Below are 230686 nucleotides of genomic sequence, written 5' to 3' on the forward strand. Positions count from 1 at the left end.
CATCACCTTGTCGCGGGTGGCCTGACTGATGCGGTATTGGTCGGCCTTGCCATTGATCACATAGCTTGCCGTGGTGCGCGAGACACCGGCGAGGGCGGCGATTTCATCCAGTTTCATCATATTGGCTCTGTTTGAGTTGCAAGGCCCACGGTCACTGCCGGGTGAGGGCACCGAAAAGTGTGCGCGGGATCATATCATTGAAAAGCACTCTTTGTGGGTACTTGATCAATTCGCTGAAACGATTCAGTCTGAGTGTAAGTGAAACGATTCAGCCTGTCAGCAACGAAGAGACCCAGTGGCCTGAAAATCAGGCTCCGATCACAGTCAACCGTGTTCGGGTCTATTGTCAGCTGGCGAGTTACCCGAATGTTCAATTGTGACGTACCGGCGCGGCCGGAACCTGATGGAGAGTCTCTATGTTGAAGTTGGCGCGAGAGCAGATCTTGCTGGGGCAGTCGGTGGCGACCAAGTCGGACGCCATTGCCCTGCTGGCAGGCAAACTGACCGAAGCCGGTCTGGTGGAAGCGGGCTATGTGGATGGGATGCTGGCCCGTGAAGCGCAGCATGCCACCTATCTTGGCAGTGGCATCGCCATTCCCCACGGCACCACCGATACCCGTCATCTGGTGAAGAGCACAGGCGTCATGGTGGCCCAGTTCCCCAATGGTATCGAGTGGGATGAGGGGCAGATCGCCTATGTCGCCATCGGCATCGCCGCCAAGTCCGACGAGCATCTGGGCATTTTGCGCCAGCTCACCCATGTGCTGGGTGACGAGCAGGCGGCAGCTCAGCTCAAAGAGGCCACCGATGCCGACACCATCATCAACATCCTGACTGGCGCCACTGCCGCCAAAGAGGTGCAATACCTGACCCTGGCTGACTTCCCGGCCGATGATCGCGATCAACTGCTGCTGGGAGCAGCCGCCCGCGCCAAATCGGCGGGCTGGGGCGATGCCGCCATGGTGAGCGCGCTGCTGGCAAGCGATCCCGCCTATCTGGGCGAGGGCATCTGGCTGGCCCGGGCGCAAGCGGCCCAGACTGGCTGGGTGTTGGCAACGCCCAGCAGCGAACTTCGCGCAGGGGAGCTGCCGGTCAGCGCCATGCTACTGCTGTGCGCCGCAGATAGCGGCCATCTGCCGCAGCTGGAGAATCTGGCCAAACTGGCGGCTGCTGGTCAGCTGGCGACGCTGGCGGGCGGCGAGGGACTGGCCATGCTGCAAGCAGGCCCCGCGAGCGGTCTTTCCGAAACCTTCACCATCATCAATCCCCACGGCTTGCACGCTCGTCCCGGCGCCATGCTGGTCAAGGTGGCCAAAGAGTTTGAATCCGACATCCGGGTGGCCAATCTGGATGGCAGCGGCGAAGCGGTTTCCGCCAAGAGCCTGATGAAAGTGATCGGTCTTGGGGTCAAATGCGGGCACCGTCTGGCGTTTCGCGCCGAAGGGGCTGATGCCGAAGCGGCTCTCAAGGGGATCGGTGAGGCCATCGCCGCTGGTCTCGGCGAGGGGGCGCATTAATGAAGATTGTTACCATCACCCTCAATCCGGCCCTTGATCTCACTACTCGCCTCGAGGCGATGAGCCTCGGTGAGGTCAATCTGGTGAGCGAGGCCAACCTGCGTGCCGCAGGCAAGGGGATCAACGTCGCCATGGTGCTCAAGGACTTGGGCCGCGAGGTGGGCGTCACCGGCTGGCTGGGCGCAGACAATGAGCAGAGCTTTGTCTCCCTGTTTGCAGAGCGTGCGCTGGATGATCACTTTGTCCGTGTCGCGGGCAGCACCCGCATCAACGTCAAGATTTCCGAGCAGTCCGGTCGGGTCACCGATCTCAACTTGCCGGGGCTCACCATCCAGCAAGGGGAAGTGTGCGCGCTGGAGCAGGCCATCGACAAATTGGCACCTCACGCCGAGTGGTTCGTGCTGGCGGGCAGCCTGCCCAAAGGGGTGGCCCCCGATTACTGCGCCCATCTGATCCGCCTGCTCAAGGCCAAGGGCAAGCAGGTGATCTTCGATTGCAGCGGTGCGGCGTTAAGCGAAGGGATCAAGGCGGCGCCGACCCTGGTCAAACCCAATCTGGAGGAGCTGAGCCAATGGGCTGGTCGCCCCATCAAGACCCTGAGCGAGCAGGCCGAGTGTGCCCGCGCGCTGCAGGCGAGCGGGATCCCCAACGTGGTGATCTCCAACGGCGCCGATGGCCTCATCTGGTTTGCCCCAGATGCCGTTTGGCACGCCATTCCGCCGCGGATGCAGGTGGTCAGCACGGTTGGTGCTGGCGATTCTCTGGTGGCAGGTCTCGCCCATGGTCTGAGCCTTGGCTGGGCGCCGGAGCAGACCCTGCGGCTGGCCACCGCCGTCTCGGCATTGGCGGTCAGTCAGGTGGCGGTCGGCTTTGACGATATCAATGTGCTCAACCCTTTACTTGAACAGGTGCGCGTAGAGCGTCTGGATGCGCTGGCACCGGTTCAGTGCAATACCCCCTCAATGGAAAACTCAGGAGATGCCCAATGAAAGCAATCTTGGTTACGGCTTGCCCGGCGGGCATTGCCACCAGCTTTCTCGCTGCAAAACGGATAGAACAGCAGGCCAAACTGGCTGGCTGGGAACTCACCCTCGACGTCGGCTCCAGCGTGCAGCCCCGCCAAGTACCGAGCAAGGAGCAGATTGCCGCCGCCGATCTGGTGCTGGTTGTCGCCAGTGCCCCGGTGGATCTCGCCGCCTATGATGGCAAGCGAGTCTATCAGGGCAGCATGGATCTCGCCCTGCAGGATCCGGCTGCCTTGCTGGAAGCAGCCACCAGCGGTGCCAGCGTCTATCGTCATCAAGCCGCGCCTGCTGCCGCCAAATCGGTCGCCGCTGGGAAGCGCATCGTGGCAGTGACAGCGTGCCCGACTGGCGTTGCCCACACCTTTATGTCGGCAGAAGCGCTGGAGACCATGGCCAAACAGCTGGGTTATCAGATCCGCGTCGAGACCCAAGGCTCGGTCGGTGCCCAGAACGCCCTGACCGCCGAGGAGATTGCATCCGCTGATCTGGTGTTCCTCGCCACCGATATCGAGGTGGACATGGCTCGTTTCGACGGCAAGCTGGTCTATCGCACCAGTACCGGTGCGGCACTGAAGAAAACCCGTGCCGAGTTGGGCAAGGCGTGGACCGAGGCGAAAACCTATCGTCACAGCGGTGCCAGCCAGCCCAAGAAAGAGGAAAAAGCTGGCCCCTACAAGCATCTGCTGACCGGTGTCTCCTTTATGTTGCCGATGGTGGTGGCGGGCGGCCTGATTATCGCGCTCTCGTTCGTGTTCGGGATTGAGGCGTTCAAGGTGGAAGGCACTCTGGCCGCCGCTCTGATGAAGATCGGTGGCGGCTCTGCCTTTGCCCTGATGATCCCGGTGCTGGCCGGTTACATTGCCTACTCCATCGCTGACCGCCCGGGTCTCGCTCCCGGCATGATCGGCGGCATGCTGGCAAGCTCGCTGGGCGCCGGTTTCCTTGGCGGCATCGTCGCCGGTTTTCTGGCCGGTTACAGTGCCAAATACCTGAGTGACAAGGTGCGCCTGCCGACTACCCTGGAAGCGCTCAAGCCGATCCTGATTATTCCGCTGTTTGCCAGCCTGTTTACCGGCCTGGTGATGATCTACGTCGTCGGTGGCCCTGTGGCCGGTATCATGAATGCCATGACCGAGTTCCTCAACAACATGGGCTCTGCCAACGCTGTGCTGCTGGGTGTCATCATCGGTGCCATGATGTGCTTCGACATGGGTGGCCCGGTCAACAAGGCAGCCTACGCCTTCGGGGTCGGCCTGCTGGCCTCCAAAACCTACGCCCCCATGGCTGCCGTGATGGCCGCCGGCATGGTGCCGGCGCTGGGGATGGGGATCGCCACCTTCCTGGCCCGCGCCAAGTTCATCAAGGCGGAACAGGAAGCGGGCAAGGCCTCCTTCGTGCTGGGTCTGTGCTTTATCTCCGAGGGGGCCATCCCGTTTGCCGCCAAGGATCCGATGCGGGTCATCCCGGCCTGCATGGTCGGCGGCGCCCTGACCGGTGCGCTCTCCATGCTGTTCGGTTGCGAGCTGATGGCTCCCCACGGCGGTCTGTTCGTGCTGTTCATCCCGCACGCCATCAGCAATGTCATGATGTATATCGTGGCCATTGCAGCAGGCTCGCTGCTGACCGGTGTCTCCTACGCCATGCTCAAGCGCGGCGAAGAGCAGGCCAAGCTGGCCACGGCATAAGCCTCGCCACCCGGCAAGACGTCATAACCAAGAGCGGCCTGTGGGCCGCTTTTTGTTTTGTCGGGAGGATAGGTAACCTGTGAGGGGAAGATAGGGAGTGGTTAAAACTCCCAGCCTTGTTGTTCTGGCAACTGGGGTTGCGCTCCTTCCAGCGCTTTGCGCCTCGCAGCCTCAACCCGCGCCTTGCGGGCGCGACACAGACGCATTACATCCTGTTGCTGGGCCGGGCTCATTTTCTGCCAGTTGAAACGCTCCTCGCGATTGCGCAGGCATCCTTTGCAATAGCCCTTGTTGTTCACCTCGCAGACCCCGATACAGGGGCTCTGCAACGGGAATATTTCGAGCTGTTCCATCCATTACCTCGCATATCCTGTCACCTTGTTATAACCCAGCATCCTCCCTTTGGAGAAATCTCTCTTCAAGTGATTGATGTCGTTTGCTTTCCCCCTGCAAATTTGGCATCTTGCCGCCGAGCAGGACTCTTGGTGTTAAATGAGGACATATGAACAAACACGGATTCTGGCTGACCGCGATAGTGCTGGGGTTGGCCGGGTGTGCGGGTAACTCTGACAAAGCAGAGGTGCCAAAAAAACAGACTGATGACAGATGTTTTCTCAACTGCGAGGTGCCGGAAAATCTGGGCAAGCAGTATCTGGACGGTACCTTGCCGGGGGATCTGGTGCGGGTCGAGCGGGTCAACAGTCGTGCCAGTGCCGATTACAGCAAGTTTGGCCCCCAGAGTCGCATTGTCATGCAGCGTTCAGGGCGGATGGCGAGCCGTTATGGTGAACTATATCGTCTGCTCTCCCGCTGGGTAGCGAACGGCGGCAATCCGGCCGACATCACCCGTTACGGCATCAGCCTGGCCCAGCTGGGCGGTGCGGATCGGATGGGCAACGTGCTCTTTACCGGCTACTACTCGCCGGTGCTGGAGGTGCGTCACCGCCCGGATGCCGAGTATAAGTACCCCATCTATGCCATGCCCAACTGCGGCAGCCGTTGTCCGACCCGGGCACAGATCCACCAGGGCGCCCTTGCCAACCGCGGGTTGGAGCTGGGTTACAGCAAATCCCTTATCGACAACTTCCTGATGGATGTGCAGGGATCGGGCTTTGTTCACTACGGTGACGACGATAGGCTGCAATATCTGGGTTACAGCGGCAAGAACGGCCACGGCTATGTGAGCATTGGCCGGGTGCTGATTGACCGCGGTGAAGTGCCCAAGGAGCAGATGTCGATGAAGGCCATCAAGGAGTGGGCCAACCAGCAACCTGAGCACAGGGTCAAGGAGCTGGTAGAGCAGAACCCCTCCTATGTCTTCTTCGAGCGTCGCCCGACTAATGATGTGATCGGTGCCGCCGGTATCCCGCTGCTGCCGCTGGCGGCCGTCGCTGCCGACAAGACCCTGCTGCCGATGGGTACCCCGATCCTGGCCGAAGTTCCCTTGCTCGATAAAGAGGGCAACTGGACCGGCAAGCACCAGCTGCGCTTGTTGATTGCGCTGGATGTGGGCGGGGCGGTGAAGAAGGGTCACCTCGATCTCTACCACGGCATGGGTGAGAAGGCAGGTGTCGCGGCCGGTCACTACAAGCACTTTGGCCGTGTCTGGAAGCTGGGCCTGCACCACGGGCCGACTGCTGCCCCCTGGTTGTAATACTCTGAGGGTTTGGGCGTCTGTAATCGGGCGCTCGAGCAATGTGAAGAGACAAAGAAAGCCGCCGGATTGCTCCGGCGGCTTTCTATTTTGTGAGAGTGGCAGCTGGTGGCGGTGTCAGCTCTTCTGGATATCCAGCCGGATGGCGCCGACCGGTTTGCAGCAGCAGGGGAGACACTCCCCTTGGGCGACAAATGCCAGCGGCACATTGGGGTAGTGCACCTTGCCAGCCATCAGCGGAGTGCGGCAAGCGCCGCAATAGCCGCTGCGACACTGGAACTCCACATGATGACCATGGCGCTCCAGGGTCTCCAACACGCTTTCGCCGGGATGGGCGTGCAGCACGGCACCATCCCGGGTATGTACCCGTGGTGCCACGACCGCATGCTGTTCGGCAGGTGCGTGCGGGGCAGGGGTCAGCGTGTTGGTGGCGTCACTCACAGCTCGAAATCACCCAGGTCGTCGGCATTGACTTCGCTGTCGATCTGACCCACCAGATAGGAGCTGACCTCCACCTCTTGCGGGGCGACCTGCACGTTATCGGACGACAGCCAGGTGTTGATCCAGGGGATCGGGTTTTGCTTGGTGCCGGCAAAGGCTGGCTGCAGGCCGACCGCGGCCATCCGCAGGTTTGTGATGTACTCGACATACTGGCAGAGGATGTCTTTGTTCAGGCCGATCATGGAGCCTCCCTGGAACAGGTACTCGGCCCACTCTTTCTCTTGAATGGCGGCCTCTTTGAACAGGTCGAAACAGGCTTGCTCGCACTCCAGCGCGATCTCGGCCATCTCCGGGTCGTCCTGACCGCTGCGCATCAGGTTCAGCATGTGCTGGGTGCCGGTGAGATGCAGCGCTTCGTCGCGGGCGATCATCTTGATGATCTTGGCGTTGCCTTCCATCAGTTCACGCTCGGCGAAGGCAAAGGAGCAGGCGAAGCTGACGTAGAAGCGGATTGCTTCCAGCGCGTTGACGCTCATCAGGCAGAGATAGAGCTTCTTCTTGAGCTCGCGCAAGGTGATGGTCACCTCGCGGCCAGCGACGGTGTGGGTACCTTCACCATGCAGGTTGTAGAGCGCGGTCGCTTCGATCAGGTCGTCGTAGAAATGGCTGATGGAGCCGGCGCGCTTCAAGATCTGCTCGTTGGTCACGATGTCGTCGAACACCTGGGCGGGGGTGTTGACGATATTGCGGATGATGTGGGTGTAGGAGCGAGAGTGGATGGTCTCGGAGAAGGCCCAAGTCTCAATCCAGGTTTCCAGCTCCGGAATGGATACCAGCGGCAGCAGGGCCACGTTGGGGCTGCGGCCCTGAATGGAGTCCAGCAGAGTCTGGTACTTCAGGTTGGAGATGAAGATGTGCTGCTCGTGCGGCGGCAGGGCCTGATAGTCGATGCGATCACGGGAGACATCCACCTCTTCCGGGCGCCAGAAGAAGGAGAGTTGCTTTTCGATCAGCCGCTCGAACACTTCGTGCTTTTGCTGGTCATAACGGGCTACGTTGACCGATTGGCCAAAAAACATCGGCTCTTTGAGCTGGTCGTTTTGGGTTTGGCAGAAAGTTGAATAGGCCATGGTTACCAGAATGTCTGTATGGAGAAAACAGGAGAGCGGGAGCTTGTCGCTCCCGCCCGGTTATCAGATCTTGCCGTGACTTAGATTTTGCAAGCCCCGCCAGCACAACCGTCATCTTGCAGGTCGGTCTGGGTGTCGTCTGCACCATCACGGGTGTTGTGATAGTAGAGGGTCTTGAGGCCGTATTTGTAGGCGGTCAGCAAGTCCTTCAGCAGCTGCTTCATCGGCACCTTGTTGCCTTCGAAACGGGCCGGATCGTAGTTGGTGTTGGCGGAGATCGCCTGATCCACAAACTTCTGCATGATACCGACCAGCTGCAGGTAGCCGTCAACGCTCGGTTGCTTCCAGAGCAGTTCGTATTGATCTTTCAGGCGATCATACTCGGGCACTACCTGTTTGAGAATGCCGTCTTTGGACGCCTTGACCGAGACCAAACCGCGCGGCGGCTCGATACCGTTGGTGGCGTTGGAAATCTGGCTGGAGGTCTCGCTCGGCATCAGGGCGGTCAGGGTGGAGTTGCGCAGACCCACGGATTTGATCTCTTCGCGCAGGCTTTCCCAATCCAGATGCAGCGGCTCGTTGCACAGCGCATCCAGATCCTTCTTGTAGGTGTCGATGGGCAGGATGCCCTGGGCATAGGTGGTCTCGCCAAACAGCGGGCAGGGGCCGAATTCGCGGGCCAGCTGCACGGAGGCTTTCAGCAGGTAGTACTGGATCGCCTCGAAGGTGCGGTGAGTCAGCGCCAGACCGGAGCCATCAGAGTAGCGGGCACCGTTCTTGGCCAGGTAGTAGGCGTAGTTGATGACGCCGATACCCAGAGTACGGCGACCCATGCTGCCCTTCTTGGCGGCGGCAATCGGGTAGTCCTGATAGTCGAGCAGGGCATCGAGGGCGCGCACGGCCAGATCCGCCATCTCTTCCAGATCTTCCAGTTTGTCGATGGCACCCAGGTTGAAGGCAGAGAGGGTGCACAGAGCGATCTCGCCGTTCTCGTCGTCGATGTTGTTGAGCGGCTTGGTCGGCAGCGCAATCTCGAGGCAGAGGTTGGACTGGCGTACCGGCGCCACGCTCGGGTCGAACGGGCTGTGGGTGTTGCAGTGATCCACGTTCTGGATGTAGATGCGACCGGTACCGGCACGCTCTTGCATCATCAAGGAGAAGAGGTCTACCGCTTTCAGGGTCTTCTTGCGAATGGCCGGATCCTGCTCGTACTTGACGTAGAGCTCTTCGAACTTGTCCTGATCGGCGAAGAAGGCGTCGTACAGACCCGGCGCATCGGACGGGGAGAACAGTGTGATGTCACCGCCCTTGATGAGGCGCTGGTACATCAGCTTGTTGATCTGCACGCCGTAGTCCATGTGACGAACACGGTTCTCTTCCACGCCGCGGTTGTTCTTCAGCACCAGCAGGCTTTCCACTTCGGTGTGCCACAGCGGGTAGAACAGGGTGGCCGCACCGCCGCGAACGCCGCCCTGGGAGCAGCACTTCACGGCAGTCTGGAAGTATTTATAGAAGGGGATGCAACCGGTGTGGAACGCTTCGCCACCACGGATGGGGCTGCCAAGACCGCGGATGCGACCGGCGTTGATGCCGATACCGGCGCGCTGGGAAACGTAACGCACGATGGAGCTGGCGGTGGCGTTGATGGAGTCCAGGCTGTCGTCGCACTCGATCAGTACGCAGGAGCTGAACTGACGGGTCGGGGTGCGCACGCCGCTCATGATCGGGGTCGGCAGCGAGATCTTGAAGGTCGAGACCGCATCATAGAAGCGCTTGATGTAGTCCAGACGGGTATCTTTCGGATACTTGGAGAAGAGGCAGGCCGCTACCAGAATGTAGAGGAACTGCGGGCTCTCGTAGATCTCGCCGGTGACGCGGTTTTGTACCAGGTACTTGCCTTCCAGCTGCTTGACCGCCGCGTAGGAGAAGTTCATGTCGCGCCAGTGATCCATGTGCGCGTTCAGCTCTTCGAATTCAGCCTGGGTGTAGTCTTCCAGCAGGTGTTTGTCGTACTTGCCCATGTCGACCAGACGAGCCACGTGCTGGTAGAGGTGGGGCGGTTCGAACTGGCCGTAGGCCTTCTTGCGCAGGTGGAAGATGGCCAGACGGGCGGCCATGTACTGGTAGTCAGGGGTCTGCTCGGAGATGAGGTCAGCCGTCGCCTTGATGATGGTTTCGTGAATGTCGGCGGTACGGATACCGTCATAGAACTGGATGTGGGACTTGAGCTCTACCTGGGAGACCGACACGTTGTCGAGCCCTTCGGCGGCCCAGTCCAGCACGCGGTGAATTTTATCCAGATCGATGGGTTCTTTGTGTCCGTTACGCTTCGTCACAAACAAGTTCATTGGCTGATGACCTTCAGTTGATTCCCGAAAAACCATCGCACAATGGCGCCACCCAGGCTCCGGCGGTGTGCGGGAGTTGGGTAGAGATTGTGCGATGAATCACAAGATGTAGTGTTATTTTAAGTTCGAGCTACAAGATAGTGAGGTCAGCCCGCCATTGCAATGTGTGGATAAGTGACGAGCTGTGGATAAATTGTGAGTCTTGCCCCATCAGTTAGTGACCGCTCACAGTGAGCGGGTTTTCATTCGTCCGCTCCGCTAAAAGCAAGTCTCCCGATCGAAGATGGAAAATTTAAATAACTTTTTTTGCTTGCGAAACGGGGGGCTTTTTACTAGCAAACGGCGGCTGATTATCCCTTATGCAACAAGGGTCAAAAGCTGTCCAGTTGTCGCAGCCGCGGGCTCAGCGTGGCAAGGGCTTTGCATCAGATGACGGTGGTTTGTGGCCGTTTTGTGATGGTTGCGAGCTTGTCAAATGGGTATCCAACAGGCAGAAAGCTGCCTTTATTATCCATGAATAGACGAGTGATGGTGGCGCAGGACGCAGGAGCGTAAAGGAAGAGATGCAAGGGCGAAGAGTCTCTTCGCCCCGTTATCGCATATCAGCCGGTAAGGCTGCGCGTTACGCCTTGGCCGTAAACTCATAGCGCAGCCAGTGGTGCAGGGCCTGCACGGTATCAAACTGCAGATCGGCGCCCCACTGTGCGGGATCTTCCTCATCATTGAGATAGCCCCAGCCAGCGACCGCAGTGCGCATGCCGGCATTGCGGCCTGCTTCGATATCCCGCACATGATCCCCCACATAGAGGCAGTGAGCCGCCTCGACCCCCAGCTTCTCGCAGGCAAAGAACATGGGGGCGGGGTCGGGCTTGCGTACTGGCAGGGTATCGGCACTGACGGTGACGCCGCAGCTGGCGAGCTGTGGCAGGGCCGCCAGCAGCGGCTCGGTGAGAAAGCCCGGCTTGTTGGTGACGATGCCCCAGGGGAGCTGTTTCTCGTCGAGCCACTCGATAAGATCCACCATTCCTTCATAGGGGCGGGTACCGACGCAGAGATTGGCCGCGTAGTAGTCGAGCAGGGCATTGCGCAGGCGCGTGGCCCCCAGCTCTTCAAGCAGTTCATCGCCGAGGCCCGCTTTCAGCAGCCCGAGCGCTCCGTGGGAGGTGGTCTGACGAATGATGTCGTCAGAGAGCGGCGCAAAGCCTTCGCTGATCAGCACGTGGTTGACGGCGGCACCCAGATCCGGGGCTGTGTCGAGCAGGGTGCCATCCAGATCGAACAGCACACCGCGCAGGGGAAGAGGGTGAGAGGCACTCATCAACCGTGCTCCGGGCGGACAAACTCCACCATATAGTTGACGTCGACATTTTTGCCGAGCTTGAACTGGTTGGTGAGGGGGGCGTAGTGGACGCCGCTCATGTCCCGCACCAGCAGGCCAGCTGCTTCCCCCATGCGACACAGTTCGGCCGGGGTGATGAATTTTTTGTGATCGTGGGTACCCTTGGGCACCATCTTCATCAGGTATTCGGCCCCGATGATCATCATCAGATAGGATTTGGGGTTGCGGTTGATGGTGGAGACAAACACCCGGCCGCCCGGGCGCACCAGGGTAGCGATGGCGCGCAGCACGGAGGCGGGGTCCGGCACATGCTCCAGCATCTCCATGCAGGTGACCACGTCATACTGGCCCGGCACTTCGGCGGCATGGGCTTCGGCGGTGATCTGGCGGTACTCGAGCTCGACACCCTGTTCCAGGGCGTGCAAGCGGGCGACGCCGAGGGGCTCCTTGCCCATGTCGATGCCGGTGACCTTGGCGCCACGGCGGGCCATGCTCTCGGAGAGAATACCGCCACCACATCCGATATCGAGCATGCGCTTGCCAAACAGACCGCCACTTTTGTCGGTGATCCAGTCAAGGCGTACCGGATTGATTTGATGCAGGGGTTTGAATTCACCTTCCATGTCCCACCAGCGGGAGGCGATGGCTTCAAACTTGGCGATTTCTGTCAGATCGACATTGGCATCACTGTTCATTTTTCGAAGATCCTGTGGCAGGGCGCCCGCTTCTGAGTCATGGGCGCAATCTATTGTCCTGGCGGGCATTATAACGGACGGACTTTGTCACACCAGCCCGATCTGATCCCGATTTGTGGCTTAAGGTATTTGGCTCAGTGTGTTACCATGTCGCGCTGTTTAAGCCAAAGAACAACTAATTAGGGATAAGGCTTTCTATGAGCGATCTGGCCAGAGAGATCACGCCGGTCAACATCGAAGAAGAGCTCAAGAGTTCCTATCTTGATTACGCCATGAGCGTGATCGTAGGACGAGCTCTGCCGGATGTGCGTGATGGCTTGAAACCGGTTCACCGCCGCGTTCTGTTTGCTATGAACGAGTTGGGGAACGACTGGAACAAGCCCTATAAAAAATCGGCCCGTGTGGTCGGTGACGTAATCGGTAAATATCACCCGCACGGCGATAGCGCTGTGTATGACACCATTGTCCGGATGGCGCAGGATTTCTCCATGCGTTACATGCTGGTCGATGGTCAGGGCAACTTCGGTTCAGTCGACGGCGACAGCGCCGCGGCGATGCGTTATACCGAAGTGCGGATGGCCCGCATCTCCCACGAGCTGCTGGCTGATCTGGACAAAGAGACAGTGGACTGGGTGCCGAACTATGACGGCACCGAGATGATCCCGGCGGTCATGCCTACCAAGGTTCCCAACCTGCTGGTCAACGGCTCCTCCGGTATTGCGGTGGGCATGGCGACCAACATTCCGCCTCACAACCTCACCGAGATTGTCAATGGCTGCCTGGCGCTGATCGAAAACGGCGACCTCACCATTGACGAGCTGATGACCTACATCACCGGCCCGGATTTCCCCACCGGCGGCATTATCAACGGTCGTTCCGGCATCGTGCAGGCGTACCGTACCGGTCGTGGCTCCATCTATGTGCGGGCCAAAGCTGAAGTTGAAGTGGACGAGAAGACCAGTCGCGAGACCATCATCGTTCACGAGATCCCCTATCAGGTGAACAAGGCTCGACTGATCGAGAAGATCGCCGAGCTGGTCAAAGAGAAGAAGATCGAGGGCATCAGTGCCCTGCGCGATGAGTCTGACAAAGACGGCATGCGCATCGTTATCGAGATCAAGCGCGGCGAGTCCGGCGAGATTGTGCTGAACAATCTCTACAAGCACACCCAGATGCAGACCACGTTCGGCATCAACATGGTGGCGCTCGATAACAACCAGCCCAAGGTGATGAACCTTAAAGAGATCCTGGATGCGTTCCTGCTGCACCGCCGTGAAGTGGTGACTCGCCGGACCGTGTTCGAACTGCGCAAGGCGCGGGATCGGGCGCACATTTTGGAAGGTCTGGCGGTTGCGCTGGCCAACATCGATCCCATCATCGAGCTGATCCGTCACAGCGCGACCCCGGCCGACGCGAAAGCGGGCTTGGTTGCCAAGGGCTGGGAACTCGGCAACGTGGCCGCCATGCTGGAAAAAGCGGGCGACGACGCGGCACGGCCCGAGTGGCTGGAGCCCGAGTTCGGTATCCGTGAAGGTCAATACTTCCTGACCGAACAACAAGCCCAGGCCATCCTTGACCTGCGTCTGCACAAGCTGACCGGCCTTGAGCACGAGAAGATCCTGGAAGAGTACCAATCTCTGCTGGACCTGATCGCCGAGCTGCTGCACATCCTGGCGAGCCCGGCTCGTCTGATGGAAGTGATCCGCGATGAACTGCTGGCCGTGCGCGAGCAGTATGGCGACGAGCGTCGCACCGAGATCAGCATGTCCAGTGCCGAGATCAACATCGAAGATCTGATCACCCCGGAAGATGTGGTGGTTACCCTGTCTCACCAGGGTTATGTGAAGTATCAGCCGCTCTCCGACTACGAGGCCCAGCGCCGCGGTGGTCGTGGCAAGTCGGCCACCCGGATCAAGGAAGAGGACTTTGTGGAGCGTCTGCTGGTGGCCAACACCCACGACACCATTTTGTGCTTCTCCACCCGTGGCAAGGTCTACTGGCTCAAGGTTTACCAGCTGCCGGAAGCATCCCGTGGCGCCCGTGGTCGTCCGATCATCAACCTGCTGCCGCTGGAAGAGGGTGAGCGTATCACCGCTATCCTGCCGGTGAAGGAATATGACGCCGAGAAGTATGTCTTCTTCGCCACCGCCAACGGTACCGTGAAGAAGACCAGCCTCTCTGACTTCAGCCGTCCGCTCTCCTCCGGTATCCGCGCCATCAACCTCAAAGAGGGCGATGAGCTGATCGGGGTGGATATCACCGACGGCAGCAACGAGATCATGCTCTTCTCCGACGCGGGCAAAGTCGTTCGCTTCGCCGAAGGCAGCGGTCGCGCCGATGCGGATGCCAGCGATGAGGTCGAAACCGACGATGATGCTGGCAACGACGATGATGGCAGCGACAACGGCGAAGGCACCGAAAGCAAGGGCACCTTCAAGGGCGTGCGTCCGATGGGTCGTACCGCCGCCGGTGTCCGTGGCATCAAGCTGGGCGCCGGTGACAAGGTGGTTTCCCTCATCGTTCCGCGCGGCGAAGGTGCCATCCTCACCGCCACCGAGAACGGTTACGGCAAGCGGACTGCGTTGGCCGAATACCCGACCAAGAGCCGTGGTACCCAGGGCGTTATCTCCATCAAGGTGGATGAGCGCAACGGCAAGGTGATCGATGCGATCCAGGTCGAAGATACCGACCAGATCATGCTGATCACCAACGGCGGCACCCTGGTGCGTACCCGTGTTGCCGAGGTGAGCGTCATTGGCCGTAACACCGGCGGTGTCCGTCTGATCCGTACCGGTGAAGACGAGACCGTGGTTGGCCTGCAGCGCATCGCCGAGAGCGACGAAGACGAGAACGACGCACTGGCTGTTGACGGTGAGGTATCTGAAGGTACCGATACCGCGACCGGCACTGATGCGGTCGATGCAGGGGAAGCGGGCGACGAGTAATCGTCATCAGTTACCCGAGCAACGTCTCTGAGCAAAAAGAGCGACCCTGGTGGTCGCTCTTTTTATTTGTCTGCTTTTTATGACTCTCCGCTGATCTTACGGCTGGATCACTCCTGCAGCCACATTTTGGCGCTGCGGGCGGGAATGGCGACCCGTACCCACTGGCTCTGCACGTTGACCACGGCGTCTTGGTCGAGCACGTCACGATAGTTGCGATACCAGTTCATCTCGAATTTGGCGGTATCGAGCCAGTACTCCTGCTCATAGTCGCACTTGTTGAGGCCGACCAGCCCCTGTTTGCCCCGTTTGAACAGCACGAAGCAGTCACCGCTGCCGATCAGCTGCATCGGTTGACCCTGCACCGCATTGTGGAAGCGGATCATCCCCTTGAGATCGGAGCGCTGGTAGTAATCCTGCCAGCGCAGTCCATCCTTGGCCTGGGTCTCGCCGTGATCCGAATAGACCAGTGGCGAGCCACCATCGCGGCCGAGCAGATAGGCATAGGCCAGCTTCTCGTCAGTCTGGCTTAAGATCTGATAGCGGAAGCCGTCGTTGGTGGGGATGTCGTGGGTCACGGCAAAGGTGACGGCGCGGCTACCCGGCAGCGCCTGACCATAAGCTCCCGGATCTGCCAGCAGGTTCATGCTGCCGCCATACCCTAGCGCCCCGCGCAGGGAGGCAAACAGCGGAAAGTCATAGGCACCCTGGCAGCTGCTGTCGAGGTAGGGTTTGAGGAAGCGCTCGTAATCGGCGCTGCCTGCGCCCCCTGTGGTGATCACCTCGCCAAACACATGCATCCCCTGTTTGATCTCGGGGGTGAACACGGCATTGATCTGGTAATCGCTCATGTGTTTGACCGCATCGACCCGAAAGCCCTTGATCCCCATCCCCTTGAGCGCCTTGAGATAGGCCTGTTGCTGGCTGACTACCCAGTTGTTGGGATCCAGATCCGGCAGCCCCTTGTCACCGGCACCGCCACAGAGACGCCAATACTGGACATGACCCGGATCGCTCCAGTCACTGATGCACCCTTCGGGATGAAAATCCTGACCGGAGAGGAAGTTTTGCCCCAGATCGCCAAACAGTTTCTGGCGCTCGAAATAGGCCGGGTTGCTGGCGTAGCTTTGCAGCAGCTCGTTGCCGGGATAGTTGAGGTCCTGGCGTTTCCAGCTTTCGTTGGCCATGTGGTTGAGCACCACATCGGCATAGACGGCGATGCCCCGCGCCTTCATGGCGGCGATCAGCTGCTCGAGATCCTGTTTATTGCCAAGGGGTGAGTCGACAAGGCGCAGATCCTGCGGCTGGTAACGGGCCCACCATTCGTTGCCTGATGACTTGAGAGGCGGCGAGATGAGTACCTGTTTGTAGCCGGCCGACTTGATAAGGTCGGCTTTGGCGGTCACTTCACTGTACTTCCAGTTGAAGGCGTGCAGTATGACGTCGGCGTGCGCCAAGGGGGCGATCAGCATGCCTGCGATCGCCCATATTCCCGCTGTGTGTTTCATTATTGTGTCCCTGTTTTTATAGATGCCTGAATGGGCAACCCAGCTTTGGTGGGAACAGAGTGAGCTGCAATCCACAACCTGCAGATTTGTGACCGCTTTCAGAGTGATTTCGCCGAATATGTGAACTGTTTCGGCTTTTCCTCGCCACCGCCAGTTGCCTTTTTACAACTGATTTTTTTGTCATTTCCCTGTCATTCCCAGCCGCTATCCTGCCGGGCGAGTGGTGCGTTGTTGCTATCACCTTCACCGTCAGGAGCTGCATATGACCAGTTGGATCACGTGGGAAATTTGGTGGAGCCGGGTATGGGGCGAATCAGAGGTGCCGCAGTATGAAGAGGATGAGCACGAAGTGGCCCATGAACCCTCGCGACTGCCGGTTGAAATGGTGCAGCAGGGTCGGGATCAGCGCGCAGGCTAAGGCGTTAGCCCTCTCTTTACCGGGTAGCGCTTTCTTGTCGCGACATGGCTACTTCGTTGGAAAATTCTGAAAAGCGGGGTTTCCACAGGATGTGTTGCGGCAGGCCTTCCTCTCAACCTCTTGGCAGGCAAGGGTTGTGCATCTGATGTATGCAGGGCGTAAAAGGGGGGATTAGAAGAGCGACAGCTGCTCCCCGGGGCGGATAAACCCATCCATCCTGAGCTGAATATGGCGTCTGCCCAGATCAAGGCGCTTGCTGATAAGGCGAAAGCGCTGGGCCAGCAGATCGGCAAAGTGCCCCTCGCCGCGCATGCGGGTGCCGAAGGCGGTACTGTTGAGCCCGCCACCGCGGCTTGCTCGCAACTGATTCAAAATAGCCTCCTTCTGGCCCGGATAGTGGGTATCGAGCCAGTCCCCAAATAGCGGCGCCAGCTCGTGGGGCAGGCGCAGCAGGATGTAATCGGCGCAGCTGGCGCCTGCCTCGGCGGCCGATTTGATGATCTGCTCCAGCTCCGGTTCATTGAGCCGCGGGATCATGGGGGCGGCCAGTACCCCCACCTGCACGCCAGCGTTGGCCAGCTTCTCGATCACTTTCAAGCGGCCGGCACCCGTGCTGGCGCGGGGCTCCAACTGTCGCCGCAGGGTTTCGTTCAAGGTCGTCACCGACACCATCACCTGACACAGTCCCTCTCTGGCCAGCTCGGTCAACAGATCGAGGTCGCGCAAGATCATGGCGCTCTTGGTAATGAGTCCGACCGGGTGGCGGTGTGCCAGCATCACTTCCAACAACTGGCGGGTGAGGCGATAGCGCTGCTCGATGGGTTGATAGGGGTCGGTATTGGCGCCAATGAAGATGGTCTGTGGCTGATAGGCAGGTTTGGCAAACTCCCGGTGCAGCAGGTCGGCTGCATTGCGTTTGGCAAACAGCTTGCTCTCGAAATCGAGGCCAGGGGAGAGCTCCAGATAGGCGTGACTGGGTCTGGCATAGCAGTAGATGCAGCCGTGTTCGCACCCCTGATAGGGGTTGATGGAGCGACCAAAGGGGACATCCGGCGAGCTGTTGTAGCTGATGATGCTGCGTGCATCGATCTCTCGCACCTCGGTGCCAGGGACAGAAGGAGTAAAGGCGGCATCCCAATCTGATGGTTGCCAGCCGTCATCGACCGCTTCGACAAGGGGGCCGCTAAAACGGTGATCGATATTGTGGGGACTGCCTCGTCCTGCCATGGTGTGCACCGACACTGTTCATACATACAGTTATTTTGCAGGTGCCCCGGATAAATGACAACAACTGCTGGTCGACCGGGTGCAAAAAGGGTTTTCGTGGGGATCTCTAGCTTGATCGCGGCGCTACATTTCGTTTACATAGACAAAATGAGAACTGGATCACGGAAATCATCATGAGACCCACCACTTCCCGCTGGCTGTTTATCGGTCTGCTTGCCCTTGTTATCTGGCGTCTGCTTCCGCTCTCCACCGAGCAGGAGATGGCTGCCGCCAACCGTGCCTGGCGTACCGGTCACTTCGATGAGGCGACCCGGATCTGGTCGCCACTGGCCGATCAAGGCCAACCTCGGGCGCAAGCCCTGATGGGCTGGAGTCATGAGGTGGGGCAGGGGAGCGAGCAGGATATCCATCAGGCCATCAGCCTCTATCGCCAGTCGGCGCAGGCAGGGGATCCCTTCGGCCAATATCGGCTGGCAGAGCTCTATCTGCGCGGTGTTGGGGTCAAGCGAGATCTGCGCCAAGCCTTTCACTGGATGGATCAGGCTGCCCGCAATGGTGATGTCCCGGCCATGCTGAAAGTCGGCGTCCTTCATCTGATGGGGGTCAGCGGCAGGGTCGATCTGCCTCAGGCGAAGCAGTGGCTCTATCAGGCGGCACAAAAGGGCAACAAGCTGGCGCTTCAGGTGCTGCAAGAGCTGGCGCTGGCCGAGGAGGGGAGCAGTGACTTTGACTTCAACTGGCAATCCCTGCTTGGTGAATAGTCGGCAGGCGACTCATTTGACTGTAGAAAATATCTGCAAATCCGATACAGCACGCCCGACTTCTGGTAGCATGGGGGCCGTTTTGGCTTGGTTTGTCATGTTAGACATGCTGTTTGCGTGTCAGGCCGTCTTCGCAAAGTGCTGTGGAGAACCAGAACATCACCTTTTTGAATCTCTTTTCCATCCCGCATGTGACCTTTGGTAGGGGTCACCACTGTATAAGGAAACACATAATGCCAATCATTACTCTGCCTGACGGCAGCCAACGTCAATTTGCCCACTCTGTTTCCGTCATGGATGTGGCTGCGGACATCGGTCCCGGTCTCGCCAAGGCGTGCATTGCCGGTCGGGTAAACGGTGAACTGGTGGATGCGTGCGAGCTGATCGAAGCCGATGCAGCGCTGGCCATCATCACTGCCAAAGACGAAGAAGGTCTGGACATCCTGCGCCACTCCTGCGCCCACTTGTTGGGTCATGCTATCAAGCAACTTTGGCCCCAGACCAAGATGGCCATCGGTCCTGTCATCGACAACGGCTTCTACTATGACGTTGATCTTGACCGTACCTTGACCGATGAAGATCTGGCTGCCCTGGAAGAGCGCATGCTGGCGCTGGTAGCCAAGGATTACGACGTCATCAAGAAGAAAGTCTCTTGGCAAGAAGCGCGCGATGTATTCGAGGCGCGCGGCGAGTCTTACAAAGTCGAAATCCTGGATCAGAACATTGCCCGTGATGACCAGCCAGGTCTCTATCATCACGAAGAGTACATCGACATGTGTCGCGGCCCGCACGTGCCCAACATGCGTCACTGCCACCACTTCAAGTTGCTGAAGATGTCCGGCGCCTACTGGCGTGGCGACTCCAACAACAAGATGCTGCAGCGTATCTACGGTACCGCCTGGGCTGACAAGAAGCAACTCAAGGCCTATCTGCAGCGTCTGGAAGAGGCCGCCAAGCGCGACCACCGCAAGATCGGCAAGCAGCTCGACCTGTATCACATGCAGGAAGAAGCACCCGGTATGGTGTTCTGGCACAACGATGGCTGGACCATCTTCCGTGAGCTGGAAACCTTTATCCGCGGCAAGCTCAAAGAGTACGACTATCAGGAAGTGAAAGGTCCGTTCATGATGGACCGCGTCCTGTGGGAGCGTTCAGGTCACTGGGAGAAGTATGCCCAGGCCATGTTCACCACCCAGTCCGAAAACCGCGAGTACGCCATCAAGCCGATGAACTGCCCGGGTCACGTCCAGATTTTCAACCAGGGTCTGAAGTCCTACCGCGATCTGCCGCTGCGTATGGCCGAGTTTGGTTCCTGCCACCGCAACGAGCCGTCCGGTTCCCTGCACGGTCTGATGCGGGTGCGCGGTTTCACTCAGGATGACGCTCACATCTTCTGTACCGAAGAGCAGATCATGGAAGAGGTCTCCGGCTGTATTCGTATGGTCTATGACGTCTACGGTACCTTTGGCTTCGAGAACATCGTGGTCAAGCTCTCTACTCGTCCCGAGCAGCGTATCGGCTCTGACGAGATGTGGGATCGCGCCGAGAAAGCGCTGGCCGAAGCGCTGGAGCTCAACGGTCTGAAGTACGATTTGCAGCCGGGTGAAGGGGCGTTCTACGGTCCAAAAATTGAATTTACCCTGCACGATTGCCTTGATCGTGCGTGGCAATGTGGTACCGTGCAGCTCGACTTTGCCCTGCCTGGTCGTCTGGGTGCCACTTATGTGGGCGAAAACAACGATCGCCATGTACCTGTGATGATCCACCGGGCCATCTTGGGTTCTATCGAGCGCTTCATCGGTATTCTGACTGAAGAGTACGCCGGTCTGTTCCCGACCTGGTTGGCTCCGACTCAGGCGGTGGTCATGAATATCACGGACAATCAGGCCGATTATGCGGTGAAAGTAGCCAAAGCATTGAATGATGCGGGCCTTCGCGCAAAAGCGGACTTGAGAAATGAGAAGATTGGCTTTAAAATCCGCGAGCATACTTTGAAGCGAGTACCTTTCATGCTGGTCTGCGGCGATAAAGAAGTTGAAGCCGGTAAGATTGCAGTACGGACTCGTAAAGGGGCTGACCTGGGCACTTATCCTGTTGAAGAGTTCATCGCTCTGCTGACCCAGGAAGTTCAGACCCGCGGACAAAAGAAAGTGGAGGAATAAGCTATAAAAGGCGGAAAAAAACTGGGCAAGCAACCGCAAGCCCGCGCTCACCGGATCAATGAAGAGATCCGTCTGAAAGAAGTTCGTTTGGCTGGTCTGGATGGCGAAGCTCTTGGCATCGTATCTATCCAGGAAGCACTGAACTTGGCCGCAGAGGCCGAAGTGGATCTGGTCGAGATCAGTCCGAACGCCGAGCCGCCCGTTTGCCGGATCATGGATTACGGCAAATTCCTCTACGAAAAGAGCAAAACCACCAAAGAACAGAAGAAAAAGCAGAAAGTCGTCCAGGTCAAGGAGATCAAATTCCGTCCTGGCACTGACGAAGGCGACTATCAGGTAAAACTACGCAACCTGGTTCGCTTTCTGGAAGACGGGGACAAGGCTAAGGTCACCCTGCGCTTCCGTGGTCGTGAAATGGCACACCAGGATCTTGGTATCAAGGTTCTTGAGCGCGTCAAGAACGATCTGGAAGAGTTAGCCGTAGTCGAATCGTTCCCGAAAGTCGAAGGCCGTCAAGCTGTGATGGTCCTCGCACCTAAGAAGAAATCTTAAGGCCCACAAGAAATTGACTCATGGGGCTCGCTCCATGAGTCGGTTCGCCTTGCGATTTTGTTGTCACTCACAATGCGGAGTATGAAATGCCGAAGATGAAAACCAACCGGGGCGCCGCAAAGCGCTTCAAGAAGACTGGCTCAGGTCGCTTCAAGTGCAAGCATAACCACCTGCGTCACATCCTGACCAAGAAGAGCAGTAAGCGTAAGCGTCAGCTGGGACCGAAGTTTTTTGTTTCCGCTGCCGACCACAAACGTGTTGTCGCTTGTCTGCCGTACGCATAAGGGGGGATGTGAAAAATGCCAAGAGTTAAACGTGGTGTGACTGCTCGTGCTCGTCACAAGAAAGTAATGAAAGCCGCCAAGGGTTACTACGGCGCCCGTTCCCGTGTTTACCGCGTAGCGGTACAAGCGGTAACCAAAGCTGGTCAGTATGCCTACCGTGACCGTCGCCAGAAAAAGCGTCAATTCCGTCAGCTGTGGATTGCGCGTATCAACGCTGCTGCCCGTCAGAACGGTCTGTCCTACAGCCGTCTGATCAACGGTCTGAAGAAGGCTTCTATCGAGATCGATCGCAAGATCCTGTCCGATATCGCCGTTCACGACAAGCTGGCTTTCACCGCCCTGGTTGAAAAAGCTAAAGCAGCTCTGGTCTAATTCCAGCACTGTTATCAAAAATAAAGGAGGCTCAGGCCTCCTTTTTTGTATCTGTTGTCCCGTCCTGAATATGGTTTACACCTTTCCCCCCAATACATGGAGAACCCGATGGGACAAGGTGTGAAACGGACACAGCGCGATTACTCGCTGACTTTTAAACTGGCACTGGTCGAGCAGATTGAAAAAGGCGAGCTCACCTACAAACAGGCTCAGGTGCGTTATGGCATTCAGGGCCGCTCCACCGTTCTGGTATGGTTGCGTAAACATGGTCGGCAAGATTGGAGCCAGGGGGCTTCTGTGCGCGCCGGCAGGAGCATCACCATGCCTGACCCCGACAACCAGACGCCCGAACAGCGCATCAAGGAACTCGAGCAACAGCTGGCGCTGATGAGTCAGAAGGCCCAGTTCTTTGAGGCCGTCGTCGATGTACTGAAGAATGAATACGGCGTCTCCATCGTAAAAAAGCGACCCGGCAAGTCCTCTCGCAGCGGCAAGTCGAGAAGCTGACCATCGTCAGGGCTTGCCTGTTTCTGGGGATAAGCCGGCAGGCTTACTACAAGCGCAATCGGGTCGCCGACGAGCGCCATGCTCAAGGGCTGCAGGTGGTGCGCTTTGTGCGTCAGGTTCGACTGCGACAACCTCGGGTGGGTACTCGCAAGCTGCATTATCTGCTCCAGGGTCAGGATGATGGCGGGCTCAAGGTCGGGCGGGACAGGCTGTTTCGGATATTGGCCGAGTACCGCTTGCTGGTCCAGCCCAGGCGGGCGTATCACAAGACCACCCACAGTTTTCACCGTTTCTACCGTCATCCCAACTTGCTCAAGGCGGGGCCGGAGCAGGTCACGCCGGTGGCACCGGAGCAGGTCTGGGTCGCCGACATCACCTATCTGCCAGCCAGGAGCGGGCCGCTGTACCTGAGCCTGGTGACGGATGCTTACTCACGCAAGATAGTGGGCCATCACGTGCACGAGGGGATGCACGCCGAGTCGGTAGCGATGGCGTTCAAGAAAGCGCTGAAGCAACGGCGTGGCGGCGGGGCGCTAATCCATCACTCAGACCGCGGCGTGCAGTATTGCTCGGGGCTGTATCAGTCATTGCATGAACGGTACGGGGTGAAATGCTCGATGACGGATGGGTATGACTGTTACCAGAATGCGTTGGCGGAGCGGGTGAACGGGATTTTGAAAGGAGAGTTGTTGTTGCAAAGCCCGTAGGATTTGACGCAAGCGCGGGAAATGGTGCGTGAAGCTGTGAATATTTACAACATGGAGCGGCCGCATCATGCGTTGAAATACAGAACCCCCGATGCGGTACATAGAGGGTTCTGAGTAGAAAAATGCTAGTTGAAAATGTGTAAACCTATTTCAGGACTAGACATGTCATTCACGGTTTTACATCACGTTTTTCTTTCTCCCGTCCACGTTTTGTCCACTGTTTTACACGCGCTACAGTTTTCTCCATACAAAGTGACATGTGGGAGATCACTAGTTCTATAAATGGATTGTATGCCAACAAACCATGTCTTTATTCTACTATTTAAAGAGTGACGGTAAATCGATGAGACTCGCTTGATATAACAAAATGATTTGTAGGGAGAAAAGCCCACCTTAACTATGGTCAGCGAAGGGGCTTTTTTTGTATTATTCCCCTCTTGACCTTATTTAGCCTAAAGGCTCCTGTATCGGGAGTGGTGACGAGGAAGACATGCAACAGCTTGAAGAAGTAGTCGGCCAGGCCAGAGCCGAAATTGAGGGCGTGAGCGATATCGCGACCCTCGACGAAATCCGGGTCAAATATCTGGGTAAAAAGGGCTTTTTTACCGAGCAGATGAAGGGCCTGGGTGCCTTGTCTGCCGAAGAGCGTCCCGCCGCGGGCGCCGTGATCAACCAGGCAAAACAGCAGGTTCAGGATGCGCTGAACGAGCGTCGTGAAGCGCTCGAAGTCGCCGTGCTGAACCAGAAGCTGGCCGCCGAGACCATCGATGTCAGCCTGCCGGGCCGCCGCATCGAGAATGGCGGTCTGCACCCGGTGACCCGCACCATCGAGCGCATCGAGCGCCTGTTTGGTGAGATGGGCTTCAAGGTTGCCCGTGGTCCCGAGATTGAAGATGGCTTTCACAACTTCGATGCGCTGAATATTCCGGCTCATCACCCGGCGCGTACCGATCACGATACCTTCTACTTCAATCCTGATCTGATGCTGCGTACCCACACCTCCGGTGTGCAGATCCGCACCATGGAGCATCAGCAGCCGCCGATCCGCATCATTGCACCGGGCCGCGTCTATCGTAACGACTACGACATGACCCACACCCCGATGTTCCATCAGGTTGAAGGCCTGCTGGTTGACGAGCATGCCAGCTTTACCGAGCTGAAGGGCATTCTGCACGACTTCCTGCGCAACTACTTCGAGGAAGACCTGACCATTCGCTTCCGTCCTTCCTATTTCCCGTTCACCGAGCCGAGCGCTGAAGTGGACGTAATGGGCAAGAACGGCAAGTGGCTGGAAGTGCTGGGCTGCGGCATGGTTCACCCGAACGTACTGCGTTCGGTCGGCATCGATCCGGAAAAATACTCGGGCTTTGCCTTCGGCATGGGCGTTGAGCGCCTGACCATGCTGCGTTACGGGGTCAACGACCTGCGTGCCTTCTTCGAAAACGACCTGCGCTTCCTCAAGCAGTTCAAGTAAGGGCGAGAGAACATGAAATTCAGTAAATCCTGGGTGATGGAGTGGGTCCGCACCGAGTTGAGTGACAACGCGCTGGCCGAGCAGATCACCATGGCCGGTCTGGAAGTGGACGCCGTGGAAGCGGTGGCTGGCCAGTTCAACAATGTGGTGGTGGGTGAAGTGGTCGAGTGCGCCCAACATCCTGACGCCGACAAGCTGCGGGTGACCAAGGTCAACGTGGGTGAGGCCGAGTTGCTGGACATCGTCTGCGGCGCGCCAAACTGCCGTCAGGGCTTGAAAGTGTGTGTGGCCAAAGTAGGGGCGACCCTGCCGGGTGATTTCACCATCAAGAAAGCCAAACTGCGTGGTCAGCCGTCCCACGGCATGCTCTGCTCTTTCAGTGAGCTGGGTATCGACGTTGAAGCCGATGGCATCATCGAGCTGCCGGCCGATGCCCCCATCGGTACCGATATTCGTGACTACCTCAATCTGAACGACGTCTCCATCGATGTTGATCTGACTCCGAACCGTGCCGATTGTCTCGGTATCGCCGGTCTGGCCCGTGAAATCGGCGTGCTCAACAGCGTCGACGTGGTCGAGCCGACCTGGGCACCAGCTGTTGCCACTATTGATGCAACTTTCCCGATCCGGGTTGAAGCACCAGCTGATTGCCCCCGTTATCTGGGCCGCGTCATCAAGGGGCTGAACTTGCAGGCCCAGAGCCCGCTCTGGATGCAAGAGAAGCTGCGCCGTGGCGGCATTCGCTCCATCGACGCCATCGTCGACATCACCAACTATCTGCTGCTGGAATACGGTCAGCCGATGCACGCCTTCGATCTGGCTACCCTGGAAGGGGAACTGGTGGTACGTCGCGCCCACGCTGACGAGCCGATGACCCTGCTCGACGGCAACGAAGTGAAGCTCAAAGATACCACCCTGGTGATTGCCGATGCCAAAGGTCCTGCCTGCATGGCCGGTATCTTCGGCGGCAACCGCACTGGTGTATCCGAGACCACCACCGACATTTTGCTGGAGTGTGCCTTCTTCGCGCCGCTCTCCATCACCGGCCGTGCCCGTACTTACGGTCTGCACACCGACTCATCCCATCGCTTCGAGCGCGGGGTGGATCCGGAGCTGCAAGCCAAGGTGATGGACCGTGCAACTCGCCTGCTGCTGGATATCTGCGGCGGCGACGCGGGTCCGGTCATCGAGGTCAAATCCGATGCCCATCTGCCGAAAGCGGCACCCATCAAGCTGCGTCGCGCCAAGCTCGACAAGGTAATCGGTATCAGCGTGGCGGATGCTCAGGTGGTCGAGATCCTGACTCGCCTCGGCATGCAGGTGACTGTGGATGCTGACGGTTGGACTGCGTTGGCGCCCTCCTGGCGTTTCGATATCGCCATCGAGGAAGACCTCATCGAGGAAGTGGCTCGCATCTACGGCTACAACAACATTCCGAACCTGAAACCGGCCGCCTCTCTGGCGATGGTTGAGCAGGCAGAAGGGCAGGTGACCTTGAAGCGCGTACGCGACCTGCTGGTTGACCGCGGTTTCCAGGAAGCGATCACCTACAGCTTCGTTGATCCCAAGACCCAGCAAACCCTGTTCCCGCAGAGCGATGCCATCGTACTGCCGAACCCGATCTCGGTCGAAATGTCCGCGATGCGTGTCTCTCTGTTCCCGGGTCTGGTGCAAGCTGTTGTTTACAACCAGAACCGTCAGCAGCCGCGCGTGCGTCTGTTTGAACAGGGTCTGCGTTTCATCAAGGATGAAAGCGCCGAGAACGGCATCCGTCAGGAGCCGATGTTGGCCGGTATCATCACCGGCAACCAGAGCGACGAGCACTGGGACATCAAAACCCGCGCAGCCGACTTCTTTGATTTGAAAGGGGATCTGGAAGCGGTGCTGGACTTGACCGCCGAAGGGGCCACCTTTACCTTCGAGCGTACCGAGCACAGCGCCCTGCACCCGGGCCAGAGCGCAGCCATCCTGCGCAATGGCGAGATCATCGGCCACATCGGCGTGATCCACCCGAGCCTCGAGAAGAAGCTGGGCCTCAAGAGCCGCGCGGTGATGTTTGAGCTGGAGCTGGACAAGCTGACCCCGGCCAAGGTGCCTGTGGCAGCCGAAGTTTCCAAGTTCCCGGCGAACCGTCGCGACATCGCCGTCGTGGTCGATCGTCAGGTTCTGGCAGGTGATGTGCTTGCGGTAATTAAAAAAGTTGGCGGAAATCAGGTAGTTGGAATAAACTTGTTTGACGTATACCAGGGTGCTGGTATGGCAGAGGACAAGAAGAGCCTAGCCATCAGTCTTGTATTGCAAGACACCCAGCGCACCCTGGAGGAGAAAGAGATTGCCGAGACCGTAGACAATGTCGTGCGGGCCCTTGGTGAAGAGTTGAATGCATCCTTGAGGGATTGATCTATGGCGCTTACCAAAGCCGACATTGCAGAGCACCTGTTCACCCAGCTCGGGATGAGCAAGCGTGAAGCCAAAGATATGGTGGAAGCCTTCTTTGAGGAAATCCGACAGGCGCTTGAGCGTGGTGAACAAGTCAAGATTTCAGGCTTCGGTAACTTTGACCTTCGTGAGAAGAATCAGCGTCCCGGACGCAACCCCAAGACGGGCGAGGATATTCCGATCAGCGCCCGCCGTGTGGTGACCTTCCGGCCTGGCCAGAAGCTCAAGGCCAGGGTAGAAAATGTTGAACCCAACGAGTGATAAAAAGCCAGGCAGATGCCTGGCTTTTGTTTTCAGATGACCAAATTCCCCATTTTTCTTCTGGGTGCTGTACTGGCACTGCCATTGCAAGCCAAGCCTTTGCAGACCACAGTGCTGCCGTTGGCGCCGGCGACCCAAGCTTATGTAAATTCACTGAGTCAGCTTTCGCTCTGCTATCCTGCGACGCTTCCTCCACCATACCTGATGGCCGAGGGGGGACTGCTCAAGGATCGCCTCGCCCGGTTGCAGGAGCTGTTCCCTATTCCACTTGTGCTCAAAGAGCTGCCCGATTGGCAGACATTGCGCAACGGGCTCGCAGAGGGTGACTGCGACATCATTCCCTATGTCGGAACCCGCAAGAAGGCCGTGGAGGGCATGCGGTTAAGTCGTCCGATGATGGAGACCGATGCCGCCATCCTCTACAAGGGTGAAAATCTCAAACAGGCCCGCTTTCTGGTCTACTCGGTGGCAGACTCAGCCCGCCTGCTGCACGAGCTCTATCCTCAGGCGCGCATTATTTCCCTAAAGAGCGGAGAGAAGGTCTACGACGCGCTGCAGAGTGGCAAGGGTGACGCCTATCTGGGGGACTATCTGCAACTGCGCTATCTGATGCGCGAGTTTCCTGCCGATGGGTTGCGCCTGCGCCGCCTGTTTGGTGAGGATCGGATCATCAGCTATCGCCTGATGATGCGTGATCAGCCTGAGTTGGCCAATCTGGTGGACACCCTGATCCGTCATATGCCCGCCGGTACTATCTATACCGATCTGGCCCGTTATCTCGATCAGGGGTCGCTCTACGTCAACCAGCCTCACTTCAGCGATACCGAGCAGGCCTGGTTATCCGGCCGCGGGCGCACCATTCGCCTGGTGGTCAATCCTGAGTTGATGCCCTATAGCGGCGTCAATGATCTGGGGGAGGCGAAAGGGTGGAGCGCGGATGTGCTGCGCTGGGTCACCCAGGAGACCGGCTTGAAATACAAGCTGGTGCCTGCAGCCAGCAAGGCGGAGGCCGTAGAAAAGCTGCGCCTTGGTGAGGCGGATATGATGGCCGGCTTGCCGGAATCCCCGGCATTGACGGATCAGTTCATTTTCAGTCGGACGATCTCCACCAATCGGTTTGCCTTGATCAGCAAGCGCAAGCTGGCTGCCGCTCGCATCACCCAGCTCAAGCGGCAGCGTATTCTGGTGCCTGAATCCCTCTACGATCCCTCCTTGCTCGCCCTGCTTGGTGATCAGGAGTGGCTTCGCACCGACGGCCTCGAGCAGGGGTTATCAGCGATCAAGCAAGGCAAGGCTGACGCCATGCTGAGCGAGCTATATCAGCTGCAATATCCCCAGCGTACCAACTTGCTGGAAGGGCTCAATATCGAGGAGCTGGAAGATCGCTTCAGTCTTGGCTTTGCCATCAACAAGAGTCAGACCGAACTGGCCGGGGTGATGGATCGCAATCTGATGGCCCTGACCAGCACCCAGATCGACGAACTTAACCAGCGCTGGCGCCGCTTGCTCGTCGTGCAGCAGCCCGGCGTGAGCTACGCCGCCTGGTTTGGCTCCATTGCCATGGCACTGCTGATCAGCGGTATTGTCATCGGCGGGATCTGGCGTTCCCGCCAGCAACTGGCACGGGAAGTGGCCCAGCGTCACGCCGCCGAGAAGGCGCTGGCCATCGAGAGCGAGCTGCGGGAAACCATGTTTCAGGCGTTGCCGGTGCCCGTCTATCTGCGCAACAGCCAGGGCAAGGTGATCAAATCCAATAAACAGGGGCGACGTCTGGCCCTGCGCTATTCGCAGCAGTTGATGCTGCCACCGGTGCAGCCTCAGAAGAGTGAAGGGGAGTTGGTGCTGGGGGATCAGGTCTTCGCCTATGCCCAGCATCCGCTGCGGCTGGACAAGCAGGCCCCCGCCACCGATCTCATCGCCCTGTCGGATATCAGTGTGCTGCGTGAGCAGGCCCGTTTTCTGCGTCAGGCAGAGCGCCGCCTGCGTGCCCTGACCAATACAGTCCCCGGCGTGGTGCTGCAGTTTATGTTCGAGCGGGGACGGGTAGGGGGGATCGAGTTTATCAGCCGAGGCTGTTACGAGCTGCTGGGGCTGGCGAGCCAGCAGATCCGTCGTGAGCCCAAACGGGTGCTCACTATGCTGGAGCGCGAGGATCGCCGCCGGGTAAGCCGTGAGATGTTCGACATGTTGCAGGCTGGCAAACCCTTCGCATTCACCCTGCGTTATCACCATCCGACCAAGGGTCTACGCTGGTTGCAGTTCTATGGCCGTGGCCGCAGTCAACCGCAGGGTTGGCGAATTTATGCGGTGATGCAGGATGCCACTGCCCGGGTCGAGCAGGATCAGGCTCTGCAGCACTCCCATGAGCAGGCGCAACAGGCAGTTCTGGCCAAGGGGCGCTTTTTGGCTGCCATCAGCCACGAGATCCGCACGCCGATGAACGCCATGCTCGGCTTGCTGGAGTGGCTGGCCAGCACTCCTTTGTCGAGAGAGCAGGATTCGGCGCTGGCGCGGGTGCGTCAGGCGGGGGATGAGCTGCTCGGCCTGCTCAACGATGTACTCGACTTTAGTCGCAACGAAAACAGCAAACTCTCCCTCTCGCCCCAGCCCACCGATTTCGCCGAGCTGTGCGAGCACGTGGCGGCGGTGCACTGGAGCAAGGCCAGATCCAAACGGCTGCAATTACGATTGCGGCTTGACCCCGCCTTGCCAGCCTTGCTGACTCTCGATCCCCATCGGGTACGGCAAGTGCTCCACAATCTGCTCTCCAATGCCATCAAGTTCAGCCTGCGTGGGGAAGTGGTGCTGTGGGTCGAGGTAGTCGCATCGACCTTGCGCTTCGGGGTCGATGATGAAGGGCCGGGGATCACCGCCAAGATGCGTCCCACTCTCTTTATGCCATTCGAACAGTTTGCTGTTGAAGGGCAGTTGCGGGCGCCGGGCACCGGCCTTGGTCTGGCCATCTGCAAGCAGCTGCTCGAGCAGATGGGGGGGCTTATCGATGTCGAGGGACGCCCGGGCGGTGGTAGCCGCTTCTTCTGCGAGTTGCCGTTGCAACAGGTTCAGCAAGATATCGATTGGCAGCCAAGAGTACGCCAGTTATCCCTCTCACTGCCTCACGATGAGGTTTTGGGGGTCACGCCCTGGTTGTCCAGGCTCGGTATTCATGTTGCCAGTCGTGCGGTTGATCTGCTGCAGGCCGAGATAGACGAGGATAGTCTGTATCACTGGTCATGGCAGGGGGAGTCCTGGGTGCCGGGCACCATGATCAGCCTGTTCCAGCCACGGATGACATCAGAGCAACCTGTGGGTGAGATGCAGCCCGGGCTTGGTATGCGGGTACTGCTTGTTGAGGATCACGATGTCAACCGGGAGCTGATCTGTATGCAACTGGGGCAACTCGGTGCAAGCGTAGTCAGTGCCGCCAATGGGCAGCTAGCGCTGGAGATGCTGGTGAAGCACCAGGTGGATCTTGTGTTGACAGACCTGCAGATGCCGGTGATGAACGGGGCCGAACTGTGCAGGCAATTGCGCAAATCCGCCCGTTGGGCCCGTCTTCCGGTCTATGTGATCACCGCAGATCTCAGTGAGCAAGCGGCAAGGGAGCTGCAATCCTGCGGTTGCGATGGTCATCTGGACAAGCCGGTCGCCCTCAAGGTGCTGGCGACCTTGCTGCGCCATATTGGCAAAGAGGGGAGCAATGCTGTCGCCCCGACGCCGGTTGCCTCGTTGCTGACCGATGAACTGGCGGCCCTTTATCTGAAGGCTACCCGTGATGATTTGGCCGAACTTGAACGCTGCTGCACAGAAGAAGATGAAGTTGGCGTGAATGCTGCTTTACACAAGCTGAAGGGGGCCGCCAGAATGGTAGGAGCCACGGCGCTGGTGACGGTGATTGACGAGTGGCAACAAGCCCCCCATCCAGCTCTCCAGAGCAGTTTGAACCGGGCGTTGGATGAGTTCAGCCAGCATTTCTCGAAAAGGACCCAAGATGATCATTACTGATGAAGAACTGCTGGCGTTGCTCGACTCGGAAGAGCACGGGGCGGCAGATTTTTGCCCTGTCTTGCTGTATGCGCTTGATCGGGCCTCCCATGAGCTGGCAAAGAGCACGACACTCCCCTCCTATGTCACTTTGCAGCGCACCCAACCGGACGCCTGCTGGCAGTGGGAAGGGTTGTTTGCGGCAGGAGCCATTGCCCTTTACGATCCTGCCGCTCACCAGCAGGCGGACTATTTCCCCGAGTTGCAGCATCATCAGGGAATTTATGCCATTGGTGAAGATTGGCTGGGAGGACTTGCCGCCAGTTACCGTGACTGGTGCAACTGGCTGGCCGCTAACAAGGTGCTGCTGCTCGAGGATCACCCGTTTCAGGGGATGCAGTTACAGCAAGCTATCGCCGAACTGGGGCTCTCCTGCCAGTGGGTGCAGGATGAAACTGCCTGTCTTGCTGCGTTGGAGGCTGGCGACATCAGTCTGCTGGTGTGTGATCTCAGTCTGGTGGAGCAGGATGCCATCAGCCTGCTGATGAGCCAGCCGCAAATTCAGCGCAGCGGGTTGCCGATCATTCTCTTGTCGGCGCACGAGCAGACATTGATCGACGGTGCCCGCCGTCTGCTGCACGATGCCGGTTTCAATGTGCTGGCAGCACTGGCCAAGCCACTCGATGGCAACGAGTTGCTCAGGTTGCTGCGCGGACTCTATCTGGGGCCTCTGCGTCAGCGTCGGCTGAGTGGCCAACGTCGAACAATTCGTCGTTGGCAGGGGGAAGTGCAGGGGCAACTTGGGCTGCTCTCCAGCCCCGCGACTCCTCATCCGGTCTGGCTGGCGGTAACGGGTTTACCCGGCCGCTGGGAGGCACTTAAAGAGTGGTTGACGGATCAGTCACGTAGCCCCACAGAGCTGACATTATTGATCCATCGTCGGGATCACCTGTTGAGCAATGGAGAGCGGTTTGCGCTGGTACTGCAAGCGAGTCTGGCGGGGAGCAAGCTGGCGTTGCTGCTCGATAACAGCCAGCATTTGCCATTCGATCTGCTGGAGCGTTTGCCGTTGAGCGCTTTGCTGCTGGGGCAGGCGCTTTTACCCGAAATAGAGTCATTGGCCATGGACTCCCTGCTGGGACGTTTTATGGCCCGGGTTCGAGAGCTGGGGATCGCCGTCTATCTGGATGATCCTTACAACCTGCTCGACGTCGAGGTATGGAGAGAGCGCGGTATGACGGGGCGCTGGTAAGCCATGCCGCGCTACCTCTGCTGGCCCATGCACCGGGAGCGCCTTGGCAAAGGGCTGGAGGGCTGGCCCCATCCGGTTTCCCGGGCCGCGCTGCCACTGGCGATGCAGGTCTCCGGGGTGCCTTGCTTGCTGCGCGAGCTGCATGGTGTGGCGCCTGCCCGCATGCTGGCCGCTTACGATGCATTGAGTGAAGAGAGCATCTATCTGCGTTTTATGCGCCCGAAACGGACGCCGCCACCGGAACAGGTGGCCCAATTTCTCAATTACCACCCCGAACAACAGATTTCGCTGCTGCTGACTGATCTGGCCGGTGAGCCGCTGGCTCAGGCGCAATCAATCCGCCGTCGCCTTCATCCCGATCGGGCAGAGTTCTCCTGCATCGTGGCGGATCACTTCCAGCACAAGGGGGCGGGGCGGCGCATTCTGCTGGCGCTGGCACTGCTGGCCAGGGCGGACGGGATCCGGGAGTGGACGGCGGAAGTGCTGGCCCAGAACCGGCCGATGCTGACCCTGCTCAAGCGCCTTGGCTTGCCGCTGACCCTGGTAACCGGGCGGGAGATGGTCTTTGTCAGGCTGGATCTGTCGGTACTGGATGCCTGGTTACCCGCACCGCCAGCGGCGCCGCTTAAGACCAAGGGCGAATAGTGACACTTTTTTCCCTGTGCTAAGGTCACATTTATTGTGCGGGGATAGACGGAGCAGCTTATGGCGCAGTCATATAAACATATCGTGATCCTGACCGGCGCGGGGATCTCTGCCGAATCCGGCATCAAGACTTTTCGTGCCTGCGACGGTTTGTGGGAAGAGCACAAGGTCGAGGACGTGGCGACCCCCGAGGGGTATGCCCGGGATCCCGAACTGGTGCTGCGCTTTTACAACTCCCGCCGCAAACAGCTGCAACAGCCCCAGGTTCATCCCAATCCGGCCCACTATGCGCTGGCCCGTCTCGAGCGGCTTTTGCCCGGCACGGTCACCCTGGTCACCCAGAACATCGACAATCTGCACGAGAGCGCGGGTAGCAAGAACCTTATCCATATGCACGGGGAGCTGCTCAAGGCCCGCTGCCCAGAGTCCGGTCAGGTGATCGAGTGGCGCGGTGATCTCCATCAGGACGAGCTCTGCTCCTGCTGCCAGTTCCCTCAGCCGATGCGCCCCCATGTGGTCTGGTTTGGCGAAATGCCGCTCGGGCTGGATCGCATCTACAGTGCGCTGGCCCAGTGCGATCTCTTTATCTCCATCGGCACCTCTGGCGCTGTCTATCCGGCGGCCGGGTTTGTCCATGAGGCGGGCCTCAACGGGGCGCACACCATCGAGCTCAATCTCGAGCCGAGCGAGGTAGGTAGCCAGTTTGACGAAAAACGCTATGGGCCGGCCTCCTTGCTGGTGCCCGCCTATGTCGATGAGTTGCTGGAGGCGTGCGGCATTCATCAACCGAGGCAAGTCGAGGGGCACAACTGGATGGAGATGCGCGGTCCCTGAGCTAGTGTGCGACGGGACAGTTGCAATGGTTCGGTGAAATCGCCACACTGGCAACCATTTAAAAAATGGGACGCAGTTGGCGCAAATTACCATGACCGCAGTAAAGCAATGGATCGCTTTTTTTCTCCTGATGCTGGCCAGTGCCAGCGCATCGGCCTCCATCCCCCTGATGATCCTGGTACTGCCAGATGGCCAGCAGGTGACCCTCGATGAGGCGGCCCTCTCCGCCTTGCCACAGACCGAATTCACCACGACTACCCCCTGGACCCAGGGCACCCACCACTATCGCGGGCCGACCCTGTCAGCCGTGCTGGCGGCGCAAGGGATCCCGGATGCTCACAAGATCGCCGTTTCGGCCCTCAACGGCTATCAGCAGGTGGTAGATCTGGCCCTGTTCGACGGCGTGCCGCTGACCCTGGTGCGTCAGGAGGATGGCAAACCGCTGACCCGGCGCAACAAGGGGCCGCTTTGGCTGCTCATCCCGTTCACCACCTATCCCAAGCTGGACGTGCCAGCTATCCACAACTGCATGGTGTGGCAGGTGACCCGCATCGAGATCGTCGATTGATGGGGCTATCCCGCCAAAATCTGCTGTTGGTTGCGGTGTCGCTGCTGTTTCTGCTCTCGTCGGGCAGCAGCCTCTATCTGCAGTATCGGCAAGAGCAGCTGGTCGATACCTTCTACCGCAATGTCCACTGGAACATCAGCCAGGTGATGCTCGAATCCCAGCGTTTCCTCTACGACCTGCAGCTCTATCGGGCTGGCAGACTGTCGATGGAGACCCTGAGCCTCGATTACGATCTGCTGTGGAACCGGCTCGACATCTTCCTCATCAGCAGCGAGACCGCCGAGATGCGCCAGCGGCACGGGCTCGGCAAGGCGCTGGCCACCCTGTTCGAGCAGATCAAGCAGCTCGAACCCCAGATGGAGGCCGGTGCGCTGCGCGAGGGGGCTGAGCTTGCCCGCTTGCAGGAGGCGATCGCCAGCCAGACCCGTCTCATCGAACAGATAGGGGATCAGATCCTCTCCGGCCAGGAGCGAGAGCATTCGGTCAGCCAAATCCGCAACAGCCTGTTCTGGCTGCAGATCTGGCAACTGATCCTGTTGCTGACTGGCGGCGCTCTGGTCGCTGCCCTTATTCGCGCCAATCTGGCGAACCGTCGGCTTGCCCTGCTCGATCCCCTGACCCAGCTTGGCAACCGCCGTGCCCTGCAGGAGCAGCTCTCTCGCGCTCTGCATGCCGATGATGTGAGCGCCCTGGTGGTGCTCGATCTCAAGCGCTTCAAGCAGGTCAATGATCTGCTGGGTTATCAGGTCGGTGATCGGTTGTTGCAGATGGTGGCCAACAAGCTGCAACAGGCTCATGGCAGTCACGCTTACCGCCTCGGTGGTGACGAATTTGCCGTGGTGCTGACCAAGGCAGATGATGCGCTGGAAACCGCCATTCATGAGCTGGTGGATCTGCTCCATTTCGAGTTCGTGACCCGGGAGTGCAGCTTCGATCTGGCCTGTCGACTCGGGGTCGCCAAGGCGCAGCAACAGGATGCCGCCCGGTTGCTGGATCAGGCGATCCTAGCCCTCAACCAGGCCAAGCGTAGCCAGGAGGGGGCGATCAGCTGGTTTGAGCCAGCCATGCTGCAGCAGTTGCAGTTGAGTCAGCAGCAGCTTCATCAGCTGCGAGAGTGGCTGGCAGGGCGCGAGCCTGCACCGCTGCGAGTGGCGTTGCAGGCGCTGACGGATGGACAGGGCAACGAGATGTGGCAATTGGCGCTTGAGTGGCGTGAGCTGGGGGCGCCCTGCCAGATGCGCTGGCTGCAGGAGTGCGGTGTGCTGGGGCCCGTGTTGGCCCGTGTGCTGCAAGCGCACGAGGCGCAGTATGCCGATGGTCGGGCACTGCTGGTCCCGCTCGACAACCAGGCCCAGCTGACCCATCTACTGGCCTATCTGCCGGGGGCTTCCCGCACGCCGCTGGTGTTGCTGGTACCGACGCTGCAGCCGGATGGTGTCTTGCTGGCGGGATTGCGGCAGCAGGGTTGCACTCTGGCACTCAGAGAGATTGGCAGCACCACCGCGGCGCAGCTGGCAGCCGGCTGGCCTGTCCGCTACTGGCTGCCGCAGGGTGATGAAGATGGCGAGTTGTTGCAACCTCTGGCCAGACGATTGGGGCTGGTGCCACTGCAAGTGCTGGCAGCCAGGGAGACCCGGTCGCTGGACTGAGGGCAAAAAGCGGTATTGCAGCGGTAAGAGACAGAATGAAACAAGGCGACCTTGGGGTCGCCTTGTTCTTTTGTTTCCCCTGAAAATCAGGGGCGGGGCGCGCAAGATTGTCTGATCACCAGGTCAGGGTCGACGGTGATCAGGTGATTCTCCACCGCTTCGCCGTTGATCCGCGCCAACAGGCGGGTGACGGCGAGGCGACCCAGCTCCTCTTTGGGCTGGTTGACGGTGGTGAGCGGCGGCGACATAAATTCGGCCAGCGCCACATTGTCATAGCCGACGATGGAGATATCCCGCGGGATCACCAGCCCCGCCTGATGGGCGGCACTGATGGCTCCCATCGCCATCATGTCGTTGCAGACAAAGAGGGCAGTGGGGCGCTCGGGCAATGCCAGCAGACGAGTCATCGCCTGATGGCCGCTGGCGCAGTCAAAATCCCCCTCCTGGATCCACTCCTGATTGACGATGAGACCCGCCTCCTGCAACGCCTGTTCAAAGCCAGCTTGGCGCTGGTTGGCGGGGGCGCGGCTATGGGGGCCTGTGATGCAGCCGATGGCGGTATGGCCCAGCTCAATCAGATGGCGGGTCGCGAGATAACCACCGTGGAAGGAGTTGTCGGCGATAAGATCCACATCTTCGCTGACCAGCCCCCAATCCATCACCACCACCGGCAGGCTCTTGAGCCAGTCGAGCTGATTGAACACCTCTTGCTGTCCTTCGCTACACATGATCAGCAGGCCATCGACCCGCTTGCGCAGCATCATCTTGAGGTAGGAGAGGGCCGTCTCGGCTTGCCCCTCGGTGTTGCCCAGCATCAGGTTGTAGCCCTGCTCGAAGCAGTAACGTTCCACCCCGCGCACCACCTCGGCAAAGAAGGGGTTGCTGGAGGTAGTGACCAGCATGCCGATACTGTTGGTCTCCTTCACCTTAAGGCTGCGGGCCACCAGACTCGGGGCATAGTTGAGATCGCGCATGGCGGCGAAGACCCGTTCGCGGGTCTCCTCGGCCACAAAGCGGGTCTCGTTGATGACATGAGAGACGGTGGTGGTCGACACACCCGCCAGCGCCGCCACCTCCTTGATATTGGCCATCAGTGCCCCTGCGCAGTCTGCTCAAGCAGGAAGGCGTCAACCTCCTGTTTGCTCGGAATGGAGCTCTGGGCTCCGAATCGGGTCACGGAGAGCGCCGCCGCCCCGTGGGCAAAGCGCACCGCGCTGTGGAAATCGGCTCCGGCCAGTTCCGCCGCCAGCAGGGCGCCGTTGAAGGTATCGCCTGCGGCAGTGGTATCCACCGCCTTGACCCGAAAGCCCGGGATCAGCTGTTGCTGCTGGGCGTTGCTGCAATAGACCCCCTGCGACCCCAGGGTGATCATCACATCCGCAATGCCCATCTGGTGGAAGCGGGCGGCCGCCTCGCGGGCACTTGCTTCGTCGGTGACTTTGACGCCGGTCAACAGCTCGGCTTCAGTCTGGTTGGGGGTGATAAGGTCGACCAGCGCCAACAGCTCAGCGGAGAGCGGGCGGGCGGGGGCGGGGTTGAGCACCACCCGGGTGCCGTGGGCGCGGGCCAGCCGTGCAGCTTCATGAACGCTCTCGAGCGGCACTTCCAGCTGCAACAGCAGGGTGTGGGCGTCGGCGATCATCGCTTCGTGGTTTTTCACCACGGCAGGGGTGATGGCACCGTTCGCTTCGGCTGAGATGCCGATGCTGTTCTCCCCCTCATCGCTCACATAGATGATGGCGATACCGGTCGGGAGCTTGGGATCGAGTTCGACGGCACTGACGTCGATGCCATCTTTGGCAAAGCCGCTCTTCATCTGGTGGCCGATGGCGTCATCGCCGATACGGGCGATAAAGGAGACGGGGGCGCCAAGGCGGGCGGCCGCAACCGCCTGATTGGCCCCCTTGCCGCCGGGCACCACCTGATAGCTGTGGCCGGTCAGGGTTTCACCCGGGCGAGGAAAGTGGGGAACGCGCAGCACGTGGTCTGCATTGACACTGCCCAGAACGACGAGACGATTCATGTTGAGTACTCCTGATGCATCTTGGCTTGAACACTGTGATGGAGTGAGCCCAAGCCGGGAGGCACCTGAACGAGAGGGAAAAGGGGAGGCGAACCTCCCCTCGAGCACTTACTTGCTGACTACTTGCAGCGGTACCGGAATGGATTTCTCTACCGGTTGACCTTTGAGCACCTTGTCGGCAGTCTCGACGCCGATGGCACCGATCAGGGCCGGTTGCTGGGCTACAGTGGCGGCCAGTTTACCCTTGGCTACGGCGGCTTTGCCATCGTCAGTGCCGTCGAAGCCGACGATCATCACTTCTTTACCGGCAGCCTGCACGGCGCGGATGGCACCCAGCGCCATCTCGTCGTTCTGGGCAAAGACGGCTTGAACGGTCGGGTGGGCAGCCAGCAGGTTTTCCATGACGTTCAAACCCTTGGTGCGGTCAAAGTCGGCCGGCTGGGAAGCCAGTACCTGCAGCTTGTTGGCTGCCACCGCCAGGGCAAAACCTTCACCACGGTCGCGGGCGGCGGAGGTACCGGCAATCCCTTCCAGCTGGATCACCTTGGCACCGGTACCCAGTTTCTCGGTGATAAAGTCACCGGCCAGCTTGCCGCCAGCCACGTTGTCGGAGGCAATGTGAGCCTTGACCTCACCCTGCGCGGCGCCGCGGTCCAGAGTCAGTACCGGAATGCTGGCACGGTTGGCCAGACGAATGGCATTGCCGACCGCTTCGGAGTCGGTGGGGTTGATCAGGATGGCGCCGACCTTGCGCACGGTGAGATCTTCCATGTTGGAGAGCTCTTTGGCCGGGTCATTCTGGGAATCCAGTACCACCAGCTCGTAGCCAAGCTCTTTGGCTTTGGCTTCGGCACCCTCCTTCATGGTGACGAAGAAGGGGTTATTGAGGGTGGAGACCACCATCGCCAGGGTATGGTCGGCAGCCTGGGCGGTGCCCAGCACGGACATGATGGCGGCAGCGAGCAGGGTATTGAGCTTTTTCATCATTTCATTCCTTGTGTGTGGCTTGTCTTATCAACGATTGCTTTTGTTATCGATCATCACGGCAAGCAAGATCACGCTGGCCTTGGCGATCATCTGGTAATAAGAGGATACGTCGAGCAGGTTGAGGGCGTTATTCAGGAAGCCGATGATCAGCGCACCTATCAGGGTGCCCATGATGCGGCCCTTGCCGCCCATCAGGCTGGTACCACCCAGCACCACAGCGGCGATGGCATCCAGCTCGTAACCCATGCCGGCGGTCGGCTGGGCAGAGGAGAGACGGGAGGTGACGATAAGCCCTGCCAGTGCCGAGAGCGCGCCGCACAGACCATACACCGCCAGCTTCACCCGATCCACATTGATGCCGGAGAGGCGGGTAGCCGATTCGTTGCCGCCCAGGGCGTAGATGTAGCGACCGAGACGGGTGTGGTTGAGCATGAACCAGGCGAGCAGGAAGACGATGGCCATCAGCCAGATGGGCACCGGCAGACCGAACAGGTAACCGGTACCAAGCCAGGCGAAGTGATCGGCGCCGTCACTGAAACCGGTGGAGATGGGACGACCCTCGGTATAGACCATGGTGATGCCGCGCAGAGCGGTCATGGTGACCAGGGTGGCGATAAATGCCTGTACTTTGCCCTTGGCAATGATGAGGCCGCTGACGCCGCCCAGCAGGGCACCGGCACCCAGGGTGAGGGGCACCACCAGCCAGATCGGTAGCTCCATGGCGACCATGGTCGCGGCCAGCGCACCGCACAGGGCCAGCACAGAGCCGACCGACAGATCGATACCGGCGGTGAGGATAACCAGCGTCATACCGACCGCCATGATGGCGTTGACCGAGGTCTGGCGCAGGATGTTGAGCAGGTTGTCGGCGGTGAAGAAGTTGGGGCTCAGAAAGGAGACCACACCAATCAGCACCAGCAGCGCGACCAGGGATTTGTTCTCGATCCACCACGCCTTGCTCATGACGCCACGGCGGGAAAGGGTTTGGGTTGTCATTGGGATGCCTCTTGCTCTGCTTGCCACTGTTTACCGACTGCCGCCGCCATCAGCTTCTCCTGATTGGCATCGCGGGTGTTGAATTCTGCGCTGATGCGCCCTTCGTGCATCACCATGATGCGATCACTCATGCCGAGCACTTCCGGCATCTCTGAGGAGACCAGAATGATGCTCATCCCCTCCTTCTTGAACTGGTTGATCAGCTGATAAATTTCCTTTTTCGCCCCCACATCGACGCCGCGAGTCGGCTCGTCGAGGATCAGTACCTTGGGCCGGGTCAGCAGCCCTTTGGCGATGGCCACCTTCTGCTGGTTGCCGCCGGAGAGCAGCTTTATCAGCTGATCCTGACTCGGGGTCTTAATGTTGAACAGACGCACATAGTCGCTCACCGCCTGCCGCTCGGCCTTGCCGTCGATCTTGCCGTTGCTGATGAACTCGTCGAGGGCGCACAGACTCATGTTTTCGCGCACCGACAGCTCCAGCACCAGCCCATCCCCCTTGCGATCTTCGGAGATATAGGCGATGCCTGCGGTCAGCCCATCGGCCGGGCTTTTGGGCACCAGAGCATGACCGTCCACTGCCACTTCACCGGCGCTGATGGGGCTGGCGCCATAGATCAGCTTCATCAGCTCGGTACGACCGGAACCCATCAGGCCGCTAAAACCCAGAATTTCCCCCTGACGCAGGGAGAAACTCACCCCGCGCACGCCGGGACCGGCCAGATCTTTTACCTGCAGGCTGACGGGGCCAAGCTCGCGCTCAAGACGCGGGTACTGCTCTTCCAGTCGGCGGCCCACCATCATCTCGATGATCTTGTCTTCATCCAGATCGCTCACCGCCTTCTCGCCGATCCACTTGCCATCGCGCAGCACGGTGACCCGATCGCAGATCTCGAAGATCTCCTTGAGGCGGTGGGAGATATAGACAATGCCGCAACCCTGCTCACGCAGCTCGCGGATAACCTTGAACAGCTGATCGGTCTCGGTATCGGTCAGCGCATCGGTGGGTTCATCCATGATGATGACGCTGGCATCGAACGACAGCGCCTTGGCGATCTCCACCATCTGCTGTTCGCCGATGGAGAGATCCCCGAGTCGGGTATCCGGCCCGTGTTTGACGCCAAGTCGTGCCAGCAGGCCGCTTGCCCGCTCGCGCAGTTGTTTGTGGTCGATGCTGCCAAAACGGGTACGGGGTTCACGACCGAGGAAGATGTTGGCGGCAATCGACAACTCCGGCAGCAGGTTCAGCTCCTGATGGATGATGCTGATCCCCTGATCCTGAGAGTCGCGGGGGCCCTTGAAGTGGACCGGCTGGCCGCGATAGCTGACGCTGCCCGCATCGGCCTGATAGATACCGGTCAGCACCTTCATCAGGGTGGATTTGCCGGCGCCATTTTCACCGAGCAGGGCCATCACCTGGCCCGGATAGACCCGTAGACCCGCTTCGTCGAGGGCGCGTACACCGGGGAAGGTCTTGACGATCCCAGTCAGCTCCAGAATGGGTGAGAGGGGGGAGGTTGTGCTCATTTGCAGCTTCCTTGAAGAGGCCTTCTTTGAAGAATGTCAGAACGCCACACCGGCGCAGAGGATCAGGTTGGCGTAGGGAGTCACCTCGCCGCTGCGCACGATTGCCTTGCTCTGGCGGGAGCGGGTTTTGAACTCCTCGTGCAGGCAGTATTCGATGGCGATGGGTTTGCCCTGGGCGGCTGCGTGCGCTTCAAGCTGATCGACCAGTGCCTGATGGGCGGCGGGGCTGATCTGCTTGATCTCGCTTGCCATGATCACCTTCTCCACCACCAGATCGGTGAGCAGGGCGGTCAGTACGGTTGCAAGGCTGGGCGTCCCCGCCATCAGCGCCAGATCGATCCGCTCCGGACCTGCCGGAATGGGCAAGCCTGCATCGCAGACGGTGATCTCGTCGGTGTGGCCCATCTGTGCCACCAGAGCACTCAGGGGAGCATTGAGCAGTACGCCTCGTTTCATACAGCACCTCATCAGGCCTTGGCCCGTCAATCTGTGAACCGCTAGGCAACCGGTTACGCAACCGGTTGCGTCATGGCGCAAAGATAGGCCTTTTACTAAGGAAGGGCCACGGCAAAACCACGGAAATGTGAAAACGATCTCAAAGGCGGGAGAAGAAGTGCAGGGGAGGAGGCAGGAAGGGTGTCAGCAGAGCCTTGACACCCTTGTTATTCATCGAGCTATTGATTTTATGGTTAGTTGGCCAGTGCCTTGGCGACCGCCGGACGGCTCAGCATGCGCTGATAATGATCGGCAACCTTGGGGAATTCACTGATCTCGACCCCATCGCTTTTCAGCCAGCCCGCGACCACGAACAGATAGATGTCCGCCACGCTGAACTGCTCGCCCAGCACCCAGGGGCCTGCCAGATAGTGCTGCTCAATCTGGGCAAAGCCGTCACGCATATTGCTGGCGACTTTCTGCTGCATGGCGGCAATGGCCTGCTCGTCATCGGCCCAGCGGCTGCCACGGCGACCGTGGGCGTGGGAGACATGCACAGTGGAGGCGAGGAAGCTGTTGACCTCCTGCATGCGGGCCAGCAGGAACGGGTTGTCCAGCGGTGCCAGCTTGGCTGCGGGGAAGCGCTGCGCCACATAGAGCAGCAGGGCCGGTGTCTCGGTCAGGGTGCCCTGCTCGGTGACAAGGGCAGGCACCCGCCCTTTGGGGTTGATGGCAAGATACGCAGGATCACGCTGCTCACCGGCGGCGAGGTTGACGAGACGGGGTTGGAACGGGGCATTTGCTTCCAGCAGGGCAATCTGCACGGCCATGGCACAGGTGCCGGGAGCGAAATAGAGGGTCAGATCGGACATGAATACTCCTGATTGGCTCAGGCCACCCGCGATATCGGCGAAAAATGTGTTTTCGTGATACCTCGAGGGGTCATGAAAAAAGAGAGGGGGCAACGTTTGCCCCCTCAACCAATCTACACCCCTTAGAGGTGATGAAAAAGCGCAGAATTAATCGGTTTGTTTGCCCATTTCATAAATTCCTCGGCTAAGGGCGCAAATCAGATGGTGTTGAACTTGATGGGATAGTTGATACCTGAGGATGGGCGGTTGGTACTGAAAGGACTGGGGCACAATAGCGTCCTTGGTTGTTCTCCCGCTCTTGCACGATATGATCGTCATCAGATATTCTAATTTTTGGGTCGTTACAATGAATCCTATCTAACAAGACTGATCTTCATTTAGATCATCAAACAGAAAACGGCCTTTTTAGATAACTTTTTGATGACTGCAATCGTTTGTGTTTGATACCATGTTCTTCTACAAACTTTCCACGGCTTTCATGGTGGCTGTAATGTTTTATCATGCTTTAATCCGGTTATAAAACAGCATGTAGGTAGTTGGAAATATATATGCAGTAGCCATGTTGTTTACTAAGAGAAGGGGAGTGAAACTCAGCGAAATTGAGAGTCTTAAGGAAAGGTAGGAAGTAGGTTAAGGAAAATAAAGAGGTGATCAATGGATGATGAAAAGGGAAACTCAAGCAATATCAAAAATAAAACCAAACTGATATCGGGTTTTGTAGCTTTGGCCGTGATAGGCGGAGGGTGGTACTGGTGGCTTAAAGAGCCCTATATTGAGCCAGAGATTAATCCCACCCCAACAGAATTGTTTACTATTCAGGGCGAGTTTCCTTTTGATAAGGGCTATCAATTAGCTGTTCATAGTACTTTCATTGCATCTAATAAAACTGACTCTACTTGCAGCAAAACTTTTTATGCGTTCGGTGTTATACCTGCAAATACTAGACTCAGGGGATGGCAAATAGATAACCCCATTAAGAAATATCAATCAAACAGATTCAGTGTAAAAGTGTCAAAAGACTATTTATTGCCTGACCGATGTAATTGGGTGTTAGATTCTGTTGGCTATTTTATAGTGAAGGCAGGTTCCGAGTTGGAGGCTAATTTGAAAGCTAACCCTTCAGATCAACATAATCGTCAAGGGTATTTTTTATCTTCAGCATACAGCAATTGGAGTGAGTTAAAACTGGGGAGTGTAAATATTTCATGCCGACCAGATGTTGGTCTTAACAAATTAAAAGGTGGTGTTGTTTGTAAGCGACTGAATCAAAGAGAAGTAAACACATATAGACGTAACTATAAAGTTCATAATAAACCGCTACCATCGATAGTTAATTTTAAATTCGTTATGGAGGACAAAATGTCAAGCACTGAACAAAATACTGTTTTAGAGAGTGCATATGGCGATCCACTAAATAATAATTTGTCCTATGAAAAGGGGGTATAAAGACTGTTAGTTAGATTAGCGAATCGTAATCGGACGTTAGCTGTTTCGATAAAATTGCACAGTTATTCCCCATAAACACATCCGTTTTGCCTATATCTCCACAGTGGGGTCGCTATGAGTTCCTCCCTTCTAAATGGAGAAATACATCGCCCCCCCCCTCATATTTCCCTACAAATTTGCTCTGAAGCCGGCTGCAGTGGAGCACTTACAAAAATTGTGGTCTGTCTGGCTTAAAGATGACTATCTATATATTTTGCTGTTAATCGATGCGCGCCTGTGCCTCTCAGTGTCTATGACTGTTGTGCTTAAAAATTGCGCTGGTGGTTAAAAAGAGAAGGGGGCAAATATTGCCCCCTTTATCCATTAAGCCCGTCAGAGGGTCGATTAACCGCCGACTTAACCGGCCTTGGCCACCATGGCTTTAAGCTGCAGGAAGTACTGCTCGTAGAGGCGGGAGGCATCACCCACATCAGACTGGAACTCGCCCTTGCGCTTGATCTCGTCGCTCGGGAAGACCATGGGGTTGTTGCGAAACGCCGGGGTGAGCAGGGGAATGGCATCCTTGACCGGCGTGGGGTAGCCAATCGCCTCGGCCACCTTGGCGGCCACATCGGGGCGCATCAGGAAGTTGATCAGGGCGTGGGCCTCTTTCACATGCTTGGCCTTGGCCGGGATGGCGAGGTTGTCCATCCACAGTACCGCCCCCTCATCGGGATAGGTCATCTGGATGGAGGGGTATTCGCGCTGGGCGCCGTAAGCCGAGCCGTTCCACAGCATGCCGATATTGACCTCACCGGCGATAAAGGGGTCGGCCGGGTTGTCGGAGTTGAACGCCTTGACGTTGGGCATCAGCTTTTTCAGGTATTCGAACGCTTCGGCAATTTGCGCCTTGTCCTGGGTGTTGGGGCTGTAGCCCAGTTGCACCAGCGCGATATGGAACACCTCGCGGGCATCGTCCATCAGCAGCAGGCTCTCTTTCCACTCCGGTGCCCAGAGCTGCTTCCAGCTGGTCACCGGCTGCTCGATGATGTCGGTGTTGGTGCCGATCCCGGTTGCGCCCCAGATATAGGGGATGGAGTAGCGGTTGTCCGGGTCGTACTCGTGGTTGAGCAGGGTAGGGTCGAGGTGCTTGAAGTTGGGCAGCTGGGCGCGATCCAGCGGCTGCAGCATTCCCTCTTTGGCCATTTTCGAGATGAAATAGGTGCTGGGCACCACCACGTCATAGCCGTCGCCATGGGTTTTCAGCTTGGCGTAGAGGGTCTCGTTGGATTCGTAGGTGGAGTAGATCACCTTGATGCCGGTCTCTTGCTGGAACTGCTCCAGCAGGCCGTCCGGCACATATTCCGACCAGTTGTAGAAGTAGACCACCTTGTCGTCGGCCGCGTGAGCGCTCTGGCTCAGCAGCGGGGTGGTGAGGGTGAGGGCGGCTGCCAGCAGGGCGCCGGCCTTGTGTTGGATTGTCATCAACAACTCCTTGGGGTTATGGGGCCTTGCGGCCCACCGTGACAGAGTTCGCCAAAGGTGGCGGGGACGAAACGGGCAGGGTCAACCCTGCCGTTTACGCAGTAACAGTTGCGCCAGCAGCACCATCCCGAGGGAGGCGACCAGCATCAGGGTGGCCAGGGCATTGACCTCGGGGGAGACCCCTACCTTGACCATGGAGTAGATCTTGAGCGGCAGGATCTCGTAGGCCGGGCCGGTAACAAAGGAGCTCACCACCACGTCGTCCAGCGACAGGGTAAAGGAGAGCAGCCAGCCCGCCATCACCGCCGGCAGGGCCAGCGGCAGTATGATGCGGCGCAGGATGATCCACTCGCCAGCCCCCAGATCGCGCGCAGCTTCCAGCATCCGCACATCAAAACCGCACAGCCGCGAGTAGACGGTGATCACCACGAACGGCAGGCAGAAGGTGATGTGGGCGATCAGCAGCGACCAGAAGCCGAGCGCAATGCCGGTCACTACAAACAGGGTCAGCAGCGAAATGGCCATCACGATATCGGGGGACATCATCACCACAAACAGCATGCCGCTCACGTATTGCTTGCCGCGAAAGCGATAGCGAAAGAGCGCCACGGCGGTGAGAGTGCCGATCAGGGTGGCTGCGGTGGCGGTGAGGGCGGCGATGGTCAGGGAGTGCTGGGCCGCCTGCATCAGGCTGGCGCTGGCAAACAGCTTCTCATACCAGCCCAGGGTAAAGCCGCGCCAGTCGATACCATATTTCGACAGGTTGAAGGAGTTGGCGATCAACACCCAGATGGGCACATAGAGATAGCCAAACACCAGCAGCAGAAACAGAGCCTTCAGTGCGCGCATCATGTCAGTTCCCCCTTCTTGCTGAGCAGCTTGCCCGCCCGCCAGTAGCAGTAGACCAACAGCGCCATCAGCACCGTCAGCATCACGCTGATGGCCGCGCCAAAGGGCCAGTCACGGCTGTTGAGGAACTGGGTCTTGATCAGGTTGCCGATCAGCAGGTGCTTGGCGCCCCCCAGCAGATCGGAGACATAAAACATCCCCATGGCGGGCAGGAACACCAGCAGACAACCGGCGATGATGCCGGGCAGGGTGAGGGGCAGGATGATCCGCACCAGCCGCTGCCAGCCGTTGGCGCCAAGATCTCGCGCCGCCTCCAGCAAACGGCCATCCAGCTTCTCGATGCTGGAGTAGAGCGGCAGCACCATAAAGGGGAGCAGCACATAGACCAGCCCGATGATGACGGCCACCTCGGTGTACATCATCTGCAGCGGCCGCTCGATAAGCCCCAGATCCAGCAGCCAGCCATTGATCAGCCCCCGGGTGCCGAGCAGCACTTTCAGGGCATAGGTGCGGATCAGGGAGTTGGTCCAGAACGGCACCACCACCAGAAACAGCAACAGCGGGCGGATACGTGCTGGCAGATGGGCCAGCAGCCAGGCAAAGGGGTAGCCCACCAGCAAGCAGATGCTTGTAGCGAGCAGCGCCAGCCAGAGGGAGTGGAGCAGCACCTCGAAATAGAGCGGGTCCAGCAGGCGGCCATAGTTGCTCAGGGTAAAGAGCGGCGCGATAAGCTCGGACTCGTCACGGGTCAGGAAGCTGACGCCGATGATCATCAGGTTGGGCAGGAAGACAAACAGCGTCAGCCAGCCGAGGATCAGCGCGATAGCCGTATTGCGAAAGCCGTTGTGGGCAAAGCTGTGCGCTACCCGCAGATTAGTGAGGCTCATAGGGCAGCACCACCTCCCAGCTGTCGACCCAGTGGATCGCCACCTCCTGACCCAGACGGTAGTCAAAGTCGGGGTCATCCTCGTCGAAGAACTCTGAGATAAGCAGCTGTTTGCCGCTTTCGAGTTCGATCACCGAATCCAGCGTCGCCCCCTTGTAGTTGCGCTCGCGGATGTTGCCCCGCAGCGCGCCACTTTGATCGTCATCCTGATCGAGAATGCGCAGATCTTCCGGGCGCAGCAGTACCAGCACCTTGTCGTCAGGCTGGAACGGCAAGGTGGTATGAAGCAGACATTCGCGCCCCTCTACCTCCGCCTGCCAGATACCGGGCTCGCGCTGGCTGATCAGCTTGCCATCCATCACGTTGATCTCGCCGATAAAGCGGGCCACGAACAGATTGGCTGGCGATTCGTAGATATCGCGCGGGGTGCCGCGCTGGATGATCTTGCCGCCTTCCATCACCAGGATGCGATCAGACATGGTGAGTGCCTCTTCCTGATCATGGGTAACGAAGACAAAGGTGATACCAAGGCGACGCTGCAGCGCCTTGAGCTCGCTCTGCATCTGCTTGCGCAGCTTGTAGTCGAGCGCCGAGAGGGATTCGTCGAGCAGCAGCAGGCGGGGCTTGTTGACCACGGCGCGGGCAATGGCGACCCGTTGCTGCTGCCCGCCGGAGAGCTGATCCGGGCGGCGATTGGCCAGCTCGGTGAGCTGTACCATGGCGAGGGTCTCCTCGACCCGCTGGCGGATCTCGCTGGCAGGCACTTTCTGCATCTCGAGGCCAAAGGCGACGTTTTCAAACACCGTCATATGGGGGAAGAGCGCATAGCTCTGAAACACGGTGTTGATGTGCCTGTGTTCGGCGGGGATATGGGTGATCTCGTCACCGGCCAGATGAATGGTGCCACCGTCGACCGATTCGAGCCCGGCCAGCAGGCGCAGCAGGGTGGTCTTGCCACAGCCGGAAGGGCCCAGCAGGGTAAGAAATTCACCGTCATAGATTTCAAGGTCAAGGTCACTCAGGATCACCTTGCCATCGTATTTTTTGCTGATCTTGTTCAGCGCGACAATTACCTGTGGATTGTTCATCATCCGCCAGTCTCACCCCAGCCAGTGGCCATCGTGTTGAAAGAGGGCCGCATTCTATGCAGCCGACACATGAAATTAAAGGCTTTTTGGCCCGAATTAGCCGCAAGTGCGCAGGAAAAACGGCTACGAATAGCAGACCAAATCGCTATAATGTGCCACCTGATTTGGTCGTTTTCGATATTGGATAGTCAATTGAGTAATAAAATGCGTATTGGCGGCTCCCTTGAGCAGTCTCTGAACCAGGGCTACCGCCTTGATCTGAAAGGGGTCATCCAGGAGGGATGGCAACAGACCCGCCGTACCGGATTTGGCCTGCTGCTGGCGATTGTCGGGGTGACGGCGATCTGGATCCTGCTTAGCAATGTGCTGCTGTTGCCCTATCTGGGGGATGACAGCCAGATGAATGTGGCCATGGTACTGAGCCTGCTGATGACGGTGGTGATGGCCCCCATGACCAGCTCCCTCGATATGCTGGGGTTGCAGCAGTCGGTCGGGGTGCGCGCCCGTGCCAACCAGGTGTTCGACTTCTTCCGCCACTTTGTGCGCCTCGGCATGTTGAGCCTGCTTGGCAGTCTGCTCACCAGCCTGTTTGGCCCGCTATTCGATCTGCTGGGATTGCCCGCCGTACTCTCTTTCATTCCCTCGGCCCTGATCGGCATGGGGCTGCTCTTTACCGTGCCGCTGGTGCTGGAGCGCGGCATGACGCCGCCGCAGGCCATTGTGGTCTCGCTCAAGATCTTCTTGCGCGGCTGGCCGAGCCTGGTGCTGTTTCACGGCGTGATGGCTGCGCTCTTCTTCCTGGCCCTGATCCCCATGGGGTTGGGGCTTATCTGGGTGGCACCGCTCTATTTCAACTGCAAGGGGATCCTCTATCGGGATCTCTGCGGGGTGGGGGTAGAGGTTAACGAGGTGACAGAAGGCCCCAACCATTTCAATGCATGATGCAAAAGGACGTTGAATGACCCGTCGATATGGAGTGACCAAGGCTGTGCGCCAGAGCCTGCTGGCCACGCTCTTGCTGCCAGGGCTGGCGCTGGCTGAGCCGGTGCTGGATCTGCAATACAGCACCTTCTACAGCCAGATGAAGACCTTTGCCAAAGGGGAGTTTGGTCACGCCAGACTGGGGTTTTATCTGACCGATCCGCAAAATGGTCAGCGCTGTGGCCTCACCTTTGCCCGGGTTGCAACCAACAGCAAGGAGGTTGCGGGCGAGGTAACAATCGATAGCGAACTGCGCCTGCCTTTTGATGAGGATCTCAACCTCGACAAGGGGATCGTAACCGTCGGCCTGAAAGAAGAGCACGCTACATGCGATATGACGGTACAGGTGATGGCTGACGCACCGAACGGGCCCGAGCTGCCGCTGGCCGAGCTGGCGGCCCGTCAGCAGCAGATGCAGTCGTTGCTCGACAAGATGGCGGGCATGGTCGGCAAGCACTTCCTGCCGAAGATGGAAGGGGTACGTATTACCCTGGTGCAGCAGAGCGGCACTGCTTATCTGATTGATGGCGCCCGTCAGGAAGCGCTGCCCTGGCAGGAAGGCCATCTGTTGCTTAGCAATGAGCAACTGGCCGCGTTCGCTGCTGGGCAACTGCGCCTGCAGGGTGACGTGCTGCGACTGACCCCCTGGCTGCACAAAGGCTGATGCTGGTGGTGCTGTCACCGCAGTGACAGGCCAATCCAGAAAGCAAAAAAGGAGCGATTATCGCTCCTTTTTTATTGCGTGGCGTTTGCCCTGTGAGCGCGGCTTAGCGCACTTCAATCACATCCAGCATGTCCATCTCGTCGATATCCAGCAGCGGCGCCTTTGGCATCTCGGGCGGATCAAACGCCTTGTCGCCGCCATCGATGATGCCGGAGTCACGGTTGATGCTCTTGAAGTCAAACAGCTTGTGATCGAGCAGGTGGCTCGGGATCACGTCCTGAATGGCGGTGAACATGGTCTCGATACGACCGGGGAAGCGGCGATCCCAATCCTGCATCATCTGCTTGATGGCCTGACGCTGCAGGTTCTCTTGCGAGCCGCACAGGTTGCACGGAATGATGGGGAAGGCTTTGACGTCGGCGTAGCGGATCAGATCCTTCTCTTTGCAGTAGGCCAGCGGGCGGATCACCACGTTCTTGCCATCGTCGCTCACCAGCTTGGGCGGCATGGACTTGAGCTTGCCACCGTAGAACATGTTGAGGAACAGGGTCTCGAGGATGTCGTCGCGGTGGTGGCCAAGGGCAATCTTGGTGCAACCCAGCTCCTGTGCAGTGCGGTAGAGAATACCGCGGCGCAGCCGTGAGCAGAGGGAGCAGGTGGTTTTGCCTTCCGGTACCTTCTCCTTGACGATGGAGTAGGTATCTTCCTCGACGATCTTGTACTCGATGCCGAGGGAATCCAGATACTCGGGCAGCACGTGCTCGGGGAAACCGGGCTGCTTCTGATCCAGGTTGACGGCAACCAGATCGAAATGGATGGGGGCGCTGGCTTTGAGGCTCATCAGTATGTCGAGCATACCGAAGCTGTCCTTGCCGCCGGAGAGGCAGACCATGACCTTGTCGCCCTCTTCAATCATGTTGAAGTCGGCAATGGCCTGACCTACGTTGCGCCGCAGGCGCTTTTGCAGTTTGTTGAAACTGTATTTTTCTTTGGCGTTCAGCTCTTCTAGCATGCTCGTAAAACCCGGGACACAAATAAGCGCGTTATTATAGCCATGTCCCGGGGGAGGGCAAGGTGCCAGGCACCTTATGATCGATTGCGACGACTGTCGACCGGGCAGCTGTAGTCCGCCGGTTTGAGGATCAGGATGTCGCAGGAGAGGCGGTCAATCACATGTTCGGCGGTATTGCCGAGCAAAGCTGCAGAAAGACCGGTACGCCCTACACAGCCCATGATCATCAAGGTCGCCTTGAGCTCTTCGGCCATATCCGGCAACACCTCTTCCGGTAGCCCCTCTGCAACCCGGGTCCAGAGATGACCGATACCGAACTTGTCGGCATGGCTGAGCAGCAGGCTTTCATGGTGTTTGCGGATCGCCTCGTTGTAGGCGTTGGGATCAAACTCCGGCAGCTCGATGGCCACGTTGACCGGGGTGCCCGGGTAGGTGTTGACCAGATAGAGGTTGGAGCCCAGCAGCTCGGCGATGTCGCTTCCCTCCTGGGTGATCCGTTCGTTGAGCAGTTTCTGATCCGGATCGTCGCTTGAGCAGTTGATGGCGGCGATGATGTTGCCGCCCCGTTGCCAGTGACCCTCCTTGACCAGCAGCACCGGACAGGGGCATTTGCGCAGCAGGTGCCAGTCGGTGGGGGTAAAGATGAAGGTTTGCAGGAAGCTGTGATGATGAGTGGCTTTGACCACCAGATCGTGGCGCTGCTCCAGCACTTCCTGAATGACGCACTCGAAGGGACGATTGTGCCAGACTACTTTCACTTCGCACTCGATCCCCTGTGCCCGATAAGGGGTCAGGATCTCGTCCAGCCACTCACGTCGCTGTGAAATGACGCCGTCGCGCATCTCTTGCCGCTCGTCCACCGAGAGCATGGCGGTCATTTCATACGAGAAGTCATAGATGGTGAGCAGCAGGGTCAGATGGGCGTTTTCGTCCAGCTCGGCGACTTTGACTGCCCGTTCGAGGGCGATTTGACGCTCCTCTTCTGGATTGATAACCACCAGAATATTCTGATATTTGACCATCTTCTCCTCCTTGGAAAAGTCCAATGACAGCAGAATCTTAGCCATTACAGCTTAGCGCAGGAGGAGGGTATGGGGAACGTACCGGATCACATTCCAGAGGAAAGGATCCGGCAGGGAAAGCAGGAGAAAAGCGGGAGGGTAAGCGGAAAAATCAGCCGCAGGGCGGGCGAGTGGCACCGGCCATCATGCCCAGCGCGACCTGATCCAGCACGGTAATGTATTTGCCTTTGACGCTGATGAGACCGGACTTCTGGAAACGGCCGAGCAGACGACTGATGGTCTCGACAGTCAATCCCAGATAGTTGCCAATGTCACCACGGGTCATGGAGAGACGGAACTCCTTGGCGGAGAAACCGCGCTCGGAGAAGCGTACCGACAGATTGTGCAGGAAGGCGGCGAGGCGCTCTTCGGCATTCTTCTTGGAGAGCAACAGGATCATCTCCTGATCGCCCATGATTTCGTTGCTCATCAGACGCATGATCTGCTGGCGCAGCTTGGGCATCTTGCCGGAGAGATCGTCGAGCACTTCAAAGGGGATCTCGCACACCATGGCGGTTTCCAGCGCCTGGGCGAAGGAGGGGTGTGCCTGTTTGTGGATGGCATCGAAACCGACAAGATCGCCAGCGAGGTGGAACGCGGTGATCTGCTCATCCCCTTGCTCGGTGATGGTGTAAGACTTGATGGTCCCGGAACGGATGGCATAGAGCGATTTGAACTCATCGCCAGCCTTGAACAGCTCTTCACCCTTCTGGATCGGCTTCTTGCGCTCGATGATGCTGTCCAGCTGATCAAGCTCGTTGTCGTTCAGAGTGAAAGGGATACAGAGCTGACTGATGCTGCAATCCTGGCAATGAATTGCACAGCCACCGCTCTGGATACGTCTGCCAGGTTTCTTTTCCGGGATCATAGGCTCATACGAATAATTGATTTATATCAAACAAGTTTACCATCAACTCATCCGTTTTGGATAGGGTTTCAAAAGGAAGCAATGCCAATCCAGAAGGTATGCACCCCGAACAAAATGAGCAGCAGGGCACCGCCAAGGCGCAAACTGCGCAGGGTGAGCCAGTATCTCAGGCGATCGGCGAGCCCGCCCAACGCAAACAGGGTGGGCAGGGTGCCGAGGCCAAAAAATAGCATGATGAGCGCCCCGCCACTGGCCGAACCGGCTGCCGCGCTCCAGGTCAGCATGGAGTAGACCAGCCCGCAGGGCAGCCAACCCCACACCATGCCAAAGGGCAGTGCCTGCACAGGTGAGGTGAAGGGGAGAAACTTGCCCGCCAGCGGTTTGATACGTGTCCAAAGTCTGGCGCCGAGCCGCTCCAGCAGCAAGATCCCTTGCCACCAGCCCGCCAGATAGAGACCAAGCGCAATCATCAATAGCGCTGCCACGAGACGCAAGCCGGCAATAGCGTGTTTGCCAGCGCCCAGCTCACTGGTGGTGGCGAGCAGGCCGCCCACCAGGGCACCTGCAATCACATAGCTCAGGATCCGGCCGAGGTTGTAGTTGAGCAGATAGGCGAGCCGCCCCCAGAAGTGCTGCTTGTTGGCGGGGATCGCCATGGAGAGCGCGGCGGAGACGCCACCGCACATGCCGATACAGTGGGCAGAGCCTGCCAGTCCGACCAGCAGGGCGCCGGCCAGATCAAGGTTGTGGGTCATGGTCAGCAGGCTTTGCGGGTTTGTGGGCAGGTTGCTCTTCGTCAAACAGGATGTTGGAACCCTGCCGGTCGAGATCTTCAAACTGTTCGGAGCGAATGGCCCAGAAGAAGACGACCCCGGCGATGATCACAAACAGGATGGCGATGGGGATCAGGACAAAAATTATATTCATGAGAGGTACCTTGGCGTTCATCCTTGGCAAGCGTCCCCTATGGTAACCCTGTTCGGGCAGGGGGCCAGCCGCTATCAGTGAGAAATGTGGCCTGCATCGGAGGCAGGCCACATTTTCAGCTATTTTCCGCCACCTGCCTCATCGGTTGAGGCGCATGGAGTTGGTTACCACGATGAGTGAGCTGAGCGACATGCCCGCCGCCGCCAGATAGGGGGGCAGCCAGCCGCAGGCCGCCAGCGGCAGCACCAGCAGGTTGTAACCGATGGACCAGGCGAAGTTCTCGATGATGATCTTGCGGGTACGCATTGCCAGCACTCTGGCTTCGAGCAGTCGGCTCAAGTCATCGGCCAGCAAGATGGCATCGGCGCTGTTTTTCGCCAGATCGGTGCCACCGGCCATGGCAAACGAGGCGTGAGCTCCGGCCAGTACCGGGGCGTCGTTGATGCCATCGCCCACCATGATGCTGATATCCCCCTGGGCTTCCCGGGCCTTGAGGTAGGCCAGCTTGCCATCGGGTGAGACCCCCTTGACCAGCTCATCCACGCCCAGCTCGCGGGCAATCTCGTCTGCCTGCAAAGAGCTGTCACCAGTCAGCACGGTAGTTTGCAGACCTGCCGCCTTGAATGCCGCGATCAGCGCCCTGGCATCGGGGCGCAGGGTATCTTCCAGATTGAAGCGGGCCAAGACCTGCTGCTCGTCGGCCAGATAGATAGCCAGACCGCGGCCGCATTCTTGCGCCGGATCCAGCCCAAGCCAGCGGGCACTGCCGATGCGGTAGCGTACGCCATCCACCAGCGCTGTGATGCCGTGACCGATGACCGGGGTGATCTCGCGGGCGGATGGCAGCACATTGATACTGTCGGCGGGCAGCCGGAAGGCGCGGGCAATGGGGTGTTCGGATTGCGCCTCCATGGCCCGGGCGATGGCGAGGCAGTGCGTCTCGTCCATCTCTGCCAAGGTGGTGGTGCCTGTCAGACTGATCTCACCTGTGGTCAGGGTACCGGTCTTGTCCATCACGATCCGGTTGGCCTTGGTCAGCACGTCCAGCACATGACCACGGCGCAGCAGAATGCCGTTGCGGGTCAGATTGGCGGTGGCCGAGGTTAGCGCCGTCGGGGTGGCCAGCGACAGGGCACAGGGGCAGGTGGCAACCAGCACGGCGAGGGTGACCCAGAACGCCTGATCCGGTTGATGGAAGTGCCAGAAGGTCCAGACGGCGGCGGCAATGATCAGCAGCACCAGAATAAAGTGGCGCGACAGCTGATCCGCCATCTGGGCGATGGCCGGTTTATCATCGAGGGCGTGATCCTGCAGCCGCATGATCTGGGCGATCCGAGACTCTTCGATACGGTGGCTGACCCGGATCTGCAGCGGGGCATCCGTGTTGATGGTGCCGGCATAGACCTGATCACCGCGCTGTTTGAGCAGGGGCAGCTGTTCACCGGTCAGCATGGATTCGTTGAGGCTGGCTTGCCCTTCGACAATGATGCCATCCGCCGGCAAGGTGGCGCCAGCCAGCACACGTACCCGATCGCCGACCTGCAAGGTCTTGGCCGCTACCTCATGTTCCCCTTCCTCATCGATGCGGGTCGCCATGATGGGCACCAGTCGCGCCAGGTTGGAGCTCGACTCCGACGCCTTGCGCCGGGCCCGCAACTCGAGAAAGCGCCCCAGCAGCAGGAAGAAGACGAACATGGTGATGGAGTCGTAATAGACCTCACCGGTATTGAACACGGTGGCCCACATGGAGGCGATAAAAGCCCCGATCAGCGCCAGCGACACCGACACATCCATCGACAGGTGACCCTGTTTCAGGCTGCGCCAGGCACCCACGTAAAAGGGCTGGGCCGAGTAGATCATGATGGGGGTGGAGAGCAGCAGGCTTATCCACTTGAAGTAGACCATGAACTCATCTTCAACGCTGATGAAGAGATCCATGTAGAGGGCCACGGCGCACATCATCACCTGCATCGAGCCCAGCCCCGCCAGTGCCAGCCGGAACATATAGCTGCGCACCTCTTTGGCGTAGAGGGCTTCCTGTTGATGGGTCTGGAACGGATAGGCGCGATAGCCGATCTGGGCAAATCCCTTGAGGATGTCACTCAGGGAGAGCTGGTCTGGATCCCACTTGATACGGGCCCGGTGGGTGGTGGTGTTGACGTTGATGTAGCGCAGGCCACCAAGGGTCATCAGGTGGCGTTCGATAAGCCAGGCACAGGCGGCGCAGGTTAGCCCTTCTACTGTCAGCTGGATTTCGCGAAGGGTACCGTTGTCGGTGACAAACTCCTGTTGCACTTCTGCCAGATCGTAGTGGGTGAGGGCGGCCAGCTCCTCGGGTACCAGATCCCCCTTGGTACCGGGGGCGGTGCGGTGATCGTAGTAACTGGCGAGGCCGCACTCCATGATGGTTTCCGCCACCGCCTGACAACCGGGGCAGCACATGGGGCGAACAATCCCCTTTATCTCGAGGGAATAGCCACTATTGGCGGGTACCGGCTCGCCACAGTGAAAACAGGGGGTCATGCTATATGTCCCCCTGAATGCAGAATGCAAGCAGCAGGGGCGCTGGCGAGAACCGGCTCGCCACAGTGAGAACAGCCGGTCATGGCTTAGCGTCCTTTCGGGTCGAGTTCGACAGGGGCCAGGGTCGGCAGCTGGACGGTCTCTTGCAATCGCCACTCGTGGTCAAAGGCATCGACCCGAATATGCCACTTGCCGACCAGCGGCTTGTCGAAATGGAGGCGATAGGTGCCGCTCGCATCGGCGGTGATCATGTGTTCGCTGTCCTGACCGGCCAAGGTCGGGTGGAACAATGAGAGATAGAGAGCTTGCCCGGCAGGAATGTCACCGCTGATGGGTTTGAGGGTCAGCTCGTTGCCGTCAACTTCCAGCCCAAAGCGGATATTGAGGGCTTCGGAGCGGTCAAACTTGCTCAAGTCCTGATTGATCTCTTTCCCTTGTTTGTAATAGTCCTCGGCCACCAGATTGACCCCATCCTTGCTGGCGATGATGGCGGTGGCGATGCTGCCGACAACGGCGGCAGTGGGGAGGGCGATGATAAACCAGGGCCAGAATTGGCGATACCACGGTTTGGATAGAGGTTGGGTCATGATTGCTACTGCCATGAAACGAATGATTAACGTGGAAGATGGTTTTTACGCAACACAAGATAACAAAAAGCCTCGAGGAGTCGAGGCTTTTTGCTGTGTAATCACGTGTTTATCACATGTTACAACGTTACGGGCGAACCTTATTTGGCAGACTGTTGATGAGACAGGCTGTAAACGTAGGAGGCCAGCAGGTGAACCTTGTCCTCACCCAGAATATCTTTCCAGGCTGGCATCACGCCGTGACGACCGTGGGTGATGGTTTGCACCACCACTTCGCGGGAGCCACCGTAGAGCCAGGTGTTGTTGGTCAGATCTGGCGCACCGACGGCAACACCGCCCTTGGCATCGGCCCCGTGGCAGGCAGCGCAGATGGCAAAGCGTGCTTCACCTTTCTTCGCTTCCACCAGGTCGACCTTGCGACCGGAGAGGCTCAGCACATAGGAGGCCACTTCCTGAACGCCATCTTTGCCGAGGATTTCACCCCAGGCAGCCATGATCCCCTGACGACCGCCCATGATGGTGGTCTTGATTTGATCAGGCTGGCCGCCCCATTGCCATTCGCTGTCGGTCAGGTTCGGGAAACCGCGACCACCGCGGGCGTCAGAGCCGTGGCACTGGGAGCAGTTCTGCAGGAACAGACGCTGACCCACTTTCAGGGCTTCCGGATCCTTGGCGATCTCGGTGATGGCACGATAGGTTTTGCCATCCGCTTCGTAGGTGAGTTCACGGAACTTGGCGCCGTAGATCTCGTCAGCCTTGGCGACCTCACGGTCATACTCCACCGCGCGACCTTCAGCCTTGGCCGATTCGGTTGCAGCTTTGGACTCGGCCAGTGAGCGCACGTCCTGGTTGGAACTTTGCCAGCCCAGCAGGCCTTTGAAGTTGCCAAGCCCCGGGAAGGCGATCAAATAAACCAGACCGGTGACGATGAAGAAGAGGAACATGTAAGTCCACCACTTCGGCAGCGGGTTGTTGATCTCCTCGATGCCATCGAAGGAGTGACCCATCGATTTGCCTTCTTCAACACCCATCTTGTCCTTGCGGCACCACATCAGCAGCAAGAAGCAGCCGAGGATGGTTCCCAGACTGATGACAGTCACAAAAATGCTAAACAGAGTGCTCATTATTGTTTCGCTCCTGCGTTCTTTTTATCAGCACCGGGTTGCTCATCATCGGCAAAAACCAAATTGGCAGCCTCGTCGAAAGAGGTCTTGCGGCGTTTGCTGTAGGCCCAGACGATGATGCCAATCATGATGGCCATCAACAGCAAGGTATACAGACCGCGAAATGTGCCGTAGTCCATTTTCGCCTCCTTATTTCAGGGCATGACCCAGTGATTGCAGATAGGCCACCAGCGCATCCAGCTCGGTTTTGCCCTTGACGGCTTCGCCAGCACCCTGAATATCGGCGTCGGTATAGGGCACACCGAAGTGATCGCGGAACAGCGCCAGTTTTTTGCCGGTCATCTCGCCAGTCAGCACATTGGTATCAAGCCAGGGATAGGCGGGCATGTTGGATTCCGGTACCACATCGCGCGGGTTGATCAGGTGAACCTTGTGCCACTCGTCGGAGTACCGGCCACCGACACGGGCCAGATCCGGACCTGTACGCTTGGAACCCCACAGGAAGGGGTGTTCCCAGACGCTCTCACCGGCGACCGAGTAGTGACCGTAACGCTCGGTTTCGGCACGGAACGGACGGATCATCTGGCTGTGGCAGTTGGTGCAGCCTTCGCGAATGAAGATGTCGCGTCCTTCCATCTGCAGAGCGGTGTAGGGCTTGAGGCCCTCCACCGGCTCGGTGGTTTGCTTTTGGAAGAACAGCGGAGTGATTTCAACCAGGCCCCCCAGACTGATGGCGAAGATGATGCCGACCACCAGCATGGGAACGCTTTTTTCAAATATTTCGTGACGGTTATTGTTGCTCATGGGTTGACCTCTTCAATCATGCTGGCTGGGCGACAGGTTCCAGAGAACCTTTGGGCGCAGTGATGGTGCGATAGGCGTTGTAAGCCATCAGCAACATGCCGGTGACGAAGAAGCAGCCACCCAGGAAGCGCACGAAATAGAAGGGATAGGATGCCTGCAGCGCTTCAACGAAGCTGTAGGTCAGGGTGCCGTCTTCGTTGACTGCACGCCACATCAGGCCCTGCATCACGCCGGAAATCCACATGGCAACGATGTAGAGCACGGTGCCCACGGTCGCCAGCCAGAAGTGAACGTTGATCAGCTTGACGCTGTACATCCGGCCCTGGCCGAACAGGTTCGGGATCAGGTGATAGACCGCACCGATGGAGACCATGGCAACCCAACCCAGCGCACCGGAGTGAACGTGACCAACGGTCCAGTCGGTGTAGTGGGAGAGGGCGTTGACGGTTTTGATCGCCATCATCGGGCCTTCGAAGGTCGACATGCCGTAGAAAGATAGGGAGACGATCAGGAAGCGCAGGATGGGGTCATAACGCAGTTTGTGCCAGGCACCGGAGAGGGTCATGATGCCGTTGATCATGCCGCCCCAGGAAGGTACGAACAGGATCAGGGACATCACCATGCCCAGTGACTGAGCCCAGTCTGGCAGTGCGGTGTAGTGCAGGTGGTGCGGACCGGCCCAGATATAGAGGGAGATCAGCGCCCAGAAGTGGACGATGGAGAGGCGATAGGAGTAAACCGGACGACCGGCCTGCTTGGGTACGAAGTAGTACATCATCCCCAGGAAGCCGGCGGTCAGCAGGAAGCCTACCGCGTTGTGGCCATACCACCACTGCACCATGGCGTCCATGGCGCCGGAGTACATGGAGTAGGACTTCATGCCGGAGAGCGGCACTTCCATGTTGTTGACAATGTGCAGCACCGCAACGGTGATGATGAAGGCGCCGAAGAACCAGTTCGCCACATAGATGTGGGAGGTGGTGCGCTTCATCAGGGTGCCGAAGAAGACGATGGCATAGGCGACCCATACCACAGTGATGGCGATATCAATCGGCCACTCCAGCTCGGCATACTCTTTGGCGGAGGTGTAACCCAGCGGCAGAGAGATGGCGGCAGAGAGAATGATTGCTTGCCAGCCCCAGAAGACGAAAGTAGCCAGCGGGCCACCAAACAGTCTGGTTTGACAGGTGCGCTGCACCACGTAAAACGAGGTGGCCATCAGTGCACTGACGCCGAAGGCGAAGATCACTGCGTTGGTATGGAGGGGCCGCAGACGACTGTAAGTCAGCCACGGGGTCTCGAAGTTGAGGGCAGGCCAGATCAACTGGGCTGCGATCAGTACGCCAACCGACATGCCGACAATTCCCCAGACAATCGTCATGACGGTAAACTGGCGAACAACGGTGTAGTTGTACTCAGGATGGTTAGTTGTATGGCTCATCGTTATATTCCGCTTCCGATGCTGCTGTTGTTTGGTTTTGTATCCGGAGGACCGGACTGGCTTCATCAGCCACCGCCGACCAGTTGTTAACATCTGTTAACGAAAGGAAAAGCAAAAGATGGCTAAATGAAAACTGCATGGGAATGATACTGAAGTGACAGGTAAAATAACAGTATAAACAGTGATATATTTGGCTCCGTCCGGTCTCGATATGGCAGTTTTTTACCTTGTTCGAGATCACAAAAAACTATTTTAATTGCATCTTAATCGGGCTGTTTTTGATGAAAGAGAGACTTACCGCACGTAAAGTTTTGCACCTCGTACTGGTATTGGCGCTGTTATTGGCGCTGATGGCTTATCGCACCTGGTTTTCGGCCGATAACAGCGTCTCTGCTGACCAGAAAAAAGATCAGATTTGTGATCTTTCCCACACCCCTTGCAGCGCGCTGATTGGTGACAAGTCGCTGACGGTCGCCATCAAGGAATTACCGCTGCGCGCCGAACATGACTTTGCCATCGCTATTACCGGCGGCGATCCGGCCATCAAACCGGTGAAAGCGACACTCGAAGGCAAAGATATGTTTATGGGCACCATTCCGGTGAGCTTTGAAGAAATAGACGGACAGTGGCAGGGGGTAACCCAGGTGGGGAGTTGTACATCACCCGTCATGATTTGGTTGTTAAATATCGAGTGGAGTAATGGTCAACGCCAGCAATTGGCGCTTTCCGTTGCCCGGGAATAACGGCGCAAGGAGCGGGGAGTGGAAAAAATATTTGAAATTTCCCGGCCAGGCGTTACCTTCCCCAAACCATCAGGGAGTGAAGTTCATTTAATCATGATTGAAAAACAACCATTTTATCGCACCCTCAACCAGCAGGCTAAGGCGCTGCTGGAGGGGGAAACCGATCTGATTGCCAATCTGGCCAACCTCTCCGCACTGCTGAATCAGGAGCTGGCGGAGATCAACTGGGTCGGTTTTTATCTGTTGCAGGGCGAGACCCTGGTATTGGGGCCATTTCAGGGCAAACCGGCCTGCGTGCGGATCCCGGTCGGCCGTGGGGTGTGTGGTACGGCAGTGGCAGAGGGGAGAACCCAGCTCATTGACGATGTCCACCAGTTCGATGGTCATATCGCTTGTGATGGCGCGAGCAACTCGGAAATCGTGATCCCGGTGCGCCGTGGTGGCGAGATCATCGGGGTACTCGATATCGACAGTCCGATTTTTAACCGTTTCGACCAGGAAGACCGGATTGGCCTCGAAGAAACGGTGCAAATTTTGGAAAGCATGCTCTAAGTCATTGCTAGATGGTTCGCAAAAGGCCCCAAGCTCTCTATAATGGGGCCTTTGTTGTGCTCGGGACGTGCCCGTGCGTTTATATGAAAGCCAAGGTTATACATGGAAAACACTGAGAAGCTGAAGAACAGTAAAGAGATCGTTGCCTACCTGGTCGAGAAATTCCCGGCCTGCTTCGTTGCTGAAGGAGAGGCCAAGCCGCTCAAGATTGGCATCTTCCAGGATTTGGCCGAGCGTCTTGCTGACGATGCCAGAGTCTCCAAGACCATGCTGCGTTCCGCACTGCGTCAATACACCTCCAGCTGGCGCTACCTGCACGGTCTCAAAGCTGGCCAGGCTCGCGTCGATCTGGAGGGCAACCCGGGCGAGCTGTTGACCGAAGAGCACATCGAGCACGCCAAGCAAGCTCTGAAAGAGAGCAAAGAGCGTGTATTCGCCAGCCGTCGTACCAATACCAAAGAGAAGGATGAGAAGGCCAAGAAGCCTCGTCGTCCTGCTGTGCGCAAAACCGAGAAAGCTGATGTAGCTGCCAAGCCGAAAACTGCCGCCAAGGCACCGGTCGCTGACGCTCCGCTGGTTAAAGTGGATGCCGCTACGCTGAAAGTGGGCCAGGATGTGCGCGTCGTTATGGGTAAATTCCCGGTTCCGGCAACCATCAAGGAAGTAACCAAGGACGATGTACAGGTCCAACTGCAGACCGGCATGATGGTGCGGGTCAAATCAGAGCACTTGGTTCTCTAAGGAGACAAATGTTGAAGCATGGCGTAATTCGTTTTTCCCTCGTTGCCTGTAGCCTGGCGCTTGCCGGGCTTGCACAGGCCATCGAGCCGGTGCTCAAGGAGAGTGATTTGCCTGTGTTGGCTCAAGAGAGCCAACATGCTACGGCCAGCAAGCGAATTACCAATCTGTTTACCCGCTCGCACTACAAACAGTTCAAGCTGGACGATGCCTTTTCCTCCGTGATTTTCGATAAATATCTGGAGAATCTGGACTACAGCCGCAACCTGTTTTTGGCCTCTGATATCAGCCGTTTTGAAAAGTACCGTAACGGTTTTGACACCGACCTCGAAAGAGGTCGTCTGGCTCCCGCCTACGAGATGTTCAACCTGAGTCAGCAGCGGCGTTATGAGCGGTTCGAATACGCCCTCAAACTGCTTGATACTCCTTTCGATTTTACCCAGACCGACAACTATGTGTTTGATCGGGAAGGGGCGGCTTGGCCCAAAGATGAAGCAGAGCTCAACGAGCTGTGGCGTCAGCGGGTCAAGTTCGATGCCCTGAGTCTCAAGCTCAGCGGCAAGGAGTGGCCCGAGATCAAGGAGCTGCTTGGCAAGCGTTACAACAATGCCATCAAGCGGATGTCCCAGACCGAGAGTGAGGATGTCTTCCAGCTCTTCATGAACTCCTTCGCTCGCGCCATCGAACCGCACACCAGTTACCTCTCACCGCGCAGTGCCGATCGTTTCAACACCGAGATGAACCTTTCGCTGGAGGGGATCGGTGCCGTGTTGCAGGCGGAAGATGACTTTACCGTCATCCGTTCTTTGGTGCCCGGTGGCCCGGCTGCCAAATCCAACCACCTCAAACCCGATGACAAGATCACCGGGGTAGGGCAGGAAGATGGCAAGATTGTCGATGTGATCGGCTGGCGTCTCGATGACGTGGTCGAGCTCATCAAGGGGCCCAAGGGGAGCAAGGTCAAGCTTGAAATTCAGCGCGGCAAGGGCGCAACCGCCAAGACCGAGCAGATCGAGCTGACCCGCGACAAGGTGCGCCTTGAAGACAGAGCCGCCAAGTCCAAGGTGATTAACGCCGAAGGCAAGAAGATTGGTGTCATCGAGATCCCGAGTTTCTACGTCAATCTGCATGACGACGTGATCAAGGAGCTCTCCAGCCTCAACAAGCAGAAGATCGATGGTCTGATCATCGATCTGCGCGGTAACGGCGGTGGCGCCCTGACTGAAGCCTCTGCCCTGAGTGGTCTCTTCTTTGGCAGCGGTCCTGTGGTTCAGATCCGTGATCATATGGGCCGTATCACGGTCAACGGTGACGACGATGGCAACGTCTATTACGGCGGTCCCATGTCGGTGCTGATCGACAGATACAGTGCCTCGGCCTCCGAGATCTTTGCTGCCGCCATGCAGGATTATGGGCGAGCCCTGATCCTTGGGGAAAACTCCTTCGGCAAGGGGACAGTGCAGCAGCATCGCAGCCTCGCCAAGGTCTATGACTTCTACGAGCAGCCGCTGGGTCACGTGCAGTACACCATCGCCAAGTTCTACCGGATCAACGGTGGCAGTACCCAGAACAAGGGCGTTGCGCCGGATATCAGCTTCCCTACACCGGTTGCGCCGGAAGAGACGGGTGAAAGCCGTGAGTTCAATGCGCTGCCGTGGGACAAGATAGCCTCTGCCAACTATCAGACTCTGGGCAATTTCACTACTCTGCTGCCCAAGCTGCAGGCGGCTCATGATGCCCGCATCGCCAAGGATCCCGAGTTCGCCTACGTGATGCAAGATATTGCCGACTACAAGGTGGAGAAGGAGAAGAAGTCGGTCTCCCTCAACGAGGCGGAGCGTGTTGCCGAGCAGGCGAAACAGGATGAGCAAGCGCTCAAACGCACCAACGAGCGGCTGGCTCGCCTTGGCAAACCGGCGGTGAAGAGTCTGGACGAACTGCCCGCTGATTTTGAAGCGCCCGATGAGTATCTCATCGAAGCGGCCAATATCACGGCAGATCTGGCCAAGGTCAGCAAACGCAGCTGACAAGGCGACCTCCAATGCACAAGGGCGACTGCGGTCGCCCTTTCTTTTTGTCTGGCGTATCTGACGTAATGCAAATTGTTTGACCCCGCCAGTTGGTTGTGACAGCCTCTTTCTCGCCTTTAACAAGCGTGGAAGCAGACAATAATGACCGATCACTCCCAGGCCATGACGGCCAAATATCGCCAGGATTATCAGGCGCCGCTCTACTGGATCGACACCATCGACCTCGATTTCCAACTGCAGGAGCCGCTGACCCAGGTCACCGCCATCACCCGCATTCGTCGCAACGGCGAGCACAATGCGCCGCTCGTCCTCGATGGTGAGCAGCTGACCCTCAAGAGCGTTGCCATTGATGGCATTCCCTGTGACCACTACGAGCAAGGCGAGAGCACTCTGACCCTGTTCAACCTGCCTGCCGAATGTGTGCTGACCATTGTCACCCTGCTGGATCCGGCCGCCAACACCGCGCTGGAAGGGCTTTACAAGTCTGGCGATGCCTACTGCACCCAGTGTGAAGCGGAGGGCTTTCGTCGCATTACCTATTATCTGGATCGCCCCGACATTCTGGCGCGCTACAGCACCCGCATTACCGCTGACAAAGCCAAATATCCTTTCCTGCTCTCCAATGGCAACAAGGTCGACAGCGGTGATCTGAATGGCAGCCGTCACTTCGTGCAGTGGCAGGATCCTTTCCCCAAACCGAGCTACCTGTTTGCTCTGGTGGCCGGTGATTTCGATGTGGAGCGCAGCCACTACACCACCAAGAGCGGCCGCAAGGTGGCCCTCGAGATCTTCGTCGACAAGGGCAACCTCGATCGCGCCGGTTTTGCCATGGAGAGTCTCATCAACTCCATGCGCTGGGATGAGCAGCGTTTTGGCCTCGAGTATGATCTCGACATCTACATGATCGTTGCGGTGGACTTCTTCAACATGGGCGCCATGGAGAACAAGGGGCTCAACATCTTCAACTCCAAGTTCGTGCTGGCCAATCCGGCCACCGCCACCGACAGCGACTACCACGGTATCGAGCGGGTGATCGGTCATGAGTATTTCCACAACTGGACCGGCAACCGCGTCACCTGTCGAGACTGGTTCCAGCTCAGCCTGAAAGAGGGGCTGACAGTGTTCCGGGATCAGGAGTTCTCCTCCGATCTGGGCTCCCGTGGCGTCAACCGCATCAACAACGTGCGTACCGTGCGTGGCCCGCAGTTTGCCGAAGATGCCGGCCCCATGGCACACCCGATCCGCCCGGATGTGGTGATCGAGATGAACAACTTCTACACCCTGACCGTCTACGAGAAGGGGTCGGAAGTGATCCGCATGATGCATACTCTGCTGGGGGAAGATGCCTTTCAGGCCGGTATGCGCCTCTACTTCGAGCGTCACGACGGCTCGGCCGCTACTTGTGATGATTTCGTGCAGGCGATGGAGGATGCTTCCGGTGTGGATCTCGGTCGTTTCCGTCGCTGGTACAGCCAGTCCGGCACCCCCGAGCTGACCCTTACCGACGAGTATGATGCTGCGAGCGGTATCTATCGCCTCCATGTCAGCCAGCATACCCCGCCGACTCAGGATCAACCGCAGAAGCTGCCGCTGCATATCCCCCTCGATATCGAGCTCTATGACGAGCAGGGTGCCGTCATTCCTCTGCAGTATCAGGGCAAGGCCATCGGCAACGTGCTCGATGTGCTGGAAGCGGAGCAGACCTTCGAATTCGATCAAGTGCCCGTCAAACCGGTTCCTTCTCTGCTTCGGGACTTCTCTGCGCCGGTCAAGCTGCACTATGACTACAGCGACGAAGCGCTCGCCTTCCTGATGCGCTTTGCCCGCAACGAGTTTGCCCGCTGGGATGCGGCCCAGATGCTGATCAACAAAGCGGTCATCGATGGGGTGGCGCGGGTCCAGCACGGGCAGGGGGTTGAGCTCTCCCAAACCCTGCTGGCCGCCTTCGTCGCCATTCTGGACGACAGTGAACTGGATTTGGCCCTCAAGGCGGAGATCCTGGCGCTGCCCGGTGAGGCGACCCTGGCCGAGCTGTTCGAGGTGGCCGATATCGATGCCATCCATCAGGTGCGCGACGCGATCCACACCCGTCTTGCCGAGGCCTTTGGTGCGCGCTTGGCGGCAACCTATCAGAGTCTGCGTCTGAATGGTTATCAGGTGGTGCATGCCGACATGGCTAAACGGGCCCTCAAAGGGGTAGTGCTCGGCTATCTGGCTGCGCTGGATGCGGAGCATGCCGACGCGCTGGTGCGCGAGCAGTATGCAACTGCCGACAACATGACCGATACCCTGGCGGCGCTGCAGGTGGCCAACGGCTATCTGTTGCCATGCCGCGCTGCGCTGCTGGCCGATTTTGAAGGCAAGTGGGCCAAGGATGGACTGGTGCTGGACAACTGGCTGCGGCTGATTGGCAGCAAACCGGCTGCCGATGTGCTGAGTGAAGTGAAACAGGCGATGAGTCACCCCACTTTCAGCATTCGCAATCCGAACCGGTTGCGGGCGCTGATCGGCAGCTTCGCCATGAGCAATCAGGTGCAGTTCCATGCGGTGGATGGCAGCGGTTACCGCTTCCTGACCGATCTGCTGATCGATCTCAACGAGGTGAATCCGCAGGTGGCCTCCCGTCTCATCACTCCGCTTATCCAGTTCAAGCGACTGGATGAGGCGCGCAAGGCCCTGATCCGCGCCGAGCTGACCCGTCTTGCCAACCTTGAGGGGCTGGCACGGGATCTGTTCGAGAAGGTCAGCAAGGCACTACAGCAGTAAGTGTTGACGGGGCAGGGGCGTGAATGCGCCTGCCCCTATTGTGTGATTTGTCGTGTGATCAGGAGCAAGCGTGAAGCAGTTTACTTTTCGGCTCTCATTGAGCAGTGACGAGGTGATGCTGATGTATCAGGGCCATGCCAGACGGCTGGTGGTGCGCAGCGAACAGGGATTGACCCTGGAGCTTGGCATAGAAAAAATACGGCCCTTTGTCGCCATCAATGGTGTGCATGGCTATTTTCGGCTGAAAACCCAGGACGATTACCGCTTTATCAGCCTCGAACGCATAAATTAACAAAAATCGAACAGATTACCGACTGTTTATCTGCTTTGCGTCACTATCCATCCGGTAAACTGGCACAAAGGTAGTGGGAATTTCTGTATTTTTGGTTATTTGCAAAATTTCTCACAGTTTAAGCCGTGATCTGCACCTTGTTTTTAACATCTCGTTAGCACCTTTCCTCGCCTTCCCTTATCCAAGCCATTACACTTCGCAACAACTCTGCACCAGCGGGTAACCAGGGTGGTTGCCTCTGCGTCGGTGGTTAATGTCGTCCGATAAGGAATATAAAAATGGCATTGAAAGACGCCCCTACCTCAGTTCTGCTCGAAAACGTTCTCAGCCTGATCCATCAAAAGTTGCCCAAAAACAGCGCCTCTCTGGTCGAGCGCTTCGTTGCCAAGTTCTACGGCAACATGGCGAGCTCCGATCTGCACGATCGCAATGACAGCGATCTCTACGGTGCGGCCCTGAGCCTGTGGAATGCCCTCAATCAGCGCAGCGGTACCGATCCCTACATCCGGGTCTACAACCCCGAGCTGACCCGTCACGGCTGGCAATCGCCCCATACCATCGTCGAGGTGATCCTGCAGGACTCCCCCTTCCTGGTGGACTCCATCCGGATGGCGCTCAAACGGCTCAATATCACCGCCCACATGATGCTGCACCAACCGCTGCACCTCATTCGTGGTGCGGCTGGAAAGATTGATGCCATTCTGGAGCTCGACAACACCGACGGGCAGACCTCGGTTGAAACGGCCTTCCTTATCGAGATCGATCACCTCACCAGCGAGGAGCTGATGGCCGCGCTGGCTGCCGAGCTCAACTTCGTGGCCGGTGAAGTGGCGCTGGCAGTCGGCGACTGGCAGCCCATGCTGGCCAAGCTCAATGAGATCATCGACGAACTGCCCAAGCGCAAGCACCCGGTCAGCAAGGAGGAGGTGGCCTCCTGCGTTGCCTTCCTCAAATGGGTAGCTGCCCACAACTTTACCCTGATGGGGTATCGCCGTTACGACGTCAAGGCGGTGGAGGGGGATCACGAGATCCTGCCGCAGGCGAGCTCCAGCCTTGGGCTGATGAAGAACTCCATCAAGGAGGTGGGTCAGCGCCTTGGCAACATGCCGGCCAGCGCCCGTCACGCTGCTCTGAGTTCTGACCTGCTGATCCTCACCAAATCCAACAGCAAGTCCCGGGTGCACCGTCCGGCTTATGTGGATTACATCGGCATCAAGCGCTTTGACGAGCATGGCAAGGTGATCGGGGAAGATCGCTTCATCGGCCTCTACGCCTCTTCCATCTACAACACCAGCGCGACCCAGATCCCGCTCATCAGCCATCGTCTCGAACGCATCATGGCTGCCTCCGGTCACGAGAAGGGCTCCCACGCCTACAAGGCGCTGCTGAACGTATTGGAAACCTACCCGCGCGATGAGCTGATCCAGGCCCGCGAAGAGGAGCTGTTGGCCACCGGTCTTGGGGTGCTGGAGATGCAGGAGCGGGACATGCTGCGGCTATTCGTGCGCCGGGATGTCTATGGTCGTTTCTTCTCCTGCATGGTCTATGTCACCAAGGAGCGCTACAACACGGCGCTGCGGATCAAGACCCAGCAAATATTGCAGAAGTATTTTGGCAGCAACGAAGAGGTGGAGTTCAACGTCTACTTCACCGAAGGCGTGCTGGCGCGGACCCACTACATAGTGCGGGTCAACAACAACAACGTGGATGTGGATGTGAACGAAGTACAGAACAACCTGATTGAAGCGGCCCGCAGCTGGGACGACAGACTCGACTCCGTGCTGCTTTCCCACTATGGCGAGGCCCGTGGCAACGAGCTGCGCCGCCGTTTCAGTACTGCATTCCCTCGCGCTTACAAGGAGGATGTGCTGCCTGGCTCTGCCGTGGCCGACATCATGGCGCTCGATAACCTGAGCGAAGCCGAGCCGCTGGGGATGCTGTTTTACCGCGCGCAGGAGGAGGACAACGATCGTCGGGTACGGCTCAAGCTGTTCCACCGCACCGAGCCCATTCACCTCTCCGATGTGCTGCCGATGCTGGAAAACATGGGACTGCGGGTGATCGGCGAGACCCCGTATCAGGTACGCACTCCGGGGGGCGATCTGTTCTGGATCCTCGACTTCTCCATGCTGCTGCATGGCGAGCAGCCCTTTGATCTGGCCCAGAGCCAGCAGCGCTTCCAGCAGGCGTTTGCCGCCATCTGGAACAAGCAGCTGGAAGATGACGGCTTCAACCGGCTGGTGCTGGGGGCGGGTCTCACCGGCCGCCAGGTGTCGGTGCTGCGCGCCTATGCCAAATACATGCGCCAGACCGGCGTCTCCTTCAGCCAGTCCTATATCGAAGAGACCCTGACCCGTTACCCTGATATCGCCCAGCTGCTGTTTACCCTGTTTGAGCAGCGCCTCGACCCGGCTGGCAAGCAGGATGCCAAAGCAGAAGCCAAGTTGCATGAGGAGCTTGCCACCAAGCTGGATCAGGTCGCCAACCTGGACGACGATCGCATCATTCGCCGCTATGTGGAGATGATCGACGCTACCCTGCGCACCAACTACTACCAGCTGGACAAGGCGGGCAACATCAAGCCCTACATCTCCTTCAAACTGGCTCCCTCCAGCATCACCGACATGCCGCTACCGCTGCCGAAATTCGAGATCTTCGTCTACTCGCCGAGGGTGGAAGGGGTGCATCTGCGCTGGGGTAAAGTGGCTCGTGGCGGTCTGCGTTGGTCAGATCGCAAAGAGGACTTCCGCACCGAAGTGCTGGGTCTGGTGAAAGCCCAGCAGGTGAAGAACACCGTCATTGTGCCGGTGGGGGCAAAAGGCGGCTTCTACTGCAAACAGATGCCGGTGGGGGCGCCCCGTGCTGTCATCCAGGAGGAGGGTAAGGCCTGTTATCGCCTGTTTATTCGTGGCCTGCTCGATGTGACCGACAACATCATCGGCGGCGAGGTGATCCCGCCCAAATCCGTGGTGCGTCACGATGAGGATGACTACTACCTGGTAGTCGCCGCAGACAAGGGCACAGCCACCTTCTCGGATATTGCCAACGAGATCAGCCTCGAATACGGTCACTGGCTCGGCGATGCATTCGCCTCCGGCGGCTCGGTCGGTTACGACCACAAGAAGATGGGCATCACCGCCCGTGGTGCCTGGGAGTCGGTCAAGCGGCATTTTCGTGAAATTGGCGTCAACTGCCAGACCACCGACTTCACTTGCGTGGGGATTGGGGACATGGCCGGCGACGTGTTCGGCAACGGCATGTTGCTCTCCGAGCACACCCGGCTGGTGGGCGCGTTCAACCACATGCACATCTTCGTCGACCCCACTCCGGATGCGGCCAAGAGTTTTGTCGAGCGCCAGCGCCTGTTCGATCTGCCGGGCTCCAGCTGGGATGACTACAACCGCGAGCTGATATCACAAGGGGGCGGCATCTTCCTGCGCTCGGCCAAATCCATCAAGCTCAGCCCCGAGATGCAGACACTACTCGGCACCGACAAGGCCAGCATGGCGCCGAACGAGCTCATCAAGGCACTGCTTTGCCTCAATGTCGACCTGCTGTGGAACGGCGGCATCGGCACCTATGTGAAGAGCGCTCGCGAGAGCGATGCCGAGGTGGGCGATCGCAGTAACGATGCTCTGCGGGTCAACGGTCGCGATCTGCGGGCCCGCATTGTGGGTGAGGGGGGCAACCTCGGCTTTACCCAGCTCGGCCGGGTGGAGTACGCCAGTCAGGGCGGTCGCATCAATACCGATTTTACCGACAACGTGGGCGGGGTGGATTGCTCCGACAACGAGGTGAACATCAAGATCCTGCTCAACCAATTGGTGGCGGCAGGGGATCTGACCCTCAAGCAGCGTAACCAGATGCTGTATGAGATGACCGACGACGTGGCGCAGATCGTGATCACCAACGCCTATCGCCAGTCCCAGTCTATCTCGGTCACCAGCTTCCGCGGCTCTGAACAACTGAAAGAGCAGCAGCGCTTTATTCAGGGACTGGAGCGGGAAGGCAAGCTCGATCGTGCGCTGGAGTTCCTCCCCTCTGACGAGGAGCTCTCCGAACGGATGGCGGCAGGGCAGGGACTGACCCGCCCCGAACTGGCGGTGTTGGTGGCCTACGGCAAGATGGTGCTGAAAGAGCAGCTCAACTGCCCGGAAGTGACCGACGAGCCCTTCCTCGCCAACATGCTGGTCACTAGCTTCCCGGCCAAAGTACAGCAGCAGTTTGGTGCACAGCTGGCCGATCACCCGCTACGCGGCGAGATCATCGCTACCCGGGTGGCCAACATGCTGGTTAACGACATGGGGCTCAACTTCGCCAGCCGGATGAAGGACGAGACCGGAGCCTCGGTGGCAGAAGTGGCTTGCTGCTTCGCCATGGCCCGCGAAGTGTTTGGTATGAACCAGCTGTGGCGCGATATCGAAGGGTGCGACAACCTGGTGGATGCCCAGACTCAGCTCGAGCTGATGTTCTACAGCCGCCGCATTGTGCGCCGTGCCACCCGCTGGTTCCTGCGTGCCCGCAATCGCAGCTGGAGCATCAGCGAGAACATCGCCTTCTTCCGTCCGGCGTTCGAGACCTTAGGGAAGCACCTCTACGAGGTGATGGATGAGAGCGAAGTGGCCGAGCATCGTCAGGCTGTTGCCAAGTGGATGGAGAAACAGGTGCCGGAGGCCATTGCCCGTCAGGTCGCCCATATGAGCAGCCTCTTTTCCAGCCTGGATCTGGCGCAGATTGCCGCGGAGCACAAGACCGATATCCTGCGCGCCGCCAATGTCTACTATCGCCTCGGTGCCAAGTTGGATCTGCACTGGTTCCTCGACCAGATTAACCATCAGCCGGTCGGCAACCACTGGCAGGCGATGGCGCGAGCCTCCTTCCGCGAAGATCTGGACTGGCAGCAACGCAGTCTCACTTCTGTGGTACTGGAAGGGTGCAAAGATCAGGGAGAATGCGCTACCATACTGGCCGACTGGATTTCGGAGCATGAGCAACTCTTGTCCCGTTGGACCCATATGTTGGCCGACTTCAAGACCACCAGTACCCACGAGTTCGCCAAGTTCTCGGTGGCCTTGCGAGAGTTGAACCTGCTCCAGTTGAATTGTCGGGCACTTTAATTGCCAGATTAAGGCATGACACCGACATTACACCCAAAGCCCCGGCCAGTTGCCGGGGCTTTCTTTAAGGAGCAAAGATGTTGTACCCCATCGCCAGGCATTTCCTGTTCAAACTCAATCCGGAACAGGCTCACGATCTCTCCATGAAATATTTGCCCCGCCTTCTCGGTACGCCACTCGATTGTTTCTTCCGCCAGAATTTGCCGAAACGCCCCGTCACTGTCATGGGGCTTTCTTTTGCCAATCCGGTGGGATTGGCGGCCGGTCTGGATAAAGATGGTGAGTGCATTGACGCGCTGGGCGCCATGGGATTTGGTTTTATCGAAGTCGGTACCGTCACCCCCAGACCCCAAAGCGGCAATGACAAGCCGCGCCTGTTCCGGGTTATTCCGGCAGAGGGGATCATCAACCGGATGGGATTCAACAACAAGGGTGTGGATCATCTGGTGGCCAAGGTAAAAGAGGCCAAATATCAGGGAGTCATCGGCATTAATATCGGCAAAAACAAAGATACTCCCATCGAACAGGGCAAGGATGATTACCTGATCTGCATGGACAAGGTTTATGATCATGCCGGTTATATTGCCGTCAATATCTCTTCCCCCAACACCCCGGGTTTGCGTTCACTGCAATATGGCGAGGCGCTGGATGAATTGCTGGCCGCCCTCAAGGTGCGTCAGCAAGAGCTGGCCGCCCAATATAAAAAGTATGTGCCGCTGGCGGTTAAAATTGCCCCGGATTTAAGCCTTGAAGAAATAGATCAGGTGGCCGCTTCGCTAGTACGGAATGGTATTGATGGGGTTATCGCCACCAATACCACCCTCGAGCGCGAGATGATTTATGACATGCCCCACGCCGGTGAAGCGGGTGGCCTGAGTGGTCGTCCGCTGCAGCACAAGAGTACCGAGGTGATCCGTCATCTGGCCAAGGCGCTCAATGGTGCTCTGCCAATTATCGGTGTGGGTGGTATTGATAGTGCCATGGCCGCCCGTGAAAAATTGGCCGCCGGTGCCAGTCTGGTACAAATTTATAGCGGCTTTATTTATAAAGGGCCGGGGCTGGTCAAAGAGATTGTGACCAATATTTAAGAAATAGATGGCGGAGCCCTTTATTTGACGTTGCTGATTTCCTGCATATGGAATAAAGTCAACTGGTAATTATCAAGTAAGGGCTCCAACATGTTTATCCAACCGACCGATAGCTGGCAATGGCAGTATGATGCCCAGAATGACCGCCTGATGTTGGACCTGTCTGATAACATGTTATTTGCGACCGAGTATAAGGGGCGACAATTGGTGCCCAGCTCGTTTGCGACCCAGCCTTTTTGTGTCGATGATGCCGCCCTCTATTATCAGTTGATGGATAAAGCAGCCGAACTTGAGTGGAGTATTCCGCATCAGGTTCAGTTGGTGCTTAATGCCATCGCGGTCAGTCGTTTTTATAAACCCCTGATGCCGCAAAGCTGGTTTTTTAGTGAACAACATCCGCAAGTGATCCCGCAAAACGGTGATCTGGTCCTGATGAATACACCCCATGGTAACGGCGAATTTATGGTCATTGAGGCAGGGGAGCAGGCCAGCGTCTGTTTGAACCTCACAGCCGATCTGGTATTGACCACCAGTAAAACTCTGCCGCGTTTCGGGGTGATCAAGGTGATGAATAACCGGATGAAGCCGCGTATTACCGTGACCGAGCAATATCGTCAGGTCAGTTGATATCTTTTCACCAATCTTTTTATCTCTGTGATTACACCGCTGCCTCTTTTTACTGTTGTCACCTCAATCGCGCCTCGTTTCTGATACTTCATTGATCCGCGTACATATTGCCCATTCTCATTGATCTTCATGGTTGTGATCCAGCCTCTCTTGAGGCTTGTTACATCCACTTGCACCTTGTGTTCTAACCCACGCAGTATCTTGGTCTTCCGTGCTGCAAGCATGGTGTCTTCCTCTTGTTTCGTTCTGCTTGCGTAGTGTCTCCCCCTAACTATCAACACATCACTCACTGCAGCGATGTTCTTCATACGACATTTTTTGCTTGAAACGAGAGCTATTCTCACTTACATTTTGTTATAACATAACAAAATGGAGTTGCTATGAAGCCTCATATTCATCCTGATTATTGTTTGGTGCTGTTCCATGACACGGCGGCAGATGCCTTTTTCCTGGTCGGTTCAACCATCAAGAGCGATCGCCGCTATACGTGGCAAGACGGGAAGGAGTATCCCTATGTATCGCTCGATGTTTCCAGCCAGTCGCACTCGTTCTATACCGGCAAGCAGAAGCAGGTTTCTAGTGAGGGAAGTGTTGCCCGTTTCAACAAGCGTTTTGGCGCATTTTCAAGCAAGAAGGAGTCCTGAATGCAGGTCGTCTGTTCACTCAAATCCGCACGGGCGCGTCATCCCGATTGTCAGTTGGTGCGCCGCCGCGGCAAATTGTTCGTGATTTGCAGAAGCAATCCCCGTTTCAAGGCTCGCATGAAGTGAGCCGCTAAATGATGTCTGGCCCCATGATCTCGCCATCGGGTAGTCATGGGGCCTTTTACCTTTATCGCCCCATATCAATCTGTTTCCATCCTGCTGTTTGCGCCGACTTTTGCATGCTCCAGTCCGCCTGATGAGGTATAATGCGGCACTATTTTTATGGGTTCCCCGTGAGCGTGATGAAAGAATTTTTTGCAACCTGCCCCAAAGGGCTGGAAAACCTGTTGGCCATCGAGCTGACCAACCTGGGCGCAGAGCAGGTCCGTGAGACCGTGGCTGGCGTGCATTTCAAAGGCGAACTGGCTATTGGCTACAAGGCCTGTCTGTGGAGCCGTTTCGCCTCCCGCATCGTGCTGGTGCTGTCCGAATTCCAGATGAATGACGACCTGGATCTCTATCTGGGTGCTCACACCATTCCCTGGGAAGAGCACTTCTCCGGTACCTCCACCATTGCCGTGGACTTTACCGGTACCAATCCGGCCATTCGCAATACCCAGTACGGCGCCCTGAAGATCAAGGATGCCATCGTCGATCGCTTCACCAAGCGCGGTCACGTGCGTCCTGACGTGGACAAGAAGTCGCCGGATATTCGCATCATGGCGCACCTGGGCAAGGGCAAGGCCAATATCACGCTGGACTTGTCAGGCCCGGCGCTGCATCAGCGCTTCTATCGTCAGGGCACCGGCGAGGCGCCACTCAAAGAGAACCTGGCCTGCGCCATGATTGCCCGTAGCGGCTGGGCCGGCGAGCCCATGATGGACCCCATGTGCGGTTCCGGTACGCTGCTGGTGGAAGCCGCCTTTATCGCCGCCGACATGGCACCGGCCCTGCGTCGTGAGCGCTTCGGGTTCGATCGCTGGCTGCAGCACGATAGCGAGCTGTGGCAGAGCCTGCTGATGGAGGCTCAGGTACGGGCCAAGCGCGGTATGCAGCGGTGTGAAGTGAAGCTGTTTGGTTGTGATGCCGACAGCCGCGTGCTGCTCAAAGCCCGCGACAACGCCAAAGCCGCCGGCGTGGCCCATCTCATCACTTTCAAACAGGCTGATGTCACCGCGCTGGAAAACCCGCTGCCGATGCCGGCAGTGGAAGGGGAGGCCCGTCAGGTCGGCATGCTGATCTCCAACCCCCCCTATGGCGAGCGTCTTGGCGAGTTCCCGGCACTGCTGGAAGTCCACCAGGCCCTTGGTGATGCCCTGCGTCGCAGCTTCCAGGGCTGGAAAGTCTCCATTCTTTCCGCATCCCCCGAGCTCTTGAGCTGTCTGCGTCTTCGCGCCGACAAGCAATACCGCCTGTTCAACGGCGCCCTCGAGTGTCAGCTGCGCAACTACCAGATTGCACAGGACTCCGTTGCTTCCCAGAAAGAGGTGGCACAGGACTTTGCCAACCGTCTGCGCAAGAATCTGAAGACCCTGGAGAAGTGGGCACAGAAAGAGAACCTCGACTGCTATCGCCTCTACGATGCCGATCTGCCGGAATACAACGCCGCCATCGACCGTTATCAGGACTATCTGGTGGTGCAGGAGTACGCGGCGCCCAAGGACATTCCCGCCCAGAAGACCCGTCAGCGTCTGCTCGACATGGTGCAGGCCGCCATCAAGGTGACCGGCATGGATGGCGAGAAGGTGATCCTGAAAGTGCGCGAGCGTCAGGAAGGCAAACAGCAGTACCAGAAGCTCTCCGAAGAGCAGCACCGGATGGAAGTGCAGGAGTACGGTGCCCGTCTGTGGGTCAACCTCTATGACTATCTCGACACCGGTCTGTTCCTCGACCACCGTCAGACTCGCCGCATGCTGGGTCAGATGGCCAAGGGCAAGCGCTTCCTGAACCTGTTTGCCTACACCGGCAGTGCCACCGTGCACGCTGGGCTCGGCGGTGCCAGCGAAACCACCACGGTGGACATGTCGCGCACCTACCTCAACTGGGCACAAGACAACATGCGCCTCAACTCGCTGGTGGGCCGAGAGCACAAGTTCGTGCAGGCCGACTGCCTGAAGTGGCTCTCCGAGGCGGACGATCAGTACGACCTCATCTTCATCGATCCGCCCACCTTCTCCAACTCCAAGCGGATGGATGAGAGCTTCGACGTGCAGCGCGATCATCTGCTGCTGATGCAGCACCTGAAGCGGCTGCTGGCCGCGGGTGGCACCCTGGTGTTCTCCAACAACAAGCGCCACTTCAAGATGGATCTGGCCGGCCTCGAGGCCATTGGCCTCAAGGCCCAGAACATCACCGGCAAGACCCGGCCCAAGGATTTCGAGCGCAACCAGCATATCCACAACTGCTGGATCATTACCCATGCGGAGGCTGAGGCCTGATGCTGACCCTGTTTCACACCGACGGCTGCCACCTGTGCGAACAGGCGTGGGCGCTGGTGGAGCAGGCCGGTCTTGCGGCCGATACTCGCCAGTGCGACATCATGGATGATGCGCAGTGGCTGGCAACCTATCGGGTCCGTATCCCGGTATTGCGGGATGAAACGGGGCGTGAACTGGGTTGGCCCTTCACCCTGGCTGAGCTGCAAGCGTGGCTTGCCAGGCAGGGGTGAGCGGACGATTTGACGATGAAACGGGGGGAGAGCCAGTCTGCCACCCGTTTTTTCATTAGCAATAAGGAACAAGAATGGCTCTTTTGACATTGCACGGCGCGTCGTTGTCGTTCAGTGATTTTCCGCTGCTCGATCAGGCCGAGCTCACCATCGAGCGGGGCGAGCGCCTCTGCCTGGTGGGGCGCAACGGGGCGGGCAAGTCCACCCTGATGAAGGTCATCGCCGGCGAACTGCCGCTAGATGACGGCCGTCTGGTGCTGCAACAAGATTTGAAAGTGACTCGTCTTGAGCAGGATCCCCCCGCGTCGAGCGAGCTCACCGTGTTTGACTACGCCGCCGAAGGGCTGGCCGGGGTAGGGGAGCTGCTCAAGCAGTATCACCATATCTCTATGGAACTGGCACACGATGCCTCCGATGCCAACATCCGCAAGATGAGTCAGCTGCAGGAGCAGCTCGACTACCAGAATGGTTGGCAGTTCGAGACTCGCATCAACCAGGTGCTGACCCTGCTCGGTCTGGATCCCGACGTGACCCTCGACAGCCTCTCCGGCGGCTGGCTGCGCAAGGTGGCACTGGCCCGCGCGCTGGCCTGCGATCCGGATCTGTTGCTGCTGGACGAGCCGACCAACCACCTGGACATCGATGCCATCAACTGGCTGGAAGAGTTCCTCAAGGATTTTCGCGGCGCCATCGTCTTCATCTCCCACGACCGGGAGTTCATCCACAAGCTGGCGACCCGGATCATCGATCTGGACCGCGGTGTGATCACCTCCTGGCCCGGCAACTACGACGAGTACCTGCAGGGGAAAGAGGAGTGGTTGCGGGTCGAAGAGCTCAAGAACGCCGAATTCGATCGCAAGCTGGCCCAGGAAGAGGTGTGGGTACGCCAGGGGATCAAGGCCCGTCGTACCCGCAATGAGGGGCGAGTGCGCGCCCTCAAGGCGATGCGGATGGAGCGGACCCAGCGCCGTGAACTGCAGGGCAAGGCCAAGCTGCAGCTGGATGAGGCAAGCCGATCCGGCAAGCTGGTATTTGAGAGTGAAGGCCTGGGGCTGGACTTTGGTGATCGCACCCTGTTCCAGGGGCTGGATCTGCAGGTGCTGCGCGGCGACAAGATTGCGCTGGTCGGCCCCAACGGCTGCGGCAAGTCGACGCTCATCAAGCTGCTGCTCGGCCAGTTGAGCCCAAGTCGTGGCACGGTCAAGGGGGGCACCAATCTGGAAGTGGCCTACTTCGATCAGTACCGTGAGCAGCTCGACCCCGAGAAGACGGTGGTGGACAACGTCGGGGAGGGCAAGCAGGAAGTGATGGTGCGCGGCCGCTCCCGCCACATTCTCGGTTACCTGCAGGACTTTCTGTTTGAACCAAAACGGGCACGCACCCCGGTGAAAGCCTTGTCAGGGGGCGAAAAAAACCGTTTACTGTTGGCCAAATTGTTCTTGAAGCCCAGTAATTTACTGATCCTCGATGAACCAACCAACGACCTGGATGTCGAAACGCTGGAATTGCTGGAAGAGCTGCTGGCGGACTACCCCGGCACCCTGTTGCTGGTGAGCCACGATCGTCGTTTCATCGACAATACCGTGACCGGTTGCTGGTTGTTTGAAGGGGACGGGCAGATCAGCGATTATGTGGGCGGTTACGCCGACATGATGGCCACCCGCGCTCAACAACAGGCACAGCAGTCTGCGCAGCAAGTCGCCAAACAGGCGCAGAGCAAAACGCCAGAGCCTGTCGTGGCGCCGGCGCCTGCTGCCACAAAAGCCAAAAAGCTCTCTTACAAGTTGCAGCTGGAGCTGGATAATCTACCCGCTCGACTGGAACAGCTGGAGGCAGAGCTGGATACCCTGCAGACCGAGATCAACCACCCCGGTTTCTTCTCCCTGCCAAGCGAGCAGACCCAGCCCAAACTGGCCGCATTGAGTGCCGCCGAGACGGCGCTGGAGGAGGCATTTGCTCGTTGGGAAGAGCTGGAAGGACTCAAAAATCAGGAGTGAGTTCCCTGTAATTAAAACTTAATCCAGTTCAGTGCCTTGTGTCACATAGCCCGGTTAGGGTGGAAGTTTTTGTTTGACCGAGTGCGCTCGCAGGAGTAAAGATGAAAGCGACCGATGCAGAATTGGTCGCTTTTTTTGTTCCACGAAGAGGGTCGTAGATGATGAAGAGACAGAAGCGGGACCGTCTGGAAAGAGCTCGTGCTCGTGGTTATCAGGCTGGCGTGGTCGGCAAACAGAAAGAAGCGTGTCCGTATCAATGCCTGGATGCCCGAGGGCATTGGCTTGGTGGTTGGCGTGACGCCATGGAAGGGCGGGGCTCAGGCCTCTTCATGAAGTAGCAGGTACTTCATCACTCATTACAAAAGGAAAGGGGCCGTTGTGGCCCCTTTGCGTTAATGCTGTTTTACCACCAATCAGAGAGATCAGAATGCGGTGGTATCTTTGAACAGGCCCACTTTCAGGTCGGTGGCGCTGTAGATCGGACGGCCGTCGACTTCGACCACACCATCAGCAATTCCCATCACCAGCTTGCGGTTGATGACCCGCTTGAAGGTGATCTTGTAGGTCACTTTCTTGGCGGTCGGCAGGATCTGGCCGGTGAATTTCACTTCACCCACGCCCAGAGCACGACCCTTGCCAGGACCGCCTTTCCAGCCTAGGAAGAAGCCAACCAGCTGCCACATGGCGTCCAGACCGAGACAGCCAGGCATCACGGGATCGCCGGGGAAGTGACAATCGAAGAACCAGAGATCAGGGGTAATGTCGAGCTCTGCGAGGATCTCTCCCTTGCCGTGCTCGCCGCCGTGGTCATTAATCTTGACGATGCGATCCATCATCAACATGTTGGGGGCGGGCAGCTGACTGTTACCCTCACCAAACAGTTCGCCACGGCTGCAAGCCAGCAGCTCCTCACGGGTAAAAGAGTTCTTGCCCTGTTCGCACAGGGAAAGGCGGGCTTCCATGGTTGGATTGTCTACGGTCACACTGAGTTTCCTTCAAATGAATAAAGCTGCGTCAATCTAGCGTACAGTTGTTAGCTAAACAACTCCGATCACTTCATTAACGGCCCAACCAGCGCTCCAGCAGCGAGCGTATTAGCCCGGCTTTTGCTGTGGTGCCGTTCAGTTCATCCAGACGCTCCTGAATACGGCCAAACAAGGTGTCAGGCATATCAGGCTCACCGGCCACACAACCGGTCAGTAGCTCGATGGCCTCTTCAACATGGTCCACCGGATGGATGTGGAACTGGCCTGCTTCGACCGCTGCGATCACTTCATCAGAAAGGTTTAACTGCTGCACATTGGTGCCTGGCAGAATAATCCCTTGTTTGCCGGTAAGTCCGTGGATCTTGCATACCCGGAAGAAGCCTTCAATCTTCTCGTTTACACCACCAACGGCCTGCACATTGCCAAACTGATCGACCGCGCCGGTCACGGCAAAGTGCTGATAGATAGGCTGGCGGGCGAGGGCAGAGAGCAGGGCACACAGGCCGGTTAGGGAGGCACTGTCGCCATCGATTTCGTGGTAAGACTGTTCGAATACCAGATTGGCCGACAGAGGGGAGGGGTTCTCGGCACCGAACTTGTTGGAGAGGTAGCCGTGAATGATCATCATCGCCTTGGCATGAATATGGCCAGCCAGTTCAGCCTTGCGCTCGATATCCGCCACGTCGCCATCACCCAAGTGAACAGTGGCGGTCAGGCGTACCGGTTCGCCAAAGTCATATGGGTGACCGGAGACCTGAATGACGGAGAGACCATTAATTTGGCCAATCTCTTCACCATCAGTCTGCAGCAGGATCTGGCCGTCGATGACGCCCTGATCGGACTGCTCAACCAGATAGTTGAGGCGATAATCCTGCTCCTCCAGCGCACCACGAATGTGCTCGTCGGTGACCTCTTCCGCTTCCAGCTCCCGTGCCAGACTGTCAGCCATCCTCATGATGGCGGAGAGTTGTACCGCGGAGAGAGAGAGCCACTCCTGGTGATCACAGAGTCTGCTGGCATGGCGGCAGAGTGCGACAAGGGCTGCCGGTGTGAAATCCAGCAAGTTCCAGCGTTCGCGTAACCAGGCCAGATACTGCAGAAACTCCTGCAGGTCTTCCTCTATGTTTACTTCAGATACCAGGTCGGCGCGCAGGAATATACGCTCTGACATGTCACGATCCAGCATCTGGAACTCAGCCACGTCCAGTCGGTCACCCACCAGGATCAGCTTGAGCTTGATGGGGGTCGCTTCAGGTGCAAAGAAGGGGGTTAGTGTCTTGCCTTCCTGATAGGCGTTCCAGTCCAGCTCGCCTTTTTGCATAGCATTTTTGAGCTTAAACCAAAGATGAGGCTGGTCGAGCAGCTCATCCAGTTGAAGAATAAGGTAGCCACCATTGGCCTGACGTAGCAAACCTGGTTCCAGCAAGTGCTGATTCGCGTAGACAGAACCCTGTTCTGTCTGATAGTTGATGGAACCAAACAGGGTATCCCAGTTGAGATCACGACCGTAAATTACCGGTGCTTCCTGCTCTTCGTGATGAATAAGCAGGTTGATCAGCACCGGATGCTGAAACTCCAGTCCCAATGCCACATGGGCCGCCAGATCCGAGAGAAAGTCATCGATCTTTGGATCGTTGTTTTGCTTGCGCATGATGCGGGTTACGATTCGCTCGGCATCGAGATGGTGGCTAAGCAACTTGAGTAGCTCGCCAACCATTTCGCAAAACTCAACGCCAGTACCGGGTTGCAGTCGCAGCCAGATAGGTTTGAACGGGTTGTTGAGATTCTCGGTATAGCAGAGGTCGAACAGATCGCCATCCTTACCATTGGAGTCGGCAATCAGAGTGCGGCACACATCTTCATAATCGGCACCGGGGAAACCGTTGAGCAGCATAACCGGGCAATCACCATCAAAACTGGCCAGACGTTTGATACCGGAGATTGCTCTGGGTTGCAGAGCGGCAAAGGGGATGGGCTCAAGCTCACAAAGCCTGGGGAACTGTTCAATCGCAAAAGCGGGTTTTAATTGTTCTGATGTTAATTCAGCCACTTAAGACATCCGGTCGAAGATAGGATCAATTGTTGCCATTATACACAGTTCAATAAGCGGTGACAGGAAACAAGATACTATATTTAACATAATATGCATTATGCGCAGTGATGGGGTTCTACGTTTTGGAGTTATTTCCGATGAAACACAGCCGTCGCCCACAGGATCGACTCTTGCTGGATGCATTAACCGCCGGTGTCGATCTGTTGACACCACTGCGGCGCCATCGGTTTCGGCAGCTAGATATCAGTGTGCCCGATGACCACCAGTTGCTGTGGTTCGACGTGTTCCCGTTGGCCGGTGCGTTGGTGTTGATTCATAAGGACACCCCGTTGTGGATCTGCCGCTGGCAGTTGGTCAACCGTGTGGCGGTTATCCACGACTGGCGGGCCTTTTGGTACACCCATCAACAGGATTTTGCCCATCTGCCGCTGGAGGCGATTTGTTGGCTATCCAGTCGTTACCAGGTTAAATGGGATTCGCCCAGTGGCAGGTACTTTTGGCAGCGCTGCCTGCGGGAGGCCCGCGCCCGTGGCCTGTCGGTGAACGCTAGTGCTATAGGCCAGCCCTAAACATTGCTCACCGGGTTGAATGGCTCAGGCATGATCGATTGGCGCGACCTCGCGGCGTGCAGCATGGAGCTCGTCGGACATTTCCCCTGGGCTGATGCGCCGCACCACATCCACAGGCCAGGCGCTGCCGGTTTGCAGGACGCTGATGATCTCGGTCATTTCTGGGTGAGACATGTTGAAGGTCAAAAATAACAGAGTCTTTACAAATTATGCCGATAACCCCATTTATCGGCATCTCTGTGAGAGATAACATTGAGTGAATTTAACCACTACGGCGACACAACTCCGGTCAATGCGATCCATGATGAAGAACCATCTTGATACCTTGCAGCCAAATGCAGAAGAACCTCACCTAAAGCAGGCAATGCATCGTGCTTGGTGCCATAGCGTTGGCAATAGAATTGGCTAGTTCACCAACTGCTCATTTAGCTGTACCCGAACATGTCTTGGGACCATGTCCCCTCCCCTTAGTCGATATTTTGAAACCACAAATGTCCCATCTTGAGACAAGAGTCCACTATTAGAGGCTGTCTTGACCTAGTTAAAGTAGTCGCCTTAATGGGTGGACAGATCCCCTGCCCTTACTCAAAATGCTAAAAATGCAAATTTCCCGTATTGAATAGTTCAACTTACAACAGTGCCGGATCATCAATGCCCTTGATGCAATAAGCGCTCCCTTCCCTCTTGGTTTCCGTGACTTTTATAATGGTGAATTTAACGTAACCATTCATATATTTACGTTAGGTGGCGTCTGGCTCCTGAGAGTTTTCGGTAGCCCACGACGATGACCATTCGTATAAGTCATCAAATCACCTTTTTAGACCTCAATGCACTCCACAGAGAGAATGAAAAAGACCCGCCTTTTGCGAGACGGGTCTTGTTCTTTCATTCCGGCTGATCAGGCTATTAGCCAATGTTTGCGTTTGGGTATGGGCGTTCGCGGATGGGATATGTGGACATTGCTGCACATATCCATGATTAACCTCTTCAGTTCATTCATATCGACAGAGTGAAGTGTTAACGACCAGAATGCTCTCGCCTGGCTGTAGTGCATGCCGTTGGTATAGAGCAGGGTGTCATTTTCAAAACGAAGTTGGCTACAGGGTGCCTCCATCTGCAATCCTGTTTCGGGAAACCAGATATTCAACGTGCCTGAGGGGATAAGGGTAAATTGCGCCATCAGATCGCCTTGTCCGACAATCTTGTAGGTCTTCTTGATAATGTCTATCGGCATAGGGGGTTGTCTCGATGTTTGAGCAAGCGATTTGGTTATTTTTCTCTCTGATACGGAATAAATATTGATCCCGCGGATGGCTACCTGCTCGTTCTTAACAGCCCTGCTGTTCCCTGAACCGGTTGCTATCCAGAGAAGTACAAAATAACGGCACCAGCTTGAATGAGACCTTAATGAATCACTTTTTTAGGTCACGATGCTCACCCGCCCTTTGAACGATTATCTCTCGTTTGTTGGCTCAATCTGTCTAGCGGTTTTTGTTGCGCGCTCTCATGTCGTTCACTGTTGCTGGTGTGCAGGTATTTCGAAGTGGTGTCGATGCTGTCATGTCCTGCATCGGCTTGTACGTGGGAAAGCGGTCTCCCATGCAGATTGATGTCATGGGTGATCCCGGTATGGCGGATCGCATGGGGAGATAGTTGCCGCATTTCGGCTGCATCCTGGGCAAATCCATCCTGCTCTGCCAATTCTGCCCCTTTACCGATGATCACCATGATCAAATCCCGTAACTGGCGAATGCCGAGGTTGGCGTTGATCTCCCCCTGCTCGCGGCCGTGGGCTGCCGCTTTATGACGAACGAACAGTGGCGTCTGTTCATCCGGTGTCGGCAAGGGAGAGAGACCGAGGAAACGGCGGTAGCGCTCGAGTGCCGCCAGCAGCGCTTGGGATACCGCTACGGTACGCCGTTTGCCCCCTTTGCTTTGCGGAATAAAGTAGCCCCAGACGCCGGTTTTGCGATCCCGCCTGAACTGCCCCATCACAGGGGTAAAGCCCGGCCGGGCCGCCACCTCAGAGATCCGCAGATAGCAGGCATACATCAGAATGATGAGAAAACGGCTGCGCTCGTGCTGCTCCGGATGGTCGTTGGCAAGGGTATCGGCGGCCTGCATCACGTATGACCACTGCAACTCGCTGAAGACCTGCACCTGATCATTGGCCTCCAACTGTTGCGGCCGTTTGACCCGCTGCAGTAGCAGAGCGGGATTCCTGTCCATGTACTCCTCCTGGATCAGAAACTGGAAGAAGGCCGACAAGATGGCGAGCTTGGTCTTCATCGCCTGCTCGCTCAGGCGATAGGGCAAGGTGCGGCCCAGCTCCCGCTTGCCGAGAAACGGTCGCCATTGCGGGTTGGGCAACCGCTCTCCCCACTCCTTGTCGAGGACAAACTGCGCCACGTTGCGATAGGCGATCAACTCGTCAGGGGGCGACTGACAGTAGTCGAGATAGCGGATCATGATGCGGCGAGTGAGATCTTTCGGGCTGATGGCCGTCTCGTGAAAGCACCAGTGCAAAAAAGTGGTCAGTTCGCTGCGATAGGTTTTGTAGTTGTTTTCGCTGTTGCGCTGTTCCAGCAGCCAATCGACCGCCAGTTCGTAAACCAGACCGGCATCGGGTACATCGTTGAGGCTGAGGTTGGCAAGGTACTGATTGACCTGTGGGTTACCGGCTTCCAGATAGATAAGGCTGTCAAACAGCGGCATGGCTGGCGGCAAGGATAATGGTTGTTGAGTCATGGTGTTGCTTGTTGATGCTGAGATGAGTCGATATGAGCCTGTGAGCCGAGTTGCTAGAAAAGGGCTCGTGATAGATGAATGCGGCTTCAATTGGGATTGGTACTGCCTCTTGTTGTTGCTGATTAAGGTAACCGGGAGCGATCTGGATAACGTTCTCTCCACTGTTTGCTCATTATTTCCTCATAGACCTGGCTGGTGTCGCTCAGTGGTGCACGCTATTCAGTTATGCATTGGATATGCACCTTTGTTAGAAAATTCTCGGGGTAAATAGCCGTAAATATGGTTTTAAATGCAAATAAAATGAATGCGGCGAGCTGTTTATCCCGAGAAATAGCAGGTCTGTGCAATCAGGCCACCTGTTTGAGTGGCTTATCCTTGCGCTTGGCTGCTGGGGCCTCTTCCTCTTTCGTGCCTGCCTGAACCTTGCCGCCGCGCAGCAGGGTTTGCAGCACATCGCGCTGTTCTGCCAGGTAGAATGCCAGACTCTCTTGCTGCTCTGGTGCCAGCTCGATCGGGGCGCCAGCCAACAGGGTCATCAACTCATCGGCCGTATCCAGCAGCTTGTCATAGGCATCGGCCTCTTTTTTGCTGGCAAAGGTCATTTTTTCCACTCCCCCACGAACAACCACATATTTGATCTCGACAGCCATGATGGCCTCCTCTTGGTGATGATGGATAGAGTATATGTATGGATATACAGTATTGCAAATAACCTCACCGGAAAAGAGTTCGCCGGGGTTTAGCGACAAAAGCCGCGCTGGATCAAGCTGTCTCAAAGTGTCATTTGACTTCCACGCCAGACTGGTCGGATCATGGCCTTATGACGATCGTACGACACCTGTTTATTCTGCTGATGGTAGAGGCGCTGCTCCTCGGGAGTATCGCCCATTTGGTCGTGGGACTCCCCTGGTTGCTGACCCTGCTGTTTGTGGTGTTTGCCCTGCTTGGGTTGCGTTGTCTGGTGGTGCTCGGCAGCTGGCTGTTTACCCGCTTCTACCCCTCCCCGGCTATCGGCCCTTGGCGCAGGGTGAAGATGATGGCGCAGGAGATGCTGGCCTACCTTTACACTTTCACCTTGTTGCTACCGTTCGAGCCTTTGCTGATGGCACCCGATCGGCTGCGTCCATGCCAGCGCCCCGTATTGTTGGTGCATGGTTACGGTTGCAGTCGCGGGATCTGGCGCACCCAGCGCGCCCGATTGGAAGCCTCAGGCCATGTGGTCGCCACTATTACCCTGATGCCACCATTTGGTCATATCGATGAGATGGTGCCGCTGCTGGCCACCCGGATTGACGATGTGCTGGCGCAGACCGGGGCTGACAAGCTGGTGTTGGTCAGTCACAGCATGGGGGGGCTGGTCTGCCGCGACTATCTGGCTATTCATGGTGGTGACAAGGTCGCGCGCCTGATCACGCTGGCTACGCCTCATCAGGGCAGTCAGCTGGCCGCCCTTGGGCTTGGGGCCAATGCCCGTGAGATGGAGCCCGGTTCCGGCTGGTTGCAGCGTTTTGCCTCTGTGCCGCTTTGCGTGCCCGGCATCTCGGTGCGCACCAGTCACGACAATGTGGTGATGCCGCAAGAGCGGCAACGATTGGTGGGAATGGAAGATATCGAGTTGCCTGCCATTGGCCATCTCTCTCTGCTCTACTCCCATCGCACGACTGATCTGCTGCTTGATCTGTTGTCCCGAGTCTGACCCTCCTTATTCGTCCTTCAACTGTTATTCCAAATAAAACAGGGGCCTGATTGCTCAGGCCCCTGTTGATCTCTTTATCGCATCAACTGGTTAGAAGTGTATCCCCTTGATCAGGGTCGAGACGGCAACCTGATCGGCGGTGGCCTTGGACTTGTCGCCATCCTTGGGATCGGCAAAGGTGCGGAAGCTGGTGTTCATGATGACCTGGGCGACGCGCGGTGCCAGAGCGTGAACCACCTGACCAAATACCCCGAGGCGAGTAGCCAGACGAACGTGCTTGTTGATGATGGTATCGCACACCAGATCGGCCGCCTCTTCCGGCGTCATCATCGGCACCTGCTCATAAACCTTGGTCGGCGCGACCATCGGCGTTTTCACCAGCGGCATATTGATGATGGAGAAGCTCACCCCTTTATCGGCAAACTCGGAGGCGGCGGTACGCACCCAGGCATCGAGGGCCGATTTGGAGGCAACATAGGCGGAGAAGCGCGGCGCATTGGTCAACACCCCGATGGAGGAGATGTTGATGATGTGCCCTTTTTTCTTCTCAATCATGGTGGGCAGCACCCCCATGATCACCTTGAGCGCACCAAAGTAGTTGAGCTGCATGGTGCGCTCCAGATCGTGGAAGCGATCGAAGGAGTCCTCGATGGAGCGGCGGATGGAGCGGCCGGCATTGTTGACCAGAATATCGACGCCACCGTGATCGGCCACGATGCGAGCGGTGATCTCCTCGGCCTGCGCCAGATTGGAGAGATCCCCCTGATAGATCTCGATGGTCAGCCCCAGCTCGGCAAACTCAGCTTTAGTCTCGGCAATCTTCTGTTCGTCGCGGGCGATGGTAACGACGTTGGCCCCCGCCCCCGCCAGCTTGCGCGCGGTTGCACGGCCAATACCTGAGGTGGCCCCGGTCACCAGCACCACCTTGCCTTCTACCCGACCACGCAGGGAGCGATCGATGAAGAGCTCCGGGTCGAGGTGGCGCTCCCAGTAATCCCATAACCGCCAGGCGTAGCTGTGCAGCGGTGGCACTTCGATGCCTGTCCCTTTCAGTACCCGCTGGGTTTCGCGACTGTCGAAACGGGTGGGGTAGCTGATAAGGCGGAACACATCCTTGGGCAGACCCAGATCGGCGATGGCGGCATCGCGGATGCGGCGCACTGGCGCCATGGTCATCAGCATGGCGGTCAGGTGGCGGGGAATAAAGTTAAAGAGAGAGGCGTTGATGCGGATCGCAGGCTCTGGCGCATGGGCGGCGCGGGAGAAGGTACTCAGCATGTCGCCAACCCGCATCGGGTTGGGGTCGGTCAGGTGGAAGGTCTTGTTCTCCTCGCCCTCTTGATGGGCGATATGCACCATGGCATCGACCACGAAGTTGACCGGCACGATATTGATGCGCCCGCCCTCAACCCCGATGGCTGGCATCCAGGGCGGCAGCAGACGACGCAGTTTCTGAATGGTCTTGAAGAAGTAGTAAGGGCCGTCGATCTTGTCCATCTCGCCGGTATTGGAGTCACCGACAACGATCCCCGGTCGATAGACTCGCCACGGAACTGTGCACTCATTGCGCACAATCCCTTCCGCTTCGTGCTTGGTCTGGAAGTAAGGCATGTCGAGGTGTTCGGCCTCATCGAACATGTCCTCGCGAAACAGACCGTCAAACAGGCCCGCTGCAGCGATGGAGCTGCAGTGGTGGAACTGCCCCGCCCCCAGCCGCTCGGCAAGTTGAACAGCATGACGGGTCCCTTCGGTGTTGACCTGCTGCTGGATCCCTGCCTTGGCGTTGAGGTCATAGATGGCAGCCAGATGGAAGAAGTGGTCGATCTTGCCGATCAACTGCTCCTGTATCTCGACCGATACCCCCAGCAGCGGTTGCGTCATGTCGCCAAAAACCGGGACTGCGCGCGATTCATCCACATTCCAGAATGCAAATAACTCCGGCAATTTATCCTGATGAGAGGCGCGCATCAGAAAATAGACGATACAGTCGGGATGCTGTTGGAATAACTTTTTGATCAATCGACGCCCGATAAAACCACTACCGCCAGTAATGAAATAGTTCATAAAGAGAATCCTGCTACTGATTAGGGTGTTACTAGGTTGTTAGATATATCACGATTCATATGGGAATCCGCAATTTGATTGTCGGTTCGTGAGCAAACCCTAATTTCGGTGGTGTGCCTGTTCCGTTATTAGGTAGAACCCTCTATTTTTTGTCCCTAGACTGAAGTTGAAAAATCAGTAATGCCACAACCCGATTGCAGTTTCGTTGTCGCCATTACATTTATCTGTCGTTATTCAAGGAGAAGATCATGGCTAAGAAATTGAAAGCGCTGGCAGGGTCAGTGACCGACAACCAACTCACCTCCACCATCAAGGAGTCCACCCAGCAGATCTGGTTGGCGGGTCTGGGTGCCTATGCCAAAGCACAGGAAGAGGGTGGCAAGATCTTTGAAGCCCTGGTGCAGGAAGGTGAAGCGCTGCAAGCAAAAACCCGTCAGAGCGCAGATGAGAAGATTGCCGCTGTGACCGACAAGACCGCCAATACCTGGGGTCGTCTGGAGCAGGTGTTTGAAGATCGCGTGGCCCGCGCTGTGGCCAGCCTCGGCATTCCGACCCGCAAGGATATCGACAAGCTATCCAAGCGCATGGCCGAGCTGACCGATGTGGTCCAGCAACTGCTGGATGCACAGGAAGAGGAGGCCCCTGCCGCTGAAGCCAAACCGGCTGCCGCCAAAAAGCCCGCTGCCCGCAAGCCTCCGGTAAAGAAGGCACCGGTAGCCAAGGCTAAAGAGGCCGTAGTTGAGCAGGCCGCCGATCTCCTCTCCGCTGCGGAAGATGCGGTGAAAGAGGTGAAAGCCAAAGCAGAGAGCGTCCTGCCCTGATCCCTCGCGGTGACGGAAGGTGATTGATACCGGCCCATGCCCTGTGCTGGGCCGGTCTTGTCATGGTGAATGTCATGGATAGAGAGGCGACGCTATGAGTACCATCGCAATTGCCCTTGCTGGCGGCGGGCCGCTCGGCGGCATCTACGAGATCGGTGCCTGCGCTGCCCTCTCTGACAGCATCAACGGCCTGCGCCTTGACCATGCCGATATCTATGTCGGCGTCAGTTCGGGGGCCGTGGTGGCCTCGGCGCTGGCCAACGGCATCTCGCCGGCTAAGCTGGTGCGGATCCTGCTCAGCGATGATTCGGGGGAGATGTTTGACCCGGCCACCTTGCTGCGCCCCGCCTTTCGTGAATATGCCGACCGCCTGACCTCGATCCCGCCGCTGGCGTGGCAGAGCCTGACCTACTATCTGGCGGCGCCCTGGAAGCGCAGCCTGTTTGAATCGCTGCAGGGGCTCTCCAAGGCCATTCCGACCGGACTGTTCGACAACCGCGGGGTGGATCGCACCCTGACCCAGTTTTTCTCTCGTCCCGGCCGCAGCAACGATTTTCGCCAGCTGCGCAGCCGACTATTTGTGGTTGCTACCGAACTCGATACCGGCCATCCGGTCGCCTTCGGCAGCCCGGGGCTCGATGACGTGCCTATCTCGGCGGCGGTACAGGCGTCAGCCGCCCTGCCCGGCCTCTTTCCCCCTTCATTGATCAACGGTCGTTACTATGTGGACGGGGCGCTGATCAAGACTCTGCACGCTTCGGTAGCGCTGGAAGAGGGGGCGGATCTGGTGTTCTGCATCAATCCGCTGGTGCCCTATGATGCGGACATGGCCGCCGGCGCGCCCACCAATCTGGTGGACAGCGGTCTGCCGGTGGTGCTGGCCCAGACCTTTCGCGCCATCATCCACTCCCGCATGCATGTGGGGATGGATCGCTACAAACACCAATATCCCGACGCCGACGCCTTGCTGTTTGAGCCCTCTTCTGCCGATGGCGAGATGTTCTTCACCAATGTGTTCAGTTATCGGGATCGCCGCCGCCTCTGCGAGCACGCTTACCAGCATACCCGCCGCGATCTCTGGCAGCGCCGTGACGAGCTGGCGCCGATGCTGGCCAAGCATGGCCTCGAACTCAATCTGGCCGCGCTGGCCGATGAAGATCGCACCCTGTTGGCCCCCGGCATTGGCTCGGTCGCCGCCCTCGACAAGTCGCTGGAGCAGTTGCAGCACTGGCTTGCCAAACGCTATCGCCACGGCGTGCGCCGTTCATCACCAAAGGAGTAGCATGGATCGCAAACCCAAACGCCGTACCCGGGAGCGGATCCTGACCACTGCCCTCGCCTGCTTCAATCGACAAGGGGAACCCAGCATCACCACCTCGGCCATTGCGGCCGAGATGGAGATCAGCCAGGGCAATCTCTACTACCACTTCCACAACAAGGAGGAGATCGTCAACGCCCTGTTCTGCGAATTTGAACAGCAGATGGATCGCCTGCTGGAGGCGGTCAGCACCCCGTCCGATGAGCCCGAAGATATCTGGCTCTTTCTCCACCTGATGTTTGAAGCCATCTGGCAGTACCGTTTCCTTTACTACGATATCGCGACCCTGATGAGTGGTTATCATCAGGTGGAACAGCGCTTTTCCGCCCTGCTGCGCCGCAAGGAGCAGACCGCCATCGCCATTTGCAACCATCTGCATACGGTCGGGCTGATGGAGGGCACGACGCAACAGATGCGCACGCTGGCGGCCAATGTGGCGCTGGTGGGCACATTCTGGATCTCTTACCAGCGGGCACTGCACCCCAAGGCGGACGCCGATATCGCCCTCGGCGTCTTTCAGGTGATGCAACTGGTCGCACCCTATTTACGGGCCGATGCCCGCGCTCATCTGGGCGCCCTCGCCCACCACTACACCGACAAGGTTTGATTCACATGCTACAGGGAGAACAAGCATGACCACTTCACAACTCGAATTTGTCCCCTTCCCCTACGCGGATGCGGCCTATGAGTATGCTGGCCAGAAGCTGGCGGACAACTGGGAGCGTCTCCATCAGGGGGATGCCGAACCCTGGCCCGAGGATGAGCAGGTACAGGATGCCTGGCGGGCCTATCATGCCGGGGATTTTGCCCGGGCCGTCGCCCTTGGCGAAGCGGCCGGTGAGGCGGGCCTCAATGTGGCAAACAAGGCACTGGTGATCCACGCCAGCTATCTGCTGGAAGACAAGTATGCCAAGCGCGCCGCCTTCGAGCGGGCGGCCAGCCATGCCGAGAAGCTGCAAAAGCGTCAGCCCAAGAACGCCAACGCCTGGTATTTCCACGCGCTGGCCCTCGGGCGCTACAGCCAGGTGATCTCCATCTCCAAGGCCCTCTCGCAAGGCATTGGCGACAAGATCAAGGCAAGCCTTGAGAAGGCGCTGGAGCTGGCGCCAGATCACGCCGAGGCCCATATTGCCTTTGGCGCCTGGCATGCGGAGATCGTCGACAAGTTGGGGGCCATGATCGGCGGCCTCACCTATGGCGCCAAGAAGGAGGAGTCCGAGCGTCACTTCAAGGAGGCGCTGGCGCTGATCCCCGAATCGGCTATCGCCCGCATGGAGTACGCCAACGCTCAGGTGATGCTGCACGGCAAGAGCCGCCTGAAAGCGGCCGAAGCCCTCTATGCCGAAGCGGCCGAGTGCGAACCCATGGATGCCATGGAGCGCCTCGATGTGGAGGCGGCGCGCGAGGAGCTGGAGGATTAACCGCCACTCCTGCCACTAAGAGGTAGTAAAACAAGAGGCCAACCCGCGGGTTGGCCTCTTTTATGATGGATGCTGACCGGTTGGCTACGCCGTCACCGGTCGCTTAAGTGCACGCTCAACCGAGCAGCGCATCCAGCCCGTTGGGGTCAAACAACAGCTCCGGCTCCATCAGCACCAGCAACAGCAGTTGCTCGAATTCCACTGCAAACCGCTCGACCACCCGATCCGGATCCGGAACCAGCTTCTTGTCGGTGATAAGGCCCAGCTGCACCTTGTGATCGTAAGAGAGGATGGAGACGCCGACGCCGATATCCCCCGATTGCGGCACCCAGAACAGCGGCTGACGCAATTTTGCTCCAGCCAGATAGAGGGTCTGCTGCGGGCCAGGCACATTGGTGATCACCGCGCTGGCTTTGGCCGTGAGCAGCTCGACGGCCTGCTGTTGCACCGCATTGGGGGCCATGCCAAGGGCATGTAACAAGTTGAGCACTACCACGGGTTGCAGCGAGGTGCGCAGCGCCTGCATCCGGTCACGTACGGTATAGAGCCGCTGTAACGGGTGTTCAACATCCAGTGGCAAGTCCAGGGCCACCAGCCCGAAGCGATTGCCCAGCGCCCCCTCATCGTCCGGTGCACGCATATTGACTGGCACCAGGGCGCGGATCTTGACCTTGTTGGCATCATCCCCCTTCTCCTGCAGGTAGTGGCGAAACGCCCCTGCGGTGGCGGCGATCAGCAGATCGTTGACCGAGCAGCCCAGCACCTTGCACACTGCCTTGATATCCGGCAGATCAATTTGCTCCGACCAGGCCACCCGCTTGGTGCTGGTGGTCTTGCCACGCAGGCGGCAGGGTGAATCATCACCGAGGGTGGCGATATTGCACAGCTCGCTCGCCACATCCCGCCCGGTCTTGAGGTAATCCACCGCCTTGGTGGGATGGGTGACCACTTCGACATATTTGGACCAGAGGCTACCGGTCAGCTTGAGACCGGCCCGCACCAGACGGCTGCCCTGGTGGCAATCCTCCTCATCTTCGTCATCGCTGTCATCCAGTGGCTCCGGTGACGGTGGTCGCGGCGCCCCTTCCGGGGTGTTATCCATCATGGTCAGCATGGCCCGCACCAGCGAGAAGCCGTCGCCCATGGCGTGGTGAATGCGCACCACCAGCGCTTGCCCACCCAGCGAAGTGTCGGTGAGGTGCATATCCCACAGGGGGCGCTGGTGGTTGAGCGGCGTCGAGGCGAGATCGGCCACCAGCTTCTCCAGCTCCAGCTTGCCCGCTTCACCCGGCAGGATCACTCGCTTGAGGTGCTGATCGAGATCGAAATCGGGATCATGACGCCAGTAGTAGGAGCCCCCCTCCAGCACGGCTCGCTGGTGGAAGCGGGGTTGCACCGAAATGGTATGGTTTAATCCGGCCCGCAGACGCGCTTCATCAAGCTCTCCTTCAAACATCAGGACACCGATGATCTGCATCAGGTTGTTGGGTCTGTCCATGCGTAACCAGGCGGTATCGACGCAGGAGATAAATTCACTCAGTGGCATGGTTGTTTCCCTACAAAATGAATTTACCGAGACGGCAAATTGCTCCTGCCCTCATATCCGGATGAAGACTTGATGCAATCAGAATGACATTAAAGAGTGCCGACTCGAAATATGAAATAAAGATGAAAGATTACTTACAAAATAGAATCGAGACCTCGCCGAATAATAAATCTGACAAACCATATGGCTTGCCAACTTATTTCAAACAGCCATCGTTTACAGCTGGTTTATTTAAAGCCAGTCCGACGAAAAGTTTCAAACACGTTTGGGGCAAGGTAAGCGATTGTCGACATAATCGAGGATCTCTTGCTCCAGTACGCTGCGTACCGGTAACAGCATCAAACCAAGATGCACTTCCAGTTCCAGGGTATCTTCGTCCAGGGTGAGAGTGCCATGTACCCCTGAGCCGCGAAAGTGTAGCTCGGTCTCCTCTTCATCTGCCCATTCGCAATCGAGTTGATAGCTCTCGCTCATGTCCGCAGCGATGGCTTCGGCCGCGAGCCGTGCGGCGGCCAGTCCCAGCGGATGCTGACGGCTGATCTGGATGGTAGAGAGTGCGCTGCTGCCAGCGAGCGAGTTGAAGAACATGGTCGTTACTCTGGGTCATAAGTTAGTTATTGATATTAAACACATGTTCACAACAAATGAAAGGATGGTTCACATAAATGGGACTCACTTAACAGAGTCGAGAGGGATGCAGGCCATCAGCGGGGCATGGCATTTATTCCCTCCCCCGTGCGCGCTACACTTGTCACGGAACGGTCAGCAAAAGCTGCTTGTTTTTCATTCACTTGTATCTTCGTATCACCGAATCCCCATCAATGGGCCCAAGGCCAGAGAGCTGTAGATGACGCATCAAGAACATGCCCACGACGACGATAGCACCCTGGGTCGGCTCTACCGCCAGCTCAAGCGGGTTGCAGCCTTGCGCGAGCAGATGCGTGCCCACCCGGAAGATCAGCAGGATCGGGATCGGCTACGCCAGTGGCAGGCCGACCGACTCGGGCGGACCCATCGTGATCTGCTGGAGAGTGACCGCTACGGCCCTGCCGCCGAGTTTTTCCTGACCGATCTCTATGGCCCCGGGGATTGCGCCCGCCGCGATGCGGACGTGATGCGGGTGATGCCAACCGCCGAGCGGCTGTTGCCGGAGTCCGGCCTCAAGGTGCTGGCGCAGGCGATCGAGCTTGATGCCCTCTCCGAAGAGCTGGACTACCTGATGGTGGTGGCGCTGCGGCGCATTGATGGCATTGATCCCATCACGCCAGACCACTACACCATCGCCTATCGTGCCGTGGGTGAACAGGCGCGCCGGGAACATCAGATTGCGCTGGTGAGCGAGCTTGGGATGACGCTGGACAGGCTGGCGAGAAAACCGCTGCTGGGGGCGACCCTCAAACTAGTCTCGGGCCCGGCTCATCTGGCGGGACTTGGCGAGCTCTTCTCCTTTGTCGAGCGTGGTTATCAGGTGTGTCATCAGATGGGGCGTGCCAACGAGTTTCTCGAGACCATCGCCAGTCGCGAGACGGCCATCATGACGGCGCTCTTTAACGGCGACAGCTGTGTGCTGGGGTAAGGCTTATCGAGGGATAAGCCGCCAGAATAACAAAGCGGGCCGATGAGCCCGCTTTTCGTTTATCACTGTTTGCAGATATGTTGCCCAATACAAGACCGGTCAGATCACCAGCAGATCCATGAAGGCATGTACCGGAGTGGCGGCAAGGCGCGGCCCATCCTGACAGAGGGCCAGAATGTCGCTGACCCGTTTGGCCGGGAAGCGGGTGGCCAGATTGTGCTGGAATTTCTCCACCAGCAGCGGGATCCCCTCCTCCCGACGGCGACGATGGCCGACTGGATACTCCACCTCGACCTTGGCGGTGTGAGTGCCGTCCTTGAAGAAGATCTGGATGGCGTTGGCAATGGAGCGCTTGTCCGCCTCCAGATATTCGCGGCTGTAGCGTTTGTCCTCCTGCACCACCATCTTGCTACGCAGCGCGTCGATGCGGGGATCGGCGGCGACATCGTCCTCGTAATCCTCGGCGATCAGGCGACCGAAGATGAGTGGCACCGCCACCATGTACTGCAGGCAGTGATCCCGATCGGCCGGGTTGTTGAGGGCGCCGACCTTGCTGATGATACGAATAGCCGACTCATGGGTGGTGAGTTCGATACGGTCGATCTCCTCCAGCCGTCCCTTCACCTGCCCATGCAGCTTCATGGCGCACTCTACCGCAGTCTGGGCGTGGAACTCGGCGGGATAGGAGATCTTGAACAGCACGTTCTCCATCACATAGCTGCCGTACCCCTGATGCAGGGCGAACTGATTGCCCTTGAACAGCACGTCGTAGAAACCCCACTTGGGGGCGCTCAGTACGCCTGGATAGCCCATCTCGCCGCTCATGGTGATAAGGGCGAGGCGCACTGCGCGGGAGGTGGCATCCCCCGCCGCCCAGCTCTTGCGGGAACCCGCATTCGGGGCATGACGGTAGGTACGCAGGCTTTGCCCATCGACCCAGGCCTGGGAGACCGCATCAATCACCTGGTCGCGTGTGCCACCCAGCATGTGAGTCACCACGGCGGTGCTGGCGACCTTGACCAGCACCACGTGATCGAGACCGACCCGGTTGAAGGAGTTCTCCAGCGCCAGCACCCCTTGAATTTCGTGGGCTTTGACCATGGCCACCAGCACATCGGCCATGGTGAGCGGTGCCTTGCCATCGGCGACGCGAGTACGGGAGAGCCAGTCTGCAGTGGCGAGAATACCGCCCAGATTGTCGGAGGGGTGACCCCACTCGGCGGCCAGCCAGGTGTCGTTGTAATCGAGCCAGCGGATGATGGCGCCGATATCCCAGGCCGCCTTGACCGGATCGAGGCAGAGCTGGGTACCGGGCACCCGGGCACCGTGGGGTACGACAGTACCGGGTACGATGGGGCCAAGGTGCTTGGTACACTCGGGGAAGCGCAGGGCCAAGAGGCCACAGCCGAGCGTATCCATCAGGCAGTAACGGGCGGTGTCGAGAGCCGCCTCGCTGGTTACGGGGTGGTTGCAGATATAATCGGCAATATCGACCAGCACCTGATCGGGCTCGGGTCTGTGGTTGACGTCGACGTTGGCGGACATCGTGATTTCCTTATCGTTGTTGTAGAGAGACAAAGTGACGGGGGGCCGGGCCGACATAATCGGCGCTCGGGCGGATGATCCGGTTGTGCTCGCGCTGCTCCATCACGTGGGCGCACCAGCCGGTGACCCGCGAGCAGACGAAGATAGGCGTGAACAGCTTGGTCGGGATCCCCATGTAGTGATAGGCGCTGGCATGGAAGAAGTCGGCGTTGGGAAAGAGCTCTTTCTCTTCCCACATCACCTTCTCCGCCTCGCAGGAGACGCGATAGAGGTGATCATCCCCCACCGCCTCGGCAAGCTTGGCCGACCACTCCTTGATGATGACGTTGCGCGGATCAGAAGTGCGGTAGATGGCGTGGCCAAAGCCCATGATCTTCTCCTTGGCCGCCAACTTGGCCAGCAGTTCGCGCCTTGCCTGCGCTTCATCCTGCCAGTGTTCGATCATCGCCATGGCCGCCTCGTTGGCGCCGCCATGGAGCGGGCCGCGCAGGGTGCCGATGGCGGCGGTGATGCAGGAGAACATGTCGGAAAGAGTTGAGGCGCAGACTCGCGCGGCAAAGGTGGAGGCGTTGAACTCATGCTCGGCGTAGAGGACGAGGGAGACATGCATCACCCGCCGCTCCAGCTCGCTCGGCGCTTTCTGGTGCAGCAGCGCGAGGAAATGGCCACCGATACACTCTTCGTCGGTATCGAGGGCGATACGAATACCTTCATGGCTGAACTTGTACCAGTAGATCAGAATGCCCGGAAAGGCGGCCAGCAGCCGATCCGCCACTTCGTGTTCATGCTCGAAGCCATCTTCCGGCTCCAGATCGCCGAGCATGGAGCAGCCGGTGCGCAGCACATCCATGGGATGGGCATCGGCGGGAATGCGTTCCAGCACTTCCAGCAGCGGCTGGGGCAAGGTGCGCAGGCGACGCAGCTCGCGCTTGTAGGCGTCAAGCTGCTGCTCATCGGGCAATTCTCCCTTGAGTAGCAGATAGGCGACCTCCTCGAACTGGGCGCTATCGGCCAGCTCCTTGATGTCATAGCCGCGATAGGTAAGACCAGTGCCGCTCTTGCCTACTGTGCAGATACTGGTCTCCCCTGCGCTTTGGCCACGCAGACCTGCCCCACCCAACGGTTTTTGCTGTCCCATAAGCTGCCTCCTATTCCTTGGCTATAAACAGACGATCCAGTGTCTGCTCGTAGTGGTGATATCCGAGGAAGTCGTAGAGTGACTCCCGGGTCTGCATGGTCTCCACGACGGCTCGTTGATGGCCATCCTGGCGAATATGGTGATAGACGTTGAGGGCGGCCTGATTGGCGGCCCGGTTGGCACTCAAGGGGTAGAGCACCATGTCAACTCCGTGCGCGGCCAGTTGCTCTTTGTCAAACAGCTCGGTTTTGCCGAACTCGGTCATGTTGGCGAGGATCGGCACGTTGGCCGCTTGCTTGAACTGGTCGTACTGGGCAAGCTCGGTCACCGCCTCGGCGAAGATCATGTCGGCACCGGCGGCCACATAGGCGGCAGTGCGTTCAAGAGCCGACTCCATCCCTTCCACCGCCAGTGCATCGGTGCGGGCCATGATGACGAACTCGCTATTCTCGCGGGCATCCACTGCTGCCTTGATGCGATCACACATCTCCTCAAGCGACACCACCGCCTTGTTGGGACGGTGGCCGCAGCGCTTTTGGGCCACCTGATCTTCCATATGGACGGCGGCAACTCCGGCCCGCTCGAACGCGCGGATGGTGCGGGCGATATTGAATGCCCCGCCCCAGCCGGTATCGATATCGACCAACAGCGGCACACGGGTCGCAGCAGTTATCCGTTCGGCATCGATCAGCACGTCGTTGAGGGAAGTCATACCGAGATCCGGCAAGCCGTAGGAGGCATTGGCTACTCCGGCGCCTGAGAGATAGAGGGCTTGAAAACCGCTGCGCTCGGCCATCAGCGCCATATAGGCATTGATGGTGCCGACGATCTGCAGGGGCCGTTCATTGGCGAGGGCGGTGCGAAAGCGCAGGCCTGCCGAGGGGGACAAACTTGACATCATGACTCCTTTCACCTGTCTAGTTTGGCTATCTAATATCACGTTTACGTTAACGTCAATTATACTTTCGTAACATTCCGGCCGCAGGCAAGACAGGAAACCGGTTTTAGGGTAAATTTCACCAATTCCTTCAACAGGTTGAATTGTATGATGGAGCCCGGTTCCGTGATTGTCTGTCCGGCGTGCGACTTGCTTATTCAGCGCAAGGCGCTGCCGCTGCGTCGTCATGCCCACTGCCCGCGTTGTCACCAACATCTCTATGGCCGTTATGCCTTTCGTCCCTCCCAGTTGATGGCCCTGACCATCACCGGATTTCTGCTGCTGCCCTCCGCCTTTTTCGAACCCCTCATCTATCTGCGGCTGGCTGGGGTCAACACCGACGCCGACCTGCTGCGCGGTATTCTGGTACTGTTTGGCGAGGGCGAATGGTGGGTGGCCAGCCTGGTGCTCTGGTGCGCGGTGTTGGCGCCGGTGGGATTATTGGCGGGGATCTTTGTGCTGGCTTCGGGTCTGGCCAAACGTTGGCACATTCTTCCCGTCACCTTGAAGCTGGTCGAGGTGTTTCGCCACTGGGCCATGCTGGAGGTCTATATCGTCAGCCTGCTGGTTGCCCTGTTCAAACTGATTGACATCGCCGATGTGCGCCTCGGTGGCGGGTTGCTCAGTCTCGGTATTCTGATGCTGCTCAACATGACCCTGCTGATCCTGTTTGACCCCGCCCCCTACTGGGCGCGGATCCCGTTAAAGGAGCCGGAACATGACCAGCGCCCGTGAGATGGGGCTCTGCCGCTGCCATACCTGCGGTCTGCTGGTGCGTTATCAAGCCGGGGCAGTCTGCCCCCGTTGCAGCAGCAAATTGCAGGTGCGCATTCCCCGCTCCCTCGCCTGGTCGTGGGGCTTGCTGGCGCTCGCTACCTTCATGTTGCTGCCTGCCAATCTATTGCCCATTACCCATTTCTACAACAAGGGGTTACTGCAGTCAGATACCATCTTCAGCGGTATCATGATGCTCTATCGCAGCAAGATGAGCGGGATTGCCACCATAGTCCTCACCGCCAGCATACTGGTACCCGTGGGCAAGATATTGGGGTTGGGCTGGATCTGCTGGCAGTTGCAGCGGGCCAAGCCGGTGCGGCGCAAGCGCCAGCTGGTGATGTATCGGGTGATCGATTTTATCGGTCGCTGGTCAATGCTGGACTTGTTCGTGATTTCGCTGATGGTGGCACTGGTCGATCGGGGTGTGCTGCTGAGTGTCCGCGCAGGCCCGGGGGCCACCGCCTTTGCCGGTGTGGTGGTGCTGACCATGATGTCGGCCCGCATGCTCGATACCCGTTTACTGTGGGACAAGGCGGCCCGTTGATGATTTCTCTGTTTTTGTCTGATGTGCTGTTTAATCCAGCCAATAAGGAGTCACTATGATCGGGGCTGAACCCGTCATCGAAAAGCGTCGCTGGTTATCGCCGGTCTGGCTGTTACCCCTGATAGCCCTGCTGCTGGCAGGTGGCTTTCTCTATCAGCAGGTATTGAGCCGTGGCCAGCTTATCCAGATCAACTTCGCCCAGGGCAACGGCATCTTGCCTGGTAAAACCCAGGTTCGTTATCAGGGGGTGGCTATCGGTGTGGTGCAGGAGCTGGAGTTGGCTGAAGATGGCCGCAAGATTGCGGTAATGGCCAAGATTGACAGCCGTGCCCGGCCGTTGATCCGCAAAGGCTCCGACTTCTGGCTGGTGAGCCCCAAGGCATCGCTGACCGAGATCTCCGGCCTCGATACTCTGGTCTCCGGCAATTACATCAACCTGCAACCGGGGCGTGAAAGCAATCCGCTGGAGGAGACCTTCGATGCCCTTGAGGGCCCTCCCCCCGGCTATCAGGCTCAGGGACGCATGCTGCACCTGACCGCCGATTCGCTGGGTTCTGTGGGGATTGGCGCCAAGCTCTATTTCCGCGGCATCGAGGTGGGCAGCGTTATCAATACCCGCCTGGGTCAGGACAACCAGAATGTCATTCTGGATCTGGTGATCGAGCCGCGTTTCGAACATCTGGTCAAAGCCGATACCCGCTTCTGGAACATCAGCGGCATCAAGGGCTCCTTCAGTCTGGCCGGGGTAAACGTGGAGGCTGGCAGCCTTACCTCCATCCTGAGCGGCGGCATTGCCTTTGACTCGCCCAAAGATTCACCGGAACCGGAGAAGGGACAGACTTTCGTCCTCTATAAAGGGCTGGCGGAAGCGGCGCGTGGCGAGCGTATCGACATTGCGGCTGGCGATCTTCCGGTCAAGGAGGGGATGCCCATCCTCTATGAGGGGATCGAGATTGGTCGTATCGACCCCATTCGCCTCACCGACAAAGGCCGTGTGGTCACAGCGCTGATCAACCCGGAGCAGGCTTACCGCATTACTGACAAGAGTCAACTGGTGTGGGAGAGCGTCTCCCTCTCCGCGACCGGCGTGCAGCATGCAGATCGCCTGCTCTCCGGCCCGGCCATTCGCCTCGACTATGTAGCGGGCAAACCGGTACAGAAGATGACCCTGACCGATCGCGCGCCCCAGAGCGGTACCAAGGTGACGCTGCAGGCTGACGATCTGGCGGGGCTCAATCAGGATGCACCTGTCTGGTACAAGGGATTGCATGTGGGCCGTATCAGCCAGCTCACCTTGGATGCGCGCGGCAATGCCAGCGTTGAGCTGGTGATGGCGCCGAACTATGGCCATCTGCTCAACCGTGCCCGCTTCTATCGCGCCGCCCCGTTGCAGATCGATGCCGATCTGAGCGGCATCAAAGTAGAAACCAGTCCGGCCAGTGCCTGGTTGGGGGGCGGGATCAAGCTGGTACAAGCCAGCAGTGGCGAGCGGATTAACCGTCTCTACCCGAGTCAGGAGTTGGCACTGCTCGGTACCCGTGATGCCAAGCCGCAGCGCTGGTTGCTCAAGGCAGATCAGGCCGATGGCATTGGCATTGGCTCACCTGTGCTCTATCTGGGGCTGGAAGCGGGCAAAGTCAAACAGCTGCGCGCCGCCAAAGAGGGGGTCGAGATCGAGCTAGAAATTGATGGCGTCTATGCTCCCCTCCTCGCCCAGCAACCCCAGTTTTGGAAAAAACCGGCCATCGACACCAAGGTGCGGGTCGATGGGGTGCAGGTCAAGGTGGGCAACCTCGCTACCCTGCTGCGCGGCGCTATCGAGTTCGACCGGTTGGCCAATGGCCGCAGCAGTCATCAACTGTTCGATTCCAGAGAGCAAGCCAAGGCCAAGGTGCGCCAGCTGTCACTGGTGGCAGATAGCAATCCGGGGCTCGGGATTGGCAGCCCGATCCGCTATCGTGGGGTCGATATCGGCAAAATTGAAGAGATCGAGCTGGAGCCGTCTCTGGGTCAGGTGATCTTCAAGGCGGAACTCGATGGCCACTATGCCGAGCGTTTCCTGCAGTCCGGTGCCCGCTTCACTCTGGTGCAGGCCAAGCTGGGGCTGGGCGGTGTCGCTCACCTCGATACCCTGATCAAGGGGGCGTTTGTAGAAGCACAACCCGGTAAAGGCGCTGGCAAAGATCGCTTCCCCTTGAGTCAGGTCGGCCCGGTGGGTCTGGCCCTGACCCTCAAGAGCCCCTCCGTCAATGGCCTGAGCGTCGGCAGCCCGCTGCTGTTTCGCAAGATGGTGGTGGGCAGTGTCACCAAGGTGGCGCTGGCTCGGGATGGCAGCGAGGTGGTGATCGATGTCAACGTGGATCAGGAGTATGCCCATCTGGTGCGGGCCAACTCTCGTTTCTGGAATGTCTCCGGGGTCAAGGCGGATATTGGCCTGACTGGCGGCACTATCGAAGTGGAGACGGTGCAGAGTCTGTTGGCCGGCGGCATCGCCTTCAATACGCCGGAGAGAGAGATGGGGCCAACCGTCAAGGCTGGCCACAGCTATCCGCTCTACGGCAAGGCCGAGAAAGAGTGGCTGGAGTGGAGTCCGCGTATCCAGCCCTGATCTCTTCCCTTTGTATCTCATCCAAGCCCGGCATCGCGCCGGGCTTTTTTATATTCCGGTGCCTGTTGATAGGGTTCAGATTCAGAATATTCTTAGCCTTGTGGTAGGATATCGCCCCTCTTTTTCGGTCAACGAGACGGCACAGTGCACGACAACACCTTCCTTCCCGATTACTTTTTACGCCACATTGCGGCCATCATGCCGGCTCATCTCTCGATGGATGAGTTTGTGGCCAGTTGTCGACGTCCGCTGCGCCGCAGCATTCGGGTCAATACCTTGAAGATCGCCGTCTCGGATTTCGTCGCCCTGATGGAGCCACTGGGTTGGCAGCTCGACCCCGTGCCTTGGTGTGATACTGGCTTCTGGCTGACCCGCAGCGATGAAACCGTCCCACTTGGCAACACCGCTGAGCACTTGAGCGGGCTCTTCTACATTCAGGAAGCGAGCTCCATGCTGCCGGTGACGGCACTCTTTGCCAGCGACAAGATCAAAACGGATGGCATGTTGCTGGATGCGGCGGCGGCCCCCGGCTCCAAGACCACTCAAATAGCCGCCTTGATGAACAATCAGGGGATGCTGGTTGCCAACGAGTTTTCCAGCAGCCGGTTGAAAGTGCTTAGCGCCAATATCCAGCGCTGCGGCGTGACCAATGTGGGGATGACCCATTTTGATGCCAAGGTATTTGGCCAGTGGTTGCCGGAGACCTTCGATGCCATCCTGCTCGATGCCCCCTGCTCCGGTGAAGGTACGGTGCGCAAGGATGAAGATGCGCTGCGCAACTGGAGTATCGAGAGCATCGACGAGATCGCGGCGGTGCAGCAGGGGCTGCTGGAGAGTGCCTTCCATGCCTTGAAACCGGGTGGCGTACTGGTCTACTCCACTTGCACCTTGAGTGAGCAGGAGAATCAGGCGGTCTGCCAATCCCTGCTGGACAAGTTTGGCGATGCCTTGAGTTTTGACTCGCTGGCCGACCTGTTTCCCCATGCAGAGCAAGCCTGCACACCTGAAGGATATCTGCACGTTTGGCCCCAGATCTTCGACAGTGAAGGCTTTTTCGTGGCCAGATTGCGCAAGCATCACTCGGTACCCAACACCATGTTCAAGCCGGGCAAGCTGGGCAAATTCCCCTTCCTGCCACTGGCAGCAAAAGAGTCAGAGCCCATGCTGCGCGAGATTGAAGCCAACTTCGGAGTGGCACCGCAGGGTCAACTGTTTGGCCGCAATGACGAGATCTGGCTCTTTCCCCAGCAGTTTGATCAGGTGCAGGGCAAGCTGCGTTTCGATCGCATCGGCATCAAGTTGGCCGAAACCTTCAAGAAAGGCTATCGCCTCACTCATGAGTGGGCTCTGGCCTATGGCGATAAAGCGAGCAAGGGCGTGGTTGAGCTTGATAGCGCCAATGCGCGGGAATTCATGATGGGGCGTGATGTCTGGCCAGAGCAGGATGCTGGCACTGGCGAGGTTATCGTCCGCTATCAGGGGCATACCCTGGGCATGGGGAAATGGGTGGGGAGTCGGGTCAAGAATGCCCTCCCCCGCGAGCTGGTGCGTGACAACAATCTGTTCAATGCGTAGTGGGCCGCTCGGTGCATAAGCACTTGAACGAGTCTGAAATACCCACACTCTGGTTGAACTTTTCTTCGGATCTTGAAAAGCCTTGAGCCTTGTCTAAGCTTAAGGCAATCCGAACACCAGTTAGCGCACGGCTCTGCAAGGAGCCAATTCCCCTATGCCAGGTACAAGGAATTCGTACCTGGCTTTTTTTATCTCTTCACGTATCGCTGTTACTTCACTCTTGTGTCTATTCAACGGTCTCTTCGACCTGTGTGGCGACTCTGTTTTCAAACGGAGGTTCTCTACCCAGCTCATGTTGGTAAAGCAGATCGATCGCCTGCTCGATGAGTGATGCCTGACTGTCTTCGAGATGGATACCCAGAGCGGCCAATCGCTCGGCGTGGCGATTGCTGATCCAGCATTGCAATCGGGTATGGGTCTCCTGCTTGCGTTTTACATGTTGGCGCTGCCGCTCGGCATTGTTTTGGGGGGCCGCTTCTTGCTCTTCACGCACTGTCATTTCTTGGCTCTATGTCCTTGCGATATTACGTTTCTGAGTTTGTTATCTCTCATTACATGCCATTATCCATTGGAAGATGCCCTTCCCCTTTGGGCTGCTGGCTGCACGGCAAATATATCATCAGATCAACAGGATATCATTTAACATAAAAAATGAAGTGACGCAGTTGTGTCAAAGCAAGCCATTAAGGGCATGATCGGAGAATTTGTGGGCGTCATCGAAGTACTCCTGCAGGGTTCGCATATCCTTGTGGCGAGTGACTTCAATGATCTTGTTCATCGGCTTTCCGGCAGTTACAGCAGAGGTGATAAATCCACGGCGCAGGCTATGGCCACTGACATAGAGATCATCGATGGTTTGGCCGGTTCGCCGCTTGATCATCAGATTGATACCCTGGGGGCCGAGTGGTTCGGCCATCAGTTGACCCCAACGATTCATGCGCCGAAATAGCGGCCCCTCGCTGATCCGGCTTTTGTGTAGCCACTTTTGCAGTGCCGAGACGGGACAGTAGTGCTTGCCTGGGATCAGGGCGATCTCGGTTTCATGCAGCTGATGTTTGCTCGGTTTGAGGCGAAGACGGATCCCCTGCCCCATAAAATCGAGATCGCTCACCTCAATTCTGGCCGCTTCCGAGCGGCGCAAAGCGCCACTAAACATCAGCAGTAGCAGGGTGTGATCACGTAAACCCGCCAGATCACCGGTATCGATGCCATCAAGCACCTGGGTCAATGGCTGCAGCGTCAGGGCACCGGTTTTACGCTTGCGGTTATCTCCCAATCTGACAATACCGCGCATCATCTCCTTGATTTCAGGATGCTCGGTGGGCATGGGATGAATGCCTTTCTGCTTGAAGGCATAACGGATCCCCGCCAGCCGTCTCACCAGGGTTGCCGGTTTTCGAGGCTCGCCATTACGCAACTCCCCTTTCCCCTCCTCTTTATCCAACCATACCCAGTCTGCCAATACGCCGTCAGCCTGATCAGCGAGAAAGTTCATGATGTCGTGATGGGTCGTTTGCAGCGGATCAAGCCCGTGTAATTGGCACCAGAAGACAAAAATACGGGTATCCGCCTGATAGGCATTGAGGGTGGAATCCGCTTTTGCACTGCGCAAAAAGCGGCGTGCCCGACTATTAAGCTGTGCATCGAAAACAGTCTGCAGTGACTGATGAGCTGGATTGGACAAGGTTGGATATGCCACGGAACAGTATGATTCATATGAAGTTTGAGAGGATCTTACAGGATCCTCCACACACATCAAGTATCGATAATGAATATTATCGATACTTATAGCCTGATGTTTTAATACCCTTTGACCACGGTGAAAAAACGAAACATCGGAATATCATTCACCCAGTTTTGTATGGATGAACGAGTTGAATTGACTGGGTGGGTGAGAGATAACGTTGTGCTAGGTTGATTTTCAGGTGGGTAATCCAGCTTGGTATTTGAAATATAAAAGCCCCGAGCAACGGGGCTTCTGTGTTATTTTTTCGCCCGCTTGAACAGTTCAAAGAAATTCCGGCTGGTGGCTTCTGCCAATTCATTAAGCGGAATATGACGCAGATCGGCAATAAACTGCGCAACGTCACGCACAAAGGCAGGTTCGTTCTCCCTCCCCCGATGCGGAACAGGTGCAAGATAGGGCGAGTCGGTCTCGACCAGCAATCTGTCGAGGGGCAGAGCCTTGACCACTTCTTGCAGTGCAGACGCATTTTTGAAGGTGGCGATCCCGGAGATGGAGATATAGAACCCCATCGCCATCGCCGCTTGCGCCATCTCGAGAGACTCGGTGAAACAGTGCAGCACACCGCCCACCTGATCAGCTCCCTCTTCACGCATGATCTGCAAGGTATCTTGCTGGGCATCGCGAGTGTGGATGATCAGCGGCTTGTTCAACGCGCAGGCAACCCGGATATGTTCGCGGAAAGAAGCTTGCTGCACCTCTTTGTTTTCAGGGGAATAAAAGTAGTCAAGCCCAGTTTCGCCGATGGCGATCACTCTTTCGTCCGCAGCCTGTGTCAGCAACAAGGCTGCATCCACCCCGGGTTCCTGATTGAGCGGGTGTACACCGCAAGAGGCAAACACCTGGGGATAGGGAGCGATCGCCTCGAGCATGGTCGGGAACTGTGCCTGAGTCACACTGACACAGAGAAAATATCCCACGTCCAGTTTCGCGGCCTTGGCAAGTACATCAGACATGCTGGTCTGCTTGCTGCCATAGCTGAGGCGATCGAGATGACAGTGGGAATCAACGAGTAACATATAAAACCTTTCTGCTTGTCGGTACTTATAACCAGCGACTGAGCCAGTTCATCAGATGGATGGTGGGATTGGAGAGCTGACCCGGCTGACAGGCCGCTTTCAGGGCAACCAGATCTTGTTCTGCCTCCAGCAGTTTTTCGCTGGAGTGCTGCTCCGCCAACCGCTGGCTCAAGATGGCCAGATCAGGCATGGCCAGCTGATGGTGACCACATCCGGCCTGGGTTTTCAGGGCATCACACAAGAAGAGCTGCAACCAGTGCAACCTGACCTGCGTCTCCTGACCAAGCTGGCTGCACAGTGCCGTCGCCTTGACCGGACTTTGACTCAGGGCGACAAACTGTTCCAGCAGTTCGCGGCGAGTACCGTCCTGTTGCAGCTCGATATAGTCGAGTACCCGCAGCGGTGCCCCCTGACAGATCCGCACCTGAGCCAGAGTGGCCTGATGACCCTGCTCGGCCAACCAGCGTACTGTCTCCCCTTCCGCAGGCAACTGACAGACATGTTTGTGACAGCGACTGAGAATGGTGGGAAGCAACCGGGAAACCTGGGAGGCTATCAGCAACAGCAAGCTGTCGCCGGCCGGCTCTTCCAAGGTTTTCAACAGGGCATTGGCTGCCGATTCGGTCATCCGCTCCGCATCAGGAATGATCACCACCTTGCCACGGCCGAGCTGGGCAGAGCCCTGCAGCCGGGTGCAGATCTCGCGAATGGCCTCGACCCCGATGGTCTTGCTGTCGCGCGTTATGGTGCCGAGATCCGGGTGATTGCCCTTGTCAAACAGCTGGCAGGAGTGGCACTGACCACACGGTTCTCCACGATCCGGTTGTTGGCAAAGGTGCAAACGCGCCAGCCGCTCAGCCAGTTGCTCCTTGCCAAGACCGGGATCGCCCAGCAACAACCAGGCGTGGCCGAGACGACCGGACTGGGCCGTCTGGCTCAGGGCATGCCAGTCTGAGATCAGCCAGGGATACATAGCGGCTCGTTCGACAGATAGTGATCCAATGCACACTCAATGGACGTTTTGACCTGTTCCGGCGTTCGCGCCGCATCGATCACCACAATGGAATCATCCTTGGCGGCCAGTTCGAGATAACGAGTTCGGGTACGCTCGAAGAAGCTCAGTTGCTCCAGTTCGATGCGATCCAGCTCGCCGCGATGGCGAGCGCGCTGCAAGCCAAGGGCAGGATCGATATCTAGATAGAGGGTGAGATCCGGCTTGAAGTTGCCAAGCACCGCCTGCTTGATGGCACCGATAAGCTGGGCATCGATACCACGGCCACCGCCTTGATAGGCCTGGGAGGAGAGATCGTGGCGATCCCCCACCACCCAGACACCGTCGGCCAGTGCGGGTTTGATGCGGGTCTCCACCAGTTGTACCCGGGAGGCATACATCAGCAGCAATTCCGCCTCGATGGTGAGGCGCTCGTTGTGCACCTCTTTGACGATGGCCCGCATCCGCTCGGCCAGTGGCGTACCACCCGGCTCGCGGGTGCACTCGATCCGGTTGATGCCGTGGCGCTGCAGATATTCGGTCACATAACGCACGGCCGAGCTCTTCCCTGCCCCTTCCAATCCTTCGATCACAATAAATTTAGACATTAGGGTTTCTTCAATATGTATTCGCGAACCGCCCGATTATGTTCGTCGAGGGTCTTGGAGAAATAGTGGGCACCGCCCCCCTTGGCGACAAAATAGAGATAGTCGGTCGATTTGGGGTTAAGCGCAGCTTCGATGGAGGCCTTGCCCGGCATGGCAATAGGCGTGGGCGGCAGGCCGTCGATCACATAGGTGTTGTAGGGATTCTTGTCGGTCAGATCGCTGCGGCGAATGTTGCCATCGAAGCGATCCTTCACCCCGTAAATGACGGTGGGATCGGTTTGCAACTTCATGCCCAGACGCAGACGGTTGACGAATACGGAGGCGATCTGCGCCCGCTCGTCCGGCTGGCCGGTCTCTTTCTCGATGATGGAGGCCATGATCAGCGCCTCATAAGGGGTCTTGTAAGGCAGGTTGGCCTGACGTTTCTCCCAGCTCTGCTGCAGGAAAGTCTCCATATCCTGATGGGCGCGACGCAGGATCGAGAGATCGCTGGCATGGGTGGTATAGGCATAGGTTTCCGGCAGGAACCAACCCTCCAGCTTGCCATTCTCGATGCCGAGTTCCTGCGCCAGGTCGGCTTCGGATTGCTCGACGGTCAACCGCTCAAGGTATGGGGCGCTGGAGAGTTGCTTTTGCCAATCCTCGAAACGGGAACCTTCGACGAAGGTGAGGCTGAAGTGAAACTCCTTGCCCGATGCGAACAGGGAAAGGGTCTCCTTGAGAGGGGCCCCTTCCTTGATTTCATAGGTGCCCGATTTGATGGCCACCAGTTCGGGATGGCTGCGCAGCCAGAGCCGCACCGCCCAGGGGCTGGTTTCCCCCTCACCCAGTTCGGCGATCAGGCGCGCCGCATGGGCGCCCTTCTCCACCGTAAAGAGCCGGGTCGGCCCCTTGTTGGTGAGCGTCTCTACCTGTTGCCATTTGTAATGTACATAGCCCCCGGCAGCGGCTACCGTCAGTGCCGCCCCCGCGAGCAGGGTGTAAAGCCGATTAAACTTCAATGACCAAACGCTCCTGTAAACGGCGACTCAATACCGCTGGGGGATAATGGATATCCTCGATGCCATTGACCGGCACGACCCCCATCAGGGTATTGGTGAGCCACACCTCTTCCGCCTGCCATAGTGACTCCAGCGGAGCCTCTACCACACGCAACTCAATACTCATCTGTTTCAACATCGCCATCACCTGGCGGCGCATGATGCCATCGACACCACCGCGGGCGAGATCGGGCGTAAACACCGTCTTGCCCCGACGCCAAAACAGATTGGCACTGACCCCTTCAATGAGAAAACCGCGACTGTTAAGCACTATCCCTTCGACTGCATTTCGGCTGACAAGTTCGCTTTTTAGCAATACCTGCTCCAGACGATTCAAGGTTTTAAGCCCGGCCAGCATGGGGGCATCGCCGATCCGCTGGCGGCACACCACCATCTCGATCCCCTCCTGTTGCCACTGGCCATAGTGAGTGGGAAACGGCGCCAGAGTGACAATCCGGGTTGTGTGCTGACATCCGCTGCCGTCATAGCCCCGCCCCCCCTCGCCGCGGGTCAGGATCACCTTGGCCACGCATTGTGGTTGCTCGGCCACCATCTCTTCAACCTCCTGGGTCAAGAGCTCCCAGTCCGGTTCAACCAATCCCAGCCGGTTGTTGGCCAGCTGCAACCGTGCCAGATGGGCAGGCCACTGCAACACGCGACCCTCCCTGACCGCCATGGTGGTAAAGTGACCATCACCATAGGCCAGCCCCCGATCATAGGCCGAGATGGTATCAAGCTTCATGCCATTGATAAGCAAAGGGATCCCTCCGATAAAAAAGGCCCGATACCGGCAGTATCGGGCCTGTGTCTTTGCCCTGCGGCAAATTATACGCGTTTGAAGATCAGTGAGCCATTGGTGCCGCCAAAACCAAACGAGTTGGAAAGGGCGTACTCGAAGCTGCCTGGCTTGGCCACATGGGGTACCAGATCCAAGTCGCACTCTTCATCCGGGTTGTCCAGGTTGATGGTGGGCGGAGCCACCTGATCACGCAGGGCCAACACTGTGATGATCGCCTCGATGGCACCGGCGGCGCCCAACAGGTGACCGGTCATGGACTTGGTAGAGCTCACCATCAGGGATTTGGCGTGCTCACCAAACACCGACTTCATGCCACGCAGCTCGGCCACATCACCCAGCGGGGTGGAGGTACCGTGCGCGTTGATGTAACCAATCTGCTCGGGAGCAATGCCGGCATCCTTGATAGCATTTTTCATGGCGCGAGCACCACCGTTGCCATCTGCAGGAGGCGCAGTCATGTGGTACGCGTCACCGCTCATGCCAAAACCGACCAGCTCGGCGTAGATCTTGGCGCCACGGGCCTTGGCGTGTTCGTACTCTTCCAGTACCAGTACACCGGCACCGTCACCCAGCACGAAACCATCGCGATCTTTATCCCACGGACGGCTCGCTTTTTGCGGCTCGTCGTTGCGGTTGGAGAGTGCCTTGGCTGCTGCGAAGCCACCCATCCCCATCGCGGTGGAGGCTTTCTCGGCACCGCCGGCGACCATCACATCGGCATCACCGTAAGCGATCATCCGGCCAGCCATACCGATGGCATGGGTACCAGTGGTACAGGCGGTCGTCACGGCGATGTTCGGCCCTTGCAGACCTTTCATGATGGAAAGATGACCGGACACCATATTGATGATGGTGGACGGAACGAAGAAGGGACTGATCTTGCGCGGGCCGCCGTTGACCAAGCTTTCGTGGTTCTGTTCAATCAGACCCAGACCGCCGATACCGGAGCCAATCGCCACGCCGACACGTTCGGCATTCTCTTCATTGATGGTCAGGCCGGAATCATCCAGTGCCTGCATACCGGCTGCGATGCCGTATTGAATGAAGAGATCCATCTTGCGAGCGTCTTTACGGTTGATGCCGTATTGCTCGGGATCGAAATCCTTGACCAGACCTGCGAAGCGGGTTGCAAACTCGCTGGCATCAAAATGTTCGATAAGGGAAATGCCGCTCTGCCCGTTGAGCAGTGCTTGCCAGCTGGATTCGGCAGTGTTACCCACCGGGGAAAGCATCCCCAAGCCGGTCACCACGACTCTGCGTTTTGACACTGAGGTAGTCTCCGAGAGGTGTTTTGAAAGGGAACAAATACAAAAGAAGCGGCCCTTGGGCCGCTTCTTTCAGAACAGGAACTTATTCCTGATTAGCGGTGATGTAGTCGATAGCCGCTTGAACAGTGGTGATCTTCTCGGCTTCTTCATCAGGAATTTCGGTATCGAATTCTTCTTCCAGCGCCATTACCAGTTCAACGGTATCCAAAGAGTCAGCGCCCAGGTCGTCGACGAAGGAGGCAGCGTTCTTAACGTCTTCCTCTTTAACACCCAGTTGTTCGATGATGATTTTCTTTACGCGTTCTTCGATGTTGCTCATGACCTGAATTTTCCTTTAAAAATACGCTATTTGCGTCTGGTTGGGGTAGTTTATTCAATTGACGTGAGTTTGCAAGTAGCTTGCCGCTGGTCAAACCACGAAATGTGCCAAACTTCGGCGTACTATCGCAAATTTGAACAGATCTTACGACAAATTGATTACACCATGTACATCCCGCCATTAACATGCAGGGTTTCGCCGGTGATATAGGCTGCTTCATCAGAAGCCAAGAATACCACAGCTGCGGCAATTTCTTTTGGATCACCCAAACGGGCGGCAGGCACCTGACTCATGATGCCGGCACGTTGATCGTCATTCAGGGCACGGGTCATGTCGGTTTCGATGAAACCGGGAGCAACCGCGTTCACTGTGATACCACGGGATGCCACTTCCCGCGCCAACGATTTGGTAAAACCAACCAGACCGGCCTTGGCGGCAGCATAGTTGACCTGACCGGCATTGCCCATGGTTCCCACCACGGAGCCAATGCTGATGATGCGACCGTGACGTTTCTTCATCATGGCACGCAACACCGGTTTGCTCAGACGGTAAAGCGAGGTCAGATTGGTATCGATGATCTCGTTCCACTCGTCATCTTTCATCCGCATCAACAGGTTGTCACGGGTGATACCCGCGTTGTTGATCAGGATGTCGATGTCGCCAAAGCGCGCCTTGATGGCGGCGAAGACGGCTTCGATGGATTCCTGGCTGGTCACGTTCAGTGCCATGCCGCAACCATTGTCGCCCAGATAGGCGCTGATCGCCTCGGCACCGCTCTCGCTGGTCGCCGTACCGACCACTTTCGCGCCACGGGCCACGAATGTTTCGGCAATCGCACGGCCGATGCCACGACTGGCACCGGTCACCAACACAACCTTATCGGTAAAACTCATCACTTGCTCCTGTTTACTTGATCTGGGCCAGCGCCTGCTCGAAAGAGGCGGCATCGTTGGCGTGAATACCTTCCACGCGCTTGTCGATGCGCTTGGCGAGCCCGGTCAACACTTTGCCCGGTCCCATCTCGATCTCGAGGGTAACCCCCTCATTGGCCATCCGCTCGACAGTCTCGGTCCAACGAACCGGGCTGAACAGCTGACGTACCAGTGCTTGCTTGATGGCGGCCGGATCCTGTTCACAGGATACGTCGACATTATTGATGACCGCGATGGTTGGAACCTTGATCTCGATCCCGTCCAGCGCAGCTGCCAGTTTTTCTGCGGCAGGTTTCATCAGCGCGCAGTGAGACGGCACGGAGACCGGCAGCGGCAACGCACGCTTGGCGCCCGACTCTTTCATCAGCACGTTGGCTCGCTCAACGGCCTCTTTGTGACCGGCGATAACCACCTGGCCCGGGGAGTTGAAGTTGACCGGAGAGACCACCTGCCCTTGTGCCGCTTTTTCGCAGTTGGCGGCGATGGATTCGTTATCCAGACCGATGATGGCCGCCATGGCGCCGGTGCCTTCCGGTACCGCTTCCTGCATGGCCAGACCACGCAGCTCGACCAGTTTGACCGCATCGGCAAAATCGAGTGCACCGCTGCAAACCAGCGCGGAATACTCACCCAGGCTGTGACCCGCCATGACGGCAGGGGTTGCCCCACCCAGCTGTTGCCACAGGCGCCACAGGGCGACAGAGGCAGTCAGCAGTGCAGGCTGGGTGCGCCAGGTTTTGTTCAGATCTTCAACCGGACCATCCATCACCAGGGCAAACAGGTCATAACCCAGCACCTGACTCGCCTCGGCGAAGGTCTCCTTGATCACGGCATGTTGTTCGGCCAGCTCGGCCAGCATGCCAACGGACTGGGAACCTTGTCCCGGGAAGGCAATGGCAAATTGGGTCATCATTGATTCCTTTTAGATAAGACAAAAATGAAATCGGTGACGGGATGATGGAGACACCATCCCGCCGAAGATCAGAGGCGAACCAGCGCCGAGCCCCAGGAAAAACCGCCGCCAAAGGCCTCCAGCAGTACCAGCTGACCCGGTTTGATCCGGCCATCCCGAACCCCTTCATCGAAGGCGATGGGGACGGAAGCAGCGGAGGTATTGCCGTGTTTGTCGAGGGTCAACACCACCTTATCGAGGCTCATGCCGAGCTTCTTGGCAGTGGCGCTGATGATGCGGAAGTTGGCCTGATGTGGCACCAGCCAATCCAGCTCGCTCGGCTCGATGCCAGCAGCGGCCAACGTTTCGGTTACGATCTCGCTCAAACGGGTGACCGCGACCTTGAAGACATCGTTGCCCTTCATGTACATGTAGGCTTCGAGCTCGGCCCCTGGCATGCCGCGACGGGGTTGCGGCAGCTTGAGCAGATCGCCATAACGGCCATCGGCATGAAGATGGGTAGAGAGAATGCCCGGCGTCTCGCTGGCACCGACAATCACAGCCCCTGCCCCATCACCAAACAGGATGATGGTGCCGCGATCTTGCGGATCGCACATGCGGGAGAGCACATCGGCCCCAACGACCAGCACATGGCGGGCTGCGCCGGATTTGACGAACTGATCAGCAATGGAGAGCGCATAAGTGAAGCCTGCGCAAGCAGCAGCCACGTCAAAGGCAGGAATGCCCGGAACGCCGAGCAGCCCCTGCAGTTCGCAGGCGGCAGCCGGGAAGGCATTTTCAGCACTGGTAGTGGCCAGCACTATCATATCGAGATCGGCAGCGGTCAGACCGGCTGCATCCAGGGCGCGCAGGGCGGCCTGGTAAGAGAGGGTGGCAACGGTTTCGTCAGCCCCGGCAATACGGCGCTCACGGATACCGGTACGTTCCACGATCCACTCATCACTGGTCTCAACCATCTGCTCGAGATCGGCGTTGGTACGCACTGAACTCGGCAGGTAGCTGCCAGTACCCAGAATTTTGCTATGCATAGAGTTCTTATAGATCCCTGTCAGAGAAGACAGCTTCAAGGCGATCTGCTATTTGCAGTGGAAGTTGATGTTTGGCCTCTTGTGCGGCCAGCAGGATCGCATTACACAGAGCGCGCCGTTCGGCCCGCCCATGACTTTTTACCACAATGCCGCGCAATCCTAACAGACTTGCTCCGTTATACTGGTCGGGGTTCAGGTAAGAAAAACGTCGTTTGAACATAAATCCGGCGATCCGGCCAAGAAAAGTGCGTTTCTTGCGGGGATATCCGGCCAGCTGGGCCATCATCCGCACCACCCCTTCTGCCGTCTTGAGGGCGACATTGCCGACAAAACCGTCGCAGACGATCACGTCGCTATCGCCGCTGAAGATACGATCCCCTTCGACGAACCCGACATAATTGAGTGCGTGGCACTGACGCAACAATTCGGCGCTGTGGCGCACCAGATCGTTGCCCTTGATCTCCTCCTCGCCGATGTTGAGCAAAGCAACACGGGGTGATGTAATGCCTTCTACCTTTTCGGCCACGACGGAGCCCATCACCGCAAACTGCAGCAAGGTATCCGCATCGCAACTGACGTTGGCGCCTAGATCCAGCATCACGGTACGTTTGCCGCTCAATGTCGGCAGCGCCTTGATAAGGGCAGGTCTGTCTACCCCGGGCAGGGATTTGAGCACGCACTTGGCCATCGCCATCAACGCACCTGTGTTGCCGGCACTGACGCAGGCATCGGCCTCACCGGCTTTCACTAGATTGAGTACCACCCGCATGGAGGAGTCTTTCAGAGTACGCAGCGCCACGATCGGTTTATCGCCCATGCCAACCACTTGGGATGCATGTACGAAACGGACTCGGGGATGATTCAGCAAGCCATGTTGCTGCAGCAGAGAGGAGGTCTGGTGCTGGTCGCCGACCAGGATCAGTTTTAGCTGGGGTAAAAGAGACAGTGCCTGCACGGCGGCAGGCACTGTTTCCGAGGGGCCAATATCTCCCCCCATGATGTCTAGCGCGACAGTTTGCGTAGACAAAGGCAATCCTTAAGCGATTACCTTTTTACCGCGGTAGAAACCATCGGCAGTCACGTGGTGACGACGATGAATTTCGCCACTGGTCTGATCAACAGTCAGGGCAGCGGTGGTCAGCGCATCGTGGGAACGACGCATGCCACGCTTGGCACGGGTTTTACGGTTCTGTTGTACGGCCATTGTAGGCTAACTCCTAAATTCACTTACGTTTAAGCTCTTCAAGAACTGCAAAGGGATTCGGCCGCTCATCAGCAGGTTCGATTTCACCCCAAGTCATCTCCATGTTTCCTCTCGGGCATGCATCCAGAGAATGCATTGCGACTTGAGGCAACGAGAGGATGAGCTCATCCTCCAGGATTTGATGAAGATCTATCTCGCCGTTTTCGTCCAACTCAATGGGCTCATAAGCTTCCGGCAGTTCTTCCTCGTTTGTTCTTTCGAACAGCGGAGTGTAGATAAATTCAGCTTCACAGAGGTGTTCGAATGTCTCTCCGCAACGTTGGCAAACCAGGTCAACCTTGGCATGGGCAGTGCCTTTCATAACGGTCAACTTCTGGACATCTTTGCCAAAGTGCAGTGATACATCGATATCACTCTGCAAGCCAGCGGTTGATTCCTCCAGCCTGGGCATCTGCGACTTTTCCACTATCCCGACATAGTCGAGCAGCTTCAAGGCACTACGGACTGGATCAACCTTAACGGGCAACTTCACCTTTTGCATAGGGCGCGAATAATATAGGTCCAACAACTGATAGTCAAAGGAAAAAGTCCTTACCGCCGATGATTTTAACGTCACAAGTCCCTAGAATGCCGGTACCTGCTTTCATCGGTAACTCGATTATGCCACAGAATCTGATCCTCGCCTCAACTTCTCGCTATCGCAAAGCCCTGCTGGAGAAGCTTGGTCTCCCCTTTGAATGTGCCGCCCCCGATGTGGATGAGCGACCGCTGGCTGGCGAATACGCCGAGGCGCTGGTGGCCAGACTGGCTCGTGCCAAGGCTGATGCCATCGCCCAATATCGTGATCACGGCTTGATCATCGGCTCTGATCAGGTGTGTGTCTGCAATGGCCACATCCTCGGCAAACCGGGCACCATAGACAATGCCATAGCACAGCTGATGGCGGCTCAGGGGCGCAGCGTCACCTTTTACACCGGCCTGTGCGTACTTAACGCTGCAACCAATGAGATTCATCAATTGATTGAACCGTTTACGGTTCACTTTCGCGATCTCGACGAAGCCGCCATTCGCCGCTATGTAGAGGCTGAACTGCCCCTCGATTGTGCTGGCAGCTTCAAATGCGAAGGTATGGGCATCGTACTGTTCAAGGGGCTGGAAGGGCGCGATCCTAACGCCTTGATCGGTCTGCCACTGATCGGCCTGATCGAACTGCTGGAGCGCCACGGTATTGCCCTGCCCTGATTGCGGACGAGACGAATAGATAAGCTAGATCGAGGATATAAAAAGCCCGATCAATACACCGGGCTTCTGTTATCAATCAGATTGATGTCTCTTAAAGAGAGGCATCTATAACAGCCCGCGAAGAGCCGCCATAGAATCCACCACCGCCACTGGCCCGTGACGACGGAGGGCATCGCGGCTATCCACCCCCCAGGTGACACCAATACGCGGCATGGCGATCGCCTCAGCCATCGCCATATCGTGAACAGAGTCGCCGATCATTACCGCCTGCCGGGTTGACAGCCCCAGCTCATCCAGGATCTGCTCAAGCATCTGCGGATCAGGCTTGGAGCGAGCCTCATCGGCCCCGCGACTGGTTACAAACAACGGGCGCAGTCCGGTCTCATCCAATACCCGATCCAGCCCACGGCGTGATTTGCCGGTCGCGACGGCCAGTTGCAGCCCTCGTGACCGCCAATCATGCAGCAACTCCCCTGCCCCGGCAAACAGCGGGCTGGGGGTGGCATCGTGCAGATAGTGATGACGATAGCGATCGATGAGTGCGGCAATCTGGCGCTCATCAAAGGCACTACCACTGCCACTGCCACTGCCACTGCCACTGCCACTGCCACTGCCACTGCCACTACTTAAAGGGAACAGACGGGACATGGCGACATCAAGGCTCAATCCGATGATCTGCCGGATCTGGGCTGGAGCAGGTACCGCCAGCTCACAATCTCTGGCGGCCCCTTGCACACAGGCAACAATCCGGCCTACCGAATCCATCAGGGTGCCGTCCCAATCGAAAATGGCGAGCCGGATATCCTGCATCAGCGTGGCAAGCCGTTGAGGAAGTTGTCGAGCTCAGGTGCCAGCGGCGCTTCTACCTGCATTTCGCGACCATCGGCCGGATGGGTGAAGCTGAGCTTCCAGGCATGCAAAAAGAGCCGTTTCAGACCTTGGCTGCGCATTTTCTCGTCAAACGCCGCTTCACCGTACTTATCGTCACAGGCGATCGGATGACCGGCATGCAGGGTGTGCACGCGGATCTGGTGGGTACGACCGGTGATGGGGCTGCACTCGACCAGGGTCGCTTCGGCGAATTGACGCACGATGCGAAAGCGGGTCTCCGAGGGCTTGCCATCGGCGCTGACCCGCACCACCCGCTCGCCAGACTGCAGATCGTTCTTGCGCAGCGGTGCATTGACCACTTTGACGTGAGCCTGCCATTTGCCGCGTACCAGCGCCAGATACTGCTTGCGCATGGTCTTGACGCGCAACTGTTCATGCAGGCTGCGCAGGGCGCTGCGTTTTTTGGCAACCAGCAATACCCCAGAGGTGTCGCGATCCAGTCGATGAACCAGTTCGAGGAAGCGGGCTTCCGGACGCAGGGCGCGCAGCCCCTCAATAACGCCAAAACTCAAGCCGCTGCCACCGTGTACTGCCATGCCGGAGGGCTTGTTCAGCACGATCATGGCATCGTCTTCAAACAGGATCTGGCTCTCCAGACGCTGGATAACACCGAGGTTGGCTGAAGGCAGCTCATTCTTCTCGGCAACGCGCACGGGGGGCACCCGCACCTCGTCACCTGCGCAGAGTTTGTACTCCGGTTTGATGCGCTTTTTGTTTACTCGCACTTCACCTTTGCGAAGGATGCGATAGATCAGGCTCTTGGGGACGCCCTTTAGCTGAGTCTTGAGAAAATTGTCGATGCGCTGCCCGTCATGCTCAGCTTCGATGGTGAGCAGCTGCACTTGTTGTTGTATCTGTGTCATGGCGCGGATTTTAACACTGCCAGCGCCCCTTGGCTGCATGGTTTGTTGAAAAATGGCGCCTTGCTATAAAAGAGGTTTAAATGGGATAATAAACAAGGTTTTGTCATTGTGTTCAAGCCTTGTACTAAGTGGCCAAAAAGTATGCCACCCAATCCCGAAACACCGTGTATACAAGAACATGACGGTTCCCGGGTGCGAGGTACAACGCATGGAGAACACAAACATCACCGTTTATTTGTCTCCATTTCGGCATCCTTATTCATTCCTTCTCGAGAAGTGATGACCAGAACGCCCTTAGTTTGCGCCTCATGCATACCCCAACCGGGAGGTTGCCCCAGTATGCTGAAGACCCGAGGCCGGCGCTGGCAGGACCCAGATGGAGGAAATCAAAATGACACAATAATGAGAACTCAATGAAAAGAATGCTTATCAACGCAACTCAAGAAGAGGAGTTGCGCGTAGCGCTGGTTGACGGACAACAGCTCTACGATTTGGATATTGAAAGTCCGGGACACGAGCAGAAGAAAGCGAACATTTACAAGGGTAAGATCACCCGCGTAGAACCCAGCCTTGAAGCTGCTTTTGTCGACTACGGCGCCGAGCGCCACGGTTTCCTGCCGTTGAAGGAGATCGCCCGCAATTACTTCCCCTCCGGTTACTCCTATCAGGGTCGTCCCAACATCAAAGAAGTGGTTCGCGAAGGTCAGGAAGTTATCGTCCAGATCGACAAGGAAGAGCGTGGCACCAAGGGTGCAGCCCTCACCACCTTTATCAGCCTGGCAGGTAGCTACCTGGTACTGATGCCCAACAACCCCCGTGCCGGTGGTATCTCCCGCCGTATCGAGGGTGATGAGCGGACTGAACTGAAAGAAGCCCTGAGCGGATTGACCGTGCCGGAAGGCATGGGCCTGATCGTACGTACCGCAGGTGTGGGCAAGTCGCCAGAAGAGCTGGAGTGGGATCTGAACGTTCTGCTCAACCACTGGGACTCCATCCACAAGGCCTCTCAGGAGCGCGCCGCGCCGGTGCTGATCCACCAGGAAAGCAACGTCATCGTGCGTGCCATCCGTGACTATCTGCGTCGCGATGTGGGCGAGATCCTGATCGACAATCCGGTGATTTTCGAACGCGCCAAGGCTCATATCGAGCTGGTACGTCCCGATTTCCTCAACCGTGTAAAGCTGTACAAGGGTGAGGTTGCCCTGTTCAACCACTTCCAGATTGAGAGCCAGATTGAATCAGCTTTCCAGCGTGAAGTGCGCCTCCCCTCCGGCGGCAGCATCGTTATCGATCCGACCGAAGCACTGACCTCCATCGATATCAACTCCTCCCGCGCCACCAAGGGCGGCGATATCGAAGAGACGGCGCTGCAAACCAACCTGGAAGCGGCCGACGAAATTGCCCGTCAATTGCGTCTGCGCGACTTAGGGGGACTGATCGTTATCGACTTCATCGACATGACCCCGGTTCGCCATCAGCGCGAAGTGGAAAACCGTCTGCGTGAAGCGGTTCATCAGGATCGTGCCCGCATCCAGCTGGGCCGGATCTCCCGTTTCGGTCTGCTGGAGATGTCTCGCCAGCGTCTGCGCCCTTCCCTCAACGAATCCAGCAGCCATATCTGCCCCCGTTGCCAGGGTCAAGGCGTGATCCGTGACAACGAATCTCTCGCCTTGTCCATCCTGCGTCTCATCGAAGAAGAGGCCATGAAGGACAACACCGAGCAGGTTCACGGCCAGGTGCCGGTGGATGTTGCCGCCTATCTGCTTAACGAGAAGCGTGCCGCCATCGCCAGTCTGGAGCAGCGCAATGATGTGCGTGTTTACATCATTCCGAACCAGCATCTGGAAACCCCGCACTACGAAGTAACCCGCATTCGTCAGAACGAGATCCCGGAAGCAGCCAGCTACGAGCTGAAAACCGAGATTGCCAAGCCGGTCTACCAACCGAAGCAAGCTCAGGTGATCGAGCGCGAGCAACCGCTGCTGCAAGGCTTTGCCCAACCGGCACAACCAGCCCCTGTTGCACCGCAACAGCCAGCGGCTCCCGTTGCTGCGGCCCCTGCCGAAGCCGGTTTCTTCAGCAAGCTGATCAAAGGCATTACCGGCCTGTTCAGCAGCGATGCAGCCCCTGCCGACGTGAAAGCGCCCGCCGAGAAACCTGCTGCTCGTGAAGCACGCAAGGATGAAGGTCAACGCCACCAGCGCGAAGAAGGTCGTGGCCGTGGTCAGCGTCCCCGTCGTGACGACAATCGTGGCAACCGCAACAATGCGGAAGCTGGCGAGAAGCGTGAAGGTGGCAACCGCGAAGCCGGTGAAAACCGCAATCGCCGTCCCCGCAAAGAGCGCGAGCCTCGTCAGGAGCGTGAAGCCCGTGGTGAGGTGCGTAGCGAACAGCGCATGGAACGTGAACCCCGTCAGGAGCGCGAACCTCGCGAGCCGCGCCAGGAACGTGCGCCACGTCCAGCCCGTGAACCTCGTGCTCCCCGTGAGCCGCGCGCCGAAGTCGTTGTTGAAGCGGTAGACGGCGTTGATGCAACTGCCGTCCAGCCACGTCAGGAGAAAGAGCAGAAAGTGGCCGAGCGCCGCGAACGTCGCCAACTGCGCAAGCAGATCCGCGTCGATGTCGCCGCTGCTGACACCCCTGCCCTGCCGATTGACGAAGTACCAGCGCAAGCTGAAGTGATCGATGCCACCGTGGGTAACGAGCAGGAAGAGCAGAGTGAAGGCCAGCGCCGTTCACGCCGCACTCCGCGCAGCCAGCGTATCGAAGGTCAGCGCCGCAAGCGCATCAACGAAGATGTCCGCAGCCAGCGTGACGAAGAACAGCAAGATACCACCACTCTGACCACCGCAGCCCAGGCAGATATTGCCAAAGCGCAGGTTGAAGAGCCGGTAGTGCCTGTTGTTACCATCCCGAGCGCTGAAGCCGTCGCTGCTGCTCTGCAAGCCTCTGCGGCACTGACCGAGCATGTGGTTGTCGAAGCCGTTGCTGAAGAAGCGGCCGAGCAGGCTGCTGCCCAGGTCGAAGCAACTCAAGCCGATGTGGCTGCCAGCCCGGTTGTTGCAGCTGTCGCTGAGGTCGTGGTTGCAGCAGAGCCGGAAGTTGCCGTTGTCGACGCTCCGGCTGTCGACGCTCCGGCTGTCGACGTGGCTGCCGCAACCGTGGTTGAAACCGCTCCGGTTGTTGAAGAAGCCCCTGCAGTCAACACTCCTGTCGTGGAAGCTGTACCTGTTGCAGTCGAAATGCCAGCTGCTGTTGTCGAAGCCCTGACTCCTGTCGCTGCCGTTGCGGTGGAAGAGACTCCGGCCGTCACCAAACAGGTAGCTCACGGAGCTGGCCTGCTGGCTCGAGCCCGCAAAGCATCCGCGCCGATGGCAACCCCTGCCGAAGCTCCTGCCCTGCCTGCCCGTGAGCCGGTTAACTACCCGCCGCTGGTACGCAACGAGGTGAGCACATCAGGTCGTCATGGTGGCAGCACTGCCGCCGTCAACGTGGCCACCTGCCCGGCCGGTCGCCCCTAAGCAACCCGGGTTGACCCCTAAACAAAGCCACACCAACCAGTGTGGCTTTTTTATTTCTCGCTGTCCCGTCCTGAATATGGTTTACACCTTCCCCCCAATAAATGGAGAACCCGATGGGACAAGGTGTGAAACGGACACAGCGCGATTACTCGCTGACTTTTAAATTGGCGCTGGTCGAGCAGATTGAAAAAGGCGAGCTCACCTACAAACAGGCTCAGGTGCGTTATGGCATTCAGGGCCGCTCCACCGTTCTGGTATGGTTGCGTAAACATGGTCGGCAAGATTGGAGCCAGGGGGCTTCTGTACGTGCCGGCAGGAGCATCACCGACAACCAGACGCCCGAACAGCGCATCAAGGAACTCGAGCAACAGCTGGCGCTGATGAGTCAGAAAGCCCAGTTCTTTGAGGCCGTCGTCGATGTACTGAAGAATGACTACGGCGTCTCCATCGTAAAAAAGCGACCCGGCAAGTCCTCTCGCAGCGGCAAGTCGAGAGGCTGACTATTGTCAGGGCTTGCCTGTTTCTGGGGATAAGCCGGCAGGCTTACTACAAGCGCAATCGGGTCGCCGACGAGCGCCATGCACAGGGATTGCAGGTGGTGCGCTTCGTGCGTCAGGTTCGACTGCGACAACCGCGGGTGGGCACTCGCAAGCTGCATTATCTGCTGCAGGGTCAGGATGATGGCGGGCTCAAGGTCGGGCGGGACAGGCTGTTTCAGATATTGACCGAGCATCGCCTGCTGGTGCCACCCAGACGGGCGTATCACAAGACCACCCACAGTTTTCACCGTTTCTACCGTCATCCCAACTAGCTCAAGGTGGGGCCAGAGCAGGTCACTCCGGTAGCACCGGAGCAGGTCTGGGTCGCAGATATCACCTATCTGCCAGCCCGCTGTACCTGAACCTGTGACGGCGGTGCAGTATTGCTTGGGTTTGTATAAGTCATTACATGAAAGGTACGGGGTGAAATGCTCGATGGCGGATGGGTATGACTGTTACCATAATGCGCTAGCGGAACGGGTGAACGGGATTTTGAAGGGAGTGTTGCTACAGGAAAACGCCGTGCTTTCTCCTCTGTTTGCGCTTTGGATATCCCTGATAAAGTCCATTTCAAGCGTTAATGTTCAGCATCATGACTATTGATAACTTTAGTACATAAATTTGTTTGTTGGCATATTAAAGCGGATCACAGATATGAAAAAAGGGCCCGCAGGCCCTTAGAAAAAATAACGTTGTTAACCACCAAACAGATGGTGGCTGACGATAAACAGGCCGCCGGAGAGCAGCATGGTCAGCGGCAAAGTCAACACCCAGGCCATCAGGATGGTCTTGATAGTCTGGCTCTGCAGGCCGGATTTATTGGCTACCATGGTCCCCGCCACCGCAGAAGAGAGAATGTGGGTGGTGGACACCGGCATACCGGTCAGACTGGCGACCCCGATGGAGGTTGCTGCCGTGATCTGGGCCGCAATGCCCTGGCTGTAGGTCATGCCGGTGGTGCCGATCTTCTCGCCCACGGTATGGACGATACGACGCCAGCCCACCATGGTGCCGCAACCCAGCGCCAGCGCGATGGAAACGATCACCCAGGTCGGTGCATATTCAGCGGTCGCGGTCAGATCCTTGCGCCATTTGGCCAGATCGGTCAGCTCCTTGGCTGGCAGCGGCAGCTTGGCAGCCTTGCGGGCGGTGTCATCGATACAGAGCAGCAGACGACGCACTTCGCGGCGGTCGGTCAGGCTCATCTGATCATAAGTTCGCACGGCACCCAGACGGGCATCCAGGGTGGCCATCGCCTGCAGCACGCCATCGGCGGAGCAGTGAGTCATCAGCTCTTCCTGAGCCGTTGCAGGTGCAGAGAAGTTGATGACGCCAGAGAGGGCGGACTGGTTGCGCTGGTAGATCTCCATGATGCGCTGGTTGGCATCCTGGGTCCGATCCAGGTCATAAGAGCGGCTGTTCATGTCCAGCGCGAAATAGGCGGGTGCCATGCAGATCAGCACCAGCATCACCAGACCGATACCCTTCTGGCCATCGTTGGAGCCGTGCACGAAGCTGACGCCCATGGCCGAGGCCACCAGGGTCAGACGCGCCCAGAATGGCGGGTGCTTCTTGCCATCGACCAGCTGACGCTCTTCCGGTGTTTTGTGGATCTTGTTGCTGGTCCAGATGCGTTTCATTGCCAGCAGCAGCAGCGCCGCGATGATGAAACCGATTGTGGGAGAGATGATGAGGGAGAGCATGATGTCGATCGCTTTGCCCACGTTGATCCCTTCTGTCACCGGTTTATGGGTGATCCAGGCATAGGCGCCGCCTACCCCCAGAATGGAACCGATCAAGGTATGTGAACTGGAGGCCGGGATCCCGAAGAACCAGGTGCCCAAGTTCCACACGATGGCGGAAAACAGCAAGGAGAAGACCATGATCAACCCTTGGGTGGAGTCCATCCCAAGCAGCAGGTCGATGGGCAGCAGATGGACAATGGCATAGGCCACACCCAGTCCGCCGAACATGACGCCAAAAAAGTTGAAGATCCCCGATGCGACGACCGCCAGGTGAGCTGGCATCGCCTTGGTATAGATAACCGTTGCTACCGCGTTGGCGGTATCGTGAAAGCCATTGATAAATTCATAGGCAAGCACAAAAAAAACGGCCAATACCAAACCGATTGACCACCACAAACCCAAACCACTAAACATTTCAAACATAAAAAAAAGCCTGTTTATGAGTTGCGGCGGATTATGCCAGATGGCGGCCAACACCATAGCCACCATTGAAATATTTCAGCCATAAAAAAAAAGAGCTTTTTGGAAAAAAATATCCTAGAGCCAGTCTTCATGCGGCTTGCCATCGATTAATTAAAGCCATCAATGATTGCGGGAAAGGGCAAAAATAGCTGACAATTAAGCCAATAATTTCATTTTTATGACGTTTTTATGACAGAAAAACGGGCGAAAGTGGTGATAAAACGTCCCTGCCCCGCCAATCTCATCCGACCAGCACCATCAACCCCATATCCGTTTGATTCCAGATGCAAAAAGGGAGCACCTTGTGCTCCCTTGCATCGTTGCCGTGTTGCCAGTTATCAGTCCTGATTGATACGACTGGCAACGGCGCCCTGTTGGCTCTTGTACTTGGCATTTTCCCGCTTGTTGTAGGGACGGGCCGCGATGCCGGAGAGCATCTCGAAGTTCAAGGCGCCAATTTTCATCTTCGGGCGCAGTGCCAGCGGCAGTTTGCCGCCGTTGTAGAACTCCAGCACGATGCGACCGGACCAACCCGGATCGATCCGGTGCGCGGTCACGTGCACCATCAAACCCAGGCGCGCCAGTGAAGAGCGGCCATCCAGCCAGCCGACGATATCGGCGGGCAGGGTGACGGATTCGTAGGTCACCGCCAGCGCCAGCTGACCCGGGTGCAGGTAGAAGGCTTCGCCATCGGGGATGTGGATCTCGTCACTCATCACCCGATCGATGGCATCGGCCATCTCGCTGCTCGGGCCGCTCAGGTCGATATATGGCGCGGTATGATCGCGAAACACCCGAAACTCGTTACCCAGCAGCACATCGACACTGACACCACTGATCCGCTCTACCCCGGGCCGTGGCTCAATGACGATCTTGCCTTCATCCAGATGGCGTTCAATATCGGTATCACACAGACGCATTGGGCGACTCTCCTGACAAATTGTGCTTTTAAAAAAGCCGGGCATCACCCGGCTTGTTTCATCTTAACCAATCAACATGTGGCGAATACGCGCCTTGAGCATGTCGATGGCGATGCGGTTCTTGCCACCACGGGGCACGATCACATCGGCATACTGTTTGGACGGCTCGATAAACTGCAGGAACATCGGACGCACTGTCTTCTGATACTGCTTGAGCACGGAGTCCATGGTACGGCCACGCTCCTGCACATCACGCACCAGACGGCGCAGCAGGCAGATGTCGAGCGGGGTATCCATAAAGATGGAAGCATCCATCAGATCCCGCAGACGGCTGTCGGTCAGCAGCAGGATCCCTTCCAGAATGATCACCCGGCGCGGGGCAAACGGGGTCACTTCGCTCATCCGGGTGTGTTCGGTGTAGGAGTACTGGGGAATGGCAACCGCGTCACCTTTGACCAGCTGGCTAAGGTGCTGTACCAGCAGGTCGTGATCCAGCGCGTTGGGGTGGTCATAGTTGGTCTTGACCCGCTCTTCCATGGTCAGGTGGGTCTGATCACGGTAGTAGCAATCTTCGGTGATCACACCAATCTGACCTGCGCCCAGTTCGGCCACCAGCTCTTCATAAATGGTCTGGGCTATAAGACTTTTGCCAGACGCAGATGCGCCCGCAATACCGATGATCACACACGAATGTTGAGTATCAGACATGACAAATACCTAAAAGAGAAGAGCAGTGGGGATGGTTTAAACCGATCCATTATATAAAAAAGGGTGGGTCATGCCCACCCTCAATTCCCTTTCAAGTGACCGACCGCCGATTATTCATCCAGCGCCATGGCATAGAGGGGGGTCGCAATCGGTTTTGCGCTGAAAAAGAGTTCAGCCCCTACCCTGCGCGCCAGCTTCAAATAAGCCTGAGCCAGGCTCCCTTCCGGTGCGCCGAACACCGTCGGACAGCCATCATCCATGTGTTGGCGGATATCGATGTGCAGCGGTAATTGACCAAGCAGTGCCACTTGATACTGCTCTGCCATCTTCTGGCCGCCACCGGTACCGAACAGCGGCTCATGATGACCACAGGCGCTGCAGACGTGATAACTCATGTTCTCGATGATGCCAAGCACCGGCACATTGACCTTGTTGAACATAGCGATCCCCTTGCGGGCATCGGCCAGCGCCACATCTTGCGGGGTGGTGACGATCACCGCCGCCGAAGTCGGCACCTGCTGGGCCATGGTGAGCTGGATATCGCCAGTGCCCGGCGGCATGTCTACCACCAGATAATCCACCTCGCCCCAGCGGGTCTCATGGAGGATCTGCGCCAGCGCCTTGCTCGCCATCGGGCCGCGCCAGATGGTGGCATCCTGCTCGGAGACCAGATAGCCGATGCTGTTGCTCTTGAGGCCGCAGGCCATCACCGGCTCCATCAGCTTGCCGTCATGGCTGACCGGGCGCTCTTTGAGGGTGCCCATCATGGTGGGAATGGAAGGGCCATAGATATCGGCATCGAGAATGGCGACCCGCGCCCCCTCTTTTTGCAGCGCCAGCGCCAGATTGACCGCTGTGGTGGATTTGCCCACCCCGCCCTTGCCGGAAGCAACGACGATGATGTTGCGAATGCCCTGCACGGCATTGAGGCCCTGCGCCCGCGGCATGCTGGCGACGTCAATCTCCAATGCCCAGTCGATGCGGGCGGCGCCGGTGGCGCTGCGCAGCCTGGCATCGTAGTTCTCTTTGAGCTGATCGAGCAGCGAAAGACCGGCAAACGGCAATACCAGCCGGATAGTGAGCCCCTGACCCTGATTGATGATCTCGCGAACGAATCCGGCATCTACCAGATCCTTGTGCCAGCCAGCTGGCTTAAATTCGGCGAGGATCTGTTTTACTGAATCAATCACCATTAACTCCTCATTATCTTGTCATTATCTTGAGGTGAACGGTTACCGCACACAAATCAGTGGCTTGCCTGCCATCGTAACAGCAGGTGCTGCCAAGGTTGGCACAGCCACAACCCTAGGCAGGCTACCCCCAATTCGGGTAACATGCACGGCACTCTATCATCCCAACAAGCACATCAAGAACGTAATATGGCAACTGATCCTCGTAAAATGCTGGTAACCTGCGCCCTCCCCTATGCCAATGGCTCCATCCATCTTGGCCACATGCTGGAACACATCCAGGCCGATATCTGGGTTCGTTATCAGCGAATGCGCGGCCATCAGGTGCACTTCATCTGTGCCGATGATGCCCACGGCACCCCGATCATGCTCAAGGCACAGCAGATGGGGATCACCCCGGAAGAGATGATTGCCGCTGTCTCCAAGGAGCACCAGGCCGACTTCGCCGGGTTCAACATCAGCTTTGACAACTATCACTCCACCCACAGCGACGAAAACCGCGAGCTGGCGGAGCTGATATATGGCCGCCTGAAAAATGGTGGCTTTATCAAGAGCCGCACCATCTCCCAGCTGTTCGATCCGGAAAAATCCATGTTCCTGCCGGACCGTTTCGTCAAGGGAACCTGCCCCAAGTGCAAATCTCCGGAGCAGTATGGCGACAACTGCGACAGCTGCGGCGCTACCTACAGCCCGACCGAGCTGATCGAACCGAAATCTGCTGTCTCCGGCGCAACTCCGGTGATGAAGGACTCCGAGCACTTCTTCTTCGACCTGCCGCAATTTGAAAAATGGCTCTCTGAGTGGGTACGCGGCTCCGGCGCCATTCAGGAAGAGATGGCCAACAAGATGCAGGAGTGGTTCGAAAGCGGCTTACAGCAGTGGGACATCACCCGTGATGCCCCCTACTTCGGGTTCGAAATCCCCGGCGCCCCGGGCAAGTATTTCTACGTCTGGCTGGATGCCCCCATCGGTTACATGGCCTCTTTCAAGAACCTGTGCAACAAGCGTGGCGACATCGACTTTGACAGCTACTGGAAAGCGGACTCCGACGCCGAGCTCTACCACTTCATCGGTAAAGATATCGCCTACTTCCACTGCCTGTTCTGGCCGTCCATGCTGGAAGGTGCCAACTTCCGCAAGCCGACCAAGGTCAACGTACACGGCTATGTGACCGTCAACGGCGCCAAGATGTCCAAGTCCAAGGGCACCTTTATCAAGGCATCCACCTACCTGAACCACCTAGATCCGGAGTGCCTGCGTTACTACTACGCCGCCAAGCTCAACAGCCGCATCGACGATCTGGACCTGAACCTCGAAGATTTCGTGCAGCGCGTCAACGCCGACGTGGTCAACAAGCTGGTCAACCTCGCCTCCCGCAACGCCGGTTTTATCGCCAAGCGTTTTGGCGGCAAGCTGGCGGCAACCTGCGCCGAGCCCGAGCTCTACGCCGAATTCGCTAATGCTCGTACCGCCATTGCCGAGGCTTATGAGAGCCGCGAATTCAGCCGCGCCATCCGCGAAATCATGGCGCTGGCCGACAAGGCCAACCGCTACGTGGACGACAAGGCGCCCTGGGTTATCGCCAAGCAGGAAGGGGCTGACGCCGAGCTGCAGGCGGTTTGCTCGGTCGGCATCAACCTGTTCCGCGTGCTAATGGCCTACCTCAAGCCCGTCATGCCGCTGCTGGCCGAGCGTGCCGAAGCCTTCCTGGCCGAAACCCTCAGCTGGGATGGCATCGAGATGCCGCTGGTCGATCATACCGTTGCGCCGTTCAAGGCCCTCTTCTCCCGCATCGAGCCGGCGAAGATTGAAGCCATGATCGAGGCCTCCAAGGAAGACTTGGCCAAGGAGCAGGCACCGAAAGTGACCGGCCCCTTGGCTGATGACCCCATCAGCGAAACCATCACCTATGACGATTTTGCCAAGATTGACCTGCGCGTCGCGCTGATCAAGAAGGCCGAAGCGGTACCGGAAGCCGAGAAGCTGCTCAAGCTGCAACTGGATATCGGCGGCGAAACCCGTCAGGTGTTTGCCGGTATCAAGTCCGCTTACAACCCGGAAGATCTGGAAGGCAAGCTGACAGTGATGGTGGCCAACCTGGCGCCGCGCAAGATGCGTTTCGGCATGTCCGAAGGCATGGTGCTGGCCGCAGGCCCGGGCGGCAAGGATCTCTGGATCCTGGAGCCGCAGGAAGGTGCCCAGCCAGGGATGCGCGTCAAGTAAGCACATCGCTGACTGCGACCACAGCGAGATAGAAGAAGAGAGGCCAAACGGCCTCTCTTTTTTTTGTCTCACATATTTGGCTTGGATAGTTTCTGTAGATGCTGGTCGCGGATGACTTCCGCAGATTGCGGTCTCGGGGCTATCCACCACCGGGATTCGCGGTCGATACATTTTGTTCTGAATACCTGACCAGCCGACTTGCCATGTCTTCCATGTTGTGGCCTGCCAGCATCGCCAGTTTGAGCGCCACCAGCTCCGCCTGCTGGCAGTCCAGTTGACGCAATCGGGTGGTGATCTTCCCCTTCAACTTCTGCCGCAGTTTCATCTGCTTGCAGGTGTTCCCCTGCTCTGCTCGCAACCTCCGCCGCCATTGACGCCAATCCTGCAACTGGCCGAGTCGCTCCTGCCAGTGAGTCAGAGTGCTCAACCAGCTCGGATCTCCACACCCCAGATCCAGTAACAGTTCCACGCCATAACGGGCCTGCTTGATCTCGAGGCGTAGCCGATGCCAGCGGCGCAACTGTTGCTGACGGGAGCTGGCAGATTTCCCAACGCAGGGAATAGGTTCATCGAGAGCGCTCTGCGCCTCATCAAGGCGCAGGGCCAGATGCTGCTGATAGAGGAACGCCAATGCACGCGCATCCTGCACCTGCACCACCGCCGCAAGCCAGCGGGCCAGTCGCCGTGACAACAGGGGTACGCGACAGGCAGATTTGTGGGTATTGCCCGTGCTGGCAGGCGGCTTGCCAAAACGCTCGGCGTAGACCTGAGCATCCCGCAGCGCCGAGAGCCGCCCGACCGAGCGCAGCAGACGCCGCTCCAGCTCGGGATGATAGGTGAGTGGCCGCCACAGGGCGAGCAGCGCCAGCAAGCGGCGCGCTGCGATACGGTAGCCATGCACGGCCGGTTCACTGGCCTCTTCGCGCACCGCTCGCGCCGCCTCCTGATAACGGGCGACCCAGCTTGTTGCCTGAGTCAGCAACAGACCTTCCTTGTCAGCGTCCATCTCGTCTCCGCCCTTTCAGTTGGTGTGAAAGCCCTGACCGGTGGGCGGCAGCGCCTCCTCATACTCCATCCGGGTCACCCGAGCGGTGCGTGGGCCATGCTCCAGCCAACCCAGCATCATCTGCACCCCCTGTGCGGGACCGCTGATGAGGATCTCCACCGATCCATCCTCCAGGTTGTAGGCATGGCCCCGCAAACCCAGTTGCAGCGCCCGCTCACGGGTGAAATAGCGAAATCCCACCCCCTGCACCTGCCCCCACACCCGAATGACAAACGATTGCTCTCCCATTTCTCACACCTTCCGCTTAAGAAAAAAATTCCCGAGACGATAATGTGCCCGACACTCTATCTCTGCAGGATGCAGCTCCATTATGAAAGAAGTTAAATTCCGGTGGGTTGACCGCTATCTCATTCACCTCACCATCAGTGAAAAATTCCATATCGCGTTCTGGTTACCTCTCTTCATCATCGCCTTCCTCAGCTGGTATATGCTGGCGGCCAGCCATCAGCAGGAGATCTCCCTGCGGGTAGCGCAGTTGCAGCAACGGGTCGAGACCACGGCGCAGCTGGTCAGCCAGCAGCCCACTCTGGTGTTGCCTGCTGATCTGCGTCTGACCCAGCAAGGCAGCAGCGGGTTGCAGCAGCAAGGAGATCACTACCTCTTTACCGCGCCAGCGGGTCAGGCAGGCTACGTCACCGGTGATCTTGACACCGGCAACCTCTCCATGTGGGAAGGTCAGGGCTCGACCCTGCTTCTGATCGGCGCGCTGGCCGCCCTGATGGCGCTGGTGATCCACTATATGATGACCTTTGTGTCCGGAGCGCTTTACTCCACCAACAAGGCGCTGCAAACCGTGGCGGACGGCGATCTCACCTTCCGCCTCAACTTCTTCCCGGTACGCGACGAGTTCTCTACCCTGGCGGGCAGCATCGACCGCTTTACCGACCGCCAGCATCAGATCGTCAAACTGGTGGAAGAGTCTGCCGAAGCGCTGACCATGGCCGCCGACGAGTTTCGTGACCATGCCCGCGAAGGCGAGACCATGGCGCGTTCCCAGCGCCAGCACATGGATTCACTGGCCACTGCCATGGAGCAGATGTCGGCGGCGATCCGCGAAGTGGCGCGCAATGCCAACGACACCCTGCAGCAGACCCGCCAGTCGAGCGAAGAGGCGGCCAATGGCGCCAACCGGGTAGCCCGCACCATCGAAGCGATCCGTACCCTGGCAGACGAGATTGGCAACGCCTCCGGCGCGGTCGAGCGGCTCACCCACAATGCCAACCGGATCAACGAGGTGGTCAACGTCATCAACGCCATCTCCCAGCAGACCAACTTGTTGGCCCTCAACGCCGCCATCGAAGCGGCCCGTGCCGGTGAGCAGGGTCGCGGCTTTGCGGTGGTAGCGGATGAAGTACGTACCCTCGCCAGCCGTACCCAGCAGGCTACGGTGGAGATCCAGCAGATGATCGAAGAGCTGCAGACCGGTACCGGCGCGCTGAACGAGATCATGGAGAAAACCGTGGGGCGTGCCGCCAGCAGCCAGCAGCTCATCAGCGAGGTGGGGCTCGATATCGAGAAGCTGAGCAACCACAGCGATGCGGTACTGGAGATGAGTACCCAGATCGCCACCTCCAGCGAGGAGCAGAGCTCGGTCGCCGCCGAGATCACTCACAATCTGGATCAGGTACGCCATGAGGCGGCGCAGGTGGAGGAGTCTGCCAGCGCCTCGGTAGCCGGTACGCAGGGACTTAAAGCCACCGCCAGCGAGCTGACCCAGGCACTCAAGGGGATCACTCTCTGACGCTGCCGAATAGCATCCGGCAACAAGAAGCAATAAGAAAAGAGGCCACCCATTGGGTGGCCTCTTTGTCTTTATGGATAGTGACCATGAATGATAGCGACCAATTGCTATGCCAGCTGGCAGTCCCGCTCAGGATTGCAGCAAACTCAGGGCCGCATTGGGGCGACTGTTTGCCTGACTCAAAATCGAAGCACTCGCCTGCTGCAAGATTTGGGTGCTGACCAAGCGAGCCGATTCCACAGCCATGTCGGCATCCCGGATCCTTGAGCGGGCAGCGCTGAGGTTCTCATTGGCATTGGCCAGATTGCGTACCCGTGAATCCAGCGCGTTGGCTTGGGCACCGAGCCGAGCGCGCTGAACACCCAGCTGTTTCATACCCACATCCAGGGTTTTGATGGCCCTGCTGGCGTTGTCTTCACTAAGAACATCAATATTATCAACGGTATATTTCTTCTTGTCCTCTTGATAAAAGCCAAGCGCATGCAAGCTGGATCCCTGCATATCAATATTGGAATACTTGTCGCCTGATGAGCGCAGCTCCATCTGACCGATATACGTCGTCGATGTAACATCGGGTAGCAGAGAGCTCAGAGAGGAACTACTGATCACCGGAGGCGCCGGTGGTGCTGGCTGCGGAGGGGGGGTTGTGCCATTCGCCAGCGCAAGGCTGTTCCCCTGAGCGCTATGCATGGTCAATGAATTGCTGGCGGGATTGCTGTTGTTGGAGGCACTCACATAAAAACCCAGACCTGCCGATTGCGCAGTACTGTTGATGCGTTGAACCACGGTTGCCATGATGGCACTATTTTTTGCTGTCGGATTGACCGGATCCCATCCGGTCATATCAATGCCTGTGGTCAAATCCACAGAGTGACCCGCCACATCGATATAGGAGGGTAATGCGGATAAATCGACCGCGGAGGCGACTGAAAATGGCAGTTGTTGCGCTTGTACCGGCCCCTGATTATTGGGAAAGGTGGTGCCATTAATATCTGCCACGAACGCTTCCAGAGTTGAATAGTCCTTGTCAAAAGTGACGCCATTAAGGGTGATAGGCTGAGATGAAAGCTTGAGATCAGCAATGTCATACGCCCCTGGCTTGCTTCCTGCCGGACTGCGCGCTCGCCACTCCATCTCCCCCAGATTTTTGGTCTGGGCATTGAGATCGGTAATGACGGTATTCTGTCCTGCATAGGCACCGACCAAGAAGATACCTTCGTAACTCCCCGCCAGCAGGTCCTGTCCGGCAAACCGGGTACCTGTGGCAATCCGGTCCATCTCCAACTGCAGTTGCTTGAACTCAGCATTCAGGGCTACGCGATCCTCTGCCGTATTGGCACCGCTTCCCGACTGCAGTGCCAGGGTGCGCATCCGCTGCATCAGGTTCACCGACTCATCAAGCGCCCCATCGGCGACGTTGATCACCGAGATCCCATCATTGGCGTTGCGAATAGCGGTGTTGGTCCCGTTCACTTCACTGGTGAGGCGATTACTGATCTGCAAGCCTGCTGCATCATCAGCGGCACTGTTGATGCGCAAGCCGGATGAGAGTCGTCGATATACCGAATCCAGAATGTTGGATGATTGACCAAGATGGCGAGAAGCATTGAGGGCAGAAATATTGGTAGCGATGGAGAGGGACATGGACAGCTCGATACAGGAAAGATTCAAAATGGTCTTCCCCACTATCGACATCATCAAATGACTCTTTAGCGAAAATCACTATAAAGTAAGGTTAAAACGCTTTATTGACTACATTGTGCACACATAGCGACCAGCACTGAACAAAAAACAAGCACAACCAACTGTGACATATAAGATAAACAGCGTGAAACGCCAACATTGAGATTCTGCAAATCTTGCATATGCAACACTCGGGCGTTGTCCAGACGTACAATTCGTCACTCTGCCATATACCAGCAAAGGCTGGCTTAGCCGCACTATTGCACATAGAATGTGGCCCCTTTTCTTTCTACCATCGGCAAACATCCATGAGCGCTTCCATCTATCTCGTCAAAGGCCGCGAAAAATCCCTGCTGCGTCGCCACCCCTGGATCTTCTCCAAGGGGATTGAGCGGGTTCAGGGCAACCCCATTGACGGCGATACCGTCGAGATCTATGCCAACGATGGCAAGTGGCTCGCCCGTGGCGCCTGGTCAGGCAGCTCCCAGATCCGTGCTCGGGTCTGGACCTTCGACAAGGATGAAACCGTCGATCTCGACTTCTTTATCCGTCGTCTCAAATATGCGCAGGAGTCTCGCGATCCGCTGATCAAGCGTCAGGGCCTCACCGGTTACCGCCTCTGCGCCGCCGAGTCCGACGGTCTGCCGGGTCTGACCATCGACCGCTACGCCGATTTTCTGGTATGCCAAATTCTCTCCGCCGGTGCCGAGTTCCAGCGTGAGCTGATAACGCAGGCACTGCGTACCCTCTACCCCGAGTGCAGCATCTATGAGCGCTCCGACGTGGCAGTGCGCAAGAAGGAAGGGCTGAAAGAGCGCACCGGCGTTATCTATGGCGAGACCCCGAACGAGCCGGTGGTCATCGAGGAGAATGGCGGCGTCAAGATCCTGGTGGATATTCGCAACGGCCACAAAACCGGTTTCTATCTGGATCAGCGGGACAACCGTCAGGCTGCCGCCAAGTACACCGAAGGCAAGCGGGTGCTCAACTGCTTCTGCTACACTGGTGGGTTTGGCGTTTATGCCCTCAAGGGCGGCGCCAAGGAAGTGGTCAACGTCGATCTCTCCCAGAATGCGCTGGATATCGCCCGCCAGAACGCCGAGCTGAACGGGCTGGATACCAGCAACACCCAGTTCGTCCGTCACGACGTGTTCAAGCTGCTGCGTGAATACCGCGAGAAGGGCGAGAAGTTCGACGTCATCGTGCTGGATCCGCCCAAGTTCGCCGAGAGCAAGGCGCAGCTGCTGGGTGCCTGCCGTGGCTACAAGGACATCAACATGCTGGCGTTCCAGCTGTTGGCGCCGGGTGGCGTGCTCTTGACCTACTCCTGCTCCGGCCTGATGGAGCAGAGCCTGTTCCAGAAGATCGTTGCCGATGCAGCGCTTGATGCCGGTCGCGATGCCCAGATCCTGGAGCTGCTCTCCCAGGCCTCCGATCACCCTATCGGTACCGCCTATCCGGAAGGCTTCTACCTCAAGGGTCTGGTGGTACGCGCCCGCTGATCGGCAACCACCCTCCCCTTGTGATCAATCAGGCCCCTTGCGGGCCTGATTGTTTTGCCCGCGCCGTATAGGCCTGAATGACCACCCTCTCTGCTTTATTGGTGTTTCCTCTCCTCCTCTTTCCCTACCTGCTCTCCACGGCTTCTCTGTTTAAATTTCATTGCACAAAAGCTGCACATTTATGATTCAAATCACATCCGTATGACTCTCTTTTCCGTAGTGTGATCCCGCCTGCGGCAGCCAAGCCGGGGCAACCGTCCCGTCAGGATTGATGGGCGGTACAACAACAAAGATCGATGTCAGGCCAAGCTGAACATCACAAGGGATCCCGTTATGAATCAATCATTGCCGCTGTTAACGCCGCTGCGGGGCATCGCTGCCCTGATGGTGGTGCTGTTCCATGCCCGATTATTGCTCTTTCCCCAGTGGATGGAGTCGATAGCAGGCCACACCCAACTCATCGAGAATGGCTACCTCTGGGTCGACCTGTTCTTTATTTTGAGCGGCGTGGTGCTGGCCCATGTCTATGGGGAGGCCTTCACCCGCACACCCCGCACCGTGAGCTATGGCCGTTTTCTCTGGCTGCGGCTGACCCGCGTCTATCCCCTCTACCTCGTCACCCTGCTACTGCTGGTCGGCTGGGAGCTTTACAAGGCGCAGCACGGGGTGGGCTTCTACGCCGGCCCCTTGTTCAAGATGTGGGAGTGGGAAGGGATGCCCCCCTTCGGCTCCCCCTTCACCCCGGCCGAGGCGCTGCCGAGCGCCTTCCTGCTGCTGCAGGTGGTGACCGATCACGGATTGACCTGGAACTTCGCCGCCTGGTCGCTCAGCGTGGAGTGGATCAGCTACCTGCTGTTCCCGCTGCTGATTCCGCTGGCGGTCACCCGCAGTCGCTGGAGCCATCTCGCCCCCCTGCTGGCGCTGACGGTGCTGGCCTTTATCGTGCACAGTCGCGGCACCCTGGATGTCACCAGCGGCGTGCTGGCGGTGGGGCGCGGAGTGAGCGAATTTGTGCTCGGCCTGTGGCTGCTGCCGAGGGTCAAGGCCGCGGAAAACTTCCCCATGATGAAGCGAGATCTGCCGCTGCTGGTCGCCTTTGTGCTGCCCTTTGCGCTGATGCAGTTCACCATGACGCCGCAGCTGACACTGCTGCTGATCGCCTCCTACGTGCTGCTGATCTGGATTGCCGCCTGCCAGGGCAATCGCCAAAGCCCGCTGCTGCGCCTCCTGGATAACCGCTTCACCAACTGGCTGGGGGATCTCTCCTACTCCATCTACCTGCTCCATGCGCTGGTGCTACTCACCGGCTGCGAGCTCATCCACTATCTGGCGCCGGGGATCACCGAGTGGTGGTATGGCCAGACCAACCCGCTGCTGGGGGTAGTGGCAACCTTGCTGATGCTGGCGGTGCTGATCGGGCTCTCGGCGTTGAGCTACAACCTGCTGGAGCGACCACTACAACGGCGCCTGCGCCGCTGGGGCAAGTCACGGCAACCGACGCTGGAGCGGGCCGGATAAGTTAATCTCGCCCTGCCTGGATGAGTTGACGGTTTTATGCCAACTCATCCAGTACCAGTTCATCCAGACTGCTCATCACCCAGGCGCTCGGGTGCTGGCTAAATCCGAGCTTGGGGTAGTACGCCACTGCCTGCGGTGCGGCCAGCAGGATCAGCTTGCAGCCCGGCTGCAATTGCAAAAACGTCTCGCGAATAAGGGCTTTGCCAATCCCCTGCCCCTGCACCGACTCGGCCACCGCCAGATCCGAGAGGTAGCAGCAAAAATGAAAATCGGTCACCGAGCGGGCCACACCGACCAGGGTCTCGCCCTGCCAGGCGGTGATCAGCAAATTGGCGTTATCCAGCATGCCCTGCAGGATGGCCGGATGGTCCAGCGGCCGTCTCGCCCCCAGCGAGGTCTGCGCCAACAACGCCGCAAACTGCGCCGTGGTGATGGGGTGGTTAACCAAAAATGTGGTGGTCACTAAGCTCTCCTGTTGTAGATCGGCGGTTGCGTGCTTTTGGTCTCTTTGGCGTTCTTTTTGCTGCATCTGTACTGCAATCAATCAGCCAGCGCCGGATCCAGACAGATGACAGGGAAGTGAGGGCAATTCCCTGCTGTTTATGTGAATTCCTGTTCGAACCCCAAGGGGCAAATGTGGCATAATGCCCCGTCCTGTGGCCCTTGGCGGGGCTGCGCTGGCGCACCTTGTCGCCCTTTTCTTCCCCGTCCGGCCTGGCGGTCCTTCATAACTGCCAGTCATCGCTGCCCCTGTTGGCACCGAGGCCACCCATATTTGCGGCTTCTTGTCCTTCTCTCTACAAGGCCGCCCATTGACCAAGACGGCTCCACAGAGCCTCTGCTCTGTTTGCAAATAAAAGGGGTAAGTATGTCTTCCATTCGTCTGACCCAATACAGCCACGGCGCTGGCTGCGGCTGCAAAATCTCTCCCAAGGTACTCGACACCATACTCAAGAGCCAGATCCCGGGCTTCAACGACCCGACCCTGATCGTTGGCAACAGCAGCAAGGATGACGCGGCCGTGGTCGATATCGGCAACGGTCAGGGCATTGTCTCCACCACCGACTTCTTCATGCCCATCGTCGATGACCCCTTCACCTTTGGCCGCATCGCCGCCACCAACGCCATCAGCGATATCTACGCCATGGGCGGCAAGCCTATCGTTGCCATCGCCATCCTCGGCTGGCCCATCAATACCCTGGCGCCGGAAGTGGCCCAGCAGGTGATCGACGGCGGCCGTCAGGTATGCCACGAAGCGGGCATTTCGCTAGCCGGTGGCCACAGCATCGATGCCCCCGAGCCCATCTTCGGCCTCGCGGTCACCGGTATCGTGCCCCTGGACGCCATCAAGCAGAACGACACTGCCAAGGTGGGTGACACCCTCTATCTGACCAAGCCTCTTGGTATCGGTATCCTCACCACCGCCCAGAAGAAGGGCAAGCTGAAGCCGGAACACGAGCAACTGGCCCCCAACGCCATGTGCACCCTCAACAAGATCGGTCAACGCTTTGCCGAGCTGCCGGGTGTCCACGCCATGACCGACGTGACCGGTTTTGGTCTGGCGGGCCATCTGCTGGAGATGTGCGAAGGATCCAATGTCAGCGCCCGCCTCGACTTCAAGGCACTGCCGCTGCTGGATGAGGTGGATTACTACCTCGCCGAGGGCTGCGTACCGGGCGGGACCCTGCGCAACCACGACTCCTACGGCCACAAGCTCGATGCCATGGACGATCGCACCCGTAACATCATGTGCGATCCGCAAACCAGTGGCGGCCTGCTGGTCGCAGTGGGTAAAGAGAGCGAAGCCGAGCTGCTCGCCATCGCGCACGAAGCTGGCCTTGCGCTCTCGCCCATCGGCCAGATCAAGCCCCTTGAGGGCTCCCGCTTTATCGAGATTGTCCAATGAGTGAATTGCCACTGGCCACGGACTACGCCGAACTCTTTTTGGACGATGTGCCGTTGATTGATGTGCGCGCCCCCATCGAGTTCAAGGAGGGGGCCTTCCCCTGCTCGACCAATCTGCCCTTGATGACAGACGATGAGCGCGCCCAGGTGGGGACCTGCTTCAAGAAGCAGGGTCAGGCCGCCGCCATTGAGCTTGGACACAAGCTGGTGGGGGGAGCAGTACGTGCCGAACGACTCGAAGGCTGGCTGGCGCAGTTGCGCCAGCAGCCCGATGCCGTGCTCTACTGCTTTCGCGGCGGCCTGCGCTCGCAAACCGTACAACAGTGGCTGGCTGATGCGGGGGTGACTCGCCCCCGCGTCGCCGGAGGCTACAAGGAGCTGCGCCGTTTCCTGATCGACACCCAGGACAAGGCCTCTGCCGAGTGTCGCTGGACTGTGCTGACCGGCATGACCGGCTCCGGCAAGACCCATATGTTGGACCACGTAGCTCAGGCGCTCGATCTGGAAGGACACGCCCATCACAGGGGCTCCTCCTTCGGTCAACTGCCCGGCGGCCAGCCCAGCAACATCAACTTTGAAAACAACCTCGCCATCGAGCTGCTTAAACGCCGCCATCGCGGCGAGCAGACCTTCGTGGTCGAGGATGAGAGCCGCCTGATTGGCCGTTGCTGCCTGCCTCTCTCCCTCCATGAAGCCATGAGTCAGGCACCGCTGGTGGTGGTGGATGTTCCGCAGATCGATCGGGCCGAGCAGATCCGTGAAGATTACGTGCACGATCTCTGGCTGCGCTATCAAGCCATGTATGGCCAGGAAGCCGGCTGGCCGCTGTTTGCCGCCTACCTCACCGATGCGCTGGCCCGCCTCAAGCGCCGTCTTGGCGATCAGGCCCACCGCGAGCTGGATGCCCTGATGCAGACCGCCCTCACCGAGCAGGAAAAGAGCGGCGATACCGCGCTGCATCTGGCCTGGATCACGTTGCTGCTAACCCGCTACTACGACCCCATGTATCTCTATCAGCTTGGCAACAAGCAGGAGCGCATCGTGTTTCGCGGTGACAAGCAGGCCTGCCTCGACTATTTCGCCGAGCAGCATGCCAGCGCGCTGCGCGGCTGACCCATCCCAAGAGAGGAACTCTATGTTGAAATTCGAGGTGATCCCGGTCACCCAGTTCGCCCAGAACTGCTCCCTCATCTGGTGTGACGAGACTCATCAGGCGGCCCTGATCGATCCGGGCGGCGAAGCGGACAAACTGCTGGCCGCCATCGCCAAACGCGGCCTGACCCTGACCCACATCCTGCTGACCCACGGTCATCTGGATCATGTGGGCGCTGCCGCCGAGCTGCGGGAAAAAACCGGCGTAGCCATTACCGGCCCCCACAAGGAGGACGCCTTCTGGCTCGACATGCTGCCCGAGCAGAGCCAGATGTTCGGCTTCGCCCATACCCCCGCCTTCACGCCGGATCGCTGGCTTGAGCAGGGTGACAAGGTGCAGCTTGGCCAGTGCGAGCTGGATGTCTACTTCTGCCCCGGCCACACCCCGGGCCATATCGTGCTGCTCTCCCAAGCCGAGCAGCTCGCCTGGGTTGGCGACGTGCTCTTTGCCGGAAGCATCGGCCGCACCGACTTCCCCCGTGGCGATCACGGGACGCTGATAAAGTCGATCACCGAGACCCTGCTGCCGCTGGGTGACGAGATCGTCTTTATCCCGGGCCACGGCCCCAGCTCCACTTTCGGCCGCGAGAAGGCGAGCAACCCCTACCTGACCCAGCCTATCTGGTGATCAAAAAAGGCAGCGGTATTAGCCGCTGCCTTTTCTTCTCTGCTCTCTTTTTCATTCTCGATTCCTGCCATCCGACCTGCCACGTCCCACCTGCGTTCCACATTTCAGCATGCCCATTTGTCTCTTTCGCCCAATAAAAATCCCCACCCGAGGGTGAGGATTGATTTATAGGTGCAACCGTCTGGTGGCTTATTGTGCCAGCAGGTGACCTACCAGCTCATGACGCCACCCTTGCAGCAGCATCGGCTTGTCGCTGCGGGCCCGCTCTTCATCGTTCATCCGCCAGCTCCAGGTGAAATACTGGTGAATGATCTTCTTGCTGGCAATCAGCTCGGGCGGAATATTGCTCGCCTTGGCCTTCTCTTCCACCATGGCCTTGATGCACTTGAGCTCGGCCTTGTACTGGGGGAAGTCCACCAGTCGACGAATGGGCTCGGGCCAGCTGTCAGGATCGCTCTGCTGCGCCTTGGCGACGATATCGAGCATCCGCTTGCCGTGGATCTTGATCTCGATGGGCGAGAGGCCGAGCTCGTTGAGATCCCTCAGGGAGGCAGGACGACGCTCTGCCACCTTGAACAGGTGCAGCTCTTTGACCACAAAGTTGAGGGCCAGATCGCGGCGCACCGCCTCTTGCTGGCGCCAGGCGGCCAGCTCGCGCAGAATGGCGAGCTCGCGGCGACCCAGTTGCCAGGCGTTGACGATGTCAAGATATGCCTGACGGGGATCGCTACCCTGGGTCTTGCGGGCGGAGTGGTTCTGACACTCCTGCTCGAACCAGGCAAACTTACCGCTTTCCCGCAGTTTGGCCATCACCTTCTCGTAGAGCGGCATCAGGTAGAACACATCCGCCGCCGCGTATTCGAGCTGACGTGGCGTAAGCGGGCGGGCCAGCCAGTCGGTACGCGCCTGATCTTTTTCCAGCTCGACCCCGAGGAATTCGTTCACCAGCGCACCAAAGCCAACCGAGACGCCGTAACCGAGAAAGGCGGTAGCCAGCTGGGTGTCGTGCATCTGGTTGGGCAGGTGGCCCGCCTGATGCTGGATAAGCTCCAGATCTTCGCCAGAGGCGTGCAGGATGGCGATCTGCCCTTCCTTGCCCAGTCGTTGCCAGAGGGCGGAGAGATCCAGCGTCAGCGGATCCAGCAGCGCCAGATGCTCGCCGTCATAGATCTGGAACAGGCCAAGCTGGGGGTAGTAGGTACGGGTGCGAACGAATTCAGTATCGATAGCCAGGGGAACGTCGGCCAGAGAAGCGAGATACTGCTCAAGTTCGGCTTGCTGAGTGATAAGTTGATAGTGCATCTGTGCCTGCGCGGTTGATCAGGGCCAAAAAGAAAAAACCGTGGGATGACCCACGGTTTTGCATAACGACGGTGCTGGTTTGCAGAGGCTTCTGCAGCCGCAGTCCGGTTATTGCTTGGCAATCTCCTCGTCGCGCAGTACGCGCCGCAGGATCTTGCCCACATTGGTCTTGGGAAGTTCGTCACGAAATTCTACCAGTTTCGGCACCTTATAGGCAGTCAGATGTTTGCGGCAGTGGGCAATAATCTCGTCCTCCTGCAATTTTGCATCTTTCTTGACCACAAAGATCTTCACCAACTCGCCGGAGACCTTGTGTGGCACACCGACAGCGGCCACTTCCAGCACTTTCGGGTGCAGGGCAACGACATCTTCGATCTCGTTCGGATAGACGTTGAAACCGGAGACCAGGATCATGTCCTTCTTGCGGTCAACGATCTTGAAGAAGCCCTGCTCGTCGCACACCGCGATATCACCGGTACAGAGCCAGCCATCCTGCATCACTTCGGCGGTCGCCTCGGGACGCTGCCAGTAGCCCACCATCACCTGCGGGCCGCGCACCTGCATCTCGCCTGGGGTGCCGAGGGCGTGGATCACCTGACCGTTGTCATCCACCAGCCGGATCTCGGTAGAGCAGACCGGCAGACCGATGGAACCGTTGTAATCAGTCAGATCGTAGGGGCAGACGCTCACCAGTGGCGAACACTCGGTCAGGCCATAGCCTTCCAGCAGCGGGGTATCGGTCAGTGTCTTCCACTTCTCCGCAACCGCGCGCTGCACTGCCATGCCGCCGCCGATGGTGAGCTTGAGCTTGTCAAAGGCGATCCCCTGAAACTCTTCGTTGTTGACCAGCGCATTGAACAGGGTGTTGACCCCGGTAATACAGGTGAAGGGGTACTTCTTGATCTCTTTGACAAAGCCTGGGATGTCGCGCGGGTTGCTGATCAGCAGGTTGTAACCACCGATGCGCATAAAGAGCAGGCAGTTCACGGTCAGGGCGAAGACGTGATAGAGCGGCAGCGCGGTGACCACGAACTCCTTGCCGCGCTCCAGCATGGGGCCGTAGACGCCGAGGCATTGCTCGACGTTGGCAATCATGTTGCGATGGGTCAGCATGGCCCCTTTGGAGAGGCCGGTGGTGCCACCGGTGTACTGCAGGAAGGCGAGATCGTCGTTGGTGATCTCCGGCTTGATGTACTGCAGGAAACGCCCCTTGGAGAGGGCCTGACGCATGGTGGTGGCGTGGGGCAGATTGTATTTCGGCACCAGCTTCTTGACGTACTTGACCACGAAGTTGACCAGGGTGCCCTTGGCCAGCCCCAGGTTGTCACCCATCCGGGTCAGGATAACGTGCTTGATCGGGGTGTCGTAGACTACTTTTTCCAGGGTATGGGCGAAGTTGGAGACGATGACGATGGCTTTGGCACCGGAATCTTTGAGCTGATGCTCCAGCTCGCGCGGGGTATAGAGCGGGTTGACGTTGACCACGATCATGCCGGCGCGCAGGATGCCGAACACGGCGATGGGGTATTGCAGCAGGTTAGGCATCATCACCGCAACCCGATCCCCTTTCTCCAGCTTCAGCTCGTTTTGCAGGTAGGCAGCAAAGGCGCGGGACTGCTCTTCCAGCCGGCGGTAGGTGATGGTTTGGCCCATGTTGACGAAGGCGGGCTGATCGGCAAACTGGGTCACCGAGGATTCGAACATCTCGACCAGGGAGCTGTATTGGTCTGGATTGATCTCGGCGGGGACCCCTTCCGGATAACGTTTCAGCCAGACTCTTTCCACAAACTTCTCCTGCATAACTAGCACCTGTGCGCTCACTGTGTTGCCTCCGTCCCGGTTCACATCCATTTTAATCGGTTGTTTTAAGCTGATGCTCTAATGCCGCACATATTTACACAGCGCAACATCAATTAACAGCAAATTAACAACAGAAAAATGTGAGGGAGAAAACAAACCTGGAATTATTGAAAGCTGGCGATTCTACCGAACTTGACAAAACTTTACGATACAAACGGCCGTATCAACCGAATTTTCCATATGAAAATGGTGGTTTCCACCCAATATGACCCGCTCGATCTGCTGGAAGGCATCCTGACGGGCCTGCCATTGGGCTTCAAGCGCAGCAAAGCCCTGCTCCCCCTGAATCAACAGCACAGGACAGCGGATAGCCGCCATCAGCGCTCGGGCTTGCCCTTCGCTCATTCTCAGGGGCGACAGATCCCGCAAACGGGGGTCGCTGCGCCAGTGCCAGCGCCCTGCCCGCTCTTCAAGCTGCCGTTCACAGATAAGACGCGCCGCCTGCGGCGTGATATCCGCCACCTTGCAACGGGCGGCGACAGCCTCATCGATGGAGGCAAAGCCGTTGGCACTGCGCTCCCGGGTGCGACTACGGTTTAAAATCGCACGTCGCAGCTGGGCAGGTACCTCCTCATCGGGCTGACTGAGCGGGCCCAGCCCCTCCAGCATGATCAACCGCTCCACCTGTTCGGGAAACACCCCGGCATAGGCGGATGCGATCAGCGCCCCGAGGGAGTGACCGAGCAGAGTGAAACGCGACCAGCCCGCCGCCTGCACGATCTGGTAGAGATCGTCCAGCCAGTCGACAAAGACATAGGGGGTGGCTTTGTGATCGGAGTGACCGTGCCCCGGCAGATCGACACAGATGAGGTGAAAATCCCCCAGATGCGGCGCCAGCGGCAAGAAGCTGGCACTGTTGTCGAGCCAGCCGTGCAGGGCAATCAGCAGGGGTTTGCCCTGCTGAGCCTGACCCGCGAGTTGATTCTCAAGCAGGGCCACCTGCCGACCATCTGCCAAGGTGAGCAGACGTTCGTGCAGAGTGCTTTTGATGCTCTTGATCATGGCAAGCCTTAACGACGCAGCGGCCGTCTCGGCCAGAAGGGATCATAGAAGGGGTCGTAGAAGTAGGGGTCCATATAGCGCACCTCCACCTCCTTGACTGGCGGCCACAGCTTGCTGCCAGTCACATTGAGCACCGAGAAGCGGTACTTGTGCTCGCCAATCTGGCTATCCACCGGTTGGCCTATGGTGCCAAGCACTGTCAGGCTGCGCCCCTTGGCGTAGAGGGTCGGATCGACAAAACCCTTCATGATGGCCAGAAAACGGCCCGGGCTCTGTTCGGTCTGCTCCGGCACACCATTGGACTTGAGCGGCAGATAGACCACTTCAATAACGCTCTGATCCGCCTTGTTGTGCACCGCCGAGATAACGCCGCTCCAGCGGGCCGGTTTGCCCTCCATTCCGCCAAGGGCGGGTTGATAGGCCACCAGCTGGTTTTCGGGCTCATAGGCCAGCTCCTTGGGGACCGAGCTGCAGGCCCCGAGCAGCAGAGCCAGCGCCCCGACCACCATCCCGCGTTTCATCATGTCGCTTCTGGTATTACGCATCATGTCTCTCTCCTGTTGCCAGCGTGGCCCGTCGGGCCACCCGCTTGTGTTGCAGCTGATGATCGGCAAGAGCGACATGACGTCAGTGCTCCTGCCCTTATTCGCGACCCGGCAGTTTTTTCCAGGTCACCTTGTCACGCAAATAGACCGGCGTCGCCTGCTCCACCGGCACCGCCTCCCCCGCCAGCCAGGCGGCGCGGGCCAGCGGCAGCATGTCCTCTGCCGCCGGGAAGCGCACCTGGCTCACCGCCAGCTCATCGGCCAGACCACTCAGGGTCTCGCCATAGGTTTCAAAACCGGTGCCGACGCAGGTCACAGGGCCCGTCAGCTTGCCACGGGCATCAACCAGCGCCGCGGGCTCACTCACCACCTCGTCCCCCACCAGCTGCATGCGGCCATCAATGAGCTCATAGCGGCCGAAATATACCTCGTTCATCCGCGCATCGATGGCGGTCAGCACCTGCTCGGCGCCATCCAGTCGATAGGCGCCTTGCGCCATAGCGGCCAAGGTCGAGATGCCAATCAGCGGCACACCCGCACCAAACGCCAGACCTTGCGCCACACTGATGCCGATCCGCACGCCAGTAAAGGAGCCCGGGCCGCGACCGAACGCAATGGCATCGAGGTCACTCAAACTTATCCCGGCATCCTCTAACACAGCCTGAACCATGGGCAGGATTTTTCGGGTGTGATCCCGTGGCGCCTCCTCCCAGCGGGAGAACAGCTTGTCACCCACCAGCAAGGCGGCGGAGCAGGCTTCGGTGGCGGTATCAACGGCCAGGATCTTCAACTCGTTCATGCTTTCCAATCTCTATAAAATCAGTCAATTACATAACCGGCAAGCGAGATACGCTCACCCGTTGTTCAAATCTGTTAGCTGGCGGCACACTTATTCACCGCGTTCAGTGCGATCGAAAAAACGCCCCAGCGTTCCCAACTCCCGGGTACGGGGGATGGCGGGCAGACTCTTGATAAAGGTGGCGCCGTAAGGTTTGTTGACCATTCGTGGATCACAGATCACCAGCACCCCGTGATCACTGCGATCACGAATAAGCCGTCCCACCCCCTGTTTGAGGGCAATCACCGCCTTGGGCAACTGCAGCTCGGCGAAGGGATCCCCCCCCTTGAGTTTGCAATCATCCACCCGCGCCTTGAGCAGCGGATCATCAGGGCTGGCAAACGGCAGTTTGTCGATGATAACACACGACAACGCCGCCCCTCTCACGTCGATCCCCTCCCAGAAACTGCTGGTCGCCACCAGCACGGCGCGGCCATTCTCGACAAACTCCTTGAGCAACCGCTGCTTGTTATCCTCCCCCTGCAGCAAGACGGTGCGACCAATTTCCCGGCGCAGCACCTCGGCCACCTGACGCATCACCTGATGGCTGGTGCAGAGGAAGAAGCAGCCGCCCGGTGTCTTGTTGATCAGCGAGATCATCAAATTGGCCAGCTGCTCGCCGCGGCCAAAGGCGTTGGGCTCCGGCAGATAACGGGGCACACAGAGCCGCGCCTGCTCGCCATAGTCGAACGGGCTGTCGAGAATAAGCTCAGCACTGCCCGCCAGCCCCAGCTCGGCCTTGAAGTGATCAAAACGCATATCCACCGTCAGGGTGGCGGAGGTGAAGACCCAGGCCACTTCCGGTCTTTGCACCTCGGCACTGAATCGCTCGGCCACCGACAGCGGCGTCAGATTGAGGGTGAAATGAAGCCGTGAGCAGTCGTACCAGTAGGAGAAACCGGTCTGGTTGACCGCCAGCACTTCACCCAGGCGGGTGCGCAGTTCACTGATTCGCTCGAAGGCGTGATCCAGCTGCTCGCCACGGCCGAGAGCCAGTTTCAGCACTTCGTAGCAGAGCCCGATGGCATCGTTGAGACGAGCCAGAGCCTGCCCCCAAAGCGGCTGGCGCAGCATGTCGCGGGTATTACCGCGACCGCCATCCACCCCGAAGGCGAGACGCAAGTCCTGACTGGCGATAGCGAGCCGATCCGCCGCCTTGCCAAGCTGGGCCATGTCGTGGGCTTCGGCCCGATAGGCCAGCTGGATATCCTGTGCCAAATCCTGAATGGTGCGGCTGCCTACCGACTTGCCGAAGTAGTTGGTGGCGATCTCCGGCAGCTGGTGTGCCTCGTCAAACACATAGACTTGCGCCTCCGGCACCAACTCGCCAAATCCGGTGTCTTTCACCGCCATATCGGCGAAGAAGAGGTGGTGGTTGATCACCACCACCTGGGCATCCATGGCGCGGCGACGGGCGACCACCAGATGGCAGTCGTCGTAATAGGGGCAATCGCGACCGAGGCAGTTTTCATTGGTGCTGGTGACATGAGCCAGGATCTCGGCGTTCTCCTGCAGCCCCGGAATATCCCCCACGTCGCCATTGTCGGTGGCGGTCGACCAGGATTTCACCTTCACCAGATCATTGAGCACTTCCGGTTTTTGCAGGTGGGATTCGCTCAAGAGCCGGTTCATCCGCTCGATGCAGAGATAGTTACTGCGCCCCTTGAGCAGGGCCACCGGCGGGGTATAGGAGAGCGCGCCTGTGATGGTCGGGAGGTCCCGGTAAAAGAGCTGCTCCTGCAGGTTCTTGGAGCCGGTGCTGATCACGATCCGTTTGCCGGACTCCAGCGCAGGCACCAGATAGGCGTAGGTCTTGCCGGTACCTGTCCCCGCCTCCACTAGCAGACGGCCACCACTTTTGATGGCGCGCGCGACCGCTTCGGCCATCTCCAGTTGGGGAGCGCGGGCTTTGAAACCGTCGATATGGCTGGCCAGAGGGCCATCTGGCTTGAACAGGGTCTGGATGGTCAAAAGGGCGTCCCGCAGCAAAAGCGGCCATTATGCCAAAAGTGTGGCAAAAGCGGGACTGATTCTGCGCCTAGACGAACAGATCGATCTGGTGATCGGGATCCGGCTTGTGATCGCCCTCCTCCGCCTTTGGCTGATCACGCTTGGCGGGCGTGTTATATGCCTGCTGGCGCTGCTGGGAGTCACTGTTGTCAGTGCCGGTCTTGCGCAGTTGATGTTTCTTGCTGATCTGGTTCACTTCCCGCTTGATCTCTTCGCTACCGGGCGCGGCAGGTGCCCGGGGCAAAATGGGGAACAACAGGTCCTGGCTGGGCATGATACAAACTCCTGCGGGGGTTATTGTCTAGTTATCGACCAGAAAACCGTTTTCTCAACTTTAATCGATCAAATCACAATTTTGGGTTGCATTTTCTGTCAAGGCAGGTAGTTTAAATCAGGCGTCAATTACGACATCTTATTTTGTAAAGGATTGATTACATGAAGTTCACCACCCTGAAGACTCATCACCATCATCATCCCGACTAGTCTTTCAGGAGGTTGACTGCTGGAAGACACTTAACTGGTGACTTCCAAAAGGACCGCAAGATTCATAAACCCTCGGAAGCACCCACTTCCGAGGGTTTTTTCGTTTTTGACTAGAAGGAAATCGAGCAATGGAAACACAACGTCTGCGTATCGCCATGCAAAAGTCCGGTCGTCTGAGCCAGGACTCCCAAGCCCTGTTCAAGAGCTGCGGCCTCAAGATCAACCTGCGCGAGCAGCGCCTTATCGCCCATGTCGAGAACATGCCCATCGATATCTTGCGGGTGCGCGATGACGACATCCCGGGTCTGGTGATGGAAGGGGTGGTTGACCTTGGCATCATCGGCGAGAACGTGCTGGAAGAGGTGCAGCTTATTCGCGCTTCACAGGGACTACCCTTCGAGGTCAAAACCCTCAAGCAGCTGGACTTTGGTGGCTGCCGCCTCTCGCTGGCGGTGCCAGAAGATGTGAACTACACGGGGCCAGCGAGTCTTGCCGGCAAACGCATCGCGACCTCCTATCCCGGGCTGCTCAAGCGCTTCTTTGACGACAAGGGTCTCGGCTTCAAGAGCGTGATGCTGGGCGGCTCGGTGGAAGTGGCACCCCGCGCGGGTCTCGCCGATGCCATCTGCGATCTGGTCTCCACCGGCGCGACCCTGGAAGCCAATGGCCTCAAAGAGGTGGAGGTGATCTACCGCTCCAAGGCGGTACTGGTACAGGCCCCCAACCCCTTGTCCGATGCCAAGCAGAAGCTCATCGACAAACTGCTGCCCCGCATTCAGGGGATGCAGCAGGCCCGCGAGAGCAAGTACATCATGCTGCACGCCCCCAAAGACAAGCTCGATGCCATCACCGATCTGCTGCCGGGTGCCGAGCGCCCCACCATCATGCAGCTGGCCGGTGACACCAATCAGGTGGCGCTGCACGTCGTCTCCAGCGAGACCCTGTTCTGGGAGACCATGGAGCAGCTCAAGGCCCTCGGTGCCAGCTCCATTCTGGTGCTGCCCATCGAAAAAATGATGGAATAAGGAAGGGATATCATGCAGACCCTGATCTGGAAGACCCTCTCCCCTGCCCAGCAGGCCGACGTGCTGACCCGACCGGCCCTCAATGACGAGGCCGATATCGGCGCCGTGGTCAAAGAGATCATCGCAGCGGTACGCAGCCGTGGCGATGAGGCCCTGCGCGAGCTCAGCCTGCGCTTCGAGCGCGCCCCCCGTGAGCGGTTGCGCGTCAGCGAAGATGAGATTGAAGCTGCCTGCGCGCGGCTGGATGACGACATCAAAAGCGCCATCGAAGCGGCGATTGCCAATATTCGCACCTTCCACGCCGCCCAAGTGCAGCCTGTGGTACGGGTGGAAACCCAGCCCGGGGTGGTGTGCGAGCTGCGTACCCAGCCCATCAGCCGGGTCGGCCTCTATGTGCCGGGTGGCAGCGCGCCGCTCCCCTCCACCGTGATGATGCTGGCCATTCCGGCTGCTATCGCAGGTTGCCGTGAAGTGGTGCTCTGCACCCCGTCTCCGGCCAGCGACGAGATCCTGTTTACCGCCCGCGCCTGCGGCGTCGAGAAGGTGTTCGCCATCGGCGGCGCCCAGGCCATCGCCGCCATGGCTTACGGCACCGAGAGCATTCCCAAGGTGGACAAGATCTTCGGCCCGGGCAACGCCTATGTGACCGAAGCCAAGGGGCAGGTATCCCGCGACTGGCGCGGCGCCGCCATCGACATGCCCGCCGGCCCCTCCGAGGTGCTGGTGATTGCCGACGAGAGCGCCAACCCCGCCTTCGTGGCGGCGGATCTGCTCTCCCAGGCCGAGCATGGCCCCGACAGTCAGGTGGTGCTGGTCACCACTTCGCCACTGCTGGCCGATGCCATCGCAGGGGAAATCAAGAGCCAGCTGGCCAAGTTGAGCCGCCGGGATATCGCCGCGCAGGCGCTCGGCAGCAGTCTGGTGATCCTCTGCGATGATCTGGCCGAGGCGTGTGCCATCTCCAACGCGTACGCGCCGGAGCACCTGATTGTGCAGACCCGCGCCCCGCGCGATCTGCTGGATAAACTCGAGAACGCCGGTTCCATCTTCCTGGGAGCATGGACACCGGAATCAGTCGGCGATTACGCCAGCGGCACCAATCACACCTTGCCTACCTATGGCTATGCCCGTACCTGCTCCAGCCTTGGCCTTGCGGATTATCAGCGCCGCTACACGGTGCAGGAGCTGAGCGCCGAAGGTATTCGCGGCCTTGGCCCTATCGTCGAGCGCATCGCCCAGGCCGAAGGGCTCGATGGCCACAAAAATGCCGTGACGCTGAGATTGAACGCCCTGGCCGCCGCGCCCCAACCAACAGCACAGCAGAAGGATTTGTCATGAGCATTGCCAATCTGGCGCGCCGCGTGGTGCGGGCCCTCACCCCTTATCAATCGGCCCGCCGCATCGGCGGCAAGGGCCACGTCTGGCTCAACGCCAACGAGGCACCGCAGGCCTATCCCTTCACCATCGAGGGGAGCCGCCTCAACCGCTACCCCGAGTGCCAACCGGCCGAGGTGGTGAACGGCTATGCCGCCTACGCCGGGGTCAATCCCGATCAGGTGCTGGTGAGCCGCGGCGCCGACGAGGCCATCGAGCTGCTTATTCGCACCTTCTGCGAAGCGGGTGAAGATCAGATCCTCATCTGTCCGCCCACCTACGGCATGTACGCCATCAGCGCCGAGACCTGTGGCGTCGGCATCGTCGAACAGCCGCTGACCGCCAGCCGCCAGCCGGACTGGCCCGCCATCGCCGATCGCCTCAGTGACGTGAAACTGGTGTTTCTCTGCTCCCCCAACAACCCCACCGGGGATCTGGTGGGTCGCGATGGACTTATTGCCCTGCTGGAGAAGGCGCGGGATCGCGCCATCGTGGTGGTGGACGAGGCCTATATCGAGTTCTGCCCCGAGGCGTCCGTAGTGGACCTGCTGGCCCGCTTCCCCAATCTGGTGGTGACCCGCACCCTCTCCAAGGCTTTTGCCCTGGCGGGGATCCGCTGCGGCTTTACGCTGGCAAGCCCCGAGGTGATCGCCATGCTGGCCAAGGTGATCGCCCCCTACCCCATCCCCGAGCCCATCGCCCAGATCGCGGCGCAGGCCCTCTCCCCCATGGGGCTGGAGTTGATGCAGGAGCGAGTGATAGAGCTCAACAAGCAAAAAGCCGCCTTCAAGGCAGAGCTGGCAACGCTTGCCTGCGTGAATGAAGTATTCGAGGACAAGGGCAACTTCGTGCTGGTGCGCTTTGTTGATGGCGCCGCCGTCTTTGCCGCCATGAAGGCCGCTGGCATCATACTGCGGGATTTCTCGACCAAACCCGGCTTGGATAACAGCATTCGCGTCACCGTCGGCTATCAGGGCGAGATGGATGCCGTGCTGGCGGTATTGCGTGATCTGCCCTCTCCCACTTTGTAAGACAAGGATGTAGCGATGAAGACCCCGTTTTTGTTTATCGACCGCGACGGCACCCTGATTGAAGAGCCGGTGACCGACAAGCAGGTAGATAGCCTCGCCAAACTGCGCTTCGAGCCCATGGTCATTCCGGTGCTGCGCGAGTTGCAGGCCGCAGGCTACGTGCTGGTGATGGTGACCAATCAGGATGGGCTGGGCACCGCCAGCCTGCCGCTGGAGAACTTCCAGCCACCCCACGACCTGATGATGCACCTGTTTGAATCGCAAGGGGTGAAGTGGGAGCAGGTGCTGATCTGCCCCCACTTCCCCACCGACGGCTGCAGCTGCCGCAAGCCCCACCTCGGGCTGGTGAAGGAGTATCTCGCCTCCGGTCGCATCGACTTTGCCAACTCCTTCGTGATTGGCGATCGCCAGACCGATCTGCAACTCGCCGAGAATATGGGCATTGGCGGTATTCGCTACCACCCGCAGGATCACAACTGGCTCGCCATCCGTGATCAGCTGTTGTCCAAGGGCCGCACTGCCTCGGTGGAGCGCAACACCAAGGAGACCTGCATTCAGGTTGCGGTGGATTTGGACAAGAGCGGCGGCAACCAGATCGCCACCGGCATCGGCTTCTTTGATCACATGCTGGATCAAATTGCCACCCACGCCGGTTTCCAGCTCAAGCTGAACGTCAGCGGCGATCTGCATATCGACGATCACCACACGGTAGAGGATGTGGGGCTGGCGCTGGGTCAGGCGATGCGTCAAGCCCTTGGCAACAAGCGCGGTATCGGCCGTTTCGGCTTTGTGCTGGCGATGGATGAGGTGCAAGCGGTGATCGATGCGCGCCCGCTGACCGAGCAGGAGGTGAGCACAGCGCTGGACTTGAGCGGTCGCCCCTACTTCGTGTTTGACTGCCCGAGCGGCTTTGGCCGTGACAACGTGGGCGAGATGGCCACCGAGATGGTGCCCCACTTCTTCCGCTCGCTGTCGGACGCCATGGCCATCACCCTGCAAATGAAGGTGGGCAGCGGCAACACCCACCATCAGGTGGAGGCGCTGTTCAAAGGCTTTGGCCGCGCCCTGCGTCAGGCCATTCGGGTGGAAGGGAGCGAGCTTCCCTCCAGCAAGGGAGTGCTGTGATGGATGTGAGCAAGCAGAAGCTGGTCATTATCGATACCGGCTGCGCGAATCTGGCCTCGGTCAGAATGGCGTTCGAACGCCTTGATGTGCAGCCGCTGGTCTCCAGCCTGGCAGCCGATATCGAGCAGGCGGACAAGCTGATCCTGCCCGGTGTCGGCACCGCGGTGGCCGCCATGAAAAACCTCAACGAGCGCGGACTGGTGCCCCTTATTCGCGCCGCCAAGCAGCCGCTGCTGGGCTTTTGCCTCGGTATGCAGATGCTGGCTGAGGCCTCCGAAGAGAGCATGGGTACGGATGACTCGTCAGAGCAGCTTATCGACTGCCTTGGCATAGTGCCGGGCAAGATCCGGCTGATGGAGGTCGGTAATCTGCGGCTACCCCATATGGGCTGGAACCAGATTGAGCATGACGAGACCCATCCTCTGCTCAAGGGGGTCCCGAGCGGCAGCTACTTCTACTTCGTGCACTCCTATGCGCTGGAGGTGACCGAAGCGACGCTGGCGACCTGCGACTACGGCCAGCCGTTTACCGCCATCGTCGGTGGGGTTGCAGAGCACAGCAACTTCTTCGGCGCCCAATTCCACCCGGAGCGCTCAGGCGCAGCCGGTGCCCGTTTGCTGCAAAACTTTCTGGAGCTGTGACTAGCATGATCATTCCCGCAATTGACCTTATCAACGGTCAGGTGGTTCGCCTCTATCAGGGGGACTACGACCAGAAGACCGAATACAGCAGCAGCCCGCAGGCCCGCTTCGATGAATATGTCTCCCAGGGGGCGGTGCAGCTCCATCTGGTGGATCTGGACGGTGCAAAGGATACCAAGGCGCGCCAGCTGCCCCTGCTGACCCAACTGCTGTCGGCCACCGAAGCGCCAGTGCAGGTCGGTGGCGGCGTGCGCACCGAACAGGATGTAGCGGATCTGCTGGCCGCCGGTGCCAGCCGGGTGGTGATTGGCTCCACCGCCGTCAAATCCCCGGATCGGGTGGCAAGCTGGATGGAGAAATATGGCCCCGAGCAGATCGTGCTGGCGCTGGACGTCAATATCGATGGGGAGGGCAATCGCCATATCGCGGTGGCAGGCTGGCAGGAGAACAGCGGGGTGACCATCGAAGCGCTGATCGAGCGCTTCCTCCCCGCCGGGCTCAAGCATGTGCTCTGCACCGACATCAGCCGTGACGGCACCCTGGCTGGTACCAACGTCGAGCTCTATAGGGATCTCTGCGCCCGCTACCCGAGCGTCGCCTTTCAGGCCTCCGGCGGCATTGGCGGCATCGCGGATATCGAGGCGCTCAAGGGCTCCGGCGTCAAGGGGATCATCCTTGGCCGCGCCCTGCTGGAGGGCAAGTTCTCGGTGGGTGACGCCATCGCCTGCTGGCAAGCCCCCGCATCTGATACCACAGGAGGCAACTGATGCTGGCAAGACGCATTATCCCCTGCCTCGACGTGAAAGATGGCATGGTGGTCAAAGGGGTGCAATTTCGCAACCATGAGGTGATGGGCAGCATTGTCGAGCTGGCGCGCCGCTACGCCGAAGAGGGCGCTGACGAGCTGGTGTTCTATGACATCACCGCCTCCAGCGATGCCCGGGTGGTGGACAAGAGCTGGGTGAGCCGGGTAGCGGAGGTGATCGATATCCCCTTCTGCGTCGCCGGTGGCATCAAAAGCGTGGAAGATGCCCGCCAGATCCTTGAATTTGGCGCCGACAAGGTCTCCATCAACTCCCCGGCCCTGGCCGACCCGACCCTCATCAGTCGACTGGCCGAGCGCTTTGGCGTGCAGTGCGTGGTGGTGGGCATTGACTCCTACTCCGACGCCGACACTGGCCACTATCAGGTCAAACAGTTTACCGGTGACGAGAGTCGCACCCGCACCACCGCCTGGCACACCCTCGACTGGGTGCAGGAGGTGCAAAAACGCGGCGCGGGCGAAATCGTGCTGAACGTGATGAATCAGGACGGCATGCGTCAGGGTTATGACCTCGACCAGCTCAAGCTGGTGCGCAGCGTCTGCAAGGTGCCGCTGATTGCCTCCGGCGGCGCCGGTGCCATGGCGCACTTTCGCGATGCCTTCACCCTCGCCGATGTGGACGGGGCGCTGGCCGCCTCTGTGTTCCACAAGGGCCTTATCCCCATTCCCGAATTGAAACGCTGGCTGAAAACCGAAGGAGTCGCCATCCGTGAATAACTTCTCTGATAATGCACAAACCACCGCCAGCGCGCGCCCCCTTGCCGAGCAGCTCGATTGGGCAAAATGTGATGGCATGATCCCCGCCATCGTCCAGCACGCCGCCAGCGGCGAGGTGCTGATGCAGGGCTTTATGACCCGTGAAGCGCTGGAAAAGACCCAGAGCAGCGGTCAGGTCACCTTCTTTAGCCGCAGCAAACAGCGGCTCTGGACCAAGGGTGAAAGCTCGGGCAATGTGCTCCAACTCGTGGCCATCAGCACCGACTGCGATCAGGACTCCCTGCTGATTGCCGCCAACCCCGTCGGCCCCACCTGCCACAAGGGCACTACCTCCTGCTTCCATGGTCACCCGGTGCCACCACTCGGTTTTCTGGCAGAGCTGGAACAGGTGCTGGCCGCCCGCAAAGGGGCCGATCCGGCCACCAGCTACACCGCCAGCCTCTACGGCAAAGGGACCAAGCGCATCGCCCAGAAGGTGGGCGAAGAGGGTGTAGAAGTGGCGCTGGCCGCCATGGCCAAGGATCGGGAGGAGCTCATCAACGAATCCGCCGATCTGCTCTACCACCTGACCGTGCTGCTGCAAAACGAGGGGCTGGGGTTACAGGATGTGGTACAGCGGCTTTATAAGCGGCATAATAAATAAACTGATAATAAAGCCGGGTTATCCCGGCTTTACTCATTCAAGATGTATAGCTAATTCAACTATATTTTTATAAACCTCTATACGATTCTCAAGTTGAGATAACTCAGGTCGAGCTAATAGTGCCGCCTCAAAGTGACTAAGCTTCTTATTACTTATATCTGAATTTATAGCTCTAGCCAAAATATGATCTTTACCAAGAGTATACGGCTTGTATTGCTTGCTTGCATTTATCATTTCATATGATGAACTTAACAATGACACTAACGACATGTTGTAATTACCATCAGCCCACCTACCATTACTTGGCTTATTAAGTGTCTTACTTGGCACTATTTCCAATGTTATTGCAACATCATTCCTTTTCCCTAGTTGAGCCTCTATAGAATCTGTACCACCAGCTCTAGCTATGCGACAAGAAGAAACCTGTAGATAAAGATCATAATCACGCTCATACAATGCAAAAAGATAGACCAAAAATACTAAATTTATACTTCCTATATTTACATTTTCTTTTAATAAACCTTTGATAACGGCAATAACTCTATCTACAAGCTGCTCAGTCTGCCTAAGGCTTAACGACAAGTAGTCACTTACCGATGATATTATATTTATTAATATATGTGACTTTGTAAGGATAGGCCATATGCTAGTAGACAATGATAACGATTCATCCCAAGTTAGCAAACATGTAATAAATTCATGGCGAGATATGTTTTTTAGCGTAAAGCGGCGTATAAATAATCGACCTAAATAATTTTGCGCATCAAACCCATCTCCATATATTACCTTGATAGCATGTTGCAACTGTTCGGTATCCGTTGCCAATACAAACACAACTTTGGGAATGTCGAATATATGTTTGATTGTTTCCAGCATTTCTACCGCATAGGAGGGGCGGCAGCGATCCAGTTCATCAATCAAAATAAAAGCGGGATAATCAAGCTCTCCATTACCTAATCCAACAGCACCTTCCACCCATTGCCTTATCTCTTGTTTAAGATACTGGATAGATTCATAACGCTCTTTCTGATTACTGCATAAAGCATCGACCAGTTGATTGGCATCATCCCCTTCCAGAGAAAAATCATCTTCTTCCAATCCAGCCTTCTTAATTGCCGCTTTCAATGCCAGTTTGCCGCCGACCTTAAATAATCCAAGCAGCCGCTGACGCATCCCTTCTGGAATCGGGTTTTCTTTTCCCGCAATCATTTTTAACTGGTCGATAATCGACGAAATAACCGTCAATAAAGGATCATCGGAAAAGTCCTGTTGCCAGGCGTCGATATAGACAGTGGGATAATGCGCTTTCAGCTCCATATACCAGCGCTTGATAAACCAGGTTTTACCCGCCCCCCATTCGGCATTGAGGTTGAGCATATAGTTGCGCTGCTTGCCTTCGGCGGCGAGGTAGTTGGTCAGAAACTCGGCATAGCGGGCACGTTCCAGCCGATCGGCACTCAAGATCTCTTCGCAACCCGCAATGGCCCCCGGCCCGTCCCACTGAACTGCGTCATTCCAATTAAACGGTGCCACTACCATCTCGTATCTCTCCATATTGCGTTGCTGGAGATGATATCAGGGACACCGAGGAAATAGTTTGACTAAAGACCTGTTCGTTACCCTTTTTGCCACTCGGGGAGGTTTATTTAGCTGTTGTTCAACTTCTCTGTCGAGAGCCGATGATACGGGGTCGATACATGGTGGCAAGCTATCTCAACAACCATGGACTCAACTGATTTCCTTTGATTTGCTAAGAGGTTACAACCATGTGACATAACGCAGAACCTGCGGAAATAAATGAGAAATATGCCGTGAAGAGTGCTTAATTTAAAGCAGTTGATGCACGTTGGCCTCGTGTTCAGCCAACCCATCACAGCGACCCAAGGATGGCCAACTTCATGAAGGATGAACCCTTCTCCACCCGATTGCAGCACGAGCTGGATCACCTCAGATCCATCTTTAACGAGATGGGGGCTTACCTCTTTACCAAGGATCTGGATGGCCGTTATATCTATGCCAATCAGGCTGTGCTGGATCTCTTTGGTTGTACCCTGGCCGAACTGCAAGGCAAGGATGATCGCGCCTTTTTTGACCTCGACTTCTCGGAAGATCTGAGACGAAATGATCGTCAGGTGCTGGAGCAGCAGGTCGCCATCGCCCGGGAGGAGATCAACTACCTCAAACCCACGGGAGAGAAACGGGTCTACTGGAGCGTGAAAAAGCCGATGTACGACCGGGATGGCACGCTGATCGGTCTGTGCGGCATCTCCACCGATATCACGGAACACAAGCTGATTGAGGCCCGTATGGCCGAGCAGCATCAGTTGCTGGAGATCATCCTGGCCAACGTGGATGCCCATATCTATATGAAGGACAGCCAGCACCGCTTTCTCTACGTCAATCAGAAGGTGTGTGCCCTGCTCGGTTTACCCGCCGAACAGATCATCAACCGCAGCGATAATGAGCTGTTCTCCCCACACGGAGCCAACCAGCTGTGGCAGCTGGACAACCGGGTGTTCGAAACCGGTGAGCTGCAAGCCGGGGAAGAGATGCTGACCGATCCCGAAGGCAATCAGCACTACTACTGGTCGGTCAAGGTGCCCTTTCTGCTGGGGGATGGCACCCCGACCCTGATCGGGATCTCCTCCGACATTACCGAACTGCACCAGCTCAAGGAGCAGCTGCACCAACAGTCGGTGCGCGATGGCCTCACCGGTCTCTACAACCGCCGTTTCTTTTTCGAACTGTGCGAGAAGAACCTCAGTCTGGACATGCGCCACCACCTTACCTCGGTGCTGATGGTGCTGGATGTGGATCAGTTCAAGTGCATCAACGATCGCTTCGGTCATCCCCTTGGGGATAGCGCGCTGGTGCATCTGGGCAGGGTGATGCAATCGGTGCTGCGCAGCGAAGATGTGCTAGCCCGCATCGGCGGTGACGAGTTTGCCATCTTGCTGCCCAACACCACCCTCTCGGCCGCCGCATCCCTGGCCGAGCGGCTGCGCCTGCAGGTGATGCAAAGCCCGCTGCCCCTGCCCGATGGGGATAAGCTGGTCATCACCATCAGCGCCGGACTGGTGGAAAATGGCGAAGGGGAGCTGATGGAGAGCCTCTACGCCCGCGCAGATCAGATGCTCTATCAGGCCAAACAGAGCGGCCGCAACTGCGTCGCGTGCAAGGCTCCCTAGCCATACAACGGGAGGGCCAGCAGCTCTCCAGACCCCTTGTATCTCCCTCCTATGAATGGCTGTGCTGGCTCCTTACGAACAGACCGCTACCCCAACTGTTTGCGCAGCACAAACTTTTGCACCTTGCCGGTCGAGGTCTTCGGCAGCGGGGTGAAGATGATGCGTTTGGGGGCCTTGAAGTGGGCCATCTGCTCACGACAAAAGGCGATCAGCTCCGCCTGGGTAGTCTCTCGCCCCTCTTTCAGTTTCACGAAGGCGCAGGGCACCTCCCCCCACTTCTCATCGGGCATGGCGATCACCGCCGCTTCGTCCACATCGGGATGGCGATAGAGCACATCTTCCACCTCCAGACTGGAGATATTCTCTCCGCCGGAGATGATGATGTCCTTGGATCTGTCCTTGATCTCCACATAACCATCTGGGTGCCATACCGCCAGATCGCCACTGCGAAACCACCCCTCCGCCATCGCCTCGGCGCTGGCCGCCGGATTTTTCAGATAGCCCTTCATCACCACATTGCCCCGCAGCACTATCTCCCCCATGGTTTTGCCATCCTTGGCCACCAACTCGCCACTGACCGGATTGATAACCCGCATCTCCCCCTGCAGGGGCGACGCAACACCCTGCCGTGCCTTGAGGCGGGAGAGCGCCGTGGCATCCTGCCCTTGCCAGCTTCTTTGCGGCTCGCACAACACGCAGGGGCCATAGGTTTCGGTGAGGCCATAGACGTGGGTCACGGCGATCCCCATCGCTTCCATACCGGCGATCACGGTGGCGGGGGGCGCAGCGCCAGCGGTCATCACCTTGATGGGGTGATCCAGCCCCCGCTTGAGCGCCGGATCGGCATTGTTGAGCATATTGAGCACGATGGGCGCCGCGCAGAAGTGGCTCACCTTGTGCTCGTGCAGCGCCTCATAAATAGCGGCGGCCTGCACATGACGCAGGCAGATACTCACCCCGGCGGTGGCCGCCAGCGTCCAGGGGAAGCACCAGCCGTTGCAGTGAAACATCGGCAATGTCCAGAGATAGACGGGGTGTTTGGGTAGCTCCCAGGAGAGCACATTATTGATGGCATTGAGGTGGGCGCCGCGATGGTGATAGACCACCCCCTTGGGATTGCCGGTAGTGCCGGAGGTGTAGTTAAGGGAGATGGCCTGCCACTCATCTTGCGGCAACCAGCCGGGTTCATCGCCGTTACCAGTGGCAATAAAGGTCTCATAGTCGAGGTCACTGACAAGCGCCCCCTCCCGGTAGAGGGGATCGTCGATGGCGATGACCAGCGGTTGGCTCTCCAGCAGATCCAGCGCCTTGCGCACCACGGCACCAAACTCCCTGTCCACCAGCACCACCTTGCTCTGGGCATGCTGGAAGATAAAAGCCATCGACTCGGCATCGAGCCGGGTATTGATGGTGTTGAGCACGGCGCCGCTCATGGGCACCCCGAAGTGTGCTTCAAACATCGCAGGGATATTGGGCGCAACGATGGAGACGGTATCCCCCTCCCCGATACCGCGCAGCCGCAGGGCCGAGGCAAGCTGGCGGCAACGGCAGGCGGTCTCGCCCCAGCTCTGGCGCAGCGAGCCGTGGATCAGCGCCGGATAGTCAGGATAAACCCGCTCCGCCCGCCCCAAAAAGCTGATGGGGGTCAGGGCCTCAAAATTGGCGGCGGTTTTGGCAAGGTCGCGCTCATAGATGTTCAGCACTGTCATCGGATTCCTTCCTCACAGGTGGCACAAAACGGGCAGTTTCGGGATGATTCAGAGATCTGCAAGCGACATGGGCATCCTGCCCGTCACTGGTCTCTTATGGGGATGACAGCCTAACAGCGAGCCTGCGGCGGCAGGTATTAGCAAAACGTCTTAGACAGGGGCAGCCTGCTGCCAACAGGGGCCCCTGTTTTCGTTGCAAAAAAATATTTCATTACGGGAAAACGTGCCATTTTTTTCACAGGCTGTTTTTGGCGAATAACGAAAAATGACGATGGTGGAATATTATTCTACCAAAGCTGCTTTATATGTCATTCCATTCATCTCGGCACGTACTATTTTCATGACCTTTATTTAAGGCAAGCCGCGCAAAACGAAAGCTGAAATAGTTATTGCATAATAACTTTTATTTCATATCAGCTGTTAAATCCATGGGAAATAAATTTTGTGAGCCATCCCATAAAGCGAGCATGGCACCATGTTCATCCAGCCGCGCACGGGTTACGGTTACAACGTGAAACAATCTACCGGATGTCCAATATCAGGCCAGATTTCTCGCCAATCACTACGCAATACACAGTGAATTTGCGTACCTTGGATGTATGACGCAGAAACCCTATCGACCCGATATTCCGCCGAGCCCAAACCTGCTTTATCAAGGAGCATTTTATGTGTGCCGTGCCGAATACCACACCACGCAGACAATTCCCTACTGCATTTACCATTCTGTTTCTTATTATGTTGCTGGCCATTGCGCTGACCTGGATAATTCCGGCGGGCGCCTATGCCAAACTCTCTTATAATCCGGCCAGTGAAAGCCTGATGGTCAATAGCCCACAGGGGGAAATAAGCCGACTTCCCGCAACCCAGGATGCCCTGGCAAAACTCAATATCAATATCGCGGTAGAGCAATTTACCAACGGCACCATCCGCAAGCCCATTGCCATTCCCGGCACCTATGCACGGCTGGAGCAAGCGCCCAAGGGGCTCAGTGACGTGGCAGTCAGCATGGTCAAGGGCACCATAGAGGGGGCGGATATCATCGTCTTTATTCTGGTGCTCGGGGGGCTGATCGGCGTCATCAACAAGACAGGCGCATTCAGTGCGGGGCTTGTCGCCCTCTCACACAAGACCCGGGGCAACGAGTTCCTGTTTGTGGCGCTGGTCTGCTTCGTAATGGCGCTGGGAGGCACCACCTGCGGACTGGAGGAAGAGGCGGTCGCCTTCTATCCCATACTGGTGCCCATCTTTCTGGCGCTCGGCTATGACTCCATCGTCTGCGTGGGGGCCATCTTCCTCGCCGCCTCCATGGGCACCACCTTCTCCACCATCAATCCCTTCTCGGTGGTGATCGCCTCCAATGCCGCCGGCATTCCCTTTACCGAGGGGCTGATCTTTCGCGCCGTCGGCTGTCTGGTGGGCACCCTGGTGGTGATCAGTTATCTCTACTGGTACTGCAAGAAGATCAAGGCCAACCCGGCCTTCTCCTACACCTATGAGGACAGAGAGAGTTTTCGCGCCCGTTTTCTCAAAGAGGGCTCTATGGACGAAGGGGTGCCCTTCACCCTGCGCCGCAAGATCATTCTGACTCTGTTTATCCTCGCCTTCCCGCTGATGGTGTGGGGCGTCTCCATGGCCGGTTGGTGGTTTCCGCAGATGGCGGCCTCCTTCCTGACCATCGCCATCATCATCATTTTTATCTCGGGTCTCAAAGAGAAGGAGGCGGTCGAGGCCTTCACTCAGGGGGCGTCGGAGCTGGTGGCGGTGTCGCTCATCATCGGGCTGGCACGGGGGGTCAATCTGGTGCTGGATCAGGGGATGATCTCGGACACCATTCTGGCCTACGCCTCCGATCTGGTCTCCGGCATGCACGGCGCCGTGTTCGCGGTGGCGCAGATGCTGGTGTTCACCCTCTTGGGGCTGGTGGTGCCCTCCTCCTCGGGGCTCGCGGTGCTCTCCATGCCCATCATGGCGCCGCTGGCGGATACTGTGATGATCCCCCGCTATATCGTGGTGTCGGCCTACAACTGGGGCCAATACGCCATGCTGTTCCTGGCCCCCACCGGACTGGTGCTGGTCACTCTGCAGATGCTCGGCATCCAGTTCAACAAGTGGGTCAAGTTCGTGCTGCCCATGGTGGGCTTTGTGCTGGGATTTGGCGCCCTGATGCTGGTGGCGCAAGTGATGTTGGCCTGATGGGCCTGTGATACATGAGTGACAACACCCCGTGCCTGGCGCGGGGTGTTCTTTTGTCAGCCTTAGTGGCGTACCCGCCCCTGCTGGCGGAAGCAGTAGAGCTTGAGGCTGATGTCGGCGATATCGGCGGGAAGCTCCTCTCCCTGCTCGGCCAGGGGCAGGTAGAGGGATGAGAGCAGACGTTCGGCCTGCTGCACCGTGATGATGTTGGCCTGAATGGCCGGGGTGATCCAGCTGGGTAACATTGACATATCTCCCCCCTCGTTGATCCGGTGATCTCGGGTGAACATCTTCATATCAGGTCTTACGCAGTTGTCTGCCGACCCGTTCACCCTCTGCTTCACCCAATCAAAGCAAAATGCTTGCCGTGATCTCTTATCGGCCAACATCCGATGGGGCTGGAGCCATTTATCAACCACTTGCGTGGCCATCTCAACGAACGGAGCCCTTGCTCAAGGCCTCCCTTGACCTGCCCCCGTCAGCACTTTGCCACTCTGGCATTCTGCTCACCGCCCGCCTTGCAAATTGCGACTCGAATTGCTCCTTATCACACTGGCAAAGCCCGCCATGCGCCGGAAACTGGTCACTTTAAGTCCGTTGTCGCTAAAGCCAGACACTTTTTCGGGGTGGCTATTTTTTGACCTTGCCAGCGCCTGTCGCAGACCCATCCCCCTCGCCTTGTCCGGCCAACCGGTTATGACAAAATGGCGCCAGATTGGAACAGCCCGGATGGGTATGCAGGAGAACAACAAGATGAACAGATCCATGATGGCAGGTATCGGTATTGGCATCGCCTCGGCCCTGGCGCTCTCGGCGGCGGCCAGCGGCTCCCTCTTTACACCTCAGCCCACCTTTGCCGAGGTGATCGCCAGCAAGCCGGTCACCGAGACCATCAAGACTCCCCGCCAGGAGTGTCGCAACGTCACCGTGACCCATCGCAAGCCGGTACAGGATGAGCACAAGATCCTCGGCACCGTGGTCGGCGCGGCGCTGGGTGGCGTGGTCGGCCACCAGTTTGGCGGCGGCAGCGGCAAGAAGGTGGCCACCGCAGCCGGGGCTGTCGCGGGTGGCTACGCCGGCAATCAGGTGCAGGGCAATATGCAGGCGGGGGATACCTACACCACCACCGAGCAGCGCTGCAAAACCGTGCAGGATACGAGCGTCAACACCATTGGTTATGACGTGACCTATCGCCTCGCCGGTCAGGAGGGGGTGATCCGCATGAAGCAAGCCCCCGGCGCCACCATTCCGGTCAAGGATGGCAAACTGGTGATCGAGCCGCAAAAAGGGTAATCGCACCGGTTACAGACGAAGAGAGAAGGCCCGCCTCTTGCGAGACGGGCCTTTGATTTTATCGCTTGTTACGCGGCTTTTGTCACCGAAGATGCAAACTGCTGCTCAACCCTTGCAGCACTTCTTCACCGCCCGTACCACGTTCTGATAACCGGTACAGCGGCAGAGGTTGCCCGACAGCCCGCGGCGGATCTCCGCATCGGTCAGCGGACGGCGTTCGGTCTTGTCGAGCAGGGCGGCGCTCGCCATCACGAGGCCCGGGGTACAAAAACCGCACTGCACCGCCCCCTCGTCGATAAAGGCCTGCTGCACATCGGAAAGCTCGTTGCCTTTGCGCTCCCCCTCCACGGTACGAATGGATTTGCCATCGGCCCACACCGCCAGATAAAGACAGCTGTCGATGGCAGTGCCATCCACCCGCACGGTACAGGCGCCGCACTCACCGACACTGCACCCCTCTTTCACACTGATAAGCCCCTGCCCGCGCAGGAAGTGGAGCAACGACATGGTGGGCGGCACTGCATAGGAGTAAGGCTTGCCGTTGATCTCGCACTGGATCTCCAAGGCGGGACAACTTTGCGGTTGCATCATAGGATCTTGCCTCCGGCACGTTCGACTGCGCAGGCGACCACCCGCTGCGCCAGGGTTTTGATAAGGTGCAAACGAAACTCCTTTTCAGCCCGCCAGGAGGAGCGCGGCGCCACATCGGCCACCACCGCCTCGGCAATCGCGGCCAGTGTGGCACGAGTCAGCGGTTGCCCTTCGGCCGCCGCTTCCGCGTGAGGCGTGCGCACCGGGGTCGGGGCCGCAACCCCGTAGGCCAGCCGCAGGCGCTTGAAGTGGCCATGCTCAATCTGGCAGTAGGCGGCGCAGCCGATGGTGGCGATATCCATGGCATCGCGCATGGCGTATTTGAAGTAGTGGGAGCCCACATGAGCGTGAGAATCCGGCGCAAAGTGAAATGCCACCAGAATTTCCGCCGGTTGCAGCGCCACCTTGCCCGGGCCGGTGTGAAAACCGGCGATGGGGATGCGGCGTGTGCCGTTAGGGCCAGCAATCTCAAGCTCGGCCTCAAGCGCGACGGTAGGCGCCGCCGAGTCAGCACTGGTGGCACCGTTGCAAATATTGCCGCCATAGGTGGCGACGTTGCGGATCTGCGGGCCGGCGATGGTAGCGGCCGCCTCGGCCAGCATCGGCAGGCGGCGCTGCACCAGCTCGTTTTCTATGAGCTCGGTAAAGGTGGTACCGGAGCCGATACGGATCGACCCATCAGGCAGCTCGCTCACCCCTTTGAGCTCGGGCAAGTCGTGAATATCGACGATATGGCGATAGGCGGCGTTGAGGTGATGAAGCTGGATCATTACATCGGTGCCGCCTGCCAAGAGACGCGCCTCGGGATCAGCCTGACGCAGGGCGACCGCCTCGGCCACGCTGTGCGCCTTGTAGTAACGGGCAATATCAAACATGGTGTTGCTCCTCCCCTGATCCCTCGCCAATCAAACCCGCTGCGACAAACTCCCGGAACAGGGTTTTGGGGGTGATGGGCAGCTCGTTGATGGCGACGCCAGTGGCCATGCGAATGGCGTTACGGATCGCCGGGCCCGGCGAGATAATGGGCGGTTCCCCCAGGGATTTGTGGCCATAGACCGACTGGGGCTCGTAGGTCTGCACGAAGTCGCATTCAAGCTCCGGCAAATCCAGCATGGTGGGGAACTTGTAGTCGAGCAGGTTGGGGTTGCGTACCACGCCAGTCTTGGCGTCGATGATCATCTCCTCGAACAGGGACCAGCCGATCCCCATCCCCATGCCGCCGTGCACTTGCCCCTCAGCCAACTGCGGGTTGAGGATCTTGCCTGCATCGTGCAGGTTGATGATGCGATTGATGGTTACCTTGCAGAGATCGATATCAACGCTGAGATCGACAAAGGTACAGCCGAAACTGGGCGGGTTGGTGGTGGTCTTGTGGGAGACCTCGGAGGTGATCTGACCGCCGATAGTGAGGTGGTAGTAGGCGTTGACCGACACCTCGGCGACGCTGATCAGTACCTTGTCCGGCGCACCGGCCAGCACCACGTAGCCGTCGATCAGGGTCAGCGACCCTACATCCTGATGGCAGAGCTGGGCCGCCAGCGAGAGGATGCGGGCCCGCAGTTGCAGCGCCGCCTGATGGATGGCTGGGGCCGCCACATAACTCTGGCGCGAGGCGAACGAGCCCGGATCATAGGCGGTAATGTCGGTATCCTGAGTCGAAATGACCCGGATCTGCTCAAACGGAATGCCTAACGTCTGGGCCGCCATCTGGGCAAAGACGGTGTCCGACCCCTGCCCTATCTCGGTGGCACCGATCTGCAGATTGACGGTGCCATCCTGATTGAGCAGCATGCGTGCGCCAGCAATTTCGACCCCCACCGGATAGGTGTTGGAGCCGTAGCTGAAACAGGCCACCCCGATGCCACGGCGCACCCGGCTGGCAGGATCCTGCGCCAAGCACTCGGCCTTGAGTCGATCCCACTCGAACATCTCGCGGCCACGCAGCAGGCAGTCCGGCAACCCGGCGCTGTAGATGGTCTTCTGGTTGACCTGATTGACATCCCCTTCGCGCGCCACGTTGGCGATACGCACATCGAGTGGATCCAGCCCCAGTTCGGCGCAAGCGTCATCCAGCATGGATTCGAGGGCAAAAATCACCTGCGGCGCGCCGTAACCGCGCATGGCACCGGCGGTGGGCAGGTTGCTGTAAAAGGTTTTGGCGTCATAACCGAAGGCGCTGCGCGGATAGAGGTAGCTGATCTTGTTGCCCCCGGCGCTGGCGATGGAGTGGCCGTGAGAGGCATAGCCGCCGGTGTTGGAGAGCACGTCGAGCTGATAGCCCTTGAGGGTGCCATCGCGGTTGAGGCCCATCTTGCCATCGATGGCAAAGCCGTGGCGGGTGCGGGAGGCAAAAAAGCACTCCTCCCGGCTCAAGGTCACCTTGACCGGCACGCCGCCAAGCTTGTAGCTCAGAAACGCGGCCATCGGCTCTTCCAGCACATCCTGCTTGTTGCCAAAACCACCGCCCATATAGGGCTTGATCACCCGCACGCTCGACCAGGGCAGGCCGAGGGATTTGGCCACCCGGCTGCGCACTATCTGGGGGATCTGGGTGCTGCTGACGACGATGATGTGGTCCGGTTGATCCATATAGGCGTAGCAGGTCACCGTCTCCAGATGGCAGTGCTGTACCACCGGCGTCCGGTAGTGCCCCTGAAACTGCAGATCGGCCGCGGCGATAGCATGCTCCGGGTCATTGGCGCGAAGCTGACTTTGGCGCAGCAGATTGCCGCTCGGGTGGATGGGATAGGCACCGTCGGCCAGCGCACTGTCGGCATCCGTCATCACCGGCAGCGGCTCGTAGGTCACCTTGACCAGCGCGGCCGCTTTTTCGGCCACCAGCGGATCGCGCGCCACCACGATGGCGACCCCATCGCCAAAGTGGCGTACATGGTCGGTGAGCAGACGGCGGTCTTTCACATCCCGTTTCGCCTCATCGAGAGACCAGGCGTGACCGGCGGTGCGAAAACAGGTGGTAGGGACATCTTCATGGGTAAACACGGCTTCGACCCCGTGCAGGGCCAGCGCCTCGGTCGCGTCGATGGCGAGCACCTTGCCATGGGCAATATTGCTGCGCACGTACTTGGCGTGGCGCATCCCGAGCATGATGTTGTCATCGGTATAGCGGGCGCTGCCGGTCACCTTGGCCTCGGCATCCACCCGCTTGAGCGGTAATCCTATGGACATATGCAAGTCCTTTTTCGAATGGAAAAATCTGGAACCGGCATAAAAAACAGCAAGATATGCGCCTGTTTCCCGCCATCGTCAGGAGAATGGGGAGAAGTGTGAAGGGGATCCCATCTAGCCCGCTTTTGTTGGCTCGCAGCAACAAGCCAAGGGCAGCCCCTGAGCAAACGGGGCACATTTGCGGTGAAAAAAACGGCAGAGCGAGGAGAGCAAGGGTGGGAGCCTATCAATCTGGTAGGAGGATTTATCAAAATGGTATCGCGATGGCACCAGCGGCTAAGGCATGGTAACCAACGTTGACGATCAGAGCGCCGCAGATATAAAAATGGGGCCGCCAGTGCGACCCCAAACGGGCGGGTTATCCCTAAATAGCCCACCCCCCAGCATAAAAGAGCACCAGCGCTAGGGCGATGACCACGGTGCCGACGTTGAGCTTGTGCCACTCCTTCGAGCAGATGCGGCCGATCACCAGCGAGCTGAAGCCGAGCATGATGCCGGTGACGATATTGCAGGTGAGCACAATAAATACCGCGCACACCAGCCCGGACATGGCCCCGACAAAGTCATCGAAATCGAGTTTGGTGACGTTGCTCAGCATCAAGAGCCCCACATACATCAGGGCTGGCGCGGTGGCATAGGCGGGCACCAGATAGGAGAGCGGCGAGAGGAACAGCATCAGCAGGAACAGGCCACCGACCACGGTCGCGGTGAGGCCGGTTTTGCCCCCCGCCGCCGTGCCCGCGGCCGATTCGATATAGACGGCAGCCGGGGCCGCCCCCACCAGACTGGAGAAGATGCTGCTGACCGAGTCGGCACTAAGTGCCTTGCCGCTGTTGATGATGTGACCATCCTTATCGAGCAGGTTGGCCTGCCCCGCCACGGCGCGGATGGTGCCGGTGGCATCGAATACCGCCGTCATCACCAGCGCCAGCACGCTGGGCAACACCAGCGGCGAGAGGGCCCCCATGATATCCAGACTGAAGATGAGGGACTTGCCCTGATCGTCCGAGAGGCTCGGCAGGGCGAACAAGCCCTGATACTTCACCGCCGGATCGAAAATCAGGCCAAAGATGGAGATGGCGATGATCACCAGCAAGATCCCCCCCGGTACTCTCAGCTTCTCCAGCCCGAAGATCACCGCAAGGCCGATCAGGGACATGATGACCGGCATGGAGGTAAAAGCCCCCAGCGCCACCGGCAGCCCCTCGAGCGGGTTCTTGATCACCAGCCCCACCCCGTTGGCGGCAATAAGCAGCAGGAAGAGACCAATCCCGATGCCGGTGCCGTGGGCAATCCCCATCGGCAGGTTGTCGAGGATCCAGCTACGCACCCCGGTCACCGAGATGGCGGTAAACAGCACCCCCATCAGGAAGACGGCCCCCAACGCCACCGGAATGGGGATCTGCTGCCCCAGCACCAGACTGAAGGCAGTAAACGCCGTGAGGGAAATAGCGCAGCCGATGGCCATCGGCAGCTTGGCCCAGAGCCCCATCAAGAGCGAACCAAAACCCGCCACCAGACAGGTGGCGACAAACACGGCGCCGGGAGGAAAGCCCGCCTTGCCGAGCATGCTCGGCACCACTATCACCGAGTAGACCATGGCAAGGAAGGTGGTGAGGCCTGCCAGCACCTCCTGTCTGACGTTGCTGCCCCGCTCGCTGATCATAAAGTAGCGATCAAGAGCCGTGAGCGGCTGTTGCTTTGCTGCGCTCGGGCTGGCGTCATCATTGGCCAGCTGTTCCACGCTGTTTGTCCTGCTGTTTGCTTGGGTCATACCCAACTCCTTCACACGCGCCTGAATGTTCCATGACGAAATGGCGACAGGATCTGCGGGTCTGCCGAGCGCCAGTCTGATGAGAAACAGGCGATGGTGGCAGAAGATGCGACAGACAGACCAGGGCAGGCAGCCTTGACTCAAACGTTTGCCTTGCTGGTCAAAAAACCGGGCCATTTCACGTTCTATGTGGGGAGATCCCCTGTGGTGCGGCAAGACTGGCCTCCTGTGGGGCACGCCAGCCGCCGTATTCGTCGGGGCTGCGCCGCGGCTGCCCACTACAAGCCCTACCCCCGTTCATGCACCAGCTGGCCATCCACATAGGTGCGGTAGATGGATCTGTCATCCCCCAGGGTCAACAGCACAAAGAGCTTGTCCCGCAGGGTGGTGGAGTTGTCATAACGCAGCTGCTGCAGCGGGGTGGCGACCGGGTCGAGCACCACGAAGTCCGCCTCCTTGCCCACCGCAAAGCTGCCGATCTTCTCATCCAGCCCCAGCGAATGGGCGCCGCCCAGGGTGGCCAGATAGAAGGCCTGATAGGCCGAGAGCCGCTCGCCCTGCAGTTGCATCACCTTGTAGGCCTCGTTGAGGGTCTGCAGCATGTTGAAGGTGGTGCCGGCGCCGATGTCGGTGCCCATCCCCACCTTCACCTGCTTGCGCCACGCCTTGTGCAGCTTGAACAGGCCGCTGCCGAGATAGAGGTTGGAGGTGGGACAAAACGCGATGGTGGAGCCGGTCTCCTTCAGGCAATCCCACTCCTGCTCTTCCAGATGGACGCAGTGGGCAAACACGCAGTTGTGGCCGGTGAGGCCGTGCTGGTGATAGACATCGAGATAACCCTTGTGCGCCGGGAAGAGGGATTTGACCCAAGCGATCTCGTCCTTGTTCTCGCACAGATGGGTGTGCAGATAGGTGGTGGGAAACTCTTCGCGCAGTCGCCGCGCCATCGACAGCTGCTCGGATGTCGAAGTGGGTGCAAATCGTGGTGTGATGGCATATAGAAGTCGACCGTTGCCATGCCAGCGCTCGATAAGCTGCTTGCTCTGTTCATAGCTGCTCTCGGCGGTATCGAGCAGATAGTCGGGCGCGTTGCGATCCATCATTACCTTGCCCGCGATCATCCGCATGTTGATGCGACTGGCCGCCTCGAACAGGGCATCAACCGACTCGGGGTGAACGGTGCCGAACACCAGCGCCGTGGTAGTGCCGTTTCGCAGCAGCTGTTTGATAAAGAAGGTGGACATCTCGCGGGCATACTCGAGATCGTTGTAACGCCGCTCGGCCGGGAAGGTGTGGCGGTTGAGCCACTCCAGCAGCTGCTCGCCATAGGCTCCGACCATCTCGCTCTGGGGATAGTGAATGTGGGTATCGACAAAGCCCGGCACTATCATCTTGCCGCGATAATCCCGCACCCGTACTTCGGCCGGAATACGATCTTTCCCCTCCTCCCACTCACCGAACCAGTCGATGCAACCGTTGCGAATGATCAGCAGACCATCCTCGATAAGGCGGGCGTTGGACTCAATCTCCTCGGGCTGATCCACCACCCGGGTGATATCGAAGAAGCTGCCGCGTACCGCTTTGACAGAGTTGTCGTTTTTCATAACCGTTTCCCTGTTTTTCTTGTTCTGTTGACGTTTTTTGCCGGTTTAACCGTCAGATCCGTTCCACCTGTGGCGCCACCGCCTCCCCGGGTACTGGCTCTGGTGAACCCTCACCCTTGCTGGCCGATGGCTGGCCCGCACTGCGGGCGGTAAAGATCACATCCGGCTTGTCGCTCAGCTGGATCACCTCCACCGCCTCTGCATCCCTGACGGCCGCCTTGCGTTTGCGGCTTTGCGGCAACACCAGATTCATGATGATGGCGGTGATACCACCGGCACAGATGGGGTTCTCCACCAGCATGTAGATACCCGTCGGCAGCACCTTGAAGACGTTCGGGTCATAGGAGACCCCGAGCCCAAGACCCAGCGAGGTGGCGACAATCAGGGTCTCCCGCCGATCGAAGCCGTGGCTGATGATGATGCGACCACCGGCGATGGCGATCATGGAGAACATGATGACCATGGCGCCCCCCATCACAGGTGACGGTATGGTGGTAAAAAAGCGCCCTACTACGGGAAAAAGCCCCAGCAGCACCAGAATGACGGAAATGAACTTGCCCACATGGCGTGACGCCACTCCGGTCATTTGGATGACGCCGTTGTTCTGGGCAAAGGTGGTGAGTGGCAAAGAGCCGAGTGCCGAGGCGATCACCGAGACCAACCCGTCCGCCAGCACGCCGCCGGAGAGCCGTTTTTGAAATTCAGGCCCCTGAATATCCCGGTGGGAGACCATGGCGGTGGCGGTGATGTCCCCCACCGCCTCCAGCACGCTCAACAGATAGATGGTGCCCGCCAACATAAAGGCGTGAAAATCGAAGGAGAAACCGTACTTGAACGGGATCGGCACCGTAATAAGCGGCAGGTTATCAAGGGCGGAGAAATCCACCATACCGAGCATCAGGGCCACCGCATAACCCACCAGCAGGCCGATGGCAATGCCGCTCATCCGCAGCAGCGGGCTTCGGCTGCAGTTGAAGGCGACGATGACACAGAGCACCAAGAGCCCCAGCCCGATGTACTCGTATTTGCCGAAGGTGCCGCTGCTCATGGCGGAGAAGCCGCCGCCAAAGTCGATGATCCCCACCTTGATAAGACTCAGACCAATCATCAGCACCACTACCCCGCTCACGGTCGGGGTGATCACCCGCTTGAGGTAGGGCAGCACAAAGGAGGAGCCCATCACCAGAAAAGCACCGACAAAGGAGACCCCAAGCAGAGTCGAGACGATCAGCTCCTCGTGGATGCCATCTTTTTTCATGGCGCCGCCGAGGGCGATCATCACGGTCACGAAGGAGAAGTTGACCGACTGGATGGAGAGCAGCCCCGAACCGATGGGGCCATAACGGTTCACCTGCAGCCAGGTGCCGATACCGGAGGCGATCATCGCCATGGAGACCAGATAGGCGGTGATCTCGGTGGAGAGACCCAGGGCGCCACCGACGATCAGCGCCGGGGTCACCATGGGGACAAAAATGGCCAGCAGATGGGTCACTGCACCCATCAGGGTTTGATAAAACGGGGGTTTGTCTTCCAGCTCGTAAATGAGATCCGAGTGCTTGCGTGTTGTTTTAGACATCGTGTTTGTCCCATCACACAGAATGTAGGCGGAGTACTCATTCCGCCGTCAGGCGCTGGGGGCGAGCTGGCGCCCGCCCCTCACCTTTTCTTTTGTTATGCCGACACTTTTTGCTCCAGCTTGCCCAGTTCGCGCAGGATCTGCTCCGGCGTGAAGTGCCACTTGCGCAACCAGACACCACAGGCGTCGTGGATGGCGGTGGCGATGGCAGGCGCCGCGCCGTTGACCCCGATCTCCGAGATGGACTTGGCGCCGTAGGGGCCAACCTTGTCGTCACTCGGCACCAGGAAGGCCCGGAAGTCGCGCGGAATGTCGCCAATCTTGGGCGCGCCATAGCTCTTCAGATCCCGGGTCAGCGGGATGCCCTTGCTGTCGTAGCAGATCTCCTCGGTCATGGTGTGGCCGATGGCCCGCATGGTCGCCCCGTAGATCTGGCCAAGCGCAAGTTCCGGGTTGATGGGGGTACCGCAGTCGAGCAGGGCGTAGAACTTGTCGAGCCGGATCTCGCCGGTTCTGACGTTGACCGCCACCTCGGCGAAGTTGGCACCATACGGGAAGGCAAGCTCCGAGGTGATGTAGCTGGCAGTGCCCACCAGAATACCGAAGCCGGTACCTGTCTCCGCCTTGTGGGCCAGCTTGGCGAGGCTCACCTCCCCCTGCTTGCCGCGCACCACACCCGGGAACGCCAGTTCAACATCTGCTACCGGCTCGCCCAGCATGGCGGCGCCGTGGAACAGGATCTTCTCCTTGAGGTTCTCGGCCGCCTTTTTGGCCGCATTGCCGGAGAAGCAGGTACCGGACGAGGCGTAGGCCCCCTTGTCGAACAGGGCGTGGTCGGTGTCGCCGGAGATGACATGCACATCGCTGAGCGGGCAACCGAGCACCTCGGCGGTCAGCTTGGCCACCACGGTATCGAGGCCGGTGCCGATATCGGCGCCACCGGAGTGGACGATAAAGGTGCCGTCAGACTCCAGCTTGACCATGCAGTTGGCCTGATCGATATCCGGGATCCCCGATTTTTGCATGATGATGGCGACGCCACGACCGATGCGCCAATCCCCGTCGGCGGGTTTGGGACTATCCCAGGCAATCAGTTCGCGGCCCTGTTTGAGGATGGGTTCGAGGGCGCAGCTGGCCGCATGGGGCACCGAGGTAGGCATCTTGCCCTCGCCGATGGCACCCAGCACCTTGAGGATGTCCCCCTCGTGCACCCGGTTGTGCTCCACCATGTCGAGCTGATCGATGCCCAGTTTCTCGGCAAGTTCGGCAATCGCCATGGTCAGGGCGAAGTTGCCCTTGGGCGCGCCGTAACCCTGATAGGCCCCAGTCGGACAGATGTTGCTGTAGTAGGTGTTGACGGTAAAGCGCACGTTGTCGCACGGGTAGAGCGGCAGGGAGAGCGCCGGGCCGTTGCTCGGCACCGTCAATGAGTGGTTGCCGTAAGGGCCGGTGTTGGCACGAAAATCCATGTCGATGGCGGTGATGGTGCCATCTTTCTTGGCCCCCACTTTCACCTTCACCTTGGCCACATGGCGGGAGGTGTTGCTGATGAACTCCTCTTCACGGGTGTAGCGGAAGGTAACCGGACGGCCGGTGACCCTGGTCGCCCAGGCGCACACCTCTTCCAGCAGGATATCCTGCTTGGAGCCAAAGCCGCCCCCTACCCGCTCCTTGATCACATGTACCTGGTGCTGCTTCATACCGACGATGCGCGCCACCTGACGGCGCACGTGCCACGGCACCTGAGTGGATGCGTGAATGACCAGACGATCGCCATCCATGTAGGTGAAGCAGATGTGTGGCTCGGTCGGGCACTGCTGGGCCTGGGTCGATTCGTAGGTGCGCTCGACAATCTCGTCCGCCTCGGCAAAGCCTTTGGCCACATCGCCGATCTGGCCATGGACGCTGGCGGCCAGGTTCTCGTGCGGACGGGAACCTATGGGGAAGTTGATGATCATGTGCTCGTCGCCGCGGCGCACCGAGCAGGCGTTCTGCTGCTCCAGATCCGCCGGCGCACCGGCCATGTAGACGATAGGTTCGTCGTGGACCAGGGGGGCGTTGGGGGCCATCGCCTCATCGATATTCATGACCGCTGGCAGCACCTGATACTCGACCTCGATGAGTTTGAGGGCCGCCAATGCGATGGCTTCGCTCTCGGCCACCACGGCGGCGACCCTGTCACCTACGTGGCGCAGCTTGCGGCCAAACATGCGGCGATCGAGCGGTGACGGCTCGGGGGCGCTCTGACCACCCGGGGTGTAGTAGACATCCGGGCAGTTGAGGTGGGTGATGACGTGCACGACGCCCGGCAGCGCCTCGGCGCGGCTCACATCGAGTTTGGTGATCACCGCATGAGGATGGGGACTGCGCAGCATCTTGATGATCAGCGCATCTTCAGTAACCCGATCCTCCACGTAGCAGGGCTTGGCCTGCACCATCTTGGCGGCGTCCACTTTCGGACAGCTCTTGCCGATATGGCGCAGATCGTCGCGAAATTCCGGGGCGATCTGGCACAGATAATCCGGGTCCTTCATCCGTGAGCAGGCGAGCTCGATGGCCTGATAGAACTGCTGATAACCGCCATCGCGGTGAAACAGGCCCGAGAGGGCATCGTCGATTTGATCACGGGTGGGCTCGGGGTGGCGATCAAGCAGGTCGGTGACAATCAGCGCGGCGGCCGGATCGTTGTAGCCGGACTGCACCACACCCACATCCACCATTGCCTGCTGCACCAGACTGAGCTGGTTCCAGCTGCCCAGCGACTCGGCGGTGCGCACGTCGGCTCCATCCAGCTGGGCGGCGATCAGCAGGGAGGCGTTGATCACCTTGCCGTTGAAGAGAATGGCGTCGGAGCCGGCAAAGCCAAAACCGTCGTCGCTGTTGCGCACCGAGTGCATCCGGCACTGGTTGAACAGCACCCGCTGGGCATTCTCGCCAGCCGGGGTGATGACGGTGCGCAGGGCACCGTTCAGTGTGAAGTTGAGTTCCATCATGCCTGTACCTCCTGCTGCTGGCACTCGACCAGCAGATCCGCCACCACTACCCCGCTGATATAGCGCTTGTAGGTCACGCTGCCGCCGAGATCCTCGCGCGGTGCAACCAGCTCGCTCACGGCCGCCTCCAGCGCGGCATCGTGCAGATCGCGGCGCTCCACATCACGCAGGCGCATCGGCTGCGGCGTAACGCCAGCAACGGCGACCCGCATCTCGCCAAGGGCATCGAGGGCGACGGCGGCAGTCATCACCGCCAAGCCATCGGCGTTGCGGCTGATGCGGCGAGTGGCGCAGCGCAGTTCAGGCTCCGGCAGCACAACCCCCAGCACCAGGGCATTGCGCTGACCCGCCAGATAGGCGTCGATGGGTTGCAGCAGGTTGTTCTCCAGCACCACCACCGCTTCGAGCACCAGCAGCACCGGCAGCAAGGGGGAGTCCTGCTGCTGGCAGGCAATTTCGCCGCCAATGGTGGCCTGATTGCGCAGATGGCGGGAGTAGACAAACCCCAGCGCCTCGCACAGGGCGGCCGGGGTACGGGGGTCATCTTTGAGGGCTTGCAGGGTGACGGTGGCGCCGATGTGGAGTTGACCGTGCTGTTGCTCAATCTGGCCAAGTCCGAGCTTGTCCAGCGAGATGGCGACCTTCTTGTCGGTGCGGGTCGGGGCTGCGTTGAGCTTGCTGCCGCCCCCCATGTAGACGGCGTCGTTGCCAAAGCGGGCCTTGAGTTCCAAAGCCTGACCCAGTTGTTCGGGTCGGAAGAATTGCTCAATCATGTGTCGTCCTTACTCTTGCAGCCCGCCGCCGGGGAGATCCACAGGGCGGGCAATCCGGTCCAAAACTGTGGAGGGTGGCCCTAGGCCAGCTGATCCATCCGTTGCCACAGGCGGCTCGCCACCTTGCTGGCCTGCTGATAAATGGGCTCGACGTCAAAGGCGAACTCGCGATCCTGATAGACCATGCGTCCCTCGACCATCACGCTGTTGACCGAGGATGAGCCCATACCGAAGGCGAGATGGCCGCCGAGGTTGCGCGGCGCCAGCGGGGTCGGTGCGGCGTAGTCGCAGATGGTGAGGTCGGCCTTGTAACCCGGCTCCAGGCGGCCAAATTTGGCGCCGAAGTTGCGCTCCAGCAGGGTATTGCCGTTCCAGAGGAACCGGGCAAAGCTGTCGGGCCAGAGCGCTCCGCCGGCATCCTTGTGTTTGAAGTAGGCGAACTTGAGCTCTTCGAGCATGTCGGAGCCGATACCATCGGTGCCAAGCGCCAGATTGCGATACTCCGGCAGGTGCATGTTGTAGCCCACATGGTTGTTCATGTTGGAGCGGGCGTTGTGCACCAGGAAGGCATCGCGGCTGTTGAGCAGCTCGATGTCAGCCGGGCTCAGGTAGATGCCGTGGGCGATCAGGGTCTTGCTGTCGACAAGGCCAAACTCGTCCAGCCGGGCGATGGGCTCCTTGCCATAGTGGTGGTGACCGTGGGCCATATCGTAGCGGTCTTCCGCCACATGGATATGCAGACCACGACCGGTGACCTGTACCGCTTCGCGCAGCATGGCCAGCCCCTCGTCGGGTACGGTGAAGGGGGCGTGAGCGCCGATATGGGCCTCCACCAGATAGGGTTCGCTCCCCTTGGCCTTGGCGGCATCAATGGCCTGCGCAAATAGGATGTTCTCCTCCACCCCAGCCTGCAGCTCGGCGAGGCCGCCGTTGCGATCCGTGGTCTCGAAGCAGGTCATGCCGCGCAGGCCCGCCTCCATAAACCCTTTGCGCAGCACATTCAGGGAGCCCTTGATGAAGTTGGGCGAAGCGTGGTGGTCGATCACCGCGCTGCAACCGCTCTTGATCGCCTCCAGCGAGCAGATGAGACCGCTGTAGTAGAGGGACTCCTCATCGAGCGCCCGATCGAGCCGCCACCAGAGGTTTTTCAGGGTGGAGATAAAGTCCGGGCAGGGGGCAATGTTGGCCATGATCCCCCGCGACAGGCCTGAGTAGAAGTGGTTGTGGGCACAGACGATGCCCGGCATCACCAGCTTGCCGCCCATCTCCCGATAGTTGGCCTCCGGGTAGAGGGCCCGCAGATTGGGCCCCACCGCTTTGATAAGGGTGCCTTCGATGGCGATATCCACCCCTTCCAGCACCCGGGTCGGCTCCAGCTGGACAGCGGTGACGTTTTTCAGAATAAACATGGTGTGCTCCTTCGCTTATTCGTGGTTCGCTCAGGCCTCGACGGCCCCCAGCAGGTAGTGGTGATGAGCATGGACATGGCTGATGATCCGGCACATATCGCCAAGGGCCGCTGGCGCATCCTTGATCCGGCTCTGGGCGTCTATGGTCAGGCGATAGGTCTCGCCACCCTGACGCACCCGCAGTTCGCCACCATCCGCCAGATAGAAACCGGGGTTGCGGCTGTTGTCGAAGTCCTCGGGCAGGCTGAAGATGGTGACCTTGTCCTGATAGGGCTTGCCCTGCCACGGGCAGAACTGGGCGCAGTTGCCACATTCGTTGCAGTAGGCATCCAGGTGCAGGGTCTGGAACTGATCCTTGAAGCCCGGCACCGCAATGGCGACGTTGGCCCGGTTGGGGCAGACATCCACGCACTTGCTGCAGAGGTAGTTGCACTCGAGGCAACGGTGCGCCTCTTGCGCCACGAAGGCATCCCGCTCATTCTTGTCGACCATAGTGACGGCGATGCTCCCCTTGCGACGGTAGATCTCATCCTTGCCCGACGGCTGGATGGTCACTTCACTCTGCTGGCTGGCGATATGCTCGCGAGAGAGCACCAGATCCGCGGCGCGGCGGGCACCACCGATGGCACCGACGATGGAGGACGGGCCGCTCTGCACGTCACCGATAAGGAAGACGTTGCGACGGCTGGTTTCGCCGGTCTGGCTGTCCACCTCGGGCCAGCCATCGCTGCCCAAGGGAATGCCCATCGCTTTGAGCACCTCGCAGTCAGGCTGCTCGCCGATGGCGGTGATCAGCGCATCCATCTGCATCACTTCGGTCTGCTCGGTGGGCACCGGACGGCGGCGGCCCTGCTCGTCAGGTTCCCCCAACGCCATCATCCGCACGGTGAGCTTGCCATCTTTGTCAAAGCGCTCCGGATTGGTGAGGAAGCAGAAACGCACCCCATCCTCCACCGCTTCCAGATACTCCTCGCGATAGGCGGGCATCTCTTTCTCGCTGCGACGGTAGATAACGGTCACATCGCTGACACCCGGCACCTTGAGGGCAGCGCGGGCGCAGTCCATGGCGGTGTTACCGGCGCCGATCACCGCCACATGGCGGCCGAGCGGCAGCGGTTTGCCCTGATTGAAGCTGCGCAGGAAGTGGAAGGATTTGTAAATCCGCTCGTGTCCCCCTTCGAGACGCATGCCGCCATTCTTGTCGGCGCCGATGCCGACGAAGACATAGGTAAAGCCCTGGGCGTGCAGCTTGTCGACGGTGAGTGCCGGATCGCAGCCAAACTCGAACTTGACCCCGTGGGCGGCGACAAAGTCGATGTCATGCTGGATAAGCTCGGCCGGAATGCGGAACTCGGGGATGATGTGCTTGACCACGCCACCGGCATCGGCTTCACGCTCGAACACGGTGACCGGGTGACCGGCGCGGGCCAGGAAGTAACCAGCGGAGAGACCGGCGGGGCCGGCGCCAATGACCGCTACCGGGTGCTTGTCACCACTGCCTGCCGGTTTGTGCCAGCGAGCCTTGTACCCTTCCCAGCCGCGCTCCAGCGCCACCTTTTTCAGCTCGCGGATGTTGAGCGCGCTGTCGTAGTCGAGACGGGTGCAGTTGTACTGGCACTGGTGATCGCAGATATGGCCGGTGATGGCGGGCAAGGCGTTGCGCTGATAAATCAGCTCAAGGGCTGCCACATACTGCCCCTCGCCCATCAGGCGAATGTACTCGGGGATATCCTGATGCACGGCGCAGGCGGTGACGCAGGGCGCTACGTAGCAGTCGGTCAGCGGCAGGCCGCCACCCACTTCGATGCGATCGTCGGACTTCCACTCCTTCTGGGTGTAATCCATGGTGAGGGCCTTAGCGGCAAGCGCTTCCAGCTTGGCCACATCCACCTGACTCATGCCCCAGCTGTCGGAGGCGTCGATCTCTTTGAGACACTCGATCTGGCGCAGGTAACCACCCGGTTTCAGCAGATCAGTGGCCATGGTGATGGGACGAATACCGGTCTCGAAGATCTCGGCGATATTGAACTTGCTGGCACCACCGGAGTAGGAGATGGGCAGCTTGCCATCGAAGGCGCGGGACAGCACAGCGGCCACGTTGATGGAGAGGGGGAACAACGCACGGCCGGACATATACATCTCATCCCCCGGCAGCGCCCCTTTGCGGTTGATGGTGCCAAGGGTGTTGGTCAGCTTGACCCCGAAGGTGAGCCCCTTCTCGGCCCCCAGCGCCATCAATCGGGTCAGCATTGCCTTGGCCTGATCCAGCTTGAGGTCGTGATCGAACGACGCTTCGCTCAGACCAATGTAATCAAAGCCGCAGGTATCGAGGATCTCGCGCACCCGCGGGTAGCCTAGCAGGGTCGGGTTCAGTTTGACGAAGGTGTTGAGCCCCTTCTCTTCCAGCATGTAGCGGCAGATGGCCTCAATTTCGTTGGGCGGGCAGCCGTGCATGGTAGAGAGGGTAACGCCGTGCACCAGATTGGCCGGGATACGATCTACCAGCTGTTGCAGGCGATCGCGGCGCGCCCCCAGTCCCAGCTCGGCGATAAACTGCTCATCGGCCACCAGCTCACGTACCACCTGCTGGTATTCGGCAAATTTCGGATTGCTGCTGGCATCCATCAGGCTGTGGATGAACTGCTGCATCGGTGGCTGTTTGATGCCATCGAGGTTGTAACCCACGCTCATGTTGAAAATGAAAGACTTGGCCTCCCCCTCAAGACGCGGATCGAACACCTCCTCCAGCAGATAGAGGGCAAACCAGGCCTTCAGATACTCGTCAAACGCCTTGGGCAAGGTGAACTCGGTAGACCACTCGGTGTTGAAGCACTCGTCTTCGGCATCGATGCAGGGCTTTTCCAGTTCGAGACGGTCCAGGATCTGCACCGTCTTGAGCTCGATAAAGCGCCCGCCGGTCAGCCAGGAGGTGACGATGTTCTGGGCCAACTGGGTATGGGGGCCGGCTGCCGGGCCAATGGGGGTCTCGCAGGTTTCACCGAACACCTTGATCTTGCGCTCGTCCTGCTTGCGATAGAATTGCGCGGCGGGAATACCGAAAATGCTCTGACTCTCTTTATATTCCGCAAAAATACGGGTCAGAAGGTTCTTGAAGGGAACGGGTCGCATAATATCGCCCATGGCTATCTCCTTGCAGCTGTTCTGCCCATTGGCAGCATGAATAAATGGGGTATCCCGCACGGGCATTCCCCCTTGGCAAGGAGAGGAGCAACTATCAGGCCACTCCATCGGCAAAACTATTTTTTACGGTAAAAGCGTGAGGCAGCTCCAATTAATGGAGAGAATTTACGATGCCACCATTATGGGTATTGCGAGTAGTTATCAATCACTCTGAAATTTACTTAATGAGCAGTTCAAAAAGAACTCACCCTATCAGATCAAGTGCGAGAAATATCACTTTGATACGCCATTTATCTCCCCGTTATCTTTTTAAAACAGGGTTATTTCGTGGGCTAACTCTCATTTTCAAGAATGCCACCCAGCAGCGCCTGATAGCGCTCCGGGGTATCCACATCAAACAGGATGGAGGGGCTGTCGACGGGCACCATACGGTGCGGATGCCTTTGCAACCAGCGCCGTACCGACGACTGCACCGGGGCCGCTGCCAACTCGCGGGCAAGGGATTTGGGCAGCAACACCGGATGGCCCGCCTCCCCCAGCCAGGTGGGAAAGAGTATCTCACAGCCCCGTGCCTGCCAGAGCTGTTGATAGACATCGCGCGGGATACAGGGGAGATCCCCGTGGCTGATAAAGAGGTAGTCAGCATTGCTGGCCGCCAGAGCGCAGCGGATGGAGCTGCCCAGCCCCTGCCGATAGTCGGGATTGTGGACGACAACAATATCCGGCCGTGATCCGTAGCGGGCTTGAAGCTCCTCGCCACGATGGCCCACCACCAGAATAACCCGCTGACAAAAAGCCAGGGCATTTTTGAGACTTGCATCAAGCATTGTCCCCTGGCAATAAGGTAGCATCATTTTCCAAGTACCCATTCGGGAAGATAAACCCGCCGCCGTTATTATACAGTCACACTGCTCTTGTTCCTGGCAACGTTGTTTCCCACTCCCTTCGATATTTATTTTGGTCGTCATTATGTCGCACCCACACGTTGTTGCTGTCGCATTTCCAGATATAGATCCGCTATTAAACTCGCTCACCAAAAATATTGATAGCCATACCACCTTAATTAGCCTCTGCGGGGCCGGTGGAAAAACCAGCACCCTCTTCTGGCTGGCGGAGTATTTTTATCAACAGGGTAAAAGGGTGCTAATTACCACCACCACCCGGATGTTTCTGCCTGCCCCGTCACACTATCGGGAATTGATTATCGAGACGGATCCCGTTCGTCAACTTACCCGCTGTCAGACGCTACCGGATGGCCCGGCGCTGGTTGCCCTGTTCAGCCATCTCGACGAGCGCACCGGAAAGGTGGCGGGCCCCACGCCCCAGCAGATTGATCTCATCAAGGGGCAGCAGCGCTTCGATCTGATCCTGGTCGAAGCGGATGGCGCCCATCACAAGTTATTGAAAGTGCCCGCTTTGCACGAACCTTGCATTCCTCAGCACAGTGATTGGGTGATCGCCCTGACGGGCGGCGCCATGGTGGGGGCCAAGGCCGACCCGCAGCAGATCCACCGCTGGGCAGAGCTTCAGGCCCTGTGCGGGATAGAGGCTGGTGACCCCCTCGACTGGGTTCTGTTTCACCAGCTGCTCTCCCACCCCGAGGGGCTGTTCAAGGGCACCCCGGCCAGAGCGCGCCGGATCTGGTTTATCAATGGGGATTATCAAAATGAGGCGTCGTGGCTCGATGAATTGATAAAGCTGCATACCCGCCACCCCGAGCTCCACACCATCTGGCAGGGGGCGGTTCGCGAACCACAACCCATTCGCCTCGCACTCGGTTACTTCGCTCAGGATGAGGCACAGCCGCCTCGCCCATGATGGTTTAAGGATAAGAAGAGGTACCTTATGAATCTGTTTACACACGCAGCCCGACTGGAACAGGAGAACACGCCGTTTGCCATGGCCCAGATCATCGAGAGCCGTGGCTCCACCCCCCGCCATCAGGCCCAGATGCTGGTAATGGCCGATGGCCAGATCCTCGGCACCATAGGCGGCGGCATGATCGAGCGGCTGGTGATCGAGGAAGCGATGACCGCCATTGCCGAGCGCAAGCCGCGCATCTTCCATGGCCGGATGGCCCGTAACGGTGAACATGCGGTAGGGTCAGACTGTGGTGGCGCCATGTCGGTCTATATCGATGTCTATGGCCTGCGGCCACGGCTGGTGCTCATTGGTGCCGGTCACGTCAACCGGGCGCTGGCCCATGCCGCCGCGCCGCTGGGTTTTGATATCCATGTGGGCGACTGCTTTGAAGGGAGCCTCAATCCCGATCACTTCCCCACCGGCACTCACCTCAAACAGGCCGATACCATCAGCGCGGTGATCGAGACGCTGGCCATCGAGCCCGCCAACTTCGTCATCATCGCCACCAACCATCAGGACAAGGAGGCGCTGGAGCGGCTCATCAATCGCCCCCTCGCCTATCTGGGGCTGCTCGCTAGCAAGCGCAAGGTGCAGACCTTCACCCAGGCGCTGCGCCAGCAAGGGGTGAGCCAGGAGCAACTGCAGCAACTGCACGCCCCCATCGGCTACAACATCGGCGCCGAGACCCCCGAGGAGATCGCCATCAGCATTCTCGCCGAGTTGTTGCAGGTGAAAAACGGCAAGGCAGGCGGTCTGATGCAGGATGATGTGCGCCTCAAGCGGGATCAGCTGGTGGTGATGCGCGGCTCCGGCGATATCGCCACCGGGGTGGCGCTGCGCCTGCACAATGCCGGCTTCAAGGTGGTGATGCTGGATCTCGACAAGCCCACGGTGATCCGCCGCACCGTCGCCTTCGCTCAGGGGATGTTCGACGGCGAAACAAGGGTCGAGGGAGTGCGTGCCAAGCGGGTCGAGAACGTCGAACAGGCGTTCGAGCAGCTGGATCGGGGCGTCATTCCGCTGCTGGTTGACCCTGACTGTGCCACCCTCGCCGAGCTCAAACCCCGCTATCTGGTGGATGCCATCCTCGCCAAGCAGAATCTCGGCACCCACAAGGAGATGGCCCCCATTACGGTAGCCCTTGGCCCGGGGTTTGAGGCGGGGCGCGACTGCGATGCGGTCATTGAGACCAACCGCGGCCACCATCTGGGCCGGGTCATCTATCAGGGCCCCGCCCAGCCCAATACCGGCATTCCCGGGGTGATCGAGGGGCACTCCGCCCGCCGGGTGGTGCGCGCCCCCGTCGCCGGAGTGATGAAGAGCATTATCAAGCTCGGTGATCTGGTGCAGGAGGGGGATGTGATCGCCCATGTGGGGGACGCCCCCATTATCGCGCCCCTCTCCGGCATGGTGCGGGGGCTGCTCAGCGATGGCATCGAGGTGACCGTCGGCTTCAAGATCGGTGACATCGACCCCAGAGGCGAGCGGGCCGATGCTACCACGGTATCGGACAAGGCACGCGCCATCGGCGGCGCCGTGCTGGAAGCCATGATGCATCTGGCCCAGCGCCGATAACGGCTCTTCGCGTCCCTCTTCAGCACCAAGTTCAGCACCAAGCAAAAGCCCCACCATGATGGTGGGGCTTTTTTCCGCCTGTCGGTTGATGCAGCTCCTTTACATCAGGGGAACCTGCATCACGACCGGGTTCGTTGCAATCGCCAGGCTCGCACCGCCAGCACAACCAGAGTGATGGCGGTGAGCGGCAATACAAAACCGGTTAGCGCTGCGCTGAACTGACCTTGCAGCGGACTGGATGTAGCGTGGAGGATCAGCCAGCAGGTGTAGCCGATGTAGTAGGCCAGAAACAGCGCCCCTTCCCAGCGGGCGATGGTGTAACCGGTAAAGAAGATGGGCAGGCAGGCAAGCGCCACCGCAATCATTACCGGAATATCGAACTGAAGGGCGGTGGCCGACACTTCAAGCCCACCGGGAGTGACGATGGAGGTGAGCCCCAGCACGCAGAGGATATTGAAGATATTGCTGCCCACCACGTTCCCCACAGCGATATCCCGCTCCCCGCGCAGGGCTGCGACGATGGAGGTCACCACTTCGGGCAAGGAGGTACCGGCCGCCACTATGGTCAAGCCGATGATCAGATCGCTCACCCCGAAGTAGTGGGCAATCTCAACCGCACTGCCAACCAGCAGGCGGGAGCCGAGGATCAGCAGACCCAGACCTGCGGCAATAAAGAGCAGATTGCGCAACCAGTTGCCCGCCGTACTCGCTTCACGGGTACCAAACTCCTGCTCATACTCCGCCTGCACCGCTTTGTTTTCCCGTCGACTCTGGACAAAGAGAAACCCGGTGTAGGCGATGATGCCGGCAAACAGCAGCGCCCCTTCCAGTGGTGCAATACGGCCATCGTAGCCCAGCAACAACACTAGAAAAGAGACCACTATCATCAAGGGAACGTCGAGACGTACCAGTTGCTGGGAGACGGTCAACGGTACGATCAGTGCCGAAATACCTAAAATAAACAGCACGTTGAAAATATTGCTGCCGACCACGTTTCCCACTGCGATCCCTGCCTGCCCCTCGAGGCCAGACTGGATGCTCACAGCCAGCTCGGGAGCACTGGTCCCAAAGGCCACTATGGTCAATCCCACCACCAGTGGCGATATCCCCATCATGGTGGCGAGGCGAGATGCGCCCCGCACCAGAGATTCGGCCCCCACAACCAGACACACCAGGCCTACAGCCAACCACACCAGCGTCATCATACGGTCTCATCCTTGCCGTTAGGTTCGTTGAAATAATCACAATAAATCAGATACCTGTGCTCCAGCACAGTCAGACCACGCCATTGTAACTAGGGGCTGGTCCCCTGTCGCGGGCTCTTTTGAGTGCCGTTTATCGTAGCACTGGCAGCTCAGTCACCACTCAACCGTGCTTGATACGGGTTTCCCCCGCCACCGACACCACAGAGCGCTTGCCCTTGCGGCTGATGACGAGAAGCGCCAGCACGATAAGGGCGATGCCGCTCCCCTCCACCGGCCCCGGATTTTCGCCCAGCAGCCACCAGGAGAGCAGCACGCCGCTCACCGGCACCGCCAGGGTACTGAGACTGGCGATACCCGCCGGCAGTTTTTTCAACACAAACAGCCAGAGACTCCAGGCAATGGCGGTGGCAAAAATAGCGCTATAGGCCAGCGCCCCCATCACGTAGGGCTGCCAGTCGATGGGGCGCTCCGGCACCAGCGCGGCCACCAGCGTCATCACCAGGGTGGCGTAGATCATCTGCCAGGTGGTGAGGGACATCAGATCCACCCCAGGATGGCGGGCATACATCCGTTTGGCGATGATGGCGCTGATCCCCCAGCAGATGCCGGACGCAATCCCCAGCAGCGCACTCTTCATGGAATCGAGATGCAACTGCCAGGGCTCGATCACCAGCAGCAGGCCGCAGGCGGCCACCCCGACCGCCAGATAATGTAGCTTGCGCATCCGCTCGCCGAGAAAGAGCGCCGCGAAGATCACCACCCAGAACGGCATGGTGTAGCTCAGAATAGCCACCTTGCCCGCCCCGCCGCTGATCAGCGCCCACTGGGCCAACCCCACCATGCCGCAGGTCTGGAACAGGGCGATGGCGAGGGTATAGCGAAACGGGGTAGGTTTGAGATAACGCCGCCCGCGCAGGGCCAGTACCAGCAGCAGAACCAGAGACCCGCACAGGCAGCGCAGGGCGGTGAACTCGAAGGCCCCCGCGTAGAGCATCACCTGCTTCATCACGATCCAGCTGTAACTCCAGATGGCGGTGAGCAGGATCAATCCCACCAGCGCCGCCATGTTCAACTTGCTATTCATTATGCTGCCTTGTTGCTGCGGTCGATACGTCCGCCATTCGGGGCGCCATCTTACACCTCTGCCGCCCCCCTGCCCACCGTGGATAAGAGCTGGCCGGCCCATGCTTCCCCTCTGCCAATCCCTGACACCGGCCAACAGAAAGGGGGCCTTGGGCCCCCTGTTTGCAACCATCAAAGACGAGGCTACAAGCTGATCAGGGTGCCGGTCTTGCCGGCAATGCCGTCCGCCGCCTTCTCCAGCAGGGTGATGAGGGATTTGCGCCCCGGCAGGGATGTCGCAAACGAGAGCGCCGCCTCCACCTTGGGCAACATGGATCCCTTGGCAAACTGCCCCTGTGCGATAAAGCTGTTGGCATCGGCCACGCTCAGGGTATCGAGCCACTGCACCTCGGGCTTGCCGAAGTTGATGGCTACTTTTTCTACCGCCGTGAGGATGATCAGCATGTCGGCGTCGATAAGCTCCGCCAGCTTGGCACTGGCCCAATCCTTGTCGATCACTGCGCTGGCGCCGCGCAGGTGATTGCCCTCGCGCAGCACCGGAATGCCGCCGCCCCCGACGGTGATCACCACCTGACCGGCAGCCAGCATGGCAGAGACGGTCTCTTTCTCGATGATGTCGACGGGTTTGGGGGATGCCACTACCCGGCGATAGCCGCGACCGGCATCCTCTTTGAGCCGCTCCCCCTTGGCCATCAATGCTTCGGCCTCCTCCTTGCTGAAGAAACCGCCGATGGGTTTGCTCGGGTCGAGGAAGGCGGGATCGTTTTTATCCACCTCCACCTGGGTCACCAAAGTGGCAACCGGCTTGTGAATACCACGCGCCAGCAAGGCCTCGCGCAGGGCGTTTTGCAGGTCATAACCGATATAACCCTGACTCAGGGCCACGCAGACCGACATGGGCAGATGGGGCGCCTTGGAGTCATGACGGGCCGCCACCTCGAACGCCTGCTGGATCATTCCCACCTGCGGGCCGTTGCCGTGGGTCACCACCACCTCGTGCCCCTGGGCGATCAGGTCGGCAATGGTGCCCGCCGTGCTCTGCACCGCTTTCATCTGCTCGGGCAGGTTGTTGCCCAGCGCATTGCCGCCAAGGGCCAGTACGATTCTCTGTTTCATCTTGTTATCTCCAGTGATGGGACAAGCCGGCGCGATACCGGCCCACCTTTCGTTGTTCACATAACCTTGCTGCTCTGCGTGTTTCGAACGGATTGTCAGCCTGCCACCGCGGGGCAAGGCCAGTGCAGATCCGGCGCCAAGGCCGGGTCAAAGGGCGCTCTGGCCAGAAAGCGGCCGTGACCACGGCGCCCCAGAAACTCGCCATCGCGGGCCACTATCTCGCCGCGACTCAGGGTCAGCCTGATCCGGCCGGGGCAATGCATCCCCTCGTAGGGGCTGTAGTCGCCGTTGTCGTGCAACTGTTGATGGGAAATCAGGGTGTCACCACGGGGATCCATGATCACCAGATCGGCGTCAGCCCCCGGTTGCAGGTTGCCCTTGCGCGGCCAGAGGCCAAACAGGCGCGCCGGGTTGGCGCTGGTGAGAGCTACAAAGCGTGATGGCGAGATGCGCCCCCCCAGCACCCCGTGGGCAAACAGCAGCAGCATCCGGTTTTCGACCCCAGGCAAGCCGTTGGGGCAGCGGCTGAAATCGCCACCTGACAAGGTCATGCGCTGGGCGTGGGAGAAGTTGCAGTGATCGGTCGCCACCGTGTCGATGTCACCAGCTGCGATGCCGACCCACAGCTTGTCCTGCTCACAGCGCGAGCGCAGCGGCGGGCTCAGCAGGAAGTCGACCCCGTTCTCCTTGTAATAACACTGCTCATCGAGCAGCAGATATTGCGGGCAGGTCTCTACCCAGACCGGCTGGCCCTGACGGCGCGCCAGTTTCAGATACTCCAGCCCCAAGCCGTTGGAGAGATGGACGATATAGAGCGGCGCATTGCCCGCGAGCCCCGCCAGATTGATCATCCGGGCGATGGCCTCCGCCTCGCACTGCAGCGGGCGGCTTTGCGGGTGATACCAGGGCTCACAATGGCCGGCGGCCAGCAGAGCAGCCCGGCGCGCCGCAATGGCGGCGTCGTTCTCGGGGTGAACGGTGGCAAGCGCCCCCACCTCTTTGAGGCGGGCCAGGGCGCGCAGCACGTCGTGGTCCCCCAGCTTGTACTGGTAGGTAAGATAGAGCTTGAAGCTGCTGATCCCCTCCTCCTGCACCATGGTGGCCATCTCGTGGAGGATGGCGTCATCCACATGCTGGATCACGCCGTGAAAGCTGTAGTCGATCACCGCCTGATCGACGGCGTAATCGTGATAGCGGGCCAGCTGGTGATGCAGGTTGCACCCCGCCGGGCCAAATCCCATGTGATCGACGATGGTGGTGGTGCCACCACAGGCGGCGGCACGGGTACCGCTGAAAAAGTCATCGCAACTGCGGGCAATCCCGGCATCAATGTTGAAGTGGGTGTGGACATCGATACCGCCCGGCATCACGTAGCAGCCGCTGGCATCGATCACGTCGGTCTCGCCATCGGGCTGGATATCGGCGGCGCGCTCAAGGATCACCCCGTTCTCGATCAGCAGATCCTGACGATATTCACCCTGCGCATCGACCAGCACACCGTGTTTGATCAGCCGTTTCATCCTCACCACCTCGCACATCAGCTCGCGTCAAACAGCAAGGCCCCGCCTGCGAAAGACGGGGCACTGGCCACACAGCAACAGCCGGGCGGTGATGAGAGTCACCGCCCGGCAGTCCCCTTACTTGTCCAGCTCGGCCAGATAGAGCATGGGGATCACCGCGTACATGGCGGCGCACTTGACCAGATGCTCCTTCCAGGTTTTCTCGTTCGGGGCGTGGGCCTCCGGCTCTTTGCCCGGGCCAAAGCCGATGACCGGGATGCCGTGACGACCCATGATGGAGACCCCGTTGGTCGAGAAGGTCCACTTGTCCACCACCGGCGCCTTGTTGAACAGCTGGGTGTACGCCTTGGAGAGGGTTTTGACCGTGATGTGATCCTCTTCCACCTTCCAGGTCGGGAAGTAGCACTCGGTCGGGTAGACCAGACCGGTATAGGCCGGACGGTCGTACTGGTACATGGAGACCTCGGCACCGGCGGCTTTCACCGCAGGCAGCGCGCGGATCTCGTCGAGCGCACCTTGCCAGGTCTCGCCCCAGGTGAGGCGGCGGTCGATGGAGACGGCGCAGCTATCCGCTACGGCGCAGCGGCTTGGTGAAGTGAAGAAGATCTCGGAGACGGTCAGGGTGCCCTTGCCGAGGAAGTCGTCATGACCGAGGTTGTGGCTGAGCTCCTGCAATTCGCCCAAGATCGGGCCCATCTTGAAGATGGCGTTGTCACCGCGCTCCGGCGCAGAGCCGTGGCAGCTCACCCCCTGCACTTCCACACGGATCTCCATGCGACCACGCTGGCCACGGTAGATCTGGCAGTCGGTGGGTTCGGTACTGACCACGAACTCGGGGCGGATCTTGCTCTGCTCGATGATGTACTGCCAGCAGAGGCCATCGCAGTCCTCCTCCTGCACGGTACCGGTCACCAGCAGGGTGTACTGATCTTCCAACCCCAGATCCTTGATGATCTTGCCCGCGTAGACCATGGAGGCCATGCCCCCTTCCTGATCGGAGGCGCCGCGGCCACCGATGATCTCGTGATCTTCCATCCCCTCATAGGGGTCAAAGGTCCAGTTGGCGCGGTTGCCGACACCGACGGTATCGATGTGGGCATCCATGGCGATCAGGTGCGGGCCGTGGCCGATATAACCCAGCACGTTACCCATGGGGTCAATCTCGACCTTGTCGAAACCAACCTTCTCCATCTCCTGCTTGATGCGCAGCACGACGCGCTCTTCATCGCAGCTCTCGCTCGGGATGGCGATCATATCGCGCAGGAACTGACTCATCTCGGCCTTGTACTGGTAGGCCTTCTCCAACACCATTTCAAACGGAATTTGCTTGCTCATTGTGATTCTCCATAACAACTGAGAGTGCGCGGCCTGTTCGTCGGCAGCGCCCTGTGCCCGTTACCGCACCCCGTTGGCGAGGCGCGATCAATGCTTCAATTCGTGTCTCTGCTCTCGCAGGGATTACTCACAGCCGGGGTTAATCGCAGGCAGGATGCTTGCCTTCCCACACCACTTCCCGGTAGTGGGTCACATCGGTGTCCCCTTCGGTGTTGATGATCAGCACCACGGAGTCGCGACTTAGCCCGAGGCGCGCCATCAGCGCCGCGCGATCCGGGTGGTGACGTACTGCCGCCAGCACGCCGGTACCGACCGAGCCGGATTCGCCGGAGATGATGCGCGGATCATTGCCAAGGGGGTTGCCGAGCACTCTCATGCCCAATGCCGACACCTTGTCGTGACAGGAGATGAACTGGGTGGTGCAGCTTCTGAGCAGCGGCCAGCCGAGCGGATTGGGTTCACCGCAGGCGAGACCGGCCATGATGGTGCGCATGTCGCCCCCCACGTTGACCATCTCCCCCGCCACGCCGGAGCGGTAGATGCAGTCGGCCTGATCCGGTTCGACCACGATACTGTGCAGGTTTTTCGCCCCGAAGCAGTCCACCAGATAACCGAGCACACCGCCCGCCAGCGCACCAACGCCAGCCTGCAGCAACACGTGGGTCGGCTGCTTGATGCCCATGGCCTGCATCTGCTCGACCGCTTCGTCGGCCAGGGTGGAGTAACCCTGCATGATCCAGGTCGGGATCTTGGTGTAGCCCTCCCAGGCGGTGTCCTGCACTATGTGCCAGCCGCGCTCTTCGGCCATCTTCATGGTTAGGCGCACGGTGTCGTCATAGTTCATGTCGGTGACGATGCACTCGGCACCGAGATTGAGGATGTGGTCAACCCGCTCCTGGGCCGAGCCCTTGGGCATGTAGACCACCGCATGCTGACCCACCTGTTTGGCGGCCCAGGCAACGCCACGACCGTGGTTGCCATCTGTGGTGGTGGCGAATGTCATCGGCTCCTTGATGGTGCGTTTGATGAGATCGAAGGAGAAATCCTCGATGGCCACCCCGTACTTTTCACAGAGCAGGTTGGCGATGGCATAAACGCCACCCAGCATCTTGAAGGCGTTGAGGCCAAAGCGCTTTGACTCGTCCTTGACCAATATATTTTTCACCCCGATATAGGCGGCCAGATCTTTCAGGTCGCACAATGGGGTCGGTTCATAACCGGCCAGTTTTTTATGAAAAGCGCGAGCCTTTTGTGCTTCGGCGCGCGAAAACAGCGGAGATGGCTCGGCGGTAAAAAAGCGGTTATCGGCAATATCCATCTTCAGCGAAAATTGGGACATGCTTACCTCACTAGGCGTTACCTGACAAAGAGCTGCCTCGCCGGGAGATCCGTTATTCAGATACCACGGGGAGAAAACTCGAAATAATGGATTCGACAGCGTGGGCAGGATGAATATTCACCCTGCCCTACCGTTATTTATTTCACCCGCTTTTGCGCCTCTTTAATCAGATTTTCCAAGGTTTCTGCCGGGGCGGAAAATTTACGGGCCATGATCATGGCGGCGATAATATAGGGCTTCCAGCTCGCCTCTTTGTAAGTGGCGATACGGTATTTCTCGAATACCCCTTCGGTCACTTCGCCCTCTTTGCAGGAGACGCCGGAAATATCGGCCGGCAGGCAGTGCATATAGAGCGCCTCGCCCCCCTTGGTGAGCTTCATCATCTCCTCAGTGCAGTGCCAATCCTTGTGCTTGGCGTTCTGCTCAAGGCAGTGTTTCTCCAGCTCTTTGAGGCCGGCGTGATCATTGGCGCGCAGCAACTCGGTGCGCTGCTCCATCACCTTGTAGGGGGCCCAGGACTTGGGATAGACGATATCCGCATCCTTGAAAGCCTCTTCCATGGAGGTGACCTGACGGAAGCTGCCGCCGGAGGCCTTGGCGTTCTCTTTGGCCACTTCGATCACGTCCGGGATCAGGTCATACCCTTCCGGGTGGGCCAGGGTCACGTCCATACCGAAACGGGTCATCAGACCAATGATGCCCTGGGGCACGGAGAGCGGCTTGCCGTAGCTGGGGGAGTAGGCCCAGGTCATCGCAATCTTCTTGCCCTTGAGGCTCTCCAGACTACCGAAGTGCTCCTGTAACCAGGCGAGATCAGCCATCGACTGGGTCGGGTGATCAATGTCGCACTGCAGGTTGACCAGCGCCGGACGCTGGGGCAGCACTCCCTTCTCGAACCCTTCATCCAGTGCGGCGCCCACTTCGCGCATATAGGCGTTGCCGGCACCGAGGAACATGTCGTCACGGATCCCGATGGCATCGGCGCAGAAGGAGATCATGTTGGCGGTTTCACGGACGGTTTCGCCGTGAGCGATCTGGGATTTGCCCTCATCCAGATCCTGCTGGGCCAGACCGAGCAGGTTCAATGCAGAGGCATAAGAGAAGCGGGTTCGGGTGGAGTTATCGCGGAAAACCGAGATACCGAGCCCGCTGTTAAACAGTTTGGTGCAGATATTTTCGGCGCGCAGGGTCTTGAGTGATTCGGCCAGTTTCAATACCAGCTCCAGCTCCTGAGGCGTTTGCTCCCAGGTCAGCAGAAAATCTTTTTCATGCAGGTTGGATTTGAGTGCCCTGATCTCTTTGATTAATTCGTTAACTGCTTTCATCGTTCGCCCCAATCATTGGATGAGATATGGATAGCTCCCCTTTCACTCACGATGTCACCAGCATCCCGGTTGTGGGTGAGCGCGTCGGTTAGCGTCGATATGAGGCAATCAATAACCGTGCCAAACCAATAAAATGCAGGCAGATATTAATAAATGGCGAAAGTGTGTGATGCCACCCACAAAATCAGCGGCTATTTAAGCGGTTTATTCAATAAAAAGGTGAGCGGATCAGCCAAGCCATAAAATAGCCGAGTGATAATAATCAGAGGTGATATCTCGCCATCGGTGAGAATTATCATCAAAGGTCAGTTTCAAGGGCTGAAATGATATCAGCGGGGCTGTCGTTATCATTATGATAATGCCCGCAACACCTTTTCTCTTGGAATGATCTCTCCAGCGTTGACACTGCTGCTATCTCGTCTCCCCTGCACTCCCCGCTCGTATCGCCTCTCGCCTTATCTTCCGGCCACATCGCTGGGCGCGGTTGTTGGCCCAAGGTGCTAACGTGAATACGCCAACTGCGCATATGTCTCGGATGCTCAGGAGAGGCCGACGTTCACGACCGCAACTGCGCGGATGAACCTGCATGACTTACATCTTTGAGGGATTATCTATGTCCAGGAATGCTGCACTGCTCATCACCCTGACCCTGCTCGGTATCACCCCTGCCCACGCCATCAGTGCCAAATATGCCGAGCAACTGGAGCGATCCGGCTGCACCCAGGTCACCGAGGCGCAAGGCTGTGACATTCACAAAACCAAAGCGGAAAATGCCAAGGCGGGATTTGGCACGGCCGCCCCGGCCACGGAGGGCGGTCTGAATCTGAGCTATGAGCAGAAGCTGGAGCGCTCAGGCTGCACTCAGGTGAGCGAGCTCAATGGCTGCGATATCAACAAAACCAAGGCTGAGAACGCGGCAGCCGGTGTTGGCAATACTCCGGCCGCGGCAACCAGCGACAGCCCCTATGCGGGCAACTGGATCGCCACCTTCCCCCAAACCGGCGCCATCGTGGCCAATATCCGCATCGATGGCAAGGATCAGGTGTGGGTCAACGACAAGAAGGTCAATGCCAAGAAATCCGATGGCGCGCTAGTGTTCAAGGATGGCATGGTCATCTACACCATTCAGGGTGATCGCCGCATCAAGGGTGAAGACGGCTGGGTCGATAATGATGCCGGCACCAAGGGGCCCATCAACGCCAAGTAAACAGCTGACCACGAAATGACGGGGAGCGCGGGCTCCCCGTTTCACACCTGATTGCCCATCGCGTCCAATGACCAGCTCCGCCAGTGAGGGGCCAGAATCAATACCTCCTGCTCCAGCCAAGTCCCGTCTGTGATCAGTTTCTCGAGCCAGGGAACGTCTGCCGGCGAGCCATGATCATCGACCTGATCAGCCTGCGTCGTCACACGCCAGGGCACCTTGCCACTGTCCGTCGCAAAGGTGCGTACCGGACGGGCATAGTGATCCAGATAAGGTTGCAGCTCACAGGGAAGCCAGAGCATGGCCGGTCGATTTAGCTCGCGCGCCAGCTCGATGGCAATATCGATACCCCGTTGATCGAGATCGCCAAAATGGGCCCACTGCACGCCCGCAGGCAGCAGCGGGATCAGCTGTTTGGCCAGGGTGGTATTGCGACCGGGGGCAAAGAGCAGCAGTTGCCCGGGTTGCAGCGGGTAGTCGACAAAGGCCCCCTTGTTCTCCACCGTAATGACCCGATCCCCTTGCCAGCCGATGGCCGCCAGCGTGCCCAGAGTCCGCTCCGGCAACGCTAATTCCCCCAGCAGCGCCATCATTGCCGTCATATCGTGCTGCTGACCCTGCCGATCGACCAGTGAGAGCGGTTCGAGGGTTCGGATGCGGATCACCTCATCCTGCGTGAGCGACAAGTTCGCAAGCTGTGGCGCTGCAAGGGTTGCTGACCGCGAATGCTTGCTGTCCCCATGCCAGAGGGCATAAAAGCAGGCCTGATTGAGCCGTGCAGGTAAACTCACTCCCATTCGTTGCAGCTGCTCCCCCTTGTCCGGTTCGGGGGGAACTACCTGCGCCAGCTGTCTGATCAGATAAGCCCGTCCCGCCTCGGTTAATACATGACGAGCGCTTCGCCCAAAAGGTCTTAACCCACAATTCGTCTGCAACAACTCTTTCAACTTGCGGCCATGCCGACTCTCAAGGGTGCATCCCTTCTCGTTCTGGCTATCGAGCAACCGTGCACACAAATCCTGTACCCGCACCTCATCAAACAGCGACATCCTCACCTCTCCATGTGGCTTCACATGACGAAGTAGAGGTGATTTTCCCTGTCATTACCGTGACCGGCTTCGCAAGCGGTCCTTATCAGCCCCGCCATGCATGGCCCGTTACTGGTAAACCTGCCACAAAGGGCGCAAGCTGGTTTGATATAGAGATACGCTGCGCTCTTCGCGGCACGACAACGCGATACCCGCTTCCACAAGGGCTTGCCATGACCGACGCCACAGACCCATCGCCATCCTCTTCCTGGCATCTTTCGGATATCCGCGAGCTGGCGCAACTGCTGACTCTGGCGCTGCCCGCCGCGGTAGAGATCACTGAAGCGGTACATCAGGCGGTACTGAGCGGTATGGGGCTCAAGGGACGAGATGAGGGAAAAACAGCCGGGATCACCGGACTGGTCTACAAGGGGGTACATGGCACCGCCAACAACCTAAGCAGCGGCATCAACCATCTGCTCAGCCGCCTGCCAGCCACACCGCCGCCCCACCAGATCCCCGAAACCCCGAAACGCGCGGCCCTGATCGCCACGCTCAACGGCGTGTTGGGGGACAAGCTGGTTGAGCACCACAATGCTCTCGCCACCCCCATGACCCTGCGCTATCAGGGCAAGCCCCTCGATTGGCAGGCGATGCCAAAGGATCTACCCCGCGAGGGACGGGTGCTAGTGATGATCCATGGCCTCTGCATGAACGATCTGCAGTGGCAGACCGAGCATCAAGGCAAGCCAGTCAATCACGGAGAGCAACTTGCCGCCGCGCTTGGCTATCAACCTCTTTACCTGCGCTACAACTCGGGCCTGCCCATTTCACAAAACGGGCAGCAACTTGCCCTGTTGCTGGAACAGTTGCTCGCCCACTGGTCGGGAGACCTAAAAGAGATAACGATAATGGGCTACAGCATGGGCGGACTGGTTGCCCGCAGCGCCTGCCACCATGCCAGCCAGGCCGGGCTCACCTGGCCTGCACACCTTGCCAACCTGATATTTCTCGGCACACCACACCACGGCGCGCCGCTCGAACATGCCGGTCACTGGCTGGAGCAGTTGCTGCCCGCTACTGCCTACAGCGAGCCCTTCGTCAGACTGGCGCGGCTGCGCAGTGCAGGCATCAGGGATCTGCGCCACGGCAAGGTGATCGAGACGCTCGCCCCACCCGATCCCGCCACGCCCTTGCGCGATCCCCGCGTCCCACTCCCCTTGCCCTGTAGCGTCAACTGTTATGCCATCGCCGCGACCACTGCCGCCAAGCGCAGCCTGCTGGCCGACCGGCTGATTGGCGATGGGCTGGTGCCCCTTCGCAGCGCCCTCGGCCAGCACAACGAGGCGCGCCATCAGCTGGCTTTTCTGCCCGCTCATACCCTGATCGTCTATCGCACCAGCCATATGGCCCTGCTCTCCAGCCCGCAGGTAAGCCAGCAACTGCTGCGTTGGCTCAGCCCCTTGCAGTTATAGCGAGCTGGCTATTAAAGCAACAGAGTGCTGGTTCACAAAGGAGCCCTGTGGCACTCTGGGACGTCAAAGGGAAGACCCACACTGACACTTGATGTGTCCCCACTGCAAAGGAGCGGCACCGATGGCCAAAGCAAGCAAGAAAGAGATCAAGAAGAAGATCGCCGCTCGTCTTGAGAAAATTGCCAAGCATGAAGGCAAGATCAAGAAGCTGAAGAAGGCCCTGAAGTAGGGCCCATCGAATAAGAAAAACCGCCAATAGGCGGTTTTTTCATCCCCCTTTCGCCCCTTTACCATCGTTTTGATACCAATGGCCTTGATGTAAACGCCTCAAGCGCACCTCAGCAGAACAACCCAGCTGAAACCACGCACATTCTCATCACCGCTATTTGGTCTAACAGCGCCAATCGGGCGCCGCGCGCCCCCTTGTCAGCAACTACCTTCAACGGAGTGTTTGATATGAGCCAGCAGTGGAGCGCCATATGTTCTCTTACACCCTCACCTTCAAAGATGATGTCGACCGCCTGACCGCCCCCGAGCAGGAGGTCTCCTTGCAAAGCCCTGCCCAGGCGGGCGATTTCCTTATCCTCTCCGACGGCAGCCGCCATCAGGTGATGTTTGTCACCCACCGCGCCCACTACAGCAGCCTCTATCTCGATAAAGGGGTCAGGGTGCCACAGAGTTAGTGGCTATCGCCTTCAATTGATGGGGCTGGGTGAAATATTCACGCCGTTGACATAATAATCATCGCATCATGTCAATGTTCCTTTATCTCTATCACGATATATCTGAGGAAGCGCGATGAAAAAATACAACATTGTCTTATATCAAATTCAATTTATTTAGCCACGAAAAAGCAAATCATACATCACAAAAACGAACCACCATCACTCAATATCATTGACCACACCCTTGGTGCGTTATAACAATTACTTTGCTGAACATATTTATTCGCAAGTCATTATTAGTGATGGAGTTATCACAATGAATAAAGTTATCTTACCCATAGCATTAATTACCTGTGCCACGCTCGCTCACGCAGAGTCCAGCACTATTATCAACGGTCTGGATTTTGGTCCATTAGCTCAGTTGGCTGGCACATGGAAAAGCACCGATGCTGGTGGTGTAGATGTAGCACCCGGCCAGGAGGGTAGCAAAGTTGGCAAAGGGGGGCCGGCAGTGGAACCCTTTTACGAAGTCATTACTTTTGAACCGGCAGCCGATGCTAAAAATGCCAGCGAACAATATCTGGTAGCCATGTATTACAAACAGGAAGTATTCAGAAAAAGCGATAATGGGAAATTTCATGACCAACGCGGCTATCTGATTTATGACAAGACTAATCAGCTTGTTTACAACTCATACTGTATACCCCGTGCAGTCTGTGTGGTCACTGAAGGCAAAGCGGGTAACAAAATCGAGTTCAAGACGGGCAAGCGCGGTATTGCGGAAAGCAATTATATGACCATTAATGATTCCACCACGGATTTCTCGATGACTCTGGACTTCTCAGAGAAAGATCTCCTCAAATACAGTCAAACCACCAACCTGATGGTGTATGGCAAGCCATTCGCACACTCCGATAGTGCATCCCTGACCAGAACCAATTGATGTTTCATGGCCAAGGTATTCATTACCTTGGCTTTTTTATATTCGTCGATAGTCTATCCTGATGGCATCCCTATCCCACTCGGGGTTAAGCACACCGGCATACCAGAGTGTCAGAATGACATCCATCTGATTGTTATGCTTAACAACCTTGCCGCTCTTACAGGCCGAGACCACTTCCAGCCATAACTGCTCGGGATTGATCGGTTTGGTAATATCCTTGTGTGACAATAAATCAATGGCAGCCAACACATATGCTCTGGTTTTGGTCGCAGCTACATAATGAACTGGCATGATGCAACTGATACAACCAAGACTGCAAAGAGTCAAAAAAGTTACCTTTGGATTATTCTTGAATTTCCCTGTACTAATATCATCACCAAATGCTTCAGCAATAGCCATATCCCAGGCGGTGGCATGTCCATAATTATTCTGCACCATCAGATGAACAGCTCTCAGCGCTGCACCACCATATTTACCATAGATAATCATCACTAATCCCTCCTTTTGCCCCATAGTAAGGCCGAACAGGCGAGATAAGCTAAAATAAATATCAATCACGATCATCGATTTTTTCCATTGATAACAAATCCATTTTTAGCTGAATTAAATATTGATCCATATCAATGTTATATCTTTATCTACCGAAAGGCTGACTGGTCGATGTCAGCCTTCCAATATCATTCATCAACATCCATTTTCGTGTATAAACGGGTTCACCCAGCCTAGAGCACCTCTATTTTTACTTTGATAATCCCGTCGCGAATATTGCCGATGGTGCTAAAGGCAGATTTGGAGAGATCGATAATACGCCCACTTTTAAAGGCGCCGCGGTCATTGACCTTGACCACTACGCTCTTGCCGTTGGCGAGGTTGGTGACCCGCACCATGGCGCCAAAGGGCAATTCCATATGGGCGGCGCTATTGAGGTTGTTGCGATAGATCTCGCCGCTGGCGGTCTTTTTGCCGTGATAACGGTCGGCATAATAGCTGGCGTAGCCGGTCTCGCTATAGCCGCGCCAGCTGCCGCCGTGACTCTCGTCATAACGGCTGCTACAGGCCGCCAACAGCAGGCAAAGAGATAACAGCAGCCCTTTCTGGATATGTTGCACCTTTCCCCTCTCCTCTCTTCTTCTTTTCTCTATGCGCAATTTTTCTTCTTCGATACGGCCGGTGACGCTGGCGACACGCTTGCAGGCGGGAGACCTCACCTTGCCATAGCTCCAAGGCACTCATCATGTTACTCGTCTTGTTGTCAGGCAACAGCGACCGCGCGGCTACTTTGCCATATCTTCCATGCAAAAAGGGAGGCAAATGCCTCCCTTTCAACTAGTTACCGGTCATCCTTTGTCGGGATGGGCCAGAGACTTCTCAGGCAATCAGCTTGTCGTCGGCAAAGCCGAAACCGCGCAGGCCCACCACATGTACGTGCTCGTGCTTGCCCTGCACCTTGCGGATGAGCTTGTAGGTGGTGCCCTTCTCGGGGCTGATGTTCTCGGGCGCCGCGATAAGCAGCTGCATATCCTGCCGCTCGCACAGCTCGAACAGGGTGGCGATGGATTTGCCATCCAGACGGGCCGCTTCGTCGAGGAACAACAGGCGGCAGGGGGCGATATCCTTGCCGCGCAGACGGCGGGACTCCTCCTCCCAGCTGATCAGCACCATCAGCAGGATCGCCTGACCGGTACCGATCGCCTCCCCAGTGGAGAGTGCGCCGCTCTCGGCCCGCAGCCAGCCATCGGCTCCGCGCTGCACCTCGATCTCCAGCTCCAGATAGTTGCGATAGTCGAGCAGCACGTCGCCCATCACCTGATAGCTGCGATCCCCCTGCTCGATCTGCGGATTGAGGCGCTGGAACAGCTTGGCCATCGCCTCGGAGAAGCTGAGCTCCTTGTCGGCGAACAGATCGTTGTGCATGGCGGTTTGATCGGCCAGCGCCGTCAGCAGACGGGTATGGGCCTCGCGGATGTTGACGTTGAGGCGCACCCCGCGCACCAGACCGAAGGCGATGTTCTGCAAGCCCTGGTTGAGTACCCGGATGCGGTTCTGCTCGCGGCGGATGATATTGGTGATCTTGGCCGCCACCTCGTGGGAGGAGAGCGACAGGTGGGTTTCCCGCTGCTTGAGCTCGTCGGCGAGACGGGCCAGCTCGATCTCCATCTCCTCGATCGCTTCGACCGGATCATCGGAGCGGATGATGTCGTTGCGGATGCGATCTTTAAGGTAACGGTAGACCTGCACGTAGAAGGCGACCTTCTGCTCGGTGCTGCGGTTGCCCTCCGACAGTCGCAGCGCATCGCGCAGAGCTTCGTCGTGGGCCACCGCTACCCGCAGGGCGCCGAGGGCCTTGTCCGACATGGAACGCAGCTCGTCGCTGTCGAGGTACGCCAGCTCGCGCTTGTTGAGGCGCTTCTCGACATCGGTCTCCCGCGCCAGGCGCACCACCCGTGACCAACTCGCCTTGTGACCCACCAGAGATTTACGGGCGCTGTAGTAATCCTTGCCTTCGAGCTTGAGACGACCGCCAAGGGATTCGATCTCGCGCTTGGTTACCTGCAACTGGGCCTCGGCGCTGGTGCGACGGGAACGGGTGCGGATCAGCAGCTCTTCGATCTCTTTCTTGTGGGCGCGCGCCTTCTCTTCCATATCGTCAGAGAGGGTCAGCCCCATGGCCGCCAGCTCCTGCTCGAACTCGGTCAGGGTCTGGCGCTTGGCCTCGACGCTGGAATTCAGCGCAGTGCGCAGCTGCAACGCCTCGGTGTGACGCTGGGCAATCTGCTTGTGCTGCTCGCCAGCGGTGCGGGCTGCCAGCTCGGCCGCTTTAAGCTTCTCTTTGAGTCGCTCGCTCATCTCGGAGGCCTTGCCCAGCAGATCTTGCGCATCCTGATAGGCAAAGTGCGGCAGACGGGCCACCAGCTGATCGAGGGCGTAGCAACGGCGTTTCTGCTCAGCCAGCAGGTCGCTCAACTCATCATAGGCGGCCTGCAGCACGGCAAGATCCTGCGGATCCTGACGCAGCACCTGCACCATGGTTTCCAGTTTTTCCAGCGACTTGCCGTGTTTGGCGATAAAGGCTTCGGCCTGTTTCAGCGCTTCCACATCGGCGTGAGCCGCCTCGAGGCGGGCCGCCAGATCAGTCTCGGCAAACAGGTGGGCAAAGGGCAGCATCCCCTGCACCAGCTGGATATGGCGGGTCAGCTGGGCGGCGGCCGCTTTGGCTTCAGCCAGCTGCTTGTCGCACTCACCGATGGCACCTTGCAGCGCGCGCAGTTCGGCCTGCTTGGCCTGCACTTCGGCTTCGGGGTCGGGGCGGAAGGCGATATCCAGATGCTGGCCGATAAAGTCGCGGAAGTGACCGTAGAGACGGTGGTACTTCTGCTGCTCAAACGCAGCCTTGGCGTAACCCTCGATCAGCCCTTCACGCTCAAGGTCGAGCTGCTCGATCCGCTTTTCCCGGGCAGCGCGGCCAAACAGCGGCAGCTCGGGGTAGCGGGAGAAGCGCACCTGACGCTTGCTGGTGCGTACCAGCACGGCGTCCCCCAGCTCGTCCGCTTCCACCAGATCCTCGTCAAAGGAGTCGGGGTTGCCCTGAATCAGGTAGATATCTTCCGGGCAATCTTCCAGCTTTTTCAGCCGCTCGATGGCGCCCTCAAGGTCGAGCACCACCAGGGCGCTGCGAGCCGGGCCATAGAGCGCCGAGTAGTAAGGGGCATCGTCGATGGAGATGTCGTCATAGACATCGGAGAGCAGCACGCCCCCCACCTGCTCGGCGATGCGGGCAAGACGCGGATCCGCCTCGCCGGCTCCCAACTGCAGGTTGCGAATTTGCAGCTCCAGCGCCTGTTTCTGCGCCGCGATGCGGTTGCTCTCCTGCTCGAACTCGCGCTCCTTGTCGAGCACTGTCTGCATACCGGCCGAAAGCTCTTCGGCGGTGGCGAGCGGCAGCCCACTCTGCTCGCGCAGCTGCTCGAGTTTTTCAAAGGATTTCAGCCAGCGCGGCGCCAGCTTGGTCAGCTCCGCAATATCACGGCCCAGCTGGGTGCCCTGATGCTCGAGGCTGGCGCGGCGCTGATTCACCTCCGCCTGCTGCTCGGAGAGCTCCTCCTGACGAGTGCGCTGGGCTTCGAGGAAGATCTCCAGCTCATCGCTGCTGGCAATCAGCTGGCCAGAGGCCTGCTGCAGCTCGTCACGCAACTTGAAGAGACTCTTCTGGCTTTCACTCTCTTTCTCGAGGCGAGCCAGCGCAGCGCGCAGCCCCTGCCCCTGGGCGATGCGAGCCTTGTCTTCGATGTGACGCTTGAGCAGCGCCTGCGCGGTAGGCCAGGCGGCCTCGCGCACTGTTTCCGGAGCGATGTTGAGCAGCAGCGCCAGCGCCGCTTCGTGCTCGGCCACTGCCGCCTTGGCCAGTGCCAGCTGCTGCTCGGCCCCCAGCACCCGGCTGGTGAGGCTCTGCTCGGCGCTACGGAACTGGTGCAGGGTGTCGCTCGCCTGTTCGGCGGTCAGCCCCGGCAGCTCGCACTGCTCGCGGGCAGCATCAAGGGCCTGCACCGCCTGACGGTACTGGATCGCGCGGGTCTGCTGGATATCGAGCGCCTGCTGGTAGTCGGCCAGCTGGGTCTTGAGGCTGTCTACTTCTGCCTGCGCCAGCTCCTTGCGTTCTTCCACTTCCAGCAGCTGGCCGTGGATCTCCTCCACCACCGCCTGCTGCTGCTCGAGTTTGTCAGAGAGATCCGCCAGATCGGCGCGGTACATCTCGATCTTTTTCTGCAAACTGACAGCCGCCATCACCTTGGCAAGGTGCTCGGAGGCAGACTCCAGCTCGTCGGTCAGCAATTTTTCGCGGTTGGTGAGCTGCTCCACCTCGTCGGCCAGATAGATGGCGCGCTGCTTCTCTTCGGCCAGAATACGGCGCTTGTCGGCCAGCTCCTGGCGCGCCTTGAGGGCCAGCTCGGAGAGACGGCTCTTCTCGGCGGCGTTGCGCACATAGTCCGCTGCCACATAGTGGGTGGTTTCGGTGATCAGGTTCTTGAACAGATCCCGCTGACCCTGGGTCTCCTTGATCGCTTCCAGCGTGCGACGGTTTTCATAGATGGCCGCCTCCATGTCTGCAAACGCCTTGCGCACCCCGGAGTTCTCCGGCAGCAGGTATTCGCGCAGGGAACGGCTGATGGACGAGGAGATGCCGCCGTAGAGGGATGCCTCGATCAGGCGATAGAACTTGCCGCGATCTTTTTGATCACGCAGCTTCTTCGGGGTGATGCCGAACTCGAACATGAAGTTGTGATAGTCGGTCACCGTATTGAACTTGGCGACTTTCAGCGCACCCAGCTCGGCGGCCGCCCCTTTCAGGTCGGTAAAGGCACGTACCCGCCCCTTGCCGCCATCGAGCTTCTCCAGCAGCAGATCGGTCGGAGCCAGATTTTCCGGCACATCCACCAGCGCAAACGGGGTGATGTTGACCTTGTTGTCACGGTTGGCCACCTGCTCAAGGTGAACGCCGACCCAGATCCGCTGTTCGCGGCTGTTCATCACTTCCAGCAGGGAGTAGCAGTGGCCGCGCTGCAGCTTGCCGTAGAGCCCCTTGTCACGGGAGGCGCTGCTGGAGCCCGCCTCCGTGGTATTGCGGAAGTGAAGCAGTGACTGGTCGGGGATGAGCGCCGCGATAAAGGCCGCCATGGTGGTGGACTTGCCCGCGCCGTTGCCGCCGGAAAGAGTGGTGACCAGCTGGTCGAGATCGAAGGTCCGGGCAAAGAAGCCGTTCCAGTTGACCATGGTCAGGGATTTGAACTTGCCTCGCACCGGTTATACCTCCAGATCCAGTTGTTCTTCATCGAGATCCGCCTCGATGTCATCAAAGAGCGAGTCGCTGCTCGGCATTTCGTCGTCGTGGAAGATGGCTTCACCCTCCTGGATCATCCGCAGTTGAACGGCACGCGGATCTTCATCGGAACGCACGTCAGCGGCGAAACGGAACACCGATTCGTTGACCCGGAATTTATCCCCGTTGCCAAGGGCGGTGATCATGCCAAGGCGGCGCAGACGGCGCATGGAGGTACGGATCTTTTCGAGCAACTTCTTCTTGTCGAGATCGGTACCGCCGGAGCGGCTGTTGACCATACGCAGCAGCTGCTTCTCGTCGGCGAGGCTCAGCACCTCTTCTTGCAGCTCGGCCATGGCGAATACCCCTTCCGAGGCGAGACGATCCGGGCTCAGGTAGAGGTAGCAGAGCACCTTGCCCACCAGCATATCGAGCTCGGAGAGCACAGTGGTGCCGATGTCGGAGCTCGGGCGTGGGCGCAGGTAGAAGAAGCCTTCCGGTGCCTTGATCAGCTCCACCTGATAGCGGCCGTAGAAGATCTCCAGCTCGCTGTGATATTCGACCAGTGCCGAATGCTGCTCGAACTCGTCGGCACTGATGTGGCGACCGGAGCGCAAGGCGGTGTCGATGCGCGGAAACAAGGGGTTGGCAATCGCCTCTGCAAGGCGCAGCGGCAAGGGAAACTCAGAATTGATCAATGACATAGGCCTGAACCTTGGATCCAGCTTGGTTAATGGGTTTCCATGCGGGTTGGCGATGCAGTTCGCGCTCGCCGCTGGCATGGCCCAGGCGCACGGCCTGGTCGATCAGAAGACGCGCCACATCGAAGTGGGCATGGGCCGGGTAGTCCAGCAGATATTCCCGCAGCACATCGGCCAGATCCAGCTGCTGGCCCTGCTCGGGGTAGCGGGCCAGATAGCGCTCGATGCGCTCGGCCAGCTCCTGGTTGATATCCACCATCTGGACGTACTCCATCTCGAGTGGCACCTCACCGGTCACCTCCTCGTCGTGGATGGCGATGGTTTCGTCACGCAGCTCCAGCAGACGGGGCTCTTCGGCCACCCGCAGCTGCCAGTTGTGCTGCTCGAAATTGCGAATGGACTCGCGCAGCCGCTGGCTGAAGGCACGGTTCTTGTCCATGTCGATGGCGTTGCGGATAAATTTGTGGACGTGTCTGTCGTAGCGGGACCAGAGCTCGATGCACTGCTGACCCCAGCTGGTGATGACGTCAAGACGACCTTGCAACGCGTGAGTCAGCTCCTCGACGTGGAACAGATCATCGCGCCCCTGCGCCGCTTCCTGAATGTTGAGCAGCCCCGCCTGCAGGCGGTGGCCGGCAGCGTCCAGGGTATCCTGCAGCTCGCGCAGGGTCTGGCCGGTCTCGTGCAGCAGTTTTTCGCAGCTGTGAATGGCATCGACCCAGTTCTGGGTCAGCAGGGCCGCGATCTCGCTCTTGACCTGATTCTGCTGCTCATCCATGGCACGCTGGGTGAGATCGATGCGCCCCAGGGTCTCTTCCAGCGAGAAGGTGAGGCGCGGCAGCACCTCGGCATCCCACTGCTCGCGGGTGTTGGTCTCGAGCGCCGCCTTGCGGGCGGTGTCGAGCTCGGCAGCCAGGTGTTCGAGCAGAATGGAGAGCTTGATGGAGTCAACCTGACGCTGATCCATAAAGAAGTCGACGATGCTCACACCCAGGCGTGACAGGCGGTAGAGGCTCTCCCCCGCCACCATGTCGGTATTGAAGCGCGACAGCAGCTGCTGGCGAATAAGATCGTTGATGGCATTGTTGGCGCGACCGGTGAGGGTCTCGTCCATCTGGCCGAAAGCGCTGCTGACATAGCCAAAGGCGTCGTGCAGCGCCGCTTCCGACAGGTCCGACTCATCTTCGGACAGGGTCTTGATTGCAATCAGAAAGGCCAGCCGGTCGGTTGGCAGGCTCAACGCCAACCCCTCCTGCCTGACCCACCCTACTAGCTCCGGCAAAGAACGCTCTGGCAGGGTACGGGATGTACTCATCATGATGTTGTCATCTCGTTGTTGTATTGGGCGCAAAATCGTGCGCGCGGCTACATCCGGTAGCATCGAAAACATGGTTCACATCGACGTGAACCGCGAGCAGTCAGCTGGCCGGCTTCTGGGCCATCACATGGATATAGCGGCCGAGGGCGACAAAAGGCTCCTGACGGCAATATTGCTGCTCCATGGCCAGCAGATCGTCGAACTTCTCCACCTGATCCTGCTTGTGACGCATATAGTCGTGGATCACCCGCACCCCAGTCTTGCCGATGATGCGCAGCCCCCCGCGACCAATCCAGTCATAGACCTGCTCCGGCAGCTGGGGATTGGTGGGCGTAAGCGCTGTCTGACGCTTCTTGCGAAGACCAAGGCGCACATAGTCAAAATTGCCCACCACCAGGCTCTGGAACAGCAAACCATGACGGTTGTAGAAAAGCAGCGACAGTATGCCCCCGGCATTGACGAAAGGGAACAGACCCAGCAAGGTCTGGCGCGGCTCGGCAAGCCACTCCAGCACCGCATGACAGAGCACCAGATCAAAGGTCCCGGTCACGTGTTGCTTCAGATCCTGAATGGGGCAATGGATGAGACGGATTTTGTCTTCCAGCCCCTTCTCGGCGATCTGGCTGCGGGCCAGTTCCAGCATTTCTGCTGACAGATCGCACAGCTCCACCTGATGGCCCATGGCCGCCAGCTTCTGGGCGAAATAGCCAAAACCGCCCCCCGCATCGAGGATGCGCAGCGGACGGTTGCCAAGGCGGGCCAGGCAGGCTTCGATGTCGCTCCAGACAATGGTGGTGCGGATGCGCCCCTTGGTGGAGTCGTAAATGTTGCGGGCGAACTTGTCGGCGCGCCCGTCAAAACTCTGATCGTGCTTCAAGGAGAAACTCAACATTAGCGCCACAGGGTTGTGGCCATCCCAAAAAAGAGAGGTATTCTGTCACATCCCGAATTTGCTGAAAACTCAAGGAAGTGTCTGCCGTGTTTGTGATTAAAAAGTGGCTGGGTCAGCTGTTGATGCCGCTCCCCTTCTCCCTCTCCCTGCTGTTGGTCGCCCTGCTGCTGCTCTGGTTCACCCGTTTTCAGAAAACCGGCAAACTGCTGGCCACTCTCTCGCTGCTCATTGTGGCGCTGATGGGGATGCGGCCGATGAGCTATGAACTGGCCCGCGGGCTGGAGCAGACCTACCCGCCGTTCGAGGTGAGCCAGCATCCCAACATCGACGCCATAGTGGTGCTCGGCAATGGCCATGTCAGCGACCCGGTGGTGCCGATGCGCAGTTGGCAGAACAATATCTCGCTGGCACGAACTCTGGAGGGGGTGCGCCTCGCCCAGGCCTATCCCGACGCCGAGCTGGTTTTCTCCGGCTATGTATCGGGGGATCCCCTCTCCAATGCCGAGGTCAATGCCCGGATGGCTGAGAGCCTCGGCATATCCCGTTCGCGGATGACGTTGTTTGAAAACAACAAAGACACTCATGATGAGGCGGTCAGTATCAGTCGTCACCTCAAGGGAAAAGAGGTGGCGCTGGTCAGTTCAGCAACCCACCTGCCGCGCGCCATGGCCCTCTATCAAGGTCAGGGACTCAATGCCGTGCCGGCCCCCACCGACTACACCGCCAAGCAGAGCCAGGTACCCCAGCCCCTCTACAGTTATTTACCCAAAGGGCGTTATTTGATGTATTCCGAAGCTGCCATCCACGAATGGATTGGGGTATGGTGGGCTCGCTTGCGGGGGCAGGTTAACGAATGAGCGATCAAGCGTTTCATTCCTGATTTGGATCAGGAAAGCGAAAAAAAATTACGTCATTTGCCGCCGGGTCAGCTATCTTGGGCTCGGTTCAATTCATATAATGTCGCGCAATCAAATGCCTAGGAGATATACAAGATGAGACAGCACCTGGTAATGGGTAACTGGAAACTGAACGGCACCAAAGCTTCTGTAGAAGCTCTGATCAAAGGACTGACCCCGGCTGCTGCCGCTCATCCTTCTGTGCAAGTCGCCGTCTGCCCGCCGGTTATCTTTTTGGGTCTGGTTGAGCAACTGACCGCTGGCAGCAAGATTGCCTACGGTGCCCAGAACGCTGACGTTCACGAGTCTGGTGCCTTCACCGGCGAAAACGCCCCCTCCATGCTGAAAGCCTTTGGTTGCACCTACTCTCTGGTCGGCCACAGCGAGCGTCGTACCCTGCACGCAGAGACTGACGACGTGGTTGCTGCCAAGTACGAAGCGATCCAGAAAGGCGGCCTGGTGCCGGTTCTGTGCATCGGTGAAACTCTGGAGCAGTTCGAAGCCGGCGTGACCAAGAGCGTGGTTGAGACCCAGCTGAAAGCTGTTATCGACCGTTGCGGCATCGCCTCCTTCAACAACGCCGTTATCGCTTACGAGCCGGTATGGGCCATCGGTACTGGCAAGACTGCCACGCCGGAGATCGCTCAGTCCGTTCACGCTCACATCCGTCAGTACCTGGCCGGTTTTGATGCCACTGTTGCTGCCAAAGTACAGATCCTGTACGGCGGTTCCGTCACTGGCGCCACTGCAGCCGACCTGTTCGGTCAGCCGGACATCGACGGTGGCCTGGTCGGTGGTGCGTCCCTGAAAGTGGACGACTTCTCCCAGATCATCGCTGGCGCTGCCAAGTAATCGCTGATTACGGCAAAGAGAGGGGCTCGTCCCCTCTCTTGTATCGCTTTTCCTATGGTGGCCCCCGCATCCCATATGAAAGCCGATATAGTAAAAGTGGCTTGTCTATTTAAACATTCGTATTTGACAACTCAGATCCAGAGGCACTCATGACCAAACAAATCAAACGTATTGGTGTTTTGACCAGTGGTGGCGACGCACCGGGTATGAACGCAGCCATTCGCGCCGTGGTTCGCGCCGGTTTGCATCATGGCCTGGAAGTTTACGGTATTTATGATGGCTACCTCGGTCTGCACCAGGATCGCATCGTCAAGCTGGAGCGTCACAGCGTCTCCGACGTGGTGAACCGTGGTGGTACTTTCCTCGGCTCCGCCCGTTTCCCTGCCTTCAAAGACCCCGCGGTGCGCGCCGAAGCGATCGAAAACCTGAAAAAGCACGGTATCGATGCGCTGGTCGTCATCGGTGGTGACGGCTCCTACATGGGTGCCAAGAAGCTGACCGAAGAGGGTTTCCCCTGCATCGGCCTGCCGGGCACCATCGACAACGACATCGCCGGTACCGACTTCACCATCGGCTTTGATACTGCCCTGAACGTGGTTGTTGACGCCATAGACCGCCTGCGCGACACCTGCAGCTCCCACCACCGTATCTCCGTGGTCGAGATCATGGGTCGCCACTGTGGCGATCTGGCCATGTCTGCCGCCGTTGCCGGTGGTGCCGAGTATGTGATCGTGCCGGAAGTAGCCTTCGACAAAGAGAAGCTGCTCAAGCAGATCAAGGAAGGCGAAGCCAAGGGCAAGAAGCACGCCATCATCACCATCTGCGAGCACGTTACCGACGTGAACGCGCTGGCCAAGGACATCGAAGCCCTGACCGGTCGTGAAACCCGCGCCACCATCCTCGGCCACATCCAGCGTGGCGGTGCCCCGACTGCTCGTGACCGCATCATGTCCAGCCGTATGGGTGCCTACGCCGTTGAGCAGCTGCTGGCTGGTCACGGTGGTCGCTGCGTCGGCATTCAGCGCAACGAGCTGGTACACCACGACATCATCGACTGCATCGAGAACATGAAGCGTCCGTTCGATCAGGAGCTGTACAACCTCTCCACCACCCTGTTCTAAGCCTCGCGGCTTTTTACCGGCTGTGGATGACAAAAACCCTCCATCGGAGGGTTTTTTTATATCTTGCAAAAACGGGGGCATCGGCACGCTGTGTGACCCTCACCATATGGGTTGCCTGATTCCCCAGCCTTGCGCCATCAGACAGATCACTAGCCTTCCCCTCCTCACACCAACCGGCATCAGCCTACGAACAGAGTTCCGGTATTGTCGTGGTTGTTTTATCACTGCGAACCGGATTGCGTTGACCTGTGCTCTGTCGCCCCTGAAACCAGCTTGTTCAGCCTCCTCGTCATACGCCGCTTTTTATATCTCAATCTTGTAGAGGGGATTCAGATATCTTCCCCAACCATGCTCCGGCGCAGTTCTCGTATTGCACTCACATGACTCACGCAGATGTACCGGCTACGCAAATCGCTGCTCGCCCCCAGTCCAGCCCAGCCCAGCCCAGCCCAGCCCAGCCAGAGAGTACGCCTCTGGCCTATTGCGCACCTCACTCTTGCTGCGGCCATGTCTATTCCGAGGCCAACGGGGAAATTGGCGGTGATAAAACAGCCAGATGCTACTGTGTATCCCCCCGATGCACGGCTCTCCTCCCTATGAACCCAGTGTATTGCTGTAAAAATGCGGAGACTCCGGACTGATAAAGTGATGGTGTGACAAGGGTTGGCAACCAGACTCTCTCCATAGACTTCTTTTGGATGGGCTATCTACGTCAGGAATCGTCAAATCATTGCCTTGCGCACTTTTTATGGCCTTAATGACACTATTACGAGGGTGAAAACTTATAAAACGCCACTTGAGCTCCATACAAAACCCTTCACCAAACCAGCCAACAGCTCACCAACTAATTGAATTTAAATGAAATAACCATAAAAACAGAATCTTGAATGCCTAACCTGCCATAGCAGGTGATAAAATCAGCTCAATATGACAAAAATAGCCATCTCAACCAACCACACACATAAAGCAGCTGTTTTATCAACTTACACCTTGTTTTACCCCCTTGTTATGGTATCTTGACTACATCAACCAACAACTTAGGGAGAGAAAAATGAAAGAGTTTGTCGTTACTGCCGTTTTCACGGTGTTTTTCACCCTGGTTGCTGTCTCTCTGCCCTCACTGTCACAGTTCTGAGCCGGATAGAGAGGCATCAATCCGGACCGACCCTCTTTGCCATGTCTGTTTAATCGCCATCAACTGGCGCTTTTCAGTAATAATGCCGAGATGGTCAACATAGATATGATTTCATCACGTTGACGCTGTTTCTTTCGCCACAAGGGTGTAACCAGGATGGTTTAACCATATGGCCTGATGGAGTAGAACCAGCAGCAAATCATATCCGAGGGGAGCAAGGCTCCCCTTTTTGTTACCCGCCGTTTGACAATCCCCTACCCCGGCATCTATAACAGGCCGGTTGACGCCACACGGCCCATGCCCACAACTGATGCTTTCCCCTCCTGTGCTCTCCATTCAACACAGCTAAATCCGTCAGCAATCTCTTGTGCACACCGTTGCTCTGATACTTGTCCGGCAGATATAAAAAAGCCCCCGCCATCATGGCAGGGGCTCGCGTTACTCAGTGTCAGCTTAGGGCTGTTATATCTCAGTCCAGCTCAAAGCAATTATGCCTTGTTCCAGCGCTCTGGGTCATATTCCGGGCTGAAGCGGTCAACAATGACAGCACAGGCCGCATCGCCGGTGATATTGAGGGAGGTGCGGATCATGTCGAACAGACGATCCAGCGCGAACAGCAGCGGCAACCCTTCGATGGGGATCCCGGCCGCCAGCAGCACGGCAACCACCAGGAAGCTTGGGCCCGGCACACCGGCCTGACCGATCGCGCCCAGAGTGGAGGTCACAATGATGGCCGCCCAGGCACCGACACTCAGATCGATGTTGTAAACCTGCGCGAAGAAGATGGCGACCAGACCGTAATAGATGGCGTTGCCGCTCATGTTGATGGTGGCACCCAGCGGCAACACGAAGGAGGCTGTCGCGTTGGTCACTTTCAGATCATGCTCGCAGGTCTCCATATTGACCGGCAGGGTCGCCATGGAAGAGGCGGTGGAGAAGGCCACGATCTGCGGCTTCTTCATGGCAGAGAGGTACTTCATTACCGGCGTGTTGGAGAACATCATCACCAGCAGCGGATAGACCACAAAGCCGAAGATGAGGATGGCTGCCACATAGACCACGAACAGCTTGAGTACCAGGGTCAGCACGTCGAAGCCATAGGTACCGATGGCTTCCGCCATCAGACCGAACACCCCGAGCGGCGCGATGATCATCACCTTGTTGATCATCCAGACGAAGGCATCCACCAGAGTATTGAGCCCATCGACCAGTGGCTTGGCCCGCTCGCGCGGCTGTTTGGCCAGCGCAATGCCGAGGAACATGCAGAACACCAGGATCTGCAGGATGTTAGCCTCGTTGAGGGAGTTGAAGACGTTGGTGGGGATCATGCCAAGCAGGGTGGCGACGGCATCCGGCAGCGCCCCTTTATCGGCGTAGTCTCCGCCAAACATGGAGGCGACGGAAGCGAAATCGACCCCGACACCCGGCTTGAAGATCTGCCCCATCACCAGTGCCAGCAACACGGCCAACGCTGAGGTCACGAGGAAGAAGGCCAGCGTAGCCGCACCGATCTTGCCTGCCGCCGGGCTGGCGCCCAGATTGGCGGCGCCGGAGAGGATGGCAACCGCCACCAGCGGGATCACCAGCATCTTGATCAGCTGGATAAACAGGGTACCGAGCGGTGCAAACACGGTGGCTTGTTCACCCATGAACGCGCCGACCACTGCGCCCAGTACCATGGCGACCACAACCTGGAAGCCGATGTTTTTAATGAGTCCTTTAGTTAACACAATATGTTCCTTTATGTAGCAAAATTCACACTTTTCCCAGTGCAATTAACCAAACAGGGGAATGAGCGGCTGCCCATTCCCCTGTTTGCGCGTGTTATCTCACATTTAATTGCTGTTTTAAATCAGCAAATCATTAACCTTGGCTATTAATAAGTTTGCGAAAAAGTGAAGATTCAAAGCGGTCTCGGCGATTTTTACCTCATCCCCCATGACAACTGGCAAAAGATTGTGCTAGTTTGGCTGCACAAACGTACACACAGGGATGTAAAGATGCTGAAAGTTAACGAGTATTTCGACGGAAATGTAAAATCCATCGGTTTCGAACAAAAAGGCGAGAAATCAACCGTCGGGGTGATGAACGCCGGTGACTACCTGTTCAACACTGCCGCCCCCGAACGGATGACAGTGATCAAGGGCGCCCTCACCATCCAGCTGGCTGATGAAGATGAGTGGCACACCTACAGCCAGGGTGAATCCTTCCTGGTGGCCGGTCACTCCTCCTTCAAACTGGAAGTGAAAACCCCCACAGCTTATCTGTGCGAATTTCTCGACTGATCAGGCCGGTTGAAGGGGATCAGCCCCTTCAACCTTCTTGGTTCCCCCCAGCCCTATTATCTGTGTCCATGTCACAGCACCGCACATCCCCGCTTTCCATCCACGGCAAAAATCCTAGAATAAACAGACATAAACCATCACCGGATTGATGTCATGATCAGCGTGTTTGACCTGTTTTCCATCGGAATTGGCCCCTCCTCTTCCCATACCGTCGGCCCCATGCGTGCCTCTTATGCCTTCGTCCAGCAGCTCAAGCTGCAAGGGCATCTGCCACAGGTCACGCGGGTCGAAGTGGAGTGTTACGGCTCGCTGGGCCAGACCGGCAAAGGGCACGGCACCGGCAAGGCGATCATTCTGGGGCTGTCGGGCTTTGAACCGGAATCGGTCGATATCGATGCCATCCCCGCCATTCTGGCGCAAGTGGAAAAGGAGCAGAACCTGCAGTTGGCTGGCGAACAGCCAAGCCATTTTCCCCGCACCGGTGCCATCATCTTCAACCGCCGCAAAACCCTGCCGGCCCACACCAATGGCATGACTCTGCGCGCCTTTGATAAAGAGGAAAACCTGCGCTTCAGCCAGACCTACTACTCCATCGGGGGCGGCTTCATCATTGAAGAGAGCCACTTTGCCACCGCCAAAGAAGAGGCCGCCAAGTCCGATGCCGAACATCCAGTCCCCTACCCGTTCGACAGCGGCGCCCAGCTACTGGCCCACTGTCAGGAGAGCGGCCTCTCCATCTCGGGGCTTATCCTCGCCAATGAGCGGGTATTTCGTAGCGATGAGCAGATAAAAGCGGGGCTGCGCAAGATCTGGCAGGCGATGCAGGGTTGCGTCGAGCGAGGCTGCAAGAGCGAAGGGGTGCTGCCGGGCGGCCTCAAGGTTCGGCGCCGCGCCCCGGGGCTGTTCCGCCAGCTCAGCTGCGAGACCAACTTCAACAAGGATCCGCTGATGGTGATGGAGTGGGTCGACTTGTTTGCGCTGGCCGTCAACGAGGAGAACGCCGCCGGTGGCCGGGTGGTGACCGCCCCCACCAATGGCGCCGCGGGCATCATTCCCGCCGTGCTGCACTACTACGATCGCTTCGTCCACAAGGTGGATGACGAGACGCTGATCCGCTACTTCCTCACCGCGGCTGCCATCGGCATCTTATATAAGAAGAACGCCTCCCTCTCCGGCGCCGAAGTGGGTTGTCAGGGAGAAGTGGGAGTCGCCTGTTCCATGGCGGCTGGCGCGCTGACCGAACTGCTGGGTGGCAGCCCGGCCATGGTGGAGAACGCCGCCGAAATAGGCATGGAGCACAATCTCGGCCTCACCTGCGATCCCATCGGCGGACTGGTGCAGGTGCCCTGCATCGAGCGCAACGCCATGGGGGCGGTCAAGGCGATCAATGCCGCCCGCCTCGCCCTGCGCGGCACCGGCGAGCACAAGGTGTCGCTGGACAAGGTGATCAAGACCATGTGGGAGACCGGCAACGACATGAAGACCAAATACAAGGAGACGGCCCGTGGCGGCCTCGCCGTTAACATTACCGAATGTTAAAAAACGGCAAATGACTCCGTTTGGTTCCTAAATGCCCGGCATCGCCGGGTATTTTTATGGGCAAACGCTTAACAAAATGGATAAGCACAAAAATAAATTTTATACTCGCGCCTCAGATTCAACAAAAATAGATCTATTTCAACTTTTTTTAGGTCTGGAGCCGTTACACTACGGTTATCTGGTTCTGTGACCTGCGCTGACAAGCGCGTTCCATGGATCTCCCAAATTTCTGTGAGTGGGCATGCCGCCCCCTTCTACCCTGAGGTAATAGTGACATGATCAGCGTTTTTGATATCTTCAAAATCGGTGTAGGCCCCTCTTCTTCCCACACTGTTGGCCCGATGAAAGCGGCCAAACAGTTTGTTGACGAGCTGCGCGCGGGCGGCAAGATCCGCGATGTAACCCGGATCAATGTCGATGTCTACGGCTCCCTCTCCTGGACTGGCAAAGGCCACCATACCGACACTGCCATCATCATGGGCCTGGCTGGCAACCTGCCGGAAAATGTCGATATCGATGCCATCCCCGAGTTTATCTCCCGTGTTGAGCAGACCGAGCGCCTGCCGATCGGCCTGCACTGCCACACCGTCAGCTTCCCGCGTGACGCCATGGTATTCCACGACGAAGCCCTGCCGCTGCACGAAAACGGCATGAAGCTGACTGCCCTGATCGAAGATGAAGTGGTTTACAGCAAGACCTACTACTCCATCGGTGGTGGCTTCATCGTTGACGAAGAGAACTTCGGCAAGGCTGACAGCGGCGACATGTCCGTACGCTATCCGTTCAAGAGCGCCGCCGAGCTGGTTGCCCATTGCAGCCAGACCGGTCTCTCCATCTCTGCCCTGATGATGGAAAACGAGAAGTGCTTCAACACTCCGGAAGAGATCTACAAGAAGTTCGGCAAAATCTGGAACACCATGCGTGAAGGTATCGAGCGCGGCTGCCGTACCGAAGGCGTTCTCTCCGGCCCGCTGCGCGTACCCCGTCGTGCCGCACCGCTCTACCGTCAGCTCAACACCAACGAGAACCTCTCGAGCGACCCGATGAACATCGTTGACTGGGTCAACATGTTCGCTCTGGCCGTGAGTGAAGAGAACGCTGCCGGTGGCCGCGTTGTCACCGCCCCGACCAACGGCGCTGCCGGTATCATCCCGGCCGTACTGGCCTACTACGACAAGTTCATCCAGCCGGTTGGCCGCGACGAGTACACCCGTTTCTATCTGGCTGCCGGTGCCGTCGGCATCCTCTACAAGATGAACGCCTCCATCTCCGGCGCCGAAGTGGGCTGTCAGGGTGAAGTGGGTGTCTCCTGCTCCATGGCCGCTGCCGGTCTGACCGAGCTGATGGGCGGTAGCCCGGAGCATGTCTGTGAAGCTGCCGAGATCGGCATGGAACACAACCTGGGTCTGACCTGTGATCCGGTTGCCGGTCAGGTACAGGTGCCTTGCATCGAGCGCAACGCCATCGCAGCCATGAAGGCAGTCAACGCCTCCCGTATGGCCCTGCGTCGTACCTCCAAGCCGCGCGTCTCTCTGGACAAGGTGATCGAGACCATGTACATCACCGGCAAGGACATGGACTCCAAGTACCGTGAAACCTCCCGTGGCGGTCTGGCCATCAAGGTGATGCAGGTTGCCTGCGAATAAATAAGGGTTACGACCCTCATCTGAACAAAGGCGGGATATCCCGCCTTTTTTATTGCCCGAATGGAATGCTGGGCACTTATACCGGCATACCGACCATTTCACTGTAGGGCGTCGCGGATATACTCCTGCTACGCCACCGCAATGCGGATTGCCTTGTCTGCATACCTCTCTAATTACATACCTTGATTAACTCTTCTCAATGCATTGAGAGGGACATTACGCCCCTACATGAAACCTGTACCTGCTATCTTGCCCCGGTCACGATTCCACAACTAATCGATATCGAGATGGCCCCTCAGCTCAATCCCCTCCCCTTTGGGCATACCCTTGTTTGGCAAGACGCGGTTACCGCTCACCCTGCGGATTATCACGCCGCCACATTGATTTCCACCTATGTGGCACTTTCGTGATCAGGGCAAACAATCAAGCACACAAACAGGGGGTTAGCTCATCATTTTGGCCACAGCGCATCGCGCAAACTGGTTTTAGCACAGTTATCACCGCCCTCTTTACGCGCCCTTTGATGGACAACTCATCACGCAGTGGAGGCCAAAAAAGCGCCCAAGGAAGAGGTTGAAAATAATCGATGAATGAGCCAATAGCCGTTGAAATGGAGGATATGAGTACGCGCCACTCGCTATTTTTGTGAGCGCCAGCAAAGGTTGAGGATATGGTGTTGGGAGCAGATTGACTTTCTATTTAAACAGCGAAAAGTGAATATCACCAAAGGGGGGAGTTAATTTGGCCAGATCCTGTCACGGGATTATCGCAGGCCACTTCTCTAGGGCCGGAATGCGTCATGCAGAGTCACAAAGAATTAGCCCCGCTGGGCAGAACACACCACGGGGCTGGATATTCAGGATGGTTTTTTCAGGCTAGCCTTGTGCTGCTCCAGCAAATTCTCAGGGGGCGGTGGCACCTGCAGGTAGAACCCCTGGTTGGTCAGCGCGGCCATCACCTTGCCGACATCAGCCAGACCCAAGGGCTTGGCCGGATCCAACTTGGTCATCAGCACCAGCTCGGGACGCCCGAATGCGCTCAGTAGTGGCTCGGGAACGCGGGAAAAATCCTCTCTTTTTTCAACAAAAAGGTAGGTCTCGGCTTTTTTGCGACTTTTATAGACTGCACACAACATGGAAATTGATATAATCCGACGAGTTTATTGCCTCTGATGGGGGCAAACTATAACATCAGGAATTGAATAACAATAACGGATTAGCATCTCTGCCTCGGGGAAGATTCATGGTTGAGCGCGATAACGAATTGAAAGGGACCACCTTCACTATTTCTGTGTTGCATATCAGCGATGGCGAGCCTGAGCGGATACGTCAGTTGTTGGCCGAAAAAGTGGCCCAAGCACCCTACTTTTTTAATTGTGCGCCGCTGGTGATCAATGTTTCCCGACTGGAACATATTCCCGATTTCGAACAGCTCAAGGAGCTGGTGGAGTCCGAAGAGTTTGTGCTGGTCGGCATCACGGGTGCGCGCAGTGAAGAGATGAAGACGGCCGCCAAGGCGGTGGGACTGGCCGTGATGGCCTCGGGCAAGAGTCGCAAGAGCGAACCGGAACCCGAGCCTGCCCCCGCGCCAGCCGCTCCTGTGGTGGTTCCCGAGCCCGAACCCGCCCCCTTGATCCCGAGCAAGGTACATGTGGGACCGGTTCGTTCCGGCCAGCAGATTTACGCCGCCGGCACCTCGCTGGTGGTGCTGGGGTCCGTCAGTCCGGGAGCCGAAGTACTCGCCGACGACAGCATTCATATTTATGGCACCCTGCGTGGCAGAGCCATTGCCGGTGCCCGGGGCAACACCCAGGCCCGGATCTATTGCCAGCAATTACAGGCCGAGCTGCTCTCCATCGCGGGCACATTCCAGCTGAGCGATGCGTTGCCGGCAGGCCTGATCCAGCAACCGGTACACGTCCGGCTGGACAATGAACAACTCCGAATAGACCGTATCAAATAGAGTTACAAGGAAGCGAGAATGGCGCGAATCATAGTCGTTACATCGGGTAAAGGTGGCGTTGGCAAGACCACAACCAGTGCGGCCCTGAGCACCGGCTTAGCCCAGCGTGGTCACAAGACAGTGGTCATTGACTTTGACATCGGTCTGAGAAACCTGGATCTCATCATGGGCTGCGAGCGGCGCGTGGTGTATGACTTCGTCAACGTCATCAATGGGGAAGCAAACCTCAATCAGGCGCTGATCAAGGACAAACGCTCGGAAAATCTGTTTATCCTGCCCGCCTCCCAGACCCGGGACAAAGATGCCCTCACCCGTGAGGGGGTCGAGAAGATCCTGGATCAACTGGCGGAGATGAAGTTCGATTACATCGTCTGCGACTCCCCGGCGGGGATCGAGGCGGGCGCACTGATGGCGCTCTATTTTGCCGATGAAGCGATCGTCACCACCAACCCGGAAGTCTCTTCCGTGCGTGACTCCGACCGCATCCTTGGCATCCTAGCCTCCAAGTCTCGCCGCGCCGAGCGTGGCGAAGACCCCATCAAGGAGCACCTGCTGCTGACCCGCTACTGCCCGACCCGCGTCAACCGCGGCGACATGCTGAGCGTGCAGGATGTGCAGGAGATCCTGGCCATCCCGCTGCTCGGGGTGATCCCGGAGTCCCAGGCGGTGCTGCGCGCCTCCAACTCCGGCGAGCCGGTCATCCTGGACAAGGAGTCCGATGCCGGTCAGGCCTACGAAGATGCGGTGTCCCGCCTGCTGGGCGATGCCAAGGAATTTCGTTTTCTGGAAGAAGAGAAGAAGGGCTTCTTTAGCCGACTGTTCGGGAGTTAAACATGTCATTATTGGATTATTTTCGTTCCAACAAGAAACAGAACACCGCACAACTGGCCAAAGAGCGGTTGCAGATCATCGTTGCTCACGAGCGTTCATCCAGAGGGGGGCCGGATTACCTGCCCCAGCTCAAGCAGGATATCCTCGATGTGATCCGTAAATACGTCAACATTGATCCGGAGAAGATAACCGTTCAACTGGATCAGAAGAGTGATGAGCTGTCAGTGCTGGAGCTCAACATCACCTTCGCCGATGACAACAAGAAGGGATGAGCTGACGCCCTATGCGTGACCCCTTCCCCCAATGAAACCGGATCCCCTGGCAGGATCCGGTTTTTTATTGGCACAAAAACAGGTCACAGCGGCTCGCCTCATCTCGCCAAGGGGTCTGCCGACCGCTAGAATAGCGCCGCCCCGCAGGCAGTGATCTGCGCTGGCACCTTTTTCTCTTTTCTGGAACAGACCGCTTATGTCTATGAATGACGAAATGCACAGCGTCGAGGAACTGCTCGATACCGCCCTCGAACTCTTTATGGAGCTGGCCTCTGACAACCTGCCGGAGCAGGAGATCGCCCGTTTCAATCAGGAGTTCAACGACCGCGGCCTGCTGGCCGAAACCGACCCGGCCGATGACTGGGAAGCGGACGTGGGTTTTGCGGTGAGCGACACCGACTATGCCGAGATCTGGGTTGGCCTTGGCAATGAAGAACAAGAGTATGAGCATCTGTTTGCCCGCATGCTGCTCTCCCGCCGTGTTGACGAGAAGTTCTGCCACATCGAATGGCTGCCCCAATAATTCCGGATCCCGATGATCCCAGCCACTATCAGTGGGAGTCTAGCCCTGACGCCGTGGCCCCCGTGCGCCCATCTGCATCCCTTGGGCGCCGGGTGTTGAGGTGGGCAGGCAAGATCGCGCTGGCCGGGCTGCTCTGCTCGGTCGGCTCGGTCGCCTTGCTGCGCTTTATCGATCCGCCGATGTGGAGCTGGCGTATCGAGCGGGCCCTCTTTCCGCCCGCCAAGATCACCCAGGTGCGCCATCAATGGGTAGATCTGGAGTCCATCTCCAAGGAGCTGCAACTGGCGGTGATCGCCGCCGAGGATCAGCGCTTTGCCGATCACAACGGCTTTGACATGGATGCCATCAACGCGGCCCTCAAGCACAACCAGCACAGCGAACGGGTGCGCGGCGCCAGCACCCTCAGTCAGCAGACCGCCAAGAACCTCTTTATGTGGAGTGATCGCAGCTTCCTGCGCAAGGGGCTGGAGGCCTGGTTTACCCTGCTGATGGAGCTGGGTTGGGACAAGGCCCGTATTCTCGAGGTCTATCTCAATATCGTGGAGTTCGGCCCCGGCATCTATGGCGCCGAAGCCGCTGCCCGCACCTACTTTGGCAAACCGGCCAGCCGCTTGACCCGCTACGAGTCATCCCTGCTGGCTGCTGCCCTGCCCAATCCGTGGCGCTATCGGGTCAAGCCCCCTTCACCCTATGTGCAGAAGCGCTCGGTCTGGATCCGCCGCCAGATGGGACAACTGGGCCAGATCACCCTCAATCGGGTGCATCAGGCCGACTGATCCTCAGGGCTCATCGGGTTTCTCCGGTGGGCCCAGATGGCCGCCCACCGTTTCGCGGTGAAGCGGCAGATAGTGCCACCACCAGGCCTCGCGCCGTCGCTTGATCTGTTGCCGCCGTCCCCGCTGTTTCATCCCCTCACTCCCTGCCAGCTGATCCGTGCCTTAACCATACTCCCCCAAGGGCAACTTGGACAGGCCAGGCGTTCCCGACGCACTGGTCTGGCCGCCACAGCCAATAATTGTTACAGTAGCGAACCTCGATGTATCTGGAGTGATTTCATGGAACAGCGTACCCCGGATCAGCTGGTCGAATGGGCCTATGATCAGTTTCTTGAGCAGGCCGCCGATATGCTGGCCCCCGAACAAATAGTCGACATCACCCTGGAGTTTGAGCAGCGTGGCGCCGTGGAGGCGACCCTGCCCAATGCCGACTGGTCGACCGAGCTGGGTGAGCCGGTCGATATGGAGCGCTGGGTCGAAGTGTGGGTCGGTTTGCTGGATCATCAGGATGAGTTTGAGGTGATCTTCGCCACCTTCCTGCTGCCCCGTCTGCTGACCGAAGATCAAGTGCATGCGCGCTGGCATCGCCAGCAGCAGGCATAAAAAAGGCGCCATCGGCGCCTTTCTTGTTTCTGTGCACTCTTATTGCTGTTCTCTGCTAATCCTGCGCCGCGATGGCCTTGGCCAGACAGCGGCGGCACCAGCAAGCGCTGGCCTCCTGCATCGGCAATACCGGCAACTGGCTGCACCAGCACTGCTCAATGGTCTGACCGGCAGAGACGGCGCAATAGGCCGGTTCGCCACAACCCGGGCAGCGATGAGTACTTTTCGAGCCATCCAGCTCGGCCATCACCGCCAGCTGGGCCTTGCTATCCATCTCCGGCCAGTGGCCGATCTCGGTCAGGGTGCGGCCACAACCAAGGCAAAGCCCATCTTTCGCCTTGCAGAGGCCAACACAGGGACTCGGCATCTTATTCGCTATCCTGCGCCTGCTCGCCTGCTTGTACCTGCTCGGCACCGGCGTCGGTAAGGGTAATGGCGTTATCTTCGATGACGATCTTGCCCTGCTTGTAGAGGCCGCCGATCGCCTTCTTGAAGGTGCCCTTGCTCATGCTGAACAGCTTGTAGATGAGCTCGGGTTCGCTCTTGTCACCCACCGCCAGACTGCCGCCCTGCTTTTTCATCCGGCTCAGAATGCGTTCACCGGCGTCATCAACCCGCGCCAGACCCGGCTTTTGCAGGGTCAGATCGAGCTTGCCATCTTCGCGCACCTGCTTGACCCAGGCGGTTTGCGGCCGACCGGTCATCACCCGGCCAAACACCTCGTTCTTGAACAGCATGCCGGGATACTGACCGTTGACGATCACCTTGATGCCAAGGGGCGAGTGCTCCCCCGGCAGCGCGGTCACTTCGTCACCGACCTTGAAGTTGCTGCCGGCCGGGGTCAGGAAACGCTCGATGCGGCTGGTGCCGACCATGCGCCCTTCGTTATCCAGTTGCAGACGCACCAGATAAACGTGGCCCACCTGCATCGGCTTGTTCTGCTCGCGGCTGGGCACAAACAGATCCTTTTTCATGCCCCAGTCGAGGAAAGCACCAATCTTGTTGGCATTGACCACTTTCAGACCGGCAAATTCGTCCACCATGGCAAATGGCTTCTCGGTGGTGATCACCGGCTCGCAATCGGCATCCAGATAGAGGAAGACCTGCACGCTATCCCCCTCTTTCACCCCTTCCGGCAGTTGACGCTTGGGCAGCAGCAGTTCACCGTACTCATCGGCCGCAAGCCAGGCGCCACGGTCTTCGAGTTCAACAACGGTGAGGGTGTTCATCTTGCCAATCTGTATCATGGTGCTCTCTTTTTTCATTACCCGGATGGGCCAACTGAACATGGCCCCTATGGGCGCGCATGTTACCTCAAGAGCGGTGATCCGGCCTAGTCCCCAAGCCACCACGAGCCGCCCTTTCGCCCCTATCTTATCCGCCAATGGTGATTAAATCGCCAAACAGGCGGCCATTTGCTGCAAATAACCCCACTTTTAGGTAGACTTCGCGGCTGTTCAAATCCAGAGGAACTGTCGATGAACCCATCCACTCGCACCCGCCATCTTAATCAATGGATCCAGAGCCACAGCGATCAGGACATGACCTACCCGGCCCTGCACGGTTTTCTCTGTGCTCGTCTGGTGGGGCCGGAAAGCCCTGACTGGCAACGCCCGCTGGCTGGTCTGCTGGAACAGGATGCCGAGTTGGATGAAAAAAGCGCAGAAGCCCTCAACCACCTGATCGCCGAGCTGGAATCCCAGGCCGACGACGCCCAGCTGGCACTGCCGAGTCAATGCCGCCTGCCCAGCGATAACCCCGAGCAGGTGTTCGAACAGAGCCACCCCCTCGGTCAATGGAGTTATGGCTTCAGCATGGGTTTTGCCACCTGGCCCAAGCCGAAGGATTTGAACGACCCGACCACCCAGTACCGCTTCAGTCTGGCCGCCGAGCTGAGCCTGTTTCGCGACAAGCAGATGGCCCAGATGCTCTATAGCGCTGCCGCCAGCGAACTCCCCTTTGTCGAGTTCTGCAAACGCCAGCGCCAGAATATGAAAACCGCCCTCAACCAGTTGCTCAACCTCGACCAGTATCAGGCAGCCCCCAGCCCTGATGTCGCCCTCAATGGCGAGCAGGCCCAACAGTGGCAGACCTGGTTCGAGCTGGCCGACAGCTGCCGCGATCATCAGGCCCGCCTCGGCTGGTTCGAGAAGATCATCGCCGATGCCACTCCGCTCTTTGATGAAGCCTTCTGGCAGCAAATCGCCGGCCACGGCTGGAGTGCCCCCGAACTGCGCCCCCTGCTGGCCGCCAGAGCCGGCCGCGCCGACTGCCTGTTGCGGCTTGGCAAGCTGGGTGAAGCCAAAGCGGAGTATCTGGATCTGCTGACGATCTGCGTGGCCGATGAGCCGGGTTGCCGCTACAACCTCTCCACTCTCTATGCACTGCAAGGGGATTGGCAGGCGCTGGCCGCCCTGCTGGTGCGCTTTGATGAAGCTTCCAGCTGGTTGCTCTATAACAAGGCGCTGATGGTCTTTGCCACCGAGGGTGCCGAGGCAGCCAAGCCCCATCTGCTGGTCGCCATCGAGGCCAACCCGCACATTCCGGCCTGCCTGCTGGGTCAGCGCAAGCTGCCCAAACAGGAGCCGCAAAGCTGGCAAGCGGGCAGCCGTGACGAGGCCGCGCTCTACGCCATCCACACTCGCGAGGCTTGGCTCAAGCAGAACGCCCTCATCTGGTTGCGTAAAGGCTGAACAGCGTTGGCTTAAAATCCCGTCGGTCAGACCCGGTTTTTCCTTGAGGGCGTGCGCCACCGCACATTTCATCGCAACCGGGTCAGACAAATCAGCTTGAGTTTCGTATCATCAATGTCAAAGTATCAAAAGAAACTGCATCTGATGCAGCCGTCACAGCAGGGTGTAATATGTCAAAAATCATAGCGTTACTCGCTCACTACCCGCCCTATCAGTTGGTACATGCCGCCGAGATGCTACGGGATACCTTCGAACAGTTTTATGAACAGCGCTACCAGCTGACCGTGCCGCAGTGGCGCCTGATGATGGTGCTCGGCCCCAATTACCCCATCAGCCAGAAAGAGCTGGTCGAGGCGAGCGGCATGGACAAGGTGCGCATCTCCCGCGAGATCCGCCGTCTGGTCGAAAAAGGGATCATCTTTACCGAGAGCAGCGAGCAGGACAAACGCATCAGCCTGGTCTCCCTCACCAATGCCGGGCTCGCCCTCTTCCTGCAGCTCAAGAGTGAAGCTGGCAGCTGGCAACACACCCTGACCGACTATCTGCCGAGCGAATCCCGCGAGGCGATCCGCCAGCATCTGCACAGCGTCAGCGCCGCCATTGAGCAGCTGCAATCACTGGATCGGGAGAAATAATCATGGATTTGAAAAAGTTCGCCACCATGGACATCAACATGCTGCTGAGCGTCGTCAATATGCAGCTGCGTGATCGCTATGACGATCTGGATGATCTCTGCAAGGCGCAGGAGATCGATCAGGCGGCACTGGAAGCGCGGCTCGCCAGCGGCGATTTTCACTACCAGCCAGCGCAGAAACAGTTCAGATAAAGAGAGCTAGCGGGATCGGGATCACAGCGCCAGTGATGGCGCTGGCTCTGCGGTAAAAACCTGATATGGTCTGAAGAGCCCCAACAGAGTGATGCACGGATACATCACCCTGTCACAAGAGGGCATTAAAATCATTTCAGGTGAGCAAACCAAGGATGACCCATGATATTGATGACCCGACAGAGCCTGTTGATCACGCTCTGTACCCTGTTGATGATCAGCCTCTTCACGCCCCACTTGCCGCAAAGTACCGAACAGTGGCTGACCACCCTCTTGCTTGGCCTGCTGGTCACGGTGGCATTGCTGCTGGTGCGTGGTTGTCGCCGCTTTATGATGGAGTAGTGACTCCGCCAGAACGTCTATACCGACCGCTTGCCGCGATACTCTCTGTAGCAGCAACGTCTGTCGCAATCATATCGAGCCAAAAAACAAACGCAGCCTGATGGCTGCGTTATTGTTTCTGGCTGGGCAACTCCTTGAAGAGATAACCCCTGACGGGATAGAGAGCCCTTATAGAAGAGAGCCCTTAGATAGCCAGAGCCTCAAGCTGTGCTTTGGCCGCTTCCATCCCCTTGCTCTGGGCATCCGGGCCCATCCCCATCCCTTCGGCGTAGATGAAATCCACCTCTTTGATACCGATGAAACCGAGCACGGTACGCATGTAGGGGGTTACCAGATCGGTGGCGCTGCCGACGTGCATGCCGCCGCGGGGGCTGATCACCAGCGCACGGGTATTTTCAACCATCCCCACCGGACCGGTCTCGGTGTAGCGGAAGGTGACGCCAGCGCGAGCCACCAGATCGATCCAGTTTTTCAGCTGGGTCGGGATGTTGAAGTTGTACATGGGGGCCGCAATCACCACCAGGTCGCTCGCCTTGAGTTCGGCGATCAGCTCGTCAGACTGGGCGATCACCGCCAGTTGACGTTCATTGAGATTGTCACCACCGCGCAGGCCGGAGGCCAGCTCGCCATCCAGCACCGGCAGGTTGAGGGCTGCCAGATCACGCACGGTGACGACATCATCCTGATGGTCAGCCAGGAAGCCGTCGATCAGGGCGTTGGATTGGGAATATTGACCCAGGATGCTGGATTTGAGTACGAGGATATTGGCCATGGTGAAACTCCATTTGGTTGTCGGTTGAACAGCGTTGCTGTCGATGGAGGTCACTCTAAACATTGCGCTTATTTGCTGATAGCGAAAATAGATGCTCAACTTGTTCAAATTTTTTGATGCAAGGCCACTTCCTCGCCAGCCAACCCTGCGGCCGCGCTTCAACCCTTGGCAGAACAAACGATTGCCGTTATGATCCGCCGCACTTTTTTCCAGCGACCCGGATCCCATGATACCCTCGCGCAGGCACTCTCCTTTGGCCGGTGCAATCTGGATGATGGTGGCAGGACTCTGCTTCGCCGCCGTCAACAGCCTGAGCCAGTATGTTAGCTTCAAACTCGGCCTTGCCTCTACCCAGGTCGCCTTCCATCAATACCTGATCGCCCTGATCTGCCTGCTGCCCTGGCTGGTTCGCCATGGCCTGCGCCAATCCCTGATGACCAATCAGTTCCGGTTGCACCTGTTGCGGGTATTGTTGGCGGTGATCGGCATCCAGCTCTGGCTCTGGGCACTGGCGTACCCCGTTCCTATCTGGCAGGGGATCGCCCTGCTGATGACCTCGCCGCTGTTTGCCACCCTGGGCTCCGCGCTGCTGCTCAAGGAGCAGGTGAGCCGCACCCGCATTCTGGCCACCCTGGCGGGCTTTGCCGGCGCCATGCTGATCCTCGCCCCCTGGACTGACGAATTCAACTGGGCCTCCCTGCTGCCGGTGGCGGCGGCGCTGTTCTGGGCAGGTTACTCCCTGATGGTGCGCTATCAGGCGGCCAACGAATCATCCCACACCATAGTGGTGTATCTGCTTATTTTCAGTACCCCGTTCAACGTCATGCTGGCCCTGCCGGAGTGGCAGTGGCCAAGCGAGAGCCAGTGGC

At 58.3% G+C, this 230686-nt stretch carries 202 protein-coding genes, 2 pseudogenes and 1 other annotated feature (2 of these 205 running past the window's edge); of the genes and pseudogenes, 94 read left to right on the forward strand and 110 right to left on the reverse strand.

All coding sequences use genetic code 11. From position 1 onward, the window contains the following. Positions 1-120, reverse strand: partial view of a catabolite repressor/activator gene (gene cra / locus I6L44_RS05875; RefSeq protein ID WP_021230150.1) — the 5' portion only. Its footprint begins 867 nt before the window's first position; the window shows 120 of its 987 coding nt (coding positions 1-120); the start codon lies at positions 118-120; the stop codon falls past the left edge of the window. Between the two features lie 296 nt (positions 121-416). Between cra and fruB the strand changes: the two genes are divergently transcribed. Genes fruB through fruA form a run of 3 tightly spaced genes read left to right on the forward strand, consistent with a single transcriptional unit; the run spans position 417 to position 4227 of the window. Next, complete coding sequence (gene fruB, locus I6L44_RS05880; RefSeq protein WP_167567260.1) at positions 417-1517, forward strand: fused PTS fructose transporter subunit IIA/HPr protein; 1101 nt, start codon at positions 417-419, stop codon at positions 1515-1517. Then, positions 1517-2506, forward strand: a complete 990-nt coding sequence (gene pfkB, locus I6L44_RS05885; RefSeq protein WP_216953546.1) for a 1-phosphofructokinase — start codon at positions 1517-1519, stop codon at positions 2504-2506. Before fruB ends, pfkB begins: the two co-directional genes overlap by 1 nt. Next, on the forward strand, positions 2503-4227 hold the full coding sequence (gene fruA / locus I6L44_RS05890) for a PTS fructose transporter subunit IIBC (RefSeq protein WP_216953547.1): 1725 nt from the start codon (positions 2503-2505) through the stop codon (positions 4225-4227). Before pfkB ends, fruA begins: the two co-directional genes overlap by 4 nt. A 101-nt stretch (positions 4228-4328) precedes the next feature. On the opposite strand, the gene I6L44_RS05895 is transcribed toward fruA, so the two are convergent. Further along, complete coding sequence (locus I6L44_RS05895; RefSeq protein WP_216953548.1) at positions 4329-4580, reverse strand: DUF1289 domain-containing protein; 252 nt, start codon at positions 4578-4580, stop codon at positions 4329-4331. Positions 4581-4729: 149 nt separating this feature from the next. Here I6L44_RS05895 and mltA point away from each other — a divergent pair, with 149 nt between their 5' ends. Next, complete coding sequence (gene mltA, locus I6L44_RS05900) at positions 4730-5881, forward strand: murein transglycosylase A (RefSeq protein ID WP_216953549.1); 1152 nt, start codon at positions 4730-4732, stop codon at positions 5879-5881. Positions 5882-5998: 117 nt separating this feature from the next. Here the strand turns inward: mltA and yfaE are convergent, their stop codons facing one another. The 5 genes from yfaE to ubiG all read right to left on the reverse strand — a co-directional run bounded on the left by yfaE (position 5999) and on the right by ubiG (position 11834). Next, positions 5999-6322, reverse strand: a complete 324-nt coding sequence (yfaE, locus tag I6L44_RS05905; RefSeq protein WP_021230069.1) for a class I ribonucleotide reductase maintenance protein YfaE — start codon at positions 6320-6322, stop codon at positions 5999-6001. Beyond that, on the reverse strand, positions 6319-7452 hold the full coding sequence (gene nrdB, locus I6L44_RS05910) for a class Ia ribonucleoside-diphosphate reductase subunit beta (RefSeq protein WP_216953550.1): 1134 nt from the start codon (positions 7450-7452) through the stop codon (positions 6319-6321). The genes yfaE and nrdB overlap by 4 nt, the downstream gene beginning before the upstream one ends. A gap of 80 nt (positions 7453-7532) precedes the next feature. Continuing rightward, positions 7533-9800 (reverse strand): class 1a ribonucleoside-diphosphate reductase subunit alpha, encoded by a 2268-nt coding sequence (gene nrdA / locus I6L44_RS05915; protein ID WP_216953551.1) that lies wholly within the window; start codon positions 9798-9800, stop codon positions 7533-7535. Positions 9801-10422: 622 nt separating this feature from the next. Continuing rightward, complete coding sequence (locus I6L44_RS05920; protein WP_216953552.1) at positions 10423-11118, reverse strand: HAD family hydrolase; 696 nt, start codon at positions 11116-11118, stop codon at positions 10423-10425. Beyond that, positions 11118-11834, reverse strand: coding sequence for a bifunctional 2-polyprenyl-6-hydroxyphenol methylase/3-demethylubiquinol 3-O-methyltransferase UbiG (ubiG, locus tag I6L44_RS05925; protein WP_040065603.1), 717 nt, complete (start codon positions 11832-11834; stop codon positions 11118-11120). Before ubiG ends, I6L44_RS05920 begins: the two co-directional genes overlap by 1 nt. 197 nt (positions 11835-12031) lie before the next feature. Between ubiG and gyrA the strand changes: the two genes are divergently transcribed. Continuing rightward, positions 12032-14779 carry a DNA topoisomerase (ATP-hydrolyzing) subunit A gene (gene gyrA, locus I6L44_RS05930; protein WP_216953553.1) on the forward strand — a complete coding sequence of 916 codons (2748 nt, stop codon included), beginning with the start codon at positions 12032-12034 and terminating at the stop codon, positions 14777-14779. 107 nt (positions 14780-14886) lie between these two features. Here gyrA and I6L44_RS05935 read toward each other — a convergent pair whose 3' ends face one another. Continuing rightward, positions 14887-16284 (reverse strand): alpha-amylase family protein, encoded by a 1398-nt coding sequence (locus tag I6L44_RS05935; protein ID WP_254204264.1) that lies wholly within the window; start codon positions 16282-16284, stop codon positions 14887-14889. Positions 16285-16546: 262 nt separating this feature from the next. Here I6L44_RS05935 and I6L44_RS05940 point away from each other — a divergent pair, with 262 nt between their 5' ends. Further along, a complete protein-coding gene (locus tag I6L44_RS05940; protein ID WP_005336695.1) occupies positions 16547-16702 on the forward strand; it encodes a hypothetical protein in 156 nt (51 codons plus the stop codon). A gap of 171 nt (positions 16703-16873) precedes the next feature. On the opposite strand, the gene I6L44_RS05945 is transcribed toward I6L44_RS05940, so the two are convergent. Beyond that, entirely contained in the window at positions 16874-17929 is a 1056-nt protein-coding gene (locus I6L44_RS05945) for a PA0069 family radical SAM protein (protein ID WP_216953554.1), read from the reverse strand. Positions 17930-18102: 173 nt separating this feature from the next. Between I6L44_RS05945 and I6L44_RS05950 the strand changes: the two genes are divergently transcribed. From I6L44_RS05950 to I6L44_RS06020, 15 genes and pseudogenes are all read left to right on the forward strand, one after another. Continuing rightward, positions 18103-18690, forward strand: coding sequence for a tetratricopeptide repeat protein (locus I6L44_RS05950; RefSeq protein ID WP_184233683.1), 588 nt, complete (start codon positions 18103-18105; stop codon positions 18688-18690). Positions 18691-18923: 233 nt separating this feature from the next. Next, the gene (gene thrS, locus I6L44_RS05955) at positions 18924-20852 is read left to right on the forward strand and encodes a threonine--tRNA ligase (RefSeq protein ID WP_005336690.1); all 1929 of its coding nucleotides are present in this window, start codon (positions 18924-18926) and stop codon (positions 20850-20852) included. Between the two features lie 21 nt (positions 20853-20873). Next, the gene (infC, locus tag I6L44_RS05960; protein WP_234923365.1) at positions 20874-21404 is read left to right on the forward strand and encodes a translation initiation factor IF-3; all 531 of its coding nucleotides are present in this window, start codon (positions 20874-20876) and stop codon (positions 21402-21404) included. An 86-nt stretch (positions 21405-21490) separates the two neighbouring features. Then, positions 21491-21688, forward strand: a complete 198-nt coding sequence (rpmI, locus tag I6L44_RS05965; RefSeq protein ID WP_005300673.1) for a 50S ribosomal protein L35 — start codon at positions 21491-21493, stop codon at positions 21686-21688. 15 nt (positions 21689-21703) lie between these two features. After that, a complete protein-coding gene (rplT, locus tag I6L44_RS05970) occupies positions 21704-22060 on the forward strand; it encodes a 50S ribosomal protein L20 (protein WP_005300683.1) in 357 nt (118 codons plus the stop codon). Between the two features lie 108 nt (positions 22061-22168). Then, positions 22169-23388 (forward strand): annotated as a pseudogene (locus I6L44_RS05975) (IS3 family transposase). A 376-nt stretch (positions 23389-23764) separates the two neighbouring features. Continuing rightward, positions 23765-24748 carry a phenylalanine--tRNA ligase subunit alpha gene (gene pheS, locus I6L44_RS05980; RefSeq protein ID WP_005336686.1) on the forward strand — a complete coding sequence of 328 codons (984 nt, stop codon included), beginning with the start codon at positions 23765-23767 and terminating at the stop codon, positions 24746-24748. A gap of 12 nt (positions 24749-24760) precedes the next feature. Beyond that, the gene (gene pheT, locus I6L44_RS05985; protein ID WP_202004652.1) at positions 24761-27148 is read left to right on the forward strand and encodes a phenylalanine--tRNA ligase subunit beta; all 2388 of its coding nucleotides are present in this window, start codon (positions 24761-24763) and stop codon (positions 27146-27148) included. Positions 27149-27151: 3 nt separating this feature from the next. Next, positions 27152-27448 carry an integration host factor subunit alpha gene (ihfA, locus tag I6L44_RS05990; protein ID WP_005300715.1) on the forward strand — a complete coding sequence of 99 codons (297 nt, stop codon included), beginning with the start codon at positions 27152-27154 and terminating at the stop codon, positions 27446-27448. A gap of 15 nt (positions 27449-27463) precedes the next feature. Beyond that, positions 27464-31453: a transporter substrate-binding domain-containing protein gene (locus I6L44_RS05995; RefSeq protein ID WP_216953555.1), complete on the forward strand. Its 3990-nt coding sequence runs from the start codon at positions 27464-27466 to the stop codon at positions 31451-31453. After that, positions 31440-32684, forward strand: coding sequence for a response regulator (locus I6L44_RS06000; protein WP_216953556.1), 1245 nt, complete (start codon positions 31440-31442; stop codon positions 32682-32684). Before I6L44_RS05995 ends, I6L44_RS06000 begins: the two co-directional genes overlap by 14 nt. Before the next feature lie 3 nt (positions 32685-32687). Beyond that, positions 32688-33329, forward strand: coding sequence for a GNAT family N-acetyltransferase (locus I6L44_RS06005; protein ID WP_123173087.1), 642 nt, complete (start codon positions 32688-32690; stop codon positions 33327-33329). Positions 33330-33389: 60 nt separating this feature from the next. Beyond that, positions 33390-34163 carry a Sir2 family NAD+-dependent deacetylase gene (cobB, locus tag I6L44_RS06010; RefSeq protein ID WP_005351956.1) on the forward strand — a complete coding sequence of 258 codons (774 nt, stop codon included), beginning with the start codon at positions 33390-33392 and terminating at the stop codon, positions 34161-34163. Between the two features lie 91 nt (positions 34164-34254). Further along, positions 34255-34731, forward strand: coding sequence for a hypothetical protein (locus tag I6L44_RS06015; RefSeq protein ID WP_216953557.1), 477 nt, complete (start codon positions 34255-34257; stop codon positions 34729-34731). After that, positions 34731-36380: a diguanylate cyclase gene (locus I6L44_RS06020; protein WP_216953558.1), complete on the forward strand. Its 1650-nt coding sequence runs from the start codon at positions 34731-34733 to the stop codon at positions 36378-36380. The genes I6L44_RS06015 and I6L44_RS06020 overlap by 1 nt, the downstream gene beginning before the upstream one ends. Before the next feature lie 86 nt (positions 36381-36466). On the opposite strand, the gene I6L44_RS06025 is transcribed toward I6L44_RS06020, so the two are convergent. The 7 genes from I6L44_RS06025 to I6L44_RS06055 all read right to left on the reverse strand — a co-directional run bounded on the left by I6L44_RS06025 (position 36467) and on the right by I6L44_RS06055 (position 43219). Next, positions 36467-37471 (reverse strand): substrate-binding domain-containing protein, encoded by a 1005-nt coding sequence (locus tag I6L44_RS06025; RefSeq protein WP_139733249.1) that lies wholly within the window; start codon positions 37469-37471, stop codon positions 36467-36469. Then, positions 37471-38403, reverse strand: coding sequence for a ribokinase (gene rbsK / locus I6L44_RS06030; RefSeq protein ID WP_100645834.1), 933 nt, complete (start codon positions 38401-38403; stop codon positions 37471-37473). The genes I6L44_RS06025 and rbsK overlap by 1 nt, the downstream gene beginning before the upstream one ends. 108 nt (positions 38404-38511) lie before the next feature. Continuing rightward, complete coding sequence (gene rbsB / locus I6L44_RS06035; RefSeq protein ID WP_216951598.1) at positions 38512-39387, reverse strand: ribose ABC transporter substrate-binding protein RbsB; 876 nt, start codon at positions 39385-39387, stop codon at positions 38512-38514. A 30-nt stretch (positions 39388-39417) separates the two neighbouring features. Continuing rightward, the gene (rbsC, locus tag I6L44_RS06040; protein ID WP_005336670.1) at positions 39418-40386 is read right to left on the reverse strand and encodes a ribose ABC transporter permease; all 969 of its coding nucleotides are present in this window, start codon (positions 40384-40386) and stop codon (positions 39418-39420) included. Beyond that, positions 40383-41912: a ribose ABC transporter ATP-binding protein RbsA gene (rbsA, locus tag I6L44_RS06045; RefSeq protein WP_216953559.1), complete on the reverse strand. Its 1530-nt coding sequence runs from the start codon at positions 41910-41912 to the stop codon at positions 40383-40385. The genes rbsC and rbsA overlap by 4 nt, the downstream gene beginning before the upstream one ends. Positions 41913-41948: 36 nt before the next feature. Continuing rightward, on the reverse strand, positions 41949-42368 hold the full coding sequence (rbsD, locus tag I6L44_RS06050) for a D-ribose pyranase (RefSeq protein ID WP_021230086.1): 420 nt from the start codon (positions 42366-42368) through the stop codon (positions 41949-41951). Between the two features lie 233 nt (positions 42369-42601). Further along, the gene (locus tag I6L44_RS06055) at positions 42602-43219 is read right to left on the reverse strand and encodes a glutathione S-transferase family protein (protein WP_216953560.1); all 618 of its coding nucleotides are present in this window, start codon (positions 43217-43219) and stop codon (positions 42602-42604) included. Positions 43220-43873: 654 nt separating this feature from the next. Between I6L44_RS06055 and I6L44_RS06060 the strand changes: the two genes are divergently transcribed. Next, positions 43874-44665, forward strand: coding sequence for a hypothetical protein (locus tag I6L44_RS06060; protein WP_216953561.1), 792 nt, complete (start codon positions 43874-43876; stop codon positions 44663-44665). Between the two features lie 396 nt (positions 44666-45061). On the opposite strand, the gene I6L44_RS06065 is transcribed toward I6L44_RS06060, so the two are convergent. The 4 genes from I6L44_RS06065 to potA form a co-directional block, all read right to left on the reverse strand. After that, positions 45062-46129 carry an extracellular solute-binding protein gene (locus I6L44_RS06065; protein ID WP_081250356.1) on the reverse strand — a complete coding sequence of 356 codons (1068 nt, stop codon included), beginning with the start codon at positions 46127-46129 and terminating at the stop codon, positions 45062-45064. A gap of 81 nt (positions 46130-46210) precedes the next feature. Continuing rightward, positions 46211-46981, reverse strand: a complete 771-nt coding sequence (gene potC, locus I6L44_RS06070) for a spermidine/putrescine ABC transporter permease PotC (RefSeq protein ID WP_216953562.1) — start codon at positions 46979-46981, stop codon at positions 46211-46213. Further along, positions 46978-47865 carry a spermidine/putrescine ABC transporter permease PotB gene (potB, locus tag I6L44_RS06075; RefSeq protein ID WP_216953563.1) on the reverse strand — a complete coding sequence of 296 codons (888 nt, stop codon included), beginning with the start codon at positions 47863-47865 and terminating at the stop codon, positions 46978-46980. Before potB ends, potC begins: the two co-directional genes overlap by 4 nt. Then, positions 47852-48955 carry a spermidine/putrescine ABC transporter ATP-binding protein PotA gene (gene potA, locus I6L44_RS06080; protein WP_005351940.1) on the reverse strand — a complete coding sequence of 368 codons (1104 nt, stop codon included), beginning with the start codon at positions 48953-48955 and terminating at the stop codon, positions 47852-47854. The genes potB and potA overlap by 14 nt, the downstream gene beginning before the upstream one ends. A 201-nt stretch (positions 48956-49156) precedes the next feature. Here potA and I6L44_RS06085 point away from each other — a divergent pair, with 201 nt between their 5' ends. Together I6L44_RS06085 and I6L44_RS06090 are read left to right on the forward strand one after the other, a co-directional pair. Beyond that, entirely contained in the window at positions 49157-49894 is a 738-nt protein-coding gene (locus I6L44_RS06085; RefSeq protein WP_216954367.1) for a hypothetical protein, read from the forward strand. A 16-nt stretch (positions 49895-49910) separates the two neighbouring features. Further along, positions 49911-50597, forward strand: coding sequence for a DUF2987 domain-containing protein (locus I6L44_RS06090; protein WP_216953564.1), 687 nt, complete (start codon positions 49911-49913; stop codon positions 50595-50597). A gap of 103 nt (positions 50598-50700) precedes the next feature. Here the strand turns inward: I6L44_RS06090 and ttcA are convergent, their stop codons facing one another. From ttcA to ccoN, 11 genes are all read right to left on the reverse strand, one after another. Then, positions 50701-51609, reverse strand: a complete 909-nt coding sequence (gene ttcA, locus I6L44_RS06095) for a tRNA 2-thiocytidine(32) synthetase TtcA (RefSeq protein WP_005336634.1) — start codon at positions 51607-51609, stop codon at positions 50701-50703. 74 nt (positions 51610-51683) lie between these two features. Beyond that, positions 51684-52631, reverse strand: a complete 948-nt coding sequence (gene uspE / locus I6L44_RS06100; RefSeq protein ID WP_139462500.1) for a universal stress protein UspE — start codon at positions 52629-52631, stop codon at positions 51684-51686. A 151-nt stretch (positions 52632-52782) separates the two neighbouring features. Beyond that, positions 52783-53538: an FNR family transcription factor gene (locus tag I6L44_RS06105; protein WP_005336632.1), complete on the reverse strand. Its 756-nt coding sequence runs from the start codon at positions 53536-53538 to the stop codon at positions 52783-52785. A gap of 68 nt (positions 53539-53606) precedes the next feature. Beyond that, complete coding sequence (locus tag I6L44_RS06110; protein ID WP_216953565.1) at positions 53607-54293, reverse strand: sulfite exporter TauE/SafE family protein; 687 nt, start codon at positions 54291-54293, stop codon at positions 53607-53609. Next, entirely contained in the window at positions 54277-54465 is a 189-nt protein-coding gene (gene ccoS / locus I6L44_RS06115) for a cbb3-type cytochrome oxidase assembly protein CcoS (RefSeq protein WP_081990675.1), read from the reverse strand. Before ccoS ends, I6L44_RS06110 begins: the two co-directional genes overlap by 17 nt. 138 nt (positions 54466-54603) lie before the next feature. After that, positions 54604-56988 (reverse strand): heavy metal translocating P-type ATPase, encoded by a 2385-nt coding sequence (locus I6L44_RS06120; RefSeq protein ID WP_216953566.1) that lies wholly within the window; start codon positions 56986-56988, stop codon positions 54604-54606. An 86-nt stretch (positions 56989-57074) separates the two neighbouring features. Further along, complete coding sequence (locus tag I6L44_RS06125; RefSeq protein WP_043820362.1) at positions 57075-57575, reverse strand: FixH family protein; 501 nt, start codon at positions 57573-57575, stop codon at positions 57075-57077. Positions 57576-57715: 140 nt separating this feature from the next. Further along, complete coding sequence (gene ccoP / locus I6L44_RS06130; RefSeq protein ID WP_019446377.1) at positions 57716-58699, reverse strand: cytochrome-c oxidase, cbb3-type subunit III; 984 nt, start codon at positions 58697-58699, stop codon at positions 57716-57718. Further along, entirely contained in the window at positions 58699-58878 is a 180-nt protein-coding gene (locus I6L44_RS06135) for a CcoQ/FixQ family Cbb3-type cytochrome c oxidase assembly chaperone (protein WP_005336620.1), read from the reverse strand. Before I6L44_RS06135 ends, ccoP begins: the two co-directional genes overlap by 1 nt. 10 nt (positions 58879-58888) lie before the next feature. After that, positions 58889-59503, reverse strand: a complete 615-nt coding sequence (ccoO, locus tag I6L44_RS06140; protein WP_021230095.1) for a cytochrome-c oxidase, cbb3-type subunit II — start codon at positions 59501-59503, stop codon at positions 58889-58891. Between the two features lie 16 nt (positions 59504-59519). Continuing rightward, positions 59520-60944, reverse strand: a complete 1425-nt coding sequence (gene ccoN / locus I6L44_RS06145; RefSeq protein ID WP_005336616.1) for a cytochrome-c oxidase, cbb3-type subunit I — start codon at positions 60942-60944, stop codon at positions 59520-59522. A 281-nt stretch (positions 60945-61225) separates the two neighbouring features. Here ccoN and I6L44_RS06150 point away from each other — a divergent pair, with 281 nt between their 5' ends. The 9 genes from I6L44_RS06150 (at position 61226) to I6L44_RS06190 (ending at position 74897) form a co-directional block, all read left to right on the forward strand. Continuing rightward, positions 61226-61687, forward strand: a complete 462-nt coding sequence (locus tag I6L44_RS06150; RefSeq protein ID WP_216953567.1) for a hypothetical protein — start codon at positions 61226-61228, stop codon at positions 61685-61687. 93 nt (positions 61688-61780) lie between these two features. Beyond that, entirely contained in the window at positions 61781-62239 is a 459-nt protein-coding gene (locus I6L44_RS06155; RefSeq protein ID WP_100653748.1) for a GAF domain-containing protein, read from the forward strand. Positions 62240-62341: 102 nt separating this feature from the next. Beyond that, complete coding sequence (gene proQ, locus I6L44_RS06160) at positions 62342-62980, forward strand: RNA chaperone ProQ (RefSeq protein WP_216953568.1); 639 nt, start codon at positions 62342-62344, stop codon at positions 62978-62980. An 8-nt stretch (positions 62981-62988) separates the two neighbouring features. Beyond that, positions 62989-65004 (forward strand): carboxy terminal-processing peptidase, encoded by a 2016-nt coding sequence (gene prc / locus I6L44_RS06165; protein WP_216953569.1) that lies wholly within the window; start codon positions 62989-62991, stop codon positions 65002-65004. A gap of 144 nt (positions 65005-65148) precedes the next feature. Beyond that, positions 65149-67773, forward strand: a complete 2625-nt coding sequence (gene pepN, locus I6L44_RS06170) for an aminopeptidase N (protein WP_216953570.1) — start codon at positions 65149-65151, stop codon at positions 67771-67773. 70 nt (positions 67774-67843) lie between these two features. Beyond that, entirely contained in the window at positions 67844-68065 is a 222-nt protein-coding gene (locus I6L44_RS06175; RefSeq protein WP_033136823.1) for a DUF2835 domain-containing protein, read from the forward strand. Positions 68066-68343: 278 nt separating this feature from the next. Beyond that, positions 68344-73182 carry an NAD-glutamate dehydrogenase gene (locus I6L44_RS06180; RefSeq protein WP_216953571.1) on the forward strand — a complete coding sequence of 1613 codons (4839 nt, stop codon included), beginning with the start codon at positions 68344-68346 and terminating at the stop codon, positions 73180-73182. A 77-nt stretch (positions 73183-73259) separates the two neighbouring features. Next, positions 73260-74270 carry a quinone-dependent dihydroorotate dehydrogenase gene (gene pyrD, locus I6L44_RS06185; RefSeq protein WP_005336601.1) on the forward strand — a complete coding sequence of 337 codons (1011 nt, stop codon included), beginning with the start codon at positions 73260-73262 and terminating at the stop codon, positions 74268-74270. Positions 74271-74360: 90 nt separating this feature from the next. Then, a complete protein-coding gene (locus tag I6L44_RS06190; RefSeq protein ID WP_216953572.1) occupies positions 74361-74897 on the forward strand; it encodes a cell division protein ZapC in 537 nt (178 codons plus the stop codon). Here I6L44_RS06190 and I6L44_RS06195 read toward each other — a convergent pair. After that, a complete protein-coding gene (locus I6L44_RS06195; RefSeq protein WP_254204265.1) occupies positions 74885-75205 on the reverse strand; it encodes a hypothetical protein in 321 nt (106 codons plus the stop codon). The two genes, I6L44_RS06190 and I6L44_RS06195, sit on opposite strands and share 13 nt — an antisense overlap. Before the next feature lie 72 nt (positions 75206-75277). Between I6L44_RS06195 and I6L44_RS06200 the strand changes: the two genes are divergently transcribed. From I6L44_RS06200 to rmf, 6 genes are all read left to right on the forward strand, one after another. Next, complete coding sequence (locus I6L44_RS06200) at positions 75278-75541, forward strand: type B 50S ribosomal protein L31 (protein WP_216953573.1); 264 nt, start codon at positions 75278-75280, stop codon at positions 75539-75541. Next, positions 75542-75667, forward strand: coding sequence for a type B 50S ribosomal protein L36 (gene ykgO / locus I6L44_RS06205; RefSeq protein WP_123173069.1), 126 nt, complete (start codon positions 75542-75544; stop codon positions 75665-75667). Between the two features lie 140 nt (positions 75668-75807). Further along, positions 75808-77979, forward strand: a complete 2172-nt coding sequence (rlmKL, locus tag I6L44_RS06210) for a bifunctional 23S rRNA (guanine(2069)-N(7))-methyltransferase RlmK/23S rRNA (guanine(2445)-N(2))-methyltransferase RlmL (protein ID WP_216953574.1) — start codon at positions 75808-75810, stop codon at positions 77977-77979. Beyond that, on the forward strand, positions 77979-78209 hold the full coding sequence (locus I6L44_RS06215) for a glutaredoxin family protein (RefSeq protein WP_216953575.1): 231 nt from the start codon (positions 77979-77981) through the stop codon (positions 78207-78209). The genes rlmKL and I6L44_RS06215 overlap by 1 nt, the downstream gene beginning before the upstream one ends. 74 nt (positions 78210-78283) lie before the next feature. Continuing rightward, entirely contained in the window at positions 78284-80206 is a 1923-nt protein-coding gene (locus I6L44_RS06220) for an ABC transporter ATP-binding protein (RefSeq protein ID WP_216953576.1), read from the forward strand. A 161-nt stretch (positions 80207-80367) separates the two neighbouring features. Continuing rightward, positions 80368-80544 (forward strand): ribosome modulation factor, encoded by a 177-nt coding sequence (rmf, locus tag I6L44_RS06225; protein WP_010674759.1) that lies wholly within the window; start codon positions 80368-80370, stop codon positions 80542-80544. 84 nt (positions 80545-80628) lie between these two features. Here the strand turns inward: rmf and fabA are convergent, their stop codons facing one another. Then, positions 80629-81168, reverse strand: coding sequence for a 3-hydroxyacyl-[acyl-carrier-protein] dehydratase FabA (gene fabA / locus I6L44_RS06230; RefSeq protein ID WP_216954370.1), 540 nt, complete (start codon positions 81166-81168; stop codon positions 80629-80631). A gap of 97 nt (positions 81169-81265) precedes the next feature. After that, positions 81266-83242, reverse strand: coding sequence for a Lon protease family protein (locus I6L44_RS06235; protein WP_216953577.1), 1977 nt, complete (start codon positions 83240-83242; stop codon positions 81266-81268). A 140-nt stretch (positions 83243-83382) separates the two neighbouring features. Between I6L44_RS06235 and I6L44_RS06240 the strand changes: the two genes are divergently transcribed. Further along, positions 83383-83814 carry a hypothetical protein gene (locus I6L44_RS06240; RefSeq protein ID WP_216953578.1) on the forward strand — a complete coding sequence of 144 codons (432 nt, stop codon included), beginning with the start codon at positions 83383-83385 and terminating at the stop codon, positions 83812-83814. 24 nt (positions 83815-83838) lie between these two features. On the opposite strand, the gene I6L44_RS06245 is transcribed toward I6L44_RS06240, so the two are convergent. The 4 genes from I6L44_RS06245 to I6L44_RS06260 all read right to left on the reverse strand — a co-directional run bounded on the left by I6L44_RS06245 (position 83839) and on the right by I6L44_RS06260 (position 87212). After that, complete coding sequence (locus I6L44_RS06245) at positions 83839-83988, reverse strand: hypothetical protein (RefSeq protein ID WP_216953579.1); 150 nt, start codon at positions 83986-83988, stop codon at positions 83839-83841. Between the two features lie 724 nt (positions 83989-84712). Then, positions 84713-85048 (reverse strand): hypothetical protein, encoded by a 336-nt coding sequence (locus tag I6L44_RS06250; RefSeq protein WP_216953580.1) that lies wholly within the window; start codon positions 85046-85048, stop codon positions 84713-84715. A 200-nt stretch (positions 85049-85248) separates the two neighbouring features. Beyond that, on the reverse strand, positions 85249-86529 hold the full coding sequence (locus I6L44_RS06255; RefSeq protein ID WP_216954372.1) for a tyrosine-type recombinase/integrase: 1281 nt from the start codon (positions 86527-86529) through the stop codon (positions 85249-85251). 380 nt (positions 86530-86909) lie between these two features. Next, positions 86910-87212 carry a YebG family protein gene (locus I6L44_RS06260; RefSeq protein ID WP_216953581.1) on the reverse strand — a complete coding sequence of 101 codons (303 nt, stop codon included), beginning with the start codon at positions 87210-87212 and terminating at the stop codon, positions 86910-86912. 170 nt (positions 87213-87382) lie between these two features. Between I6L44_RS06260 and I6L44_RS06265 the strand changes: the two genes are divergently transcribed. Next, a complete protein-coding gene (locus I6L44_RS06265) occupies positions 87383-88258 on the forward strand; it encodes a triacylglycerol lipase (protein ID WP_216953582.1) in 876 nt (291 codons plus the stop codon). Between the two features lie 90 nt (positions 88259-88348). Here I6L44_RS06265 and I6L44_RS06270 read toward each other — a convergent pair whose 3' ends face one another. Continuing rightward, positions 88349-90322, reverse strand: a complete 1974-nt coding sequence (locus I6L44_RS06270) for an SDR family oxidoreductase (protein ID WP_213387211.1) — start codon at positions 90320-90322, stop codon at positions 88349-88351. Between the two features lie 248 nt (positions 90323-90570). Between I6L44_RS06270 and I6L44_RS06275 the strand changes: the two genes are divergently transcribed. The 4 genes from I6L44_RS06275 to I6L44_RS06290 all read left to right on the forward strand — a co-directional run bounded on the left by I6L44_RS06275 (position 90571) and on the right by I6L44_RS06290 (position 93882). Further along, complete coding sequence (locus tag I6L44_RS06275) at positions 90571-91143, forward strand: phasin family protein (protein ID WP_005333118.1); 573 nt, start codon at positions 90571-90573, stop codon at positions 91141-91143. Positions 91144-91237: 94 nt separating this feature from the next. After that, positions 91238-92425, forward strand: a complete 1188-nt coding sequence (locus I6L44_RS06280; protein ID WP_216953583.1) for a patatin-like phospholipase family protein — start codon at positions 91238-91240, stop codon at positions 92423-92425. A 1-nt stretch (position 92426) separates the two neighbouring features. After that, positions 92427-93068, forward strand: coding sequence for a TetR/AcrR family transcriptional regulator (locus I6L44_RS06285; protein WP_216953584.1), 642 nt, complete (start codon positions 92427-92429; stop codon positions 93066-93068). Positions 93069-93093: 25 nt separating this feature from the next. Further along, entirely contained in the window at positions 93094-93882 is a 789-nt protein-coding gene (locus tag I6L44_RS06290; RefSeq protein ID WP_194494761.1) for a hypothetical protein, read from the forward strand. Between the two features lie 115 nt (positions 93883-93997). Here the strand turns inward: I6L44_RS06290 and I6L44_RS06295 are convergent, their stop codons facing one another. Beyond that, positions 93998-95428, reverse strand: coding sequence for a wax ester/triacylglycerol synthase family O-acyltransferase (locus I6L44_RS06295; RefSeq protein ID WP_216953585.1), 1431 nt, complete (start codon positions 95426-95428; stop codon positions 93998-94000). 255 nt (positions 95429-95683) lie between these two features. Beyond that, complete coding sequence (locus tag I6L44_RS06300) at positions 95684-96016, reverse strand: polyhydroxyalkanoic acid system family protein (RefSeq protein ID WP_069526828.1); 333 nt, start codon at positions 96014-96016, stop codon at positions 95684-95686. Between the two features lie 259 nt (positions 96017-96275). Between I6L44_RS06300 and I6L44_RS06305 the strand changes: the two genes are divergently transcribed. Continuing rightward, positions 96276-97004 (forward strand): hypothetical protein, encoded by a 729-nt coding sequence (locus I6L44_RS06305; protein WP_216953586.1) that lies wholly within the window; start codon positions 96276-96278, stop codon positions 97002-97004. A gap of 99 nt (positions 97005-97103) precedes the next feature. On the opposite strand, the gene I6L44_RS06310 is transcribed toward I6L44_RS06305, so the two are convergent. From I6L44_RS06310 to prpB, 3 genes are read right to left on the reverse strand one after another with little or no spacing between them, the layout of a single operon-like run. Continuing rightward, positions 97104-98549 carry a bifunctional 2-methylcitrate dehydratase/aconitate hydratase gene (locus tag I6L44_RS06310; protein WP_216953587.1) on the reverse strand — a complete coding sequence of 482 codons (1446 nt, stop codon included), beginning with the start codon at positions 98547-98549 and terminating at the stop codon, positions 97104-97106. Between the two features lie 10 nt (positions 98550-98559). Next, a complete protein-coding gene (gene prpC, locus I6L44_RS06315; RefSeq protein ID WP_216953588.1) occupies positions 98560-99687 on the reverse strand; it encodes a 2-methylcitrate synthase in 1128 nt (375 codons plus the stop codon). 10 nt (positions 99688-99697) lie between these two features. Continuing rightward, positions 99698-100585, reverse strand: coding sequence for a methylisocitrate lyase (gene prpB / locus I6L44_RS06320; protein WP_216954374.1), 888 nt, complete (start codon positions 100583-100585; stop codon positions 99698-99700). A 147-nt stretch (positions 100586-100732) separates the two neighbouring features. On the opposite strand from prpB, the gene I6L44_RS06325 reads away from it, so the two are divergent. The 4 genes from I6L44_RS06325 to rsmF all read left to right on the forward strand — a co-directional run bounded on the left by I6L44_RS06325 (position 100733) and on the right by rsmF (position 106128). After that, positions 100733-101359: a paraquat-inducible protein A gene (locus I6L44_RS06325; RefSeq protein WP_005345516.1), complete on the forward strand. Its 627-nt coding sequence runs from the start codon at positions 100733-100735 to the stop codon at positions 101357-101359. After that, positions 101343-101945 carry a paraquat-inducible protein A gene (locus I6L44_RS06330; RefSeq protein ID WP_005333132.1) on the forward strand — a complete coding sequence of 201 codons (603 nt, stop codon included), beginning with the start codon at positions 101343-101345 and terminating at the stop codon, positions 101943-101945. The genes I6L44_RS06325 and I6L44_RS06330 overlap by 17 nt, the downstream gene beginning before the upstream one ends. Before the next feature lie 55 nt (positions 101946-102000). Then, positions 102001-104553, forward strand: a complete 2553-nt coding sequence (locus tag I6L44_RS06335) for an MlaD family protein (RefSeq protein WP_216953589.1) — start codon at positions 102001-102003, stop codon at positions 104551-104553. Between the two features lie 144 nt (positions 104554-104697). Next, positions 104698-106128: a 16S rRNA (cytosine(1407)-C(5))-methyltransferase RsmF gene (gene rsmF, locus I6L44_RS06340; RefSeq protein WP_216953590.1), complete on the forward strand. Its 1431-nt coding sequence runs from the start codon at positions 104698-104700 to the stop codon at positions 106126-106128. A 226-nt stretch (positions 106129-106354) separates the two neighbouring features. Here the strand turns inward: rsmF and I6L44_RS06345 are convergent, their stop codons facing one another. From I6L44_RS06345 to yceD, 15 genes are all read right to left on the reverse strand, one after another. Beyond that, complete coding sequence (locus I6L44_RS06345; protein WP_216953591.1) at positions 106355-106627, reverse strand: RepB family protein; 273 nt, start codon at positions 106625-106627, stop codon at positions 106355-106357. A 171-nt stretch (positions 106628-106798) separates the two neighbouring features. After that, entirely contained in the window at positions 106799-107827 is a 1029-nt protein-coding gene (locus tag I6L44_RS06350; protein ID WP_216953592.1) for a site-specific integrase, read from the reverse strand. Between the two features lie 284 nt (positions 107828-108111). Continuing rightward, entirely contained in the window at positions 108112-108891 is a 780-nt protein-coding gene (locus I6L44_RS06355) for a TatD family hydrolase (RefSeq protein ID WP_216953593.1), read from the reverse strand. A gap of 25 nt (positions 108892-108916) precedes the next feature. Next, complete coding sequence (holB, locus tag I6L44_RS06360; protein WP_216953594.1) at positions 108917-109864, reverse strand: DNA polymerase III subunit delta'; 948 nt, start codon at positions 109862-109864, stop codon at positions 108917-108919. Then, positions 109849-110490 (reverse strand): dTMP kinase, encoded by a 642-nt coding sequence (tmk, locus tag I6L44_RS06365; RefSeq protein WP_216953595.1) that lies wholly within the window; start codon positions 110488-110490, stop codon positions 109849-109851. Before tmk ends, holB begins: the two co-directional genes overlap by 16 nt. After that, positions 110490-111491, reverse strand: coding sequence for an endolytic transglycosylase MltG (mltG, locus tag I6L44_RS06370; RefSeq protein WP_162632596.1), 1002 nt, complete (start codon positions 111489-111491; stop codon positions 110490-110492). Before mltG ends, tmk begins: the two co-directional genes overlap by 1 nt. After that, a complete protein-coding gene (gene pabC / locus I6L44_RS06375) occupies positions 111481-112287 on the reverse strand; it encodes an aminodeoxychorismate lyase (RefSeq protein WP_216953596.1) in 807 nt (268 codons plus the stop codon). Before pabC ends, mltG begins: the two co-directional genes overlap by 11 nt. 68 nt (positions 112288-112355) lie before the next feature. Beyond that, positions 112356-113597 carry a beta-ketoacyl-ACP synthase II gene (gene fabF, locus I6L44_RS06380; protein WP_005333158.1) on the reverse strand — a complete coding sequence of 414 codons (1242 nt, stop codon included), beginning with the start codon at positions 113595-113597 and terminating at the stop codon, positions 112356-112358. 82 nt (positions 113598-113679) lie between these two features. Then, positions 113680-113916, reverse strand: a complete 237-nt coding sequence (acpP, locus tag I6L44_RS06385) for an acyl carrier protein (RefSeq protein ID WP_005300909.1) — start codon at positions 113914-113916, stop codon at positions 113680-113682. 158 nt (positions 113917-114074) lie between these two features. Next, a complete protein-coding gene (fabG, locus tag I6L44_RS06390; RefSeq protein ID WP_005351850.1) occupies positions 114075-114809 on the reverse strand; it encodes a 3-oxoacyl-ACP reductase FabG in 735 nt (244 codons plus the stop codon). A 13-nt stretch (positions 114810-114822) separates the two neighbouring features. Continuing rightward, entirely contained in the window at positions 114823-115758 is a 936-nt protein-coding gene (gene fabD / locus I6L44_RS06395) for an ACP S-malonyltransferase (RefSeq protein WP_042083039.1), read from the reverse strand. A 71-nt stretch (positions 115759-115829) separates the two neighbouring features. Further along, a complete protein-coding gene (locus I6L44_RS06400) occupies positions 115830-116789 on the reverse strand; it encodes a beta-ketoacyl-ACP synthase III (protein ID WP_216953597.1) in 960 nt (319 codons plus the stop codon). A gap of 7 nt (positions 116790-116796) precedes the next feature. Then, positions 116797-117816 carry a phosphate acyltransferase PlsX gene (plsX, locus tag I6L44_RS06405; RefSeq protein WP_216953598.1) on the reverse strand — a complete coding sequence of 340 codons (1020 nt, stop codon included), beginning with the start codon at positions 117814-117816 and terminating at the stop codon, positions 116797-116799. Positions 117817-117825: 9 nt separating this feature from the next. Next, positions 117826-117993 (reverse strand): 50S ribosomal protein L32, encoded by a 168-nt coding sequence (gene rpmF, locus I6L44_RS06410; RefSeq protein ID WP_005300935.1) that lies wholly within the window; start codon positions 117991-117993, stop codon positions 117826-117828. Between the two features lie 19 nt (positions 117994-118012). Then, entirely contained in the window at positions 118013-118534 is a 522-nt protein-coding gene (gene yceD, locus I6L44_RS06415) for a 23S rRNA accumulation protein YceD (protein WP_216953599.1), read from the reverse strand. A 119-nt stretch (positions 118535-118653) separates the two neighbouring features. On the opposite strand from yceD, the gene I6L44_RS06420 reads away from it, so the two are divergent. Then, positions 118654-119235, forward strand: coding sequence for a nucleoside triphosphate pyrophosphatase (locus tag I6L44_RS06420; protein ID WP_216953600.1), 582 nt, complete (start codon positions 118654-118656; stop codon positions 119233-119235). Positions 119236-119340: 105 nt separating this feature from the next. Here I6L44_RS06420 and I6L44_RS06425 read toward each other — a convergent pair whose 3' ends face one another. Further along, positions 119341-120045 carry an HAD-IA family hydrolase gene (locus tag I6L44_RS06425; RefSeq protein ID WP_216953601.1) on the reverse strand — a complete coding sequence of 235 codons (705 nt, stop codon included), beginning with the start codon at positions 120043-120045 and terminating at the stop codon, positions 119341-119343. Next, the gene (rluC, locus tag I6L44_RS06430) at positions 120045-120989 is read right to left on the reverse strand and encodes a 23S rRNA pseudouridine(955/2504/2580) synthase RluC (RefSeq protein ID WP_005351815.1); all 945 of its coding nucleotides are present in this window, start codon (positions 120987-120989) and stop codon (positions 120045-120047) included. Before rluC ends, I6L44_RS06425 begins: the two co-directional genes overlap by 1 nt. 413 nt (positions 120990-121402) lie before the next feature. Here rluC and rne point away from each other — a divergent pair, with 413 nt between their 5' ends. Then, positions 121403-124510 carry a ribonuclease E gene (gene rne / locus I6L44_RS06435; RefSeq protein WP_216953602.1) on the forward strand — a complete coding sequence of 1036 codons (3108 nt, stop codon included), beginning with the start codon at positions 121403-121405 and terminating at the stop codon, positions 124508-124510. A gap of 113 nt (positions 124511-124623) precedes the next feature. Then, a pseudogene (locus I6L44_RS06440) lies at positions 124624-125559 on the forward strand (IS3 family transposase); the annotation flags it as partial. A gap of 185 nt (positions 125560-125744) precedes the next feature. On the opposite strand, the gene I6L44_RS06445 reads toward I6L44_RS06440, so the two are convergent. The 4 genes from I6L44_RS06445 to apbC all read right to left on the reverse strand — a co-directional run bounded on the left by I6L44_RS06445 (position 125745) and on the right by apbC (position 130077). Continuing rightward, the gene (locus tag I6L44_RS06445; RefSeq protein WP_127005634.1) at positions 125745-127217 is read right to left on the reverse strand and encodes an inorganic phosphate transporter; all 1473 of its coding nucleotides are present in this window, start codon (positions 127215-127217) and stop codon (positions 125745-125747) included. 377 nt (positions 127218-127594) lie between these two features. Further along, on the reverse strand, positions 127595-128176 hold the full coding sequence (gene dcd, locus I6L44_RS06450) for a dCTP deaminase (protein ID WP_201987612.1): 582 nt from the start codon (positions 128174-128176) through the stop codon (positions 127595-127597). A gap of 63 nt (positions 128177-128239) precedes the next feature. After that, positions 128240-128884, reverse strand: coding sequence for a uridine kinase (udk, locus tag I6L44_RS06455; RefSeq protein ID WP_005345570.1), 645 nt, complete (start codon positions 128882-128884; stop codon positions 128240-128242). Between the two features lie 110 nt (positions 128885-128994). Next, positions 128995-130077, reverse strand: a complete 1083-nt coding sequence (gene apbC / locus I6L44_RS06460; protein WP_005345574.1) for an iron-sulfur cluster carrier protein ApbC — start codon at positions 130075-130077, stop codon at positions 128995-128997. A gap of 186 nt (positions 130078-130263) precedes the next feature. Here apbC and metG point away from each other — a divergent pair, with 186 nt between their 5' ends. Continuing rightward, the gene (metG, locus tag I6L44_RS06465; protein ID WP_216948593.1) at positions 130264-132297 is read left to right on the forward strand and encodes a methionine--tRNA ligase; all 2034 of its coding nucleotides are present in this window, start codon (positions 130264-130266) and stop codon (positions 132295-132297) included. Between the two features lie 139 nt (positions 132298-132436). Here metG and I6L44_RS06470 read toward each other — a convergent pair whose 3' ends face one another. Beyond that, on the reverse strand, positions 132437-133303 hold the full coding sequence (locus I6L44_RS06470; protein WP_216953603.1) for a CHAD domain-containing protein: 867 nt from the start codon (positions 133301-133303) through the stop codon (positions 132437-132439). Between the two features lie 15 nt (positions 133304-133318). Then, positions 133319-133591 (reverse strand): acylphosphatase, encoded by a 273-nt coding sequence (locus I6L44_RS06475; protein ID WP_005345583.1) that lies wholly within the window; start codon positions 133589-133591, stop codon positions 133319-133321. An 82-nt stretch (positions 133592-133673) separates the two neighbouring features. Between I6L44_RS06475 and I6L44_RS06480 the strand changes: the two genes are divergently transcribed. Then, a complete protein-coding gene (locus tag I6L44_RS06480) occupies positions 133674-135104 on the forward strand; it encodes a methyl-accepting chemotaxis protein (RefSeq protein WP_216953604.1) in 1431 nt (476 codons plus the stop codon). 129 nt (positions 135105-135233) lie between these two features. On the opposite strand, the gene I6L44_RS20560 is transcribed toward I6L44_RS06480, so the two are convergent. Beyond that, complete coding sequence (locus I6L44_RS20560; protein WP_201932066.1) at positions 135234-136802, reverse strand: flagellin; 1569 nt, start codon at positions 136800-136802, stop codon at positions 135234-135236. Between the two features lie 293 nt (positions 136803-137095). Between I6L44_RS20560 and I6L44_RS06490 the strand changes: the two genes are divergently transcribed. Together I6L44_RS06490 and I6L44_RS06495 are read left to right on the forward strand one after the other, a co-directional pair. Continuing rightward, a complete protein-coding gene (locus I6L44_RS06490) occupies positions 137096-138289 on the forward strand; it encodes a class I SAM-dependent methyltransferase (protein ID WP_005336736.1) in 1194 nt (397 codons plus the stop codon). Between the two features lie 333 nt (positions 138290-138622). Next, positions 138623-139807, forward strand: coding sequence for an acyltransferase (locus I6L44_RS06495; RefSeq protein WP_216953605.1), 1185 nt, complete (start codon positions 138623-138625; stop codon positions 139805-139807). Positions 139808-139841: 34 nt separating this feature from the next. On the opposite strand, the gene I6L44_RS06500 is transcribed toward I6L44_RS06495, so the two are convergent. Next, positions 139842-140270 carry a GNAT family N-acetyltransferase gene (locus I6L44_RS06500; protein ID WP_047440108.1) on the reverse strand — a complete coding sequence of 143 codons (429 nt, stop codon included), beginning with the start codon at positions 140268-140270 and terminating at the stop codon, positions 139842-139844. A gap of 405 nt (positions 140271-140675) precedes the next feature. On the opposite strand from I6L44_RS06500, the gene selD reads away from it, so the two are divergent. Genes selD through I6L44_RS06515 form a run of 3 tightly spaced genes read left to right on the forward strand, consistent with a single transcriptional unit; the run spans position 140676 to position 143492 of the window. Further along, on the forward strand, positions 140676-141713 hold the full coding sequence (gene selD, locus I6L44_RS06505) for a selenide, water dikinase SelD (RefSeq protein WP_128815504.1): 1038 nt from the start codon (positions 140676-140678) through the stop codon (positions 141711-141713). After that, a complete protein-coding gene (gene mnmH, locus I6L44_RS06510; RefSeq protein WP_167556447.1) occupies positions 141710-142825 on the forward strand; it encodes a tRNA 2-selenouridine(34) synthase MnmH in 1116 nt (371 codons plus the stop codon). The genes selD and mnmH overlap by 4 nt, the downstream gene beginning before the upstream one ends. 22 nt (positions 142826-142847) lie before the next feature. After that, the gene (locus I6L44_RS06515) at positions 142848-143492 is read left to right on the forward strand and encodes an MBL fold metallo-hydrolase (protein ID WP_216953606.1); all 645 of its coding nucleotides are present in this window, start codon (positions 142848-142850) and stop codon (positions 143490-143492) included. Between the two features lie 189 nt (positions 143493-143681). Here the strand turns inward: I6L44_RS06515 and rnd are convergent, their stop codons facing one another. The 7 genes from rnd to I6L44_RS06550 form a co-directional block, all read right to left on the reverse strand. Then, the gene (gene rnd, locus I6L44_RS06520) at positions 143682-144794 is read right to left on the reverse strand and encodes a ribonuclease D (protein WP_216953607.1); all 1113 of its coding nucleotides are present in this window, start codon (positions 144792-144794) and stop codon (positions 143682-143684) included. 108 nt (positions 144795-144902) lie between these two features. After that, positions 144903-146579 carry a long-chain-fatty-acid--CoA ligase FadD gene (gene fadD / locus I6L44_RS06525; protein ID WP_302054526.1) on the reverse strand — a complete coding sequence of 559 codons (1677 nt, stop codon included), beginning with the start codon at positions 146577-146579 and terminating at the stop codon, positions 144903-144905. A 198-nt stretch (positions 146580-146777) separates the two neighbouring features. Then, positions 146778-147656 carry an alpha/beta fold hydrolase gene (locus tag I6L44_RS06530; protein WP_064336012.1) on the reverse strand — a complete coding sequence of 293 codons (879 nt, stop codon included), beginning with the start codon at positions 147654-147656 and terminating at the stop codon, positions 146778-146780. A gap of 8 nt (positions 147657-147664) precedes the next feature. Beyond that, a complete protein-coding gene (locus I6L44_RS06535) occupies positions 147665-148180 on the reverse strand; it encodes a Slp family lipoprotein (protein ID WP_076491763.1) in 516 nt (171 codons plus the stop codon). 118 nt (positions 148181-148298) lie between these two features. Beyond that, positions 148299-149000 carry a tRNA (adenosine(37)-N6)-threonylcarbamoyltransferase complex dimerization subunit type 1 TsaB gene (gene tsaB / locus I6L44_RS06540; protein ID WP_202003965.1) on the reverse strand — a complete coding sequence of 234 codons (702 nt, stop codon included), beginning with the start codon at positions 148998-149000 and terminating at the stop codon, positions 148299-148301. A gap of 90 nt (positions 149001-149090) precedes the next feature. Continuing rightward, positions 149091-151010: an ATP-dependent DNA helicase gene (locus tag I6L44_RS06545; RefSeq protein ID WP_216953609.1), complete on the reverse strand. Its 1920-nt coding sequence runs from the start codon at positions 151008-151010 to the stop codon at positions 149091-149093. A 67-nt stretch (positions 151011-151077) separates the two neighbouring features. Continuing rightward, positions 151078-151323 carry a hypothetical protein gene (locus I6L44_RS06550; protein ID WP_216953610.1) on the reverse strand — a complete coding sequence of 82 codons (246 nt, stop codon included), beginning with the start codon at positions 151321-151323 and terminating at the stop codon, positions 151078-151080. Between the two features lie 184 nt (positions 151324-151507). After that, positions 151508-151632: a sequence feature (His leader region), on the forward strand. Between the two features lie 28 nt (positions 151633-151660). On the opposite strand from I6L44_RS06550, the gene hisG reads away from it, so the two are divergent. Genes hisG through hisIE form a run of 8 tightly spaced genes read left to right on the forward strand, consistent with a single transcriptional unit; the run spans position 151661 to position 158911 of the window. After that, entirely contained in the window at positions 151661-152557 is an 897-nt protein-coding gene (gene hisG, locus I6L44_RS06555; protein WP_151285979.1) for an ATP phosphoribosyltransferase, read from the forward strand. Between the two features lie 12 nt (positions 152558-152569). Beyond that, the gene (gene hisD / locus I6L44_RS06560; protein WP_216953611.1) at positions 152570-153895 is read left to right on the forward strand and encodes a histidinol dehydrogenase; all 1326 of its coding nucleotides are present in this window, start codon (positions 152570-152572) and stop codon (positions 153893-153895) included. Then, entirely contained in the window at positions 153892-154962 is a 1071-nt protein-coding gene (hisC, locus tag I6L44_RS06565) for a histidinol-phosphate transaminase (RefSeq protein WP_216953612.1), read from the forward strand. The genes hisD and hisC overlap by 4 nt, the downstream gene beginning before the upstream one ends. Before the next feature lie 15 nt (positions 154963-154977). Further along, entirely contained in the window at positions 154978-156087 is a 1110-nt protein-coding gene (gene hisB / locus I6L44_RS06570) for a bifunctional histidinol-phosphatase/imidazoleglycerol-phosphate dehydratase HisB (protein WP_216953613.1), read from the forward strand. Next, entirely contained in the window at positions 156087-156728 is a 642-nt protein-coding gene (gene hisH, locus I6L44_RS06575) for an imidazole glycerol phosphate synthase subunit HisH (RefSeq protein ID WP_216953614.1), read from the forward strand. The genes hisB and hisH overlap by 1 nt, the downstream gene beginning before the upstream one ends. 5 nt (positions 156729-156733) lie before the next feature. Then, positions 156734-157495 carry a 1-(5-phosphoribosyl)-5-[(5-phosphoribosylamino)methylideneamino]imidazole-4-carboxamide isomerase gene (gene hisA, locus I6L44_RS06580; protein WP_216953615.1) on the forward strand — a complete coding sequence of 254 codons (762 nt, stop codon included), beginning with the start codon at positions 156734-156736 and terminating at the stop codon, positions 157493-157495. Continuing rightward, positions 157495-158268, forward strand: coding sequence for an imidazole glycerol phosphate synthase subunit HisF (gene hisF / locus I6L44_RS06585; RefSeq protein WP_216953616.1), 774 nt, complete (start codon positions 157495-157497; stop codon positions 158266-158268). The genes hisA and hisF overlap by 1 nt, the downstream gene beginning before the upstream one ends. Further along, positions 158261-158911: a bifunctional phosphoribosyl-AMP cyclohydrolase/phosphoribosyl-ATP diphosphatase HisIE gene (gene hisIE / locus I6L44_RS06590; protein ID WP_216953617.1), complete on the forward strand. Its 651-nt coding sequence runs from the start codon at positions 158261-158263 to the stop codon at positions 158909-158911. Before hisF ends, hisIE begins: the two co-directional genes overlap by 8 nt. Positions 158912-158944: 33 nt before the next feature. Here hisIE and I6L44_RS06595 read toward each other — a convergent pair whose 3' ends face one another. Continuing rightward, entirely contained in the window at positions 158945-160450 is a 1506-nt protein-coding gene (locus I6L44_RS06595; RefSeq protein WP_216953618.1) for a P-loop NTPase fold protein, read from the reverse strand. 359 nt (positions 160451-160809) lie between these two features. Here I6L44_RS06595 and I6L44_RS06600 point away from each other — a divergent pair, with 359 nt between their 5' ends. After that, the gene (locus I6L44_RS06600) at positions 160810-162099 is read left to right on the forward strand and encodes a sensor domain-containing diguanylate cyclase (protein WP_216953619.1); all 1290 of its coding nucleotides are present in this window, start codon (positions 160810-160812) and stop codon (positions 162097-162099) included. An 86-nt stretch (positions 162100-162185) separates the two neighbouring features. On the opposite strand, the gene I6L44_RS06605 is transcribed toward I6L44_RS06600, so the two are convergent. Beyond that, on the reverse strand, positions 162186-163808 hold the full coding sequence (locus tag I6L44_RS06605) for an acyl-CoA synthetase (protein WP_216953620.1): 1623 nt from the start codon (positions 163806-163808) through the stop codon (positions 162186-162188). A gap of 666 nt (positions 163809-164474) precedes the next feature. Between I6L44_RS06605 and I6L44_RS06610 the strand changes: the two genes are divergently transcribed. After that, positions 164475-166001: a YfcC family protein gene (locus tag I6L44_RS06610; protein ID WP_216953621.1), complete on the forward strand. Its 1527-nt coding sequence runs from the start codon at positions 164475-164477 to the stop codon at positions 165999-166001. Between the two features lie 62 nt (positions 166002-166063). Here the strand turns inward: I6L44_RS06610 and I6L44_RS06615 are convergent, their stop codons facing one another. Next, the gene (locus tag I6L44_RS06615) at positions 166064-166252 is read right to left on the reverse strand and encodes a hypothetical protein (protein ID WP_124929484.1); all 189 of its coding nucleotides are present in this window, start codon (positions 166250-166252) and stop codon (positions 166064-166066) included. Positions 166253-166754: 502 nt separating this feature from the next. Between I6L44_RS06615 and I6L44_RS06620 the strand changes: the two genes are divergently transcribed. Continuing rightward, a complete protein-coding gene (locus I6L44_RS06620) occupies positions 166755-167294 on the forward strand; it encodes a glycine zipper 2TM domain-containing protein (RefSeq protein ID WP_216953622.1) in 540 nt (179 codons plus the stop codon). A 105-nt stretch (positions 167295-167399) separates the two neighbouring features. Here the strand turns inward: I6L44_RS06620 and xdhC are convergent, their stop codons facing one another. The 11 genes from xdhC to I6L44_RS06675 form a co-directional block, all read right to left on the reverse strand. Further along, complete coding sequence (gene xdhC / locus I6L44_RS06625; protein WP_216953623.1) at positions 167400-167885, reverse strand: xanthine dehydrogenase iron sulfur-binding subunit XdhC; 486 nt, start codon at positions 167883-167885, stop codon at positions 167400-167402. Next, positions 167882-168760 (reverse strand): xanthine dehydrogenase FAD-binding subunit XdhB, encoded by an 879-nt coding sequence (gene xdhB / locus I6L44_RS06630; RefSeq protein WP_167569659.1) that lies wholly within the window; start codon positions 168758-168760, stop codon positions 167882-167884. The genes xdhC and xdhB overlap by 4 nt, the downstream gene beginning before the upstream one ends. Further along, positions 168753-171071 carry a xanthine dehydrogenase molybdenum-binding subunit XdhA gene (gene xdhA / locus I6L44_RS06635; protein ID WP_216953624.1) on the reverse strand — a complete coding sequence of 773 codons (2319 nt, stop codon included), beginning with the start codon at positions 171069-171071 and terminating at the stop codon, positions 168753-168755. Before xdhA ends, xdhB begins: the two co-directional genes overlap by 8 nt. Before the next feature lie 364 nt (positions 171072-171435). Beyond that, the gene (locus I6L44_RS06640) at positions 171436-172737 is read right to left on the reverse strand and encodes an NCS2 family permease (protein WP_180343373.1); all 1302 of its coding nucleotides are present in this window, start codon (positions 172735-172737) and stop codon (positions 171436-171438) included. Positions 172738-173132: 395 nt separating this feature from the next. After that, positions 173133-174449, reverse strand: a complete 1317-nt coding sequence (gene guaD / locus I6L44_RS06645) for a guanine deaminase (protein ID WP_216953625.1) — start codon at positions 174447-174449, stop codon at positions 173133-173135. 52 nt (positions 174450-174501) lie between these two features. Next, a complete protein-coding gene (locus tag I6L44_RS06650) occupies positions 174502-176025 on the reverse strand; it encodes a nucleobase:cation symporter-2 family protein (protein ID WP_216953626.1) in 1524 nt (507 codons plus the stop codon). A gap of 95 nt (positions 176026-176120) precedes the next feature. Then, positions 176121-179018, reverse strand: coding sequence for a molybdopterin-dependent oxidoreductase Mo/Fe-S-binding subunit (locus I6L44_RS06655; protein WP_216953627.1), 2898 nt, complete (start codon positions 179016-179018; stop codon positions 176121-176123). Beyond that, complete coding sequence (gene ygfM, locus I6L44_RS06660) at positions 179015-179791, reverse strand: molybdopterin-dependent oxidoreductase FAD-binding subunit (protein ID WP_216953628.1); 777 nt, start codon at positions 179789-179791, stop codon at positions 179015-179017. Before ygfM ends, I6L44_RS06655 begins: the two co-directional genes overlap by 4 nt. A gap of 80 nt (positions 179792-179871) precedes the next feature. Next, positions 179872-181200, reverse strand: a complete 1329-nt coding sequence (gene ssnA / locus I6L44_RS06665) for a putative aminohydrolase SsnA (RefSeq protein ID WP_216953629.1) — start codon at positions 181198-181200, stop codon at positions 179872-179874. Between the two features lie 30 nt (positions 181201-181230). Beyond that, positions 181231-184341 (reverse strand): putative selenate reductase subunit YgfK, encoded by a 3111-nt coding sequence (ygfK, locus tag I6L44_RS06670; protein ID WP_216953630.1) that lies wholly within the window; start codon positions 184339-184341, stop codon positions 181231-181233. A gap of 332 nt (positions 184342-184673) precedes the next feature. Then, positions 184674-185210, reverse strand: a complete 537-nt coding sequence (locus I6L44_RS06675) for an NTP transferase domain-containing protein (protein ID WP_216953631.1) — start codon at positions 185208-185210, stop codon at positions 184674-184676. 100 nt (positions 185211-185310) lie between these two features. On the opposite strand from I6L44_RS06675, the gene yqeC reads away from it, so the two are divergent. Further along, positions 185311-186159 carry a selenium cofactor biosynthesis protein YqeC gene (gene yqeC, locus I6L44_RS06680; protein ID WP_216953632.1) on the forward strand — a complete coding sequence of 283 codons (849 nt, stop codon included), beginning with the start codon at positions 185311-185313 and terminating at the stop codon, positions 186157-186159. A 27-nt stretch (positions 186160-186186) separates the two neighbouring features. Then, a complete protein-coding gene (yqeB, locus tag I6L44_RS06685) occupies positions 186187-187779 on the forward strand; it encodes a selenium-dependent molybdenum cofactor biosynthesis protein YqeB (protein ID WP_216953633.1) in 1593 nt (530 codons plus the stop codon). Between the two features lie 119 nt (positions 187780-187898). On the opposite strand, the gene I6L44_RS06690 is transcribed toward yqeB, so the two are convergent. From I6L44_RS06690 to ygeW, 7 genes are all read right to left on the reverse strand, one after another. Then, positions 187899-188984 carry a calcium/sodium antiporter gene (locus I6L44_RS06690; RefSeq protein ID WP_005360785.1) on the reverse strand — a complete coding sequence of 362 codons (1086 nt, stop codon included), beginning with the start codon at positions 188982-188984 and terminating at the stop codon, positions 187899-187901. 160 nt (positions 188985-189144) lie between these two features. Next, positions 189145-190068: a DMT family transporter gene (locus I6L44_RS06695; RefSeq protein WP_216953634.1), complete on the reverse strand. Its 924-nt coding sequence runs from the start codon at positions 190066-190068 to the stop codon at positions 189145-189147. 182 nt (positions 190069-190250) lie between these two features. Next, positions 190251-191183 carry a carbamate kinase gene (arcC, locus tag I6L44_RS06700; RefSeq protein ID WP_216953635.1) on the reverse strand — a complete coding sequence of 311 codons (933 nt, stop codon included), beginning with the start codon at positions 191181-191183 and terminating at the stop codon, positions 190251-190253. Between the two features lie 95 nt (positions 191184-191278). Further along, positions 191279-192703 carry a dihydropyrimidinase gene (hydA, locus tag I6L44_RS06705; RefSeq protein WP_216953636.1) on the reverse strand — a complete coding sequence of 475 codons (1425 nt, stop codon included), beginning with the start codon at positions 192701-192703 and terminating at the stop codon, positions 191279-191281. Positions 192704-192820: 117 nt separating this feature from the next. Then, on the reverse strand, positions 192821-194038 hold the full coding sequence (locus I6L44_RS06710) for a YgeY family selenium metabolism-linked hydrolase (RefSeq protein ID WP_216953637.1): 1218 nt from the start codon (positions 194036-194038) through the stop codon (positions 192821-192823). A gap of 139 nt (positions 194039-194177) precedes the next feature. Next, positions 194178-195377 (reverse strand): diaminopropionate ammonia-lyase, encoded by a 1200-nt coding sequence (gene dpaL / locus I6L44_RS06715; RefSeq protein ID WP_216953638.1) that lies wholly within the window; start codon positions 195375-195377, stop codon positions 194178-194180. A 137-nt stretch (positions 195378-195514) separates the two neighbouring features. After that, a complete protein-coding gene (ygeW, locus tag I6L44_RS06720; protein ID WP_005336811.1) occupies positions 195515-196702 on the reverse strand; it encodes a knotted carbamoyltransferase YgeW in 1188 nt (395 codons plus the stop codon). Positions 196703-197315: 613 nt separating this feature from the next. Here ygeW and I6L44_RS06725 point away from each other — a divergent pair. After that, positions 197316-197909, forward strand: a complete 594-nt coding sequence (locus I6L44_RS06725) for a hypothetical protein (RefSeq protein ID WP_216953639.1) — start codon at positions 197316-197318, stop codon at positions 197907-197909. 41 nt (positions 197910-197950) lie between these two features. On the opposite strand, the gene I6L44_RS06730 is transcribed toward I6L44_RS06725, so the two are convergent. Continuing rightward, positions 197951-198955 carry a Wadjet anti-phage system protein JetD domain-containing protein gene (locus I6L44_RS06730; protein ID WP_216953640.1) on the reverse strand — a complete coding sequence of 335 codons (1005 nt, stop codon included), beginning with the start codon at positions 198953-198955 and terminating at the stop codon, positions 197951-197953. A gap of 212 nt (positions 198956-199167) precedes the next feature. Here I6L44_RS06730 and I6L44_RS06735 point away from each other — a divergent pair, with 212 nt between their 5' ends. From I6L44_RS06735 to I6L44_RS06745, 3 genes are all read left to right on the forward strand, one after another. Further along, a complete protein-coding gene (locus I6L44_RS06735) occupies positions 199168-200409 on the forward strand; it encodes a triacylglycerol lipase (RefSeq protein WP_216953641.1) in 1242 nt (413 codons plus the stop codon). Between the two features lie 479 nt (positions 200410-200888). After that, a complete protein-coding gene (locus I6L44_RS06740) occupies positions 200889-201092 on the forward strand; it encodes a hypothetical protein (RefSeq protein WP_216953642.1) in 204 nt (67 codons plus the stop codon). Between the two features lie 298 nt (positions 201093-201390). Further along, positions 201391-202017 carry a heme-binding beta-barrel domain-containing protein gene (locus I6L44_RS06745; RefSeq protein WP_042055942.1) on the forward strand — a complete coding sequence of 209 codons (627 nt, stop codon included), beginning with the start codon at positions 201391-201393 and terminating at the stop codon, positions 202015-202017. 36 nt (positions 202018-202053) lie between these two features. On the opposite strand, the gene I6L44_RS06750 is transcribed toward I6L44_RS06745, so the two are convergent. The 6 genes from I6L44_RS06750 to cmoM all read right to left on the reverse strand — a co-directional run bounded on the left by I6L44_RS06750 (position 202054) and on the right by cmoM (position 210728). Further along, on the reverse strand, positions 202054-202581 hold the full coding sequence (locus I6L44_RS06750) for a hypothetical protein (RefSeq protein WP_236727593.1): 528 nt from the start codon (positions 202579-202581) through the stop codon (positions 202054-202056). 158 nt (positions 202582-202739) lie between these two features. Then, positions 202740-203126, reverse strand: a complete 387-nt coding sequence (locus I6L44_RS06755; RefSeq protein WP_216953643.1) for a septal ring lytic transglycosylase RlpA family protein — start codon at positions 203124-203126, stop codon at positions 202740-202742. Between the two features lie 259 nt (positions 203127-203385). Beyond that, positions 203386-207813: a chromosome partition protein MukB gene (mukB, locus tag I6L44_RS06760; RefSeq protein ID WP_216953644.1), complete on the reverse strand. Its 4428-nt coding sequence runs from the start codon at positions 207811-207813 to the stop codon at positions 203386-203388. A 3-nt stretch (positions 207814-207816) separates the two neighbouring features. Beyond that, positions 207817-208536 carry a chromosome partition protein MukE gene (gene mukE, locus I6L44_RS06765; RefSeq protein ID WP_005336835.1) on the reverse strand — a complete coding sequence of 240 codons (720 nt, stop codon included), beginning with the start codon at positions 208534-208536 and terminating at the stop codon, positions 207817-207819. Continuing rightward, a complete protein-coding gene (gene mukF / locus I6L44_RS06770) occupies positions 208517-209851 on the reverse strand; it encodes a chromosome partition protein MukF (RefSeq protein WP_216953645.1) in 1335 nt (444 codons plus the stop codon). The genes mukE and mukF overlap by 20 nt, the downstream gene beginning before the upstream one ends. A 100-nt stretch (positions 209852-209951) precedes the next feature. Next, positions 209952-210728, reverse strand: a complete 777-nt coding sequence (gene cmoM, locus I6L44_RS06775; protein WP_031227571.1) for a tRNA uridine 5-oxyacetic acid(34) methyltransferase CmoM — start codon at positions 210726-210728, stop codon at positions 209952-209954. Between the two features lie 101 nt (positions 210729-210829). On the opposite strand from cmoM, the gene elyC reads away from it, so the two are divergent. From elyC to pfkA, 3 genes are all read left to right on the forward strand, one after another. Further along, positions 210830-211600, forward strand: coding sequence for an envelope biogenesis factor ElyC (gene elyC / locus I6L44_RS06780; protein ID WP_216953646.1), 771 nt, complete (start codon positions 210830-210832; stop codon positions 211598-211600). Positions 211601-211735: 135 nt separating this feature from the next. Next, positions 211736-212491 (forward strand): triose-phosphate isomerase, encoded by a 756-nt coding sequence (tpiA, locus tag I6L44_RS06785; RefSeq protein WP_216953647.1) that lies wholly within the window; start codon positions 211736-211738, stop codon positions 212489-212491. Positions 212492-212640: 149 nt separating this feature from the next. Beyond that, complete coding sequence (pfkA, locus tag I6L44_RS06790; protein WP_005336840.1) at positions 212641-213612, forward strand: 6-phosphofructokinase; 972 nt, start codon at positions 212641-212643, stop codon at positions 213610-213612. Between the two features lie 1623 nt (positions 213613-215235). On the opposite strand, the gene I6L44_RS06795 is transcribed toward pfkA, so the two are convergent. Further along, positions 215236-216477 (reverse strand): dicarboxylate/amino acid:cation symporter, encoded by a 1242-nt coding sequence (locus I6L44_RS06795; protein WP_005360943.1) that lies wholly within the window; start codon positions 216475-216477, stop codon positions 215236-215238. Positions 216478-216747: 270 nt separating this feature from the next. Between I6L44_RS06795 and I6L44_RS06800 the strand changes: the two genes are divergently transcribed. The 3 genes from I6L44_RS06800 to I6L44_RS06810 all read left to right on the forward strand — a co-directional run bounded on the left by I6L44_RS06800 (position 216748) and on the right by I6L44_RS06810 (position 220217). After that, on the forward strand, positions 216748-217032 hold the full coding sequence (locus tag I6L44_RS06800) for a pyrimidine/purine nucleoside phosphorylase (protein ID WP_005336842.1): 285 nt from the start codon (positions 216748-216750) through the stop codon (positions 217030-217032). Between the two features lie 153 nt (positions 217033-217185). Then, complete coding sequence (locus tag I6L44_RS06805) at positions 217186-218571, forward strand: L-serine ammonia-lyase (RefSeq protein WP_216953648.1); 1386 nt, start codon at positions 217186-217188, stop codon at positions 218569-218571. Between the two features lie 275 nt (positions 218572-218846). Next, the gene (locus I6L44_RS06810) at positions 218847-220217 is read left to right on the forward strand and encodes an L-serine ammonia-lyase (protein ID WP_005336844.1); all 1371 of its coding nucleotides are present in this window, start codon (positions 218847-218849) and stop codon (positions 220215-220217) included. Between the two features lie 856 nt (positions 220218-221073). Here the strand turns inward: I6L44_RS06810 and I6L44_RS06815 are convergent. Beyond that, positions 221074-221352 (reverse strand): YcgL domain-containing protein, encoded by a 279-nt coding sequence (locus I6L44_RS06815; protein ID WP_005360946.1) that lies wholly within the window; start codon positions 221350-221352, stop codon positions 221074-221076. 107 nt (positions 221353-221459) lie between these two features. Here I6L44_RS06815 and minC point away from each other — a divergent pair, with 107 nt between their 5' ends. From minC to mtgA, 5 genes are all read left to right on the forward strand, one after another. Then, a complete protein-coding gene (gene minC, locus I6L44_RS06820) occupies positions 221460-222179 on the forward strand; it encodes a septum site-determining protein MinC (protein ID WP_058056865.1) in 720 nt (239 codons plus the stop codon). A gap of 18 nt (positions 222180-222197) precedes the next feature. Then, on the forward strand, positions 222198-223010 hold the full coding sequence (gene minD, locus I6L44_RS06825; RefSeq protein WP_005336847.1) for a septum site-determining protein MinD: 813 nt from the start codon (positions 222198-222200) through the stop codon (positions 223008-223010). 2 nt (positions 223011-223012) lie between these two features. Further along, positions 223013-223282, forward strand: coding sequence for a cell division topological specificity factor MinE (gene minE / locus I6L44_RS06830; protein WP_005345779.1), 270 nt, complete (start codon positions 223013-223015; stop codon positions 223280-223282). Positions 223283-223478: 196 nt separating this feature from the next. Next, positions 223479-223805: an HI1450 family dsDNA-mimic protein gene (locus I6L44_RS06835; protein ID WP_005352317.1), complete on the forward strand. Its 327-nt coding sequence runs from the start codon at positions 223479-223481 to the stop codon at positions 223803-223805. 62 nt (positions 223806-223867) lie between these two features. Then, entirely contained in the window at positions 223868-224581 is a 714-nt protein-coding gene (gene mtgA / locus I6L44_RS06840) for a monofunctional biosynthetic peptidoglycan transglycosylase (protein ID WP_123174166.1), read from the forward strand. Between the two features lie 3 nt (positions 224582-224584). On the opposite strand, the gene I6L44_RS20565 is transcribed toward mtgA, so the two are convergent. After that, a complete protein-coding gene (locus I6L44_RS20565; protein ID WP_019445852.1) occupies positions 224585-224713 on the reverse strand; it encodes a hypothetical protein in 129 nt (42 codons plus the stop codon). 147 nt (positions 224714-224860) lie between these two features. On the opposite strand from I6L44_RS20565, the gene I6L44_RS06845 reads away from it, so the two are divergent. Then, the gene (locus I6L44_RS06845) at positions 224861-225184 is read left to right on the forward strand and encodes an HI1450 family dsDNA-mimic protein (RefSeq protein WP_216953649.1); all 324 of its coding nucleotides are present in this window, start codon (positions 224861-224863) and stop codon (positions 225182-225184) included. Positions 225185-225239: 55 nt separating this feature from the next. On the opposite strand, the gene I6L44_RS06850 is transcribed toward I6L44_RS06845, so the two are convergent. Next, entirely contained in the window at positions 225240-225551 is a 312-nt protein-coding gene (locus tag I6L44_RS06850) for a DUF1289 domain-containing protein (protein WP_216953650.1), read from the reverse strand. A gap of 1 nt (position 225552) precedes the next feature. After that, positions 225553-226431, reverse strand: a complete 879-nt coding sequence (locus tag I6L44_RS06855; RefSeq protein WP_254204267.1) for a S1 RNA-binding domain-containing protein — start codon at positions 226429-226431, stop codon at positions 225553-225555. Positions 226432-226662: 231 nt separating this feature from the next. Here I6L44_RS06855 and I6L44_RS06860 point away from each other — a divergent pair, with 231 nt between their 5' ends. The 4 genes from I6L44_RS06860 to I6L44_RS06875 all read left to right on the forward strand — a co-directional run bounded on the left by I6L44_RS06860 (position 226663) and on the right by I6L44_RS06875 (position 229045). After that, positions 226663-227877 carry a UPF0149 family protein gene (locus I6L44_RS06860; protein WP_216953651.1) on the forward strand — a complete coding sequence of 405 codons (1215 nt, stop codon included), beginning with the start codon at positions 226663-226665 and terminating at the stop codon, positions 227875-227877. A 170-nt stretch (positions 227878-228047) separates the two neighbouring features. Continuing rightward, on the forward strand, positions 228048-228512 hold the full coding sequence (locus tag I6L44_RS06865; protein WP_005336856.1) for a MarR family winged helix-turn-helix transcriptional regulator: 465 nt from the start codon (positions 228048-228050) through the stop codon (positions 228510-228512). A 2-nt stretch (positions 228513-228514) separates the two neighbouring features. After that, the gene (locus I6L44_RS06870; protein ID WP_019445848.1) at positions 228515-228703 is read left to right on the forward strand and encodes a DUF4250 domain-containing protein; all 189 of its coding nucleotides are present in this window, start codon (positions 228515-228517) and stop codon (positions 228701-228703) included. 162 nt (positions 228704-228865) lie between these two features. Next, positions 228866-229045 (forward strand): hypothetical protein, encoded by a 180-nt coding sequence (locus tag I6L44_RS06875; protein WP_005345799.1) that lies wholly within the window; start codon positions 228866-228868, stop codon positions 229043-229045. Positions 229046-229229: 184 nt separating this feature from the next. Here the strand turns inward: I6L44_RS06875 and I6L44_RS06880 are convergent, their stop codons facing one another. Then, positions 229230-229817 carry an FMN-dependent NADH-azoreductase gene (locus I6L44_RS06880; protein WP_005336864.1) on the reverse strand — a complete coding sequence of 196 codons (588 nt, stop codon included), beginning with the start codon at positions 229815-229817 and terminating at the stop codon, positions 229230-229232. A gap of 274 nt (positions 229818-230091) precedes the next feature. Between I6L44_RS06880 and I6L44_RS06885 the strand changes: the two genes are divergently transcribed. Continuing rightward, a protein-coding gene (locus tag I6L44_RS06885) for a DMT family transporter (protein WP_254204290.1) crosses the window boundary here: on the forward strand, positions 230092-230686 show its 5' portion. 248 nt of this gene lie beyond the right edge of the window; 595 of the gene's 843 nt are visible here — the first part of the coding sequence; it begins with the start codon at positions 230092-230094; the stop codon falls past the right edge of the window.

Origin of the sequence: Aeromonas sp. FDAARGOS 1414 (genome assembly GCF_019047065.1) — a bacterium.
In the GTDB taxonomy this organism is placed as follows: Bacteria; Pseudomonadota; Gammaproteobacteria; order Enterobacterales; family Aeromonadaceae; genus Aeromonas; species Aeromonas veronii_A.

Excerpts from the sequence above, each read along its gene's own strand:
- I6L44_RS06810 (WP_005336844.1), top strand. The coding sequence starts at position 218,847 with ATGATCAGCGTTTTTGATATCTTCAAAATCGGTGTAGGCCCCTCTTCT.
- I6L44_RS06420 (WP_216953600.1), top strand. The coding sequence starts at position 118,654 with ATGCCACAGAATCTGATCCTCGCCTCAACTTCTCGCTATCGCAAAGCC.
- minD (WP_005336847.1), top strand. The coding sequence starts at position 222,198 with ATGGCGCGAATCATAGTCGTTACATCGGGTAAAGGTGGCGTTGGCAAG.
- I6L44_RS06880 (WP_005336864.1), bottom strand. The coding sequence starts at position 229,817 with ATGGCCAATATCCTCGTACTCAAATCCAGCATCCTGGGTCAATATTCC.
- apbC (WP_005345574.1), bottom strand. The coding sequence starts at position 130,077 with ATGGTGATTGATTCAGTAAAACAGATCCTCGCCGAATTTAAGCCAGCT.
- I6L44_RS06605 (WP_216953620.1), bottom strand. The coding sequence starts at position 163,808 with ATGACAGTGCTGAACATCTATGAGCGCGACCTTGCCAAAACCGCCGCC.
- I6L44_RS06490 (WP_005336736.1), top strand. The coding sequence starts at position 137,096 with ATGAGCGCTTCCATCTATCTCGTCAAAGGCCGCGAAAAATCCCTGCTG.
- I6L44_RS06310 (WP_216953587.1), bottom strand. The coding sequence starts at position 98,549 with ATGTCCGCCAACGTCGACGTCAACCACAGACCCGAGCCCGATCAGGTG.
- I6L44_RS06845 (WP_216953649.1), top strand. The coding sequence starts at position 224,861 with ATGGAACAGCGTACCCCGGATCAGCTGGTCGAATGGGCCTATGATCAG.
- I6L44_RS06275 (WP_005333118.1), top strand. The coding sequence starts at position 90,571 with ATGGCTAAGAAATTGAAAGCGCTGGCAGGGTCAGTGACCGACAACCAA.
- I6L44_RS06055 (WP_216953560.1), bottom strand. The coding sequence starts at position 43,219 with ATGTCCGATCTGACCCTCTATTTCGCTCCCGGCACCTGTGCCATGGCC.
- dpaL (WP_216953638.1), bottom strand. The coding sequence starts at position 195,377 with ATGTCCCAATTTTCGCTGAAGATGGATATTGCCGATAACCGCTTTTTT.
- ygeW (WP_005336811.1), bottom strand. The coding sequence starts at position 196,702 with ATGAAAGCAGTTAACGAATTAATCAAAGAGATCAGGGCACTCAAATCC.
- fruA (WP_216953547.1), top strand. The coding sequence starts at position 2,503 with ATGAAAGCAATCTTGGTTACGGCTTGCCCGGCGGGCATTGCCACCAGC.
- I6L44_RS06595 (WP_216953618.1), bottom strand. The coding sequence starts at position 160,450 with ATGGTAGTGGCACCGTTTAATTGGAATGACGCAGTTCAGTGGGACGGG.
- fruB (WP_167567260.1), top strand. The coding sequence starts at position 417 with ATGTTGAAGTTGGCGCGAGAGCAGATCTTGCTGGGGCAGTCGGTGGCG.
- I6L44_RS20565 (WP_019445852.1), bottom strand. The coding sequence starts at position 224,713 with ATGAAACAGCGGGGACGGCGGCAACAGATCAAGCGACGGCGCGAGGCC.
- yqeC (WP_216953632.1), top strand. The coding sequence starts at position 185,311 with ATGTCGCACCCACACGTTGTTGCTGTCGCATTTCCAGATATAGATCCG.
- potC (WP_216953562.1), bottom strand. The coding sequence starts at position 46,981 with ATGATGCGCGCACTGAAGGCTCTGTTTCTGCTGCTGGTGTTTGGCTAT.
- I6L44_RS06535 (WP_076491763.1), bottom strand. The coding sequence starts at position 148,180 with ATGATGAAACGCGGGATGGTGGTCGGGGCGCTGGCTCTGCTGCTCGGG.
- I6L44_RS05935 (WP_254204264.1), bottom strand. The coding sequence starts at position 16,284 with ATGAAACACACAGCGGGAATATGGGCGATCGCAGGCATGCTGATCGCC.
- I6L44_RS06150 (WP_216953567.1), top strand. The coding sequence starts at position 61,226 with ATGAAAGAGAGACTTACCGCACGTAAAGTTTTGCACCTCGTACTGGTA.
- I6L44_RS06020 (WP_216953558.1), top strand. The coding sequence starts at position 34,731 with ATGGGGCTATCCCGCCAAAATCTGCTGTTGGTTGCGGTGTCGCTGCTG.
- holB (WP_216953594.1), bottom strand. The coding sequence starts at position 109,864 with ATGTATCCCTGGCTGATCTCAGACTGGCATGCCCTGAGCCAGACGGCC.
- yceD (WP_216953599.1), bottom strand. The coding sequence starts at position 118,534 with ATGCAAAAGGTGAAGTTGCCCGTTAAGGTTGATCCAGTCCGTAGTGCC.
- xdhA (WP_216953624.1), bottom strand. The coding sequence starts at position 171,071 with ATGTCCATAGGATTACCGCTCAAGCGGGTGGATGCCGAGGCCAAGGTG.
- I6L44_RS06495 (WP_216953605.1), top strand. The coding sequence starts at position 138,623 with ATGAATCAATCATTGCCGCTGTTAACGCCGCTGCGGGGCATCGCTGCC.
- I6L44_RS06730 (WP_216953640.1), bottom strand. The coding sequence starts at position 198,955 with ATGTCGCTGTTTGATGAGGTGCGGGTACAGGATTTGTGTGCACGGTTG.
- I6L44_RS05895 (WP_216953548.1), bottom strand. The coding sequence starts at position 4,580 with ATGGAACAGCTCGAAATATTCCCGTTGCAGAGCCCCTGTATCGGGGTC.
- I6L44_RS06200 (WP_216953573.1), top strand. The coding sequence starts at position 75,278 with ATGAAGCCTCATATTCATCCTGATTATTGTTTGGTGCTGTTCCATGAC.
- rne (WP_216953602.1), top strand. The coding sequence starts at position 121,403 with ATGAAAAGAATGCTTATCAACGCAACTCAAGAAGAGGAGTTGCGCGTA.
- I6L44_RS06120 (WP_216953566.1), bottom strand. The coding sequence starts at position 56,988 with ATGACCCCCTGTTTTCACTGTGGCGAGCCGGTACCCGCCAATAGTGGC.
- I6L44_RS06870 (WP_019445848.1), top strand. The coding sequence starts at position 228,515 with ATGGATTTGAAAAAGTTCGCCACCATGGACATCAACATGCTGCTGAGC.
- I6L44_RS06110 (WP_216953565.1), bottom strand. The coding sequence starts at position 54,293 with ATGACCCACAACCTTGATCTGGCCGGCGCCCTGCTGGTCGGACTGGCA.
- nrdB (WP_216953550.1), bottom strand. The coding sequence starts at position 7,452 with ATGGCCTATTCAACTTTCTGCCAAACCCAAAACGACCAGCTCAAAGAG.
- I6L44_RS06265 (WP_216953582.1), top strand. The coding sequence starts at position 87,383 with ATGACGATCGTACGACACCTGTTTATTCTGCTGATGGTAGAGGCGCTG.
- rmf (WP_010674759.1), top strand. The coding sequence starts at position 80,368 with ATGAAGAGACAGAAGCGGGACCGTCTGGAAAGAGCTCGTGCTCGTGGT.
- hisF (WP_216953616.1), top strand. The coding sequence starts at position 157,495 with ATGCTGGCAAGACGCATTATCCCCTGCCTCGACGTGAAAGATGGCATG.
- I6L44_RS06190 (WP_216953572.1), top strand. The coding sequence starts at position 74,361 with ATGTTTATCCAACCGACCGATAGCTGGCAATGGCAGTATGATGCCCAG.
- I6L44_RS06135 (WP_005336620.1), bottom strand. The coding sequence starts at position 58,878 with ATGGACTACGGCACATTTCGCGGTCTGTATACCTTGCTGTTGATGGCC.
- I6L44_RS06060 (WP_216953561.1), top strand. The coding sequence starts at position 43,874 with ATGGATGATGAAAAGGGAAACTCAAGCAATATCAAAAATAAAACCAAA.
- guaD (WP_216953625.1), bottom strand. The coding sequence starts at position 174,449 with ATGAAAAACGACAACTCTGTCAAAGCGGTACGCGGCAGCTTCTTCGAT.
- I6L44_RS06710 (WP_216953637.1), bottom strand. The coding sequence starts at position 194,038 with ATGAGCAAGCAAATTCCGTTTGAAATGGTGTTGGAGAAGGCCTACCAG.
- potA (WP_005351940.1), bottom strand. The coding sequence starts at position 48,955 with ATGATGAACAATCCACAGGTAATTGTCGCGCTGAACAAGATCAGCAAA.
- tpiA (WP_216953647.1), top strand. The coding sequence starts at position 211,736 with ATGAGACAGCACCTGGTAATGGGTAACTGGAAACTGAACGGCACCAAA.
- minC (WP_058056865.1), top strand. The coding sequence starts at position 221,460 with ATGGTTGAGCGCGATAACGAATTGAAAGGGACCACCTTCACTATTTCT.
- I6L44_RS06550 (WP_216953610.1), bottom strand. The coding sequence starts at position 151,323 with ATGCCCAGCCAGGACCTGTTGTTCCCCATTTTGCCCCGGGCACCTGCC.
- I6L44_RS06085 (WP_216954367.1), top strand. The coding sequence starts at position 49,157 with ATGCGTATTGGCGGCTCCCTTGAGCAGTCTCTGAACCAGGGCTACCGC.
- I6L44_RS06695 (WP_216953634.1), bottom strand. The coding sequence starts at position 190,068 with ATGAATAGCAAGTTGAACATGGCGGCGCTGGTGGGATTGATCCTGCTC.
- rbsA (WP_216953559.1), bottom strand. The coding sequence starts at position 41,912 with ATGAGCACAACCTCCCCCCTCTCACCCATTCTGGAGCTGACTGGGATC.
- mukF (WP_216953645.1), bottom strand. The coding sequence starts at position 209,851 with ATGATGAGTACATCCCGTACCCTGCCAGAGCGTTCTTTGCCGGAGCTA.
- I6L44_RS06470 (WP_216953603.1), bottom strand. The coding sequence starts at position 133,303 with ATGGACGCTGACAAGGAAGGTCTGTTGCTGACTCAGGCAACAAGCTGG.
- ccoS (WP_081990675.1), bottom strand. The coding sequence starts at position 54,465 with ATGAATATAATTTTTGTCCTGATCCCCATCGCCATCCTGTTTGTGATC.
- hisH (WP_216953614.1), top strand. The coding sequence starts at position 156,087 with ATGGATGTGAGCAAGCAGAAGCTGGTCATTATCGATACCGGCTGCGCG.
- ykgO (WP_123173069.1), top strand. The coding sequence starts at position 75,542 with ATGCAGGTCGTCTGTTCACTCAAATCCGCACGGGCGCGTCATCCCGAT.
- fabD (WP_042083039.1), bottom strand. The coding sequence starts at position 115,758 with ATGACCCAATTTGCCATTGCCTTCCCGGGACAAGGTTCCCAGTCCGTT.
- I6L44_RS06835 (WP_005352317.1), top strand. The coding sequence starts at position 223,479 with ATGTCTATGAATGACGAAATGCACAGCGTCGAGGAACTGCTCGATACC.
- I6L44_RS06220 (WP_216953576.1), top strand. The coding sequence starts at position 78,284 with ATGGCTCTTTTGACATTGCACGGCGCGTCGTTGTCGTTCAGTGATTTT.
- I6L44_RS06330 (WP_005333132.1), top strand. The coding sequence starts at position 101,343 with ATGACCAGCGCCCGTGAGATGGGGCTCTGCCGCTGCCATACCTGCGGT.
- hisG (WP_151285979.1), top strand. The coding sequence starts at position 151,661 with ATGGAAACACAACGTCTGCGTATCGCCATGCAAAAGTCCGGTCGTCTG.
- I6L44_RS06335 (WP_216953589.1), top strand. The coding sequence starts at position 102,001 with ATGATCGGGGCTGAACCCGTCATCGAAAAGCGTCGCTGGTTATCGCCG.
- I6L44_RS05995 (WP_216953555.1), top strand. The coding sequence starts at position 27,464 with ATGCCTGGCTTTTGTTTTCAGATGACCAAATTCCCCATTTTTCTTCTG.
- I6L44_RS06025 (WP_139733249.1), bottom strand. The coding sequence starts at position 37,471 with ATGGCCAATATCAAGGAGGTGGCGGCGCTGGCGGGTGTGTCGACCACC.
- rnd (WP_216953607.1), bottom strand. The coding sequence starts at position 144,794 with ATGCACTATCAACTTATCACTCAGCAAGCCGAACTTGAGCAGTATCTC.
- mukE (WP_005336835.1), bottom strand. The coding sequence starts at position 208,536 with ATGTCATTGATCAATTCTGAGTTTCCCTTGCCGCTGCGCCTTGCAGAG.
- I6L44_RS06255 (WP_216954372.1), bottom strand. The coding sequence starts at position 86,529 with ATGCCGCTGTTTGACAGCCTTATCTATCTGGAAGCCGGTAACCCACAG.
- I6L44_RS06280 (WP_216953583.1), top strand. The coding sequence starts at position 91,238 with ATGAGTACCATCGCAATTGCCCTTGCTGGCGGCGGGCCGCTCGGCGGC.
- cobB (WP_005351956.1), top strand. The coding sequence starts at position 33,390 with ATGGCGCAGTCATATAAACATATCGTGATCCTGACCGGCGCGGGGATC.
- metG (WP_216948593.1), top strand. The coding sequence starts at position 130,264 with ATGGCAACTGATCCTCGTAAAATGCTGGTAACCTGCGCCCTCCCCTAT.
- I6L44_RS06735 (WP_216953641.1), top strand. The coding sequence starts at position 199,168 with ATGACCGACGCCACAGACCCATCGCCATCCTCTTCCTGGCATCTTTCG.
- rbsB (WP_216951598.1), bottom strand. The coding sequence starts at position 39,387 with ATGAAAAAGCTCAATACCCTGCTCGCTGCCGCCATCATGTCCGTGCTG.
- ssnA (WP_216953629.1), bottom strand. The coding sequence starts at position 181,200 with ATGTTTATTCTGAAAAACGTCACCGCTGTCCAGCTGGAGCCGACCCGG.
- I6L44_RS06305 (WP_216953586.1), top strand. The coding sequence starts at position 96,276 with ATGACGCATCAAGAACATGCCCACGACGACGATAGCACCCTGGGTCGG.
- I6L44_RS06725 (WP_216953639.1), top strand. The coding sequence starts at position 197,316 with ATGTCCAGGAATGCTGCACTGCTCATCACCCTGACCCTGCTCGGTATC.
- rplT (WP_005300683.1), top strand. The coding sequence starts at position 21,704 with ATGCCAAGAGTTAAACGTGGTGTGACTGCTCGTGCTCGTCACAAGAAA.
- I6L44_RS06860 (WP_216953651.1), top strand. The coding sequence starts at position 226,663 with ATGAACCCATCCACTCGCACCCGCCATCTTAATCAATGGATCCAGAGC.
- xdhC (WP_216953623.1), bottom strand. The coding sequence starts at position 167,885 with ATGATGCAACCGCAAAGTTGTCCCGCCTTGGAGATCCAGTGCGAGATC.
- I6L44_RS06615 (WP_124929484.1), bottom strand. The coding sequence starts at position 166,252 with ATGTCAATGTTACCCAGCTGGATCACCCCGGCCATTCAGGCCAACATC.
- uspE (WP_139462500.1), bottom strand. The coding sequence starts at position 52,631 with ATGGTCAAATATCAGAATATTCTGGTGGTTATCAATCCAGAAGAGGAG.
- tsaB (WP_202003965.1), bottom strand. The coding sequence starts at position 149,000 with ATGAACGAGTTGAAGATCCTGGCCGTTGATACCGCCACCGAAGCCTGC.
- hisA (WP_216953615.1), top strand. The coding sequence starts at position 156,734 with ATGATCATTCCCGCAATTGACCTTATCAACGGTCAGGTGGTTCGCCTC.
- rbsD (WP_021230086.1), bottom strand. The coding sequence starts at position 42,368 with ATGAAACGAGGCGTACTGCTCAATGCTCCCCTGAGTGCTCTGGTGGCA.
- I6L44_RS06290 (WP_194494761.1), top strand. The coding sequence starts at position 93,094 with ATGACCACTTCACAACTCGAATTTGTCCCCTTCCCCTACGCGGATGCG.
- I6L44_RS06325 (WP_005345516.1), top strand. The coding sequence starts at position 100,733 with ATGATGGAGCCCGGTTCCGTGATTGTCTGTCCGGCGTGCGACTTGCTT.
- I6L44_RS06515 (WP_216953606.1), top strand. The coding sequence starts at position 142,848 with ATGTTGAAATTCGAGGTGATCCCGGTCACCCAGTTCGCCCAGAACTGC.
- I6L44_RS06620 (WP_216953622.1), top strand. The coding sequence starts at position 166,755 with ATGAACAGATCCATGATGGCAGGTATCGGTATTGGCATCGCCTCGGCC.
- hydA (WP_216953636.1), bottom strand. The coding sequence starts at position 192,703 with ATGAAACGGCTGATCAAACACGGTGTGCTGGTCGATGCGCAGGGTGAA.
- rpmI (WP_005300673.1), top strand. The coding sequence starts at position 21,491 with ATGCCGAAGATGAAAACCAACCGGGGCGCCGCAAAGCGCTTCAAGAAG.
- ygfK (WP_216953630.1), bottom strand. The coding sequence starts at position 184,341 with ATGGGCGATATTATGCGACCCGTTCCCTTCAAGAACCTTCTGACCCGT.
- I6L44_RS06740 (WP_216953642.1), top strand. The coding sequence starts at position 200,889 with ATGTTCTCTTACACCCTCACCTTCAAAGATGATGTCGACCGCCTGACC.
- prpC (WP_216953588.1), bottom strand. The coding sequence starts at position 99,687 with ATGGGACAGCAAAAACCGTTGGGTGGGGCAGGTCTGCGTGGCCAAAGC.
- minE (WP_005345779.1), top strand. The coding sequence starts at position 223,013 with ATGTCATTATTGGATTATTTTCGTTCCAACAAGAAACAGAACACCGCA.
- I6L44_RS06425 (WP_216953601.1), bottom strand. The coding sequence starts at position 120,045 with ATGCAGGATATCCGGCTCGCCATTTTCGATTGGGACGGCACCCTGATG.
- pfkB (WP_216953546.1), top strand. The coding sequence starts at position 1,517 with ATGAAGATTGTTACCATCACCCTCAATCCGGCCCTTGATCTCACTACT.
- I6L44_RS06800 (WP_005336842.1), top strand. The coding sequence starts at position 216,748 with ATGCTGAAAGTTAACGAGTATTTCGACGGAAATGTAAAATCCATCGGT.
- I6L44_RS06445 (WP_127005634.1), bottom strand. The coding sequence starts at position 127,217 with ATGTTTGAAATGTTTAGTGGTTTGGGTTTGTGGTGGTCAATCGGTTTG.
- pepN (WP_216953570.1), top strand. The coding sequence starts at position 65,149 with ATGACCGATCACTCCCAGGCCATGACGGCCAAATATCGCCAGGATTAT.
- mnmH (WP_167556447.1), top strand. The coding sequence starts at position 141,710 with ATGAGTGAATTGCCACTGGCCACGGACTACGCCGAACTCTTTTTGGAC.
- I6L44_RS06475 (WP_005345583.1), bottom strand. The coding sequence starts at position 133,591 with ATGGGAGAGCAATCGTTTGTCATTCGGGTGTGGGGGCAGGTGCAGGGG.
- I6L44_RS06240 (WP_216953578.1), top strand. The coding sequence starts at position 83,383 with ATGAAACACAGCCGTCGCCCACAGGATCGACTCTTGCTGGATGCATTA.
- I6L44_RS06690 (WP_005360785.1), bottom strand. The coding sequence starts at position 188,984 with ATGATGACGCTGGTGTGGTTGGCTGTAGGCCTGGTGTGTCTGGTTGTG.
- acpP (WP_005300909.1), bottom strand. The coding sequence starts at position 113,916 with ATGAGCAACATCGAAGAACGCGTAAAGAAAATCATCATCGAACAACTG.
- I6L44_RS06125 (WP_043820362.1), bottom strand. The coding sequence starts at position 57,575 with ATGACCCAACCTCTATCCAAACCGTGGTATCGCCAATTCTGGCCCTGG.
- I6L44_RS06155 (WP_100653748.1), top strand. The coding sequence starts at position 61,781 with ATGATTGAAAAACAACCATTTTATCGCACCCTCAACCAGCAGGCTAAG.
- I6L44_RS06655 (WP_216953627.1), bottom strand. The coding sequence starts at position 179,018 with ATGATGGAACTCAACTTCACACTGAACGGTGCCCTGCGCACCGTCATC.
- hisB (WP_216953613.1), top strand. The coding sequence starts at position 154,978 with ATGAAGACCCCGTTTTTGTTTATCGACCGCGACGGCACCCTGATTGAA.
- I6L44_RS06355 (WP_216953593.1), bottom strand. The coding sequence starts at position 108,891 with ATGTTACTCGTTGATTCCCACTGTCATCTCGATCGCCTCAGCTATGGC.
- dcd (WP_201987612.1), bottom strand. The coding sequence starts at position 128,176 with ATGCGTCTGTGTGATACCGATATTGAACGCCATCTGGATGAAGGCAAG.
- I6L44_RS06065 (WP_081250356.1), bottom strand. The coding sequence starts at position 46,129 with ATGACAATCCAACACAAGGCCGGCGCCCTGCTGGCAGCCGCCCTCACC.
- I6L44_RS06600 (WP_216953619.1), top strand. The coding sequence starts at position 160,810 with ATGAAGGATGAACCCTTCTCCACCCGATTGCAGCACGAGCTGGATCAC.
- gyrA (WP_216953553.1), top strand. The coding sequence starts at position 12,032 with ATGAGCGATCTGGCCAGAGAGATCACGCCGGTCAACATCGAAGAAGAG.
- I6L44_RS06260 (WP_216953581.1), bottom strand. The coding sequence starts at position 87,212 with ATGGCTGTCGAGATCAAATATGTGGTTGTTCGTGGGGGAGTGGAAAAA.
- rbsC (WP_005336670.1), bottom strand. The coding sequence starts at position 40,386 with ATGACAACCCAAACCCTTTCCCGCCGTGGCGTCATGAGCAAGGCGTGG.
- I6L44_RS06480 (WP_216953604.1), top strand. The coding sequence starts at position 133,674 with ATGAAAGAAGTTAAATTCCGGTGGGTTGACCGCTATCTCATTCACCTC.
- I6L44_RS06610 (WP_216953621.1), top strand. The coding sequence starts at position 164,475 with ATGTGTGCCGTGCCGAATACCACACCACGCAGACAATTCCCTACTGCA.
- ccoP (WP_019446377.1), bottom strand. The coding sequence starts at position 58,699 with ATGAGCACTCTGTTTAGCATTTTTGTGACTGTCATCAGTCTGGGAACC.
- prc (WP_216953569.1), top strand. The coding sequence starts at position 62,989 with ATGTTGAAGCATGGCGTAATTCGTTTTTCCCTCGTTGCCTGTAGCCTG.
- I6L44_RS06245 (WP_216953579.1), bottom strand. The coding sequence starts at position 83,988 with ATGTCTCACCCAGAAATGACCGAGATCATCAGCGTCCTGCAAACCGGC.
- I6L44_RS06745 (WP_042055942.1), top strand. The coding sequence starts at position 201,391 with ATGAATAAAGTTATCTTACCCATAGCATTAATTACCTGTGCCACGCTC.
- I6L44_RS06300 (WP_069526828.1), bottom strand. The coding sequence starts at position 96,016 with ATGTTCTTCAACTCGCTCGCTGGCAGCAGCGCACTCTCTACCATCCAG.
- udk (WP_005345570.1), bottom strand. The coding sequence starts at position 128,884 with ATGTCTGATACTCAACATTCGTGTGTGATCATCGGTATTGCGGGCGCA.
- arcC (WP_216953635.1), bottom strand. The coding sequence starts at position 191,183 with ATGAAACAGAGAATCGTACTGGCCCTTGGCGGCAATGCGCTGGGCAAC.
- hisC (WP_216953612.1), top strand. The coding sequence starts at position 153,892 with ATGAGCATTGCCAATCTGGCGCGCCGCGTGGTGCGGGCCCTCACCCCT.
- I6L44_RS06180 (WP_216953571.1), top strand. The coding sequence starts at position 68,344 with ATGGCATTGAAAGACGCCCCTACCTCAGTTCTGCTCGAAAACGTTCTC.
- I6L44_RS06815 (WP_005360946.1), bottom strand. The coding sequence starts at position 221,352 with ATGTTGTGTGCAGTCTATAAAAGTCGCAAAAAAGCCGAGACCTACCTT.
- I6L44_RS06650 (WP_216953626.1), bottom strand. The coding sequence starts at position 176,025 with ATGTCTAAAACAACACGCAAGCACTCGGATCTCATTTACGAGCTGGAA.
- I6L44_RS05920 (WP_216953552.1), bottom strand. The coding sequence starts at position 11,118 with ATGAGTGCCTCTCACCCTCTTCCCCTGCGCGGTGTGCTGTTCGATCTG.
- I6L44_RS06530 (WP_064336012.1), bottom strand. The coding sequence starts at position 147,656 with ATGATCAAGAGCATCAAAAGCACTCTGCACGAACGTCTGCTCACCTTG.
- I6L44_RS06005 (WP_123173087.1), top strand. The coding sequence starts at position 32,688 with ATGCCGCGCTACCTCTGCTGGCCCATGCACCGGGAGCGCCTTGGCAAA.
- I6L44_RS06295 (WP_216953585.1), bottom strand. The coding sequence starts at position 95,428 with ATGCCACTGAGTGAATTTATCTCCTGCGTCGATACCGCCTGGTTACGC.
- pheT (WP_202004652.1), top strand. The coding sequence starts at position 24,761 with ATGAAATTCAGTAAATCCTGGGTGATGGAGTGGGTCCGCACCGAGTTG.
- ygfM (WP_216953628.1), bottom strand. The coding sequence starts at position 179,791 with ATGATTGAGCAATTCTTCCGACCCGAACAACTGGGTCAGGCTTTGGAA.
- rbsK (WP_100645834.1), bottom strand. The coding sequence starts at position 38,403 with ATGAATCGTCTCGTCGTTCTGGGCAGTGTCAATGCAGACCACGTGCTG.
- proQ (WP_216953568.1), top strand. The coding sequence starts at position 62,342 with ATGGAAAACACTGAGAAGCTGAAGAACAGTAAAGAGATCGTTGCCTAC.
- I6L44_RS20560 (WP_201932066.1), bottom strand. The coding sequence starts at position 136,802 with ATGATGTCGATAGTGGGGAAGACCATTTTGAATCTTTCCTGTATCGAG.
- hisD (WP_216953611.1), top strand. The coding sequence starts at position 152,570 with ATGCAGACCCTGATCTGGAAGACCCTCTCCCCTGCCCAGCAGGCCGAC.
- prpB (WP_216954374.1), bottom strand. The coding sequence starts at position 100,585 with ATGTCAAGTTTGTCCCCCTCGGCAGGCCTGCGCTTTCGCACCGCCCTC.
- I6L44_RS05945 (WP_216953554.1), bottom strand. The coding sequence starts at position 17,929 with ATGGCAGGACGAGGCAGTCCCCACAATATCGATCACCGTTTTAGCGGC.
- potB (WP_216953563.1), bottom strand. The coding sequence starts at position 47,865 with ATGAGCCTCACTAATCTGCGGGTAGCGCACAGCTTTGCCCACAACGGC.
- I6L44_RS06400 (WP_216953597.1), bottom strand. The coding sequence starts at position 116,789 with ATGCATAGCAAAATTCTGGGTACTGGCAGCTACCTGCCGAGTTCAGTG.
- pheS (WP_005336686.1), top strand. The coding sequence starts at position 23,765 with ATGCAACAGCTTGAAGAAGTAGTCGGCCAGGCCAGAGCCGAAATTGAG.
- ccoN (WP_005336616.1), bottom strand. The coding sequence starts at position 60,944 with ATGAGCCATACAACTAACCATCCTGAGTACAACTACACCGTTGTTCGC.
- I6L44_RS06195 (WP_254204265.1), bottom strand. The coding sequence starts at position 75,205 with ATGAAGAACATCGCTGCAGTGAGTGATGTGTTGATAGTTAGGGGGAGA.
- I6L44_RS06875 (WP_005345799.1), top strand. The coding sequence starts at position 228,866 with ATGATATTGATGACCCGACAGAGCCTGTTGATCACGCTCTGTACCCTG.
- I6L44_RS06640 (WP_180343373.1), bottom strand. The coding sequence starts at position 172,737 with ATGATCAGCGAGCGGGGCAGCAACGTCAGACAGGAGGTGCTGGCAGGC.
- nrdA (WP_216953551.1), bottom strand. The coding sequence starts at position 9,800 with ATGAACTTGTTTGTGACGAAGCGTAACGGACACAAAGAACCCATCGAT.
- I6L44_RS05950 (WP_184233683.1), top strand. The coding sequence starts at position 18,103 with ATGAGACCCACCACTTCCCGCTGGCTGTTTATCGGTCTGCTTGCCCTT.
- ihfA (WP_005300715.1), top strand. The coding sequence starts at position 27,152 with ATGGCGCTTACCAAAGCCGACATTGCAGAGCACCTGTTCACCCAGCTC.
- I6L44_RS06750 (WP_236727593.1), bottom strand. The coding sequence starts at position 202,581 with ATGATCGTGATTGATATTTATTTTAGCTTATCTCGCCTGTTCGGCCTT.
- thrS (WP_005336690.1), top strand. The coding sequence starts at position 18,924 with ATGCCAATCATTACTCTGCCTGACGGCAGCCAACGTCAATTTGCCCAC.
- selD (WP_128815504.1), top strand. The coding sequence starts at position 140,676 with ATGTCTTCCATTCGTCTGACCCAATACAGCCACGGCGCTGGCTGCGGC.
- I6L44_RS06865 (WP_005336856.1), top strand. The coding sequence starts at position 228,048 with ATGTCAAAAATCATAGCGTTACTCGCTCACTACCCGCCCTATCAGTTG.
- I6L44_RS06270 (WP_213387211.1), bottom strand. The coding sequence starts at position 90,322 with ATGAACTATTTCATTACTGGCGGTAGTGGTTTTATCGGGCGTCGATTG.
- fabG (WP_005351850.1), bottom strand. The coding sequence starts at position 114,809 with ATGAGTTTTACCGATAAGGTTGTGTTGGTGACCGGTGCCAGTCGTGGC.
- tmk (WP_216953595.1), bottom strand. The coding sequence starts at position 110,490 with ATGTCTAAATTTATTGTGATCGAAGGATTGGAAGGGGCAGGGAAGAGC.
- I6L44_RS06855 (WP_254204267.1), bottom strand. The coding sequence starts at position 226,431 with ATGATACAGATTGGCAAGATGAACACCCTCACCGTTGTTGAACTCGAA.
- fabA (WP_216954370.1), bottom strand. The coding sequence starts at position 81,168 with ATGGAAGCCCGCCTTTCCCTGTGCGAACAGGGCAAGAACTCTTTTACC.
- I6L44_RS06345 (WP_216953591.1), bottom strand. The coding sequence starts at position 106,627 with ATGACAGTGCGTGAAGAGCAAGAAGCGGCCCCCCAAAACAATGCCGAG.
- pyrD (WP_005336601.1), top strand. The coding sequence starts at position 73,260 with ATGTTGTACCCCATCGCCAGGCATTTCCTGTTCAAACTCAATCCGGAA.
- I6L44_RS06250 (WP_216953580.1), bottom strand. The coding sequence starts at position 85,048 with ATGCCGATAGACATTATCAAGAAGACCTACAAGATTGTCGGACAAGGC.
- I6L44_RS06805 (WP_216953648.1), top strand. The coding sequence starts at position 217,186 with ATGATCAGCGTGTTTGACCTGTTTTCCATCGGAATTGGCCCCTCCTCT.
- I6L44_RS06000 (WP_216953556.1), top strand. The coding sequence starts at position 31,440 with ATGATCATTACTGATGAAGAACTGCTGGCGTTGCTCGACTCGGAAGAG.
- rluC (WP_005351815.1), bottom strand. The coding sequence starts at position 120,989 with ATGACACAGATACAACAACAAGTGCAGCTGCTCACCATCGAAGCTGAG.
- I6L44_RS05940 (WP_005336695.1), top strand. The coding sequence starts at position 16,547 with ATGACCAGTTGGATCACGTGGGAAATTTGGTGGAGCCGGGTATGGGGC.
- yqeB (WP_216953633.1), top strand. The coding sequence starts at position 186,187 with ATGAATCTGTTTACACACGCAGCCCGACTGGAACAGGAGAACACGCCG.
- I6L44_RS06015 (WP_216953557.1), top strand. The coding sequence starts at position 34,255 with ATGACCGCAGTAAAGCAATGGATCGCTTTTTTTCTCCTGATGCTGGCC.
- rpmF (WP_005300935.1), bottom strand. The coding sequence starts at position 117,993 with ATGGCCGTACAACAGAACCGTAAAACCCGTGCCAAGCGTGGCATGCGT.
- I6L44_RS06850 (WP_216953650.1), bottom strand. The coding sequence starts at position 225,551 with ATGCCGAGTCCCTGTGTTGGCCTCTGCAAGGCGAAAGATGGGCTTTGC.
- ccoO (WP_021230095.1), bottom strand. The coding sequence starts at position 59,503 with ATGAGCAACAATAACCGTCACGAAATATTTGAAAAAAGCGTTCCCATG.
- I6L44_RS06090 (WP_216953564.1), top strand. The coding sequence starts at position 49,911 with ATGACCCGTCGATATGGAGTGACCAAGGCTGTGCGCCAGAGCCTGCTG.
- I6L44_RS06105 (WP_005336632.1), bottom strand. The coding sequence starts at position 53,538 with ATGATCCCGGAAAAGAAACCTGGCAGACGTATCCAGAGCGGTGGCTGT.
- mltA (WP_216953549.1), top strand. The coding sequence starts at position 4,730 with ATGAACAAACACGGATTCTGGCTGACCGCGATAGTGCTGGGGTTGGCC.
- I6L44_RS06215 (WP_216953575.1), top strand. The coding sequence starts at position 77,979 with ATGCTGACCCTGTTTCACACCGACGGCTGCCACCTGTGCGAACAGGCG.
- I6L44_RS06675 (WP_216953631.1), bottom strand. The coding sequence starts at position 185,210 with ATGGGTACTTGGAAAATGATGCTACCTTATTGCCAGGGGACAATGCTT.
- pfkA (WP_005336840.1), top strand. The coding sequence starts at position 212,641 with ATGACCAAACAAATCAAACGTATTGGTGTTTTGACCAGTGGTGGCGAC.
- rlmKL (WP_216953574.1), top strand. The coding sequence starts at position 75,808 with ATGCGGCACTATTTTTATGGGTTCCCCGTGAGCGTGATGAAAGAATTT.
- xdhB (WP_167569659.1), bottom strand. The coding sequence starts at position 168,760 with ATGTTTGATATTGCCCGTTACTACAAGGCGCACAGCGTGGCCGAGGCG.
- ttcA (WP_005336634.1), bottom strand. The coding sequence starts at position 51,609 with ATGCTAGAAGAGCTGAACGCCAAAGAAAAATACAGTTTCAACAAACTG.
- I6L44_RS06285 (WP_216953584.1), top strand. The coding sequence starts at position 92,427 with ATGGATCGCAAACCCAAACGCCGTACCCGGGAGCGGATCCTGACCACT.
- ubiG (WP_040065603.1), bottom strand. The coding sequence starts at position 11,834 with ATGAACAGTGATGCCAATGTCGATCTGACAGAAATCGCCAAGTTTGAA.